The sequence below is a fragment of the Streptomyces sp. 147326 genome (assembly GCF_045000215.1).
In the GTDB taxonomy this organism is placed as follows: Bacteria; Actinomycetota; Actinomycetes; order Streptomycetales; family Streptomycetaceae; genus Streptomyces.
This window is the reverse complement of record NZ_CP134201.1, coordinates 8013746-8237723: the sequence shown is the minus strand read 5'-3', so window position 1 is coordinate 8237723 and position 223978 is coordinate 8013746. Positions and strand designations below refer to the sequence as shown.

209 protein-coding genes, 1 tRNA gene and 9 pseudogenes (2 of these 219 cut by a window edge) are annotated in these 223978 nt (G+C 73.0%); 90 read left to right on the top strand and 129 right to left on the bottom strand.

Annotation, left to right across the window (positions count from 1 at the left end):
- Nucleotides 1–669, bottom strand: partial view of an HAD family hydrolase gene (locus RIU97_RS37925; RefSeq protein ID WP_404962005.1) — the 5' portion only. Its footprint begins 30 nt before the window's first position; 669 of the gene's 699 nt are visible here — the first part of the coding sequence; it begins with the start codon at nucleotides 667–669; its stop codon lies beyond the left edge, outside the window.
- Between the two features lie 81 nt (nucleotides 670–750).
- Complete coding sequence (locus RIU97_RS37920; protein ID WP_404962004.1) at nucleotides 751–2163, bottom strand: Ig-like domain-containing protein; 1413 nt, start codon at nucleotides 2161–2163, stop codon at nucleotides 751–753.
- A 241-nt stretch (nucleotides 2164–2404) separates the two neighbouring features.
- Here RIU97_RS37920 and RIU97_RS37915 point away from each other — a divergent pair, with 241 nt between their 5' ends.
- Complete coding sequence (locus RIU97_RS37915) at nucleotides 2405–2911, top strand: GNAT family N-acetyltransferase (protein ID WP_404962003.1); 507 nt, start codon at nucleotides 2405–2407, stop codon at nucleotides 2909–2911.
- A 4-nt stretch (nucleotides 2912–2915) separates the two neighbouring features.
- On the opposite strand, the gene RIU97_RS37910 is transcribed toward RIU97_RS37915, so the two are convergent.
- Nucleotides 2916–3317, bottom strand: coding sequence for a VOC family protein (locus RIU97_RS37910; RefSeq protein ID WP_404962002.1), 402 nt, complete (start codon nucleotides 3315–3317; stop codon nucleotides 2916–2918).
- Nucleotides 3318–3431: 114 nt separating this feature from the next.
- Between RIU97_RS37910 and RIU97_RS37905 the strand changes: the two genes are divergently transcribed.
- The 3 genes and pseudogenes from RIU97_RS37905 to RIU97_RS37895 all read left to right on the top strand — a co-directional run.
- A complete protein-coding gene (locus tag RIU97_RS37905) occupies nucleotides 3432–4073 on the top strand; it encodes a TetR/AcrR family transcriptional regulator (RefSeq protein ID WP_404962001.1) in 642 nt (213 codons plus the stop codon).
- Between the two features lie 195 nt (nucleotides 4074–4268).
- The gene (locus RIU97_RS37900; RefSeq protein WP_404962000.1) at nucleotides 4269–5276 is read left to right on the top strand and encodes an NAD-dependent epimerase/dehydratase family protein; all 1008 of its coding nucleotides are present in this window, start codon (nucleotides 4269–4271) and stop codon (nucleotides 5274–5276) included.
- Between the two features lie 39 nt (nucleotides 5277–5315).
- Nucleotides 5316–5414, top strand: a pseudogene (locus tag RIU97_RS37895) (hypothetical protein); the annotation flags it as partial.
- Nucleotides 5415–5495: 81 nt separating this feature from the next.
- Here the strand turns inward: RIU97_RS37895 and RIU97_RS37890 are convergent.
- The 7 genes from RIU97_RS37890 to RIU97_RS37860 form a co-directional block, all read right to left on the bottom strand.
- Nucleotides 5496–6299, bottom strand: a complete 804-nt coding sequence (locus RIU97_RS37890; RefSeq protein ID WP_404961999.1) for a class I SAM-dependent methyltransferase — start codon at nucleotides 6297–6299, stop codon at nucleotides 5496–5498.
- A 104-nt stretch (nucleotides 6300–6403) separates the two neighbouring features.
- Nucleotides 6404–7273 carry an ATP-binding cassette domain-containing protein gene (locus RIU97_RS37885; RefSeq protein ID WP_404961998.1) on the bottom strand — a complete coding sequence of 290 codons (870 nt, stop codon included), beginning with the start codon at nucleotides 7271–7273 and terminating at the stop codon, nucleotides 6404–6406.
- Entirely contained in the window at nucleotides 7270–8271 is a 1002-nt protein-coding gene (locus RIU97_RS37880; RefSeq protein ID WP_404961997.1) for an ABC transporter ATP-binding protein, read from the bottom strand. The genes RIU97_RS37885 and RIU97_RS37880 overlap by 4 nt, the downstream gene beginning before the upstream one ends.
- Nucleotides 8271–9149 (bottom strand): ABC transporter permease, encoded by an 879-nt coding sequence (locus tag RIU97_RS37875; RefSeq protein WP_404961996.1) that lies wholly within the window; start codon nucleotides 9147–9149, stop codon nucleotides 8271–8273. Before RIU97_RS37875 ends, RIU97_RS37880 begins: the two co-directional genes overlap by 1 nt.
- Nucleotides 9146–10114 (bottom strand): ABC transporter permease, encoded by a 969-nt coding sequence (locus RIU97_RS37870; RefSeq protein ID WP_404961995.1) that lies wholly within the window; start codon nucleotides 10112–10114, stop codon nucleotides 9146–9148. The genes RIU97_RS37875 and RIU97_RS37870 overlap by 4 nt, the downstream gene beginning before the upstream one ends.
- A complete protein-coding gene (locus tag RIU97_RS37865; RefSeq protein WP_404961994.1) occupies nucleotides 10111–11781 on the bottom strand; it encodes an ABC transporter substrate-binding protein in 1671 nt (556 codons plus the stop codon). The genes RIU97_RS37870 and RIU97_RS37865 overlap by 4 nt, the downstream gene beginning before the upstream one ends.
- A 183-nt stretch (nucleotides 11782–11964) precedes the next feature.
- Nucleotides 11965–13647 carry an amidohydrolase gene (locus RIU97_RS37860; protein WP_404961993.1) on the bottom strand — a complete coding sequence of 561 codons (1683 nt, stop codon included), beginning with the start codon at nucleotides 13645–13647 and terminating at the stop codon, nucleotides 11965–11967.
- 128 nt (nucleotides 13648–13775) lie between these two features.
- Here RIU97_RS37860 and RIU97_RS37855 point away from each other — a divergent pair, with 128 nt between their 5' ends.
- The gene (locus tag RIU97_RS37855) at nucleotides 13776–14471 is read left to right on the top strand and encodes a TetR/AcrR family transcriptional regulator (RefSeq protein ID WP_404961992.1); all 696 of its coding nucleotides are present in this window, start codon (nucleotides 13776–13778) and stop codon (nucleotides 14469–14471) included.
- 25 nt (nucleotides 14472–14496) lie between these two features.
- Here the strand turns inward: RIU97_RS37855 and RIU97_RS37850 are convergent, their stop codons facing one another.
- Nucleotides 14497–15150, bottom strand: coding sequence for a hypothetical protein (locus RIU97_RS37850; RefSeq protein WP_404961991.1), 654 nt, complete (start codon nucleotides 15148–15150; stop codon nucleotides 14497–14499).
- Nucleotides 15151–15264: 114 nt separating this feature from the next.
- Between RIU97_RS37850 and RIU97_RS37845 the strand changes: the two genes are divergently transcribed.
- Nucleotides 15265–16899 (top strand): hypothetical protein, encoded by a 1635-nt coding sequence (locus RIU97_RS37845; RefSeq protein WP_404961990.1) that lies wholly within the window; start codon nucleotides 15265–15267, stop codon nucleotides 16897–16899.
- A gap of 117 nt (nucleotides 16900–17016) precedes the next feature.
- On the opposite strand, the gene RIU97_RS37840 is transcribed toward RIU97_RS37845, so the two are convergent.
- Both RIU97_RS37840 and RIU97_RS37835 read right to left on the bottom strand, forming a co-directional pair.
- Nucleotides 17017–19038: a prolyl oligopeptidase family protein gene (locus tag RIU97_RS37840; protein WP_404961989.1), complete on the bottom strand. Its 2022-nt coding sequence runs from the start codon at nucleotides 19036–19038 to the stop codon at nucleotides 17017–17019.
- Nucleotides 19028–20089, bottom strand: a complete 1062-nt coding sequence (locus RIU97_RS37835; protein WP_404961988.1) for an AI-2E family transporter — start codon at nucleotides 20087–20089, stop codon at nucleotides 19028–19030. Before RIU97_RS37835 ends, RIU97_RS37840 begins: the two co-directional genes overlap by 11 nt.
- Nucleotides 20090–20196: 107 nt before the next feature.
- Between RIU97_RS37835 and RIU97_RS37830 the strand changes: the two are divergent.
- Nucleotides 20197–20529: pseudogene (locus RIU97_RS37830) on the top strand (MFS transporter); the annotation flags it as partial.
- A gap of 13 nt (nucleotides 20530–20542) precedes the next feature.
- Here RIU97_RS37830 and RIU97_RS37825 read toward each other — a convergent pair.
- Nucleotides 20543–20716: a hypothetical protein gene (locus RIU97_RS37825; protein ID WP_404961987.1), complete on the bottom strand. Its 174-nt coding sequence runs from the start codon at nucleotides 20714–20716 to the stop codon at nucleotides 20543–20545.
- 700 nt (nucleotides 20717–21416) lie between these two features.
- Here RIU97_RS37825 and RIU97_RS37820 point away from each other — a divergent pair.
- Nucleotides 21417–22847, top strand: a complete 1431-nt coding sequence (locus tag RIU97_RS37820; protein WP_404961986.1) for a nucleobase:cation symporter-2 family protein — start codon at nucleotides 21417–21419, stop codon at nucleotides 22845–22847.
- 55 nt (nucleotides 22848–22902) lie between these two features.
- Here the strand turns inward: RIU97_RS37820 and RIU97_RS37815 are convergent, their stop codons facing one another.
- The 4 genes from RIU97_RS37815 to RIU97_RS37800 all read right to left on the bottom strand — a co-directional run bounded on the left by RIU97_RS37815 (nucleotide 22903) and on the right by RIU97_RS37800 (nucleotide 27233).
- The gene (locus RIU97_RS37815; protein WP_404961985.1) at nucleotides 22903–23625 is read right to left on the bottom strand and encodes a transcriptional regulator; all 723 of its coding nucleotides are present in this window, start codon (nucleotides 23623–23625) and stop codon (nucleotides 22903–22905) included.
- A gap of 145 nt (nucleotides 23626–23770) precedes the next feature.
- A complete protein-coding gene (locus RIU97_RS37810; protein WP_404961984.1) occupies nucleotides 23771–24580 on the bottom strand; it encodes an MBL fold metallo-hydrolase in 810 nt (269 codons plus the stop codon).
- A gap of 102 nt (nucleotides 24581–24682) precedes the next feature.
- Nucleotides 24683–26194, bottom strand: a complete 1512-nt coding sequence (locus RIU97_RS37805) for an alpha/beta hydrolase (protein WP_404961983.1) — start codon at nucleotides 26192–26194, stop codon at nucleotides 24683–24685.
- Between the two features lie 97 nt (nucleotides 26195–26291).
- A complete protein-coding gene (locus RIU97_RS37800) occupies nucleotides 26292–27233 on the bottom strand; it encodes an aldo/keto reductase family oxidoreductase (RefSeq protein WP_404961982.1) in 942 nt (313 codons plus the stop codon).
- An 85-nt stretch (nucleotides 27234–27318) separates the two neighbouring features.
- Between RIU97_RS37800 and RIU97_RS37795 the strand changes: the two genes are divergently transcribed.
- The 3 genes from RIU97_RS37795 to RIU97_RS37785 all read left to right on the top strand — a co-directional run bounded on the left by RIU97_RS37795 (nucleotide 27319) and on the right by RIU97_RS37785 (nucleotide 30256).
- On the top strand, nucleotides 27319–27459 hold the full coding sequence (locus RIU97_RS37795; RefSeq protein ID WP_404961981.1) for a hypothetical protein: 141 nt from the start codon (nucleotides 27319–27321) through the stop codon (nucleotides 27457–27459).
- 200 nt (nucleotides 27460–27659) lie between these two features.
- Nucleotides 27660–29183 carry a UDP-N-acetylmuramoyl-L-alanyl-D-glutamate--2,6-diaminopimelate ligase gene (locus RIU97_RS37790; protein ID WP_404963080.1) on the top strand — a complete coding sequence of 508 codons (1524 nt, stop codon included), beginning with the start codon at nucleotides 27660–27662 and terminating at the stop codon, nucleotides 29181–29183.
- Nucleotides 29184–29293: 110 nt separating this feature from the next.
- On the top strand, nucleotides 29294–30256 hold the full coding sequence (locus tag RIU97_RS37785) for an endonuclease/exonuclease/phosphatase family protein (protein WP_404961980.1): 963 nt from the start codon (nucleotides 29294–29296) through the stop codon (nucleotides 30254–30256).
- Here the strand turns inward: RIU97_RS37785 and RIU97_RS37780 are convergent.
- From RIU97_RS37780 to RIU97_RS37770, 3 genes are all read right to left on the bottom strand, one after another.
- The gene (locus tag RIU97_RS37780) at nucleotides 30240–31751 is read right to left on the bottom strand and encodes a hypothetical protein (RefSeq protein WP_404961979.1); all 1512 of its coding nucleotides are present in this window, start codon (nucleotides 31749–31751) and stop codon (nucleotides 30240–30242) included. The two genes, RIU97_RS37785 and RIU97_RS37780, sit on opposite strands and share 17 nt — an antisense overlap.
- The gene (locus tag RIU97_RS37775; RefSeq protein ID WP_404963079.1) at nucleotides 31744–35511 is read right to left on the bottom strand and encodes a CDP-glycerol glycerophosphotransferase family protein; all 3768 of its coding nucleotides are present in this window, start codon (nucleotides 35509–35511) and stop codon (nucleotides 31744–31746) included. The genes RIU97_RS37780 and RIU97_RS37775 overlap by 8 nt, the downstream gene beginning before the upstream one ends.
- 356 nt (nucleotides 35512–35867) lie before the next feature.
- On the bottom strand, nucleotides 35868–37028 hold the full coding sequence (locus RIU97_RS37770; protein ID WP_404961978.1) for a hypothetical protein: 1161 nt from the start codon (nucleotides 37026–37028) through the stop codon (nucleotides 35868–35870).
- A 274-nt stretch (nucleotides 37029–37302) separates the two neighbouring features.
- Here RIU97_RS37770 and ligA point away from each other — a divergent pair, with 274 nt between their 5' ends.
- Complete coding sequence (gene ligA / locus RIU97_RS37765; protein ID WP_404961977.1) at nucleotides 37303–39372, top strand: NAD-dependent DNA ligase LigA; 2070 nt, start codon at nucleotides 37303–37305, stop codon at nucleotides 39370–39372.
- Between the two features lie 53 nt (nucleotides 39373–39425).
- Here the strand turns inward: ligA and RIU97_RS37760 are convergent, their stop codons facing one another.
- A complete protein-coding gene (locus RIU97_RS37760; protein WP_404961976.1) occupies nucleotides 39426–39908 on the bottom strand; it encodes a hypothetical protein in 483 nt (160 codons plus the stop codon).
- A 197-nt stretch (nucleotides 39909–40105) separates the two neighbouring features.
- On the opposite strand from RIU97_RS37760, the gene RIU97_RS37755 reads away from it, so the two are divergent.
- From RIU97_RS37755 to RIU97_RS37745, 3 genes are all read left to right on the top strand, one after another.
- Nucleotides 40106–41320 carry a sensor histidine kinase gene (locus RIU97_RS37755; RefSeq protein ID WP_404961975.1) on the top strand — a complete coding sequence of 405 codons (1215 nt, stop codon included), beginning with the start codon at nucleotides 40106–40108 and terminating at the stop codon, nucleotides 41318–41320.
- Complete coding sequence (locus tag RIU97_RS37750; RefSeq protein WP_404961974.1) at nucleotides 41317–41982, top strand: response regulator; 666 nt, start codon at nucleotides 41317–41319, stop codon at nucleotides 41980–41982. The genes RIU97_RS37755 and RIU97_RS37750 overlap by 4 nt, the downstream gene beginning before the upstream one ends.
- 130 nt (nucleotides 41983–42112) lie before the next feature.
- The gene (locus tag RIU97_RS37745; protein WP_404961973.1) at nucleotides 42113–42403 is read left to right on the top strand and encodes an SHOCT domain-containing protein; all 291 of its coding nucleotides are present in this window, start codon (nucleotides 42113–42115) and stop codon (nucleotides 42401–42403) included.
- A gap of 78 nt (nucleotides 42404–42481) precedes the next feature.
- Here RIU97_RS37745 and RIU97_RS37740 read toward each other — a convergent pair whose 3' ends face one another.
- Both RIU97_RS37740 and RIU97_RS37735 read right to left on the bottom strand, forming a co-directional pair.
- Nucleotides 42482–43222 carry a hypothetical protein gene (locus tag RIU97_RS37740; protein ID WP_404961972.1) on the bottom strand — a complete coding sequence of 247 codons (741 nt, stop codon included), beginning with the start codon at nucleotides 43220–43222 and terminating at the stop codon, nucleotides 42482–42484.
- A gap of 82 nt (nucleotides 43223–43304) precedes the next feature.
- On the bottom strand, nucleotides 43305–44363 hold the full coding sequence (locus RIU97_RS37735) for an ArsR family transcriptional regulator (RefSeq protein WP_404961971.1): 1059 nt from the start codon (nucleotides 44361–44363) through the stop codon (nucleotides 43305–43307).
- 48 nt (nucleotides 44364–44411) lie between these two features.
- Between RIU97_RS37735 and RIU97_RS37730 the strand changes: the two genes are divergently transcribed.
- Nucleotides 44412–45320: an aldo/keto reductase gene (locus RIU97_RS37730; protein ID WP_404961970.1), complete on the top strand. Its 909-nt coding sequence runs from the start codon at nucleotides 44412–44414 to the stop codon at nucleotides 45318–45320.
- 280 nt (nucleotides 45321–45600) lie between these two features.
- Here the strand turns inward: RIU97_RS37730 and RIU97_RS37725 are convergent, their stop codons facing one another.
- Together RIU97_RS37725 and RIU97_RS37720 are read right to left on the bottom strand one after the other, a co-directional pair.
- Nucleotides 45601–45849 (bottom strand): hypothetical protein, encoded by a 249-nt coding sequence (locus RIU97_RS37725; RefSeq protein WP_404961969.1) that lies wholly within the window; start codon nucleotides 45847–45849, stop codon nucleotides 45601–45603.
- A 44-nt stretch (nucleotides 45850–45893) separates the two neighbouring features.
- The gene (locus RIU97_RS37720; protein ID WP_404961968.1) at nucleotides 45894–46403 is read right to left on the bottom strand and encodes a hypothetical protein; all 510 of its coding nucleotides are present in this window, start codon (nucleotides 46401–46403) and stop codon (nucleotides 45894–45896) included.
- 242 nt (nucleotides 46404–46645) lie between these two features.
- Here RIU97_RS37720 and RIU97_RS37715 point away from each other — a divergent pair, with 242 nt between their 5' ends.
- Nucleotides 46646–47533, top strand: a complete 888-nt coding sequence (locus RIU97_RS37715) for a trypsin-like peptidase domain-containing protein (RefSeq protein WP_404961967.1) — start codon at nucleotides 46646–46648, stop codon at nucleotides 47531–47533.
- 80 nt (nucleotides 47534–47613) lie between these two features.
- Entirely contained in the window at nucleotides 47614–47988 is a 375-nt protein-coding gene (locus RIU97_RS37710; protein ID WP_030723419.1) for a hypothetical protein, read from the top strand.
- Nucleotides 47989–48004: 16 nt separating this feature from the next.
- Here RIU97_RS37710 and RIU97_RS37705 read toward each other — a convergent pair whose 3' ends face one another.
- The 10 genes from RIU97_RS37705 to RIU97_RS37660 form a co-directional block, all read right to left on the bottom strand.
- Nucleotides 48005–48391, bottom strand: coding sequence for a hypothetical protein (locus RIU97_RS37705; RefSeq protein WP_030723417.1), 387 nt, complete (start codon nucleotides 48389–48391; stop codon nucleotides 48005–48007).
- Between the two features lie 315 nt (nucleotides 48392–48706).
- Entirely contained in the window at nucleotides 48707–49624 is a 918-nt protein-coding gene (locus RIU97_RS37700) for a MurR/RpiR family transcriptional regulator (protein ID WP_351302892.1), read from the bottom strand.
- Between the two features lie 64 nt (nucleotides 49625–49688).
- Nucleotides 49689–50396 carry an NADPH-dependent FMN reductase gene (locus RIU97_RS37695; RefSeq protein ID WP_404961966.1) on the bottom strand — a complete coding sequence of 236 codons (708 nt, stop codon included), beginning with the start codon at nucleotides 50394–50396 and terminating at the stop codon, nucleotides 49689–49691.
- A gap of 112 nt (nucleotides 50397–50508) precedes the next feature.
- A complete protein-coding gene (locus tag RIU97_RS37690) occupies nucleotides 50509–50850 on the bottom strand; it encodes a TcmI family type II polyketide cyclase (RefSeq protein WP_404961965.1) in 342 nt (113 codons plus the stop codon).
- 20 nt (nucleotides 50851–50870) lie between these two features.
- Nucleotides 50871–51350 (bottom strand): SRPBCC family protein, encoded by a 480-nt coding sequence (locus RIU97_RS37685; protein ID WP_404961964.1) that lies wholly within the window; start codon nucleotides 51348–51350, stop codon nucleotides 50871–50873.
- Between the two features lies 1 nt (nucleotide 51351).
- Nucleotides 51352–51606: an acyl carrier protein gene (locus RIU97_RS37680; RefSeq protein WP_404961963.1), complete on the bottom strand. Its 255-nt coding sequence runs from the start codon at nucleotides 51604–51606 to the stop codon at nucleotides 51352–51354.
- 26 nt (nucleotides 51607–51632) lie between these two features.
- Complete coding sequence (locus tag RIU97_RS37675) at nucleotides 51633–52871, bottom strand: beta-ketoacyl synthase N-terminal-like domain-containing protein (RefSeq protein ID WP_404961962.1); 1239 nt, start codon at nucleotides 52869–52871, stop codon at nucleotides 51633–51635.
- Nucleotides 52868–54139, bottom strand: a complete 1272-nt coding sequence (locus tag RIU97_RS37670; RefSeq protein WP_404961961.1) for a beta-ketoacyl-[acyl-carrier-protein] synthase family protein — start codon at nucleotides 54137–54139, stop codon at nucleotides 52868–52870. Before RIU97_RS37670 ends, RIU97_RS37675 begins: the two co-directional genes overlap by 4 nt.
- The gene (locus RIU97_RS37665; protein WP_404961960.1) at nucleotides 54136–54579 is read right to left on the bottom strand and encodes a cupin domain-containing protein; all 444 of its coding nucleotides are present in this window, start codon (nucleotides 54577–54579) and stop codon (nucleotides 54136–54138) included. Before RIU97_RS37665 ends, RIU97_RS37670 begins: the two co-directional genes overlap by 4 nt.
- 99 nt (nucleotides 54580–54678) lie before the next feature.
- Nucleotides 54679–55776 (bottom strand): SchA/CurD-like domain-containing protein, encoded by a 1098-nt coding sequence (locus RIU97_RS37660; RefSeq protein WP_404961959.1) that lies wholly within the window; start codon nucleotides 55774–55776, stop codon nucleotides 54679–54681.
- A 275-nt stretch (nucleotides 55777–56051) separates the two neighbouring features.
- Here RIU97_RS37660 and RIU97_RS37655 point away from each other — a divergent pair, with 275 nt between their 5' ends.
- Nucleotides 56052–57689 carry an FAD-dependent oxidoreductase gene (locus RIU97_RS37655; protein WP_404961958.1) on the top strand — a complete coding sequence of 546 codons (1638 nt, stop codon included), beginning with the start codon at nucleotides 56052–56054 and terminating at the stop codon, nucleotides 57687–57689.
- Nucleotides 57690–57739: 50 nt separating this feature from the next.
- Here RIU97_RS37655 and RIU97_RS37650 read toward each other — a convergent pair whose 3' ends face one another.
- Nucleotides 57740–57994: an acyl-CoA carboxylase subunit epsilon gene (locus RIU97_RS37650; protein WP_404961957.1), complete on the bottom strand. Its 255-nt coding sequence runs from the start codon at nucleotides 57992–57994 to the stop codon at nucleotides 57740–57742.
- A gap of 269 nt (nucleotides 57995–58263) precedes the next feature.
- On the opposite strand from RIU97_RS37650, the gene RIU97_RS37645 reads away from it, so the two are divergent.
- Together RIU97_RS37645 and RIU97_RS37640 are read left to right on the top strand one after the other, a co-directional pair.
- Nucleotides 58264–58482 carry a hypothetical protein gene (locus RIU97_RS37645; protein WP_383564749.1) on the top strand — a complete coding sequence of 73 codons (219 nt, stop codon included), beginning with the start codon at nucleotides 58264–58266 and terminating at the stop codon, nucleotides 58480–58482.
- Nucleotides 58483–58808: 326 nt separating this feature from the next.
- Nucleotides 58809–60242: a glycoside hydrolase family 16 protein gene (locus RIU97_RS37640; protein ID WP_404961956.1), complete on the top strand. Its 1434-nt coding sequence runs from the start codon at nucleotides 58809–58811 to the stop codon at nucleotides 60240–60242.
- Nucleotides 60243–60261: 19 nt separating this feature from the next.
- Here RIU97_RS37640 and RIU97_RS37635 read toward each other — a convergent pair.
- Nucleotides 60262–60337 (bottom strand) — tRNA-Gln (locus RIU97_RS37635).
- 68 nt (nucleotides 60338–60405) lie between these two features.
- Nucleotides 60406–61779 carry a hypothetical protein gene (locus RIU97_RS37630; protein WP_404961955.1) on the bottom strand — a complete coding sequence of 458 codons (1374 nt, stop codon included), beginning with the start codon at nucleotides 61777–61779 and terminating at the stop codon, nucleotides 60406–60408.
- 127 nt (nucleotides 61780–61906) lie between these two features.
- On the opposite strand from RIU97_RS37630, the pseudogene RIU97_RS37625 reads away from it, so the two are divergent.
- The 3 genes and pseudogenes from RIU97_RS37625 to RIU97_RS37615 all read left to right on the top strand — a co-directional run bounded on the left by RIU97_RS37625 (nucleotide 61907) and on the right by RIU97_RS37615 (nucleotide 65791).
- Nucleotides 61907–62289: pseudogene (locus RIU97_RS37625) on the top strand (VOC family protein).
- Between the two features lie 254 nt (nucleotides 62290–62543).
- Nucleotides 62544–64511 carry a calcium-binding protein gene (locus tag RIU97_RS37620; protein ID WP_404961954.1) on the top strand — a complete coding sequence of 656 codons (1968 nt, stop codon included), beginning with the start codon at nucleotides 62544–62546 and terminating at the stop codon, nucleotides 64509–64511.
- Between the two features lie 236 nt (nucleotides 64512–64747).
- Nucleotides 64748–65791, top strand: coding sequence for a LacI family DNA-binding transcriptional regulator (locus tag RIU97_RS37615; protein ID WP_404961953.1), 1044 nt, complete (start codon nucleotides 64748–64750; stop codon nucleotides 65789–65791).
- Between the two features lie 94 nt (nucleotides 65792–65885).
- On the opposite strand, the gene RIU97_RS37610 is transcribed toward RIU97_RS37615, so the two are convergent.
- On the bottom strand, nucleotides 65886–66539 hold the full coding sequence (locus RIU97_RS37610) for a DUF4360 domain-containing protein (protein ID WP_404961952.1): 654 nt from the start codon (nucleotides 66537–66539) through the stop codon (nucleotides 65886–65888).
- A 215-nt stretch (nucleotides 66540–66754) separates the two neighbouring features.
- Here RIU97_RS37610 and RIU97_RS37605 point away from each other — a divergent pair, with 215 nt between their 5' ends.
- Entirely contained in the window at nucleotides 66755–68563 is a 1809-nt protein-coding gene (locus RIU97_RS37605) for a galactose oxidase-like domain-containing protein (RefSeq protein ID WP_404961951.1), read from the top strand.
- A 10-nt stretch (nucleotides 68564–68573) separates the two neighbouring features.
- On the opposite strand, the gene RIU97_RS37600 is transcribed toward RIU97_RS37605, so the two are convergent.
- Entirely contained in the window at nucleotides 68574–69065 is a 492-nt protein-coding gene (locus RIU97_RS37600; RefSeq protein WP_404963078.1) for a MarR family winged helix-turn-helix transcriptional regulator, read from the bottom strand.
- 69 nt (nucleotides 69066–69134) lie between these two features.
- Here RIU97_RS37600 and RIU97_RS37595 point away from each other — a divergent pair, with 69 nt between their 5' ends.
- Complete coding sequence (locus tag RIU97_RS37595) at nucleotides 69135–70046, top strand: EamA family transporter (RefSeq protein ID WP_404961950.1); 912 nt, start codon at nucleotides 69135–69137, stop codon at nucleotides 70044–70046.
- Here the strand turns inward: RIU97_RS37595 and RIU97_RS37590 are convergent.
- The 3 genes from RIU97_RS37590 to RIU97_RS37580 are packed head-to-tail and all read right to left on the bottom strand — an operon-like array spanning nucleotide 70036 to nucleotide 71514.
- Nucleotides 70036–70662, bottom strand: a complete 627-nt coding sequence (locus RIU97_RS37590; RefSeq protein ID WP_404961949.1) for a HutD family protein — start codon at nucleotides 70660–70662, stop codon at nucleotides 70036–70038. The genes RIU97_RS37595 and RIU97_RS37590 overlap by 11 nt on opposite strands.
- Nucleotides 70659–71030 carry a DUF4180 domain-containing protein gene (locus tag RIU97_RS37585; RefSeq protein ID WP_404961948.1) on the bottom strand — a complete coding sequence of 124 codons (372 nt, stop codon included), beginning with the start codon at nucleotides 71028–71030 and terminating at the stop codon, nucleotides 70659–70661. The genes RIU97_RS37590 and RIU97_RS37585 overlap by 4 nt, the downstream gene beginning before the upstream one ends.
- Before the next feature lie 43 nt (nucleotides 71031–71073).
- Nucleotides 71074–71514 (bottom strand): MarR family winged helix-turn-helix transcriptional regulator, encoded by a 441-nt coding sequence (locus tag RIU97_RS37580; protein WP_404961947.1) that lies wholly within the window; start codon nucleotides 71512–71514, stop codon nucleotides 71074–71076.
- Between the two features lie 153 nt (nucleotides 71515–71667).
- On the opposite strand from RIU97_RS37580, the gene RIU97_RS37575 reads away from it, so the two are divergent.
- Together RIU97_RS37575 and RIU97_RS37570 are read left to right on the top strand one after the other, a co-directional pair.
- Nucleotides 71668–73164: an MFS transporter gene (locus tag RIU97_RS37575; protein ID WP_404961946.1), complete on the top strand. Its 1497-nt coding sequence runs from the start codon at nucleotides 71668–71670 to the stop codon at nucleotides 73162–73164.
- Between the two features lie 82 nt (nucleotides 73165–73246).
- Complete coding sequence (locus tag RIU97_RS37570; RefSeq protein WP_404961945.1) at nucleotides 73247–73765, top strand: DinB family protein; 519 nt, start codon at nucleotides 73247–73249, stop codon at nucleotides 73763–73765.
- Nucleotides 73766–73850: 85 nt separating this feature from the next.
- On the opposite strand, the gene RIU97_RS37565 is transcribed toward RIU97_RS37570, so the two are convergent.
- Nucleotides 73851–75212 (bottom strand): FAD-dependent oxidoreductase, encoded by a 1362-nt coding sequence (locus RIU97_RS37565; RefSeq protein ID WP_404961944.1) that lies wholly within the window; start codon nucleotides 75210–75212, stop codon nucleotides 73851–73853.
- A 217-nt stretch (nucleotides 75213–75429) separates the two neighbouring features.
- Here RIU97_RS37565 and RIU97_RS37560 point away from each other — a divergent pair, with 217 nt between their 5' ends.
- The 3 genes from RIU97_RS37560 to RIU97_RS37550 all read left to right on the top strand — a co-directional run bounded on the left by RIU97_RS37560 (nucleotide 75430) and on the right by RIU97_RS37550 (nucleotide 77269).
- On the top strand, nucleotides 75430–75621 hold the full coding sequence (locus tag RIU97_RS37560) for a DUF5302 domain-containing protein (protein ID WP_030725782.1): 192 nt from the start codon (nucleotides 75430–75432) through the stop codon (nucleotides 75619–75621).
- A 174-nt stretch (nucleotides 75622–75795) separates the two neighbouring features.
- Nucleotides 75796–76209: a rodlin gene (locus RIU97_RS37555; protein ID WP_404961943.1), complete on the top strand. Its 414-nt coding sequence runs from the start codon at nucleotides 75796–75798 to the stop codon at nucleotides 76207–76209.
- A gap of 145 nt (nucleotides 76210–76354) precedes the next feature.
- Entirely contained in the window at nucleotides 76355–77269 is a 915-nt protein-coding gene (locus RIU97_RS37550) for a glycoside hydrolase family 19 protein (protein ID WP_404961942.1), read from the top strand.
- A 12-nt stretch (nucleotides 77270–77281) separates the two neighbouring features.
- On the opposite strand, the gene RIU97_RS37545 is transcribed toward RIU97_RS37550, so the two are convergent.
- From RIU97_RS37545 to RIU97_RS37525, 5 genes are all read right to left on the bottom strand, one after another.
- A complete protein-coding gene (locus RIU97_RS37545; protein WP_404961941.1) occupies nucleotides 77282–80050 on the bottom strand; it encodes an AAA family ATPase in 2769 nt (922 codons plus the stop codon).
- A gap of 248 nt (nucleotides 80051–80298) precedes the next feature.
- Complete coding sequence (locus RIU97_RS37540) at nucleotides 80299–82107, bottom strand: S8 family peptidase (protein WP_404961940.1); 1809 nt, start codon at nucleotides 82105–82107, stop codon at nucleotides 80299–80301.
- A gap of 517 nt (nucleotides 82108–82624) precedes the next feature.
- A complete protein-coding gene (locus RIU97_RS37535) occupies nucleotides 82625–83680 on the bottom strand; it encodes an NAD(P)/FAD-dependent oxidoreductase (protein ID WP_404961939.1) in 1056 nt (351 codons plus the stop codon).
- The gene (locus RIU97_RS37530; RefSeq protein ID WP_404961938.1) at nucleotides 83629–86166 is read right to left on the bottom strand and encodes a twin-arginine translocation signal domain-containing protein; all 2538 of its coding nucleotides are present in this window, start codon (nucleotides 86164–86166) and stop codon (nucleotides 83629–83631) included. Before RIU97_RS37530 ends, RIU97_RS37535 begins: the two co-directional genes overlap by 52 nt.
- A gap of 118 nt (nucleotides 86167–86284) precedes the next feature.
- Nucleotides 86285–87034, bottom strand: a complete 750-nt coding sequence (locus RIU97_RS37525; protein ID WP_404961937.1) for a DUF1838 family protein — start codon at nucleotides 87032–87034, stop codon at nucleotides 86285–86287.
- 181 nt (nucleotides 87035–87215) lie between these two features.
- Between RIU97_RS37525 and RIU97_RS37520 the strand changes: the two genes are divergently transcribed.
- The 3 genes from RIU97_RS37520 to RIU97_RS37510 all read left to right on the top strand — a co-directional run bounded on the left by RIU97_RS37520 (nucleotide 87216) and on the right by RIU97_RS37510 (nucleotide 89631).
- Entirely contained in the window at nucleotides 87216–88214 is a 999-nt protein-coding gene (locus RIU97_RS37520) for a DUF1996 domain-containing protein (protein WP_404961936.1), read from the top strand.
- Between the two features lie 83 nt (nucleotides 88215–88297).
- Nucleotides 88298–88909 carry a sigma-70 family RNA polymerase sigma factor gene (locus RIU97_RS37515; protein WP_404961935.1) on the top strand — a complete coding sequence of 204 codons (612 nt, stop codon included), beginning with the start codon at nucleotides 88298–88300 and terminating at the stop codon, nucleotides 88907–88909.
- Nucleotides 88906–89631, top strand: a complete 726-nt coding sequence (locus RIU97_RS37510) for a zf-HC2 domain-containing protein (RefSeq protein WP_404961934.1) — start codon at nucleotides 88906–88908, stop codon at nucleotides 89629–89631. Before RIU97_RS37515 ends, RIU97_RS37510 begins: the two co-directional genes overlap by 4 nt.
- 396 nt (nucleotides 89632–90027) lie before the next feature.
- Here RIU97_RS37510 and RIU97_RS37505 read toward each other — a convergent pair whose 3' ends face one another.
- A complete protein-coding gene (locus RIU97_RS37505) occupies nucleotides 90028–90759 on the bottom strand; it encodes a hypothetical protein (protein ID WP_362859388.1) in 732 nt (243 codons plus the stop codon).
- 9 nt (nucleotides 90760–90768) lie between these two features.
- Entirely contained in the window at nucleotides 90769–92196 is a 1428-nt protein-coding gene (locus RIU97_RS37500; protein WP_404961933.1) for a hypothetical protein, read from the bottom strand.
- Nucleotides 92197–92346: 150 nt separating this feature from the next.
- Between RIU97_RS37500 and RIU97_RS37495 the strand changes: the two genes are divergently transcribed.
- The 5 genes from RIU97_RS37495 to RIU97_RS37475 all read left to right on the top strand — a co-directional run bounded on the left by RIU97_RS37495 (nucleotide 92347) and on the right by RIU97_RS37475 (nucleotide 96629).
- Nucleotides 92347–93273: a RimK family alpha-L-glutamate ligase gene (locus RIU97_RS37495; protein WP_404961932.1), complete on the top strand. Its 927-nt coding sequence runs from the start codon at nucleotides 92347–92349 to the stop codon at nucleotides 93271–93273.
- The gene (locus RIU97_RS37490) at nucleotides 93270–94082 is read left to right on the top strand and encodes a RimK family alpha-L-glutamate ligase (RefSeq protein WP_404961931.1); all 813 of its coding nucleotides are present in this window, start codon (nucleotides 93270–93272) and stop codon (nucleotides 94080–94082) included. The genes RIU97_RS37495 and RIU97_RS37490 overlap by 4 nt, the downstream gene beginning before the upstream one ends.
- 108 nt (nucleotides 94083–94190) lie before the next feature.
- A complete protein-coding gene (locus RIU97_RS37485; RefSeq protein ID WP_404961930.1) occupies nucleotides 94191–95045 on the top strand; it encodes a DMT family transporter in 855 nt (284 codons plus the stop codon).
- A gap of 48 nt (nucleotides 95046–95093) precedes the next feature.
- Nucleotides 95094–96149 carry an alcohol dehydrogenase catalytic domain-containing protein gene (locus RIU97_RS37480; RefSeq protein WP_404961929.1) on the top strand — a complete coding sequence of 352 codons (1056 nt, stop codon included), beginning with the start codon at nucleotides 95094–95096 and terminating at the stop codon, nucleotides 96147–96149.
- 54 nt (nucleotides 96150–96203) lie between these two features.
- The gene (locus tag RIU97_RS37475) at nucleotides 96204–96629 is read left to right on the top strand and encodes a hypothetical protein (protein ID WP_404961928.1); all 426 of its coding nucleotides are present in this window, start codon (nucleotides 96204–96206) and stop codon (nucleotides 96627–96629) included.
- Nucleotides 96630–96638: 9 nt separating this feature from the next.
- Here RIU97_RS37475 and RIU97_RS37470 read toward each other — a convergent pair whose 3' ends face one another.
- The 8 genes and pseudogenes from RIU97_RS37470 to RIU97_RS37435 form a co-directional block, all read right to left on the bottom strand.
- The gene (locus tag RIU97_RS37470; RefSeq protein WP_404963077.1) at nucleotides 96639–97364 is read right to left on the bottom strand and encodes an Asp/Glu racemase; all 726 of its coding nucleotides are present in this window, start codon (nucleotides 97362–97364) and stop codon (nucleotides 96639–96641) included.
- Nucleotides 97365–97428: 64 nt separating this feature from the next.
- A complete protein-coding gene (locus RIU97_RS37465) occupies nucleotides 97429–98358 on the bottom strand; it encodes a fumarylacetoacetate hydrolase family protein (RefSeq protein WP_404961927.1) in 930 nt (309 codons plus the stop codon).
- 18 nt (nucleotides 98359–98376) lie between these two features.
- The gene (locus RIU97_RS37460; protein ID WP_404961926.1) at nucleotides 98377–99495 is read right to left on the bottom strand and encodes a cupin domain-containing protein; all 1119 of its coding nucleotides are present in this window, start codon (nucleotides 99493–99495) and stop codon (nucleotides 98377–98379) included.
- The gene (locus RIU97_RS37455; RefSeq protein ID WP_404961925.1) at nucleotides 99492–100511 is read right to left on the bottom strand and encodes a carbon-nitrogen hydrolase family protein; all 1020 of its coding nucleotides are present in this window, start codon (nucleotides 100509–100511) and stop codon (nucleotides 99492–99494) included. Before RIU97_RS37455 ends, RIU97_RS37460 begins: the two co-directional genes overlap by 4 nt.
- 12 nt (nucleotides 100512–100523) lie before the next feature.
- The gene (locus RIU97_RS37450; protein ID WP_404961924.1) at nucleotides 100524–102836 is read right to left on the bottom strand and encodes an FAD-dependent monooxygenase; all 2313 of its coding nucleotides are present in this window, start codon (nucleotides 102834–102836) and stop codon (nucleotides 100524–100526) included.
- A complete protein-coding gene (locus RIU97_RS37445) occupies nucleotides 102818–103453 on the bottom strand; it encodes an acyl-CoA thioesterase (RefSeq protein WP_404963076.1) in 636 nt (211 codons plus the stop codon). Before RIU97_RS37445 ends, RIU97_RS37450 begins: the two co-directional genes overlap by 19 nt.
- Nucleotides 103445–105073: pseudogene (locus RIU97_RS37440) on the bottom strand (AMP-binding protein); the annotation flags it as partial. The gene RIU97_RS37445 and the pseudogene RIU97_RS37440, both read right to left, overlap by 9 nt.
- A gap of 139 nt (nucleotides 105074–105212) precedes the next feature.
- Entirely contained in the window at nucleotides 105213–105653 is a 441-nt protein-coding gene (locus tag RIU97_RS37435) for an ATP-binding protein (RefSeq protein WP_404961923.1), read from the bottom strand.
- A gap of 229 nt (nucleotides 105654–105882) precedes the next feature.
- Here RIU97_RS37435 and RIU97_RS37430 point away from each other — a divergent pair, with 229 nt between their 5' ends.
- Both RIU97_RS37430 and RIU97_RS37425 read left to right on the top strand, forming a co-directional pair.
- Nucleotides 105883–106836 carry an alpha/beta hydrolase fold domain-containing protein gene (locus tag RIU97_RS37430; RefSeq protein WP_404961922.1) on the top strand — a complete coding sequence of 318 codons (954 nt, stop codon included), beginning with the start codon at nucleotides 105883–105885 and terminating at the stop codon, nucleotides 106834–106836.
- 170 nt (nucleotides 106837–107006) lie between these two features.
- A complete protein-coding gene (locus RIU97_RS37425) occupies nucleotides 107007–107813 on the top strand; it encodes a phosphatase PAP2 family protein (RefSeq protein ID WP_404961921.1) in 807 nt (268 codons plus the stop codon).
- Between the two features lie 144 nt (nucleotides 107814–107957).
- On the opposite strand, the gene RIU97_RS37420 is transcribed toward RIU97_RS37425, so the two are convergent.
- The 4 genes from RIU97_RS37420 to RIU97_RS37405 all read right to left on the bottom strand — a co-directional run bounded on the left by RIU97_RS37420 (nucleotide 107958) and on the right by RIU97_RS37405 (nucleotide 112011).
- Nucleotides 107958–108341, bottom strand: a complete 384-nt coding sequence (locus tag RIU97_RS37420) for a hypothetical protein (RefSeq protein ID WP_404961920.1) — start codon at nucleotides 108339–108341, stop codon at nucleotides 107958–107960.
- A 180-nt stretch (nucleotides 108342–108521) separates the two neighbouring features.
- Nucleotides 108522–109532: a LacI family DNA-binding transcriptional regulator gene (locus tag RIU97_RS37415; protein ID WP_404961919.1), complete on the bottom strand. Its 1011-nt coding sequence runs from the start codon at nucleotides 109530–109532 to the stop codon at nucleotides 108522–108524.
- A gap of 61 nt (nucleotides 109533–109593) precedes the next feature.
- The gene (locus tag RIU97_RS37410) at nucleotides 109594–111153 is read right to left on the bottom strand and encodes a carboxylesterase/lipase family protein (protein WP_404961918.1); all 1560 of its coding nucleotides are present in this window, start codon (nucleotides 111151–111153) and stop codon (nucleotides 109594–109596) included.
- A 114-nt stretch (nucleotides 111154–111267) separates the two neighbouring features.
- A complete protein-coding gene (locus tag RIU97_RS37405) occupies nucleotides 111268–112011 on the bottom strand; it encodes a phosphatase PAP2 family protein (protein ID WP_404961917.1) in 744 nt (247 codons plus the stop codon).
- Nucleotides 112012–112951: 940 nt separating this feature from the next.
- Between RIU97_RS37405 and RIU97_RS37400 the strand changes: the two genes are divergently transcribed.
- The 4 genes from RIU97_RS37400 to RIU97_RS37385 all read left to right on the top strand — a co-directional run bounded on the left by RIU97_RS37400 (nucleotide 112952) and on the right by RIU97_RS37385 (nucleotide 117875).
- Nucleotides 112952–114205 (top strand): MFS transporter, encoded by a 1254-nt coding sequence (locus RIU97_RS37400; RefSeq protein WP_404961916.1) that lies wholly within the window; start codon nucleotides 112952–112954, stop codon nucleotides 114203–114205.
- A 164-nt stretch (nucleotides 114206–114369) separates the two neighbouring features.
- The gene (gene surE, locus RIU97_RS37395) at nucleotides 114370–115302 is read left to right on the top strand and encodes a 5'/3'-nucleotidase SurE (RefSeq protein ID WP_404961915.1); all 933 of its coding nucleotides are present in this window, start codon (nucleotides 114370–114372) and stop codon (nucleotides 115300–115302) included.
- A gap of 169 nt (nucleotides 115303–115471) precedes the next feature.
- Nucleotides 115472–117088 carry a carboxylesterase/lipase family protein gene (locus tag RIU97_RS37390; protein ID WP_404961914.1) on the top strand — a complete coding sequence of 539 codons (1617 nt, stop codon included), beginning with the start codon at nucleotides 115472–115474 and terminating at the stop codon, nucleotides 117086–117088.
- Nucleotides 117089–117137: 49 nt separating this feature from the next.
- Nucleotides 117138–117875, top strand: a complete 738-nt coding sequence (locus RIU97_RS37385) for a class I SAM-dependent methyltransferase (RefSeq protein WP_404961913.1) — start codon at nucleotides 117138–117140, stop codon at nucleotides 117873–117875.
- A gap of 33 nt (nucleotides 117876–117908) precedes the next feature.
- Here RIU97_RS37385 and RIU97_RS37380 read toward each other — a convergent pair whose 3' ends face one another.
- The gene (locus tag RIU97_RS37380) at nucleotides 117909–118994 is read right to left on the bottom strand and encodes a DUF2330 domain-containing protein (protein ID WP_404961912.1); all 1086 of its coding nucleotides are present in this window, start codon (nucleotides 118992–118994) and stop codon (nucleotides 117909–117911) included.
- 86 nt (nucleotides 118995–119080) lie between these two features.
- On the opposite strand from RIU97_RS37380, the gene RIU97_RS37375 reads away from it, so the two are divergent.
- Complete coding sequence (locus RIU97_RS37375; RefSeq protein WP_404961911.1) at nucleotides 119081–119593, top strand: hypothetical protein; 513 nt, start codon at nucleotides 119081–119083, stop codon at nucleotides 119591–119593.
- A gap of 117 nt (nucleotides 119594–119710) precedes the next feature.
- Nucleotides 119711–120268 (top strand): DUF4232 domain-containing protein, encoded by a 558-nt coding sequence (locus RIU97_RS37370; RefSeq protein WP_404961910.1) that lies wholly within the window; start codon nucleotides 119711–119713, stop codon nucleotides 120266–120268.
- Between the two features lie 30 nt (nucleotides 120269–120298).
- Here RIU97_RS37370 and RIU97_RS37365 read toward each other — a convergent pair whose 3' ends face one another.
- The 6 genes from RIU97_RS37365 to RIU97_RS37340 all read right to left on the bottom strand — a co-directional run bounded on the left by RIU97_RS37365 (nucleotide 120299) and on the right by RIU97_RS37340 (nucleotide 126068).
- Entirely contained in the window at nucleotides 120299–121150 is an 852-nt protein-coding gene (locus RIU97_RS37365; protein WP_404961909.1) for a GNAT family N-acetyltransferase, read from the bottom strand.
- 89 nt (nucleotides 121151–121239) lie between these two features.
- Nucleotides 121240–121899 (bottom strand): HAD family hydrolase, encoded by a 660-nt coding sequence (locus RIU97_RS37360; RefSeq protein WP_404961908.1) that lies wholly within the window; start codon nucleotides 121897–121899, stop codon nucleotides 121240–121242.
- Nucleotides 121896–123011, bottom strand: a complete 1116-nt coding sequence (locus RIU97_RS37355) for an ABC transporter ATP-binding protein (RefSeq protein ID WP_404961907.1) — start codon at nucleotides 123009–123011, stop codon at nucleotides 121896–121898. Before RIU97_RS37355 ends, RIU97_RS37360 begins: the two co-directional genes overlap by 4 nt.
- 5 nt (nucleotides 123012–123016) lie before the next feature.
- Nucleotides 123017–124030: an ABC transporter permease gene (locus RIU97_RS37350; protein WP_404961906.1), complete on the bottom strand. Its 1014-nt coding sequence runs from the start codon at nucleotides 124028–124030 to the stop codon at nucleotides 123017–123019.
- The gene (locus tag RIU97_RS37345; protein WP_404961905.1) at nucleotides 124018–124905 is read right to left on the bottom strand and encodes an ABC transporter permease; all 888 of its coding nucleotides are present in this window, start codon (nucleotides 124903–124905) and stop codon (nucleotides 124018–124020) included. Before RIU97_RS37345 ends, RIU97_RS37350 begins: the two co-directional genes overlap by 13 nt.
- Nucleotides 124905–126068, bottom strand: a complete 1164-nt coding sequence (locus RIU97_RS37340; protein ID WP_404961904.1) for an ABC transporter substrate-binding protein — start codon at nucleotides 126066–126068, stop codon at nucleotides 124905–124907. The genes RIU97_RS37345 and RIU97_RS37340 overlap by 1 nt, the downstream gene beginning before the upstream one ends.
- 220 nt (nucleotides 126069–126288) lie before the next feature.
- Between RIU97_RS37340 and RIU97_RS37335 the strand changes: the two genes are divergently transcribed.
- Nucleotides 126289–127035, top strand: a complete 747-nt coding sequence (locus RIU97_RS37335; RefSeq protein WP_404961903.1) for a GntR family transcriptional regulator — start codon at nucleotides 126289–126291, stop codon at nucleotides 127033–127035.
- A gap of 275 nt (nucleotides 127036–127310) precedes the next feature.
- Nucleotides 127311–128591, top strand: coding sequence for a hypothetical protein (locus RIU97_RS37330; RefSeq protein WP_404963075.1), 1281 nt, complete (start codon nucleotides 127311–127313; stop codon nucleotides 128589–128591).
- A 33-nt stretch (nucleotides 128592–128624) separates the two neighbouring features.
- Here RIU97_RS37330 and RIU97_RS37325 read toward each other — a convergent pair whose 3' ends face one another.
- Both RIU97_RS37325 and RIU97_RS37320 read right to left on the bottom strand, forming a co-directional pair.
- Entirely contained in the window at nucleotides 128625–129368 is a 744-nt protein-coding gene (locus tag RIU97_RS37325) for a response regulator (protein WP_404961902.1), read from the bottom strand.
- Complete coding sequence (locus RIU97_RS37320) at nucleotides 129365–130234, bottom strand: sensor histidine kinase (protein ID WP_404961901.1); 870 nt, start codon at nucleotides 130232–130234, stop codon at nucleotides 129365–129367. Before RIU97_RS37320 ends, RIU97_RS37325 begins: the two co-directional genes overlap by 4 nt.
- 134 nt (nucleotides 130235–130368) lie before the next feature.
- Between RIU97_RS37320 and RIU97_RS37315 the strand changes: the two genes are divergently transcribed.
- The 4 genes from RIU97_RS37315 (at nucleotide 130369) to RIU97_RS37300 (ending at nucleotide 136394) form a co-directional block, all read left to right on the top strand.
- Entirely contained in the window at nucleotides 130369–131079 is a 711-nt protein-coding gene (locus tag RIU97_RS37315) for an ABC transporter ATP-binding protein (RefSeq protein WP_404961900.1), read from the top strand.
- The gene (locus RIU97_RS37310; RefSeq protein WP_404961899.1) at nucleotides 131076–133385 is read left to right on the top strand and encodes an FtsX-like permease family protein; all 2310 of its coding nucleotides are present in this window, start codon (nucleotides 131076–131078) and stop codon (nucleotides 133383–133385) included. Before RIU97_RS37315 ends, RIU97_RS37310 begins: the two co-directional genes overlap by 4 nt.
- Nucleotides 133386–133505: 120 nt before the next feature.
- The gene (locus RIU97_RS37305; protein ID WP_404961898.1) at nucleotides 133506–134789 is read left to right on the top strand and encodes an SGNH/GDSL hydrolase family protein; all 1284 of its coding nucleotides are present in this window, start codon (nucleotides 133506–133508) and stop codon (nucleotides 134787–134789) included.
- A 126-nt stretch (nucleotides 134790–134915) separates the two neighbouring features.
- Entirely contained in the window at nucleotides 134916–136394 is a 1479-nt protein-coding gene (locus RIU97_RS37300; protein WP_404961897.1) for a condensation domain-containing protein, read from the top strand.
- A 10-nt stretch (nucleotides 136395–136404) separates the two neighbouring features.
- Here RIU97_RS37300 and RIU97_RS37295 read toward each other — a convergent pair whose 3' ends face one another.
- The 5 genes from RIU97_RS37295 to RIU97_RS37275 form a co-directional block, all read right to left on the bottom strand.
- Nucleotides 136405–137070 (bottom strand): hypothetical protein, encoded by a 666-nt coding sequence (locus RIU97_RS37295; RefSeq protein ID WP_404961895.1) that lies wholly within the window; start codon nucleotides 137068–137070, stop codon nucleotides 136405–136407.
- The gene (locus RIU97_RS37290; protein WP_404961894.1) at nucleotides 137067–137819 is read right to left on the bottom strand and encodes a TetR/AcrR family transcriptional regulator; all 753 of its coding nucleotides are present in this window, start codon (nucleotides 137817–137819) and stop codon (nucleotides 137067–137069) included. Before RIU97_RS37290 ends, RIU97_RS37295 begins: the two co-directional genes overlap by 4 nt.
- 117 nt (nucleotides 137820–137936) lie before the next feature.
- Nucleotides 137937–139157, bottom strand: coding sequence for an RNA polymerase sigma factor (locus RIU97_RS37285; protein WP_404963074.1), 1221 nt, complete (start codon nucleotides 139155–139157; stop codon nucleotides 137937–137939).
- A 68-nt stretch (nucleotides 139158–139225) separates the two neighbouring features.
- Nucleotides 139226–139585 (bottom strand): YciI family protein, encoded by a 360-nt coding sequence (locus RIU97_RS37280; protein WP_404961892.1) that lies wholly within the window; start codon nucleotides 139583–139585, stop codon nucleotides 139226–139228.
- A 125-nt stretch (nucleotides 139586–139710) separates the two neighbouring features.
- Nucleotides 139711–139980: a hypothetical protein gene (locus RIU97_RS37275; protein ID WP_404963073.1), complete on the bottom strand. Its 270-nt coding sequence runs from the start codon at nucleotides 139978–139980 to the stop codon at nucleotides 139711–139713.
- Between the two features lie 91 nt (nucleotides 139981–140071).
- On the opposite strand from RIU97_RS37275, the gene RIU97_RS37270 reads away from it, so the two are divergent.
- Nucleotides 140072–140410, top strand: a complete 339-nt coding sequence (locus RIU97_RS37270) for a thioredoxin domain-containing protein (RefSeq protein WP_361759757.1) — start codon at nucleotides 140072–140074, stop codon at nucleotides 140408–140410.
- Between the two features lie 3 nt (nucleotides 140411–140413).
- Here the strand turns inward: RIU97_RS37270 and RIU97_RS37265 are convergent, their stop codons facing one another.
- A complete protein-coding gene (locus RIU97_RS37265; protein ID WP_404961891.1) occupies nucleotides 140414–140644 on the bottom strand; it encodes a hypothetical protein in 231 nt (76 codons plus the stop codon).
- A 209-nt stretch (nucleotides 140645–140853) separates the two neighbouring features.
- Between RIU97_RS37265 and RIU97_RS37260 the strand changes: the two genes are divergently transcribed.
- The gene (locus RIU97_RS37260; protein WP_404961890.1) at nucleotides 140854–141207 is read left to right on the top strand and encodes a DUF1304 domain-containing protein; all 354 of its coding nucleotides are present in this window, start codon (nucleotides 140854–140856) and stop codon (nucleotides 141205–141207) included.
- Nucleotides 141204–141782 (top strand): TetR/AcrR family transcriptional regulator, encoded by a 579-nt coding sequence (locus tag RIU97_RS37255; RefSeq protein WP_404961888.1) that lies wholly within the window; start codon nucleotides 141204–141206, stop codon nucleotides 141780–141782. The genes RIU97_RS37260 and RIU97_RS37255 overlap by 4 nt, the downstream gene beginning before the upstream one ends.
- A gap of 84 nt (nucleotides 141783–141866) precedes the next feature.
- Here the strand turns inward: RIU97_RS37255 and RIU97_RS37250 are convergent, their stop codons facing one another.
- Complete coding sequence (locus RIU97_RS37250; protein ID WP_030714758.1) at nucleotides 141867–142073, bottom strand: cold-shock protein; 207 nt, start codon at nucleotides 142071–142073, stop codon at nucleotides 141867–141869.
- Here RIU97_RS37250 and RIU97_RS37245 point away from each other — a divergent pair.
- Together RIU97_RS37245 and RIU97_RS37240 are read left to right on the top strand one after the other, a co-directional pair.
- On the top strand, nucleotides 142060–142551 hold the full coding sequence (locus RIU97_RS37245) for a hypothetical protein (RefSeq protein WP_404961887.1): 492 nt from the start codon (nucleotides 142060–142062) through the stop codon (nucleotides 142549–142551). The genes RIU97_RS37250 and RIU97_RS37245 overlap by 14 nt on opposite strands.
- Nucleotides 142545–142607 (top strand): annotated as a pseudogene (locus tag RIU97_RS37240) (hypothetical protein); the annotation flags it as partial. The gene RIU97_RS37245 and the pseudogene RIU97_RS37240, both read left to right, overlap by 7 nt.
- Before the next feature lie 144 nt (nucleotides 142608–142751).
- Here the strand turns inward: RIU97_RS37240 and RIU97_RS37235 are convergent.
- Nucleotides 142752–143120 carry an HGxxPAAW family protein gene (locus tag RIU97_RS37235; RefSeq protein WP_404961886.1) on the bottom strand — a complete coding sequence of 123 codons (369 nt, stop codon included), beginning with the start codon at nucleotides 143118–143120 and terminating at the stop codon, nucleotides 142752–142754.
- 92 nt (nucleotides 143121–143212) lie between these two features.
- On the opposite strand from RIU97_RS37235, the gene RIU97_RS37230 reads away from it, so the two are divergent.
- Together RIU97_RS37230 and RIU97_RS37225 are read left to right on the top strand one after the other, a co-directional pair.
- Nucleotides 143213–143707, top strand: coding sequence for a MarR family winged helix-turn-helix transcriptional regulator (locus RIU97_RS37230; protein ID WP_404961885.1), 495 nt, complete (start codon nucleotides 143213–143215; stop codon nucleotides 143705–143707).
- A gap of 67 nt (nucleotides 143708–143774) precedes the next feature.
- Nucleotides 143775–145262 (top strand): DEAD/DEAH box helicase, encoded by a 1488-nt coding sequence (locus RIU97_RS37225; RefSeq protein WP_404961884.1) that lies wholly within the window; start codon nucleotides 143775–143777, stop codon nucleotides 145260–145262.
- Nucleotides 145263–145292: 30 nt separating this feature from the next.
- On the opposite strand, the gene RIU97_RS37220 is transcribed toward RIU97_RS37225, so the two are convergent.
- From RIU97_RS37220 to RIU97_RS37200, 5 genes are all read right to left on the bottom strand, one after another.
- The gene (locus RIU97_RS37220; RefSeq protein ID WP_404961882.1) at nucleotides 145293–145763 is read right to left on the bottom strand and encodes a hypothetical protein; all 471 of its coding nucleotides are present in this window, start codon (nucleotides 145761–145763) and stop codon (nucleotides 145293–145295) included.
- Complete coding sequence (locus tag RIU97_RS37215; protein WP_404961881.1) at nucleotides 145760–146035, bottom strand: hypothetical protein; 276 nt, start codon at nucleotides 146033–146035, stop codon at nucleotides 145760–145762. Before RIU97_RS37215 ends, RIU97_RS37220 begins: the two co-directional genes overlap by 4 nt.
- 57 nt (nucleotides 146036–146092) lie before the next feature.
- Nucleotides 146093–146743, bottom strand: a complete 651-nt coding sequence (locus RIU97_RS37210; protein ID WP_404961880.1) for a GNAT family N-acetyltransferase — start codon at nucleotides 146741–146743, stop codon at nucleotides 146093–146095.
- Nucleotides 146744–146906: 163 nt separating this feature from the next.
- The gene (locus RIU97_RS37205; RefSeq protein WP_404961879.1) at nucleotides 146907–147464 is read right to left on the bottom strand and encodes an SRPBCC family protein; all 558 of its coding nucleotides are present in this window, start codon (nucleotides 147462–147464) and stop codon (nucleotides 146907–146909) included.
- 85 nt (nucleotides 147465–147549) lie between these two features.
- Nucleotides 147550–148722 carry an NUDIX domain-containing protein gene (locus RIU97_RS37200; protein ID WP_404961878.1) on the bottom strand — a complete coding sequence of 391 codons (1173 nt, stop codon included), beginning with the start codon at nucleotides 148720–148722 and terminating at the stop codon, nucleotides 147550–147552.
- Between the two features lie 168 nt (nucleotides 148723–148890).
- Between RIU97_RS37200 and RIU97_RS37195 the strand changes: the two genes are divergently transcribed.
- Nucleotides 148891–150345, top strand: coding sequence for a DUF418 domain-containing protein (locus tag RIU97_RS37195; protein ID WP_404961877.1), 1455 nt, complete (start codon nucleotides 148891–148893; stop codon nucleotides 150343–150345).
- 13 nt (nucleotides 150346–150358) lie between these two features.
- On the opposite strand, the gene RIU97_RS37190 is transcribed toward RIU97_RS37195, so the two are convergent.
- The 3 genes from RIU97_RS37190 to RIU97_RS37180 are packed head-to-tail and all read right to left on the bottom strand — an operon-like array spanning nucleotide 150359 to nucleotide 153941.
- The gene (locus tag RIU97_RS37190; protein ID WP_404961876.1) at nucleotides 150359–150712 is read right to left on the bottom strand and encodes a UBP-type zinc finger domain-containing protein; all 354 of its coding nucleotides are present in this window, start codon (nucleotides 150710–150712) and stop codon (nucleotides 150359–150361) included.
- Nucleotides 150709–152268: an ATP-binding protein gene (locus tag RIU97_RS37185; protein ID WP_404961875.1), complete on the bottom strand. Its 1560-nt coding sequence runs from the start codon at nucleotides 152266–152268 to the stop codon at nucleotides 150709–150711. Before RIU97_RS37185 ends, RIU97_RS37190 begins: the two co-directional genes overlap by 4 nt.
- Nucleotides 152265–153941: an FAD-dependent oxidoreductase gene (locus RIU97_RS37180; RefSeq protein ID WP_404961874.1), complete on the bottom strand. Its 1677-nt coding sequence runs from the start codon at nucleotides 153939–153941 to the stop codon at nucleotides 152265–152267. The genes RIU97_RS37185 and RIU97_RS37180 overlap by 4 nt, the downstream gene beginning before the upstream one ends.
- A 194-nt stretch (nucleotides 153942–154135) precedes the next feature.
- On the opposite strand from RIU97_RS37180, the gene RIU97_RS37175 reads away from it, so the two are divergent.
- Nucleotides 154136–154603: a hypothetical protein gene (locus tag RIU97_RS37175; protein ID WP_404961872.1), complete on the top strand. Its 468-nt coding sequence runs from the start codon at nucleotides 154136–154138 to the stop codon at nucleotides 154601–154603.
- Between the two features lie 91 nt (nucleotides 154604–154694).
- A complete protein-coding gene (locus tag RIU97_RS37170) occupies nucleotides 154695–155060 on the top strand; it encodes a hypothetical protein (RefSeq protein WP_404961871.1) in 366 nt (121 codons plus the stop codon).
- A 152-nt stretch (nucleotides 155061–155212) separates the two neighbouring features.
- On the opposite strand, the pseudogene RIU97_RS37165 reads toward RIU97_RS37170, so the two are convergent.
- Nucleotides 155213–155957: pseudogene (locus tag RIU97_RS37165) on the bottom strand (maleylpyruvate isomerase N-terminal domain-containing protein).
- A complete protein-coding gene (locus RIU97_RS37160; protein WP_404963072.1) occupies nucleotides 155893–156450 on the bottom strand; it encodes a maleylpyruvate isomerase N-terminal domain-containing protein in 558 nt (185 codons plus the stop codon). Before RIU97_RS37160 ends, RIU97_RS37165 begins: the two are co-directional and overlap by 65 nt.
- A 39-nt stretch (nucleotides 156451–156489) precedes the next feature.
- On the opposite strand from RIU97_RS37160, the pseudogene RIU97_RS37155 reads away from it, so the two are divergent.
- The 4 genes and pseudogenes from RIU97_RS37155 to RIU97_RS37140 form a co-directional block, all read left to right on the top strand.
- Nucleotides 156490–156634: pseudogene (locus tag RIU97_RS37155) on the top strand (transposase); the annotation flags it as partial.
- 19 nt (nucleotides 156635–156653) lie between these two features.
- Nucleotides 156654–156944 (top strand): annotated as a pseudogene (locus tag RIU97_RS37150) (hypothetical protein); the annotation flags it as partial.
- Nucleotides 156945–157011: 67 nt separating this feature from the next.
- Nucleotides 157012–158832, top strand: coding sequence for an RNA ligase family protein (locus tag RIU97_RS37145; RefSeq protein ID WP_404963071.1), 1821 nt, complete (start codon nucleotides 157012–157014; stop codon nucleotides 158830–158832).
- Nucleotides 158832–161741 (top strand): poly(A) polymerase, encoded by a 2910-nt coding sequence (locus tag RIU97_RS37140; protein WP_404961870.1) that lies wholly within the window; start codon nucleotides 158832–158834, stop codon nucleotides 161739–161741. Before RIU97_RS37145 ends, RIU97_RS37140 begins: the two co-directional genes overlap by 1 nt.
- A 47-nt stretch (nucleotides 161742–161788) precedes the next feature.
- Here the strand turns inward: RIU97_RS37140 and RIU97_RS37135 are convergent, their stop codons facing one another.
- The 3 genes from RIU97_RS37135 to RIU97_RS37125 all read right to left on the bottom strand — a co-directional run bounded on the left by RIU97_RS37135 (nucleotide 161789) and on the right by RIU97_RS37125 (nucleotide 164608).
- Nucleotides 161789–162706 (bottom strand): NADP-dependent oxidoreductase, encoded by a 918-nt coding sequence (locus tag RIU97_RS37135; RefSeq protein WP_404963070.1) that lies wholly within the window; start codon nucleotides 162704–162706, stop codon nucleotides 161789–161791.
- Between the two features lie 201 nt (nucleotides 162707–162907).
- Nucleotides 162908–163504: an HD domain-containing protein gene (locus RIU97_RS37130; protein ID WP_404961868.1), complete on the bottom strand. Its 597-nt coding sequence runs from the start codon at nucleotides 163502–163504 to the stop codon at nucleotides 162908–162910.
- A gap of 27 nt (nucleotides 163505–163531) precedes the next feature.
- Nucleotides 163532–164608 carry an RNA ligase (ATP) gene (locus RIU97_RS37125; RefSeq protein WP_404961867.1) on the bottom strand — a complete coding sequence of 359 codons (1077 nt, stop codon included), beginning with the start codon at nucleotides 164606–164608 and terminating at the stop codon, nucleotides 163532–163534.
- 175 nt (nucleotides 164609–164783) lie between these two features.
- Here RIU97_RS37125 and RIU97_RS37120 point away from each other — a divergent pair, with 175 nt between their 5' ends.
- Nucleotides 164784–165530, top strand: coding sequence for an SDR family NAD(P)-dependent oxidoreductase (locus RIU97_RS37120; RefSeq protein ID WP_404961866.1), 747 nt, complete (start codon nucleotides 164784–164786; stop codon nucleotides 165528–165530).
- 34 nt (nucleotides 165531–165564) lie between these two features.
- Here RIU97_RS37120 and RIU97_RS37115 read toward each other — a convergent pair whose 3' ends face one another.
- The gene (locus RIU97_RS37115; RefSeq protein WP_404961865.1) at nucleotides 165565–166305 is read right to left on the bottom strand and encodes a peptidoglycan-binding protein; all 741 of its coding nucleotides are present in this window, start codon (nucleotides 166303–166305) and stop codon (nucleotides 165565–165567) included.
- 264 nt (nucleotides 166306–166569) lie between these two features.
- On the bottom strand, nucleotides 166570–167724 hold the full coding sequence (locus RIU97_RS37110; RefSeq protein WP_404961864.1) for an MFS transporter: 1155 nt from the start codon (nucleotides 167722–167724) through the stop codon (nucleotides 166570–166572).
- A gap of 393 nt (nucleotides 167725–168117) precedes the next feature.
- On the opposite strand from RIU97_RS37110, the gene RIU97_RS37105 reads away from it, so the two are divergent.
- On the top strand, nucleotides 168118–168552 hold the full coding sequence (locus tag RIU97_RS37105; RefSeq protein ID WP_404961863.1) for a hypothetical protein: 435 nt from the start codon (nucleotides 168118–168120) through the stop codon (nucleotides 168550–168552).
- A 65-nt stretch (nucleotides 168553–168617) separates the two neighbouring features.
- On the top strand, nucleotides 168618–169457 hold the full coding sequence (locus RIU97_RS37100) for a MerR family transcriptional regulator (protein WP_404961862.1): 840 nt from the start codon (nucleotides 168618–168620) through the stop codon (nucleotides 169455–169457).
- 42 nt (nucleotides 169458–169499) lie between these two features.
- Here the strand turns inward: RIU97_RS37100 and RIU97_RS37095 are convergent, their stop codons facing one another.
- The gene (locus RIU97_RS37095; protein WP_404961861.1) at nucleotides 169500–169796 is read right to left on the bottom strand and encodes a hypothetical protein; all 297 of its coding nucleotides are present in this window, start codon (nucleotides 169794–169796) and stop codon (nucleotides 169500–169502) included.
- A 127-nt stretch (nucleotides 169797–169923) separates the two neighbouring features.
- Here RIU97_RS37095 and RIU97_RS37090 point away from each other — a divergent pair, with 127 nt between their 5' ends.
- Nucleotides 169924–170373, top strand: coding sequence for a hypothetical protein (locus tag RIU97_RS37090; protein WP_404961860.1), 450 nt, complete (start codon nucleotides 169924–169926; stop codon nucleotides 170371–170373).
- Between the two features lie 20 nt (nucleotides 170374–170393).
- A complete protein-coding gene (locus RIU97_RS37085; protein ID WP_404961859.1) occupies nucleotides 170394–172016 on the top strand; it encodes a GNAT family N-acetyltransferase in 1623 nt (540 codons plus the stop codon).
- On the opposite strand, the gene RIU97_RS37080 is transcribed toward RIU97_RS37085, so the two are convergent.
- Nucleotides 172003–172473 carry a GNAT family N-acetyltransferase gene (locus tag RIU97_RS37080; RefSeq protein WP_404961858.1) on the bottom strand — a complete coding sequence of 157 codons (471 nt, stop codon included), beginning with the start codon at nucleotides 172471–172473 and terminating at the stop codon, nucleotides 172003–172005. The two genes, RIU97_RS37085 and RIU97_RS37080, sit on opposite strands and share 14 nt — an antisense overlap.
- 43 nt (nucleotides 172474–172516) lie before the next feature.
- The gene (locus RIU97_RS37075) at nucleotides 172517–173491 is read right to left on the bottom strand and encodes a helix-turn-helix transcriptional regulator (RefSeq protein ID WP_404961857.1); all 975 of its coding nucleotides are present in this window, start codon (nucleotides 173489–173491) and stop codon (nucleotides 172517–172519) included.
- A 115-nt stretch (nucleotides 173492–173606) separates the two neighbouring features.
- On the opposite strand from RIU97_RS37075, the gene RIU97_RS37070 reads away from it, so the two are divergent.
- Entirely contained in the window at nucleotides 173607–174017 is a 411-nt protein-coding gene (locus RIU97_RS37070) for a DUF3224 domain-containing protein (protein WP_404961856.1), read from the top strand.
- A gap of 207 nt (nucleotides 174018–174224) precedes the next feature.
- Here RIU97_RS37070 and RIU97_RS37065 read toward each other — a convergent pair whose 3' ends face one another.
- A complete protein-coding gene (locus RIU97_RS37065) occupies nucleotides 174225–175832 on the bottom strand; it encodes a phospholipase (protein ID WP_404961855.1) in 1608 nt (535 codons plus the stop codon).
- A gap of 225 nt (nucleotides 175833–176057) precedes the next feature.
- Here RIU97_RS37065 and RIU97_RS37060 point away from each other — a divergent pair, with 225 nt between their 5' ends.
- Together RIU97_RS37060 and RIU97_RS37055 are read left to right on the top strand one after the other, a co-directional pair.
- Nucleotides 176058–176489 (top strand): SMI1/KNR4 family protein, encoded by a 432-nt coding sequence (locus RIU97_RS37060; protein WP_404961854.1) that lies wholly within the window; start codon nucleotides 176058–176060, stop codon nucleotides 176487–176489.
- Between the two features lie 206 nt (nucleotides 176490–176695).
- Nucleotides 176696–177298, top strand: coding sequence for a TIGR03086 family metal-binding protein (locus tag RIU97_RS37055; RefSeq protein WP_404961853.1), 603 nt, complete (start codon nucleotides 176696–176698; stop codon nucleotides 177296–177298).
- A gap of 74 nt (nucleotides 177299–177372) precedes the next feature.
- Here RIU97_RS37055 and RIU97_RS37050 read toward each other — a convergent pair whose 3' ends face one another.
- On the bottom strand, nucleotides 177373–177978 hold the full coding sequence (locus RIU97_RS37050) for a hypothetical protein (protein ID WP_404961852.1): 606 nt from the start codon (nucleotides 177976–177978) through the stop codon (nucleotides 177373–177375).
- A gap of 77 nt (nucleotides 177979–178055) precedes the next feature.
- The gene (locus RIU97_RS37045) at nucleotides 178056–179261 is read right to left on the bottom strand and encodes a winged helix DNA-binding domain-containing protein (RefSeq protein ID WP_404961851.1); all 1206 of its coding nucleotides are present in this window, start codon (nucleotides 179259–179261) and stop codon (nucleotides 178056–178058) included.
- 190 nt (nucleotides 179262–179451) lie between these two features.
- On the opposite strand from RIU97_RS37045, the gene RIU97_RS37040 reads away from it, so the two are divergent.
- Complete coding sequence (locus RIU97_RS37040; RefSeq protein ID WP_404961850.1) at nucleotides 179452–179871, top strand: STAS domain-containing protein; 420 nt, start codon at nucleotides 179452–179454, stop codon at nucleotides 179869–179871.
- Between the two features lie 226 nt (nucleotides 179872–180097).
- On the opposite strand, the gene RIU97_RS37035 is transcribed toward RIU97_RS37040, so the two are convergent.
- The 7 genes from RIU97_RS37035 to RIU97_RS37005 all read right to left on the bottom strand — a co-directional run bounded on the left by RIU97_RS37035 (nucleotide 180098) and on the right by RIU97_RS37005 (nucleotide 188074).
- The gene (locus tag RIU97_RS37035) at nucleotides 180098–180307 is read right to left on the bottom strand and encodes a hypothetical protein (protein WP_404961849.1); all 210 of its coding nucleotides are present in this window, start codon (nucleotides 180305–180307) and stop codon (nucleotides 180098–180100) included.
- A 229-nt stretch (nucleotides 180308–180536) separates the two neighbouring features.
- Nucleotides 180537–180686 carry a hypothetical protein gene (locus RIU97_RS37030; protein WP_404961848.1) on the bottom strand — a complete coding sequence of 50 codons (150 nt, stop codon included), beginning with the start codon at nucleotides 180684–180686 and terminating at the stop codon, nucleotides 180537–180539.
- A 100-nt stretch (nucleotides 180687–180786) separates the two neighbouring features.
- Complete coding sequence (locus tag RIU97_RS37025; protein ID WP_404963069.1) at nucleotides 180787–181668, bottom strand: ABC transporter substrate-binding protein; 882 nt, start codon at nucleotides 181666–181668, stop codon at nucleotides 180787–180789.
- Between the two features lie 115 nt (nucleotides 181669–181783).
- Complete coding sequence (locus tag RIU97_RS37020; RefSeq protein WP_404961847.1) at nucleotides 181784–183847, bottom strand: ABC transporter permease subunit; 2064 nt, start codon at nucleotides 183845–183847, stop codon at nucleotides 181784–181786.
- 52 nt (nucleotides 183848–183899) lie between these two features.
- Nucleotides 183900–185009, bottom strand: a complete 1110-nt coding sequence (locus RIU97_RS37015; protein WP_404961846.1) for a glycine betaine/L-proline ABC transporter ATP-binding protein — start codon at nucleotides 185007–185009, stop codon at nucleotides 183900–183902.
- A complete protein-coding gene (locus tag RIU97_RS37010) occupies nucleotides 185006–186574 on the bottom strand; it encodes a GMC family oxidoreductase (protein WP_404961845.1) in 1569 nt (522 codons plus the stop codon). The genes RIU97_RS37015 and RIU97_RS37010 overlap by 4 nt, the downstream gene beginning before the upstream one ends.
- Nucleotides 186575–186589: 15 nt before the next feature.
- On the bottom strand, nucleotides 186590–188074 hold the full coding sequence (locus RIU97_RS37005; RefSeq protein ID WP_404961844.1) for an aldehyde dehydrogenase family protein: 1485 nt from the start codon (nucleotides 188072–188074) through the stop codon (nucleotides 186590–186592).
- Nucleotides 188075–188804: 730 nt separating this feature from the next.
- Here RIU97_RS37005 and RIU97_RS37000 point away from each other — a divergent pair.
- Nucleotides 188805–189287, top strand: a complete 483-nt coding sequence (locus RIU97_RS37000) for a lamin tail domain-containing protein (protein ID WP_404961843.1) — start codon at nucleotides 188805–188807, stop codon at nucleotides 189285–189287.
- Between the two features lie 162 nt (nucleotides 189288–189449).
- On the top strand, nucleotides 189450–189773 hold the full coding sequence (locus RIU97_RS36995; RefSeq protein WP_404961842.1) for a hypothetical protein: 324 nt from the start codon (nucleotides 189450–189452) through the stop codon (nucleotides 189771–189773).
- Here RIU97_RS36995 and RIU97_RS36990 read toward each other — a convergent pair.
- The 3 genes from RIU97_RS36990 to RIU97_RS36980 all read right to left on the bottom strand — a co-directional run bounded on the left by RIU97_RS36990 (nucleotide 189757) and on the right by RIU97_RS36980 (nucleotide 194315).
- Nucleotides 189757–190668, bottom strand: coding sequence for a YihY/virulence factor BrkB family protein (locus RIU97_RS36990; protein ID WP_404963068.1), 912 nt, complete (start codon nucleotides 190666–190668; stop codon nucleotides 189757–189759). The genes RIU97_RS36995 and RIU97_RS36990 overlap by 17 nt on opposite strands.
- Before the next feature lie 111 nt (nucleotides 190669–190779).
- On the bottom strand, nucleotides 190780–193512 hold the full coding sequence (locus RIU97_RS36985) for a DNRLRE domain-containing protein (RefSeq protein WP_404961841.1): 2733 nt from the start codon (nucleotides 193510–193512) through the stop codon (nucleotides 190780–190782).
- Nucleotides 193513–193697: 185 nt separating this feature from the next.
- Nucleotides 193698–194315 (bottom strand): helix-turn-helix domain-containing protein, encoded by a 618-nt coding sequence (locus RIU97_RS36980; protein WP_404961840.1) that lies wholly within the window; start codon nucleotides 194313–194315, stop codon nucleotides 193698–193700.
- A 78-nt stretch (nucleotides 194316–194393) separates the two neighbouring features.
- On the opposite strand from RIU97_RS36980, the gene RIU97_RS36975 reads away from it, so the two are divergent.
- From RIU97_RS36975 to RIU97_RS36945, 7 genes are all read left to right on the top strand, one after another.
- Complete coding sequence (locus RIU97_RS36975) at nucleotides 194394–195881, top strand: MFS transporter (protein WP_404961839.1); 1488 nt, start codon at nucleotides 194394–194396, stop codon at nucleotides 195879–195881.
- Nucleotides 195882–195995: 114 nt separating this feature from the next.
- On the top strand, nucleotides 195996–196298 hold the full coding sequence (locus tag RIU97_RS36970; protein WP_404961838.1) for a hypothetical protein: 303 nt from the start codon (nucleotides 195996–195998) through the stop codon (nucleotides 196296–196298).
- 121 nt (nucleotides 196299–196419) lie between these two features.
- The gene (locus tag RIU97_RS36965; RefSeq protein ID WP_404961837.1) at nucleotides 196420–197373 is read left to right on the top strand and encodes an IS481 family transposase; all 954 of its coding nucleotides are present in this window, start codon (nucleotides 196420–196422) and stop codon (nucleotides 197371–197373) included.
- 143 nt (nucleotides 197374–197516) lie between these two features.
- The gene (locus RIU97_RS36960; RefSeq protein WP_404961836.1) at nucleotides 197517–197978 is read left to right on the top strand and encodes a Crp/Fnr family transcriptional regulator; all 462 of its coding nucleotides are present in this window, start codon (nucleotides 197517–197519) and stop codon (nucleotides 197976–197978) included.
- A gap of 112 nt (nucleotides 197979–198090) precedes the next feature.
- Entirely contained in the window at nucleotides 198091–198888 is a 798-nt protein-coding gene (locus RIU97_RS36955; RefSeq protein ID WP_404961835.1) for a hypothetical protein, read from the top strand.
- Nucleotides 198889–199090: 202 nt separating this feature from the next.
- On the top strand, nucleotides 199091–199873 hold the full coding sequence (locus tag RIU97_RS36950; RefSeq protein WP_404961834.1) for a DUF4190 domain-containing protein: 783 nt from the start codon (nucleotides 199091–199093) through the stop codon (nucleotides 199871–199873).
- A 187-nt stretch (nucleotides 199874–200060) separates the two neighbouring features.
- Nucleotides 200061–200501, top strand: coding sequence for a hypothetical protein (locus tag RIU97_RS36945; RefSeq protein WP_404961833.1), 441 nt, complete (start codon nucleotides 200061–200063; stop codon nucleotides 200499–200501).
- Between the two features lie 77 nt (nucleotides 200502–200578).
- Here the strand turns inward: RIU97_RS36945 and RIU97_RS36940 are convergent.
- Nucleotides 200579–201540, bottom strand: a pseudogene (locus RIU97_RS36940) (ATP-binding cassette domain-containing protein).
- A 327-nt stretch (nucleotides 201541–201867) separates the two neighbouring features.
- On the opposite strand from RIU97_RS36940, the gene RIU97_RS36935 reads away from it, so the two are divergent.
- Nucleotides 201868–202311, top strand: a complete 444-nt coding sequence (locus RIU97_RS36935) for an SSI family serine proteinase inhibitor (RefSeq protein WP_319732430.1) — start codon at nucleotides 201868–201870, stop codon at nucleotides 202309–202311.
- 77 nt (nucleotides 202312–202388) lie between these two features.
- Here RIU97_RS36935 and RIU97_RS36930 read toward each other — a convergent pair whose 3' ends face one another.
- From RIU97_RS36930 to RIU97_RS36920, 3 genes are read right to left on the bottom strand one after another with little or no spacing between them, the layout of a single operon-like run.
- The gene (locus RIU97_RS36930; RefSeq protein WP_404961832.1) at nucleotides 202389–203273 is read right to left on the bottom strand and encodes a GNAT family N-acetyltransferase; all 885 of its coding nucleotides are present in this window, start codon (nucleotides 203271–203273) and stop codon (nucleotides 202389–202391) included.
- On the bottom strand, nucleotides 203270–204211 hold the full coding sequence (locus tag RIU97_RS36925) for an ATP-grasp domain-containing protein (protein WP_404961831.1): 942 nt from the start codon (nucleotides 204209–204211) through the stop codon (nucleotides 203270–203272). Before RIU97_RS36925 ends, RIU97_RS36930 begins: the two co-directional genes overlap by 4 nt.
- Before the next feature lie 42 nt (nucleotides 204212–204253).
- Complete coding sequence (locus tag RIU97_RS36920; protein ID WP_404961830.1) at nucleotides 204254–204697, bottom strand: hypothetical protein; 444 nt, start codon at nucleotides 204695–204697, stop codon at nucleotides 204254–204256.
- Nucleotides 204698–204859: 162 nt separating this feature from the next.
- Between RIU97_RS36920 and RIU97_RS36915 the strand changes: the two genes are divergently transcribed.
- The 3 genes from RIU97_RS36915 to RIU97_RS36905 all read left to right on the top strand — a co-directional run bounded on the left by RIU97_RS36915 (nucleotide 204860) and on the right by RIU97_RS36905 (nucleotide 209363).
- Nucleotides 204860–205588, top strand: a complete 729-nt coding sequence (locus RIU97_RS36915) for an SIR2 family NAD-dependent protein deacylase (RefSeq protein ID WP_404961829.1) — start codon at nucleotides 204860–204862, stop codon at nucleotides 205586–205588.
- Nucleotides 205589–205795: 207 nt separating this feature from the next.
- Nucleotides 205796–208603 (top strand): LuxR C-terminal-related transcriptional regulator, encoded by a 2808-nt coding sequence (locus RIU97_RS36910; protein WP_404961828.1) that lies wholly within the window; start codon nucleotides 205796–205798, stop codon nucleotides 208601–208603.
- A 169-nt stretch (nucleotides 208604–208772) separates the two neighbouring features.
- Nucleotides 208773–209363 (top strand): RICIN domain-containing protein, encoded by a 591-nt coding sequence (locus tag RIU97_RS36905; protein ID WP_404961827.1) that lies wholly within the window; start codon nucleotides 208773–208775, stop codon nucleotides 209361–209363.
- 67 nt (nucleotides 209364–209430) lie between these two features.
- On the opposite strand, the gene RIU97_RS36900 is transcribed toward RIU97_RS36905, so the two are convergent.
- From RIU97_RS36900 to RIU97_RS36860, 9 genes are all read right to left on the bottom strand, one after another.
- The gene (locus RIU97_RS36900) at nucleotides 209431–209913 is read right to left on the bottom strand and encodes a VOC family protein (protein ID WP_404961826.1); all 483 of its coding nucleotides are present in this window, start codon (nucleotides 209911–209913) and stop codon (nucleotides 209431–209433) included.
- A 125-nt stretch (nucleotides 209914–210038) separates the two neighbouring features.
- The gene (locus tag RIU97_RS36895; RefSeq protein WP_404961825.1) at nucleotides 210039–213617 is read right to left on the bottom strand and encodes a CDP-glycerol glycerophosphotransferase family protein; all 3579 of its coding nucleotides are present in this window, start codon (nucleotides 213615–213617) and stop codon (nucleotides 210039–210041) included.
- A 169-nt stretch (nucleotides 213618–213786) separates the two neighbouring features.
- Nucleotides 213787–214161 (bottom strand): hypothetical protein, encoded by a 375-nt coding sequence (locus tag RIU97_RS36890; protein ID WP_327418114.1) that lies wholly within the window; start codon nucleotides 214159–214161, stop codon nucleotides 213787–213789.
- 83 nt (nucleotides 214162–214244) lie between these two features.
- Nucleotides 214245–214682, bottom strand: a complete 438-nt coding sequence (locus tag RIU97_RS36885) for a roadblock/LC7 domain-containing protein (protein ID WP_404963067.1) — start codon at nucleotides 214680–214682, stop codon at nucleotides 214245–214247.
- Between the two features lie 80 nt (nucleotides 214683–214762).
- A complete protein-coding gene (locus RIU97_RS36880; RefSeq protein WP_404961824.1) occupies nucleotides 214763–215554 on the bottom strand; it encodes a transcriptional regulator in 792 nt (263 codons plus the stop codon).
- Entirely contained in the window at nucleotides 215551–215946 is a 396-nt protein-coding gene (locus RIU97_RS36875; protein ID WP_404961823.1) for a hypothetical protein, read from the bottom strand. The genes RIU97_RS36880 and RIU97_RS36875 overlap by 4 nt, the downstream gene beginning before the upstream one ends.
- A gap of 160 nt (nucleotides 215947–216106) precedes the next feature.
- A complete protein-coding gene (locus tag RIU97_RS36870) occupies nucleotides 216107–216349 on the bottom strand; it encodes a helix-turn-helix domain-containing protein (RefSeq protein WP_326586501.1) in 243 nt (80 codons plus the stop codon).
- Nucleotides 216350–216471: 122 nt separating this feature from the next.
- Complete coding sequence (locus RIU97_RS36865) at nucleotides 216472–217092, bottom strand: DUF6461 domain-containing protein (protein WP_404961822.1); 621 nt, start codon at nucleotides 217090–217092, stop codon at nucleotides 216472–216474.
- Between the two features lie 66 nt (nucleotides 217093–217158).
- Complete coding sequence (locus RIU97_RS36860; protein ID WP_404961821.1) at nucleotides 217159–217722, bottom strand: TetR/AcrR family transcriptional regulator; 564 nt, start codon at nucleotides 217720–217722, stop codon at nucleotides 217159–217161.
- A 143-nt stretch (nucleotides 217723–217865) separates the two neighbouring features.
- On the opposite strand from RIU97_RS36860, the gene RIU97_RS36855 reads away from it, so the two are divergent.
- Entirely contained in the window at nucleotides 217866–219203 is a 1338-nt protein-coding gene (locus RIU97_RS36855; protein WP_404961820.1) for a helix-turn-helix domain-containing protein, read from the top strand.
- Between the two features lie 15 nt (nucleotides 219204–219218).
- On the opposite strand, the gene RIU97_RS36850 is transcribed toward RIU97_RS36855, so the two are convergent.
- The 4 genes from RIU97_RS36850 to RIU97_RS36835 form a co-directional block, all read right to left on the bottom strand.
- Nucleotides 219219–221060: an APC family permease gene (locus RIU97_RS36850; protein ID WP_404961819.1), complete on the bottom strand. Its 1842-nt coding sequence runs from the start codon at nucleotides 221058–221060 to the stop codon at nucleotides 219219–219221.
- Nucleotides 221061–221099: 39 nt separating this feature from the next.
- On the bottom strand, nucleotides 221100–222530 hold the full coding sequence (locus RIU97_RS36845) for a helix-turn-helix domain-containing protein (RefSeq protein ID WP_404961818.1): 1431 nt from the start codon (nucleotides 222528–222530) through the stop codon (nucleotides 221100–221102).
- A 160-nt stretch (nucleotides 222531–222690) separates the two neighbouring features.
- The gene (locus RIU97_RS36840) at nucleotides 222691–223146 is read right to left on the bottom strand and encodes a (2Fe-2S)-binding protein (RefSeq protein WP_404961817.1); all 456 of its coding nucleotides are present in this window, start codon (nucleotides 223144–223146) and stop codon (nucleotides 222691–222693) included.
- A 38-nt stretch (nucleotides 223147–223184) separates the two neighbouring features.
- On the bottom strand, nucleotides 223185–223978 hold the end of the coding sequence (locus tag RIU97_RS36835; RefSeq protein WP_404961816.1) for a molybdopterin cofactor-binding domain-containing protein. Its footprint extends 1573 nt past the window's final position; 794 of the gene's 2367 nt are visible here — the last part of the coding sequence; the start codon falls outside the window, past its right edge — the gene reads right to left on this strand; the stop codon is at nucleotides 223185–223187.

Sequence of the window (223978 nt, the reverse complement as noted above, 5' to 3'; positions counted from 1 at the left end):
CTCCAGGCCCCCCGGGCGCTGGTCGACCGGCAGGTGGTCCACGAAGTGCACCGCGCAGCCGAGTGCCCGTGCGCCGCCGTCCGCGTGGCGGTCGTCGCCGACCATGAGTACGTCGGCGGGTGCCAGTCCGAGCCGGTCGCAGGCGACCCGGAAGATCTCCGGGTCGGGCTTCTGCGTGCCGAGCTCGAAGGAGAGCACGTAGGCGTCGACCAGCTCGTCCAGTCCGTGCGCGCGGAAGACCGGGCGGAGGTCCCAGCCGATGTTGCTGACCACGGCCACCTGCAGCCCCCGCCGCCGCAGTTCGCGCAGGGTCGGTCCGGTGTCCGGGTAGGGCCGCCAGGCGGCGGGGCTCATGTGGCGGTCGTAGAGCGCCTGCAGCAGCTCAGGCGCCGGCAGACCGGCCGCCCGGGCCAGTCCCCCGTAGGCGGCGCGGTGCTGATCGGCGCTCATGTCCCGCTCGTGCCAGAGGGTTTCGAGGTGTGCGGGCACCTGCCGGGGCGCCGGCCCGCCGGGCAGTGCGCCGTACTCCGTCAGCCGCCGCGCCGTCTCGCCGAACTCCTCGTCCGCCAGCGGTATACCGGTCGCCGCGAGGGCGGCGGCGAGCCATTCCTCGGTCGACTCGATGCGCAGCAGTGTGCCGGAGAAGTCGAACATCACTCCTTTGATCATGTGGTGATCGTAGGGCAGGCGTGGTTCGGGGGGGCGCGGTCAGGTGGTCGCGGTCACGTGGTCGCGGTCACGTGGTCGCGGTCACGTGGTCGGGTGCAGCCTGGACGGGGAGAGCGGTGAACCGTGCGGGTCTCCCTCCGCGTCCGCGAGGGCGCTGCCCGCCAGCCAGGTCCGCCAGTCCATGTTCCAGTCGCCGAAGCCGTTGTCGAAGGGGGCCATCTTCGCTCCGCCGCTGTTGACCACCTCCACGATGTCGCCTTCGCGGACCGTTTCGAAGAACCAGGCGGCGTCCTCGGTGCTCATGCCCGTGCAGCCGTGGCTGACGTTCTCCTCGCCCTGCGCCTCGACCGACCAGGGCGCGGCGTGGATGTACTCGCCGCTCCAGGTCACGCGCGTCGCGTAGAGGACGGGCAGGTCGTAGAACTCCTTGGTGCCGCGCTGGATGCCGACCGTGTCCCCGCGCATCCGGACCTTGGGCTCCTTGCGCAGGACGACCTTGATGCCGCTGCGGGTCCTGAAGCCCGCCTTGCCGGTGGTCACCGGGATCGTCCTGATGACCCGTCCGTTGCGGCGTACGGTCATCCGGTGGGTGGCGGAGTCGGTGACGGCCTCGATCCGGTCCGCGATGGTGAACTGCAGGTCCTCGGAGGGGCCTCCGTAGTCGTGGTCCCCGACCTCGACCCCGTCGAGACCGCTGCGCACGCGGACCACGGTGTGCGCGGGCCAGTACGTACGCGGCCGGTAGTGCAGGGTCGAGTCGTCGACCCAGTGCCAGGCGCCCTCGACGTGGGGTTCCGAGGTCACCTGCAGCGCCTGCTCCAGGCGGGCGCGGGCGGGGAGGTCGTCGGCGGGCACCGGCCTGCTGAGGGAGGCCGTCACGATCTCGCCGGCCCCGTACGTGCCGGGGCCGGGCCCGAACTCGGCCGTCAGCCTGCCCCCGTCCGCGGGCGGCGCGGTCCGGAAGGCCATGGTCACGCCGACCGGGGTGCCGCCCGCGTCCTGGGCTCCCACCTGCACGGTGTAGGTCTCCCCCGCGCGCAGCGGCTCGGTGTTCAGCCAGCGCTCGCTGTGCGGGCCGAGCTCACCGGCCAGACGGCGGCCGTGCCCGTCCTGCACGGTGACGTCGGTGAGGCGGCCTGCATCGGCGAGGGTGATTTCGAGCGGCCCGCCGGCGTCCGTGGGAAGCACCTCCTGCCGGGCGGCGCGCGCCGCGTCGCCCTCGCGCAGGGCGGGCTCCTTCAGTACGGACCCCACTCCGTGCGCGGTGGCGAGCACCCGCTGCTCCTGCCAGCCGCTGCACAGTCCGGGCCGGAACATGCGTACCGCGCACCGTTCCCCGCCCGCCTCGTGGCCCTCCTCCAGCACCCTCCCCACCAGCAGCGTGACCGCCGCTTCCCGCGGCGGACCGGCGAGGGTCCGCTCCGTCGTGTCCGCATCGGGCGCCCGGCCCGGCGCTGCGGCGACGACCAGCATGGCCCCCGTCACCGCAGCCACGGCACCCCACGCCTTGGTCGGTTGTGTCCGTCGCATTCGTCGCATAGCCGTATCAAACAGATGGAGAGCCAAAATGATGATCATGGACTCGGCTCTGGGGCCGAACGGCACCCGAAGAGAACTCGGACGGAGCACAACCGCCCGGCCGGGCCGACCGGTTACGGGGCTTCGCATCGCGGCTTCGCATCGTGGCGTCGATACCCAGGTGCTCCCGGACGCCCCGCCCACCGACAATGCGCCCATGCCCATTCGCACAGCACACGTGAACGAACTGTCCGCGCTCCAGGACATCGAGAGGGCCGCCGGGATCTGCTTCCGGGACATCGGCATGCCGGAGATCGCCGACGACGAGCCGTTGACGCTCGGCGAGCTCGGCCGCTACCAGCGGGCCGGAATGGCCTGGGTCTCGGCCGACGCGGCCGGCGCCCCGGTCGCGTACCTGATCGCCGATCGCGTCGACGGCAACCTCCACGTCGAGCAGGTGTCCGTACACCCGGACCGCGCGCGCCGCGGAATCGGCCGGTCCCTGCTGGAGCACCTGGCCGGGCTCGCCGCGCGCGAAGGGGTGCCCGCCCTGACGCTCACCACCTTCACCGAAGTGCCGTGGAACGCCCCGTACTACGCGCGCTGCGGTTTCCGGCTGCTGGACGACCGCGGGCTCGCTCCCGGCCTGCGGGACATCCGCGCCCGCGAGTCGGAACACGGCCTGGACCGGTGGCCCCGCGCCTGTATGCGACGCGACGTCTGACGACCTACCGCGCGGGCTCGGCGGGGGTGGCCGTGTTCCACTCGACGAGCTGGATGACGACTCCGTTCGGATCGGTCATCTGGAAGAGGCGCTCGCCCCAGGGCTCTTCGCGCAGCGGCATGGTGATGGGCGCGCCCGCACCCCGCAGCCGCGCCTCCTCGGCCTCGATGTCGGCGACCGTGAGCGCGAGGATCAGGCCGCCCGCCCGCCGGTCGCGCTGGTCGGCCGGGAGGATCTCGGTGCCCAGGCGGAGCAGGACGATGTCCACGGCGGCGTCGCTCCGGGTCAGGGAGGCGAAGCCGTCGTCGGCGACGGCCACTTGGTAGCCGAGGTGGGTGCAGAGGAACTCGCGGGAGGCGTCCACGTCGGCGACGGTCAGGGAGAGGGTGGAGGTGGTGACGTTCACGGCGGCTCCTCGAGAGCGATCTTCCATCCGGGCTATTTTTGCAACGGACGTAACTTTAGGCAGCCCGCGCTCGCTCGGTCAAGGATATTTTTACGACGAGTGTAAGATTTCCGCATGGCTACCGAGATGGGGCTCCGAGAGTCCAAGAAGCAGGAGACGCGACAGCTGATCTCCGACCACGCCACCCGGCTCTTCATCGAGCAGGGCTTCGAGCCGACGACCATCGCCGAGATCGCCACCGCGGCACGCGTCGCCAAGAAGACGGTCACCAACTACTTCGCGCGCAAGGAGGACATGGCCCTCGACCACCACGAGGAGTTCACGCAGAGCCTGGCCCGCGCCGTCACGGCGCGCGCCGAGGGCGAGCCCGTCGTGGCGGCGCTGCGGCGGGAGTTCCGCGCGGCACTCGAAGGCCACGACCCCGTCGCCGGCTTCGCCGGTCCCGAGTTCGCCCGCATGATCGCGGAGAGCCCCACGCTCACCGCCCGGCTGCGCGAACTCCACGAGCAGCGCGAAGAGGCCCTCGCGGACGCCCTGGCCGACCTCACCCCCGGCACGGCCCCGGACATCGCCCCCCGGGCGGCGGCCGCCCTCCTCGCCGCGGCGCACCGCCTGCTGTTCCGGCGCATCCAGGAGCTCACCCTGGCGGGGCACTCGAACGACCGGATCACCGCCACCCTCGCCCCGGAGGCGGCGCACGTCTTCGATCTCCTCGCCGCCGCCCTCGGAGACGGCCCCGCGCCCGTACCGGCCTGACCTCAGATCCCTGCCGAGGCTATCTCGATGATCGACCGGAAATCCGTTGCCAGGATTGCGCGTTGAGGTTTCCGGGCCCCTGCCACGCGGCCGGCGGCGCCGGCCCGGCCTGGCCGGATCCGTACCGCGTGCTCCCTCCTTCGCTGAACGCGAACCCCGGGCCGCGAGGCGCTCCCGATGTGCTCAAGTGGGTGAATGGATCTTCTGATACTGGGCGGGACCGCGTGGCTGGGCCGTGAGATCACGCGGCAGGCGCTGGGGCGGGGGTACGAGGTGACGTGCCTGGCGCGTGGCGAGAGCGGGGCCGTCGTCCCCGGCGCACGGCTGGTGGCGGCGGACCGGAAGCAGGACTCCGCCTACGCCGGGCTCCTCGGCCGCGACTGGGACGCCGTGATCGAGGTGTCGTGGCAGCCGGCCTTCGTCCGCGGCGCGCTCCGCGCCCTGGCGGGACGGGCCCGCCACTGGACGTACGTCTCCTCCGTCAGCGCCTACGCCGACCAAAGCACGGCCGGCGCCGACGAGTCGGCCGCGCTGCTGGCGCCGGCCGAGGGAGAGTACGTCGAGCGGGACGAGTACGGCGAGGCCAAGGTCGCGTGCGAAGCGGCTTCGCGCGCCGCGGTCGGAGAGCGGCTCGTCGTCGCCCGGGCCGGTCTGATCGGCGGACCCGGCGACAACAGCGGGCGTTCGGGCTACTGGGTGGCCCGCTCCGCCCGCGAGGTGGACCAGCCCATGCTCGTACCCCGCTCCCCCGGACTGCCGACCCAGGCGGTCGACGTGCGCGACCTCGCGGTCTGGCTGCTGGACCTCGCGCAGAAGGGCGCCACCGGGACCTTCGACGCCGTCGGGCCCGTCGTCCCCTTCGACGAGTGGGTCGACCTGTCGCGGCGGGTGGCCGGCCACACCGGACCGGTGGCGACGGCGGACCCGCAGTGGCTCCTCGACCAGGGCGTCGGGCAGTTCATGGGTCCCGAGTCGATGGCCATGTGGATGACGGATCCGCAGTGGGCGGGCTTCTCGGCACGCAGCGGGGCCGCGGCGGGCGCGGCCGGGCTGCGGCACCGCCCGCGCGCGGAGATGCTGCAGGCCCTGCTGCGGTGGGAACGCGCCGAGGGACTGGAGCGCTCCCGCCGGGCGGGCCTGAGCACGGCCCGCGAGCGCGAACTGCTCGCCGCGCTCGCCGCGCTCGCCGCGCTCGACGGCTGAGGCGGCCGGCCGTACCCGGCAAGGTTCGGCACCGGCCTCGTGATCGCCCTCATCGTGCTGGGCGACGCCCTCGGCACCTCCGGGCCGGACACGGTCTACGGGCTGGCCGTGTTCCTGCCCTCCCTCGCCGTCACCGTGCGCCGCCTGCACGACACCGGCCGGTCGGGCTGGATGATCCTCATAGCCGTCCTCCCGCTCGGGTCGTCGCAGCGGCCGCGGTCACGGCCGGGGCCTCGTCGCGATGGCGGCCCGGACGCGGACGGTGCGGGCGTAGGTGCCGCCGGGGTCGTGGTCCAGCAGGGCCTGCCGCAGCTCGGACTCGAAGGCGGCCCTGCGGTCGCCGAACAGGGCCGGGGCGGAGGAGGGGCGGGAGAGCAGGAGGCCGGCCACCTGGTCCGCGGTGTGGCGCAGGCGCTGGTCCCACGTGATGGTCTCGACGCGGGAGAACGGCGACTTGGCGAGACGGTCCTCCGAGCCCTCCGCCTCGCCCGAACGGTCCACGTCGTCCCAGTCGGCCGCCCGGCCGTGGCCGGGTCCGAGGAACCGTGCGCACACCTCCTCGGCGACCGCCGCCCAGGGCGGGTGCGGGACGTCCGGCCCGGCCACGGAGTCGACGAGGACGATCCCGCCCCGGGGCGCGAGGACGCCGTCCAGTTCGGCCGCCACCCGGGACCGGTCCATCAGGTGGAAGGCCCGGCCGATGACGCACAGGTCGATCCGGGGCAGGCAGAGCCGGCCGATGCCGGCGGCGTCGCCCGCCAGCCAGGAGGTGTTCGTCAGGCCCCGCTCCTCGGCGAGCCGGGACCCCTCGGCGAGCATGGCCGGCTCCGGGTCGACGGCGTAGACCTGATCGGCCAGCGGAGCCAGGGCCAGGGTGATGGGGCCCGGCCCGGCGCCGAGGTCCAGTACGGTCTGCGAGCCGTCGAGCGCGAACCGGTCCGCGAGCAGCTCGTAGAACTCCGCCGGGTACGGGGGCCGGTAGCGGGCGTAGTACGGAGCGGCGGACGCGTACGGGGTGCTCATGGGGTCCTCCCGGGCCGGGGTCGATCCGCCGATGGTGGGGCACAACCCGGCGCCCGGCGACGACCGGCGCCGGAAATCCCCCGTACGGATTCCCCGGCCGCCCCTTACGTCGCCGCCGCCGGCCGGTGGACTCCGCTCGTGAACGGGTCCAGCCCGCGCCGGCGACGGCTGATCGAGTCGGGGTCCCAGCCCGGCCGGGGTACCGACGCCAGCAACAGCCGGGTGTAGGGGTCCCGGGGCGAGGTGAGCAGCTCGGAGACCGGTCGGTGCTCCATGGTCCGGCCCCGGTACATGACGAGGGCCTCGTCGCACACGTAGCGGACGACCGCCAGGTCGTGGCTGACGAAGACCAGCCCGATGCCGGTGTCGCGCCGGATGTCCGCCAGCAGGTTGAGCACCTGCGCCTGTACGGAGACGTCCAGGGCCGACACCGCCTCGTCGAGCACCAGGACGGCGGGTTCGACCGCCAGCGCCCGGGCGATCGCGGCGCGTTGGCGCTGCCCGCCCGAGAGGCGGCGGGGCAGGGCGGCCGCCTCGCGGTCGCCGAGGCCGACCTGGGCCAGCAGCTCCCGGACCCGGCCGGCCCGCGCCGCGCGGTCGCGGGTTCCGTGCAGCCGGAGCACGCCGTCGATCGTCGCGCCGATGCTGATCCGGGCGTCCAGGGAGAGGTACGGGTCCTGGAAGACGATCTGGACGGCCTTGGCACGGGCCAGCCGCGCCGCCCTCCCCCGTACGGACGCGGCCAGCGGCTCGCCCTGGACGAGGATCCGGCCCGCGTCGGGGCGTTCGAGGCCGATCAGCATCCGGGCCGTGGTGGTCTTCCCGGAACCGGACTCGCCGACGATGCCGAGGGCCCCGCCCGCCCTGAGGGTGAAGGACAGGTCGTCGACCGCGACGACCACGGCGGCGCCGCTCCGGTAGGTCTTGCGCAGGCCGCTCACCTGGAGGAGGGCGGGGGTGGGGTCGGTGGTCAACGGTCCTCCGTGCGGGATGCGAGGGAAGGCGCGGGCGCCGCGGCCAGTTCGGCGGTGCGGTGGCACGCGACCTCGGCCGGGCCGTGCCGTTGCAGCAGGGGCGGGGACTGGTCGCAGCGGCCGGGTTCGGCGAAGCGGCACCGGGGCGCGAAGGCGCAGCCGGGAGCGGACTCCAGCAGGCCCATCGGGGCGCCGGGGATGGGGGTGAGGCGGACGGGCGGGCCGTCGAGCGGCGGGGCGGAACCGAGCAGGCCGGCGGTGTAGGGGTGGCGGGGCGAGGTGAAGAGTTCCCCCACGGGCGCGGTCTCGACGATCCGGCCCGCGTACATCACGTAGATCCGGTCGCTGACCGCGGCGGCGAGCTCGATGTCGTGCGTGATCAGGAGGAGGCCGAGGCCGCGTTCGCGCTGGAGCCGTCCCAGGACGGCGAGGATCTCGGCCTGGGTGCTGACGTCGAGTGCGGTGGTCGGCTCGTCGCACAGCAGCAGCCTCGGTTCCGCCGTGAGGGCGGCGGCGATCACGACGCGCTGGAGCATTCCGCCGGAGAGCTCGTGCGGGTACTGGTTCAGGTGCCGGGCGGGGTCGGGCAGGCCCACCGCGCCGAGGAGTTCGGCCGCCCGGGCGTCGGCTTGGGCCCTGGACCAGCCGTGGACCAGGCGCAGCGGCTCGGTGAGGAAGTCTCCGACGCGGCGGACCGGGTTGACGGCGGCCCGCGGATCCTGGTAGATCATCGCCGCCCTGTCGGTCCGTACGTGGCGCAGGCTCGCGGCGTCGGCGCCGACCAGGTCGGTCCCGTCGACGCGCACCCGGCCGCCGACTTCGGCTCCCGCCGGGAACAGGCCGAGGGCGGCGCGGGCGGTGACGGATTTCCCCGAGCCGGATTCGCCGACCAGCGCGACGACTTCTCCCGCGGAGACCCGCAGGGTGACGCCGTCCAGGATCGGGCGGGCCATGGCGGGCAACGAGACGCTGAGGTCTTCGTAGGCGAGCAGTGTCATCAGGAGTCCCTCCCCGCGAGCCGGTCGCCGAGGTTCTCCCCGACGACGTTGAAGGCGACGACCACCAGGACGACCGCCACGGCCGGCGCGATCGCGGAGAGCGGCTGCCCCTGCAGCACGGCGGCCTGACCCTGGTTGATCATGGCGCCCCAGTCGGGGGTCGGCGGCTGTACGCCGAGCCCCAGGAAGGAGAGGGCGGCGAGGTCGAGCAGGGCGTACCCGAAGTTCACCGTCGACTGGGCGAGCAGGGTCGGGGCGATGTTGGGCAGCATCCTGCGGACCGTCACGAACAGGGCGGAGTGGCCCTGGACCTGGTAGGCGGCGATGTAGGGGCGGGCCTTCTCCTGGACGGCGAGGCCGCGGACGAGCCGGGCGGTGTACGGCATGTAGGCGACCGCCATGGCGAGGACCGGCGCCGTCATCCCCTTGCCGAAGAGGGCCACCGCGAGGATCGCCAGGAGCAGCGCGGGGAAGGCGAAGACGACGTCGAGCACCCGGCCGGTCACGGTGTCGATCCATCCGCCGCGCCAGGCGGTGAACAGGCCGACCGCCGTGCCCAGGAGGGTGGAGAACAGCACCACGGCGAGGGGTCCGGCGAGGCTGGTCCGGGTACCGGCGATCAGCGCCGAGAAGGTGTCGTGGCCGCCCTGGTCGGTGCCCAGCCAGTGGTCGGCGCTCGGGCCCAGGAGGGTGTCGCCGAGCCGGCCGAAGGTCGGGTCCTGGGGGGCGAGCCACGGCGCCAGCAGCGCCGCCAGGACGAACAGGACGAGGAGGAGCAGGCAGCCCTGCTGGAGCCGGCTGCCGCCGAGGGCCCGGATCCGGGTCAGCCGGCGGCGGCCCTCGCCCGGGAGGTCCGTTGGTGCGGTGTGTACGGTCATCGGGCGCTCCCCGCCGCGGCCATGCGCGGATCGATCAGCGGGTGCACCAGGTCGACCAGGGCGTTGACCACGACGAAGGCGGCCACCACCAGCAGGACGATCGCCTGGACCACCTGGAAGTCCAGCTGGTCCACCGACTGCACCAGCAGGGAACCCACTCCGGACATCCCGAACGCGGTCTCCACGATCGCGGTGCTGACCAGCATCCCCGAGACCAGGAGCGCGGAGACGGTCACGATCGGTCCCAGCGCGTTGCGCAGGACGTGCCGCCGGACGACGGTCCGGCGTGGTGTCCCCCGGCTGAGGGCCACCTCCACGTGCTCGCGGCGCAGCTCGTCGAGCATCGCCGAGCGGGTCACGCGGGTCACCAGCGCCACGAAGGTCACGGACAGGGCCGCGGCCGGGAGCACCACGTGGTGCAGGCGGTCCAGGACGCCGGTGCCGTTCCCGATCGTCGGGAACCAGCCCAGCTGAACGCCCAGGACCGATCGGAGCAGGAGCGCGGCGACGAAGGCGGGCGCGGCGGCGCCCACGGTCACCAGGAGCATCAGGGTGCGGTCGGTCCGCGTGCCCCGGCGCAGCGCGCCCACGATGCCGGATCCGATGCCCACCACCGCGATCATCAGGGCCGATACGCCGATCAGCAGCATGGACGCGGGCAGCCGCGACCAGATGACCGAGGAGACGTCCTGGTGGAAGAGGTAGGAGCGGCCGAAGTCCCCGTGCAGGACGCCCTCCAGCCAGTTCCAGTACCGGACCAGGAACGGCTCGTCGAAGCCGTACTGGCGGCGGATCTCGGCGAGTTCCTGCGGGCTGGGGCTGCGCCCCTTCACGAGGAAGGAGGCGGGGTCCCCCGGCGCCAGGAACAGCGAGGAGAAGACGAGGAAGGAGGTGACGAGCAGGGTCGCCGCCATGCCGGCCAGCTTGCGCAGCACCCGTCCGGCCCGTGCCACCGCGACCGTCATCCCTTCGCCCCTATCTCGGCCGCCCACGGGTAGTAGAGGTAGGCGATGGACGGCTGGACGCCGGTGATCCGCTTGCCGAGGAACACGCTCACGGGCTGGGTGTAGAGGGGCAGCCAGGGCAGTTCGCGCATCGCGATCCGCTGGGCCTCGGCGTTGGCGGCCGTGTGCTCGACGGGGTCGTAGCTCTCGATCGCCTTGTCGACGGCCTTGTCGAAGGCGGGGTCGGACCAGTTGCCGTAGTTGCTGAAGGCGCCGGTCTGCAGGGAGCCGTACATGTCCAGCGGGTCGGTGATGGACGTGTACCAGAAGGTGAGGAAGAGGTCGATGCCCTCGCGCGCGGCCGGGTCGGTGAAGAGCGTCGTGTACTTCTCCGCGGAGACGGAGTCGATCTGCGGTTTCAGTCCGATGGCCGTGGCGGCCTGGGCGACGGCCTGCGTGATGATGGTCGTCTGGGAGTCCAGCGGGCTGGTCGCGATCACGACCTTCTGGCCGTTCACTCCGGCCTCGGCGGCGAGCGCCTTGGCCTTGGCCGGGTCGTACGGGTACTTGGGGAGTTCCTTGAGGATCGCGTCACGGGTCGCGGCGGACGCCTCGTTCCAGAGGTTGTCGGTGACGAGCGAGTCGGCGACCTGGCCGACTCCGCCGGCGCCGGCCTTGACGATGCCCTCGCGGTCGATGGCCATCAGCAGGGCCTGGCGCACCCGGGCGTCGCCGAGCGGGCCCTTGAGGTTGCTCACCACCTCGTCGGCAACCGTGGTGTTGCGGCCGAAGTAGAGGGTTCCGGCCTGGGTGTCGCGCAGTTGGGAGTAGGCGTTCGGCGGAACCATCCAGCCGCCGTCGACCTCGCCGCTCTGGAAGGCGTTGACGCGGGTCGTCGCGTCGGCCAGGAAGACGAACTTCACCTCGCCGGACTTGGCCTTGAGGGCGGGGTTCCAGTAGTCGTCGAAGCGCTTGAGCGTGAGGGACTGGCCGGAGGTCCAGGAGGCGAAGGAGAACGGGCCGGTGCAGTTCACGCCGGTCTGCGGATTGCCGTAGTTCTTGCCGGACTTGGCGAGGGTGGCGGCGGACTCCACCGTGCCCGGGCTGGCGGCGAGGTACTTGTTGAAGGTGGAGTCGGGCTGCGCCAGGGTGACGGTGACCTCCATCGGCCCGGTGCGGTCGACCGACTTCACGTTCCGGAAGGGGTAGGCCCACACGCTGGCCGTCTCCGGGTCGAGGTTGCGGCGCAGCGAGGCCACGACGTCGTCGGCGGTGAGCGTGGTCCCGTCGTGGAACCGCACGCCGGGGCGGATCTGGTAGACCCAGGTGGTGGGCGTGGGGTTGGTGTACGAGGACGCGAGGTTCGGCGAGGTCGTCAGATCGGGGTTCCAGCGGAGCAGGCTCTCGCAGACGTTGGCGAGGACCTGGTTGGGCGGGTAGTCGAACGAGTAGGCGTAGTCGATGGTGGTCGGCTCCGCGAAGATCGACCAGGTGAAGGAGTCCACGGTGCCGGCTGCGGCCGGCGTCGCGTCGGTGATCTCGAAGGCGGTGGCTCCGTCCTGCTGTCCGCCCGTGGTGCCGCTGCACGCGGTGGTGACGAGGACCGCGGCGGCCGCGAGGGCTGCCGACAGGGCGTGGCGGATCCGGCTGCGTCGGTGGTGCGGCGATCCCGATGTGGCTGATGACATCGTCTGGCTCCCTGAGGGGTGAGCGTGGTGGGGTGCGTGCTGCTCGGCCGGTGGCGGCCCGGCCGGTGACTGCCCGGTCCGCCGGCAGTCAGTGATCGGTGTGTCGGTGCGCGGCTGCGCGGCTGCGCGGCTGCTCCGTGGGCAGGTGTGCGCGGTGTGCGCGGTGTGCGGGGGATGCGGTGCTCAGTCCCTCGCGGCGAAGACGAGTTCGCCGTCGAGGTAGGTCCGGAGCACCCGGGTCTCGGCGATCTCCTCGCTGGGGTGGGCGAAGGGATCCCGGTCGAGGACGACGAGGTCCGCGTACTTGCCCACCTCGACGGTGCCGGTGACCTCGTCGAGGTGGTTCACCCAGGCGCTGCCCGCGGTGTAGGCGGTCAGTGCCTGGGAGAGGGTCAGTGCCTGCTCCGGGAAGAAGGGAGCCAGGGGTTCGAAGGTCCCGGACGCGTTGGGGGCCTCGTCGGGGACGGCGCGGTTGACGGCGACGTGGATGCCCCACAGCGGGTTGGGGCTGCTCACCGACCAGTCGCTGCCGGCGACGAGGCGGGCGCCGGCCCGCTGCAGGTCCCCGAAGGGGTACTGGAGGGCGGCCCGTTCGGGTCCCAGGAAGGGGATCGTCAGCTCGTCCATCTGCGGCTCGTGCGCGGCCCACAGGGCCTGGATGTTCGCGGCCGCTCCCAGGCCGGCGAAGCGGCCGATGTCGTCGGGGTGGACGATCTGCAGGTGGGCGAGGTGGTGGCGGTTGTCGTTGGCGCCGTTGGCCGCCCGGGCCGCGGCGAGTGCGTCGAGCACCTCGCGCACGGCGCGGTCCCCGAGTGCGTGGAAGTGGACCTGGAAGCCGGAGCGGTCGAGCCGGGAGACCGCCTCGGTGAGCAGTTCCGGTTCGACGAAGCTCAGCCCTGAGTTCGCGGTGGCGCAGCCGCAGCCGTCGAGGTAGGGCTCCAGCAGACCGGCCGTGAAGTTCTCGGCGATGCCGTCCTGCATGATCTTGATGCTGGTGGCGTTGAAGCGGCCGACCTGTCCGGTGCGGCGGCGCTCCTCCAGTTCGGGTATCTGCTCCAGACCGCGTTCGCGGTCCCACCACAGGGCGCCGACGACGCGTGCGCGCAGGGAGCCCTCGCGCGCCGCCCGCAGGTAGACCCCGTAGTTGTCGGGGTTGCCGGGGAAGGCGCCGATCATGGCGTCCTGCCAGCTGGTCACGCCGAGGGAGAAGAGGTGCTCCTGCGCGGCGAGGAGGCCGGCGTGCGCCTCGTCGGGCGTGGCGATGGGCACGTGGCGGGCCACCAGGTCCATGGCGCCCTCCTGGAGCGTGCCGGCCGGGTTTCCGTCGGAGTCCCGCTCGATCCGGCCGTCCACCGGGTCGGGGGTGGTGCGGTCGACGCCCGAGAGTTCGAGTGCGCGGGTGTTGACCCAGGCGCCGTGGCCGTCCCGGTTGGTGAGCATGACGGGCCGGTCCGGCACGACGGCGTCGAGCAGGGCACGCGTCGGCGTGCCCCCGGGGAAGACGTCCATGGACCAGCCGCCGCCGCGAATCCAGGCCGCTTCGGGGTGCTCCTCGGCGTACGCGGCCACCACGGCCAGGTAGCCGTCGATGGACCGCTCCTCGCCGAGGTCGCAGCTGAGCATCTGGACGCCGGCCACCGCCGGGTGGACGTGGGCGTCCTGGAACCCCGGCACGAGCAGTCCGCCCGCGAGGTCGACGACCTCGGTGTCCGCGTCCGCGAGGGAGCGCACGGCGGCTTCGTCGGCGACGGCGAGGATCCGTCCGCCCCCGATGGCGACCGCGGCGTCGACCGGGGCCGGCCCGGTCGCGGTGAAGACCTTCCCGCCCACGAATACGGTGTCGGCCCGCTGCCTGTTGTTGGACATCGACGCATCCTCCGGCTCGGCGGGCAGACCCGCACGGCTTGTTTGTTGAGGAGGAGTGAACGGGAGCGCAACATTGTTGTCAACGGTGTTGCGCAGCCTCTGTTCCACATCGTTACACTGGCCCCACCATGCCGAAGTCATCCGACACACCCGCCCGGTCCAAGCGCGCGGGCAGCCAGCTCACACCCGACGCGATCATCGAAGCGAGCCTGCGCATCGCGGCCCGCGGCAGTGAGGACGCGTTCACCGTCCGGCGCCTCGGCGAGGAGCTCGGCGCCGACCCGACCGCGATCTACCGGCACTTCCGCGACAAGGACGAGCTGCTGCTGTCCGTCGCCGACCGCACGCTCGGCGAGGTGCTCGACAGCATCCCCGAGGGCCTCGACTGGAAGGGCCGGCTGCGGGCGCTCGCCGACGGCTCACTGGAGGTGGCGCTGAAGTACCCGGTGGTCGGATCGACCATGGCCAGCCGGACCACCCGGCGGCCCAACGAGTTCCGGGTGGTCGAGCTCATCCTCGGCGCCGTCATGGAGGCCGGGCTCGACGGCGCCGAGGCGGCCGTCCACTACCGCATGGTCGGCGACTCGCTCCTCGCGTACGTCGGCCAGCGCGCCGCGTACCTGCTGTTCGACCCGGACATCCGGGCGGCCGACGAGTCCTCCTGGAGCCGCGAGTACCGCCTGGTCGACGCGGAGGGATTCCCGAACATCACCCGACTGAGCACGCAGCTCGCCGAGGTGACGGACGAGCAGATCTTCCTCGCCAGGGTGGAGGCGCTGATCACCGCGATCGAGAGGCGCGTGGAGGAACTCCGCGCGACATAGAACCTGCCGGGCGGCGTGGGCGCGGTCAGCCGGTGCAGCCCGGGACGGCGCCGGCCGGGCTGCAGTTGTTCGGCCGGTCGTGGCGGACGACGTCGCCGTTCAGGGCGAGGGTTCCGGACGCCTTGAAGATGCCGCCGCCGTCGCCCGCCCGGTTGTGGGTGACGGCGTTCTGCTCCAGCGTGGTGGTGCCCTGCCCGGCGGACCCCCCGGCGGTGTAGAGGCCGCCGCCCTGGGCGGTGCCGCCCTTCGCGGTGGCGGTGTTCCGCAGTACCTTGTTGCGCCTGGCCGTCAGGGCACCGCCCTCGGGGTTGTCGAGGCCTGCGCCCTGAGCCGTACCGTTCGGCGCGGCGACGGTGTTGTCGGTGATGCGGCTGTCGGTCAGGTCCAGCGTGCCGAAGGGGCCGACGCGGACCCCGCCGCCGCGTGCGTTGCCGTCCTGGGCCACCGCCCGGTTGCCGCTGATCTCCACCTTGGCCACCGTCATCAGGGCGTTGTTCGCGATGCCCCCGCCCTGGGCGAAGCCGTGCGGGGCGTCGGAGGTGTTGTGCGTGATGGCGCCGCCGGTCACGGTCAGCCTGCCGGGCTCAGGGATGCCGTTGGAGACGGCCCCACGGGCGAACCCGTTCGGGGCGAAGGCGGCCCAAGCCGCCGGACGGCGCGGGCCGGCCACCTTGATCACCTCACCGGGGATAAGCCCTCGCCAGAAACATCGCACGTATGTACTCTGAGCGGGCATCAAACCTGATCACGTTCAAAAACTAAAATGGGGGGGCCGGTGCGTAATCGCCGACTCATGCTTTCCACCGCCGCAATCGTCGCGGCCGGTGTCGGACTCGTCCCGGGTGTCGCCAACGCGACGGGCCAGGACGGAGCCAAGGGGACGGACCACCGGGGGGTGTCCGTTCCCGACCTCGATCTGAGCAAGATCGCGGCCAAGGCGTACAAGGAGGGGACCGCCTCCAGCCCTGCTTCCAAGACGGTCCACCCGGCCGCCAAGGGCAGCAAGCAGGCCGCGGGTGCCGCCGCCGTGGAGCCGACGGTCGATCTTCAGGCCGAGACCATCAGCGCACACGCGATCCAGCTGGCTCTGACGTTCACCACCGACCCGAACGAATCGATCACCTCGCTCATCGAGTGGGGCGACGGCACGACGTCGTCGACGCCGGCCTACCCGACCGCCCAGACCCTCGACCACACCTACGCCAAGGCGGGTGTCTACACCGTCAAGGTCAGCCTGCTCGAGGGCACCACGCTCCGCGGCACCAACCAGGTCGTCGTGCAGACCGCGGGCAACGAGTTCACCCCGCACGCTCCGACCCGTCTGCTGGACACCCGTGCGGGCATCGGTGCGGCCGCGAAGAAGGTGCCCGCCTTCGGGACCGCCCGCATCAAGGTCGCCGGCGCCGCGCAGATCCCGGCCGGTGTGACCGCAGTGGCCCTGAACGTCACCGTCACCAACCCCTCGAAGGACGGACACGTCCGCGTGTACGCCGAGGGCGGCGAGGTGCCGACCACGTCGAACGTCAACTACACCCCGGGGCAGACCGTCCCGAACATGGTGATCGCGTCGGTCGGCCAGAACGGCTACGTGGACATCTACAACCACGGCGCGGGCGAGCTCGACCTCATCGCCGACGTCACCGGCTACTTCTCCAAGTCCGCCGCCAGCGGCTACACCTCGCTCAACCCGAGCCGCATCGTCGACACCCGCGAGGGCCTCGGCACCGGCCAGGGCAAGGTCGCCGGCTACGGCAACTTCAGCACCCAGGTGCACGGCCGTGGGGGCGTCCCCGCGAGCGCCAAGGCCGTCGCGCTCAACGTGACCGTCCACGAGCCGAACATGGAAGGTCACCTGACCGTCTACCCCGGCGGCGCGGCCCCGACCTCGTCGAACCTGAACTTCAGCCAGGGCCAGACCATCGCCAACTCGGTCATCGTCCCGATCGGCCCCGACGGCAAGATCAGCATCCGCAACGGTGCCGGAGCCGGGACCCACGTGATCGTCGACGTCGTGGGCTACTACAGCCCCGAAAGCGAGAGCGCGCTGATCCGCACCGCCCCGAGCCGCTGGTTCGACACCCGCGAGTGGGGCAGCCCGCTCGAGGGCCGCTCCTACATCTACGGCCGGGTCGCGGGCGGAGACACGAACGTCACCGCGCTCGTCACCAACGCCACCGTCACCAACCCCGAGGGCACCGGCTTCCTGACGGTCTCCCCGGACCCCAACTCGTGGGCCGCCTACGAGGGTGGCTGGGAGACCTGGCCGACGCCGCCGAACTCCTCCAACCTCAACTGGACCTACCGCAAGACCGTCCCGAACCTGGTCCAGGCGAGCTCCGGCGTCAACAACGTGATCGACTTCTGGAACATGAGCTACCAGCCCACGGACCTGCTCGTCGACACGTTCGCCTTCTACGCCAAGAACTGACGCCCGGCCCGCCGGCAGGACCTGTGGCCGACCGCCGGCACGGCGCCCCGGGAGCGGACCCCAGTGGTCCCGCTCCGGGGCGCCGTACGTCGTTTCCGGCCCGGTCCCGGCCCCGGATCACTTCGACGGGGTCAGCCGCTCCCACAGGAAGGTGTGGACGAGGGCCTCGTTGAAGGCGGTCTGCCGGTGGTCGGTGGCGCCCGCGTGGCCCCCGCCGAGGTGCTCGTGGAAGAGGACCGGATGCCCGGACTCGCGCAGCCGGGCCGCCATCTTGCGGGCGTGGCCCGGGTGGACGCGGTCGTCGCGGGTCGAGGTGAGCAGGAGCAGCGGCGGGTACGCGGGCCCGTCCGCCCGGACCTGGTGGTACGGGGAGATCCGCTCCAGGTGGGGCCGGTCGGCCGGGCTGTCGGGATCCCCGTACTCGGCGATCCAGCTGGCGCCGGCGAGCAGCTTGTGGAAGCGGAGCATGTCCAGCAGCGGCACGTGGGCGACGACCGCGCCGAACAGTTCCGGGTCCCGGGTGAGCATCGCGCCCATCAGCAGTCCGCCGTTGCTGCCGCCCTCGATGCCCAGCTGGGCCGGGGTGGTGATGCCCCGGGCGGTGAGGTCCCGGGCGACGGCGGCGAAGTCCTCGTACGCCCTGACCCGGTTCGCGCCGAGGGCCGCCCGGTGCCAGTCCGGCCCGTACTCGTGCCCGCCCCGGATGCCCGCGACGACGTAGGTGCCGCCCCGCGCGAGCCAGGCCCGTCCGGTGAGCGCGCTGTAGTGCGGGACCATGGAGATCTCGAAGCCGCCGTACCCGTAGAGCAGGGTGGGGCCCGGGCCGGGGCGGTCCTCGGGTCCGACGACGAAGTACGGGACCCGCGTGCCGTCCGCGGAGGTCGCGAAGTACTGGCTCACGGCGAGGCCGGCGGTGTCGAAGAGGGCCGGGCCCTGCTTGACGCTCTCGCCGTCGCCGCCGGCCGTCCCCCGGTAGAGGGTGGACGGCTGGAGGAAGCCGGAGACGTGGTGGAAGTACTCGTCGCTCACGTCCGGGTCGGTGCAGGTGACCGAGGCGGTGGACAGCGGAGGTACGCCCGGCAGGGGTGCGCGCCGCCAGCCGCCGGGTTCCGGGGTGAGGAGCTCCATCCGGGAGGAGACGTCGGCGCGGGTGCTGAGGATGAGGTGGTTGCGGGTCCAGCTGTATCCGGCGAGCGCGGTCCGCTCGTCCGGGGTGAACAGCACCTCGGCCTCCCGCTCCCCCGCCCGGAAGGCGTCGAAGTCGAAGGCGAGCAGGCTGCCCGCGGGGTGGCCGAGCCACGGCGCCTTGGTGGTGACGGTCAGCCACTGCCGGTGGACGGAGGCGTCCGCGTCGTCCGGTACTTCGATCTTCACCGGCGGGGCGGCGGGGTCCTCCGGGAGGAGGAAGAGTTCCTTGTTCCAGAAGTCGATCTGCCGGTGGACGAAGTCCCGTTCGAAGCCGGGGGTGTCGTCGTGCCATCCACTGGCGGACAGGTCCGTGGCCAGGCCCTCGTAGATCAGCTCCGCGTCCTCGAGGGGGGTGCCGCGCCGCCAGCGGCGCACCTGGAGCGGGTAGCCGGACGCGGACATCGAGCCGGGGCCGAAGTCGGTCCCGATCCAGATCCGGTCGTGGTCGATCCATCCGGTCCGGGTCTTGGCCTCCCCGACCGTGAACCCGTCCGCGACGAACTCCAGGGTCTCCAGGTCGAACTCGCGCACGACGCAGGCGTCGGCGCCGTCCCGCGACAGCATGACCAGGGCGTGCCGGTGTCCGGGGGCCAGGACGCTGCTGCCCGCCCAGGCCCACTTCTCCTGTTCCGCCTCGGCCAGTGCGTCCAGGTCCAGTACCACCTCCCAGGCCGGCCGCTCCGTGCGGTACTCCTCGAGCGTGGTCCGCCGCCACAGCCCGCGTACGTGGTCGGCGTCCTGCCAGAAGTTGTAGAGGTGGCGGCCCCGGCGGACGACGTACGGGATCCGGCCGTCGTCGTCCAGCACCTCGCGCATCTCCTGCTCGAGCACCTTGAACCCGGGGGCGCCGGTCAGCGCCTCCAGGGTCTCGGCGTTGCGCTCCCGGACCCAGTCGAGGGCGGCCTCGCCGGATACGTCTTCCAACCAGAGGTAGGGGTCTTCATCGCTCATCAGGCGATTGTGCAGGAAGACGGGCGGCGCGCAGGGCCGAGTGCACCGACCAGACCACCGAGACCAGCGGGACCGCGACCACCGCGCCGACCACTCCGGCCGCGATGGCCCCCGCGACCACCGAGATCGCCACGACCAGCGGGTGCAGCCGCACCGCCCGGCTCATCACCAGCGGGTGCAGCAGATGGCCCTCGATCTGGCCGATGACCACGATCAGTGCCACCACGATTCCCGCGACGAGCGGCCCCTTCGCGGCCAGCGCGACGACGGCGGCGACCGTCAGCGCGACCGGCGATCCGATGAGGGGGATGAAGGCCGCGAAGAACTCCAGCACCGCCAGCGGAACGGCCAGCGGGACCCCGAGGAAGTACAGCGCCACCCCGACGAGGACGGCGTTCGTCGCCGCGACCAGCAGGATGCCGTGGGTGTAGCCGGTGAAGGTGCGCCAGGCCGCCCGTCCGGCGATCGCCACCCGGTCGCGGGCCGGCTCGGGCAGCTGCGCGCAGAACCACGACCACTGCCGGTCGCCGCCGTGCAGGAAGAAGACCGAGCAGAAGACGCCGAGGGCGAGGACGGTCAGGACGTGGACCAGGCGCCCGGCTCCGCTGACCGCCTGGCTGAGCACCGTGGAGCGGTGGCTGGAGAGGTACGCGCCGATCCGGGCCTGGACGTCGGAGAGCGCGCGCGGGTTCAGCCGGAAGGGGGGCCGCTCCAGCCACGCCTCGATGCTGGCGAGTCCCTGGCGGAACTCCCGGGCCAAGGTCGTGCTCTCCCCCGCCACCGCCTCGCCGACCAGCGTCAGCACGCCCAGCAGCAGCAGCGTGCTGCCGACGAGGGACACGGCGACGGCGAGCGTGCGGGGCACGGCGTGCGCGAGGCGCCGGGTGGGCGACCACAGCAGCGCCGCGACGACGAGGCCGAGGAAGAGGGCCACGGCGATCTCGTGGAACCGGCCCAGCACGGCGAAGACCGCGTAGACGGCGGCGCCGACGACCAGCAGGCGCCAGGCGTACGACGCGGCCGTACGCAGGAAGGGTGACACCGGCGGCATGGTCCATCAGTGCCACCGCGGCCCGCCGATGCCACGCGCCGGGTCCCGGATTCGCCCGTCCGAGGCGGTGGGGAGGCGTCCGGGCGGACGGGTACGGAGGCGTCCGGGCGGTGGCGGGCGCCGGCGACATGCTGAGCGGGCTGGGGCGCGCCACCATCTGGAACCAGACGATCCCCGAGGAGCTGCGGGGCCGGCTCGCGGGCATCGAGGTGCTCTCGTACAGCGTGGGCCCGCAGCTGGGCCAGGTCCGGGCGGGCACGATGGCCGGATGGACCGGTACCCGCTCGGCCTTCTGGAGCGGCGGTCTGGCCTGCGTGGTCTCGGTGGCGGTGCTGGCCGCGCTGCTGCCGAAGCTGATCTCCTACGACGCCGGCACCGACGAGGACGCGCTGCGCCGCCGGGCGGCCCGGGAGGAGGAGCCGAGCGGCGCGGCGGCCTGACGTCCGCCCGTGCTCAGGTCTCCTTCTCGGCGAGGATCCGGTCGGCCGCGAAGTGCGGGCAGTTGGTGGCGTGCCAGGTCACCGAGAGCGAACAGGCTCCGGTCCGCAGGGTCCGCACCGCGCCGTCGGCGGCGGTGGCCTTGCAGAAGGGACACACGACGGTCTCCGGGCGCAGTAGATCGAACATGCCGTGTCCTTCCCGCAGCTTTCTCACACCGGACCAGTCCAGAACTATCAAATCCGGCGCCATTCGGCCCCAGTACCCACAAGTACGGATGGGTTTTGGATGCCGTGGCCGAGCGGGAAGAGCGGTGGGACGGCCATTCGGGAGGCGTCCTCGGGCGGCGGCCGCGCCGGCGAGAACCCGGGCTGCGGCCCGGAGTTCGGGGTCGGTCCACGAGTAAGTGGCCAGGCTCGCCGTCACGTCGGAAAGACGGACGACGTCGTTAGGGTTGCGCAGGGCCACCGCGATGACGGGGACGCCGGTCGCGGACGGACGGTCGACCGGGGCGCACCGGGCGCTCCGCGCACCGAGGTTGTACGTGCACGCCCCGCCCTCGGCGCCCGGACTGGTCCCCCTGTGGCGCGGCGTGACTGTGCCGCTGACGCCGGGCGGCGCGAGGTTACTCGCGAGGAAACACCGCCTTTGGCTATGGTGAGCGCCCTCGGTCGATCCCCCCTTCGGATCTCAAGATCAAACATGGATCCGATGTGCCGATCGAAGGACGTTCCGCCACCCGGGACATGAATACGAAGTGCAGAGCGACGTGCTGTCGGCAACACCGCCCGGCGTCGGCTCGGTACGAGCCGGCCTGCCCTCGTCCTGTCACCCAGGGCTGGAGGGCGGCGGTCTTCTCATTCACCTACCTCGCGAAGGCAAGGCAGAGATGGCACGAATGCCCCGCCAGTCCTCCCGTCGACCGCGCCCGCACGCGCACCCGGTCGACGAGCTGCTCCCGATCCCCCGGCTCGCCCTGTACGGCTTCCAGCACGTCCTCGCGTTCTACGCGGCGGCGGTCATCGTTCCGGTCCTGCTCGGGAACGCGCTGGGACTCTCCCGCCAGGAGCTCGTCCACCTCATCAACGCGGACCTCCTGACCTGCGGCGTGGCCTCGATCATCCAGGCCCTCGGCGTCTGGAGGGTCGGCGCCCGGCTGCCGCTGGTCCAGGGCGTCACCTTCACCGCGGTCTCGCCGATGATCGCCATAGGCACCGGTGCGGGCGGCGGTACCGCCGGTCTCCTCGTCGTCTACGGGGCGGTGATCACGGCGGGCATGGCGACCTTCCTCTTCGCCCCGCTCTTCAGCAAGCTCGTGAAGTACTTCCCGCCGGTCGTCATCGGCACCATCCTCACGATCATCGGCATCACACTGATCCCGGTGGCCCTGCAGGACGCGGCCGGCGGTGCGCACCTCATCGGCACCCCCGCGTACGGGGATCCGAAGAACCTCGCCTACGCGCTGGGGACCCTGCTCTTCATCCTGACCATGGTCAGGATCGGCAGGCCGTTCCTGAGCAGCCTGGCCGTCCTGCTCGGGCTCGGCGCCGGCACGGCGGTCGCCTGGCTCCTCGGCGACGCCGATTTCACGGTGGTGGGGCAGACCGACTGGTTCGGGGTCACCACGCCCTTCCACTACGGCGTGCCGCGGTTCGAGCCGCTCCCGATCGCCGCCATGCTCGTCGTCATGCTGATCACCATGGTGGAGACCACCGGGGACGTCTACGCGATCGGCGAGATCACCCGCAAGAAGGTCGACGCCGACACGGTCGCCCGGGCGCTGCGCGCCGACGGCGCGGCGACGGTCCTCGGCGGCGTCCTCAACTCGTTCCCGTACGTGGCGTTCGCCGAGAACATCGGGCTCGTGCGCATGTCCAAGGTGATGAGCCGGTACGTGGTCGTCGCGGCCGGCGTGTTCATGGTCGTACTGGGGCTGCTGCCGAAGGCGGGCAGCCTCGTCGCCTCGATCCCCCACCCGGTGCTGGGCGGAGCGGCGATCTCCATGTTCGGCCTCGTCGCCGCGGTGGGCGTACAGGTCCTGGGGAAGGCCGATCTGCGCGAGGAGCGCAACACGCTGATCCTGGCGGTCAGTCTCGGCGCCGCCCTGATGCCGACCACGGTCGCCCCGTTCTTCGACCGGATGCCGGACGGCCTCCGGGCGGTTCTCGACAGCGGGATCACGCTGGGCGCCCTCACGGCCATCACGCTGAACCTGCTCTTCAACGTCTTCACGCGCCGCACCACGACGGAGATCGACTGGGACGACATCGGGGAAGAGGACCCGGCGCGGCCGCAGTTCGGGGTCCACCCCGCCCGCTGAGACGGGCGCGCGGGGCCGGGAGGGGCGGGCGCCCTTCCCGGCCCGTCGTCGCCCGTCAGCGCCCGCCCAGCGGGAACGGCGACGCCTCGCCCTCCTCGCCGATCAACTCCCAGAAGTGGTCGACGAGTCGGCGCAGGTAGGCGGCGCGCTCCGCCGCGATCTCCTTGAGCCGGACGTCGTCGTTCCGTGCGACGAGGTGTCCCATGTACCGCTCCGAGAACCGCGAGAACTCCTGGTGCATCGTGCGCAGTGCGTCCCCCACGCTGGTCGCGTCCACCACGACGATCTCCGCCACCGGTCCCACGTGCGTCTTCCACCGCCCGGCGACGGCTGCCTTCAGGAGCTCCGCCAGCTCGTCCACCCGGCCCATGATCCCGATGAGCTTGCGCAAGGACAGGCCCAGGGCGTCCACGAGCGCCCTGGTCTGCCAGGCGTCGCCTCGCCAGTGCTGTGCCGCTTCGGCCTCGCGGTATTCGGTCGGGTCCATGCCTATGCGGTACGCCAGCCGCTCCACGGTGAGCCGGCGGGCCAGCCGGTGCTCGGCCAGGGTGCGCGGTTCGATGCCCATCAGCGTCGTCGCGTCGCACCACAGGACGTCGGCCAGGGCGAAGAGCTGCCGGTCGGTCGGGACCTCGAAGCCCTGCTCCCAGGCCAGGACCAGCTGGGGGTGGACGGGCGTGCCGCAGGTCGCCATGAAGTGGGCCACCTGGGTCGGGGACAGGCCCATGCGGGCTCGTGCGGACCAGGCCTCGGTCGGGGAGAACGGAGTGCTGTGCACGGACGCGACACCTCGCAGCATCCTCGGACGCGAGGCGTGCGAGGGGAGGACGGATCGATGGATGAACACCAAGCGCGGGCACACTAACAGATGTTCAGCTGATGTTCAGCGGGGTGTAACCGTCTATCTCCCTGCAATTCAAAGGCTATACAGCCCCTCCAGGCTCGAAGTTCGCGAGCATCTCCTCGAGCGCGGCCTGGTCCGGCCCCGAGAACGGATCGAGGCCGGGCAGCGCGGCGAGGGTGTCGATGAACTGCGCGATCTGGCCCACCGCCGGCGGCAGGTGCGTGCACAGGACGGTCTGCGGGTCCATCGCCCGCAGCGGCTCCACGGTGGACAGGAACCGGTCCGGATCCACCACTTGGACCCAGGGGCTGTCCACGCTCGCCCAGAGCCGCTGGGACGCCCTCAGGTCCTCGGCCGGCAGCGCCCCGACGTCGGTGCTCAACGCGACGTCCGCGGACGGCATCGGACCGCCGAAGCAGTCGGAACTGAAGCAGGTCCGCGAACGGTCCTCGTAGAAGCCCACGGTGGCCGGGTTGTCGAACAGCGGCGGCCGGAACGCGTGCAGCGTCCGGTCGCCCACGTCCAGGGTCTGGCCCGGATTGAGGAAGTACAGCCGGTCCAGCGGCAGCGGCCGCTCGGTGGACATGATCCCGGCGGCCAGGAACGTGGTGACCACCCGCGCCCGGGGAGCGGCTTCGAGCAGTGCGAAGAGGCCGCCCGTGTGGTCGCGGTCGGGGTGGGTCAGCCAGATCCACCGCACGTCGGCGGGATCGAGCACCGAACCGAGGGTGTCGACGAAGTCCCGGTCGGGCAGTCCGAGGCCGGTGTCGACGACCACCGGCTGCTCGGAGTGCAGGACGAAGGCGTTGACGGGAAGGAAGCCGATGCCCGGAACCTCCAGGCAATCCGCGAGAACGGTGATGTCGGGTCCCAGCTTGTGCGTGCTCATGGCGGTCTCCACCCCCCTGCGCGGTTCGGACTCTCCCTCCATCGTGGCGCGGCCGGGTCGCCACCGCGCGCGGGAGGCGGTGGCCGTGCCGGGGCGCCGTACTCAGTTCGCGCAGTCCGTGTCCCGGGCCGGACGCCTGCCGGTGGTGAGGAACTCCGTGACGGCGCGGTTGCCGCACGCGTTGCCGTTGCCGAGGTAGAGCCCGTGGCCGCCCTGCTCGACGGTGACCAGGCGGGCCCGGTCCCCCAGCGCCTCACGCATCTTCAGTCCTCCGAAGAGCGGGGTCGCCGGATCCCGGCGGCTCTGGAGCATGAGGATGTTGGACGGCCCGTCGTCGGTGATCCGGGTCGGCTTCTGCGCCGGGGCGTCCTTCCAGAAGGAACAGGGCAGCACGTTCACCGGCATGCCGGCCGTGAGCGGGTGGCGGGCGCGGTCCGCGTCGACCGCGCGCTGGTACGAGGCCATCGGCGCGTCCGGCCACGCCACGTCGTTGCAGATGACGGCGACCATGAGCGCGGCGTCCGGATCCGGGATGGGCTGGGCGAGCTCGCGCGGGAGAACGGGCTGCTTCGCCGCGTCCCCGGCCTCCTTGGCGAGCCGGGCGAAGGGCGCGAACGCGGAGTCGCTGTAGAGGGCGTTCTGGAGGGCCTGGCGCAGGCCGTTGCCGGTCAGGGGCACGCCCGGGGTGGTCGATTCCCTCGGTGCGCGGTCCAGCGCGGCGGCGAGCGAGACGACGAGCGGCTCGACCTCCTCCGGCCGCCCGGCCAGTCGCAGGCCGTCCCCGTCCCGGTCGGGGTGGGCGGCCCAGGCCGCGAAGTCGGGGAAGCGGTCCGCGGCGCCCTGCGCCATGTTCGCCAGCCAGCCGCGGGCGACCCGCTTCGGGTCGGGGTCGCCGCTGCTGTCGAGGACCCAGCGGTCGGTGCGCTGCGGGTACTTCTGCGCGTACACGGCCCCCACGTAGGTCCCGTACGAGGTGCCCCAGGCGGAGAGCTTGCGCTCGCCGAGCGCCTCGCGGAAGCGGTCCATGTCGCGGACCTGGTTGGCGGTGGTGAAGCTGCGCAGCTCGGGGCCGCCGTTGCGGGCGCAGGCCTCGGCGATGCGCCGGGAGCGGGCGACGTTCTCGGTGATCTCCCCGTTCGGGCCCGGCCAGGACCGCAGGGTGGTGAGGTACCGGTCCTCGGGGGCGAGGCCGCAGGTCGCGGTGGTGCTGGCGCCCACACCGCGCGGATCGAAGGCGACGAGGTCGTACGCGCCGCCGAGTTCCCGGCGGAGGGCGTCGCCCTTCGTTTTCAGGCGCTGCACGCCGGATCCGCCCGGACCGCCGGGGAGCACGACGAGCGTGCCGCGCCGGGCCTCGGGGCGGTCGCTGCGGATGCGGGAGACGGCGACGGTGAGCTGCCGGCCGTCGGGATCGTCGTAGTCGAGCGGGACGGGCAGCTCGGCGCACTCCTGGCCGGTGGGCACGTCCGGATCGGCGCAGGTGTGCCAACGGAGCTGCGGGGCGGCCGTCGTGGGCCGGGCGGCCGCCGCTGCGGCGGTCGCGGTGGTCAGGCCGGTGGCCACGGAGGCCGCGGCGAGGGCGAGGAGCAGGGCCTTCTTCGGGTAAGTCGTCATGGCACAAGCCTTGTTGATCTCACCCCGTGGCCCCATCCAGCAGACCGGTCGGCTCCCGGTGGGGCTAACCCCCGTGCCGCCCGGCCGGGTTGCCGGATCAGGGCAGCGGGACTCCGCGGGCCGTGATCCAGAGCTCGTACCACTCCTCGTGCGTGAGGTCGGGCTCCCGTACGGCCGCGTCGCGGCAGGCGCGGATCCGGTCGGGGCGGGCGGTACCGATGACGGGCGCGATCCCCGCGGGGTGCCGGATCAGCCACCACAGCAGGACCGCCTCGGGCGTCGTGTCCTTGCGCCGGGCCAGCTCGGCCAGGAGCTCCGCGGTGGCCCGCTCGGCCGGCGTCTGCTGGCGGCCGGTGAACCGGCCCTGCGCCAGCGCGCCCCACGCCTGGAGGCGGATGCCGTGGTCTCGGCAGTGCTCCAGCGTGCCGAACGGAAAGCCGTTGGCCGCGGACTCAGATGTGTTGAGCAGCACGCCGGCCTCGACCCAGTCACGGCTGTGCAGGCTCATCTCCAGCTGGTTGGCCACCAGCGGGACGTCGAGACGCGCCTGGAGGTGGGCGATCTGCGCGGCGCCCATGTTGGACACGCCGAAGCGCCGCACGAGACCCTGCCGGTACAGGGACGTCAGCGCCGATGCGATGGAGTCCACGTCCGCCAGCGGATCGGGACGGTGCAGCAGCAGGACGTCGATCACGTCGGTGCGCAGCCGGGTCAGGCTCTCCTCCACCCGCCGCGTGATGCTCTCCCCGCGCAGGTCGTAGATCCCCGGGCGGTCCGCGCCGCCGAGCCGGATCCCGCACTTGGTCTGGAGCGTGATGCGGTCGCGCAGCCCCGGCGTACGGGCGAGCACTTCGCCGAAGACGGCCTCGGCCTTCCCGTGCCGGTAGATGTCGGCGTGGTCGAAGGTGGTGATCCCGCTCTCCAGGGCGGCTGCGACGGCCGCCTCGGCGGCATCGATGTCGCAGGGCCCGTACGCACCGGGCTCCCAGCTCCCGCCGAGGCCCATGCACCCGTACAGCACCCGTTCTTCGCCACTCATGCCCACAGCCCCGTTCGTCACCAGGCCACCCTAGGGCCTGTCCGACGTGGGCATCGCGTCGCCCGATCGGCCGTACACTCGGGCCATGGGTCGCACGGGTTCGACGAGGCAGTGCCTGCAGCAGGCCGCCTCCGGACTGCGCCCGGCCGCCGTCGTCCCCGCCGCCGCCGCGGCTGACGTCGAGGCGCCCGAGACCCGCCGGGTCGCCTTGCACGGCCACGGCTAGCGCTTGCCTCCTCCCGGCGCGCCGCTGCTCCACGCAGTGGCCGGGGCTCTCCTGCCGCGCCGGGCCACCTCGTCGTCCCGCTCTCGCCGGACGATCGCCCGCCCCGCTCCACGTCACCACCGCAGCCTCCCGGCATGCCGCCGGCGCTGCCGCCTGGCTACGGCCGCACGCCCGGGCCGAGCCCCCTCGAAGGGATCATTGTGAAGCTGAGCGAGTTGCTGGCCGGGCAGGAGCACCACGTACTCCGGGGTGACCCGGAGACGACGTCGATCACCGCGGGAACGACGTTCGACGCGGATCGGGTGATGCCCGGCTCGCTGTTCATCGCCGTGCCCGGGCACCGGGAGGGCGGACCGGAGTCCGTGTCGCCCGCACTCGCCCGAGGAGCGGCCGCGGTACTCGTCGACGGGAGGGAGCCGGCGCTTCCGGCGTCGGTGTGGCCGCCGGGTGCCTGCGCCGTGCGGGTGCCCGACACCCGGACGGCGGCCGCGGTCGTGACCTCGCGGTACTTCGGCGAGCCCGGGCGGCAGATGGACATGGTGGCGATCACCGGTACCAACGGCAAGACATCCGTGTCGTACATGGTCGAGTCCGCCCTGCGGATCTCCGAGGGCGCGAAGGTGGGGGTCATCGGGACCGCCGGCAGCCGCATCGGCGACGAGCTGATCCCGATGCCGCGTTCGGTGCTGACCACTCCGGAGTCGCCGGACCTGCAGTACCTGCTGGGGTGCATGCGCGACCGCGGCGCCGGCAGCGTGGTGCTGGAGGCCACCTCGATGGCCCTGCTGACGCACCGGGTCGACCGCACCTTCATCGACGTCGGCGTCTTCACCAATCTGACGCAGGACCATCTGGACGACCACGGCACGATGGCGAACTACCGGGACGCCAAACTCCGGCTGTTCCAGGGCCTGTGCCGGCACGCCGTGGTCAATGCCGACGATCCCGTGGGCGCCGGGATCCGGTCGATGATGCCCGGGGCGGTGACCACGTACGCGATCGACGCCCCGGCGGACTACCGGGCCACCGGCCTCGCCGTGAGTGCTTCCGGCACGCGGTTCACCCTGCACCACGGCGGGCGCGCGTATCCGGCGTCGATCCCCGTTCCGGGGAAGTTCTCGGTGGCCAACGCGCTGGCCACCGTGGCCGCCTGTCACGTCCTGGGCCACGACCTGGGCGCCCTGGTGGACGCACTCGACCGGATGCCTCCCGTACCGGGCCGTTTCGAACGCTTCCGGACCCCGGTCGGCACCTCCGTGATCGTGGACTACGCCCACTCGCCGGATTCCCTGGACAAGGTCCTGACCACCATCCGCGGCTTCGCGCGCGGCCGGGTCGTCACCGTCTTCGGCTGCGGCGGGGACCGCGACACCACCAAGCGGGCCGACATGGGAAGGATCGCCGGAACCCACTCCGACCTCTGCGTCCTCACCTCGGACAACCCCCGCAACGAAGACCCCGAGGCCATCCTGGACCAGGTCACGCCGGGCCTCGTGGCGACCGGTACCCCGTTCGAGCGCTTCGCCGACCGCCGCCAAGCCATCGAGTTCGCCCTGTCGGCCGCGGGTCCCGAGGACGTCGTCCTGATCGCCGGAAAGGGCAGCGAGCCCTACCAGATCGTGGGCGAGGCGCTGCTCCCCTTCAGCGACATGTCCACGGTGCGCGAACTCTCCGCGGCCCTGCTCCCCGCCCAGGCCGCGCCCGCGTCCGTGCTCCGCGCGTAGGCCGTCGAAGCGCTGCGGCCGACGTCCGCGGCAGCCCCGGAGCGCGTGCCGCAGCCGTTCACACCCGGGCCGATGCACGGTCTGACCGGCGGATACTCAATGATGTCCGCATGGAGAGACACAAGGAGACCGGGCGGTGGCCGTCCGGCCGCCGGTTCGGCCGCGCGGCGGCGACCCTGAGCCTGCTGACCTCGGTGGTGGCGTGTACGTCCGCGCAGGCCCCGGCTTCGGTCGCGGGCGCCGGGAGCGGGGACGAGGTCTCGGTCGCGACCTGGAACATGTGCGGGGTGCGGCAGTGGAGCTGCGAGGAGACGGGCAGCCCGAAGGACAAGTTCCAGCAGCTGCGCGACCTGGTCGGCGACTCCGGCGTACGGGTCCTGCTCCTGCAGGAGGTGTGCTCGGAGGACCTGCTGTCCTCGGCCGTGCGCCTGGGCCCGGAGTGGCACTCCGTCTTCGAACCGTACGCCGACGTGGACGCGGCGGGGCGGCGCACCGCCGTCGACTGCACCGGGCAGGGGCGCGGCCAGGCCGGCTACGGTCTGCTGGCCGCCTCCCGGCTCACCGATGTGGAGCTCGTCCCGACCGAGCAGCCGACGGTGGGGCTGCACCGCGGGATCCTGTGTGCGCGGGTCCCGGCCCAGGGGCTGCGGGTGTGCAACGCGCACCTGTCGCTGCGGGAGAGCGACGACGAGCACCCCGACTGGGACTTCCGCGACGACCAGCTGAGCTCGCTGGTCGCCACGTCGGCGACCGACGCCCGTACGGTCTTCGGCGGCGACTTCAACGCCCCGCCGCCGGTGGGCAACCGGAACACCTCCGCGTGGATCTGGCCGTCGGAGACCTACACCACGTACCGCGAGTGCGATCAGAAGGGCGACTCCCGGAAGGGACGGGCCACGCACGAGGACGGCACGAAGATCGACTACCTCTTCACGCGGCTGCCCCGCACCGCCTGCGAGGTGGTGGACACCAAGGCCTCCGACCACCGGGCCCTGGTGATGCGGGTGAGCCGTCCGGCCGACGCTCCGCCGGCCACTCCCTCCGCCGGTCCCGGCGTCAGTAGCGCGGGTTGAAGAAGTTGCCCGGCTGGGTGGGCACGGTGTAGGCGTTCACCGTGGTGAAGGGGACGGCCGTCCACGGGGAGGCGTTGCCTACGGCGTCGACCGCGATGGCCTCGACGAAGTGGTCGCCCTCGTTCCAGGCCCAGCCCGATTCCCAGATCCAGCTGCCGTCCGACCGCACGTCGCACGTGCCCAGGGTCACGCCGCCCTCCTGGAAGTCCACGCGTACGGCGCCGGGGGCGTAGCCCGCGAATCCGACGGCGGGGCCCTGCACCTGCTGGTGGGCGGCCGGGGCCGTCACCGAGAGCGCGAGGGGCTGGGCCGGCCTCGGCAGCGGCGGAGGCGCAGGAACGTACTCGGGCAGGGGCTCGGACGCGTGCTCCACGGCGGTGAAGACCACTTCGGTGCGCTCGGTCTGGTAGTTGTTCGCGTCCGCGGCGAACAGCCTGACGACGTGCCTCCCCTTGGGCCAGGGGCTGCTGCGTTCCCAGACCCACGTGCCGTCGGCGGCGACGGGCGCGGAACCCTTGTGCTTCCCGTCCTGCCAGAAGCTGACGCGCACGGCGCCCGGGGCGGTCCCGGTGAAGCGGACGGTGTTCGCGGGGACCCGGTCCTCCGGCGTCGGGGACAGCACCACCGGCTTGGGGAAGGCGTCGTTGCTCTGCACCAGGGAGGTCTGCGTCAGGTAGGCCTCGATGGCCGAGTTGTCGCGCTCCGGCTCTTCGTAGCCGTTGCGGACCATGCCGAACCGTGGGGCGATGCCTTCGACGAGGAGGTTCAACAGCCCGATCAGGGTGGGGAGGTTGCGCAGGGTGACTTTCCCGTGGTCGGTGATGAGGGGAGAGTCGTTGTAGACGAAGTTGAAGTTCTCGTGCCCCTGGAACAGCCTGATGAACGGTTCCACCTGGCTGGCGTACTGTTCGTCCTGGGGCGAGCTGACCACGTAGATGTTGGCCGAGCGGTTCGCCCCGCTGTGGACCAGGTCGGGGAGGACCGAGTCGAGGACGCGTACGTTCTGCTCCGTCGCCTCGCCCATCATCACCCGGACCGCGTCGGGGTTGCCCTCCTTGACGCGGGTTCCGATCCGGAACTGGGGCACGCTGGCCACGATGTTCCTGAAGCCGTACTTCAGTCCGTAGAAGAGGGCCGCGCTGCCGCCCTTGGAGCTGCCGAACATGGTCACTTGGTCCGGCGAGAGGGACAGGGCGTGCATGACGCGCGAGATGAGCCCGGCGACGGACTGCTCCAGGGAGAAGTCCATCCCCTTGCACAGGTAGTAGGTGTTCGCGCCGTCGAACAGGTCGCGGACCCAGAGGATGTTCGACCGGAGCAGGTCGAGCTTTCCGTTCGCCCAGCCCCACTCACCGGGGGCGTAGCGGTTCGCGAAGACCACGACCAGATGGCGGTTGCCGTTCCTCGCGTGGGAGAACCGGTACTCGATGGGCACCGCCCCGGCGGAGTCCACGCCGGTGAAGACGCGGCGCGCGTTCTGGGCTGCCTTAGACATGCTCGGAATCCATTCTTCTCACCGGCTGGCGCGGCACCTGGCCGAGGGTGCCTCCGTTCCATGGACCTGGCCCGCCCGGCTGGCCTGCCTGGCCCGGCAGACGGCCGCCCGCCGCGCCGACGGCGGGCGCCTGGGCCCGGGCGGGGTCGAGGTCCCCTCCGGCGATCAGGATGCGGTCGGCCAGCCTGGCCGAGGCGTAGCCGTCGTCCAGATCGCAGAACTCCTGCTGGAACCAGCGGTAGCGGGCGGCGTAGCCGTGCTGGATGCGGTCGATGTTGCGGATCGCCCCGATCAGTTCGGGGGAGCTGAACAGCAGCGGACCGGGCGCGGACTGCTCGAAGTCGAAGTAGAAGCCGCGCAGGGTGTCCCGGTAGTGGTCCAGGTCGTAGGTGAAGAAGAGGATCGGCCGCCCGGTGTTGACGAAGTCGAACATCAGGGAGGAGTAGTCCGTGATCATCACGTCGGTGATGAGGGAGAGGTCCGCCATGTCCGGGTAGTCGGACACGTCGTAGACGAAGCCGTCGCCGGCGCCGGGCACCGGGTCCACCACGTTGGGGTGGCGGCGCACGAGCAGGACGTGGTCGTGGCTCAGCCGTGCCTTGGCATCGTCGAGGTCGATGCGGAAGTCGAGCTTGTACTTGCCGGGTGCGTAGAACTGGTCGTCGCGCCAGGTCGGCGCGTACATGATGACCTTCTTGCCCGGCGGGAGGCCGATGCGGCGGCGCACTTCCGCCGCCCGCCGGCCGGAGTCCGCCCGGCGCAGGATGTCGTTGCGCGGATAGCCGCTCTCGACCATCTCGCCCGGGAACTGGAAGGCCCGCTTCAGGATCGGGGTGCTGAAACTGTTCGGGGACACCAGCATGTCCCAGTTCTGCACCTCCTTCTCCACGCGTTCCAGGTAGCGCTTGTCCGCGAAGTGCACGGCCTCGATGTCGTGCCCGATGCGCTTGAGCGGGGTGCCGTGCCAGGTCTGCACGACGATCTGTCCGTCGCGCTTCTGGAACCAGTCGGGCAGGTGGTTGTTGGCGACGATGTACCGGGCCCGTCCCATGGCCTCGTACCAGTCGGGGGACCACATGCGCACGGGGCGTGCGGTGGGCGGAACGGCGACCTGGTCGTCGCGCACCACCCACAGGTGCTCGAGGTCCACGCCGCGGCGGACCATCTCCTCGTGCAGCGCACGGGGGCTGTCGGAGTACTGGGTCCCCTTGAAGGCGTCGAACAGCACCGCCTGCGTCACCGGCTTGCGACGGGCCTCCGGGTACGTCTTGGTGCGCATCAGCTTCTGCCGGTACGGGCCGCGGGCCTCGTCCGGCATGGCCGAGTGGACCAGGAGCGAGAGCCGGTCGTAGGCCTCGGCCTGGAGCTCGTAGCGCCGCTCGTCGCTGGTCATCTCGCTGGGGAAGGCGGGGATCAGCTCCTGCGTCATCTTGACCATGAGGTCGTTGGAGCGGTTCTCCGCGGTGACGGCGGACGGGTCCTGGCGGCGCAGGAAGAAGTCCCAGCGGCCTGAGGCCAGCGGAACCTCTCCGGCCAGGGTGCGCATCGCCGCGGGGGTGACGACGAAGCGGAACTCCTCGCCGTACCAGGTGATGGGGACCGTGCGCTCCGCGCCGTGGGCGCGGGAGCGCACGACGATGTGCGCCGCGGCGAACTCGGAGGAGTCGAGCCTGTCCTGCGCGGCGTAGCCGACGACGACCTCCAGGGAGCCGTCCGGGCGCCAGGTGGCGGACTTGGCCAGCGGCAGGGTGTCCCGCTCGAACAGCACCACGTAGCCGGAGCCGTTGCGGTGCACGAAGACCTCGCGGTCCGCGCGCTCGGTCTGCAGTCCGGCCGGCATCCGGTAGTGGCCGTCGGTGGCGTCCTCCGCCATGACGGGGTAGAGGGCCGCCTTGCGCCCCTCGACGTGCAGCGTGGTCTTCCAGCCGTTGGCGCCGGTGTTCCAGGTCTCCGGAACCCCGTCGGAGGCGTTGGTGCGGTGGCCGGGGACGAGCGCCTTGACCGGGATGCGGGTCACGAAGGTGTACCAGCCCTCGCCACCCGGCTGGAAGTGGACCCACGAGTCGTGCCGGCCGGCCCCGCCCATGCTCGTGACCCGGAACTTGCCCCACTCGGGGATCTTGGCACCGAGGTAGACGCCGCCGAGTTCGAGGTTGTCGCCGACCATGCGGTGGCGCGTGATGCGGCAACGCACCGTCTCCACGCGGAGTTTGAGCTTGCCCTGCAGGAAGAGCGGGACCACGCGGATGTTCTTGTCCACGTACCGGTAGGGCGGGTTGGCCGCACTGCCCGCCCCGCCCCGGGCTATGCCCTTGTAGCGGAACAGGCCGCGGCTCAGGACGCCGGCCGCGACGTCCCAGGTCCCCTCGACCCACTCGCCCTTGCGCTTGAGGCGGGAGACGTCGAAGCGGACCTGGAATCCGGACCAGTCGTAGCAGTACCGGTTCTGCTGGGAGTACTCGGTGGCCTGCGGATAGTAGCTGCTCTTCGCCTTGGCGACGACCACCCGGCCCTGCTTCTTGTTCCGCAGCGCGATCGCCTTCATCGACATGTGCCGCTTGTGCACGTTGATGAAGCGGACGTAGGCGGAGCCCTCGAGGGTCAGCTGGTCGGAGTCGTCCCAGCGCGCGGACGACAGCGACCCGTGCAGCGAGAGTTCCTTGTCCAGGCGGTACGCGCTCTTGTCCAGCCCGATCGACCGGTCCCCGAGATAGGGGTAGTTGAGGTAGCGGTGGAAGCGCCGCTGAACGGGCAGGGGGCCGCCCTTGCGCTCGAACTCGACGACGTCGAGCAGTTCTTTGAGCCGGCCCTCGCGCACCAGGAGCCACTTGACGCGGGCGTCGGCGGGCAGTTCGTGGATGATGTCGGCGTCGGCCTCGTCCAGGAACTCGTTCGCCCACTGCATGAAGGCTTCCCGGTACTCCTCGTCGGCGTCCGGGAGCACCTTCAGGTGGAGCATCAAGTCCGACTTCAGGCAGGCGAGATCGTACTTGCGCTTGTGGTCGGAGTAGGAGCGCGCACGGTGTCCGGCGAGGAAGCGGCTGACCGACTGCACCGCGGCGACACGGTCCTGGAGGTTGCTGAACTCGGTGTGCCGCTGGGTGATGGAGGGAGCCGCCCCGCCCTCGCGCCGGCGCCAGAAGTAGACGATGTCCGTGAGGATGTCGACCTTGGCGGCCCGGAAGTGGGCGAACATGTTGACCCAGGAGTCCTCGTACATCACGCCCTCGGGGAACGCGATGTAGTGGTAGTCCCAGAAGGACCGCCTGAACACCTTGTTCCACACCGTGCGGTCGTAGATGAGGTCCGGCAGCTTGGTGATGTGCGTGCCGCGCTTGTTGCTCCGCATGGGCGCCTTGTGCAGCGGGGACTGCCACCTCTTGGTGGAGTTCATCATCTGCACGTTGCCCGAGACGAAGTCGGAGCCGGAGGCTTCGAGGGTCCGGACGAGCAACTCGTAGGCGTACTCGGGTATCACGTCGTCGCCGTCGACGAACGCGAGGAACTCCGCCTGGGGGTGGGCTGCGCGGATGCCGACGTTCCTGGCGTGGCCCGGTCCCATCGACTCCTGACGCAGCAGCCGGAACCGCGGGTCCCGGCGGGCGAAGTCCGCGGCGATCGCGGTGGAGGAGTCGGTCGAGCCGTCGTCGACCATGATCACTTCAAGGTCGCGGAACGTCTGCCTGGCTATCGACTCGAGGCACTCCTCGAGGTAGATCTCGACGTCCTGAAAGGGCACGACGACGCTCAGGCGGGGCATACCTGCCACTCAGAGAACTCCTTGGTAGACACACTTCTCACAGCGCGCCGGGAATCGCCGCGACGCGCCGCCAGACCCGCCCCTGAATCTGGTCACCCACCGCTCCCCGCACACTCGACCCTCCCCACCCCCGGCCCGCACACTTATGCGACCCTCACAGGGTGTGCGCAGCGTAGGGCAACTGCGCAACGGCGAGCAAGTATTCACAAGCGCGCAAGCCTCTCAAAGCTTCACGCTTGCGAAGGTGCGACGATCTGCAAAGCGCACGGAACAGGCCAACTCCCCTCCGGTGCGGGGGGACGCGCGAAGACACGGACCGTCACCGGCCAGAGCGCGCGCACACCCGGTGAGCTAGGTCACCCCACGCGGCACCAGGGGTCGAAGGCGAGACCCGCGTCCATCAGGTCCTGCCGGGCGATCCGCAGGCCACCGTCCGTGTCGATCATCGCGATCGTGACCGCGCCACGGGCGTCGAGGGCGATGGCCGGAAGCCCGGCGCAGAGGTCCCCCACAGGGGCCCACCAAGCACCGTATTGCTCACCCTCCGTGGGATAGGCGGCGATTTCAGGACATCCCTCGGCGCCCCGCTGCAGCAGCACGGTGCAGTCGTACCCGTTGATGCGCGTACGCGCGATGCCCACCGGGCCGGCGCCGCCCGCCCCGCCCAGCGGCATCGGCACGCGGGGCGCTCCGGCGGGGGCCATCGGGCGGTAGGCGATCACGCCGCCGTCCGCCGGGTGGCGCCAGAAGTAGGTGCCGGTGCCGGGGCCCGTCTCGAAGGCGCTGAACGTGCCCTCGACGGCGTCGGCCTGCATGCGCCCGAGCCACCGGAAGTCGTTGCCGGGCCTGTCCTGGCTCCAGTACGAGGCCCCGCCCCGGAAGGGCGCGAGGAATTCGGCCCGGCCCTGGGCCGTCACCAGGGGAACGACGGCGCCTCGTGCCCATTTGCCCTGATAGTCCGTCCAATTGCCCCATTTGCCGTCGGCGCGCCGGGTCCGGCCGCACACGCCGGACCCGAAGCGGGTGGCGACGACGTGGAGCGATCCGGAGCCGTCGGGCAGCACCATCGGGTCCCCCGGCGGGGGCTGGGACTCCCCCTCCCGCTCAGGCTCGGGGAAGGGGTTGCCCACCGCACGCCAGTCGCTGAGCGGGCGGCCGGTCTGGTACTGGGCGGCGATGACGAATTCGCGGCCGCCCGGCGCCCCGTCCCGGTAGCGGGTGCCGGCGAACCAGACGAACCCGGTGGAGTCCTGGGCCAGTGTGAACCGGCCCGCCCAGCCCTCCACGGGGAAGAGGTCGGGACCCTGCCAGACGTCCGAGCCGGGCGCCGACTCGGTCCAGCGCACCAGGCCCTCGGAACAGCTCGCGTAGGCGGTCAGCCGGCCGTCCCGCCCCAGGCGGAGCCACCCCCGGGCCGCGAGCCCGCCGTCGGCCGCCGCGGCTATCTCGGAGCCCGGAACCGCGGGCGTGGCGGAGGTGACGCCCCGGCCCGCTTCCGCACGTTCGCGTCGCGCCATGTCCTGCCCACTCCTGCCCGTTCTCGCCCGTTTTGCCCGACCTGACCCGGTGGGCCGTGGGACAACTTACGTCAGGGCGCCGACCGATCGCCGCCAGGGGCGGACGTCCGGCACGGCCCCGGCCCGGTGCAATCTAGCCTGCCCGCGCCGTCACCACGGAGGCGGACCCACCGATTCCGCAGTCGGCGCACCGACCTCGGGTTGATCACCCGCCGCGGGCTGCCCCCTTCCCGGCCGCCGGGCATTGTCAGACCCCTGGGAGAGGATCATCCTCATGACGATCCTTCCCGCCGATGAGGCGTTGTCCAGCCTGCCCAGCCTGTCCGGCCACGCCGACTACCGTGCCGCGCTCCAGCAGTTGCGCGAGGCGTCCCACGCCTACTACGGCGGGGAGAACACCACGTTGGACGACGCCACTTACGACCGGCTGCGCCTTTCCGCGCTCGCCTGGGAGGCGGAGCACCCGGACGAGGCCGCCCAGGACTCCCCGACCGGCCTGGTCGGTGACGGTGCGGCCCCGGTCGGCGACATAGCGCACACCACCCGGCTGCTCAGCCTCGACAACGTCTTCGACCCGGCCGGCCTGGTCGCCTGGGAGGCCTCGCTCCAGCGCCGCCTGGGCCACGCACCCGCGGGCGGGTTCACGGTCGAGCCGAAGATGGACGGAGCGGCCGTCGCCGCCCGCTACCGCGCCGGGCGGCTGGAGCAGATCATCACCCGCGGCAACGGCACGCACGGCGAGGACGTCAGCCACGTCATCGGCACCATCGAGGGCCTGCCCCGGCAACTGCCCGTGCCGGCCACGTTCGAGGTGCGCGGCGAGGTCCTGTTCACGCAGGCGCAGTTCGAGACGGCGAACGAGGTCCGCACCGCACACGGCGCGCAGGTCTTCGCCAACCCGCGCAACGGCACGGCCGGCACGCTGCGCGCGAAGGACCGCCCCTACCGGCTCGCGATGACGTTCTGGGCGTACGGGGCGGTCGAGCTGGACGGCGTCGGCTTCGTCCCCGCCGGGGCCACGCACGCCGAGGTCCTGGCCGCCGTCGCCGAGGCCGGTGTGCAGACCACGGCCGGCACTCCGGCCGGCCTGCACGTGGTCGCGACGCTTTCCGAGGCGCAGCAGAAGGTCGACGAGATCGCCGCGCTGCGCCCGGGTCTGCCGTTCGGCATCGACGGGGTCGTGATCAAGGCGAACGACGCCGCCGAGCAGGCAGCGGCCGGGTTCGGCAGCAGGTTCCCGTACTGGGCGATCGCCTTCAAGCTCCCGGCGGTCGAGCGGCAGACGGTACTGAAGGACGTGGTCTGGGACGTGGGCCGGACCGGCGTGCTGGCCCCGACGGCCGTCCTCGAACCGGTGGACATCGACGGATCCACCGTCACCCGGGCCACCCTGCACAACCCCGCCGACATCCGCCGCCGCGACCTCCACATCGGCGACACGGTGACGGTGTACAAGGCGGGCGACATCATCCCGCGCGTCCAGGCCGCCGTCATCGGCCGCCGCCCGGCCGGTGCGCAGGAGGTGCCGCTTCCCACGGCCTGTCCGAACTGCGGTGGGGAGATCAACAAGGAACAGGAGCGGTGGCGCTGCGCGCAGGGCTCCGCGTGCGCGCTGCCCGCGCTGATCGAGTACGCCGCCGGACGCGACATGCTCGACATCGACGGTCTGGGCAGGACGTACGTCAACGCGCTGATCGAGTCCGGTGACGTCACCGACGTCGCCGACCTGTTCACCCTGACCGAGGATCAACTCACCGCCGCCTCCGGGAGTGCCAAGCGCGGAGCGAAGCTGGCCGAGCAGATCGCGGCGGCCAGGTCCCGCCCGCTCAGCCGCGTCTTCTGCGCCCTGGGCGTGCTCGGCACCGGGCGCAGCATGTCCCGCCGCATCGCCGCGCACTTCGGCACGATGGACGCCATCCGGCAGGCCGACGCCTCCGAGATGCAGGAAGTCGAAGGCATCGGGCCGGAGAAGGCCCCGGTCGTCGTGGAGCAGGTCGCCTCGCTGGCCCCGGTCATCGACAAACTGGCCGCGGCCGGGGTCAACATGACGGAGCCGCAGCAGCCCCGGGCGGCCGCGGAGGGCCCGCTGGCGGGGAAGACCGTCGTCGTCACCGGCAAGATGAGCGGACCGCTGGAGACCATGGGTCGCTCGGAGATGAACGCGCTCGTCGAGAAGGCCGGTGGCAAGGCGGGCAGCAGCGTCAACTCCAAGACCGCCTACCTGGTCTGCGCGCCGTCCGCGAGCGGGAAGCCGAGCTCCAAGGCCGTCAAGGCGGCGGAGCTGGGCGTCACGGTCCTCACCCCGGAGGAGTTCGCCGAGCTCGTCTCCGACTTCCTGGGCTGAGCGGGGGGGCTGTGCCCTCACGCCCGGCGCGGCAGCTGCCGCGCCGGGGCCCGTCAGTACACGAGCTTGTAGCTCACGTCCTTGGGGACCGGGGCCGGGGCGGTGTCCGTGTAGAGCAGCCGGATCATGGTGAAGCGCCGGAGGTCGGGACGGTCCGGCCAGGGCTCCGGGCTGCTCAGGGTCACCGTCACCGGGTAGGACCGGAAGCGGCCCGCCGCGCAGTAGGGCTTGCAGTCGTTGACCATGTCGGTGCCCGTGGCCGTTGCGGTCTGCGGCCCCCAGGTGTCCCAGCGGAGCCGTACGAGGCGGTTGTTGCCGTCGCCGCAGGCCAGCAGGTACTCCTCGGGGCGTACCTGGGCCTTCGAGAAGCAGTCGACGACCACGACCGGATCCGGCGTGGGAGCCGGCACGGCCCGGGGCTGCGCGGAGGCCGGTACGGTGCCCGCTGCGAGAGCCGCGGCCGCACAGAGCAGAGTGGCGGTCCGCACCCTGGTCCAGGGGCCACGGACGCGCCGGCCGTCTCCTGATGCGTCCACGACGTCCTCCTCGCCCGTCGGTCCCAGCCTCGGCGCTGAGATCATGCCCAGCTTCCCCCATCCGGGCGAGCCTCGCATCCGCAGGGCCCGGGGCCGGAGGGGTTCCGGGGCCGGGTGCGCGTAGTACCTGGGGAGTACGCCTGAAACGCTACGCCGGGGTGACGCGGGTGAGGGCGGGTGCGGTCTAGCGTGGCCGTATGGACGAGCTGCGCGAGCGCCCGGGTCCCCCGTGGCGGAGGTGGGTGGAGCGGACCGGGCGGGGCCCGGCCTGGCGCTCCGCGCTGCTCGTCGCCGTCTTCGCTCAGGTCGGTGCCGGGTGGGCGGCGCACGCGCAGAGCGGGCGGGTGGCTCTGGACGGCTTCGCGCGGCTCCTGCTGCTGCTCGGGCCCGCCCTCCTCGTGGCACGGCACCGCCATCCGGTGGCCGTGGTGTACGCGGTCAGCGTGGTCACCCTGGTCTATGTCGGCGCCGGGTACCCCTACGGCCCCGTCTTCCTCAGCCTGGCCGTGGCCTGCTTCGCCGCCGTCGTCGCCGGCCGTCGCCGGGCCGCCTGGGGCGCCGTCGGCCTGCTCTGGGCCGGACACCTGCTGATCGGCCACTGGCTGTACCGGTGGCTCCCGCCCGTCGGGGACGGGCCGGCGTCCTGGTCGCAGGAGGTGGCCGTCACCGCGTGGGTCCTCGCGATCCTCGCCGTCTCCGAGCTGGTCCGCCTGCGCCGGGAGCAGTGGGCCCGTGAGCGGGCCGAGCGGCGGGCGGCCGAGAGACGCCGGGTGGACGAGGAGCGGCTGCGGATCGCCCGGGAACTGCACGACGTCCTCGCCCACAGCATCTCGGTGATCAATGTCCAGGCGGGCGTCGGGCTGGCCCTGCTCGACTCCGATCCCGAGCAGGCCCGTACGGCGCTGACCACCATCAAGGCGGCGAGCAAGGAGGCCCTGGGCGAGGTCCGGCAGGTCCTCGACACCCTGCGCGCCCCCGGCGAGGCGCCGCGCACCCCCGCACCGGGCCTCGACCGGCTCGACGAGCTCGTCGAGCAGGCTGCGGCGGCCGGGCTCACCGTGGACGTCTCGGCCGAGGGAGAGGCCCGGGCGCTGGCGCCCGGCGTGGATCTGGCCGCCTTCCGCATCCTGCAGGAGGCGCTGACCAATGTCGTACGGCACTCCGGTGCGCGCACGGCGCGCATCCGCCTCGGCTGGCGGCCGCGCGCCCTGGAACTGCGCGTGGAGGACGACGGACCGGCCACGGGCGGCGCCACGGACGGCAGCGGCAACGGTCTCGTCGGGATGCGCGAGCGGGCCTCGGCCCTGGGGGGCGACATCGAGGCCGGACCGCGTCCGGACGGCGGCTTCCGGGTGATCGCGAGGCTCCCGCTGGCGGCCTCGGCCGACGGGGAAGGGGAGGAGGAGCCGTGATCCGCGTCCTGCTGGCCGACGACCAGCTCCTCGTCCGGGCCGGGTTCCGGGCACTGCTCGACGCCCAGCCCGACATCGAGGTGGTGGGCGAGGCCGCCGACGGCGCGGAAGCCGTGCGCCTGGTGCGGGAGCTTGGGCCCGACGTGGTGCTCATGGACATCCGGATGCCGGTGCTGGACGGGCTCGAAGCCACCCGCAGGATCACCGAGGAGAGTCAGCCTGCCGCCGTGAAGGTGGTCATGCTCACCACCTTCGAGCTCGACGAGTACGTCTTCGAGGCCATCCGGTCCGGTGCCTCCGGCTTCCTGGTCAAGGACACCGAGCCGGAGGAACTGCTGCGCGCGGTGCGGGCGGTGGTCGCAGGCGACGCCCTGCTGTCCCCCGGGGTCACGCGCCGCCTGATCGCGGAGTTCGCGGCCCGCTCGAAACAGCCCGCCGCGGCGGCGGAGCTGGACCGGCTCACCGAGCGGGAGCGGGAGGTGATGGCACTGGTGGGCATGGGCCTGTCCAATGAGGAGATCGCCCGCCGCCTGGTCGTCAGCCCGCTCACCGCGAAGACCCACGTCAGCCGGACCATGGTCAAGCTCGGGGCCCGGGACCGCGCCCAGCTGGTCGTCCTGGCCTACGAGTCCGGGCTGGTCCGGCCCGGCTGGCTCGGCTGATTTGGCGCCCGCGGCCGTACTACCGGGGAAGTACCCCCGGTGCAGCCGGCCGTACGACGACCCGGCACCCCTCCCGGAGCGAGTCTCGGAGTGAGACGAAGAGTCCACGATTCCGAGGAGCTGAACCGAGATGAACACCTTCACCACCCTCGCGTACGACGGGCCCGGCCCGTGGGTGCTGTTCTTCCCGCTGATCTGGGCGGCGGTCGTCATCGGCGTCGTCACCGTGCTGCGCCGCACCGTGTGGCGCGGCCGCCGCGCCCCGTGGCAGAACCGGGCAGCGGCGTACGGCGAGCACGCGCCGATCGCGATCCTGGGGCGGCGCTTCGCCTCGGGCGAGATCGACGAGGACGAGTACTGGCGTCGGCTGTCCGTCCTGGACGAGCAGTTCGGCCGCACCCTCAAGGACGGACCCGCCTGAACGCACGAGGCGGGTGGTGGCGGGATCGCCTCCCGGTGATCCCGCCACCGGCCGGAACCGCCCGGCCGGCCCTCGGCCTCAGCGGCTGGGCGCCGGCTCGTCGGCGGCGCGGAAGGGTGCGAAGCCCTGGTTGTCCTTGCAGCCGAGGCTCTCGTAGGTGTTGACCTTGGTCACCGGGTCGGTGCTGAGCAGGCGGATCTTGCAGGCCTGCTTGATGAACCGTCCCTCCACCCCGCCCGGGAAGTCGATCTCCTTGTTCCACAGGTACGGCGATTCGTACTGGTTGGCCCAGGCGGTGGAGTTCACGTCGATGCCGCCCGGGGCCTCGATCTCGTAGACCCATCCGGTCCTGGCCGTGCCGTAGGTGGCGAACTTCTCGGCCACCCACTTCTCACAACTGGTGCTGAGGTGGGCGCTGGTCTGGCCGCCGCCCTTGACGATGTACTCGGCCAGCGGGGTCAGCTGGTCGCCGCGCGGGGTGAAGCCCGCCCGGAAGAGCTCCTCGACGTTCTCGCGGGTGTCACCGCGCCACAGGGTGTTGCCGTCGACGCGCCAGTGCCAGTTCTCGGCCTTCGCCGCGGCCTCGACGGCGTAGGCGATGAACGGGTTGGTGGTGGTGCTGAACCAGTCCCACGAGTCGAACTCGGCAACGGGCCCGCAGGGGCCGGTGTCCGGGGCGGGCGCGGGGAGGGAACGTGCGGAGACGGAAGGTGCGGAGACGGAAGGTGTGGGGGCGGAAGGTGCGGCGGTGGCCGGGGAGATGGCGGCGGCGGAGGCGAGCGAGGCGGCGGCGAGGACCCGCAGGGCGGCCTTCAGCATGATGAGTGCCCATCAGTTGATCAACATGACGGCCCCTTTATAGCGACATGTCGCAGCACGGATCGAGGGCGGTGAAAGGTGATCACCCGGACGAGTGGGGCGGGCGGACCGGCCCGGACCGCTCCTCGGAGGATCCGGCGAGGACGGACTCGGCGACGGCGGTGCGGGCGTAGAGCACGGAGCGGCCGGCCCGGTGCGCACTGACGAATCCCGCGGCACGCAGCGCGGTGAGGTACTGGGAGACCCCGCCCGCCGAGAGTCCGGTGCGCCGGGCCAGTTCGGTGGTGGAGGCCGGGGACTCCAGCTCGGTCAGCAGCAGGGTCCGGGAGCAGCCCAGGACGGCGGCCAGGGCCTCGGTCCGGGCGGCGGGCCGGGGTTCCCACAACGCACCCGTGCCGCGCGCCGGATAGGCGAGCTGCGGCGGTTCGGGCGGCGTCGCGCGGGTGAACGGGACCGGCCCGGTGAAGGCGGAGGGAATCAGCACGAGCCCCTCGCCCGCCGTCCCGCGGGACAGGGGCCGGTGCCGGCGCGCCAGCCGGAGCGCGTTGTCGTCCCAGCTCACCGACGGGTGCAGATCGTTGAAGAGCCGGCCCGCGCCGTGCTCGGCGACCTGCCGGGCCCGGTGGAAGACGTCGGCGTCGAGAACCGCGCGGATCCGCGCCCAGTAGGGCGCCAGTGCCAGCTCCCAGTAGCTCTCGATCTCCTCGGCGACCCGCTCCAGGCGGGCCCGCGGCTCGGCGTACAGGCTCCGTGCCCGGGGACCGAGATCTCCCTGCTCGCGCCGCAGGCGGTCGAGGTCCTGGCGCACCCGGGCGGTGGGAGAGGCCCGGATCCTGGCCAGTTCCTCCGTCAGCGCGGGAGCCGGCCCCGTGGGTGCCGGATTGAGGAAGTCGGGAACGTACCCCGAGGGCGGGATCAGTTCGGCCAGCCAGCCCCGGTCGAGGCCGGCGGCCGCCAGCCGTGGCCGTACCTGCTCGGCCCAGGGCCGGTGCACGGGGGACGCTGCACCGGAGCGCAGCAGCCGGAAGCTCGGGCCGACCTCCCACATCGGCGAGACGGCGAACCGCATCTGCGCCAGATCACTCACCGAGAACGTCAGCTCCGCCTGCATCGCCCAGCCCTCCCCCGAGGATTCACACATGCCCTCATCAATGGCCCGGCAGCATACACAGAGGAGATCATCCGGGGCATGACCTCACAGACGATGACCGCGGCGGCCGCGGGTACCTGGACACTCGGCGACCTGGAGATCAACCGGATCGGTTTCGGCGCGATGCGTCTGACGCAGAGTGGCGAGGCGTTCGCGGACGACGCCGTGCCCAGCGACCGGGGCCGGGCGATCCGTGTGCTGCGCCGGGCCGTTGAGCTCGGGGTGAACCACATCGACACCGCCGCGTTCTACTTCTCACCGCTGCGCTCCGCCAACGAACTGATCAGCCGGGCACTGGCCCCCTACCCGGAGGACCTCGTCATCACCACCAAGGTCGGGCCGGGCCGGGACCCGTCCGGCGCGTGGATTCCTCATGCCACCGCCCGGCAGCTGCGCGGCCAGGTCGAGGAGAACCTGCGCCAGCTGGGCCGCGATCACCTCGACGTGGTGAACCTGCGCGTGGTCGGGTCCGATTCCATCGCCGAGCGCTTCGGAGCACTCGCCGAGCTGCGCGAGGCGGGTCTCATCCGCCACCTGGGCACCTCCAACGTCACCCCCGAACACCTCGAAGAGGCGCGGGCCATCGCGCCGGTCGTGTGCGTGCAGAACATGTACGGCATCGGGGTGCGGCCCGAGCACGACGCGTTCCTGCGCACCTGCGGCGAACTGGGAATCGCGTTCGTCCCCTTCTACTCCATCGCCGGCGACGGGCGGCAGGCGGGCGCGAGCGGCGCCGAGCACGAGGTGGTGCTCGCCGTCGCACGGGCACACGGCGCGAGCCCGGCGCAGGTGCGGCTGGCGTGGACCCTGCAGCGGGGGCCGCACGTGCTGGCCATCCCCGGCACCGGCGATCCGGATCACCTGGAGGCGAACGTGGCCGCGGGCGCCCTGCGCCTGACCGCGGACGACCTGGCCGCGCTGGAGTCCCTCCACCGCAGGGGGGCGTGAGCCGGCCGGCTGCGGGTCGGCTGCGCCCTCGAGCGGAGCCACCGCAGACGGGCCGGTGCGGCCGGGGCCGGAGCCGGGCGCGCCGGGCGGCTGCGCCACTTGAGCGGGGCACCGCAGACGGGCCAGTGCGGCGGGGCCGGAGCCGGGCGCGCCGGGGCGTCTCCTCGGGCGCCGAACGTGGCGGGGGGTCGGAGGGCCGGGCCACCTTGCGTTCGGCGCCCTGCGGGGAGCGCCCCGGCACACACCCGACCCCGTCGGAACCTGCGGGACCGGTGTCAGTTCACGGGAGGTCCTCGGTGGGCGGGTCGGCCTCGTACACGTGGGGGGTGTCCGCGTCCCACTGCACCAGTTCGGTGCCGCCGAGGACCACCTCGTCGGGGTCCGGCATGCCGGCCCGCCGCAGGAACTCGATGACGTCCTCGTCCGAGTGGGCCAGACCGAGGGACTGCTCTCCGCTCGCGGTCCGCAGGGTCACCTGCCGGCCTCCCGACGGGAAGATCCGGTGTACGACGACGGGCGCATGACGCATACCCACAGCCTCGCCCCCTACGCCCGGCCCGGCACCCCGGGGGGTCAGGACGTACGGCCGACCGTGGCGGCGGCGCCGTCCGCCGCCGCGGGGATGCGGAACATCGAGGGATCGGGGTAGGTCGCCTTCTCGGCCTGCAGGACCTCTTCGATCTCGGCCCTGAAGACGGGCTCGAAGAAGTCGGTGGCCAGCAGCAGGCGCAGCCCCCGCACGGTCGGGTCGAGCAGCGGCCGGGCCATGCGGGCGCCGCCGCCGGAGATGCCGGTGAATCCGGTCCGGGCGGTCGCCGATCTCCCGCCGACGCGTTCCTCGAAGCCCGCGGTCGCGTAGCCGACGACCAGCGCCAGCTCGGTGAGGAACTTCCGGGTTCCGAGAGCCATCTCCTCCGCGCCCTGCAGTGTCTGGACGGAGCCGCCGGGGACCTTGAAGTCGTCGCTGTTCCGCTTGAGGCCGCGCGCCTCGTACACGGCGCGCGCCTCCTCGAAGAGCCGCCCCGCCTCGTCGACCGCCTTCATCGCCGTCACCAGCTGGTCGATGTCGATCTCGCGCTTCACGCTGCCTCCCGATCCGGAACCCATGGTGCACAGACCGTAGGAGGCAAAGCGTCCGCTGCGGAACACCCGTGCGGCGATCAGATCCCGGGCCCTCCGGAGCCGCCGGGGACCCCTCCCCCGGCGGCCGACCGGCGGTGGCTCCAACTCGCCATGCCCTCTTGTTACTTGAGGCAAGTGTCTCAACAATGCACATGACAACCGGAGGATCTTCGGTCGCATTGTCATCAGAGGGGAACCCCCACATGAAAAAGCCTCTCGCCGGTGCCTTACTCTCGCTGCTCCTGATGGGAGCAGCAGTCGCCCCGGCCGTCGCCGCACCCTCGGCACCCACGGCTCCCACCGCACCGACCGCCCAGGCCGCGCCCGCAGCGCCCGCCGCACCCCCGGCGACCGCCGTCGCCGTCAACTTCGCCGGCACCGTGGCCCTCAGCAACTGTTCCGGCTCCGTCGTCCGCGCGCCCGCGTCCCAGCCGAACGACCCCGCGCTCGTCCTGTCCAACGGCCACTGCCTGGAGACCGGCTTCCCGGCCGCCGGCGAAGTCGTCCAGGACCGGCCGTCCTCCCGCTCCTTCTCGCTGCTCAACTCGTCGGGCTCGAAGGTCGCGACCCTGCGGGCCAGCAAGATCGCGTACGGGACGATGACCGACACGGACGTCTCGATCTACCAGCTCACCAAGACCTACGCACAGATCCAGAGCCAGTACGGCATCACCGCGCTGACCCTGAACGACGTACGCCCGGCGCAGGGCTCGGCGATCAAGGTGGTCTCCGGCTACTGGAAGCGGATCTACAGCTGCAACGTGGACGGCTTCGCCTACCTCCTCAAGGAGGGCGACTGGACCTGGAAGGACTCGGTCCGCTACACCTCGTCCTGCAACACCATCGGCGGCACCTCCGGCTCGCCCGTGATCGACACGACGACCGGCAAGGTCGTCGCCGTCAACAACACGGGCAACGAGGACGGCGGGCGCTGCACGGTGAACAACCCGTGCGAGGTCGACCAGAACGGCAACGTGACGGTCCGCCAGGGCATCAACTACGCCCAGGAGACCTACATCATCGTCCCCTGCATAGGCCCCGGCAACAAGATCGACCTGAACCGCCCCGGCTGCCTGCTGCCGAAGCCGTAGCCGTAGTTCCGGCTCCGCGTACGTCCCCGCCCGGCCCGAAAAGCCCCACGGCCGGGCCCCGGGCGGGGATACTCGGACGCGTGGAACTGCACATCGATCACCGCTGGTTGCTGGAGCGGCAGGAGGCGCTGTTCAAGGACGTGGAGGTGGCCGACCACTCCGCCCTGGTCGCCGCCGTCGCCCGGCACCGGGTCAACACGCCCAGCCTGGAAGTGGACGACCCCGACGCCTACTGGCGTGCGGCCGCGCTGCTCGACGCGATCGTCCTGCTCCGGCCGCTCCCCGACTCCAACGAGTACTTCGCCTACGGGGTCGCCGTCGCCTACATCGAGGCCTCCGGTGAAGCGGTGGAGGCCTCCTACGAGCAGTGGCGCGACCTGATCACCGACATCCGCATGCTCCGCGTGAGCGTCTACGACGTGGCCGCGCGGCTCCGCTCCTGGCAGCCCGCGTAACTCCCGGGCCGGGCCCTCAGCGCCTGCGCTGGGCGGGGGTGCCCACCAGGAGCGCGTCCGAGACCAGGCGCGCGCCACGGGCGAGCCGGCTCAGCTGCTCGAGCTCCAGGGCGTACATCCTGATCGAGTTCTCGATGACCGTCTCGGCTATGCCCATCGTCGGCAGCTCGGCCCGGCTGGTCTGCAGGGCCGCCCGCACCGCGCGCATCTCGTGCTGCAGCTGGAGCTGGACGTGCCGGGCCAGGAGCGCGTGGTGGCGGGTGAGCGTGAGGTAGCCGCCGTAGCGGGCCGGGAGGAGGTCCCGCAGCCAGCGCGTGGCCGTGCGCTCCCAGTCGTGCGTTCCGGGCGCCTTGACCTGCAGGGGCCAGTCCGGGCTGAGCGTAAACGTGGCCGTCTGGGGCATTCTCGTCACTTCCGAATGGTGTCGAAGCTCTGATCGAGACGTTCTTGGGGGGCGGCCTCGGCCCAGGGGTTGACCGAGGCCGCCATGGGCGCTCTGCGGGATCCGAAAGCCTGGACTCGACGCGCGGCCGCGACGTGAGGAGGTTCGTCGTGCCGTGCGTACGTTCGAGAGGACGTGGGGTCGTCCTCCTTGGCATCTGGTGGATCCGGAGCGCCGTCGTCAGTAAACATATATACCGTCGAGTAAGCAAGAGTATGAAAAATTTCATGCACGTCGAAGGCTGAATATCTCCTGGTGGAGCGGGCCGGATCCGCGCTACAGGAAGAAGCCGTGATGGTGGGCGACCTGCTCGTAGTCCTCCAGGCGGGCCTGCGTCCGCTCGGGGTCCGCGTCCGCCATGGACTGGAGCAGGGCCGCGGAGAGCATCCCGGGCGCCGCGTACGAGTCGAACACCAGCCGGGATCCGGTCCCCGCCGTCAGGGCCACGTCCGCCTCGTCCACCAGCGGCCCCAGGGTGGGGTCCGTGATCAGGACCACGCGCAGCCCCGTACTGCGGGCGGCCCGGATGGCGGCCAGGGTCTCCTTGGCGTGCCTCGGCATGGCGAAGGCGAGGACCCAGGTCCCGCCGGCCGCCCTGGACTGGAGCAGCGCGTCGAAGGCGACGCTGCCGCCGCGGGTCACCAGGCGGACGTCGGGGTGGATGCGCCGGGCCGCGTACGCGAAGTACTCCGCCAGCGAGACCGAGATGCGCAGCCCGAGGATGGTCAGCGGCACCGAGGCGGCCAGTTCGCGGCCGATGTCCAGCACCTGGTTGGTGTCGGCGAGCAGCCGGCGCACGTTCTCCAGGTTCTCGATCTCGGCGTCCACGGCCGCCTGCAGCTCGTTGCGGCGGATCTGCTCGCGGGTGTCCGGGGCGCCGGCGACCGCGCTCAGCGCGATCGGCTGGAGCACGTCGCGCAGGGCGGGGTAGCCGCTGAATCCGAGGGAGGAGGCGAAGCGGGTCACGGAGGGCTGGCTGACGCCCACCCGCTCGGCGAGCTCGGTGATCGAGAGGAAGGCGGCCTCGGTGAGGTGGTCGATCAGGTACTGGGCGATGCGGCGCTGGCCCGGCGAGAGGCGCCGGCCGTCGAAAAGGGCGAGGAGCCGGTCGGCCGGGGGGCGGACCTCTTCCGACGACTGGCCGCTCGGCTTGATCGCGGCCGCCTGCGCGCGTGCCTGCTGCCCCGATGACACCGGAGGGCCTCCTTCTCACGTCACCCGCGTTCCAACATAGCTCACGCCCCGTGGTCGTTGATGATCAGTCCTCGGCCCGGGCGGTCACCGGGGCGTCGGTGCGGTCGCCGAGGAACTCGTACCAGCAGTGCCGCAGGTGCAGGTAGCGGGTGTCGGCCTCGGTGAGGGCGAGGAAGGCGCCGATCGTCGAGGTCAGCCGCTCGGCGAGGCCGCGGTCGTCGAGGGCGCCGTTCTCGGAGAACGCGTGGTGGGCGTTGGCCAGGCTGAACATGTCGGGGTAGACGCGGGCTCCGAGGTGCTCCAGCGGGACCCGCAGGGCCCACAGCCCGCGGTTGCCGCCGACCATCGAGGGCGAGGCCGAGAGCAGCAGGGTCTGCTTGTCCTTGAAGGGCTGCGGGCGGCGGCGCGAGACCCAGTCGACGGCGTTCTTCAGCGCGCCCGGGACGGAGGCGTTGTACTCGGGCGAGGCGATGACCAGCGCCTGCGCGGCCTCGATCCGCTCGCACAGGGCCAGGGCACCCTTCGGCACGCCCTCGTCGGCCTCCGCGTCGCCGTCGTACAGCGGCATGGGGAAGTCGGCGAGCGTGGCGGCGTCCGCTACGGCGCCGGCCCTGGCCACCTGGGCGGCGGCCAGGGCCGCGAGCCGGGCGTTGACCGAGCCGGTGCGCGAGGACCCGGACAGGACGAGCACGCGCAGGGAGGAATGGGAGAACGCGTCCTCGTGCGGGCGGGCCGGATCCGCCGGGAAGTGGTCGGTGTCGGTCGGGTTCATTCCGTCTCCCTGACTGTCAGCTGTTTCGGACTCCGGATACGGGGCTCGTCGACGGGCCACGCGCGGCGGGACCCGCACACACCGGTGTGCGGGTCCCGTCCGGGCCACCGGGTCACTTCGCGCCGGGGTTCTCCCAGCGGTAGAACTCGTGGGCCATCGCGTCCTTCGGACTGCGCCAGGTCTCCGGGTTGTGCGGGCTGATGTAGGCCGTCAGCCGGTCGCTGAGGTCCCGGAACTCGGGGTGGTCGGTGACCTTCGCGATCGCCGGGCCGGGCGGCCGGTCCGATTCGATCAGGTGCAGGTAGACGTCGCCGAACTGGAAGAGGCTGCGGCGCGTCACCCCGACGAGGTGCGGCAGTTCGCCCCGGTCCGAGCCCGCGAAGAGCTCGGCGATGTCGGGCGCCGACCCCGGCGCCATGCGGGCGACGATGAGGGCGCGGTGCGGCTGGTTCATCCGCGTTCCTGCCTTTCGTTTCAGAGACGGCTGACGGCCGGGGTGCGGTTCTCGCGCTCGCGCTGCTCGATCTTGTCCCGGATGAGCGCCATCTGGATCGGGGAGTTGCGGTTGATGTTGTCGGTCATCCACGCGTCGTCCACCGGCGCGTCCGGCTTCATCGCGAAGTCCTGGGTCCACTTCATCCGCGTGCCGCCGGGCACCTTGAAGTACTGCCAGTGGATGTCCATGTGCGCGAAGGGGCCGGTTTCCACGCGCCGGGCGCGGACGGTGAGGCTCTTGCGGTCGACGGTCCGCTCGGAGACCCAGCTCCAGACCTTGCCGTTCTCGTCGGGGTGCATGGTCAGGCGGAACCGGGTGGTGTCGCCCTGCTGGTCGATGATCTCCAGCGAGGCGTACTCGCTGAACAGCTGCGGCCAGCTCGGGAGGTCGTTGGTCATCTCCCACACGACGTCCACGGGCGCGTTGACGGTGATCTCGTTCTCGGTGTGTCCTGGCATGTCAGGCTCCGGTCATCAGGCTGTTGTTGACGAGGTCGAGGAATTCCCCGGGGGTCTTGCACCGGTCGGCGTCGGTGGGCAGGGCCCGCCCGCGCCGGTTCTCCAGCTCACCGACGATCCCGAGCAGGCCCAGCGAATCGAGGCCGTACTCGTCGAAGGCGGAGTCCGGACGGCTCGCCATCTCGGTGGGATCGACGGTGATTCCGGCGGTCTTCATCAGCACCGCCAGTTCCTCCAGGGTCAATCGGTCGGACATCTGGCTTCTCTCTTCTACGGGGGGCGCTACTTGGTCGCCGACGAGCCCTTGCGCAGGACGAGCGCGGAGTTCGATCCCATCCGGCCGCGGCTCAGCACGAGCGCGGTGCGCAGCTCCGCGGGGCGGGCGCTGCCGGTCACCACGTCGAGGTCGTGGCACACGTCGTAGACGTTCGGGGTCGGCGGGACGACTCCGTGCTCCAGGGCCAGGACGGCGGCCGCGGTGTCGAGGGCGGGCGCAGCGCAGTACGCCCTGCCGGTACCGGACTTGGGAGCCGTGACCGGCACCTTCCGCCCGTACGCGCCGAGGGCGTCGGCGAGGGCCGCGGCCTCGGCCGCGTCGGCCTCCGGGGTACCGAGGGCGTCGGCGAAGACCACGTCGATCTCCTCCGGCGCGCAGCCGGCCTCCCGGAGCGCGCCCCGGATGGCGTGGGCCAGTCCCTCGCCGGACGCGTCCCGCCGCTGGGTGCCGGTGAAGGTCGCGGCGTGGCCGGCGAGGACGGCCCGGACCGTGGCGCCGCGCCGGCGGGCCTCGGCCTCGTCCTCGACGACGAACATCGCGCCGCCCTCGGCGGGGACGAATCCGCAGGCCTTGTCGGTGAACGGCCGGTACGCGCGCTCGGGGTCGTCCGAGGTGCTCAGCCCCTCGTACTCCAGCTGGCAGACGATGGAGTACGGCGCGAGGGGCGCCTCCGTGGCCCCGGCCAGCATGGCCCGGCTGCCCTGGCGGATCGCCCGGACCGCGTGGGCGAAGGCGTCGAGTCCGCCCGCCTCGTCGCTGCAGACGACCCCGCAGGGGCCCTTCAGCCCGCGGCGGATGGAGATCTGGCCGGTGCTGGCGGCGTAGAACCAGGCGATCGACTGGTAGGGGCCCACGAAGCGCGGTCCCTGTTCCCAGAGGTGCTGCAGCTCGCGCTGGCCGAACTCGCCGCCGCCGGAACCTGCGGCCGTGACGACGCCGACGGAGAAGGGGTCGCCCTCGTAGTCGGCCCGGCCGAGCCGGGCGTCCTCCAGGGCGAGGTCGGCGGCCGCCAGGGCGTGGTGGGTGAACCGGTCGGTCTGGACGAGGAAGCGGTCCTCGACCATGGCGCCGGGATCGAAGCCCCGTACCTCGCCGGCGACGCGCAGCGGCAGGTGCTCGCACCCCGCCCGGGTGACGCGGTCCAGCACGCTGACCCCGGACTGGGTCGCCTTCCAGAAGGCGTCGGCGCCCACGCCGTTGGGCGCGATGACCCCGATGCCCGTGATGACCGTTCGGCTGGTCACGAGACCTCCTCCTTCGGCCGGGTCATGACGACGGCGGACTGGAAGCCGCCGAAGCCGCTGCCCACGGAGAGCACGTTGCGCAGTTTCCGGCCGCGGGCGACGCGGGGCACGTAGTCCAGGTCGCACTCGGGATCGGGCGTCTCGTAGTTCGCGGTCGGCGGCACCACCTGGTGGACCATGGCGAGGACGCAGGCCGCGAGTTCGATGGCGCCGATGGCGCCGAGGGAGTGACCCACCATGGATTTGATGGAGGTCATCGGCGTCTTGTAGGCGTGGTCGCCCAGGACCCGCTTGACCGCCGCCGTCTCGTGGCGGTCGTTCTGCTTGGTCCCGGATCCGTGCGCGTTGACGTAGTCGATCTGGTCGGCGCCGATTTCGGCCTGGGCGAGGGCGGTTTCGATGGCCCGGGCCATCTCCAGGCCCTCGGCGGTCAGCCCGGTCATGTGGTGGGCGTTGCCGAAGGTGGCGTAGCCGCCGATCTCGCAGTAGACGGTCGCACCGCGGGCGCGGGCGTGTTCCAGCTCTTCGAGTACGAGGACGGCGCCGCCCTCGCCGAGGACGAACCCGTCCCGGTCGGCGTCGAACGGCCGCGAGGCGTGGGCCGGGTCGTCGTTGTTCGGCGAGGTGGCCTTGATGGCGTCGAAGCAGGCCACGGTGATCGGCGATATCGGCGAGTCGGAGGCGCCTGCGATGCAGACGTCCATCCGGCCCTCCGCGATGGAGTGGACGGCGTACCCGATGGCGTCCAGTCCCGAGGTGCAGCCGGTGGAGACCGTCTGGACCGGGCCCCGCGCCCCGACCTCCTCAGCGACGGCGGAGGCGAGGGTGGCGGGCGTGAACGCGCGGTGCAGGTACGGGCCGGCCAGTTTGTGGTCCACGTCCCACCAGGAGCCGGACTGGCTCACGGCGACGTAGTCGTGCTCCAGCCGGGTGGTGCCTCCGACGGCCGTGCCGAGGGAGACGCCGGTCCGCCAGGCCTCGTCCGTGCCGAGGTCGAGCGCCGCGTCGCGGACGGCCTCACGGGCGGCGACCAGGGCGAACTGGATGTACCGGTCCGCCCGGGCCGCTTCGCCCTCGCCGAGGCCGTGCGCGGCGGGGTCGAAGTCGACCTCGGCGGCTATCCGCGAGCGGAAGCCCGTCGGGTCGAAAAGGCTGATGCCCCGGGTCGCCGTACGGCCGTTGGAGAGCAGGTCCCAGAAATCTCGGACTCCGATCCCGCCGGGCGCGACGACGCCGACTCCGGTGACGGCCACCCGCCGGCGGGTCACGAGACCGCTCCCGTTCGGTCCGGAGGCTGCTCCCAGGCGGTGCTCTCCGGGTGCGGGGCCTCCTCGGTGTCGACGTGGCCGAGTTCGGGACGCGGGGCGAGCGGGCCGAGGTGGAAGACCATGCGGGCCTCGGTGTCGCCGACGTTGCGGAAGCGGTGGCGCATGTTGAGGGGGACGAGCAGGCCCTGGTCGGTGCGCAGCGGGTGGGCCTCGCCGTCGAGGTCCACCTCCAGCCGGCCGGCGACCACGTACACGAACTCCTCGGAGTACGGGTGGTAGTGCTCGGCGATGGATTCCCCGGGGGCCATGATCGCCATGCCCATGAAGCCGCTGGTGGAACCCACCGACGTCGGGGTGAGCACGGCCCTCAGGTCGCCACCGCGCCGACAGTTGGGCGGCGTCTCGCTGAGGTCCACGATGCGTGGGCGCTGTCTGGTCATGGCGGGTTCCTCCTGGCGTGTGGGGAGAGCCTGGACGGGGATGCGGGTCGAGGCGGGGGTGGAGAGAGGTGGTGCTCCGGATGGGTTCCCCGGCGGGGATCAGGACTGCGCGGCTGCCCGGCGGTCGGTGATCAGGTTCATGGTGTGGTGCGCGGGGCGAACGCGCCCGCCGGGCGCGGCCGTCAGCCGGGCGAGCACCGCCGCCTTGCGCGGGCCCGAGACGCCGAAGGTGATGTCGGGCTGGGCGTCCAGCGGGCCGCGCACGTCGATGAGGCGGACGACGATGTCGTCACGCTGGAAGATGCTGCTGCTCCGTACGGGGCTCTTCGGGCGGTGCGCGGCCGCCTCGTCCTGCCGGGCGAGGAACTTGGCGAGCGCCACGCCGCAGCCGGGCTTCGCCTCGTAGAACAGCGCGTGCCGCTGCACGTCGGCGGAGTCGGACTCCGGTGCGGCGATGTGGTGGACCGCCGGGAGTGCGGCACGCATGAAGAACATGCGCGCGGATTCCGGGTCGTTCAGGTTCCGGTCCTGTTCGAGGTAGGGGTTGATCGCCTCCTCCACCGCTCGTACCTCGGGCTGCTCGGAGACGTGCCGCAGGGCCGTCACCAGGTCGCCCTGGACCTCCACCGTCCGTACGACCCGGTTGCCGTGCATGAAGAGCGAGGTGCGGCACAGGCGGGTGTGGGCGTCGACGCGGGCGGCCGGGGAGGCGTAGCTGGAGAGGATGGCCGCGACCTGCTTCTCGCTGCCCGGCTTGACGGTGAAGGTGAGGGCGTGGCGCACGATTCCGGCGCCCAGCCGGGGTGTGGCCTGCAGGCGCGCCGTGGTCGGGCGGGCGGCCTGGTCGTAGCCGCGGCCGGTCTCGCGCAGGACGGTGAACTTGAGCGGGCGCATGTTGCGCGCGCACGCGCCGAGCGGCTTCACCTGTTCCGCATGGTGCTCGCTGTTGACCCATGCGAGGTACTGCGGGGCGCTCTCCCACTCACTGGTGATGAGCCACTGCGAGGGATCCTCGAAGGATTGGCACAGCTGATCGCTGATGTGGCCCGGGACCGACGCGATGTCGTGGCGGAGCTGTTCGTACGCCTCGAAGAACTGCTGCTGGGTCCCCTCGTGGAGATCCATCAGCAGGACGACCCGGAGCATGGAGCCGTCGAAGGCTGACTGCGACACCCGTTCGGACAGGGTGGTTGTCATCTACTCACTCCTTCATGAGGGGGTGGAGATCCATCGCTTACGGACCCCTCGTCCGTCACCGGTGGCGTCCGCCCGGGCCGGCGGCCGCCTCCATGGGGAACGGCAGGCCGGCGCGTCTCAGGGGGAGCCGCTGTCGCTCATCGTCATCCGGGTGGCGACGTACCGCTACATGTCCGGATCAAGCGGGTGACAACCGGCGAATCAACTGGGCCTGATCCCGGATCGGGGGCATAAAGACTCCACTCCCCCACACAGAAAACAGGAGCCCGCAGCTGATGGAAGACAACGCCGATGTTCGCGTACCGGTTCTCGTCGTGGGCGGCTCCCTCGTGGGCCTGTCCACCTCGCTTTTCCTGAGCCGCCACGGAGTGAGGCACCTGCTCGTCGAGAAGCACTCCGGTACGTCCCCGCACCCGCGAGGCCGCGGCATCAACGCCCGGACGATGGAGCTGTTCCGCACGGCAGGGGCGGAGCGCGCGATCCGCCAGGCGGCGTCCGTACTGGAGGGCATTCAGGGCATTCTGCAGGCCGGTTCGCTGACCGACCGCAGCGACCACAACTGGCTGATCAAGTCGATCGATCCGTCGGGGGCGATCGCCCGTTTCAGCCCGACCGGCTGGTGCCTGTGCAGCCAGAACAACATCGAGCCGGTGCTGGCCGCACAGAGCCGCGCGCAGGGCGCGGACGTGCGGTTCTCCACCGAACTGATGAGCTTCGACCAGGACGCCACCGGAGTGAACGCCGTGGTGAAGGACCGGTTGACGGGCGTGCACAGCACGGTGCGCGCGGACTTCCTGATCGCGGCGGACGGGCCGCGCAGCCCCGTCAGGGAACAGCTCCGGATCCCCCAGACGGGTAACGGCGAGCTGTTCCACAACGTCAGCGTCACCTTCCGCTCTGAACGGCTCGTCGAGGTGCTGGGCGACCTGCGGTTCATCGTCTGCTACCTGATGCGCCCGGGGGCGGACGGGGCCCTGCTGCCGGTGGACAACAAGACGCAGTGGGTCTTCCACGCCCCGTGGCACCCGGAGCAGGGCGAGACCCTGGAGGACTTCACCGACGAGCGGTGCGTGGACCAGATCCGCGACGCGATCGGCGTACCCGACCTGGACGTGGAGATCGGCGGCAAGGCGCCGTGGCATGCCGCCGAACGGGTGGCGGAGCGGTACTCGTCCGGTCGGGTGTTCCTCGCCGGGGACGCGGCCCACGAGATGTCCCCCACCGGGGCCTTCGGCTCCAACACGGGCATCCAGGACGCGCACAACCTGGCGTGGAAGATCGCCGCGGTGCTGGACGGATCGGCCGGCATCGGGCTGCTCGAGACCTACGAGGCCGAGCGGCTGCCGGTCGCCAGGGCCACCAGCGAGCGGGCTTCGGCCCGTTCGGCGGAGCACAGCCACCCGGGGTACGCGCCCCCGCCCACCATGGGCGGCGGGCCGGGCAGCGGGGTGCTCACCACGGCCATGGGCTACTCCTACTCGCAGGGCGCGCTCGTCGGCGCCGAGCCCGGCCGGCCCGTGATCCCCGAGACGATGCGCATGGTCGGCGACACCGGGACCCGGGCCCCGCACATGTGGCTGACCCGTGCGGGTGAACGGATCTCCACGCTGGACCTGTACGAGCGCTCCTTCGTGCTGCTCAGCGGTGCGGGGTCACCGTGGCAGGCGGCCGCGGAACAGGTCGCGGAGCAGCTGCCGGTGCGGCTGGACGCCTACACCATCGGCTCCGGGCCGGTCGCCGACCTGGTCCAGGACGGCAGCGGCTCCGACTGGAGCGAGGTCCACGCGATGAGCGCGGAGGGCGCCGTGCTCGTACGGCCGGACGGGTTCGTGGCCTGGCGCTCGGAGGGCGCGGTCGCCGATCCCCGGGCGACGCTGCACAAGGTCCTCTCGACGGTGCTGCGCCGGGCGTGACCACCTCGTCCCCCCTTCCGCCGGCCGTGCACGCGGCCGGCGGAAGGGGTTCAGCGGCAGGCCCAGCAGTTCGCCCAGCAGCCGGCGTCGGGCCGGAAGGTACGGCGGCGGCCGGCGGCGGAGCCGACGCCCCCGCCCGCCGCACCGCGGGCCCTGCCCCGGTCTCCGCCCTGGTCGCGGTCGCGGTCCAGGGAGTTCCGGTGCGCGTAACACGCGACGACGACCGCGAGCGCGGCCAGTTCCTCCGGGGCGGCAACGCCCCGCTCCACACGCAGCAGGCTCGCTATCGGGACATCGTTCGACATCGGCACGGCCTCTCTCACGGGGGCTGCGCGTGCGCCCGGCCGCGGCACGAGGGGCGGACCGGCTCTGCGCCGACACGGGCGGCACACGGGTGGCTCGGTGCGCTGACGGGACGTGTTCCGCGTGTGCGAACCGGCCGGCGGACTCCTGTCGGGTCACCAGGACTCCTGTCGCGACCGACGCTACAAGCGCGCGGCGGACCCGGCATTCCGGGGACGTGCCGCTCGGGGTGCGGCGCCCGCGCGGCCGGGGCGCCCCGACGGGGCCGGCCGTGACCGCCCAGGGGCCCCTGTTGTGCCGGGGCTGCGCCGGCCGGCTGTACGCCGTCTGCATCACGGACCATTCCGGCGGGAACACGGCCGGCCAGTGGGAGGTGGACCACGAGATGCCCGTGGAGTGCCCGCTGGCCGGGCTGTTGCCCCTGACCGGGACGGCGACCGATGTCCACGACCTGCCGGGAGCCGAGGAGGTGCTCGGTCCGCCCTTCTGAGCGCGGCGGGTTGGACCGCACGGGTGATCTCCGTCCGTCGCCTGCACTGTCCTCGGCACTGTTGTCGGCACTGTCCTCGGCACTGCCCCGGCACCGCCCCGGCACCGCCCCGGCACTGCCGGCGACCCCGCGGCGAGGTCGGCGCGGGCGTGCGTTCACTCTTTGAACTCCCCCTGCCCGTAGGGGCTTTCCGGGTTCCATCTCTTGACGACCGTGGGGGTGGGGAGCACAGTGTCCAGCGGCGCCGTCTTGAGAGCGCTCTCAAGACGGCGGACCTCCGCCTCTTCCCCCCGCACCGCGCCTGACGCGCTTCAGAGAGGGCACCCATGCGTGAGATATCCGGCAGGACACGACCGACGGTCCGGCGGGCCGTCCTGGCCGCGCTCGGCACGATCACCGTGGTCGCGGCCGCCGCCGCGGGCATCGCACTGCCCGCGAGCGCCGCGGCTCCCCCCACCCCGGCCGGCTGGTCCCGCGTGTTCCTGGACGACTTCGACGGAGCCGCCGGATCCGGGGTGAACACCGCCGACTGGCAGTACACCACCGGCACCAGTTACCCCGGCGGACCCGCCAACTTCGGTACCGGCGAGATCGAGACGATGACCGCCGACCCCTCCAACGTCTCCCTCGACGGCGCGGGCAACCTGCGCATCACGCCGCGGCGGGACGCGGCCGGCAACTGGACGTCCGGCCGGATCGAGACCCGGCGGTCCGACTTCCAGCCCCCGGCCGGCGGCACGCTCCGCACCGAGGCGCGCATCCAGATGCCGAACGTCACGGGCCCGGCGGCCAAGGGCTACTGGCCGGCGTTCTGGATGCTCGGAGCCCCGTACCGCGGCAACTGGTGGAACTGGCCCGGCATCGGTGAGATCGACATCCTGGAGAACGTCCAGGGCATCAACAACGTCTGGGCCACCGTGCACTGCGGCACGAGCCCCGGCGGACCCTGCAACGAGACGTCCGGCATCGGCGGCCAGCACGTCTGCCCGGGCACGAGCTGCCAGGGCGCTTTCCACACCTACGCCGTGGAGTGGGACCGCTCGACGGCGGTCGAGGAGATGCGCTTCTACGTCGACGGCCTCAACTTCCACACCGTACGGGCGAACCAGGTGGACGCGACCACCTGGACCAACGCCACGAACCACGGCTACTTCATCATCCTGAACGTCGCCATGGGCGGCGGTTTCCCCGATGCCTTCGGCGGCGGGCCCGACGCGGGCACCCAGCCCGGCCACGCCATGGTCGTCGACTACGTGTCCGTCCTCCGCTCGACGGGCGGCACCACACCGCCCACCACCCCGCCCACCACACCCCCGACGACGCCTCCGACCACCCCGCCGGCGGGCAACCGTGACGCGTACTCCGCGATCCAGGCCGAGTCGTACGACGGCCATGCGGGCACGGTCAAGGAGACCACCACGGACTCCGGCGGCGGCCAGGACCTGGCGGCGATCGGCAACGGCGACTGGGCACTGTTCAGGGGCGTCGATTTCGGCTCCACACCGGCGAAGCAGTTCTACGGACGCGTGGCGAGCGGTGCGGCCGGCGGAGTCAGCGGGCTGGTCGAGGTGCGCCTCGACGACCGGAACTCGGCGCCCGTCGGCAGCTTCTCGATCGCGGGCACCGGCGGGTGGCAGAGCTGGCGGACGGTCCCGGCGAACATCACCGCGGTCACGGGCACCCACGACGTCTACCTGACCTTCACGAGCGGCCAGCCCGCCGACTTCGTGAACGTCAACTGGTTCGACTTCGGTCACTGAGCGGTCCGAGCAAGCGAAGTGGCGACGAGGGCAGGATTCGAACCTACGTCCACCCGGGATCAGAGCCGGGCGCTCCTCCGCAGAGCTTCCTCGTCGCCACGTCGATCATCGCTGGGGCCGCCGTCCGGGGCAACCGATTTCCGCGACCGCCCCGCGCGGTCGGTCACAGCCACTCCCTCGCCGCCGCGCGCTTGCCCTTGCCGGAGAACACACCGGCCGACCGGAGGGCGCTGGCCATGAGGGGGTCCGCAACGGCGACACCGTGCACGAGCTCGGGCGTCCGGCGGAAGGCGACTGCCTCGGCCGTCGGTCTGGGGGCGGTCCAGGCGCCCGCGACGGGGTCCACCCGGTGCCGGGCGCAGACTGCCTCGACCAACGAGCGCGGGCATTCCCTCTCTCCCCGGAGCACTTCCCAGGGCAGGGGCAGCTCCGCGCAGACGTAGGTGTCGGGGTGCAGCCCGCCGCCGCTCATGCGGTGCCAGTACGCCACATCGGCGGCCATCAGCCGGGGAACCTTGCCCGGACAGAACCGGTCCAGGATCTCCTCCTGGCCCAGTTCGGACAGGATCGCGAACCAGTGGGCCCGGGCCGTGTTCCACGCCTGTGCGGCCTGGTTCCACGTCGACGAGTCGTCGCCGCGGCGCACGATCATCGTTTCGCGCTCCAGCGGGTGCCGGTTCCAGGCGTCTTCCAACAGGTCGGCGACCTGGCGCAGGAAGCCGTTCCACCGCACCAGCAGGTGGGTGAGGTCCTCGTCGGACACCGCGGCCAGCACCTCCGCCGTGGGATGCACGTGCGCGACCGCAGACCAGCGGGTCCGCTCGGGCCGCGCCCGCAGACGCTGGAACAGCGCCTCGGCGACCTCGTCGTAGGCCTGGCGCTGGCGGCCGTTGGTGAAGATGCTGCGCATGTGGCCGCGCGCGGTGATGTACGCGATGAAGGCCGCCGTGTCCGGGTCCGCGGCGAAGAGACCGTACGGCAGCACGCGGGCGAGTGCTCCCTTGCCCGTCAGGGTCACCTCGCGGCGGCGCTGCTCGTGAATCAGCCGCGCCAGTTTGGCCTCCATGCGGCGCAGGAGCCGGAAGCGCTTGTTGTACTGGCGCTTGGAGACCTCACCGAGGCCGGCAGCGGTGCGCCCGGCCCGGTCGAGACGGTCCATGCCGAAGTCGTTCTGGCCGTACGCCCGGCCTATGGACTCGCCGGCACGCCGTATCACCGCCTCGATCCGGTCCGGATCGTCTCCCGCGTCGTCCGGGAGCTCCGGCACTTCCGTGAACAGGCTTGCCACACGGGCGAGCTGGCGCTGCGCGCCGACCGGGCGGGCGAAATCCTCCCGCATGGAGGTGTAGCCGTGCCAGAGGTTGCGCAGCGAGTGCCCGGCGGCCTTGGCGAGTGCCTCCTCCGTGGCCGCGTCGAGATCGGTGCCCTGGGCCGCGTACAGATCCTGGATGAGCCGGGCCACATCCTCCGGACGCTTGCGCAGTGTGAGCGAGGCGTGCAGTTCACGGAGGAGTGGTTCGGCGGTGGGCGACAGCATGGGCATCACCCTGTCATTCCTCCGCCAGGTGCCCAACTGGATTTCCGCAGGCCGCAGCCACGGGTCACCCCGCAGTGGCTACGGCGGAACCGGTCGGCTCCCGGGTCGTCCACCTACACTGACGGGCATGGCATGCCGCATCAGTGAGCTGGTCATCGACTGCGCCGACCCCGACCGGCTGGCCGCGTTCTGGAGCGAGGTCCTCGGCTACGTCGAACTCGGCCGGGAGGACGACGGAAGCATCGAGATCGGGCCGCCCGCAGCCGGCTCGGCGGCCCGCAGCCCACGCTCGTCCTGAGCCCCGGCGGCGCCCGGCGGACCGGGAAGCTCCGGCTGCACATCGACGTCAACGCCACCGACCGCGATCAGGACGCCGAGTTGGAACGGCTGCTCGCTCTCGGTGCCAGGCCCGCCGACGTCGGCCAGACCGGCGCCGAGAGCTGGCACGTTCTGGCCGACCCGGAGGGCAACGAATTCTGCCTCCTGCGCACCCGTCTCCAGCCCCTCTGACGACCTGCCACCTGGCACCGAGCCGCACTGTTGTAGGGCGGTCGGGTGGAACCGCCGCCTCCGGCGGGCCGGGTCCGGCGAGCCGCCGGGGTCCCGCCGTGGCAGTGGCCGGAAGCTGTGGCCCGTCACCAAGGGTGACCGGAGGCACGGCGAGCTGCGGCAGAGGGGTCTGCATGTCGACATTCACGTGGGGTGCTCGAAGGGATCGGGGACGGGTCACGCGAGGGGGCCGCCGCGCCGACAGGATCGGCGCGGTGGTGGCCCTGGGCCTGGCGCTCGCGGTGGCCCTGCCCGGAGCGGCACTGGCCGCCCCGGGCGATCTGGATCCCACGTTCGGCGGCGGCGACGGGACGGTGACCACCGACCTCGGCTCCTCCGAAGCCGCCGCCGACATGGTGGTGCAGCCCGACGGCAAGATGGTCGCCGTCGGCGGTGACGTGACGGACTTCGTCGGCAATTTCGCGGCGGTCCGCTACAACGCCGACGGCAGCCTGGACACCACGTTCGGCGACGGCGGAAAGGTGTCCACCGACATCGCCGGCGGCTCCGACACCGCCAACGGCGTGGCCCTGCAGGCCGACGGCAAGATCGTCGTCGTCGGCATCAGCGAGAACCTCGAAGGCGGCGTCGCCTGGTTCACGGTGGTCCGCTACAACGCGGACGGCAGCCTGGACACGACCTTCGACGGCGACGGCAAGGCGGTCACCGACTTCGGAGGCGGTGGCGCCGACCAGGGCTCCGACGTGGCGGTGCAGGCCGACGGCAAGATCGTCGCCGGCGGCGGTGTCGGCGGACTGTTCGCACTGGCCCGGTACAACGCCCTGGACGGCAGCCTGGACACGACCTTCGACGGCGACGGCAAGGTGCTCACCGCCTTCGCAGGCATCCAGGGGGGCAGCACGGCGTACGGACTGGCGCTGCAGGCCGACGGCAGGATCATCGCCGCCGGCGACACGACCGAGGGCCTCGTACGGGACTTCGCGCTGGCCCGGTACAACTCCGACGGCACCCTGGACACGAGCTTCAGCGGCGACGGCAGGGTGACCACCGACCTGGGGGCCATGGACACCGCCCAGGACGTGGTGGTGCAGTCCGACGGCAGGATCGTGGCCGTGGGCGGCTCCAGCCCCGGCGTGTTCTCGCTGACCCGCTACAACGCCAACGGCACCCTCGACACGGCCTTCGACGGCGACGGCAGGGTGACCACCAACCTCGGTGGGCCCCAGGGCGGCAGCTCGGCGTACGACGTGGTCCAGCAGTCCGACGGCAAGCTCGTCGCCGTCGGCGGCGGCAACGGCGACTTCGCGCTCGCCCGCTACCTCACCAACGGCAGCCTGGACTCGGGCTTCGGCGGTGGCGACGGCACGGTCGCCACGAACCTCGGGGGCGCCGACCTGGCCCAGTCGGTGGCGCTGCTGCCCGACGGCAGGTTCGTCGCCGCGGGAGGAGGCGGGGCGGGCGAGGACTTCGCGCTGGCCCGGTACGAGGGCGGCGGCACCACTCCGCCGACTCCGCCCAGTGCGGACCTGGCCGTCACCGTGTCCGGACCCGGCACGGTCAGCATCGGCGACCAGGCGACCTACACGGTGACGGTGCGCAACACCAGCGCCACCGTGCCCGCGACGGCCGTCACGCTGGCCGACACCCTCGCTGGAGCCGGCGGCACCGTCCTGTCGGCCGTGCCCAGCCAGGGCAGTTGCACGAGAACCGCCACCGGCGCGAGCTGCACCCTGGGCACCCTCGCGGCCGGCGCCTCCGCCACCGTGACCGTGGTGACCGAGCCCCGGAGCACCGGCACCCTCTCCGACACCGCCACGGCGGACGCGGCGGAGCCCGACCCGGTGCCCGGCAACGACAGGGCCACGGCGAACACCACCGTGAACAACGCCCGCGGCTGCACGATCATCGGCACCAGCGGCGCGGACACCCTGAACGGCGGCTACTTCGCCGACGTGATCTGCGGTCTCGGCGGCAACGACACGATCCGCCCGGGCTACGGCAACGACACGGTCCACGGCGGTGCGGGCAACGACAACATCGACGGCAGCTTCGGCGACGACACGCTCAACGGCGGTACCGGGAGCGACACCCTGCTGGGCAACTACGGCAACGACCGGCTCAACACGGTCGACGCGGTCGCCGGCAACGACACCGCGAACGGCGGTCTCGGCAGCGACAGTTGCACGACCGACCCGGGCGACACCCGCATCAGCTGCCCGTAGTCCGTCCGGGCGGTGCGGGTGATCGCTGCCCGGTAGCGGTGGCGGCGGCGGTCCCGCGCCCTCGCTCAAGGCTGCCCTCGGAACCGGTCGGTGAACGGCCGGCCTCCGCCGGTCGTCACCGCGGTGACGACCGGTACGGTCGCGAGCGCCCTCGGCTTCCCGGCCGCACCGGTTACCCTGCTGTGTCCGGCGAGGCCACCGCCCGTGGGACCCGCCTACAGCATGGAGGAACACCCGTGTCGGAACCGCGTCCCGGGAACCGCCCCACCCTGGAGGCCGTCGCGGCGCTCGCCGGGGTGTCCCGGGCCACCGCCTCCCGTGTGGTCAACGGCGGCGACGGCGTCCGCCCGCACCTGGCGGACAAGGTGCGCGAGGCGATCCGGGACCTGGGCTACGTCCCCAACCACGCGGCCCGCACCCTGGTCACCCGGCGCACCGGAGCCGTCGCCGTGATCATCGCCGAGCCGGAGGTCCGGATATTCTCGGACCCCTTCTTCTCCCGCCAGATCCGCGGCATCAGCAAGGAGTTGACCGCGCACGACGCCCAACTCGTCCTGATGCTGGTGGAGGACCGGGGCGACTACGACCGGATCGAGCGCTACCTGGCCGGCGGCCACGTCGACGGGGCGCTCGCGTTCTCCCTGCACACCGACGATCCGCTGCCCGCCATCACCCGCCGCATCGGCATGCCCACGGTCTACGGCGGCCGCCCCGGCTGGACCTCCGGGTCCGGGGAGCAGGACGGGGTGGCGTACGTCGACGCGGACAACCGCGGCGGCGCCCGGGACGCGGTGCGCCACCTGCTGGCGCTCGGCCGGCGGCGGATCGCGCACATCGCCGGCCCGCTTGACCAGACTTCGGCGGCGGACCGCCTCAGCGGCTACCGGGACGTGCTCCCGGACGACGCCCCCGAGCTGTTCGCCGAGGGGGGCTTCACCGTGGTGGGAGGGGCCCGGGCGATGGCCGAACTGCTGGACCGGGACCCCGGGATCGACGCCGTCTTCGCCGGGAACGACCTGATGGCGACCGGCGCGCTGCAGGTGCTGCGGGAGCGCGGCAGGACGGTTCCGGGGGACGTGGCGCTGGTGGGCTTCGACGACGCCGAGCCGGTGGCGGAGAGCGCCGACCCTCCGCTGACGACCGTGCGCCAGGACGTCGAGGGCATGGGGCGCATGATGGCGGGGCTGCTGATGCGCACGCTGAACGGCGGTCCGGACGAGCGGACCGTGCCCGGTCCGGTGATCACCGCGACGACCCTGGTCCGGCGCGTGTCGGCCTGACCCGGCCCGCGGAGGACGGCCTGCGGAAACGGCTGCCGGGGCCCGCGTGGCGGCGGGCCCCGGCAGCCGGGCCGAAGGGGAGGAACGTCCCGGATCAGCGGCGCACGGGGCACTGCTTCCACGAGAAGTGGTAGATGCTGTTGATGCTGCCGTCCGTCGAGTCGAGGGCCATGAAGCTGGTCTGCGACGGGTCGGAGGTGCCCACCTCGGCGCGCAGTTCGGTGTTGATGTTGAAGTTGCGCTGCTCGCCGCAGGGTGCGAAGACCAGGGCTTCGATGCCCGTGGTGTCGGTCTTCTGCCAGTTGTCCTCGTAGTAGCCGTTGATCTTGTGGGTGCGCTGGGCGGTCTGGCTCATGCCCTGGAAGTAGTAGCTGGCCTTCTGGGTGCCGATCGCCCCTTGCTGCAGGCTGCCGAAGCCCCGGTAGTCGACCTGGGCCACGGCGTAGGTGTAGCCCTGGGGGACGTGCACCTGGAGGGAGAGGAGACAGTTCTTGCGGCCTTCGGTGGCGGGGGCGCCGCCTCCGGCCTGGGCCAGGTACTCGCTGTAGGTGACGGTGAAGGCCGAGTTGTCCGGCGCCACCGCGACGGTGGCGCTGCCTGGTCGGCAGCCCGATCCGTTGACGGAGGCGACGTCCACGGTCACGTTGTCGGTGGGCGCCGAGGGGGAGGCCCCGGCCGTGGGGGTGAGCGTGACGAGCGTTGCGGTCACGGCGGCTGCGGTGAATCCGGTACGGAGCGACTTGATCACACCGTCATGAATAGCCGTCGGCGGCGGCACCGGCCGTCCGACGGGTACGCGGCCTCACCTCGATGGCCGAAACGATTCACCGCAGAAACGATCAATCGGCCCATACCGGTCCGCCGAACGGCCGCAGGCGGCGCGGTGCGCCGCGTCGCACCGGCCATCGAGTCGCGCTTGTCCTAATATCGGCGAGATCCTTCAGGCCTGCGGTGAGGAGTCCCATGTCCCGCGTACGACGGTCCGCCGCCCTGGCGGCGCTGGCGCTCGCCACCGCCCTGACCGTCACGGCGACGGGGCCCACGTCCGCCTTCGCCTCACCGCACCACACCGGCGACGAGGCGGCCGTGCTCGGCGAGGACCACGCCCGCGCGCACGCGCGACTGCGCCAGGAGGCCAAGGGCACCCAGGGCTATCCGCAGTCGAAGCGCACGGCGAGCCTGACCTCCCTGCAGGAGTCCCAGCGCAAGGCCAACGCGGGTTTCGACGCGGCGCGGTTCGGCCGCTTCACGCAGTTCTTCCCCTCGCCCGACTTCGGCGTCCACGTGGCCCAGCTGCCCACGGGCAAGGTGCTGCTCTTCTCGTTCGAGCGCGTGGAGGCCGATCCCACCAAGGAGACCGGCCCCACGAACACGGTGGGACGGACGAACGCGGGCCGGGCCTACCTCTGGGACCCGGCCAAGGGCACCGGGGCCCGGGCCTTCAAGAACGTGCCCCCGCCGGTGGTGCTGATGCCCGACGGCACCTACGCCCCGCGCCCGGCGCCCTTCTTCTGCGCCGGGCACTCCTACCTCCCCAACGGGATGGTCGGGGTCTTCGGCGGCAACGTCGGCGGCAAGGGCGGCAGCGGCGCCAAACTGTCCTTCGTCTTCGACCCGTGGACCGAGACCTGGTTCCGCAACCGCGACATGGCCGTGGGCCGCTGGTACCCCTCCGTCGTGACCGGGGCGGACGGCCGGCAGATCATCATGTCCGGCCAGTCCGAGCGCGGTACGGGCACCCCCACCCCGGTGGTGGAGCGCTTCCCCGCGCTCGGACGCCGGGTGCCCTGGCGCCCGTTCGACATCCCGGCGGGCGTCCCCGCGGAGCGGCTCCGCTCCGAGGCCCCCTTCCGCAACGACTATCCGCACCTGTTCTCGCTGCGGGACGGGAAGATCTACGGGCTCGGCCGCGACGCCGATCAGCAGTGGCTCTTCGATCCGGTCAAGGACGTGCGCACCGACCTGCCCCGACGGCCCGCCGACTTCCGGGGCTACGGCTCGGCCGTGCCGCTGCCGGCCGGCTTCCGCGGTCCGGACTCCGTCCTGGTGCTCGGCGGCGACCCGCGCGACCCGCTGACGTACCGGCTGTCCGGCGGCCGCTGGAGCATCGAGGAGCCGAGGGCCTTCGGCCGCACCCAGGACGGCACCCTGATCCTGCCGGACGGCACGCTGCTCACGGTGAACGGCGCCCTGGACACCCGGAACTACGGGAACGGCCCCTTCAACCCGAAGGCGGACCTGAAGTACCGGCAGATCGAGCTGCGCGACGCGCGCGGCCACTGGAAGCTGGGTCCGGCCCAGCGCCTGCCCCGCGGCTACCACTCCAACGCCCTGGTCCTGCCGGACGGGCAGGTGATGGTCACCGGCGACGAGCTGCAGCAGATCGCCAACGACCCCGACATCAAGGACGGGATGGACGGCAGCATCGAGCTGTACGAGCCCGCCTACCTGCACCGGGGCGCACGCCCGGCGCTCGACCGGGCGCCCGCGGGCGAGCTCGGCCACGACACGGTCTTCGAGGTCACGAGTTCGACGGCGAAGGACGTCAAGCGCGCCGTGCTGCTGGCACCGACCACCGTCACCCATTCGGTGAACACCAGCCAGCGCCACCTGGACCTCCGGATCACCGGCCTGCACGGCTCGGTGATCGGGCTCCGGACGCCTCCGAGCGCGGCCGACGCCCCGCCCGGGTACTACATGCTCTTCCTGCTCGACGCGAAGGGCGTGCCCAGCACGGCGAAGTGGGTGAAGCTGGGCGTCCGCCCGCGGTAGGGCCGGGCGTTCAGGATCCGGGCGGCGGCGGTTCGACCTTCGCCAGCCAGGTGGTGAGGAGCTGCTCCAGCTGCGCGGCCTCCGGCGGCGTCAGCCCGTCCAGCAGGCTCCGCTCGTTGCGCATGTGCTCGGCGAAGGCCCGGTCGATCAGGTCCCGTCCCGCCGGCGTGAGCGCGACCACCCGGCCCCGGCCGTCGGCGGCCGAGCGGCGGCGGGTGACCAGTCCGTCGCGTTCGAGCCGGTCGATCCGCTTGGTCATGGCGCCCGTCGTCACCATGGTGTGCGCGGCGAGCTCGCCGGGCGCCCGCTCGAACGGCTCGCCCGCGCGGCGCAGGGCGGCCAGGACGTCGAACTCCCCCTCGCCGAGTCCGTACTTGCGGTAGACGAGGGCGAGGCGGTCGGTCAGGAGCAGGCCGAGCCGGTGCAGCCGCCCGATCACGCCCTGGGGACTGACATCGACGTCGGGCCTCTCGCGCGCCCACTCGTCCTGGATGCGGGCCACGTGGTCCTTGGGCTGGGGTTTCACGGGATCAGCATAACGTTAGCTTCCACGGAAGGTACTATATCTTCCATGGAAGACAATCTGCGGTGGTCGCTGATCACGGCGACGGCCCCGGTGGCGTGGGGCACGGCCTATTTCGTCACCCGCGAGTTCCTGCCCGCCGGCCACCCGCTGTACGGGGGCGTCATCAGGGCCCTGCCGGCCGGGCTGCTGCTGCTCGCGGCGGGTCGGCGGCTGCCGAGCGGCAGCTGGTGGTGGCGGGCGCCGCTGCTCGGCGTGCTCAACACGGGAGGCTTCTTCGCGCTGGTGTACCTGGCCGCGCAGCGGCTGCCGACCAGCGTGGCCTCGACCGTCATGGCGACGGCGCCGCTGGTGATGATGCTGTTCGCCTGGGCACTGCTGGCGGAGCGGCCGGGCCTGCGGCACCTGGCCGGTGCGGGTGTCGGGGTCGGCGGTGTCTGCCTGATGCTGCTGACCCCGGGCGCGCCCCTCGACCTCCTCGGCGTGCTCGCCTCGGCCGCCGCCATGGGGATGGCCTCGCTCGGCTACGTCCTGGCCAAGCGGTGGGGCGCCGGGGTGGACGTGCTCGCGTCGACGGCCTGGCAGCTGCTGGGCGGCGGACTGCTCCTGCTCCCCCTCGCCGTCGCCCTGGAGGGGGCGCCGCCACGGCTCGACGGCCCCGCGCTGGCCGGCTTCGGCTACGTGACCGTGGTCGCGACCGCGGTGGCCTTCGCCGCCTGGTTCGCGGGACTGCGGCACCTGCCCGCCGGGACCGTCGGACTCCTCGGCCTGCTCAATCCCGTGACCGGTGTCCTGCTGGGGACGGCCGTCTCCGGGGAGTCCCTCGGCCCGCTGCAGCTCTGCGGCCTGGCGCTGGCGCTCACCGGGGTGCTGCTGGGGCGCCCTGCGGGCCCGCGCCCGCGCCCGGAGACTCCGGGGCGGGCGCGGGCTGCGGCCTCGGGGGCGGGGACTACGCCCTGACCGTGTCCGCGGCCGGAGCGGGACCGAAGCGGACCACCGCCGCGCGCCCGGCCGTACGCAGGATCCGGTCGGGCCCGCCCGTCAGCAGGGCGGCGTCGTACAGGGCCAGCTCCTCGGCACGGCCGGGGCCGGGGCCGCGGTCGCCGGACCGGTGGAGCACCGCCGGCCCCTCCAGGGCCACGACCAGCAGGGTCTGTCCGGGCGGCACGGCGAGCGCGAGTGCGCCCCGCACGACGGCGGTCTCCGCCCGGGTCTCGCTCCGCCGGTACATCACGTTGAAGTTGACCACCGGGCCGTCGAGGAGCCGGCAGTCCGTCGGCTCGTCCCCGGCGAAGTCCCGCGGCGCGAACCGCTCGTCCACGAGGTGGCGGACACCGGCCACCGCGAGGTCCATGCCCGCGCCCTCGGCCAGGGTGAGGGTGCGGTCGACCCCGGGGAAGGAGGAGAACGGCCCGTCGGCGGCGACCTCCGCAAGGCTCACCCGCCAGGCGAAGTCCCCGGTTCCGGCGCCCTCGGGCCGTGCGGCGATCTCGCGGGTGACTCCCCCGCCGTTCTTCCACGGGGTCGCGCCGCGGTCGGCCGCCCTCAGGAGGCGGAGCCCGTCGCCGCCGCTCACGCGGTCGGCCCGGTCAGCCGCGCGGCCAGTTCCCCGGCGTCGGCGAGGAACCACGCCTGGCGCCCGCGGTTGCACTCGCGGACGAAGTCGCGCAGCGCCGAGCTGGATGCCGTGTGGCGGGAGATGTCACCGAGGACGACGATCCCGACCCGGTACTGGGCGAACTTCTGGATGATCTCCCCGGCGACCCGGGTGCTCAGCCGGAAGAAGCCTTCGTCGAACCGTTCGGCGGGGATGACGACCCACTGCGCGCCGTGGTACGAGGCGTCGCCGATGCAGTCGAGGGCATCGCGTTCGCCCGCGAAGACCTCGCCCTCGGCCGCGCACATCAGGACGGGTACGTCATTGATCGTCTGCAGGGTGCTCATGGAGGTCGAGGCTAGTTCGGGACGGCGGCGGCGTCGACGCGTTTCAGGCGCCCTTCTCCGTCGAGGGGCGCAGGCGGCCCAGGAGGGCGTAGAGCGTCGCGCTCTCGGCCTCGTCGAGGGTGTCGAGCGCGCCGTGCATGTCCTGCATCTCCTCGCGGACGCGGCGGATGACCTCGCGGCCCGCGTCCGTGGCCACGACGTTCTTGACGCGGCGGTCGGCGGGGTCCGGCTCGCGGCGCACCAGTTCGCGGGCCTCCAGGCGGTCGACGATGCCGGTCACGTTCGAGGCGTCGCACACCAGCAGCGTGGCGAGGCCGCGCATGGGCACGGGTCCGTCGAGCTGGGCGAGGACCCTGGCCTGGGTGGAGGTGAGGCCGTGCTGGGCGGCGGCGGCCGCGAACTCGCGCCATTGGGCGGTGCCGATGGCCGCGAGCAGTTCCAGCAGCTGGAGCTTGGTGGGGGCGTGCGTGGCGGTGTCGCTCATACCTGGAGCGTACTCAGGATGTTTGACATTATCAATTGTTTACTTGACCACCTTAACTATCGACGTCTACCGTCAGTCGAGTTACTTGAGGAAGTCAAACATCTGCGTTCCGAAGCTCTTCAGCTCCGAAACACGAAGAAGGTCCCCCCAGCCATGAGCACCCCCTCCCCCGCCACCCCGGCCTCCGGGCCCCGGAACGAGACGGTCATCGTCTTCGCCCTGAGTCTCGCCGCCATGGTCGTGTCGATGATGCAGACCCTGCCGGTCCCGATCCTGGGCCTCATCCGCGACGACCTCGACACCTCGACCGCGAACGTGAGCTGGGTGACCACCGCCACCCTGCTGTCGGCGGCCGTCTTCACCCCGCTGCTGGGCCGGTTCGGCGACCAGCACGGCAAGAAGCCCACCCTGGTGGCCGTGCTCGGCGTCATGGTCGTCGGCTCCGTCATCGCGGCGCTGGCGTCCTCGCTGCCCCTGCTGATCCTGGGCCGGGTGCTCCAGGGAGCCGCCACCGCGATCTTCCCGCTGGCCCTGTCGGTCCTGCGCGAAGAGGTCCGGCCGCAGAAGCTGCCGGGCGCGATGGCGCTGGTCAGCGGCACGCTCGCGTTCGGCAGCGGCCTCGCGCTCGTCGCGACCGGGCTGCTCACCTCCGGGTCCGACGCGGACTACCGCAACGCCTTCTGGATGGCGACCGGCTTCGCGGTCCTCGCCCTGCTCGCGGTCGTCTTCCTGGTGCCCGCGACCCGCCACAAGACCGGCGGGCGCACCGACTTCCTCGGCGCGCTGACTCTCGGCCTCGCGCTGCTGCTGCTCCTCCTGCCGATCTCCCAGGGCCACGAGTGGGGCTGGGGCTCCGCCCGTACGCTGGGCAGCTTCGCCGGCGCCGCCGTCATGACCGCCGTCTGGGTGCTCGTCGAACGCAAGGTGCGCGAGCCGCTCGTCGACATGAAGATGTTCGTCCACCGCCCGGTGCTCATGGCCAACCTGGCCGGCGTCCTCGTCGGCTTCGGCATGTTCGCGAACTTCCTGGGCGTCTCGTACCTCGTCCAGATGCCCGAGGCGCTCACCGGCTACGGCTTCGACGCGTCGATCCTGCGCGCCTCCGTGCAGTTCCTGCTGCCCGGCGCCATCGTCTCGCTGCTCGCCTCTCCCGTGGGCGGCCAGATCGTGCGCCACCGCGGTCCGCGCACGGCGCTGGCCCTGGCCGCCGCGCTCGGCGCGACCGGCTTCGCCTGGCTGGTCCTGGACCACCAGCACAGCCTCTCGGTGATCGGCGCCGGACTGGTCGTCGGCGCGGCCGTCAGCTTCGGCTACGCGGCCATGCCCGCCGTGATCATGTCCAGCGTCCCGCACCACCAGAGCGGCATCGCCAACGGCATCAACTCGATCTCCCGCTCCACGGGCAGCGCGATCGGCAGCGCCGTGGTCACCACGATCCTGGCCTCGAAGACCATCGAGCACCTGCCGGCGGGCGTGCCCCCGCTGCCCGCCGAGTCGGGGTTCACCCTCACCTTCGGGATCGGGGCCGTGGCCTTCGCCCTGGTCGCGGTGATCAGCTGGATCGGCCTGCGGGGCGGGCACCGCACCGTGGTGGCGTCCGCGCAGACCGGGGCGGCCGCGAAGACCGAGACGGCCGAAGCCACCCGCTGACCGACCCACCGCCGGCCCGGCGGTCCCCCTTGCCGCGTGTCGTTCGCGGCGGGGGGACCGCCGGGCCTTGCATGGTGGGTGCATGAAGGCTACGGACGTCATCGCCGACGGATTCGGACGCATCCGGGAGATCGTGCACGAGGTCGTGGAAGGGGTCCCGGCGAAGCTGCTCAACGCCCGCGTGGACCCGGCGGCCAACTCGATCACCTGGCTGATCTGGCATCTGACCCGCATCCAGGACGACCACCTCGCGGACGCGGCCGACACCGGGCAGGTGTGGGACTCCGAGGGGTGGTCGGACCGGTTCGCGCTGCCGCTGCCCGCCGGGGCGACCGGGTACGGGCACTCGCCGCAGGACGTCTACACCGTCCGGGTCGACTCTGGCGAGCTGCTGCTGGGGTACTTCGACGCGGTGCACGAGCGGACCGCGCGGTTCGTCCGGGGGCTCGCCGCCGCCGAACTGGACCGGGTGGTCGACGAGCGCTGGGACCCGCCGGTCACCCTGGGGGTACGCCTGGTCAGCGTGCTGACGGACGACCTCCAGCATGCCGGGCAGGCGGCCTTCGTACGGGGCGTGCTGGAGCGGGACCGGGGCGTCTGAAGGAACTGCCGTCCCGTTGCCCGGACAGCGCCGCCGCAGGTCGTACAGAGGGCCGGGGCTCCGATGGGGTCCCGGCCCTCGCGCACTACGCCCCGCTGGCGTCGAGCATGTCCTCGCGCTCGACGATCTTCACGCGCTCGCGGCCCTGGGGCTCGCCGAGGGCCTTCTCGGCCGCGTCCAGCCGGTGCCAGCCCTCCCACGTCGTGTAGCGGACGCTGCGCTCGGCGAGGAAGGCCTCGACGGCCTCCGGCGCGGGTGCGGCCGGCGCGCTCAGGCGGCCTTCCGCGTGGTCGGCGAGCAGGTTCGCGACGGTCTCGTTCGCGTCGCCCTTGGTGTGGCCGATCAGGCCGACCGGGCCGCGCCGGATCCAGCCGGTGACGTACGTCGACTGCAGGTGGGCGCCGGCTTCGATCACGCGGCCGCCCTCGTCCGGGACGGTGCCGGAGTCGACGTCCCAGGGAAGCTTCGGCAGCTCGTCGGAGAGGTAGCCCACGGCCCGGTAAACGGACTGGACGTCCCAGTCGGTGAAGTCCCCGGTGCCCTTGACGTTGCCGGTGCCGTCGAGCTCGGTGCGCTCGGTGCGCAGTCCGACGACCTTGCCGTCCTCGCCGAGGATCTCGGCGGGCGACTCGAAGAAGTGCAGGAACAGCTTGTGCGGCCGCTCGCCGATGTCCCGGATCGCCCAGTTCTCCAGCGTCTTGGCGACCATGTCGGCCTGCTTGTTGGCGCGGCGGGTGGCTATGGAGCCCTCGTCGTAGTCGATGTCCTCGGGGTTGACGATGACCTCGATGTTGGGCGAGTGGTCCAGCTCACGGAGCTCCATGGGGCTGAACTTGGCCTGGGCGGGACCGCGGCGCCCGAAGACGTGCACCTCGAGCGCCTTGTTGACCTTGAGGCCGTCGTAGACGTTCGCCGGGATCTCGGTCGGAAGCAGCTCGTCGGCCGTCTTCGCGAGGATGCGCGCGACGTCGAGGGCGACGTTGCCGACGCCGAGCACCGCAACCTTCTCGGCCTCCAGCGGCCAGGTGCGCGGGACGTCCGGGTGGCCGTCGTACCAGGAGACGAAGTCGGCGGCGCCGTAGGAGCCGTCGAGCTCGACGCCCGGGATGGTCAGCGCGCGGTCGGCCGTGGCGCCCGTGGAGAAGATCACGGCGTCGTAGAAGGACTGCAGCTCGTCGAGGCTGATGTCGTTCGGGTAGTCGACGTTGCCGAAGAGGCGGACCTGCGGCTTGTCGAGGACCTGGTGCAGGGCGGTGATGATGCCCTTGATGCGCGGGTGATCGGGGGCGACGCCGTACCGGATCAGGCCGAAGGGCGCCGGCATCCGCTCGAAGAGGTCGATGGACACACCGGGCTCGACGGCGGCCTCGGACTTCAGCAGCGCGTCGGCGGCATAGATTCCGGCGGGGCCGGCGCCGACGATTGCTACCCGCAGAGGGCGAGGCATGGCAGGGGTTCCCTTCGAGCGACGGCAAGGTGGATCAAGGTGGATCAAGGGGAACCCTAAACGAAGGTAAGCCTAACCCAACACCCGGTATCGCTTTATGACCCCATAATCAACTCTTATGACCTCCCCAAGTTACCCTTGGGGTCGCGGCGAACTCGCTGGTCAGCGCGCACGCCACCTGACAGACTGAAACGGCTTGATCACCCCAGGAGGACGAATGGCTGACGAAACAGACACCCCGCAGGACGAATCCCCGGCCGATGCGGCCAAGCGCAAGTTCCGGGAGGCCCTGGAGCGCAACGCGGCGAACGCCCAGTCCCAGCAGGCGCACCAGAGCCGGGCGAAGGTCCAGGGCGCCAGCAGCGGCCCCGGCGGCAAGAACAAGAAGGTCCGCCGCAAGACCGGCTGACCCTCGGACCCGAGGAGCTCAGTCTCGCCGCCGCGGCGGCGGGACCGGGCGACTCCACCCGCCATTGGGCCACCCGGGTGAGGGAGGATAACCCCTGGCACCGTCAGCAGTTGATCAGCTCGTCCCGCCGAGGGCAGCTATCTCATGCGACAGTGCGACAGAAGGATCCCCCACATGTTCAAGAAGTTCATGGCCACCGCCGCCGTCACCGCCTCCGTGCTCGGCGCCGGTGCCGCACTCGCCTCCCCGGCCATGGCCATCGGCAACGACGAGGGCGTCACCACCGTCAACGGGAACGGCGCCGCGCAGATCTACGGCAACCAGGAGACCCACGGCAAGATGAGCCCGCAGCTCAGCGCCGTCCAGGGCTCCCTCAACAAGCTGTGCATCGGCCTGCCGGCCAAGGTCAACGCCCAGTCCCTGTTCGCGGTCCTCGCCAACGTCGGCGCCCAGGACATCAGCGTCCTGTCGAACCCGCAGAACCAGCAGTGCACCGAGAACTCCACCCAGGCGAAGGGTGACGAGGCGGCCTCGCACATCCTCAGCAACATCCCGGTCCTCTCCGGCAACGTCTCCGCCGGCAGCTGATCGACCCCATTCCGCGCCGGTGTCACGCGTAACGCATGCCACCGGCGCGTTTCATTTGGTCTAGACCTTGACAGGTACAGACCACTCTCGCTTCAGTGGGCACTGTTGCCCCCACGGCAATTCCCCCCGCTGAAGGAGCAGTTACGTGATACGTGCGTTTCGCCGCCGCGCCCTCTCCCTGGCCGCCGCCGCGGCCGTCACCGTCGGCCTCGCCGTCGCCCTCCCCTCCTCCCCCGCCTCCGCGGCTGCCCCCTGCGCCGGCGCCTGGACCTCCTCCGGCGTCTACACGAACGGCATGAGCGCCTCGTACGGCGGACACAACTGGCAGGCGAAGTGGTGGACCCAGGGCGAGACGCCCGGCACCACCGGCCAGTGGGGCGTCTGGTCGGACCAGGGCGTCTGCGGCGGCGGGGGCCAGGACCCGGACCCCGGCAACCCGTCCGGCTTCGTGGTCTCCGAGGCCCAGTTCAACCAGATGTTCCCGAACCGGAACCCCTTCTACACCTACAACGGCCTGGTCGCGGCGCTGTCCGCCTACCCCGGCTTCGCCAAGACCGGCGACGACACCGTCAAGCGGCGCGAGGCCGCCGCCTTCCTCGCGAACGTCTCCCACGAGACCGGCGGGCTCGTGCACATCGTCGAGCAGAACACCGCCAACTACCCCCACTACTGCGACGCGGGCCAGCCGTACGGCTGTCCGGCGGGCCAGGCGGCGTACTACGGCCGCGGGCCCATCCAGCTGAGCTGGAACTTCAACTACAAGGCGGCGGGTGACGCGCTGGGCATCAACCTCCTCGCCAACCCGTACCTCGTGGAGCAGGATCCGGCCGTCGCCATGAAGACGGCGCTCTGGTACTGGAACACCCAGAACGGCCCGGGCACGATGACCGCCCACGCCGCGATGGTGAACGGCGCGGGCTTCGGCGAGACCATCCGCTCCATCAACGGCTCGCTGGAGTGCAACGGGGGCAACCCCGCCCAGGTCCAGAGCCGGATCTCGAAGTACCAGGGCTTCACGCAGCTGCTGGGGGTGACCCCGGGGAACAACCTGGGCTGCTGATCCGCGGCGCGGTCAGCGGGTGCGCAGGGCGGTCGCGAGCTGGGCGCGTGAGCGGACGTCGAGCTTCTGGTAGATGCGGGTCAGCCGTGCCTCCACCGTCTTGACGCTGAGGAACAGCTTCGCCGCGGCCTCCTGGTTGCTGGCGCCCTGGCTGACGAGCAGGGCGAGCCGGGTCTCGGCCTCGGTCAGCACCGCGGCCGCCGGGGCCTGCGCACCGCCTCCCTCGCCGGGAGCGGGTTCCCTGGCGAGCTCCGTCCAGGGGGCCGCCCCGGCCAGGCCGAACACCTCGGCCGCCGCCCGCAGCGCCGCGCGGGCGGGGGCGCGCCTGCGCCGTCGCCGCTCCACCCGGGCGAGGGCGAGCAGCGTACGGCCGCGCTCCAGCGGCAGCTGCAGGGCGTCGAACCGCTGGGCCGTGGCCTCCAGCAGGTGCACGGCCTCGTCGGCCTCGCCCTGGGCGGACAGGCACAGGCCCCGGGCCCGGTCGAGGGCGGCGACGACCCCGGTGCGGCCGAGGCGCAGGGCGACCGCACCGACGCGGTCGAGGAGTCCGGCGGCCTCACCGGGTGCGTCCGCGGCGATCAGGGCCTCGGCGAGCTCCCCGTGCCAGCGCAGGACCGAGGGGTCCACCACCTGCTGGGCGGCCTCCAGCGCGGCGACGCGGCGCAGGGTGGCGACCGCTTTCGCCGCCTCTCCGGTGGCCAGTTCGACCAGGCCGAGCGCGTGCAGATTGCGGGAGAGGAAGACCTGGTCCTGCTCCTCCTGCGAGGCCTGGATGCCGCGCCGGGCGTATCCGGCGGCGCGCGCGAAGCTGCCGCCCGTGGCCTCGGCCATCGCGGCGACGTACCAGGCGGGGCCGGGCGACAGGCCCGCCTCGATCGTCAGCTCCAGGGCCCGGCGGGCGTGGGCGGAAGCGGCCTCGCACCGGCCGCTGCGCAGTTCCACCTCGGTGAGGCTGCGCAGGACCTCGAAGACGTCCTCGGCGGAGCCGGTGCGCTGGACCGCCGGGAGCAGGACCATCAGCTGCCGACGGGCGTCGGCGAGGCGGTCGTCGAAGAGGGCGTGCCGGACGGCGAGGTACTGCGGTGCGTTGCGCATCCCGAGCGGCACCTCGGGCGCGGGCAGGGCGAGCGCCTCGGCCAGGATCTCCTCGGCGTCCGTGTCCCCGAGGATGCGGCCCATGCGGGCCCGTACGGTCAGGGCCATGGCCTCGGCGGTCTGGTCGCCGCCGAGCGCGGCGAGGCGGCCGGCCTCGGCCGCGGCGTCGCGGGAGCGGACCGGGTCGCCGTCGCTGAGGTTGTGCTTCCAGGCGATCCGCAGCTGGACGGCGGCCTGGAGCGAGGGGTCGCCGGCCGCCTCGTCCATGGCGTAAGCGAAGGTCTCGTCCAGGGCGCCCAGGGCCTGCCCGGCGGCGTCGATCACGGCGAGCCGGGCCCGTACCCGGTCGGCGGACGAGGCGTCGCGGGCCAGGACGGCCCGCGCGGCGCGGCGCGCGAGGTCGGCGCGGCCGGCCCAGCCGGCGTCCTCGGCGGCCGCGACGAGCCGGGCCAGTTCCTCGCCGGCCAGCCAGGACGGCGTACGCTCCGCGGCGAGCAGGCCGAGTTCGGCGGCGAGGACCCGCTGGCCCCGGCGCCGGCAGGCCGCGGCGGCCTCGGTGATCTCCGCGGCGAGCCACTGGTCGGGGGTGTCCACGGCGAGCGCGCGGTGGCGTACGGCCTGGACGGGGTCGTCGACGGCGGCGGCCAGGGCCGCGTGCCCGGCGGCGCGTTCGGGCCAGCCCGCGTCGGCGGCGAGGGCGGTGGGCAGGGCGCCGGCGGTGAACTCCACGGTGCCGTCCTCCCCCACCCTGACCAGTGCGGCCCGTTCCGCCTCGGCCAGCTCGGCCTCGGCGTCGGGGCGGCCGGCCCGGCGGAGCAGGGAGGTGGTGGGGCGCGCGGCGAGGGCGGCGAGCAGCAGGGTGCGGCGGGCCTGGGCGGGGACCCCGGCGAGGAGCCGGCGGGCGACCTCGCGGGCCTGTCCGGAGACGGGCAGCGGGTCGGCGTGGTGGGCGCTGCTGTCGCGGGCCTCGGCGGCTTCGGCCAGGGAGTGGCCGAGGGCGAGGGCGAGGCGCGGGTTGCCGCCGCTGGCCTGGTGGATGCGGCCGGCGAGGCGGGCGGGGAGGCAGTGGCGGACGAGGAGTTCGGCGACCTCGTCGGCGCCGAGCGGGGGAACCCGGATCACGGGGACGCCGGGTCCGCAGAGGGGTTCGCCGACCGGGGCTCCGCCCTGGACGCATTCGGCGACCAGGACCCGTACGCGGGGCGGGGTGAGGCGCAGCGCGAAGCGGAGGAGGTCGGTGCTCTCGGCGTCGAGCCACTGGGCGTTGTCGAGGACGAGCAGAACGGGCTGGCGGGCGGCGAGGGTGCGGAGCACCTCGACGACGGCGAGGCGCAGCGCGATGTGGTCGCGGCCTGCGCGGGGGGCGTCGGCCTCGCGGCGCAGCAGGGCGATGGCGGTGCGCTGGGGGCCGGAGAGCTGGTCCAGGGCGGCGCCGGGGACGGAGGCGAGGAGGGCGGCGGCGGACGCCTCGGGTATCCACTGGTCGGCGGCCTCGGGGGCGAGGCGGAGCACGCTCTCGCGCCGGGCTTCCGCCGCGGCCGCGACGGCGCGGACGACCTCGGTCTTGCCCGCGCCCGCGGGTCCGGTGAGAAGGGCCCGGCCGTGCGTGGTCAGCGCATGGTCGACCGCCTTGATGAGTTCACCGTGTCCGACACTCGTGTCAGCGTTCCCCGTCGCCGCCACCACGCACAGCCACCAGCCTTCCGGTCCCCAGCTCCTGTGCCCTTCCTGTGAGAGGCGACAATACGAGGTCGGATGGCGGGCGGACCCGGATTGTGACGCAGAAATCAGTCACGTGCCGGGAAAACCCGGCGGACCTGCCGATACGAGGTGTATCAGCAGGTCCGGGGGATCATTACTGGTCCGTACTATCGGCCCGTCAGGCCAAGTTGGCGGCCGGACCGGGAACCGGCCGGAAGCCGGTCACCGGCACCTCAGAACGCGAGGTTCCAGGAGTCGATCTTGCCGGTGTCGCCGCCGGCGTTGTCGTTCACACGGAGCTTCCAGGTGCCGTTCGCGACCTCGGAGGAGGCGTTGACGGTGAAGACCTGGTTGATGTTGTCCGTGCTGCCGCCGGCCCGGTTGTGGACCGTGTAGACGCTGCCGTCGGGGGCCACGAGGTCGACCTTGAGGTCACCGATGTAGGTGTGGACGATGTTCACGCCGACCTTGAGGGCGGCCGGGGCGTTGCCGGTCTTCCCGGTGACGGTGATCGGGCTTTCCACGGTGGTGTTGTCACCGATGGTGTAGTCCGTGCCGTTCTCGAAGGCCGGGGTGGGCGGGGTCGAGGTGACGGCGGCGACGGTCGCGGCGGCGTCGGCGAGACCGGTGCCGCAGCCGCCGGTGCAGGTGCCGGCCAGCGGGCGGGCGTTCGTCTTGATCGCCGACTCGATCTGCGCCGGGGTCAGCGAGGAGTTCGCCGACTTCAGCAGGGCTGCGAGGCCCGCGACGTGCGGGGCGGCCATGCTGGTGCCCTGGTAGGGCTTGTAGTTCTCGGCGCCGGGGGTGGTGGTGCCCGCGTTCAGCGTGGAGAGGATGGCGTTCTCGGGGGTGGTGACGGTGCCGGGCGTGTCGGTGGCGCGGCGGGTCTCACCGCCCGGGGCGGCGACGTCGATGATCGCGCCGTAGTTCGAGTAGTACGAGCGGTCGCCCGCGCGGTTGCTCGAGGCCACGTTGATCACGTTGTTGCAGCTGGCGGGCGAGAAGTTGGCCGCGTCCGCGTTGCTGTTGCCGGCGGCGACGACGACGGTCGTTCCGCGGGCGACGGCGGCGTTGATGGCGTTCTGGTAGCTGGTGCCGCAGGCGCCCGAGCCGCCGAGGCTCATGTTGATGACCTTGGCCGGGGTGGCGTTGGCCGGGACACCGGCCACGGAGCCGCCCGAGGCCCAGGTGATGGCGTCGACGATGTCCGAGGTGGCGCCGCCGCACTTGCCGAGCACGCGGACGGGCTGGATCTTCGCGCCGTACGCGATGCCGGCGACGCCCTTGGAGTTGTTCGTGGCCGCGGCGATGGTGCCCGCGACGTGGGTGCCGTGCCAGGAGGAGTTGCTGGCCTTGGAGCCGAGGCCGCACTCGCCGTCGGTGGCGTTCCAGTCGCCCTGGTCGGCGGCGTTGTTGTCGCGGCCGTTGCCGTCGCGGGCGTCGGCGGAGTTGGAGATGAAGTCGTAGCCCGCGACGATGTTCGGGGCGACGTCCGAGTGGGCGACGTAGCCGGTGTCGATCACGGCGACGGTGACGCCGGAGCCGGTGGTCTTGTCCCAGGCGGCGGGAACGTTCATGCCGGCGGTGGGCTCGAAGAGGTCCCACTGCTTGGCGTACTCGGTGTCGTTCGGGGTGACGGCCTGGGCGTAGGCGCGGGAGTCCGGCTCGACGTAGGCGACGTCCGGGTCGGCGCGGAACTGGGCCATCACGTCGGCCGCGTCGGCCGGGGCCACGGTCCCGCCGAGGTTGACCAGGGCCGCTCCGGTGCCGAGGCGGCGGTCGAACTTCGCCTTCTTGCCGGCCTTCTTGCCCTTGGCGGCGGCGTCGTCGGCGGCCGCGGTGTTCGAGCTGGCCTCGGTCGCCGAGGACTTGTAGCCGACGATGAGGTTCTGGACCGGCGCGGTGGCGGCGACCGTGGCGGCCGGCGCCGTGCCGGGGGTCTCGACGGCCGCGGCCACCGAGGCGGTGGCGGTGGCGGATCCGGCGAGCAGGGTGACGGAGATGGCCGCCACGGATATGAGCCGACGTCTGGAAGCGTGCACGTGTTCCCCTTCGCGGGCCGTTTCCGGGCAGGCCGGAGCGGCCGGTCGGTGCAGTGTGGGAGGTTCCGGCGGCTGCGGGGCCGGGAGCGAGGTGGTCGGTCTCGCCCCGGCCGCCGCCGCGCGCCACGCTGTCCCGGCCGCAACGGCGAGGCAGGGGCAACGGCGTCCCGGCGCTCCCCCGGACGGTGGGGCCTACACGCCATGTGGGGTTGGCGTGTGTACCGCCCGGCCTGGGGAAGATCGCCGGTGGGCAGACAGTAGGCAACGCGGCGATGAACTCGATACGGGGAAAACCCTTGTCCGGCCCCTGCCGCACCCCCCGGGGGTCCCTCGGGGCCGCGGTGACCAGGGGTTCCGACGGCGGGCGGCGGCCTGCGGAGGACGGCCGTCCGTCCCGCCCGGTCCGGGCCCGGCCCGCGCCGTCCGGTCCGCGGGGACCGGGGCCCGCGCCCTCCGGTCCGCGGGGACCGGGGCCGGGGCGGCGCGGGGATCGGGCGCGGGGACCGGGACCGGCTCGTCAGCCGAAGCCGTGGGCGCCGAGCTCCGCGTAGCGCGCCGACAGTTCGGCCATGTCGCGCTCGGCTCCCTCCCGCAGCCAGCTCCCGTACATTCCGGCGGCCTCTGCCCCCTCCAGGGCCCGGCCCGCGATCCCGGCGGCCAGCGACCCCGCCGTCCAGCCCGACAGCAGGGCCCGCAGCACACCGTGCGACGACGCGGGGTCCAGGAGGGCTCCGGCGTCCCCGGCCACGAACCAGCCCGGACCGGCGGCCCTCGGGCACAGCCGCCAGCTGACGTCCGCCGACCGGGCCGCGCCCTCGGGCACCAGGCCCGCGAACTCCTCCGGCGGCCCGCCGCGCGGCCGTCCCTGCGCCGGTACGAAGTCCAGCCGCATCCACTGGTACCTGTCCCGGCCCACCCGCGCGGTCCACGTCCAGCCGGTGCGGTCGGCGGTGATCGCGGGGGCCGCGTCCCGCTGCGGGCAGGACCCGGCCGCGTAGCCGTACCGGATCAGCAGCCGCGGCGAGCGCGGCGGGGCGGTCAGGCCGAGGGCGCGGCTCAGCCAGCGGGCCCGGCCGGTCGCGTCGATGACCGTACGGGTGCGCAGCGGTGCGGCGGAAGCGCCCAGCCGGACTCCGGTCACCGCGCCGCCCTCGACGACCGGTTCTCCGACCCGGCAGCCGAGGCGGACCTCCGCCCCCGCTTCCCTGGCCCGGTCGAGCAGCAGCGCGTCCAGCCGCCTGCGGTCCACCTGGAAACCGCGCCAGGGTCCGCCCGCGTCCCGCCCGAACGGCTCGAACCGGGGCTCCGTGCCCCACCCGACCGAGATCCCTTCGTGCCGGGCCCGGACCGCGTCGGCGAATCCGCCGGGCAGCAGCCGGGCCAGCAGGGTCTCGGCGCCCGGATGCAGCGCCTCGCCCGGGCGGGCCACGGGGCCGGGCAGGCGTTCGGCGAGGACGGTCCGCAGCCCGGCGCCGGCGCAGACGACGGCCGCCGCGCAGCCGGCGGGACCGGCCCCCGCGATCAGGACGTCGGCGCCGGTTCCGGAGACGGTACGGAGGTGTCGCGCGTCCACGGGCCTCCGTCCCTGCGCAGCAGCACCGTACGGCCGTCGGTGTAGGCCGTGACGTCTTCGGCGATCTCCACCAGGACCTTCTGGATGTCAGCGGGGTCGCGGCTCTCCGCCCCGGGCCGGTAGATCCGGAACCGGTGGCGCCGCGGTCCGGCCAACCGGCCTCCGGCGGCCCGTTCGGCCTCGGCGAGCCCGCTGTCGCCCGCCTCCACCACGGTGAACGACAGGACGGCCCACGCCGACTTGGCCTTGAGGATCTCGATCACCGCCCGGTCCCCGAAGCGGGTCACGAACTCGGGGTCGTGGATGCCGAGGCTCCAGTAGACCGCCGACATGGACAGCACGCGTGCCTTGGTCTCCGCGAGGTCCACGCGGGCCGTGAGACGCGCGGTGAGCCGGTCCTGGGTGGTGATGTAGTCGGCCCGGTCGATGTCCTGGTAGGCGACCACCTCCCGGCCGCCGGCCGTCCTGACCTCGGGGCCGCGGATCCCGTCCCACGGCAGCCGGCCCAGTCCGCGGACCTCCTCCATGCCGATCTCGGCGTCGGTCATCGGCACGATCGTCGGCCACGGGTAGGGGAAACCGGGCGCGTCCTTGAGCGGGGTGAAGGTACGGGTCGCGTCCGGCGCCACCGAGGGCCAGTAACTGCCCAGTGCCGCACAGAGCTTGGCGTCCTCCAGGAAGGGCGTGCCGAGGCTGTACGCCTGCATGTAGCGCTGGAGCGGCGCCCCGGGCTCGTTGTAGACGAGGCCCTGGCTGAGCTCCCAGCCGGGGTCGGTCACCCCGGCGGCCGCGTCGGGGAGGCCCGTGTAGCGACCGCGGGCGTCGTCGGGCAGGGGGCGCGCCGCCGGCTTCCCCGGCTCTGGCCGGCCGACCACGGCGGTGAGGGTGTCGTCGTAGATGTCGAAGCCCTTGGGGAGGGTGATGTCGCCGGCGAAGCGGAACTCCGAGAGCGGACGCGGCGGTACCGCCCACAGGGCGTCCCGGGTCTCCTCGGGCACCACGGTGCGCCACCACTGGGCCAGGTCGTGCTGGTTGACGTGCGGGAAGAAGTCGGGGGGCGCGACGCTGCAGAAGGCCGGCTTGAAGGTGTCGATCTCCGTGGCGAGTTGCGGGCAGTGGACGGAGACGAAGCCGTCTCCGGCGAAGTCGATCCAGTGCTGGGCCCGGTAGCCGCCCTTGCGGATGATCGCGTCCATGTCCGGGTTGAGGTTGAGGTCCTCCAGCCGGCCGTCTTCGTGCAGGCGGTGGCGGATGTTGACGTACTCGGGGGAACGCCTGTCGTTGTCGGGGGCGGCGCCCTGCATGTACGTCGGCTCGGTCTCGACCGCGCCGGGGATGAGCTGGACGGAGGAGAAGTACAGGATGCCCGGGTCCTGGACGAGATCGGAGGAGACGTCGAAGCTCAGCCACTCGCCGGCGAACCGGGCCCGGTTGGCGAAGGCGTGCGGCTGCGGAGCGAGGACCCCCGCGCCGTGGGCCTGCTGCGGGGGCAGCAGCGCGGCGATCTTGTCCCCCCGGATGGTGAAGGGGAAGGCGCCGAGGTCCTTGCCGGTCCACTCGGTCGGATAGCCCTGCTCCCGCAGGAAGAGGTGCATCCGCTTGAGCTTCTCGTTGACCAGGTGCGCATCGAGGGAGAGGGACAGGTCCAGGCCCGCGACGCACTCCCGGCCGGGGAAGAGCTTGTGCAGCGGCACCCAGAAGGCCCGCTCGTCGTCGCCGGACACGATGTTCCGGGGCCCGAAGAGCCGGCTGTCGGCGCCGGTGACCTGCATGGCGAGGTACGGGGCGAAGCGCTGCGGCACCGTCCGGAAGACGAACGGCCGCTTCGGGTCGTGGGCGGCGAACTGGCGGCCGCGCGCGTCGTAGTGGGGTCCGGTGTTGCCCATCCTGGTGATGCCGGTCCGGGAGAAGCACAGGTCGGCGTGGCGGCCGTGCACGGAGCCGGTGGCGTCGCGGTAGTCGAGGGCGAACACGACGACGCCGAGGGGGTTGTCCCCGGCGATCTCCCTGAGCCCGTCGAGGGTGGGCGGGCGGACTCCGTAGACGTAGTTCTCGACGGCTTCGATCTCGGCGAGGGTGGGGAAGGCGCCGAGGGTGCGGCCGCGGCCGTCGGTGAGGACGGCCGCCGAGGCGAAGGCGTGGTACAGCAGGCTCCGTGCCGGGTTGCCGGGCTCGATGCCGCGCGCGGGCAGCGTCGCCGCGAAGTCCCCGAAGCCGGGTACGGACCGGTCGAGGGCGGGGATCGGCCTGGCCAGCTCGGCGGCCAGGTCCGCGGCGCCGATGTCCAGGGCGCCGCGGGTGACGGTGCGCAGGAGCGTGCGCCAGCCCTGGTCGGCGAGGCGGGCGCAGGCGGCCGCGACCGCTTCGGCCAGGGGTGCCGACGGCGGTGCGGCCGTGGCCTCGTACTGCACGGTGAGCCCGGGAAAGCCGAGCAGGAGCCCGCCGGCGGCGGCCCCCTTCATGAGATCGCGCCGGGACAGCTCCACGCCGTTCGTCCTCCTGCGGTGTGCCTGGTCCCCCTCACCGATCGGTGATTCTGGCGGCTGGGACCCTGCGGGTGCGCGAGCGACGCGGGGTTGCCGCCGAACGGGCTATCCGGAAGGCCTAGCTGGGCGGGAACAGCTTGCGGAAGTAGGTCCAGCTGGTCTCGTTCGGTTCGCTCCACTTCTCCGGGGCGTGGGCGAATTCGGGGTGGTGGTCCGCGATGTACGCGCGGGTGCGCTCGGGGACCTGCGCGTACGCGTCGAGTTTGCGGCCCCGGCAGTGGAAGGTGAGGCCGCCGGGGCGCGCGCCCTGTTCCATCCAGGGCAGCCACGGGGACATCCGCGTCCAGGACATCGTCGAGGGGACGCTCACCGCGTCGGTGGCCAGCACCGTCGCGGGCGCGAAGAACTGGAAGAGCTCCAGTGCCCGGTAGGTGTCGTCGGCCGACTGGGCCGGGTACTCGTCGACCGGCAGGGGCGAGGGGTAGGCGAGCGGGATCTCCAGGCTGAAGCAGACCTGGTCGCCCAGTTCGGTCACGGGCACCGGGAACGGCCGCCACTTCTGGTTGGCCGGGTCGTTCCAGACGTGGACCACCGGCTTGCCCTCCCAGGTCTCCGTGATCTCCCGGGTCCGGGGGTCCAGGTAGAACGCGGCCTCCCTGGAGAGCAGCTGGTAGCCGCCGCTCTCCTCGTCCGCGACGATTCGGGCGACATTGAGCCCTTCGAAGCCGAAGAGGCGCCGGTAGGGCTCGCCCGGGGCCCAGGAGTGGACATCACCGGTCCACCAGAACGTGACCTCGCTGCCGTCGAGCGAGGCACGGGTGCGGGCGAATGCTTGCAGGAGCTCGGCGGGTGTCGCGGCTGATGTCATGCGCCCCACTCTGCGCGGTCGCGGCATGGCCGGGCAAGCACGCGCACGGCCAACCGGAGCCCCCTCCAAGGGGTTTGAGTGGCTGGTGGGGACGGGTGGGTACGGTGGCCGACGGCCGGGTGGCGACCGCCATGCGGATGCCAGGTTGACGACGATCGCGCCACCGGCAACCGTGACCGCCATGGGGAAAGAACGCCGACTGCTCACACTCGTCATCTGCCTGGTCCTGGGGGGCGGACTGACCGCCGCGGTGCTGGGTGCCTCGCGAGCGGCCGGTCCGCACGGGGGGACCGTGGCCGGGCGTCCGGCGCCCTCCGACTACGTGGACATACGCGACGTTCCGCGCGTCCCGGCGGCCGCTCCCGCCCCGGGGGCCGACGGATCCACCGGCTCGGTGGTGGTGGACTGCGGCCGCAACGAGCAGGGCCACTACAACGAGGACAATCTGGTGGTCTCGCCGGGCCTGCGGGCCGGCGCCCACCACACGCACGCGTACGTGGGGAACCTGTCCACGGACGCGATGTCGACCGACGCCTCCCTGGCCGCGGCCGCCACGAGCTGCAGGGGCGGCGACCGGTCGACGTACTACTGGCCCGTCCTGCGGCGCCTCGACCGGCCGGGTACGCGCCCCCACGAGCACTCGGCGGGGCACGGGAACACGGGCGAGATCCTGCCGGAGGTCTCGGTCCTGGTGGAGTTCCGCGGCAGCCCGGTGAGCAAGGTGGTGGCCATGCCGCGCTTCCTGCGCGGGATGACGGGCGACGCCGTCGCGTACACGGCGGCCGGCGACGCCGACGTACGGGCCCGCTGGGGGTGTTCCGGCTCCCCCGACCGGTCCACCACCCGCTACCCGCGCTGCCCCGGGGACGAACGGGTCACCCGCACCCTGGTCTTTCCGAGCTGCTGGAACGGCATCGACACCGCCGGCGCCGGACACCGCTCGCACCTGCGCTTCCCCGGCACGAACGGCGTCTGCCCGCCGGACTTCTTCCCGGTGCCCGAACTGCGCGTCTCCCTCGCCTACGAGGTCCCCGCGGGAGTGCCCGTGGCGCTCGACTCCTTCCCCGAGCAGCGGCACAGCCCGAAGACGGACCACGCCATGTTCGTCAACGCGATGACCGACCGGCAGATGGCCGCTGTCGTCGGCTGCCTCAACGAGGGGCGCGCCTGCCGGGTCTGAGTGACGCAGGTCACGTGAACCGTGCGGGCACCGGCGGCGTGTTCCGACCGCACCACGTAAGCGAGGAAGACGGAGAGGGTGAGATGGCCGGACCACTGTGGCCCCGCACTCGGCGGGGCTCGACCGATGAGGCACTGATCAAGTCGGTGTACGAGGAGCACGGTCACGCCCTGCTCGCGTACGCCACCCGGCTGACCGGGGACCGGGCCGCCGCCGAGGATGTCGTCCAGGAGACGCTCATCCGGGCCTGGCGGCATTCCGAAGTCCTGGTCAACGGAAAGGGTTCGGTGCGCGGCTGGCTGCTCACCGTGGCCCGCAACATCATCACCGACCGGTACCGGGCCAGGGCCGCACGGCCGCCGGAGGTCTCCGGTGCCTCGGCCACTCCCCCGGTGGAGGCGGACCACGCCGACGCGGTGGTGGACAGCATGACGGTCCTGGGGGCCCTCGACCAGCTGTCGCCGGAACACCGTGACGTCCTCAAGGAGTTGTACTACCGGCAGCTCAGCGTGGCGGAGGCGGCGGACGCCCTCGGCATCCCGGCGGGCACGGTCAAATCGCGTTCGCACTACGCGCTCAAGGCCCTGCGCGACGTCTTCAGGGACCAGCGTTCCAAGGACAGCAGCTTCAGAGATGGCAAACGACCGGGCGGGCCGCCCCAGCGGCCGGCCGGACTGCGTGAGGTGGTGGCATGAACCGGCAGCGGCACGAGGAGGAACTGCTCGGCCCGTACGTGCTCGGCGTCCTGGACGCCGAGGAGGTCCGCCGGATCGAGGATCACATGAGCGGATGCGTGCAGTGCCGGGAGGAGGTGGCCGCGTTGCGCGAGATGGAAGCGGCACTGGGCGAGGTGCCCGAGGAGGCGTTCCTCGACGGGCCGCCGCAGGGCGGGGACCTGCTGCTCCAGCGCACCCTGCGGCAGATGCGCGGTGAGCGGGCCGGTGCCGAGCGCCGGCGCGCGGGGCTCGCGGGACTGGCCGTGGCGGCCTCGCTGGCCGCCGTGTTCTGGGCGGGTGCGCAGCTGGGCGCCGGTGATCCCGATTCCGTCGCCCTGCCCGTACCGCCGTCCCCGACGGCTTCGGCGGACCCTTCGCCGCCGCCCGCCGGGACCAAGGTGCTCTCCGCGACCGATCCGGGCACGGGTGCGCGGGTGACCGTCCAGATGACGCCGGCCGCCAAGTGGGTGCGGTTGCACGCGGCGGTCACGGGAGTGCCGCAGGGCGAGCGGTGCCGGCTGGTCGTGGTCTCCAAGGACGGTACGCGCACGACCGCGGGCAGCTGGGTCGTGGGCGGCCAGGAGAAGGGCGAGGGCAAGGGCGCGTCGCTGGACGGTTCTGCGGCGGTGGATCCGGCGAACGTCAAGGCGGTCCTCGTGGAGAACGAGGCGGGCCGGACCTTCGTGTCCGTACCGGCCTGACCGGGGTGTGACGGAGCCCGGGAGCATATCCAGCTCCCGGGCTCCTGCGTGCCACCCAATTGCGCACACCGGCACGTTTAAGAGTCGCGGATCATTCTGAGATCGACGTGTTCTACCTTTGAACTACCGCGCCACGAAAGAGGCACAGAGGGGACTTGAACCCCCATCCATCGATGATCGTCCACGCTCGGTCGATCCGGTGTTCGGCGGCGAATACTGAGACTGGAGCGAGAATCTGAGATTAACGGGGCCGCCTCTACCAGCTTGGGCCACCCCGGCACGCAATGCCGGGGGAGGGATTCGAACCCCCAACTGACACCCCTGTTCAGCTTCAACATCAGTTTCAGCTTGCGCTCTCGCGCACCCCCTGCAGACATACAGGGGGAGATTTCGGGGCTACCTGAACAGGTAGCCGAACACCGCGTCCCCGACCCGCTGGTCGGTGACCTCGGCGCTGTTGGCCTCCTCGCGGGCGAACTTGACGGCCTGCTGGAGCTTCTCCACGCGGTCGAGCAGCTCGTTGACCCGGCGGGCGGGCAGTGCTCCGGAGAACTTCACGGTCGTCCAGTACCCGACCGGGACGTCCTCGTAGTAGACCTCGACCTGCGCCGGGTGCTTCTCGGTGGCCTCGGCCTTGACGTGGTTGCGCGGCACCTTCTTGGTGCGGATCGTGCGCACCGGGTCCGTCTTCCAGGAGTCCGTCGACGGGTCGAGGTTCCAGGACTCGGAGGCGTCCAGCACCGGCAGCTTCCGTACGAAGGTGTGCATGTCCGTCAGCTGCTTCTCGAGGAACAGCAGGTACGGCACGGGCACCTGCGCCAGCAGGACCGTCCCGTCCACGACGACGTCGGCGGCCGCGGAGCGGTTCGCCCAGTCCTTGGTGGCTGTCACGTCGAACAGCCGCGTCAGGGTCCCCGCGGTCGCCCGCAGCACGTCCTCCGCCTTGACCTGCACCCGCGTGGACTCGGGCGGCAGTTGCTCGCCCTCCTCGTCCTTGGGCTGGTAGGTCCGGGAGATACCGGCCAGCAGGGCGGGCTTCTGGACGTCGTGGTGAGCCTGCGTGAGCTCCTGGAGGGACTTGGACTTGACGCCCTTTTCCACTGCGATGATCTGATTCAGCTTCGGCACGCGATCAACCTAGCAGCCGCTTGTCGGATCATTCACCAGGATTTCGGGCACCCCGGCCCGGTCGAGCAGGCGGCGCATGTCCTCGGCCGGGAGCGCCGGGTTGGCCGCGGCGGCCCTCGCGGCCGCCGCGGTCTCCGGGTCGGGATCGGTGAGCAGTTCGCGGATCCGGGCCACGGGGAGCCGGGGGTCCCGGGCGGCATCCGCGCGGGTCTCCGGGTCCCGGCTGAGCCGGTCCAGGAGCTCCGGCTCCAGACCGGGGTCGCGCAGGGCCAGGCGCCGGCGCTCCGGGTCCGGGGAGTTGGCGAAGCGTGCGGCGAGCCCGGCGGCGGGGAAGCCCGGGCGGGTCACCAGCATGCCCACGGCGCGGTGGGTGCCGTTCAGGTAGAGGTCGAGCAGCAGCTCGGGCGGCGGCTCCGGGTGGAACTCCGCGAGCAGCAGCCGTACCGCGAAGTCATCGTCCCGCGCGAGCAGTTCCACGGCGTCGGACGGCAGGCCCGGGCAGACCGCGGCGCTGCGCCGCAGCCAGGTGTGCGGGGACCGGGCGCACCGCCGCAGGAACGCGGCGTCCTCACGGCGCTCCCACACCCAGTCGAGGGTGGACAGCCGGTCCTCGGGGTCCACGGCGTAGTCGATGGCGGCGCGCTCGGACTCGCTCAGTTCGGGGCGGGCGGAGACATGGAGCCGGACCCGCGGGTCGGGGTCGACGGCCAGCCGGGCCACCAGGTCGGGCGGGAGCGAGGGGTTGGAGGCGATCGCCGCGAGCCGTTCGCCCTCCGCGACCACGCGTTCGGCGAGTTCCCGGGTGAGCCGGCCCTTCGCCAGGACCTCGGTCACCTGCCACCCGTCCCCCAGTTGACCGACCAGCCAGGTGGTCCGTTCCTCGTCCTCGTGGCAGACCTGCAGGGCCGCGGCCTGCCGCACGTCCGGGTCCTCGTCGTGGAGGAGCCGCTCCCGTGCCTCGTCCGCGAGCCGGTCCCAGACGCGGCAGGCCGCCCTGCGGAACGGCGGATGCTCGTGATGCGCGAGACCCGTCAGGATGTGGGCGGGCGGGGCACCCCACACGACCAGTTCGTGGCCCACCAGGCCGCGCGGGTGGTTCAGCAGCCGCTCGTACGCCCAGTCGGGCAGCGGGGCCACCCGCCGCCGGTAGGCCAAGGGGCCGTGCGCGAGGGTGAGGTGCACCGCCGGGGCCGGGTCATCGACCAGCCGGGCACGCTGGCCGGGGTCGATGCTGCCGTTCTCGGCGAGGGCCATGCGGACGTGGCGGTCCGGGTGGACCAGAACGGCCTCGATCACCTCTTGCGGCAGAACCGCGCGCTTCGCAACCGCTCGTCGCACCCACTCGTCTTCGTGGCCGAGCAGCCGCAGCAGCGCGTCCGCCGGTGCGGCCTCGTTCCGCGCCAGGCCGTGCAGCAGCCCCGTCCAGTGATCGCCCATGCCCGATCCCTCCCCCGTTGATCCAAAACGGGCAGCGTAGCAAGGAAGCTCACAGCCGGACCGATCATCACAATGCGGTCCATGACATCCTGTGACGTCACAACTCGCCGGACGAAATCGGCGGACGTCCGGGGAATATGGGGAAGGTCGATGAGGCTCTGCTTCCTGGTGGAGGAGCACTACCGCCACGACGGCATGCCGAACGAGGTGATCGGGCAGCTGACCGCGTGGGGGCACCAGGTGGACGTGGTGCGGCCGGGCGGCTCGCTGCTGCGCATGTCCGAGGCCGTGGGCACCGGGGCGCACGACGCCTGGGTGCTCAAGACCGTCTCCGGCGGGCCGGGGCTCACCCTGCTCGAAGCCGCCGCCGCGGCCGGGATGACCACCGTCAACGACGCCCGGTCCATCCGGGGCGTACGGGACAAGGCGCTGGCCGCCGCCATCGGGCGCGGCCGGGGGCTGCCGCTGCCGACCACGTACGCGGTGGCCCGCCCCGAACTGCTCAGGGAGGTACCGGCGGCGGAGTACCCGCTCGTCGTCAAGCCCGCCGACGGAAGCTCCGGACGGGCCGTGCGCATGGTGTCCTCGCCGGAGCAGCTGGAGACGGTGCTTCCCCTCCTCGCGGGCGAGGGCATGCTGATCGCCCAGCCGTACGTACCCAACTCGGGCACGGACATCAAGGTGTACGGGGTCGGCGGCGAGCTCTTCGCGACCGAGCGCTGCTCCCCGCTGCACCCGGACCCCTCGGTACGGGAGCGCCGGGTGCCGTTGTCGGCCGAGGTGGCGGCGATCGCCGCCCAGGTGGGGGCGGTCTACGGGCTGGACCTGTACGGCGTGGACGTGCTGCTGGGCCCGGACGGGCCGGTGGTCGTCGACGTGAACGACTTCCCGAGCTTCCGTCAGGTGCCGGACGCGGCGGCGCGGGTGGCCCGGGCGGTGCTGGAGCTGGCGCGGGCGGGCGGCCGGGCGCAGCCCCAGGCGGCCTCACCGCAGCCCCCACCCGCGGCGCTGCCGTTCCCGAGGCTGCCCCTCTCGATTCCGGTGCAGGCCTCGGCGGGGGCGGGCGAAAACATATGAGGATCGGCCTGATCACCCCCGAGCCCGGGCATCCGCTGCTGGCGGGGGCCGCCGCGCTGCTGGCTCCTGAGCACGTCGTCGAAGCGCTCGATCCGACCCCGCCCGGGAACGCGCCGGTGCCGGTGCCCCGGCGGCCGGCCGATGTCTACCTGCTCAAGTCGGGGACCCGGCACGCCGTGGGGCTCGCGAGGGAGCTGGAGCGGCGGGGCGCGGCCGTGGTGAACTCCGCGGCGGCGACGGCGCTGTGCCAGGACCGGACGGAGATGGCCGGGCTCGCCCTGCGGGCCGGGCTGCCGTTCGCCGCGACGCGTACCGTCGGCCCCCTCGCGGCGTGGGCCTCCGGAGCCCGGCTCACTGCTCCGGTGGTCGTCAAGAGCCGGCGCAACCGCAAGGGCGATCTCGTCGCCCGCGCCGACGACGACGCCGCGCTGCGGGAGTTGGCGCGGGTCTGGCCGCGGGAGCCGGTGGTGGTGCAGGAGTACGCTCCCAACAGCGGCTGGGACCACAAGCTGTGGGCCATCGGGGACCAGGTCTTCGCGGCCCGGCGCCGCTCCGAGCTCTCGCCCGGCGGGCGGGGCCCCGACCTGCCGCTGGCTCTGGATGATCTGCCGTCCGGATGGGCCGGCCTGGTGCGCGAGGTGGGCACGGTGTTCGCGCTGGACGTCTACGGCGTGGACGTCATCGACACGGGCGGCGGCACACCGCTGATCGTGGACGTCAACGCCTTTCCCGGTGTCCGCGGCCAGTCCGGCGCCCCGGCGGCCCTCGCCGCCCTGACCCTGCGCCGGGCCCAGGGCCGCCGCCCGTAGTCCTGCGGCGCCGCACGCGCGCGTCCGGACGGGCGAATGCGCGCGGCGGGGCGGCCCCGGCCCGGTGTCGTGGCGCGGCCCTGTGGCGCGGGCGGTGAGGATCGGGCCATGGGCGTCGTCCTGCCGGTCCTCTTCGCGCTGTTCGCGGCGCTCAGCAACGCGCTCGCCACGGTGCTCCAGCGGCGGGCGGCGCTCACCGTGCCGCAGAGCGACGGCTTCCGCTTCGGCCTGGTCCTCGACCTCCTGCGGCGGCCGGTGTGGGTCGGCGGCATCCTGGCCGTGATCGCGGCCGGGGTCGGGCAGGCCCTCGCGCTGGCCACGGGCGCGCTGGCCCTCGTACAGCCGCTGTTCGTGCTGGAGCTGCCGCTGGCCCTGCTGATCGCCTCGCTGGTGACGCGCCAACGGCTGCCGGGGGCGCTGTGGCTGGCCGTGGCGGGGGTGGTGGCGGGGCTCGGGATCGCGCTGGTCGCCGCCTCGCCGCAGGGCAACCGTACGGACGTGGAGCCCGCGCGGTGGGCGGTGGCCCTGACGGCCTGCGCGGTCGTCGTGGCCCTGCTGGCCGTGGCCGGGCTGCGCCGCCCGCCCGGCCGCTCGCGGGCCGGCTGCCTCGGCGCGGCCACCGCCGTCTGCTACGCGCTCACCGCCGCCCTGATGAAGTCCGCGGTGCACGTCCTCGACGACGGCGGCATCGGCGCGTTCCTGACCGCCTGGGAGACGTACGCCTTCGGCGCGAGCGGCATCTGCGCCCTGCTGCTGCTCGAACACGCCATGCAGGGCGGGCCGCTGGTCGCCTCGCAGCCCGCCCTGACCCTCGGCGACGCGAGCATCAGCATCGCGCTGGGGGTGGTCCTCTACGAGGAACACCTGCGATCGGGCTGGTGGTTGCTGCCGGAGCTGCTGGGCATCGCCCTGATCTGCGCGGGGGTGCTGGCCCTCGCGAGGGCCGGGGACGGGGCGCCATGAGGCCGGCGGCGGGTAGCGTGCCGGTCAGTCGAGCGGAGGGCGGGAGCCGTGCGAGCAGTGGTCTTCGAGCGGTACGGGGAGCAGGCCGAGGTCAGGAACGTGCCGGAGCCGCGTCCGGCGGCGGGCGGGGTGGTGGTGCGGGTGGAGGCCACCGGGCTGTGCCGCAGCGACTGGCACGGGTGGATGGGGCACGATCCGGACATCGTGCTGCCGCACGTGCCCGGGCACGAACTGGCGGGCGTGGTGGAGGCGGTGGGGGCCGGGGTATCGAACTGGCGGGTCGGCGACCGGGTCACGGCGCCGTTCGTGTGCGCCTGCGGAAACTGCGCCGACTGCGCGGCGGGTGACCACCAGGTCTGCGCGCGGCAGACGCAGCCCGGGTTCACCCACTGGGGCTCCTTCGCCGAGTACGTGGCCCTGGACCACGCCGACGTGAACCTGGTGGCCGTGCCCGGGGAACTCTCGTATGCCACGGCGGCCGGGCTCGGCTGCCGCTTCGCGACGGCGTTCCGGGCGGTGGTGGCGCGGGGCAGGGTCGCGGCGGGCGAGTGGGTCAGCGTGTACGGCTGCGGCGGGGTGGGACTTTCCGCCGTGATGATCGCGGCGGCGGCCGGGGCACGGGTGGTCGCCGTGGACACGGCGCCGGGGGCGCTGGAGCTGGCGCGGAAGTTCGGCGCCGTACACGGTGTGGACGCCGCGGCCCACGCCGACACCGCTGCCGTGGTGCGCGAGTTGACCGGCGGAGGCGCACACCTCTCCCTCGACGCCCTGGGGTCACCGGCCACGGCGGCGGCCTCGGTGAGCGGTCTGCGCCGCCGGGGCAGGCACGTGCAGGTGGGGCTGCTTCCGGCGGCGGCCGGCGCGGCGGCCCTGCCGATGGACCGGGTGATCGGCTGGGAGCTGGAGGTCCTCGGGAGCCACGGGATGGCGGCGCACGCGTACCCGCCGATGATGGAGCTGGTCCGGGGCGGGGTGCTGCGCCCGGACCTGCTGGTCACCTCGACGATCCCGCTGGACGCGGCCCCGGCCGCGCTGGCCGCGATGGGATCCGCCACGGGAGCCGGGGTCACGATCATCCTGCCGGGATCGGGGGCGCGGGGCTGAGCTACGATCCCCGCGCAGAACACGTGAACGACACGGGAGTGGTGGGTGGTGGGCGTGAGCACCGGTGGCAGAGTGCCGGGGGCCGTGGCCGTGGTGCTGGTGGGCGGCCTGCTGCTGAGCGGATGTTCCGGCGCCGGGGACGGCGGAGCCCCGCCGGCGGCGGAGAAGCCTCCGACGCCGACCGCGAGCCCCGGCCCGGCGACGGCCCCGCCGGTTCCCACGGCCTCGGAGCCGGCGGCCCCGGAGCCCTCCGCCTCGGCCGCGCCCCCGGCGGCGCGGCCGAAGCCCACGGCCGGCCGCGCGTCGGAGCCGGCGCCGAAGCGGAGCACGGCGGGTTCGCCGAAGGTCCCGCAGAACCCCTACCGGGGCCCCACCCCGCCGCCGGCGCCCACCCACATCCCGACGATGGACTGGAAGCCGACCCCGTTCGACCCGAACGACCCCTCGATCCCCACGTACACGTTGCCGCCGCTGCGCTGAGCCTGTCGGCTACGCGGGCAGGGGGGCCCGGGCGTACTTGCCCGACAGCAGGTGGCCCGCCCCCGGGGCCACGGCGTCGAGGTCCAGGGCCCGGAGCATCTGGTGGGCGGTGCAGACCGCCGCGGAGACGACCGGCTTGCCCAGGAGCTGTTCGGCCTCCTCGATGGCGCCCAGGGACGGCATCTGCACGCAGGCCGAGAGCACCACGGCGTCGGCGTCCGAGTACTCCAGCGCCCGCGCGAGGCCCGGCAGCCGGGCCGGGTCGTGGGCGGCGACGTCGAGGTTGTCCGGGATTTCGAGGGCCTCGTAGTCGAGGACCTCGATGCCCTCGTGCGTGAGGTAGTCCACGACGGTCCGCGTGAGCGGGCGCATGTAGGGGGCCAGCAGCGCGATCTTCTTGGCGCCGATGGTGTGCAGCCCGTGGACGAGGGCTCCGGCGCTGGTGACGACGGGGGCGGGTGCCCCGTTCTCGGCCGTGCGGGTGTGCAGCCGCTGTTGCGAGGTCCGGTGGTAGCCGAGGCCCATGCTCATGATGGCGACCAGGCAGGCGTAGCCGAGTACGTCGACCCGGGCGTCGGACAGTTCCACGGCGCAGCGGTCGGAGTCCGCGTCCATGGCCCTGAGCTGTTCCGGGGTCACGTGGGTCATGCGCATCCGGCTGGAGTGGAAGGTGAAGCGCTCGTCGGGTGCGACGGCCTGGCGGGCCCGGAGGATGGCCGGGACCTCGGTTTCCATGGTGACGTTGGAGCTCGGCACGATCTGGCCGATGCGGTAGGTGCGGGGTGCCACGGGGTGCTCCTCAGCGGGCGTCGACGACGGGGTTGGTCAGGGTGCCGATCAGCTCGACGGTGGCCTCCACCGTGTCACCGGGGGTGAGGAACTCCGGCGGGACCATGCCGGCGCCGACGCCGGAGGGCGAGCCCGTCGCGATGACGTCGCCGGGTTCCAGGGTCATGCCGGAGCTGATGTCGGCGATGAGGCGGGCGATCGGGAAGAGCATGTGGCGCGTGTTCGACTTCTGCTTGGTGACGCCGTTGACGCGCAGCGAGAGGTCGAGTGCCATGGGGTCGCGGATCTCGTCGCGCGTCACGATCACCGGGCCGAAGGGGGCGTAGGAGTCCTGGCCCTTGGAGAAGAACCACTGGCCGGAGCGGCGCTGGTCGCGGGCGCTGATGTCGTTGATGATGCTGAAGCCGAAGATGTGGTCGTACGCCTCCTCCTCGCTCACCCGGTGGGCGGTGCGGCCGATGACGACGGCGAGTTCGCATTCCCAGTCCAGCTGGGTGGTCAGGTCGGCGTTGTGCAGGATCGGCTGGCCCGGTCCGGTGACGGCGGTGGCGGGCTTGCCGAAGAGGACCGGGCGCGGCGGCAGGTCCTGGTCGGTGTCGAGGCTGCGGCTGGACTCCTCGACGTGCTCGATGTAGTTGAGGCCGACACCGATGATCTTGCCGGGGCGCAGCGGGGCGCGCAGGGTCACGTCCTCCAGGCGGTGGACGGCGCCGGCGGGCGCTCCGGCGGGGTCGGCGGCGAGCAGCTGCCGGGCCGCTTCCTCCGCGGCGGGGCCGGCCTGGACGAAGGACAGCAGGTCGTGCGGGAGCCGCACGCCGGCGTGGTCGGCCAGGACCGCCAGGTCGAGGACGAGGTCGTTCGCCTCGACGCCCAGGCGTTCGGTGGCTCCGGTGCTTCCGTTGGTTCCGGTGGCTTCGGTGGTGAAGGTCAGCAAGCGCATGCTGGGGCTCCTCGTGGGTCAGGCGGGGGTGACGGGCTGGTGGCCGCCGTTGTCGGCATACGCCTCTTCCCGGTGGAAACCGAGCGAGCGCATGACGGGGAAGTCGTTGAAGGAAAAGAGGCAGGCGTCCTCGGCCGGGTCGAGGTTGTGGTGCTCGTGCCAGGCCCAGGAGGGGACGCAGAAGATGTCGCCCTGCTTCCACTCGAAGCGCTGTCCGGCGATCACCGAGACCCCGCGGCCCTTGGCGGCCGTGTAGATCACCGAGCCGGTGTGGCGGTGGGCGAGGGTGGCCTGGCCGGGGCGCAGCAGCTGCATGTGGGCGCCCATGGTGGGCATGACCGAACCGCCCGTAACCGGGTTGGTGTACTCGGCGATGACCCCGTCGTAGGGGGAGCCCTCGCTCGCCTTGGCGAGGCCCCGCAGCGCCTCGTACGTGGGCTCCCAGGGGTAGGCGAGCAGCGGCGAGTAGGGCCGGGTCCACTTCTCCACCCCGTACGGCAAGAGGTTCGCTCCGTAGGTCAGGACCGAGGAGTTGATGACCTTCCCCGGGGTCTGGTACAGCTCGGGGTGGACCTCGTAGAACCCGGCGTCCAGGGCGTTGACCAGCGGAATGTCGAGTCCGTCCTGCCAGATGACGGGTCCGTCCTCGGCGTCGTTGCCGTGCTCGTGCCAGGTGCCGTTCGGGGTGATGGCGAAGTCGCGGGGGCCGACCTTCAGCTTCTGGCCGTCGACGATCGTCCAGGCACCGGTGCCCTCGTGGACGAAGCGCAGGGCGGCGGCCTGGTGGCGGTGGGCGGTCATGGCTTCGCCGGGGCCCATGATCTGCAGGCCGGTGTAGAGGAGTCCCGCGGCGGCGCTGACGTCCTTGCGGCCGGGGTTGACGAGCATGACGACGCGGCGGCCGGCGTCGTCGCCCTTGACGAGGCCGAGGGCCTTGAGGACGTGGGGGCGCAGTTCGTCGTAGCGCCACAGCACGGGTACGGACCGGGGCTGCGGGTACCAGGGCTCGATGTCGTTGGCCACGGTCCACAGGGCGCCGGCGTCGAGGGCGCCGAGCTCCTCGTAGTACGCGGTGAGTTCGGGGGTGTCGGAGACCCGGGCGCGGCCGAGCACGGTGTCGTCCTGCTCGATGGTCATACGTCCTCCTCAGGAGCGGCGGTGTCGGTGAAGGGGGCCGGGGGCACGGTGAAGGTCACGGGCAGCCGGGGGCGGTTGTCGACTTCGAGACGGAAGATGTCGAAGCGGTTGTAGTGGCCGGTGATGTCGTGCATCTGCTTGGGCTGGATGCACCGGGCGAGGTCGATCTCGCCGTAGACGATCCCCTCGTCGTCCACGAGCGGTTCAGTGACCGGGCGGCCGTCGGGGCCGAAGATGCCGGACAGCGCGCTGCGGGGACGGGTGAACTGCTTGCGCAGTTCCTCGTCGTCCCCGGCGAGCATGTCGACGATCTCCGGGGAGACGGTGGAACAGGCGACGACGGAGAAGACCTTGCCCTCGAAGCTGTGGGCGGCGGTGCGGACGGCGATGGCGTCGGCCATGTCGTAGTCGGCGGGGGCGACGGGCAGGGCGATGTAGCAGGAGGCGTGGACGAGTTCGCCCTGCGCGAGGAGGGTGAAGCGGGCCAGGGTGTTGGTGTTCTCGCCGCAGGCGAGCGCGCCGAGGGGGCCGACGGGTGTGTCGTGGACCACGAGCGAGCTGCCGTCCCCGCCGGTCCAGGTGAGCTTCTCGGCCCAGGTCGGAACCAGTTTGCGGTGGACGCCGAGAAGGGCGCCGTCGGGTCCGATGGTCAGCAGGGTGTTGTAGAGGACGCCGAGGCTGTGCGGGGCGCGCTCGTTGACCCCGATGACGAGGACGATCCCGTGCTGGCGGGCCGCCGCGCGCAGGGCGTCGACGTGCGGGCCGGGAATGCCGACGGAGGACCGCTGGAGGCGCTCGAACCAGGGGGAGCCCTGGACCGGGTTCATCGTCCAGTTCCAGTAGGGGTATCCGGGGACGAACACCTCGGGGAAGACGACGAGTTCGGCTCCGTGGGCCGCGGCCTCGGCGATCAGGGCGACGGCCTTGTCGACGGTGGCGGCGGGGTCGAGGTAGACGGGTGCGGCCTGGACGGCCGCCGCCGTGAAACGGGGCAGGTTCTCCCTGTTCATGGGCATGGGGACCTCCGGCTATCGGGGGACGGGAGCGGGCGCCGGTGCGGCGGCGCGCGGCAGCCAGCGGCGGTGGGCGGACGCGGCGGGCTGCCGCAGGAGTTCGAGGCGGGGCGGGATCCGGTCGGTGCGGGCCGACGGGGGCCGGCCGCTGCCGGCCCGCCAGGCACGCGCCCAGGGTGCGGCGGGGCCCTGGTAGCCCTGGGCCGCGGCGGCGTGCAGGGTCCACAGCGGGTCGTGGATCTGCGCGCGGCCGACGCCGCAGAGGTCAGCCCGGCCGGCCAGGATGATCGAGTTCACGTCGTCGTAGGTGGAGATCGCGCCGACGGCGATGGTGGGGACCCCGGTGGCGTTGCGGATGAGGTCGGCGTAGGGGGTCTGGTAGCTGCGGCCGTAGCGGGGCCGCTCGTGGGAGACGACCTCGCCGGTGGAGACGTCGACCGCGTCGGCGCCTGCCCCGGCGAGCGCGCGGGCGATCGCGACCGCGTCGGCCTCGCTGGTGCCGCCCTCGGCCCAGTCGGCGGCGGAGATCCGCACGAGCAGCGCCTTGCCGGCCGGCCACACCTCCCGTACGGCGCGCAGCACTTCGAGCGGCAGCCGCAGCCGGCCGTCGAGGTCGCCGCCGTACTCGTCGGTCCGCCGGTTGGTCAGCGGGGACAGGAAGCCGGAGAGCAAGTGGCCGTGCCCGTACTGGAGTTCAAGCACGTCGAAGCCGGCCCGGTCGGCGCGCCGGGCCGCGCTCACGAAGTCCCGTACGAGGGCGTCCATATCGGCCCGGTCGGCCTCGCGCGGCACCGGGCTCCGCTCGTCCCAGGCCAGCGCGGAGGCGGCGACGGGCTGCCGGTCGTGCGCGGCCGCGCGGCGCCCGGCGTGGGTGAGCTGGATGCCGAGGCAGGTGTCGGACTGGCCGTGGACGAAGTCGGTGATGCGCCGCCAGGCCGCTTCCTGTTCGTCGTTCCACAGACCGGGGCAGCCGGGGGTGGCTCGGCCGTCGGCGCTGACGGCCGTCATCCCGGCGAGGACCAGGCCGGCGCCGCCGAGGGCCTGCGTGCTGAGGTGGACGAGGTCGAAGTCGCCGGGGACGCCTTCGCGCGCGGTGTGCAGGGCGGTGGGCGGGACGACGACCCGGTTGCGCAGCAGCAGTCCGCCGAGCGGGTAGGGCCGGAACATCGGTGGCACGGTCGAGGAGCGGTTGACCGCGCTGGTGAACTTCTCGTCGCGCACGCGCAGGTTGTCGTAGGTGACGCGGCGGCTGCGGGTCAGCAGGTTGAAGGCGAACTGGTGCGGATCCTGGCCCGTGTAGCGGTCGATGTGCTCGAACCACTCCAGGCTCGCCTGGGCGGCGCGCTGGGTGGACTCCACCACCGGCCTGCGCTCCTCCTCGTACGCGGCGAGCGCGGTCGGCACGTCCGGGTGCTCGTGCAGGCTGGCGGCGAGGACCAGGGCGTCCTCCATGGCGAGCTTGGTGCCGGAGCCGATGGAGAAGTGCGCGGTGTGGGCGGCGTCCCCGAGGAGGACGATGTTCTCGTGGCGCCACGTGCGGTTGCGAACGGTGGTGAAGCGGAGCCACTTGGAGTTGTTGGGAAGGAGGCGGTGGCCGTCGAGGTGGTCGGCGAGGAGTTCCTCGCAGCGCCGGATGCTGTCCTCGTCGCTGGTGCCCGGCGGGTGGTCGAGGGCGGCGAACTCCTCGAAGCCGGCGCGCCGCCACGCCTCCTCCTCCATCTCCACGATGAAGGTGGAGCGGGTGGCGTCGTAGGGGTACGCGTGCACCTGGAGGGTGCCGAAGTCGTGCTCGTCGACGATGAAGGTGAACGCTTCGAAGACCTTGTCCGTGCCCAGCCACATGTAGCGGCCGGTGCGTTCGTCGAGGTCGGTGCCGAAGGTGTCGGCGTAGGCGGCGCGGGTGGCCGACCGTACGCCGTCGCACGCCACCACCAGGTCGTACGACGCGGCGAGTTCGGCGGCGGGCGGGGCCTGGGTGCGGTAGCGGACGTCCACCTCCAGGGCGGCGCAGCGCTCCTGGAGGATCCGCAGCAGGTGCCGGCGGCCGAGGGCGGCGAAGCCGTGGCCGCCCGAAGTGAGGGTGGAGCCCCGGTAGCGGACGTCGACGTCGGCCCAGCGGGCGAACTCGGCGGACATGGCCGCGTGGATCTCGCGGTCGGCCTGGGCGATGCCGTCGAGCGTCTCGTCGGAGAAGACGACCCCGAAGCCGAAGGTGTCGTCGGGGGCGTTGCGTTCCCAGACGGTGACCTCCCAGTGCGGGGAGAGCTGCTTGGTGAGGGCCGCGAAGTACAGTCCGCCGGGCCCTCCTCCTATGACTGCGACGCGCACGCCGTACCTCCTGGTGATTGCGCGGATTCCGCGCGGGTGAGCAGTTCGGGTTCCTGCGGCCCCGCCGTGCCCAGCCGTTCCCGTACGTCGGCGGGCCAGGGGGTCGACCCGGTCGCGTGGGCGGCCGAGTGGGCGATGACCATGCGGCCGGTGGCCGCCTCCACGCCCTGTTCGCCGCGTACGGTGAAGGCGTAGTGCAGGGAGGCCGAGCCGACCTTGGTGACCTTCAGCTCGGTGCGCACCGCGTCCCCGAACCAGAGCCGGGCCCGGTAGTCGGCCTCGAAGTGGACCCGGGGCGTGCTGCCGAACAGGTGGGACAGGCCGAGGCGGTGGAGCAGGACGGCCTCGGCCGCTTCGACCCAGCGCACGACGGTGGAGTGGTGGTAGTGGCCGGCCGCGTCGGTGTCGGTCCATTCGACGCGCCGTTCGACGACGACGCTGGGCGGCAGGGGGGACGGCGCGGCGGGCGGGGACGGCGGCGCGGTCGGGGCGGGTGCGGCCGAGGCGGATGCCGTGGGGGCCGGTGCCGCCGGGGCCGGTGCCGTGGGGGCCGGTGCCGCCGGGGCCAGTGCCGTGGGGGCCGGTGCCGCCGCGTCGGAGAGGGCGCGCTCGCGCAGTGCGCCGCGCCGGAGCTTCCCGGTGCCGGTGCGCGGGAGTTCCGTGACGAATTCGACGGCGCGCGGGTACTTGTACGGGGCGATCGTCTGCTTGACGTGGGCCTGGAGCTCACGGACGGTCCCCTCGGCCGCCGGGACACCGGCGCCCAGGACGACGTAGGCCTTGACGACCATGCCGCGCCGCGTGTCCGGGGCCCCGACGACCGCGCACTCCTCCACGTAGGGGTGGGTGGCGAGGGCCTTCTCCACCTCGGGGCCCGCGATGTTGTAGCCGGAGGAGACGATCATGTCGTCGCTGCGGGCGACGTACCAGAAGTAGCCCTCCGCGTCGCGGACGTAGGTGTCGCCGGTGATGTTCCAGCCGTTCCTGACGTACGAGGCCTGGCGCGGGTCCGCGAGGTAGCGGCAGCCGGTGGGGCCGGTGACCGCCAGCAGGCCGGGCTGCCCGTCGGGGACGGGATCGCCGTGCTCGTCCACGACGGCGGCGCGGTAGCCGGGAACGGGGCGGCCGGTGGAGCCGGGCCGGATGTCCTCGTCGGCCGCGGAGATGAAGACGTGCAGCATCTCGGTGGCGCCGATGCCGTCGATGATGCGCAGCCCGGTGGCGGCGTGGAACTCGTGCCAGACCGCGGCCGGCAGCGCTTCCCCGGCGGACACGCAGCGGCGCAGCCCGGCCAGCCGGTCCACCGCCCCGGCCTCCATGATCGCGCGGTAGGCGGTGGGCGCGGTGAACAGCACGGTCACGCCGTGGGCCGCGACGAGTTCGGCCAGTTGCAGCGGGGGCGCCTGCTCGATCAGCAGGGTGGCGGCCCCGACGGAGAGGGGGAAGACCACGAGCCCGCCGAGCCCGAAGGTGAAGGCGAGCGGCGGCGTGCCGGTGAAGACGTCGTCCGGGCGGGGCTTGAGGACGTGCCGGGAGAAGGTGTCGGCGTTGGCGAGCACGTCCCGGTGGAAGTGCAGGGTCGCCTTGGGGCGGCCGGTCGTGCCGGAGGTGAAGGCGATCAGCGCCACGTCGTCCGCGGCGGTGACCACGGTGTCGAAGCGGCCGTCCTTGGCCGCGCAGCGCGCGGTCAGGTCCGCCGGTCCGGGACCGCCGTAGGTGAGGACGGGCAGGTCAGGCTGGTCCTGCGGGTCCGTCCCGCCGGGGCGGCGGGCCGGGTCGAGCTCGTCGGCGTAGCGGTGGTCGCACACGGCGAGCAGGGGCCGGCTGATGTCGGTGAGCTCGGCGAGCTCGGACGCGCGCAGCATCGGCATGGTGGTGACGGCGACCCCGCCGGCCTTCAGGACCCCGAACCACGTGGCGACGAGCCACGGGTTGTTGGGGCCGCGCAGCAGGACGCGGTTGCCGGGCACGAGGCCGAAGTCCTCGGTGAGGACCTGGGCGACCTGGTTGGCGCGGTGCTGCAGTTCGCCGTAGGTCCAGCGCTCGGTCGGGGTGAGCAGACAGGGGCGGTCGGGGCCCAGCCGTTCGACGGCGTCGTCGAGCAGGCGCTGAGCGCAGTTGAGCCGGTCCGGGTAGTCCAACTCCGGTAGTTCGAAGTGGAGTTCGGGCCAGAGAGCGAAGGGCGGCAGCCGGTCCCGACAGAAGGAATCGGCATGCGCGGAAGGGGAGAGCTCCATGGGGCGGCACCTCAATCAGGGAGCAGCGGGGAGATGGAGAGCAAGATATGTCGAATATTTGGCGTCCGTCAACATCTCGCGATATCCAGGGGGTGGGGCAGCGGCGCACACCCCCCGGACCCTCCCCCGGCGCATCCACTCAGGCCGCGGGAATGCGCACGCGGACCGATTTCCCGGACTCATGGGCCACGACGGAGAGTTCGCCGCCCAGCTCGGCCGTCAGCAGCTGCACGATCAGCAGTCCGCGGCCGCCTTCGGACTCCGGGTCGATCTCGGCGCGCGGAGCGGGCAACCGCGGCAGGCCGGCACCCCGGTCGGCGACCTCCAGCCGGAGCCAGCCCCCGCCGACGGCCACGCCGACCCGCATCCGGCCGGCGCCCGCGTGCCGGACGACGTTGCCGACGAGTTCACTGACGGCCAGCAGCAGGACGTCGACCGCACCACAGGGGACCCGCCAGCCTTCGAGCGCGTCGCGCACACGGGCCCTGACCTGCGGGACGCTCGCGGCGACGGGGTCGGCGACCCAGTGGACGAAGCTCCGCACCGCGGGAGGAGCGGAACTGCCGGTGGTGGTGAGCATGACGTGCTCCCGGAGGGGGAAGGCGGCGCATCCGCTGGGATGTCTCGTGTAACTGCTCCAGAAGTCGGAACGCTCCTGGGCTTGTAGTCAGCGGAAATGCGTCGCTAGAGTCATGATTACACGTGTAACAAGCTACGCCTCCCCCGGTGACTCGCGCAAGCATTTCGGACATACGACGCGAAGCCTGCACGCCGCCCCCGCCGGGACCGCCGCATTTGGAAGGGCCGCAATGACGCAATCTCCTCCCACCGAGTTCGATCTCGCCGACATGACCTGGCCACCCCCGCCGTACCAGTCCCCCGTGCCGCCCGTGACGGGCGCGGACGGCGTGCGCCGCTTCGACGGGGTCACGTACGCGACCACACCCGGATACCGGCCCCGCCTGCTCGACGTCCAGGTGCCCGCGGGTGAGGGACCGTTCCCGGCGGTCGTCTGGATCCACGGCGGCGGCTGGCTGGACGGCGACCGCCGCTACCCGCCGCCGACCGTGCCCGCCGCCCTCCTGCACGGGGCGGTACTGGCGGCCGGGCTCGCGCTCGTCTCCATCGACTACCGGCACAGCCTCGAAGCACCCTTCCCCGCCCAGCTGCACGACGTGAAGGCCGCGATCCGCTACGTCCGCACGTTCGCCGGCACCCTCGGCATCGACCCGGACCGGATCGGCGTCTGGGGCGAGTCCGCGGGCGGCCACCTGGCGGCGCTCGCCGGACTCGTCGGCCCCGACAGCCCGCAGGCCGCGGCGCTGGAGGGCACGCACGGCGTCGGCTCGGGCGACACCGGGGTCCTCGCGGTCGTCGACTGGTACGGCGTCTCCGACCTGGTCGCCCTGGCCGCGCACCCCATGCCGGCCATGCCGTCCGGGATGGAGTTCCCCGATCCCTACGAGGCGCTGCTGGGCGCTTCCGTGGCCGAGAACCCGGAAGCTGCCCGGACCGCGAGCCCGGTGACGTACGCCGCGGACTCGACCCCGCCGCCGTTCCTGCTGGTGCACGGGACCCGGGACGGCCTGGTCCCGTACAGCCAGAGCGAGGTCCTCGCCGAGGCCCTGAAGGGCGCCGGGGGCGAGGTCACCCTGCAGCCCGTGGAGGGCGCCGACCACATCTTCCTCGGGGCCCCGGACGTCACGCCGATCGTCGAGGAGAGCGTGGCCTTCCTGGTCCGGCACCTCGGCGCGGGGGCCTGACGGCCGGTCCCGCGGACGCGTTCCGCCGCGGAGGCCCGGCCCCGCCGCGCCCCCGCGTTCCCCCGCACGCCTCCCTCCTCCTCCCTCCCCTCCTCCCTCCCCTCCTCCCACCCCCTCCCTTCAGAGCACACACGGCCGCGGGCACTCCCGCGGCCGCGAGAGGCACAGCCATGCCCGGCACTCCGGTCACCACCCCGAACCACAGACCCGACGGCCCCCGCACAGCCGCCCGCCGCGCCGGGCCCGGGGCATCCCCGGCCCGCCGCGCGGGGCCCGGGGCATCCCCGCGCCGCAGCCGCGGCGTGCTCGTCGCGGCTCTCCTGCTCCTGACGGCCGCCGTGGCCCCGGCCCTCGTGGTCCGGTCCGACGTCACGCATCCGCCCTTCCAGGAGCTGGACGAACGCTGGCTGGTCTGGATGGGCGGCCCCCACGAGGGCCCGTACCTGGCGGCCGCCACGGCGCTGGACTGGTTCGGCGGCCCGGTCGGCGCCCTCATCCCGCTCACCCTGCTGGCCGTGCTGCTCGTCCGCAGGCGCTGGGCGTCGGCCGGATACCTGCTCGCCGGCTACCTCGGCGGCAACACGCTCGTCGTACAGGGGCTCAAGCACCTGGTGGACCGGCCGCGACCGGCCGACCCGCTGGTCCGCGTCGACCACGGCTCCTTCCCGTCCGGCCACGCGGCCACGGCGGCGCTCCTCGTCGTCACCGTCGGCGTGCTCCTGGTCCCCGCCGCCCGGCGGCGGGCCTGGTGGTTCGGGGGCGCGGCCTTCACCCTGGCCATGATGTGGAGCCGCACCTGGCTGCACGCGCACTGGCTCACCGACACGGTGGCCGGGGCCGCCGCGGGCGCGGGCGTGGGTCTGCTGGTGTGGTGGCTCTTCCAGCCGGCCCTCACCCGGGAACGCGTACGTGCCCACGACCGTCGGGGGGCGGCCGCGGGCACGGGCACGGGCTCGGTGGTGACCGACGGCGGCTGACCGCCCGAGGTCCACGCCTCACACCGAGGCGGCGAAGCGCCCCGTGTCCCCTACAGCAGGTGCGGGTGCCACGGGGCGCTTTCCGTCTCTCGCCTCTCGCCTCTCGTCTCTCGTCTCTCGTCTCTCGGTGGGCCGTGGCCGTCCTCAAACGGCGAGCGGGACATCGGCGGTCCGCCTCTTGTTGCTCTTGAGACCCTCGATACCGCGGACGTGGTGGACCACCGCGTAGATTTCCTCGCCGCCCGACTCGGTCTCGAGCTGATCGCGGGTGCGCAGGATGGAGAACGTTCGCGTCTCCTCGGTCGACTGCGGGAAGAAGAACCTCGGTTCCAGACCGAACAGGCGATCGTCGCCGCCGCCGAAGACCTCCTCCTTGTCGCTCTCGAACAGCGCGACGCTGTCGAACCAGCCCTCCGGGAGCAGCAGTTCATTCGGCGCGTAGAAGATGGTGTACGAAACCTGGATCTCATAGAACCCGGTGCCCGTGTCGACGATCCCGATGGTGGGCGTGTCCTTGTAACCAGACATGGCGAAAATTCCTTCGTCGAGAAACAGCGGGATGGTTCCGGCCGCATTGCCGGCGGAATGCTGTTTCGATCCGTGATCCAAGTAGGCCCCGGGGCGGGCCGTCGGTCACGTCGCTGGAATTCGTCGCTTGACACCGCGGCCCGTGGCTGCGGAGTGCCCGCGAACGCGGGTGGCCCTCGCTCAGGAGGTCAGGCGGGGCACCAGCACGGCTTCCACGGCCGGGACCGGCACCGCCGTGCCCGTCCCGATCAGCTCGTGCAGGGCGCCCGCGATCTGCGCCGCCGACGGCATGTCCAGCCGGACCGTGGTGAGCGCGGGCTGCTGGAGTGCGGAGAGGACGAGGTCGTCACAGCCGACGAGGGCGACCTCGTCCGGTACGACGATGCCCTCGGCCTGGAGCGCGTGGAGCAGCAGCGCGGCGTACTCGTCGTTGTAGGTGAAGACGGCGTCCAGCCCGAGGCTGCGCCAGCGCCGGGCGAGAGCGCTCGCGGACTCCCGCGTGTAGGCCAGTTCCACCGGGGTGACGGTCGCCATGTGCCGGGCCGCGACCGACTCGGCGCCCGCGAGACGCGGCTGCGCGAGGGTGGCGAGGCCCCTCTCCTGGGGCATGACCACGCCGATCCTGGTGCGGCCGCGCTCGATGAGGTGCTCCGCCGCGGTGGCGCCGATGTGGGTGTGGTCGAAACCGATGGTGTGCACGCCCTCGACGGGGTGGGACGCGAAGGCGAGCAGACCGCGCACTCCGGCTCGGCCCAGCAGCTCGGCCGCCTGGGGGGTGAAGCGGTCGCCGTCCAGGGCGACGACGGCCGCGGGGCGCAGCTCGGCCCAGGCACGGGCGGCGTCGACGGGGTCGGCGAAGCGGCCCGCGTGGAGCACGGCCGTGTAGCCGAGACGGTCCAGTTCACTGTGCAGGTCGTCGACCCAGTCGCTGACGAGGCGGCCGATCGCGGAGATCGACGAGGGCATCAGGACGAGGTTGCTGCGGCCGGCGCGCAGGGACCGGGCGGCGGCGTGCGGTACGTAGCCGAGCTGCCGCGCCGCGTCGAGCACCCGGTCCCGGGTGCCCGCGCTGACCCGGTGGCCCTGGGTGTCGTTGAGGACGAAGGAGACCGTGGCGCGCGACACCCCGGCGAGGCGGGCCACGTCGGCGCTGGTGATCGACGCGGGGACGGCGTGTGTGTCTTTGGCCATGACGTCCCTCGATGCTCCTTCTGCGCTGCTTGCTCCTTCCTTTCAGGTTACACGAGTTAGGTCAAGGGAGCGGAGGTGTGCGCAGACGTGCGGGCGGGCCGTGCAGGAGCCGGGAGGCGCCCGCCAGGTCACCGAGCGCGGTGACGACGGAGTCGAAGCGCATCGTGGTGCGCGCGTCGCCCTCGTACGGCTGCCAGTGCGGCAGGTCCGGATGGTTCGGGTCGCCGCTGCGGACGAAGGCGATCCAGGCCCGGTGCATGGCGTACGCGAGCCCGTCGCGGACGGCGGGAGCGAGTCCGGCCAGGAAGGGCGCGTGCGCCCACTGGTCGAAGTTGTCGAAGACGAAGGGGAGTTCGAGGCAGTGCGCGGCGCCGAGCCGGCCCTCGTGGGCGGGGGTGGGCAGGTCGAACTGGTAGGCCCAGACGGGGTGGCCCGCTGCGGCCCTGGCCTCGGCCAGCCGGACGGCGGGGACCCGGAAGAGCTCGTCGGTGATGAGATCCATCAGCACGTCGGCCGGACGAGCGCCGGGCCGGGCGCGCTCGTACGCCGCGTACACGTCGGCGGCGGCTTCGGTCCCGAAGGTCTCCGCGATCCGGTCGGTCACCTGCTCCCGGGTGGCGGCGGCGTACCCCTCGTCGAGGGCGAACCCGAAATTGGCCTCTTCCCGCGTCCAGCCGATCATGACGTCGATACCGGTCGCCGATCCGTTCAGCAGCGCCTGCGCCGGGTGGCTGCGGAGGGTTACCCCGTCGATCACGGGCAGGAAGGGAGTGAGCCAGTACCCCCACCGCATCGTCTGCGCGAAGAGTCCGGCGGCCGCCCCGATCAGTTCCTGCCAGGGCAGCTCGCGCAGCTCGGCCAGGTCCTTGGCGCCCGCCAGTTCCAGGTAGGCGGCGGTGCGCTCCAGATAGGCGTCGGGGGCGGGGAGGTCCAGGCCGAAGGGCGGGCTCTGCAGGATCACCCGCCGGATCAGCCCCTGGGTCCCGGGATGCCCGGCGAGGGCGGCGGTGGACACCGCGCCGCCGGACTGCCCGGCGACCGTGACGAGGTCCGGGTCGCCGCCGAAGGAGGCGATGTTCTCCTTCACCCAGCGCAGGGCGGCGAGCTGATCGGAGAGCCAGTGGTTACCGGCTTCACCCTCCCCGCCCTCACCGGTGTAGAGGTAACCCAGCGGCCCGATGCGGTAGTTGATGCTGACGACGACGAGATCGCCGTCGCGCGCGAACGTCTCGCCGGAGTAGCCGGGCAGCGAGCCGGAGCCGGACACGAAGCCACCGCCGTGGATCCAGACGAGCACCGGGCGGCGGGCGTCGTCGACGCCGGGCGTCCAGACGTTGAGGGTCAGGCAGTCCTCGTCGAACGGCGGCGACCCGTGCCCGCCGAGGACCGGGTCGCCGCCTTCCCGGTACATCTGCGGTGCACTCGGGCCGTCGGCGGTGGCATCCCGCGTTCCGCTCCAGCCGGCGTGCGGCCGCGCGGGCCGCCACCGCAGGTCGCCGACCGGAGGTGCGGCGTAGGGCACGGCCCGGAAGACGGCGACCCCGTGCTCGTTCGCGCCGCGCAGGCGCCCCGCGGGGAGGTCCACCACCGTCGTCTGGTCCTGACCTGGGGAGTGGGGCATGAGCCGTTCCTTCCTGAGTGCAGCGCACCGGATGCGCCAGCACAGCGAGATTATGGCGCGAATTTAACGTCCGTCAATACTGCACGATATGTCGAGGCCCTTTCGGGGCGCGCCTCACAGCCACAGGCTGTCCGAGGCCATGCGCTCCGCCTCGACGTCCAGCAACGGCTTGAAGACCCGCCACAGCACGAGGCAGGCCCCCGCGCCGAGGAGAACGCCGGCGAAGGTGTCGCTGAGCCACTGGGCGTGCAGCCAGGTGCGACTCCCCATCATGGCGAGGACGTACGAGGCCCCGATCGCCCACCACCAGCGTCGCGCACGCGGCGGGAACACCACCACCGCGACCACGATCACGAGCGTCACCGCGCTGAACACCTGGCCGGAGGGGTACGAGCCGTCGTTGACCAGGACCCACGGGTGCGGCGGACGCGGACGGTCGGCCAGCTGCTTGAGCGGCAGGACGAGGAAGACGTTGGTGACGACGGCCGCCGAGAGGACGAACAGCCCCGAGCGCCAGCGCCCGTAGACGCAGAGGCAGCCGATCAGCGCGAGCGGCAGGACCAGGCCGAACGGGCCGCCGAGCCGGTCGAGGAACAGGGCGACCCCGCCGAGCCCGTCCGATCCGCCGGATCCCTCGGCGGAGGAATCGTTCACCGAGGCGGCCCAGCGGTCGTCGAGCTCCTGGAAGAAGGGTTGCTGGTCCATCCGGAGCAGCAGCGCGGCCAGGAGCGCGAGGAGCAACAGGCCGATCCCGAGGGCCAGCGCGTGACGCGGCGGGGCGGCGGGGAGGTGGTGCCGGGGCGGCCGGGTGGGGCGGGGCGGGCGAGGCGGCGGTGTGAAGGAGGGCGAGGGCAACATGGCGGGCCTTTCACGGTCGTCTCCCCAGGCGGTGGGGGCACGCGGAGAGCAGGCGCGGAAATGGGGGGACGAAGGGAGCGGGAGGAAGCGGGGGCGGGTGGAGCGCGGGGAGGCGGGAACGCCGGGAATCAGAGAGACGGGGAGACGGGGAGACAGGGAGACGGGGAGAGGAGGCGGCGGAAGCGGGGGGAGCGCCGGGCCGCGGGGTACGGCCGAGGGGTTCGCCTGCCGAACGGACCTGATCAGGGAGCGACGTCCGGTCCGGCGGATCGCGAGGCGGACGAAGCAGTGCGTGCGGCGGGGCGCTCCCGGCGGTAGCCGGGGGACGCAGACGGCCGAGGACCGTGCCGGGGGCGCCTCCCGGCGGTGGCCGGGGAGAGACCCGATGCCGGACTTCGCGAGACACCCATGAAGACGCCCTGAGGTCCGGGCCGGCCCGCTCCGCCTGGTGGACGCGCCCGCCACGTCGTCACGCCGCACGAGCGGGAACAGGAGCGGAAGCAGGAGCAGGTACGAGCACGGACCGCGACGTTGCACAGGCACCGCGGGCCACGCCCCGCCGCCCGGGTAGGACGCCCTTAGGCGGGGCAGTCGCGGTGCGGCACGGAGTATTGCCTATGCGTGACGGCCGCCACAAGTGCAAGAGGGTTTTTCGACACATCAGCCCTGCGCAGTGACCTCAACGCATTGGTTACACGTCTTCTCATCCCGGCCCCGCGGTCGGTCACGATCTGCGCAGCGACCGGCCTCAACCTCTGGCGGAGCCCGGAAATGGGTGCTACACAGTCTCCAACGCACTTGGTGACACGTGTAACAACATCAAGTAGACCGCGGTCGTCCGCCCCACCCCCGGTGACACCGCCGCCCGGCCTCCGCTCGCGGGGCGCCCCTCTCCCCCCACGCACCGCCACCTCCCCGCTCCGTCCCCCGAGGAGTCGTCATGGCCACGCCCGAAGCCGTCGATACGCCCGTAGCCCCCAAGCCGGAACCCGTCCGCCAACGAGGGCTGTTGCCCCTGCTCCTGGTCGCCAACTCCGCTTTGATGGCCGTCTACATGGGTGTCGGCTCCGTCCTGCTGCCCACCCAGATCGCCGCGATCGCCCCCGATGACAAGGTCGCCGTCCTGGGACTGATCGGCGGCATCAGCGCGATCTTCGCCACCGCCTTCAACCCGATCGCCGGAGCCCTCTCCGACCGCAGCGGCCGCCGCAACCCCTGGATCCTGGGCGGCGGCCTCGCCTCGCTCGTCTTTCTGGGCCTGCTCGGCAGCGTGAACACCGCGCTGCTCGTCGGCATCGGCTGGTGCCTGATCCAGGCGACCATGAACATCTACCAGGCCGCGGTCACCGCCATCGTCCCGGACCGGATCCCCGCAGCCCGTCGCGGCACCGCGTCCGCGCTGGTGGGGCTCGGTCTGCCCATCGGCGGTACGGTCGGCGTGCTCGTCGCCTCCAACACCGCTGAACACCTGCTCACCGGCTATCTGATCCTCGGCGCGATCGTCGCCGTCTCCGCGCTGCTGCTCACCGGATTCTGCCGGGACGTCCCGCGCACCGAGTCCGCCGTCAAGGCGCCGGCCGCGCCCAAGCGCGCCCAACTGGCCGCCTTCCTCTCGGCCTTGGGCAACCACGACTTCCGCTGGGCCTTCATCGGCCGCGCCCTGATGGTCCTCGGCTACTTCGCCGTCGTCGGCTACCAGCTCTACATCCTCGACGACCACATCACGCTGCCCGCCGGACTCACCCCGCCGGCCGCGATGGCCGTCCTCACCCCGGTGTCGATGGTCGCGATGGCCCTCTCCACCGTGCTGGGCGGGCTGCTGTCCGACCGCCTCGACCGCCGCAAGGTGTTCGTCGGCGTATCGGCCGCCCTCGCCGGGCTGGTGATGGTGGTCCCCGTGGTCAGCCCGACGTGGACCGGCATGCTCGTCTTCAGCGCGCTCAACGGCCTCGCCTTCGGCTGCTTCATGGCCGTGGACACCGCCCTCGTCACCCTGGTGCTCCCGAGGGCCGAGGACGCCGCCCGCGACATGGGCGTCCTCAACATCGCGAACGCGGGACCGCAGATCATCGCCCCCTTCGTCGCCTCGGCCGTCGTCACCGCGCTGGGCGGCTACACCCCGCTCTTCCTCGTCGGCGGAGCCCTCTCGCTGATCGGCGCGCTCGCGATCCTCCCGATCCGCAGCGTGCGCTGACCGCCCTCTTCCGGGCCCGCTCCCCCGGGCCCGCTCCGGGCCCGTCCCGCGGGACCGGGCCCGGCCGGAACTCCGGCGGGCGCGCGCCGAGGGTCGCGCGCCCGCCGGGCTGCACCACGCACCACCGTTCACCCTCACCTCCCTCCGCTCTGAAGGAGCACTCTGTGAGACGCAAGCGAGTTCTGCCGCTGGCCGCCCTGATGCTGTGCACGCCTGCCCTGGCCGGCACGGCACCCGCGGTCGCCGCGCCGCAGACCGCGCCCACGGCGGCGCCGGCGGCCGCGCCCGCCGGCCCGTTGCGGATCCTGCTCACCAACGACGACGGCTACAACGCGCCGGGGATCCGCAAGGCCTTCGAGCGGCTGACCGCCGCCGGGCACGACGTCACGATCGTCGCCCCGCTCACCAACCAGAGCGGCACCGGCACCAAGATGATGAGCGGTGCCCCCGCCATCTCGGTGAAGCACCCCGAACCGAAGGTCTGGGCCGTCGACGGCACTCCGGGCGACTCCGTCGCCTTCGGGCTGGCCGAGGTCTTCGCCGACGAAGCGCCCGACCTGGTCGTCTCCGGCACCAACTTCGGCCCGAACGTCGCCGGGCTCGCCACCCACTCCGGTACGGTCGGCGGCGCCGTCGCCGCTCTGGAGTCCGGTGTGCCGGCCATCGCGCTGAGCACCGGCGGCCTCAGCGCGCCCGACCCGGTCACCACGGTCAACGCCATGGGGCCCACGCTCGATTTCGCGGTCAAGCTGATCGACCGGCTGCGGGTCCGGGCGCGGTCCGGTCCCCTGCTGCCCAAGGGCGTAGGCCTGAACGTCAACCACCCGGTCGTCGGCGCGGACGGCAAGGGCACGGCCGCCGGTGTGGCCGCCACCTTCCAGGACCCGCAGAACTTCCTCGAGCCGGACTTCACCGACGCGGGTGACGGCACCTGGAAGGTGAGCGTGAAGGTGGCCCTGAAGCCCGCCGCCAAGGGCGGCGACATCGAGGCGGTGGCCGCCGGCAAGATCGCCGTCAGCCCGATGAACTCCGACTGGAACACCGGCCCGGCGGACCACGCCGTGACCTCGGCCCTGATCGCCGGACTCCGTCCGTAGGACCGCCGGCCGGCCGGGGGCGGAGCGCGCGCAAGGCTCCGTCCCCGGCCGCACCCGAGGCCCCGAGCCGAAGGCAGAGGCCGGAAGCCGCCTCGGCAGGAACGTGTCACATCCCCGCACGCACCCGCACGCACCCGCGCACGCACTCCGCACGAATCCAGGAGGACGGATGAAGAGGCCCGGCAACCGGCTGTCTTCGGCACGATCCCTGCTCGGCACGGCCCTCGCCCTGGTGACCCTGCTCGCCTCGGCACTTCCGGCGGCGGCCTCGCCGCCCTCACCCTCCGCATCGGCCGGCGGTTCACCGCGCCCGGTCGTCACCGTGGCGCAGGGCAGCCTGCGCGGTCAATCACGCGACGGCGCACAGGAGTTCCTCGGTGTCCCCTACGCCGCTCCGCCGGTCGGGGCCGCGCGGCTGCGGGCACCTCAGCCACCGCCCCGCTGGAACGGGGTGCGCGAGGCCGCGCAACAGGCGCCCGCGTGCCTGCAGTTCTCGCCGTTCGGCCTGGCCGATCCGCAGGCCGTCAGCGAGGACTGCCTGTACCTGGACGTCTACCGCCCCCGGACCGCCCGCCCCGGAGCCCGGCTCCCGGTGGTCCTCTGGATGCACGGGGGTGCGTACAGCCAGGGAACGGGCACGCAGTTCGGCGGCCGCACCATGGCCGATCTCACCCAGAGCGTGGTCGTCAGCATCAACTACCGCCTGGGACAGCTTGGTTATCTGGCCCTTCCCGAGCTGAGCCGGGAGAACGCCCGGCTTTCCGGGTCCTTCGGCCTGATGGACCAGCTCGCGGCGCTGCAGTGGACCCGGCAGAACATCGGCGCGTTCGGCGGGAATCCGGGCAACGTGACGATATCCGGGCAGTCCGCGGGCAGCGGTTCCGTCTGCGCGCTGCTGGCCGCACCCCCGGCCGCGGGTCTCTTCCACCGGGCCGTGCTGCAGAGCGGTCCGTGCTCCCTGCTGCGTACGCCGGACGTCGCGGCTGCCGAGGGGCAGGCGCGGTCCTTCGCCGCCCGCGCGGGATGCACCGTTGCGGCGGAGGCGGCCGCCTGCCTGCGCGCCGTCTCCGGGGCGGCGCTGGTCGAGGCCGCCCGTACGCTGCCCAGCCCGGGTCCGGCGTCCGGCGACGGCCTGCTGCCGCTCCCGCCCGCGCAGGCCATCGGCGACGGCACGTGGAACAAGGTGCCGGTGCTGATCGGGAGCACCCGCGCCGAGGCCCGCTTCTTCGTGGCGCTGACGCAGCCGCGGCTGACGGCGGAGCAGTACACGGCGCAGATCCTGGCGGACTACGGGGCCGCGGGTCCCGAGGTGCTGGCCCGCTATCCGGTCGCCGCGCACGGCTCGCCGTACCTGGCGCTGTCGGCCGTCATGACGGACTCGGCCTTCGCGTGCCACACGGCGTGGACAGCTCAGCTCTTCGCGTCCCAAGTACCCACGTACGTCTACGAGTTCGACGACCCGCAGTCGCCCACCCTCGCGGGGGCGCAGGTGCCGGGCCTGGACGAGTCGAACGCGCACAGCGCGGAGCTGGCCTATCTGCACGACTTCACCATGGGCGAGCGCCCGCTGACCCCGGTCCAGACCGCGCTCGGCACTCGGATGAAGCGCTACTGGGCCGCGTTCGCACGCTTCGGCGCCCCCGTCGTGGCGGGTCAGACGCCGTGGCCGCCGGCCGCCGCCGGTACGGTCCTCACCCTGAATCCGTCGGCTACGCGCACGACCTCGTCCTTCGGCGAGGACCACCAGTGCTCCTTCTGGCGGACCCAGCCTCCCCGGCCCCTCTGATCCACTCCGGGCAGCCGTGCATAGGATCTCCTCATCGGGAGGGGGCCGGATGGACCGGAACATACGCACGGTGGACGACGTACTGCGGCTGCTGGACGGCCTCTTCGCTCCGGAGGCCGACCGCTGGACGGCCGGCGGGGCCTCGTGGTGGGACGGTTTCTACGCGGACCGCTCGAAGGCCGTGCCGTTCTTCGTGTCGAAGCCGGACGAGAACCTGGTCTCCTCCGTCGAGCGCGGCCTGGTCACCCCGGGCCGCGCCCTCGACCTGGGCTGCGGTCCGGGCCGCAACTCCCTGTACCTCGCCTCCCGGGGCTTCGAGGTGGACGCCGTCGACCTGTCGCCGGCGGCCATCGCCTGGGCCGAGGAGCGTGCCCGCGAGGCCGGGGCCGAGGTCCGCTTCCATTGCGGCGACGCCTTCGCCCCCGCCGCGACCGGGCTGGCGGGCCCGTACGACCTGATCTACGACTCCGGCTGCTTCCACCACCTGCCGCCGCACCGCCGCATCAGCTACCTCGCCCTCCTCGACCGGGCCCTCGCCCCCGGCGGGCAGCTCGCGCTCACTTGCTTCGCGGCCGGCGCGATGGGCTCCGAACTCCCCGACGAGGCCTTCTACCGCGAGGCCGGACTCCAGGGCGGCCTCGCCTACACCCCGGAGTCCTTGCGCGCGATCTTCGCCGACCTGACGGAGGTCGAGCTGCGCCGCATGAACGACGAGGACGCCGAGTCCCCGGTGTTCGGCGAGGCCTTCCTGTGGACGGCCCTGTTCCGCCGGTCCGCCGCGTCGTAGCCGGCCGGGACCGGGCCGCCCGTACGGGGGACTTCAGGCGGCCCGGTCCTCGCGGAGCCGTCGGCGGCGTCGGATCACCGCGAAGGCAGAGCCCGCGAGCGCCGCCAGGACGGCCGACACCGTCAGGAGCCAGACGGGTATGCCGTCCCCCACGGTGAGCAGCTCGTCGTGGTAGACCGCCCTGCGGTACGGGGTGTCCTTGGCGGTGGCGCGCAGTTCGTGGTCGGCGTCGATGCGGGCCGGCTCCGGGAACTCCTGGTCGATCGCGGTCAGGAACACCGCCTTGCCGCCCGCCAGTTCGGCGACCGGGCCGTCCTTCGGGTGCACGGTCCCCGCGAAGGTCACCTTCGGCGCGGAGCCGCCGATCGGGGAGGCGGGTTCCATGCGGTGGTCGGCCAGCACGTACAGGCCGAGTGACTGGGGCGTCTTCGCCATGCGGGAGAGCCGCATCGGGTAGACCAGCCGGTCGCTCTCGAAGCGGATCCTCAGCGGGTCGAGGTCGCCGCGCAGCACCTTGCCCTGCTGGCGGGGGGCGAGCCGTACCGCCACGTACTCCCACCGCTGGTCGACGTACGGCTGGACTTCGGCGGCGAGCCGGTCGGGGAGCTTGAAGCCGTTGGTCTCCAGCCAGGTCTTCAGGGCGTCCGGGTCGGTGGCGGTGAGCCGGGCGACGTCGAAGTCGCCGAGCTGTTCGCGGCCGACGACGCCGACGGACGCGTCCGCGGCGCCCGGGGGTGTGGCGCCGACGAGGCCGTCCCGGCCGGAGGAGAAGGGCCAGTCCCGGTCGCGCGGCCAGAAGTAGTGCCGGGCCTTGCGCTCGGGCCGGGTCAGGTCGCGCAGTGCGCCGAACACGTCCCCGTCGCCCAGCTCCACCGTGGCCCGCCCGGGCACCGGCATGATCCAGGCGGCCCGGTGGGCGTCCCCGCCGACGGTGAAACGCATGACGATCTGCTCGGTACGGCCGTCCCAGCGCACGACGGACGTCTCCCGGTCGACGCCGATCCGGGACTGGCCGTCGGGAACCATGGCCCCGCATCCGCACGCGTACGCGGGGTTGATCAGGGCGCCGAGCTGCGTCACGAGCAGGGCGAGGAACAGGGCCGGAATTCTTCGTTTCATCCACACGGGGTCTCAGACGAAGGCCCTGGTGATCCGGTTCCGACCCCCCTCGCAGAGCGCTCGGCCGTTGGCTCATACTGTGCCCCATGAGGGGGAGCGAGAAGCGGCAGCATGCTCTGCTGCGCCAGGGCGCCGTGCCGCGCAGTCCGCTGGTTCCGGACGCGGTGGAGGCGGAGATCGCCCGGCACGACTGGGAGTCGACGGAATGCGGCTGCGGCCGTTCGGCGGGCCATCTGGTGGCCGCCGTACGGGATGCAGCCGAGGGTCATCCGGCCGCGTTCCACGCGCTGGAGGGCCATGTCTTCTTCGCGGAGAACCTGAAACCGCCCGCTCCGGCGGTGTGCGGCGTGCTGATGGCCGTGTGGGCCGCGCACCCGCCCCGGCAGGCGACCCGCGAGGCGCTGCTGTGGACGCTGCTGGCGCTGCTGTGCACGGTGGACGACGGCGGCACCCACGAGGCCGGGCTGCACGGGCAGTGCGTCGCCTTCATCCGCACCGGCACCGCCGGCTTCCGCCGCGAAGTCACCGCGGCCCCCGGCTCGGGACCCGCCGCCTACGCGGAGGGCATCCTCGAGATCCTCGGCCTGCCGGCCTCCTGAGGGGTGTTTTGCCTCCAGGTCAGAGCGTTACGGGTGCCGTCGGGCAGCGGTGGTGCGAGGCTGGGTGGAGATGTGGCCCGGCGTGAGCGGGCGTCCTGCGGACCATGAGGAGACCGTATGAAGGGCACGACGCATGCAGGCGTGGCCAGGGCCACGACCCGCTGGCTCGCGACGGGCGCCGTGACGTGCGGCCTGTTGCTGGCCGCGGGTCAGGGCGCCTCGGCTCAGCAGCCGGACGGGCGGCGGGCACCCGCCCCGCCCTGCGCGAACACACAGCTCGTCGCCGACGGCGCGCGGCAGATCCGCGGCAGCCAGGTGCGGATCACCTTGCTGAACGAAGGTCCGCAGGCGTGCTCCCTGAAGGGGTTCCCCACCGTCGCCCTCGCCGGTCAGGGCTCGCCGGACCGCAACAAGTCCCTGAACGTGGTCCCTCAGGGCCAGGCGCGCCCCGTGGAGCTGCAGGCCGGTGGCCGGGCCTGGACGCAGCTCACCTTCACCCCGGTGCTCGGTGAGGCCGACGGGTACTGCGCCTCCGGCGCGGAGCCGACCGTCGCGCCCTCGGTCGTGCTGGGCGTGGGAGGCGGCGGCCTCCAGGTTTCGCCCGACGACGGCGGCGAGTTCGCGCTCTGCGGCACCACCGTCCGCGCCACGGCCTTCCGCGCCGCCGGTTCCTGAGGACCTCGCCGGGCCGGATCCCCTGACCGCTCAGAGGCCGATCGAGCGGTACTCGTCCAGCACGGCGAAGCCGGTGCTGTCGTACAGGCTCATCGCGACGTCGTTGCCGCCGAAGACGTTGAACATCATCGCCTCGTCGCCGCCCTGCCGGGTGGCCCACTCGCCGACGCCCATCGCGGCCCGGCCGTGGCCCTTGCCGCGGTGCTCCTCGTACACCTCCAGCGAGAAGCCGAAGGTGACGCCCGGCAGGAAGCCGTGGTTCACCCAGCCGGTGCCGACCGCCTGGCCGTCGGCCTCCATCACGTAGAAGGCGTGGCCCGGGGTCAGGTATCCCTGCGGGAGGTAACGGGCGAATTCCTGGTCGGACTTCGCCTTGGCCTGCTCCGGGGTCAGGGCTCCGGACCGGACGATGTCCGCGATGTACCCGGCCTCCTCGGCGGCGTACCAGGCCGGGTACTCCTCCTCGGTGAGCCGGCGGACCGTCAGGCCCGGCGGGAGCTCGGGCCGCTCGGCCGTGGCACTCATCCGGATCTGTTGCCGTACGGGGTAGTCGGCGAACGCCCCCGCCCCGCCGGTGAGCCGGACCTCCACCCGCTGCGCCCCGTGCTCGGCGCACCACCGCTCGGCCCACGCGCGCCCCTGCGGCACCGTGAGGTCATGGATCCGGCCCACGGTCGCGCCGTTGTCCTCCGTCACCCCGACCGCGATCCAGCCGGTGCCGTCCGTGGCGACCGTCCAGCCGTCGATACCCTCCACCGCCCGCTCCAGCAGGGCCCGGGCCAGCGGCTCCGAGCACCCCGCAGCCCGGTAGCCGGCCAGCACCCGCTCCTCGAACCCGCCCCGCCACTCACCCTGGTCGGCCACGATCTGTATCCCGTTCATCCGCCCACCCTAGGCAGGACCGCCGCCCACCCGCCGAACCTTTTCCGCCGCGGGGACCGACCGCCCGGCCTGACCGGCAGGGACGGGTCTCAGGAGGTGGCCGGCAGGCAGCTCCGCAGGAGTTCGGGGGTGGCCTCCTCCAGGGAGCGGGCGAAGACCCGTTTCGGTGAGGCGGGGACGGCCAGCAGTGAAGGCACGACCAGGACCCCGCAGCCGGCCGCCTCCGCGGAGGCGGCGCCGTCCGGCGAGTCCTCCACCGCCACGCACGCCTGCGGTACGAGGCCCAGCCGTCCGGCCGCGGCCCGGTACGGGTCCGGGTGCGGCTTGGTCCGGGCCGTGTCGTCGGCGGACAGGGTGAAGGCGAAGGGGACATGGGCCAGCGAGCCCCCGACCACCGAGTCCACGACCACCCGCGGGGACGCGCTGACCAGGGCGAAGGGCACGCCCTCCGCCGTGAGCGCGGTCAGCAGCCGCTGGGCGCCGGGCCGCATCGGCGCCCCCGCCTCCACCCGGCGGAAGAAGTGGTCGGTGAGGGCCGCCCCCACCTCGTACGGGTCTCCCCCTCCCGAGACCCGTACGAGGTGTGCGGCGGTGTCCTCCACGGCGCGGCCGACCACCTCGGGCGCGTCGGCGTCGGTGAGGCGGTGGCCGAGGCCGTCGGCCACCGCCTCGGTGGCCCGCCACCACAGCCCCTCCGTGTCGACGAGGGTGCCGTCCATGTCGAACAGGACCGCGGCGAGGGCGCTCACGCGGACCTGGCCACGACGAGCACCGGCCGCTCGGCCAGTCCCACGGCGGCCCGCGCACCGGGCACCAGGGCTCCGGCGTCCCGCGAGGGCAGGTCCGCCTTGACCGGTACCCCGCCGGGCAGTTCCAGGTGGAGCCGGGTCACGGAGCCGAAGAAGGAGGCGGCGACCACGGTGGCCGTGCCCTGCGTGTCGGCGGTCGCCGTCACGTTCTCGGGTCGTACGAGGACCTCCACGTCCGGGGTCGACGGCGCCGGGCCGTCCACCGGCAGGCGCGCTCCGGCGACCTCCACGAGGCCCGAGTCGGCGAGCCGTCCGGGCAGCCGGTTCATGGTGCCGACGAACTCGGCGACGAAGGGGGTCGCGGGGCGGTCGTACAGCTCGGCCGGGGCCGCGCACTGCTCCAGCCGGCCGGCGTTCAGGACGGCGACCCGGTCGGCCATCGACAGCGCCTCCTCCTGGTCGTGCGTGACGAACACGGTGGTGATGCCGAGGGAGAGCTGGAGCCGGCGGATCTCCTCGCGCAGGTTCGACCGCACCTTGGCGTCCAGCGCGGACAGCGGCTCGTCGAGCAGCAGCACCCTCGGGCGCAGGGCCAGCGCGCGGGCGAGCGCGACGCGCTGCTGCTGGCCGCCCGACATCTGGTGCGGGTAGCGGTCGCCGTGGTCGGGGAGGCCGACCAGGTCGAGCAGTTCGGCGGCCCGTTCGCGGCGCTGCGCCGCCCCGACCTTGCGTACGCGCAGTCCGAAGGCGACGTTGTCGCGGGCGTTGAGGTTGGGGAAGAGGCTGTACGACTGGAAGACCATGCCGGCGTCGCGGCGGTTGGCCGGGACCCGGGTGATGTCCTGTCCGTCGACGAGCACGTCACCGGAGTCGGGCTGCTCGAAGCCCGCGACGACGCGCAGGGCGGTGGTCTTTCCGCAGCCCGACGGGCCGAGCAGGGCCAGGAGTTCGCCGGGCTCGACGGTCAGGTCGAGGCCGTCGAGGGCGACGGTGGAGCCGAACGCCCTGCGCAGGCCGCGGAATTCGACGCGCGCGCCGGCCGGCTGCTCGGTGCGGTCCGCGGGCTCGGTGGCGTCCGCCGGCTTCCCGGCCGCGGGGAGGGTGGTGGGCATGGGGGTCAGGACTCCTTGCGGGAGGTGGTGGCGGGGGCGGCCGCGGCGGTGGAGGGGGTGGTCCCCGCCCGTGAGAGGGCGATCAGCAGCAGCCAGGTGATGAGCAGGCTGAGGATGGAGACGGCCACGGACATGCGGGCCTGTGCTCCGGAGATCGAGACGATCCACACGGCGAACGGCTGGAACCCGAGGAGGGAGGCGATGGTGAACTCGCCGAGCACCAGGGCCAGGGTGAGGAAGGCGGCGCCGGCGAGCGAGGCCCGCAGGTTCGGCAGGAGCACGCGCAGGACGACGTACGGCCAGCTCGCGCCACAGCTGCGGGCGGCCTCGACGAGCGTCGGCACGTCGACGGCGCGCATCCCCGCGTCGAGCGAGCGGTAGACGAAGGGCAGCGCCAGGACGGTGTAGGCGAGGACCAGGACGACGGGGAACTTCTCGTTCTGGACGGCGATGAAGGTCTGGTAGAGCGGGGTCCGCGACAGGTGTTCCGGTCCCCAGCGCAGCACCGTGGAGATTCCGGTGACCAGCGCGATCGGCGGCACCACCAGCGGCAGCATGCACATCACCTCGACGACCGGACGCAGTCGCGGGGAGCCGATGCGTACGGCCACCAGCGCGGGCACCGCGAGCAGCAGCGACAGCGCGATCGTCGCGGCGGCGAGGCCGAGGGAGAGCAGCAGGCTCTCGGTGAAGCCGTCGGCGGAGAGCAGTTCGCCGTACGCCTCGAAGGTGATCCCCTGGCCGGGCACGTGCACGGTGAAGACGAAGGAGGCGAGGAGCGGGCCGAGGAAGTAGACGCCGGCCAGGGCGAGGACGGCTCCGCGCCAGACCCCGGGCCGGCGGGCGCCGCGGCCCTGCCGGGCCGGGGTGCCGGACGGGGCGGAAGCGGGGGCCGGTGCCGGTGCCGGTGCCGGTGCCGGGGAGTCTCCGTGCGCGGGCCCGTCCGGGCGGTCGTCCGCCCGGAGCTCGCCGGGCGGGATGGCCCGGGCCGGCGGGGCGGGGGTGTTCATCGCAGCCATCGGGCGCTCCGTCGCTGGAGGGGCAGGTAGACCGCCATGACCAGGGCGGCGATCAGGATCATGTCGAGGCCGAGGGCGAGCGCCACGTTCTCCTGGCCGGTGAGCACGTTCCCGGACAGCGCGTCCGCGATCTTGAGCGTGACGAGCGGTACGGAGCCGCCGACGAGGGCCGCGGCCGTGGCGTGGGCGGCGAAGGCGGTCCCGAAGAGCAGCACGAACCCGCCCAGCAGGGAGGGGGCGAGCACGGGCAGGCCGACGTGGCGCCAGAACTGCCATCCGGTGGCCCCGCTGCTCTGGGCGGCCTCGCGCCATTGCGGGCGCAGTCCGTCCAGCGCCGGGGCGATCACCAGCACCATCAGCGGGATCAGGAAGTACAGGTAGACCACGGTGAGGCCGGTGAAGGAGTACAGGTTCCAGCCGAGGCTGCCGAGATCGGCGAGCTGGGTGACGACTCCGGAGATGCCGACGGTGGCGATGAAGGCGAACGCGAGCGGTACGCCGCCGAAGTTGGCGAGTACGCCCGAGGCGGTCAGTGCCGCGCTGCGCAGGCCCTTGGAGCGGGAGGTGACCACGGCCTGGGCGATGACGACGCCGAGTACTCCGCCGACGAGTGCGGTGAGGGCGGAGAGCTGGACGCTGCCGACCAGGGAGCCGAGGTAGGGGCCCTGGAGCGAACGCGCGAGGTGTTCGCCGGTCAGCCGGGTGGTGCCGCTCGCCTGGTCGGTGCGGGTGACCGCGCCGAAGGCCATGGCGCCGAGCGGGATGCCGAAGCAGAGCCCGGTGAAGACGAGGAGCGGGAGGGCCGCGAGCCAGGTGCGCGGGCCGCGCCGCCGGCGGCTGGTGCCGCCGGCGGCGCGTGAGTCGGAGGTGGACATCAGGAGAGTGCCTTGTCCCACTTCTCGGCGAGCGTGGCCTTGGCCCGGTCGAGCTCCGCGGAGGCCGGGAAGGCCGGGGTGCCCTGGACCTGCGGGAGCTTGGTGACGGCGTCCTTGTCGGCGGTGCCGTCCTCGGTCATGACGGGCAGCAGCACCGGGCGGGCGTGTCCCTTGAGCCAGAGGTTCTGGCCCTCGGCGCTGTAGAGGAACTCCATCCACAGGCGGGCGGCCGCCGGGTTCGGGGCGTCCACGTTGATGGCCTGCGAGTAGAACTGGGCGAAGACGCCGTCGGCGGGGACGGTGACCTTCCAGTCGACGCCCTTGCCCTTGAACTGCTCGGCGTAGCCGGCGTTCAGGTAGTCCCAGTCGATGGAGATGGGCGTCTCGCCCTTCTCGACGGTGGCCGGGGTGGACTCGACGGGGATGAAGTTCCCGCTCTTCTTCAGCTGCCCGAAGAAGTCGATGCCCGGCTGGATGTCCGCGAAGGAGCCCTTGTTGGCGAGCGAGGCCGCGTAGACGCCGCCGAAGGCAGAACCGGACTTGGTGGGGTTGCCGTTGAGGGCGACCTTGCCTTTGTACTCCGGCTTGAGGAGATCGGCGAAGGTCTTCGGGCAGGTGGTGATGCGGGCCGCGTCGCAGCCGATGGAGACGTAGCCGCCGTAGTCGTTGTACCAGCGGGCGTCGGCGTCCTTCTGGGAGCCGGGGATCTTGTCCCAGGCGGTGACCTTGTACGGGGCGAAGAGCTTCTCGGCGGCGCCGCTGCGGGCGAAGGCGATGCCGAGGTCCAGCACGTCGGGGGCGCGGTCCTGGCCCTTGCGGGACTTGACCGCGGCTATCTCGTCGGCGCTGGAGGCGTCCGGGTTCTCGCTGTTCACCTTGATCTTGTACTTGGCCTCGAAGGCCTTGATGATCTCGCCGTAGTTCGCCCAGTCCGGCGGCAGCGCGATCACATTGAGCTTGCCCTCCTTCTGCGCGGCGGCGACGAGGGCCTCCATCGAGCCGAAGTCGGCCACCGAGGCCGCGGCGCCCGGCTGTACGCCGGTCTTGGTGGCGTCGGCGCCGCCGGACTTCTGGTCGGGTGCCGCACCACACGCGCTGAGCGTGGTGAGTACGGCGGCGCTGAGCAGTACGGCCGCACCGCGACGGGCGGAGGAACTGAGCACGGTCTCTCCCGGAGACGAGGGTGGGTTCACTTGTCTGAACAAGTTGGCACCAGTTCGCCCGGGCTCGCTGTACGGACGGTGAACGGCGCCCGTCTCCGGGAGCACGGCTCGACGAAGAGCTGAGAATGACCGGAACAAGTCGTGACAGGGCATGTTGGAATGATCATGAGTACGGCATCGACCGGGGTGATCCGTACGCACCGACCAGGGGGCGAAGGGCATGGGCACGGTCCGTTATCTGGAGATCGCCGATGCGCTGCGCCGGGCGATCCTCTCCGGCGAGCACCCGGTGGGCTCCCAACTGCCCTCCGAGAGCGACCTGGCCGCCCGCTGGTCCGCCTCGCGCGGCACGGTCCGCCAGGCGGTGGCCACCCTCGCCGCCGAGGGGCTGATCGGTTCCCGGCAGGGCGCGCGGAGGATCGTTCTGCGCCACGAGCGCCGGCACAGCTTCGGTGAACTGAACAGCTTCGCCCAGTGGGCCGAGGGGGTCGGGCACGAGGCCGCCAGCCGCTTCCTCTCCCGCACCCGCCGGCCCGCGACCGCCGAGGAGGCGGAGCGGCTCGCGGTGGCGCCGGGCGCGGAGATCCTCGCGGTGCTGCGGCTGCGCCTGCTCGACGGGGAACCCACCATGGTCGAGCGGACGGCCTACCCCGACTGGGTCGCGGCGGCGGTGGAGGCCATGCCGGAGGACTGCCGCTCCATCATGGACCGGCTGGCGGACGGCTCCGGGGTCGTCGCCCACTACGGCGAGCACCTCATCGACGCCCTTCCGGCCGGCAGCGAGGACGCCCGGCTGCTGGCGGTCCGGCGCGGCAGTCCGCTGCTGCGCCAGCGGCACGTCTCCGCCACGTCGACCGGCCGCCCGATCGAGTGGTCCGACGACCGCTACCGGCCCGGCAGCGTCACCTTCAGTGTGAGCAACTCCGCAGTAGCAACGCCGCTGGAACGGCGCGCCGGCGACGGCTGATCAATCCGCTTCACGGTCCCGCCCTCGCCGCTGTATCGTCCCCGGCGGAACCGGCCGGCCGCCGAACCGGACCGGATCCGCCGGGAGATCGACCCCCTCACCGCGGAGCGGCCTCGCCGGCGCCGCGCCAACCTCACCCCGCGGCGCCGGCCCGGATCCGGACGGCCGCCGCCGCACCACAGACCGGGAGCCCGCCAGTGAACGACCTCCTGTGCGGCCTCGCCGCCAATCCCGCGCTGCCGCCCGAACTGGTCGACCGGCTCATCGCCCGGGCCATGGCGGAGCCCGACCCCTCCGAGAGCCACGCCGATGACCGCGCCGAGGAACTGGTCGACGATCTGGTCCGGGCCCTGACCGGGCGCGCCGGCCTCGGCCGCGCCCAGGTGGCGGCCCTGGCAGCGCGCGACGAGCGCACCGCCGTGCTGCTCGCCCGCATCGGGCACCTGACCGCCGCCGACGTCGACCCGGAGGTGCGGCCGTACGCGGCCCTCGCCCTCCTCGACGAGGGCCGCGGCCTGCCGGAGTGGGCCCGTCTGTTCGCGGCGGACCCCTCCCCCGACGTCCGCTGGAAACTGGCCTCCTGCCCCGCCCTTCCCCCGGACGTCGTCACGATCCTCTCCGCCGACCCGGACGTGGAGGTCGTCACCGAACTGGCCCTCTGGACCACCGAATCCCCCGAAGCCGCCCGCCTCGCGCGGCATCCGCATCCCGAGGTCCGCCGCGCGGCGGCGGCCAACCCGGCCACGCCGGCTCCTGCCGTGACCGCCCTCGCCGAGGACCCCGAACTGTCGCTGACCTGGGTGTTCGCCGAGCGCACCGATCTGCCGCAGACCCTGTACGCGCGGACGGCCGCCGACCCGCGGCCCGGGGTCCGGGCCACGCTCGCGAGGAACCCCGGGATCGGGCCGGAGCTGATCCGGGTCCTGGCCACCGACCCGGAGGACGACGTACGGCGGAGCCTGGCGCAGCATCCGCGGGCGCCGCTCGACGTGTTGGTGGGGCTGGCCACCACGCTCCGGACCTGGCCGGACCTGCTGCCGCGGATCGCCGCCGCCACGCCCTCCGAACTCGCGGAACTGGCCGCGTCCCCGCATGCGGCCGTACGGATGCTCGTGGCGCAGCGGCGCGATCTGCCGGCGGAGTTGCGCGACGCGCTGGCCGGGGACCGGGATGCGGCGGTGGTCAGGGCCGTCGCCCCGCATCCGGGCCTGTCCGAGGACCGGCTGCGCTCGATGGTCTCGCTCCACGGGGTGCAGGTCCTCGCGGCGGTGGCCGCCAACCCGGACGCGTCCGGATCCCTGCTGGAGGACCTGACCCGGCATCAACCGCCGGTGCGGAAGGTCTTCAAGGAGGTCGCCCGGCACCCGAACGCGGCGGGTCCGGCCCTGCTGGCCTGCCTGGCGGACAGGACGGCCCGCCCGTTGGCCGCCGCCCATCCGGCCCTCCCGGCGGCGACCCTCACCGCACTGCTCTCCGACGAGGACCCCCAGGCGGCCCAGGAGGCCGCCGCCAATCCCGCGCTGCCGCGCACGGTGATGACGGATCTGGTGCCCTGACGGCCCGCCGGGCCACCTGCAGCCGGGCCGAGTTCACCCAGCGGGCTCCGGACCGCGCGCCGCACCGGAGGAGACGGCCGAGCCCGGGGTGACCAGGCCGCTCTCGTAGGCCAGGACCACGGCCTGCGCCCGGTCGCGCAGGGACAGCTTCGCGAAGATGCGGGCCACATGGGTCTTCACCGTGGCCTCGCTGAGCGTCAGTTCCCGCGCCAGCTCGGCGTTGGAACGGCCGTGGCCCATCAGGGTCAGCACCTCGCGTTCGCGCGGCGTCAGCGCGGCCAGTTCCCGGGCGCCGGCGGTCGTGAGGCGGTCAGCGCCGGCCGCGCCCGGGGCGCAGCGTTCCACCAGCCGCCGGGTGATCGACGGGGAGAGCAGCGCATCGCCGGTGCCGACGAGACGGACGGCTGCGGCGAGATGTTCGGGGGTGACGTCCTTGAGCAGGAAGCCGCTGGCTCCGGCGGCCAGGGCGGCGTACACGTACTGGTCGAGGTCGAAGGTGGTCAGCATGATCACCCGACAGCGCGGGGATTCGGCGAGGATGCGCCGGGCGGCCTCCAGGCCGTCCATGTTCGGCATCCGGATGTCGAGCAGGACGACGTCCGGGCGCAGCCGGCGCACCGCCGCGACCGCCTCCAGCCCGTCGGCGGCCACGCCGACCACGTCGATCCCCCGGGCCGTCAGGATCAGCCGGAAGCCGGTGCGGACCAGGTCCTGGTCATCGGCGATCACCACCCGGGGCGACGGCGCGGCCGGGGCGGCCCCGGCGGGCGTGCTCACGGCCGGTCCAGGGGGAGGCGGGCGCGCACCCGGTATCCGCCGCCGAGGCGGCGGCGGGCGTCGAAGTCGCCCCCGTAGACGGCGACGCGCTCGCGCAGGCCGAGCAGTCCGCGGCCGGCGCCCCCGGCCTTCGGAGCGTTCCCGCCACCGGTCGGCCGGGGTCCGGGCGTGCCTCCCGTCAGCACGCTCGGTCCGCCGCCCAGCACCTCCACGCGCAGCGCGTGTTCCGCGTATCGCACCGTCACTTCCGTCTTGCCTCCGTGTCCGTGTTTGAGAGCATTGGTCAGCGCCTCCTGGATGATCCGGTACGCCGTGACGTCGATCCCCGCCGGGAGCGGGCGCGAGTCGCCGGAGATCCGTACCTCCACCGGCAGGCCGGCGAAGGCGAACCGGTCGATCAGCGAGCCGAGCCTGGCGAGGCTCGGCTGCGGCGACAGCCGGGCGGCGGCCGCGGCCCCCTGCGCCTCGTACGGCTCGTACGGCTCGTCCGCGCCGTCCTGGGCGGGTGCGAGCAGGCCCAGCAGGTGCCGCAGTTCGGTCATCGTGTTCCGCCCCGCCTGCTCCACGGCGCCCATGGCCGACGCGGCCTCGTCCGGCATCGTGCCCAGCACCTCGCGGGCGGCTCCCGCCTGGACCACCATCAGGCTCACGTTGTGGCTGACGATGTCGTGGAGCTCGGCCGCGATCCTGGTCCGTTCGGCATCGACAGCGGTGCGGGCCGCGCTCTCCCGCTCCCGCTCCAGCAGCCACCCGCGCGCCTCGATCGCCGCCCGGTGGCCGCGCCGGGCGCGCAGCAGGGCCACGCCCAGCCCGCCGGCCGCGGCCGCCGAAAGGCAGGCCGCCACCACGGCGATGATCAGCCCCACCGTCAACTCCCCACCCGTGTACGCCTCGATGTCATTCTGCCGGACCCGCCTCGTACATCCCCGGGATGACCTGCCCCCAGGGTTACATCCGGGGGCGGACGCACCGTCCGCGGGCTCCACTTTAGGTTCGGGCCATGACAACTGATCACGACAGTGCGCGGCAGGTCGTCGTACGACTGGACGGTGTGCACAAGGAGTACGGCGACGCGAAGGCTCTGGACGGCCTGTCCCTGGAGATCCGGCGGGGGGAGGCGGTGGCCGTGATGGGCCCCTCCGGCTGCGGCAAGTCCACGCTGCTCAACATGGTGGCCGGGCTGGACCGGCCGACGGCGGGCACCGTCGAGGTGCAGGGTCAGGACCTGGGGACGCTCAACGAGACCGGGCTGGCGCTGTTCCGGCGCCGGCACATCGGCATGATCTTCCAGTTCTTCAACCTGATCGACGACCTGCCCGTCCTGGACAACGTGGCGCTGGCCGCCCAGCTGACGGGCACCTCCGCCCGGCAGGCGCGCCGGCGCGCCCTGGAGCTGCTCGACGAGCTCGGCGTGGCCGACCGCCGGAACAACTACCCGGCGACGCTCAGCGGCGGGGAACGCCAACGGGTCGCCGTGGCGAGGGCCCTGATGAACCGTCCGGCGCTGCTGCTGGCGGACGAGCCGACCGGCGCCCTCGACAGCCGGTCGGGCGAGCAGGTGATGGACCTGCTCATCGACCTGAACCAGATCGGCCAGACCCTGCTGATCGTCACGCACGACCCGCAGTTGGCCACCCGCTGCGCCGGCCGCCTGGTCGAGGTCGCCGACGGCAGGGTCGCCCGGGAGAGCGCGCTGGAGGCGACCGCGTGAGCGCCGTGTGGCGGGCCTCGCGCGCGGCCGTGAAGCGCCGCAGGCTCCAGAGCTTCGTCATCGGACTGGTCGTGCTCTGCTCGACCACGACCGTCCTGCTCGCGCTGGGGCTGCTCGACGTCGCCACCAGCCCCTTCGACAAGGCGTACGCCGCCCAGCGCGGCCCGCACACCGTGGCGGTCTTCGACACGGCGAAGGTCACGCCGGAGCAGCTGGCGCAGACCGCCCGGCGGCCCGGTGTGACGGCCGCCGCGGGGCCGTTCGGGCAGAGCGTCGTGGACGTGCCCGAGGGCTGGCTCTGGATGCCGGGCGGCTCGCTCACCGTGGTGGGCCGGGCGGACCCGGGCGGCCCGGTGGACCGCGTCGAGGTCCTGGAGGGCCGCTGGGCGACCGCACCCGGTGAGATCGTCGTCGGCTGGACCTCCGACGGCTCCCCCGGCCCGGAGCTGCTGGGAACCATGCTGGAGGTCCCCGGATCCGCGCCGCTGACGGTCGTGGGATTCGCGGCGGGCATGAGCAAGTCGGCGGACGCCTGGGTCTCTCCCGAGCAGATGACCGCGCTGCGTCCGGCCACCGCTCAGATGCTCTACCGCTTCACCGGCTCCTCGACGGACGCGCAGCTGAGCTCCGCACTGGCCGGAGCCACCTCCGGACTGTCCGAGGGGTCGCTGACCAGCGCGCACACGCACCTCGACCTGAGGAAGGCCTTCTCGTCACTGGCCGACGCCTATCTCCCCTTCATGACGCTCTTCGGTGTCCTCGGCCTGCTGGTCTCCGCCCTGATCGTCGGGAACGTCGTCAGCGGGGCGGTCGTCTCCGGTTACCGGCACATCGGCGTGCTCAAGGCCCTGGGCTTCACCCCGAACCAGGTGGTCGCCGTGTACCTGACGATGATGGCCGTGCCGGCCGTCGTCGGCTCCGCCGCCGGCACCCTGCTCGGCAACGCGCTGGCCGAGCCCATCCTGGGGGTCGCGTTCTCCGGCATCGAGACCGGCCGGGCCGCCGTCGGCGGCGTCTCCTCGTGGGTGTCGGTCGTCTGTCTGCTGGGGATGCCCGCCCTCGTCCTGCTCACCGCGCTGGTCCCCGCGCTGCGGGCGCACCGGCTGCCGGCGGCCCGGGCGATCAGCGCGGGCAGCGCCCCCCTGACGGGCCGCGGGCTGCGCGTCCAGCGCGCGCTCGGCGGCAGCCGGCTGCCGCGCGCGGTCAGCATGGGCCTGGGGCAGCCGTTCGCCCGCCCCGGCCGCACGCTGCTGACCCTGGCGGCCATCGTCCTCGGGGTCACCACCGTGACCCTGGCGACCGGACTGACCAGCACGATGCTGGCGTACAGCGAGGCCGGACGCGGGGGCGCCGGTGCTCTGGTCAGGGTGGAGGCCGGGGGGCCGGTCAACGGCCGGACCCCTCCCCTGCTCGGCGACGCCCGGATCGAGGAACGGCTGCGGTCGCTGCCCGGTGCGACGCAGGTACGGGCCCGCGCACTGGCCCAGGTGACCCTCGTCGGGCAGAGCCGGCCCGTCTTCGCCGACTTCTACCGCGGGGACAGCGCCTCGTACGCCACGCAGGTCGCCAAGGGCCGGATGCCCGAGGCGGCCGGCGAGGTCGTGGCCGGGCCGGCCTTCCTGACCCAGCGCGGGCTGCGGCTCGGTGACCGGGTCACCCTCGCGCTGAACGACAGGCAGACGACCGCGACCGTCGTGGGCGAGCTCATCGAGGGCAACGCGCGGGCCCTGGAGGCCTCCTGGGAGACCCTCCTGCCGCTGGCGCCGGACGCCCGCGCGGTCGAGTACGAGGTGCGGCTGGCTCCCGGAGCCGATGCCCGGGCCTACGCCGAGGCGGCCGGGGCCGTCGACCCGGGGCTGCGCGCCTCGGTGTCGGATTCGGTGAACACGGCCACCACCACCGTCGTCACCTTCTCGTCGGTGTTCACCGTCCTGCTGAGCGTGGTCGCGTCGCTCGGCGTCTTCAACACCGTCCTCCTGGGCACCCGCGAGCGCCGCCGGGACCTCGGCATGCTCAAGTCGATCGGGATGACTCCGCGGCAGGTGGTGGTGATGACCGTGACCTCGGTGGCGGGAGTGGGCGCGGTCGGCGGACTGCTCGGCATCCCCCTCGGGGCGCTCGCGCACCGGCTGGTGGTGGACAACGTCGGGATCGTCGCCTTCCCGGAGTCGATGAAGAACGTCTGGGACGCGCCGCAGTTGGCGGGCCTGCTGCTGGCCGGGGTCGCGATCGCCGTTCTCGGCGCACTGGTTCCCGCCCGGTCGGCGGCCCGGATGACGATCGCGGCGGCCCTGCACACGGAGTAGGCGGCGGGGCGGCGCCCCCGGAAGAGGTGGATGGGCGGGCGTGCGTACGGACGGTCGAGGGGGCTCGGGAGACTTTCGCCGTGGCTGTCACATCTCCACCCCCGCCCGGGTCAGAGGAGTATGACTGCCAAGAAGATCGTCCTCGCCCTCCCGCTGGCCGCCGCGCTCATGACCGTGACCGCCACCGTTCCCGCCTCCGCCGCGCCCCACGGCCCCTGGCACAGCGCCTGGGGCGCCTCCCCGCAGGCCCCCGCCACCACCCCCTGGTACCCCAACTGGTCCGAGGCGGGCTTCGCAGGCGAGTCCGTGCGGCAGGTGGTCCGTGTCGGCGCCGAGGGGGCCGAGCTGCGCGTCCGGCTCACCAACGCCTACGGCAAGACCCCCCTGCGGCTCACCGGTGCGACGGTCGCCCGGACCGCCGGGGGCGCCGCCGTGCAGCCGGAGTCGGTCCGTACCCTGCGCTTCAAGGGCGCGCAGTCCGTCACGGTCCCGGCCGGCGGGCAGCTCTCCAGCGATCCGGTGGCCCTTCCCGTCAAGGCCTTCGAACAGCTCACCGTCACCTTCTACTTCGAGGGCCCGACCGGGCCGGCCACCTTCCACAACGTCGCCATGTCCCTGTCCTACAAGGCTTCCGGGGACCACCGGCGCGACCCGGCGGCGGACGCCTTCGCCGCCGCGCAGCCGAGCTTCTCCTGGTACTACCTGGCCGGCGTCGACGTGAAGAACACCCGTCCGAGCAGCCCCGGGAGGGCGGTCGTCACCTTCGGCGACTCCCTCACCGACGGCTTCGGGGCGACCCCCGGCGCGGACCGCCGCTACCCCGACGAGCTCGCCAAGCGCCTGGCCGCCAACGGCCGTTCGCGTCCGGTGCTGAACGCCGGCATCGGCGGGAACAGGGTGCTGAACGACTCGGCGTGCTTCGGCGAGAGCGCCCTCGACCGGTTCCGGCGCGACGCGCTCGGCCGCCCGGACGTGGGCACCGTCATCCTCCTGGAGGGCACCAACGACATCGTCCTGCCGGACTCCCCCACCCCCGACCACTGCACCGTGCCCGGCTCCAGGGTCACCGCCGACGAGATCATCGCCGGATACCGGCAGCTCATCCGCGAGGCCCGCATCCGCGGGGTCAAGGTCATCGGCGCCACCCTCCCGCCGTTCCACGGCTCGGCCTACTGGACCGAGCGCGGCGAGGACGTCCGTACGGCCGTCAACACCTGGATCCGCACCAGCGGCGCGTACGACGGGGTGGTGGACTTCGACCGGGTGCTGGCCGCGCCCGCCGACCCGGAGCACCCCAAGGAGATCAAGATCAAGGACGAGTACGCCTTCCCCGCCGACCGCCTCCACATGAACGACGCCGGATACAAGGCGATGGCCGACGCCGTGGACCTCAACTCCCTCTGATCCCGCGCCCCTCGGCCCCCCGCCGCTCGGCCCCGCCCCTCGGCCCGGTTCAAGTGGTTCGTCACCTCCCCGGGCCGGGGGTCGTTAGGGCCTGGGGGTTGATCCGGGGGACGAAGGGATGACGGTATGCGGCAGTTTCCTCTGGAGATGCACCACGTGGCACCCGGCCGGGTGGTCGAGTGGCGGCTCCGGTCCACGGCGGCGGAGGCCGGCGGCACGGACGATCCGGCGAGCAGGAAGGCGTCCTTCAACCAGGACAAGCACTTCACCGTCGCCGAGGAGAGCCGGGCGGCCGACGACCCGGTCGCGTCCTGGGTCGCGGTCACCTTCGAAGTGACCGGCCCGCTGGACGAGGAGGCCCTGGCGCAGTCCCTGCTGTCCTTCGTCCGGCGGCACGAGGTGCTGCGGTGCGCATTCCGCCGGCTGGCCGGGGAGCTGGCCTGCGAGCCCTTCGACCCCGCCGGGCTCTCCCTCGAACCCCGGCACGTGGGCACCTTCGACTCCGCCGAGCTGCTGAACGGATTCCTCGTCGAACGGTTCAAGCGGAGCATCGACACCCTCTCCTGGCCGCTGTTCATCATGGGCGCGGTGCTCCGCGAGGACTCCGCCACGGTCTACCTCGCCTTCGACCACATCGTCTGCGACGGCATGTCGATGCCGATCGTCGTGAGCGAGGTGCTCACCTCCTACGAGGCCCTGTGCCGCGGCGACGAGATCACGCTGCCGCCCGCCCCGAGCTATCTCGACTTCGCCGACCAGCAGCGCCGCCGCTACCTGTCCATCGACGCCCGCGACGAACGCCTGGACTACTGGAAGTCCTTCATCGGCCGGGCCGGCGAGTTCTTCCCCCGCTTCCCGCTCGACCTGGGCGTCGAGCCGGACCGGATGTACCCGATCGTCAACGAGGCCTCGCTGCTGCTGGACGCGGGCGAGACCGAGGTGTTCGAGAAGACCTGCCTGACGGCCGACGGCAAGCCCTTCATGGGGGTGCTCGCCTCCGTCGCCGTGTGCCTGCGCGAGGCGGGCGGGCCGGGCGTCTACCGGGGTCTCATGCCGGTCAGCGAACGCGGCCGGGGAACCTGGACGAACTCGGTGGGCTGGTTCGTCAACACCATGCCCATCGAGTTCGACGCCTCACCCGGCCGGGACTTCGCCCAGGTCATGGCCTCGGTGCGGGCCGGCTTCACCGAGATGATCGGCCATGTCGACGTGCCGTTCGTACGGGCGTGGGAGCTGCTGGCACCCGAGGAGTTCGCCGCCCGCTCCTGGCCGTACCCGGTGAACTTCTTCTCGTACATCGACATGCGCAAGTGCCCGGGCGCCGACCGCCACGACGACTGGCGGCCCGCCACCCACGTGTGGTCGGCGCGCGCCAACGGAGCCTGTTCGTGGTTCCAGCGGGACACCGACGGGCTGCACATGAACTCGCTCTACGTCGACACCCCGGCGGCCCGCCGGACCATGGGCGACTTCCAGGAGGCACTGCGCCTGACCGTCCAGGGGATCGCCCGCACCGGCGGCTTCCGCCGGCCCGTCGCGCTGACCCCGCCGCGGCGGCCGGTGGGCACCCCCCTGGACGTGGCCGCCCACGCCCGGCGCCGCTGACCCGGGGGGCCTACGCGGTGGCCGCCCGGGCGGCTCGCGGGGTGCTCCGCAGCAGGGCGATCCCGACGGCGAAGGCCCAGTAGACGAGGAGGGCCGCCGTCAGCGCCGTGTTGCCCCAGCCCACCGCGCTGTAGAAGTCGGCGGCGTCCGTACCGAAGAACAGCGAGGGGACGAAGGCGAGGTTGACCGCGGCGACGCCGTAGGCCGTGTACCCGGTCCAGCGCGGCAGGACGCGGGCGCGCAGGATCGCGTACCCGGCGGCGGTGAGGAGCACCGCCGTCAGCAGCCGGGCGGCCGAGCCGTGCAGCAGCATGTTGGCGTGGGCGAGCGGGCCGTCGACGGTGGGGTCGAGGCCCCCGCCGGGGTGCTCCAGGACGATGCCCGCCTCTACGGACGCGGCGACCAGGGTGACGGTGACGTAGGCCAGCCCGGCACCGGAGACCAGGGTGGCGGGCCAGTCGAAGGCGGGACCCGCGCCGCGGATGACGTGGCGCAGGCCCGCGAGGAAGGCCAGCAGGGCCGCGCAGGTGAGGAGGTTGAGGAGGATCCGGGCGAGGACGTTGCCGGCGGGCGGCGGGCCGGAGTGGACGAAGTAGAGCGGTACGGCGACGGCCGCGAGTGCGCCCGCCGCGATGCCGCAGATTCCCATGAGCCGTCGTACGTGGTTCTCGTTCATCGGTTTCCTTCCCTCGGTGGTGAGGACTTCTCGATGCCGTCGAGCAGCCGGGCGATGCCGCAGGCGACGATCGGGGCCACGTCGCCGTCCTCCTCCTCGTCGAGCCCCGGCCCGCCCGCGAGGGAACAGAGCGTGGGGAACGCCCCCGGGTCGAGGCGCTCGGCGAGGATCCGTCCGTAGGAAGCGGCGCCGGCCGGGTCGAGTTCGGTGGCCACCCTGGCCAGGTCGCGCACGGCGCCGGAGATGAAGGTGGCGAGCGGGATCAGCTCGCCACGGCCGGCGCCCGAGCGGGCCAGCGGACTCAACAGGGCTTCGAACCAAGCGAGTTCGTTCGGACCGACCGGCGCGCTGACGGTGGGCACGCGCACCATCCACGGATGCCGGGCGTACGTCGACCAGAGCGCGTCGACCCAGGCTTCGACCTCGGCGCGCCACCCCGCCCCGGCCGCCACGGGCGGCCGGCCGATGGCCGCGTCGACCATGGCCGCGACGAGCTGCTCGCGGCCGGGCACATGCCGGTACAGGGCCATCGCCGTGCAGGCCAGCTCGGCGGCGACGCGCTGCATCGACAGTGCGTCCAGCCCTTCGGCGTCGACGACGGTGACGGCCGCGTCGACGATCCGGCGCGGGGTGAGGCGCGGGCGGCCCGAATCCGTCCGCTCGGCCTCGACCCTCCACAGCAGGTCGGCGACGGCGGCGAGATCGGGCGCGGCGGCCGATCCGCCCGGCCCCCGGGGCTCACGGGGCATCTCGGCCCTCCCTCACGGGCAGATGTTTATGACATATACAAAGTATAGGTCGTACACTTCGAAGACAAGGGGGGTGCCGCGCAAGGCGAGTTGGGGCCGCTGGCCGTTGCTCCCCGCTCAGAGGCGGGACGCGCGCCGCAGGAGCAGATTGCGTTCCCGCGCGTTGCGCGTCAGCGAGGCCGCACGCTCGAACTCCGCCCGGGCCTCCTGCGGTCGGCCGAGCCGCTCCAGCAGGTCGCCCCGTACGGACGGCAGCAAGTGGTAGGTACGCAGGGCCGGTTCCCTCGCGAGGGCGTCGACCAGCGGCAGGGCCGCTTCCGGCCCCTCGGCCATCGAGACCGCGACGGCCCGGTTGAGCTCCACCACCGGCGAGGGGATCAGCTGGACGAGCCGGGCGTAGAGCGCGGCGATCCGCTGCCAGTCCGTGTCCTCGTAGCGGACGGCCGCCGCGTGGCAGCCGGCGATGGCGGCCTGGACGGAGTACGGGCCGTTCCCGGCGTGGCCCAGGGCCTGGGCGCCGCGGGCGATGAGCATGCGGTTCCACCGGGCCCGGTTCTGGTCGGCGAGCAGGACCGGCTCCCCGTCGGGGCCGGTGCGGGTGGCCATGCGGGACGCCTGGAACTCCAGCAGCGCGGCGAGGCCGTGCACCTCGGGCTCCTTGGGCATCAGGCCGGCCAGGACGCGGGCCAGGCGCAGCGCGTCCTCGCAGAGGGCGGGGCGGACGAGGTTGTCCCCGGCGGTGGCCGAGTAGCCCTCGTTGAAGATCAGGTAGATGACCTCCAGGACCGAGGAGAGCCGTGCGTCGCGGTCGGCGCCGTACGGGACCTCGAAGGGCACTCCGGCCTTGGCGAGGGTCCGCTTCGCCCGGACGATGCGCTGGGCGACGGCGGGCTCGGAGGCGAGGAAGGCGCGGGCGATCTCCTGGGTCGTCAGCCCGCCCATCAGGCGCAGGGTGAGCGCGATCCGGGCCTCGGTGGCCAGGACGGGGTGGCAGGAGGTGAAGATCAGGCGCAGCAGGTCGTCGTCGATGTCATCGGGGTCCGCAGGCTCGGCGGGCGGCGGCGCGTCCTCCAGGGTGCGGCCGACCTCGGCGAGCTTGCGCGCGTAGGTCTCCTTGCGGCGGACGAGGTCGATGGCGCGGTGCTTGGCGGTGGCCGTGAGCCAGGCGCCCGGCCGGTCCGGGACGCCGGACTCCGGCCACTGCTCGAGCGCGGCGACCAGGGCGTCCTGGGCGATCTCCTCGGCGATGCCGACGTCCCGGACGATCCGGGCGACGCCGGCGATGATCCGCGCGGACTCGATCCTGAACACCGCTTCGACCGCCTGGGCCGCACTCACTGCCGTCACGGCCACCCATCAGAGCAGCCGTGACGGGGCAGGGCAAACGCGGCGCGGACGCCCCGGGATCACATCTCCTCGATCTCCCGGACCTCGGCGCTGACGTTCCACTCGGCCGGGTGGATCTCGAGGAACCGCTTGGTCCACTCGATGGCCTCGGCCTTGTCCTTGCACTGGATGAGGGAGTAGCCGCCGACGACCTCCTTGGTCTCGGTGAAGGGGCCGTCGGTGTAGCTGATCTTCCCGCCGGACCAGTTGACCCGGGTTCCCTCGGGGGTGCGGAGCAGGCCGGCCGTGTCGAGCATGACCCCGGCCTTGTTGATCTCCTCCATGTAGGCGCCCATGTTCTGCAGGAACTCGGGCGGGAACTCGGTGTCGGTGGTGAGCTCCTGCTCATCGATGCGGATCATCGTCAGGAAGCGCGGCATGGTGACTCCTCGGTCGGGAGGGCGGGGACTCTCCCCGCCTCTCACCCCTGCGTCGAACGGGAGACACCCGGATCGACAGCCTCCGGGAAATTCTTCGAAGATTTTCCGGGGACGGCCACCGGACGTCAGCGGCTGTCACCCGTCCAGTCCCAGTGGCGCGGGTCCGCGGCGCGGCGGCGGTAGTGGGCGCGGCCGCCCGCTCCGTAGCGCCCTATCTCGGTGGGAAGCCTGGCCTCTTCGGCGAGCTGGGGCGCGCTCCAGCCGGTGATGTCCAGGAGGAGCCCGTCGAGCGGCCCGCCGACCAGTTCGCCGTAGACGTGGCCGGAGCGGGGGCCGGGGTCGGGGTCGTCGTGGTCGGCGCCGTAGACCCGGCGCCGGAGCATCCTGTCGTCCATGCCGCTCAGCTTCACAGGAGCCACTGACATTGCGGCGATGATGGGGGCCGCCCTCCCGATCGCGGGGGCGTACGAGCGAGGAGCGACACGCATGGCACGTCGGGTGCACCAGCCACTGGAGGACCAGGAGTTCGACTTCATCCTGTCGATGACGACCGGGCCCGTGCTCGCCTACTTCTGCGGCACCTGGCCGAAGGCCGTCGAGGCCTGCCGCGCGATGGACGCGGTCGTCGGCGAACTGACCGAGGAGTACGGGACGCGGTTCACGGCCGTCCGCACCGACATGACCCGGTGTCCCGGGCCGACGAGGCGCTACGGGGTGACCGGAGCGCCGACCGCCGTGATCGTCAAGGACGGCGAGGCGGTCGCGAGCCAGGCCGGGCCGATGACGCGCGAGGAGTTCCGGGCCTTCCTGGACGCCAATCTCTGAGGCTCAGAGCAGGGTGACGGCCTGCCGTTCCAGCCTCAGGGAACGGGCAGGCGTACAGCCGGCGGGTCCCCGCGAGGGAAGGCTCCAGGGGTGCCGAAGCGGCGCTCCCAGCCGGTCTTGGTGCGGGTGTCCGCAGCTGGGCGGCGAGCCCAGCACCGGACCGGTGAGGCGGGCGGCGGTGGCCGCCACGGCCCCCTCGGCGTCGGGGGCGCCGGTCGCGGGGCCGGTGGGCACACGATCATCCGGTGGCGGCCCCTGCGGTGCCCTGACCAGGCCGCGCCGAATAGCCGGCCTCGACGATCGCATGAGGGGCCTCGTAGAGAAGGGTCACCCGGCCGGCGCAGGCGCGGGGTACGACAGCGGACCGGAGATGACTTCCTGTACAGTTGTCCAGAAAATCGCGCTCCCATTCATCCCCCCTGCCCCCAGAAGTGGAGGCGGCCATGCACGCGGTCGCTCAGATCCTGATCGGCCTCGTGGCCGCGCTGCACGTGTACTTCCTGGTCCTGGAGATGTTCCTGTGGGAGCGCCCGCCCGGCCGCGCGCTGTCCGGATTCGATGCCGACACCGCCCGCCTCACCGCGCCGCTCGCCGCCAACCAGGGCCTCTACAACGGCTTCCTGGCCGCCGGTCTGATCTGGTCGCTCGTCATCGACTCGCTCGCCACGCAGATCTTCTTCCTCGTCTGCGTGATCGTCGCCGGGGTGTACGGGGCCGCGACCGCCAACCGCCGGATCCTCGTCGCCCAGGCCCTGCCCGGCGCCCTCGCCCTCGGCGCGGCGCTGCTGGCCGCGTGAGCCCGGAGGACCCGGGTACGGGGGACCCGCGCACGGCCCGGACGAAGGGGCGGCTGCGCGAGAGCCTGCTCGCGGAATGCGCCACCGCACCGCTCGCGGAGGTCAGCGTCTCGGCGGTGGTCCGCCGGGCCGGGGTCGGCCGCGCCACCTTCTACCTGCACTACGAGGACCTCACCGCCCTCGCCGTCGACGCGTGCGCCGACGTGGTGCACGCGGCGGTCGACGCCCTGCACGCCTGGCAGACCGGCCCCGCCGCGCTCCCCCCGGCCCGGCCCCCGGCGGCGCTGGCCGCCTTCCTCGAGGGCGCGGCCGACCGGGCGCCGCTCTACCGCACCCTGCTCCTCCCCGGCGGTGGCGGTCCGCTCGGCGACCGCCTCCACCGGGAGCTGCGCGAACGCGCCCGCGCCGAGCGCGCGGCCGCGGGAGCCCCGCACCCGGACCTGGTCGCCTCGGCGGTGGCCGCCGCCTTCACCGGCGTCCTCGCGGACTGGCTGCACGGCGTCGTCCCTGCCGACCCGCCCGCCCTCGCGGACCACCTCTGGCGCCTGCTCCTGGCCCTCCACCGGGCCGGGTAGCCGCACGGCCCGGGCCCCGGACGCGCGAGAGCCCCGCCGGGAACCGGCGGGGCTCTCCTCACGGGCGTGGCTCGTGAAGCGGCACTACGAGAGGGGGACCACCTGCTCTGCCTGCGGACCCTTGGGGCCCTGGGTGACGTCGTACTCGACCTTCTGGTTCTCCTCCAGCGACTTGAAACCGGTGGTCGCGATCGCGGAGAAGTGCACGAACACGTCGGGGCCGCCGTCGTCCTGCTGGATGAAGCCGAACCCCTTCTCCGAGTTGAACCACTTCACGATGCCTGTTGCCATCTGGCTGATCCTTCTCAACGTTCCACTGCGGGCCGCATATGCGGCCGTCTCGATCCTGCCCAACCCTCCCCGACAGCACACGCTGGACGCGGCCAACCGGGGCGCGGCGCGCATTCGAACTTCTGGTCGCCTTGTCCGTGAAAAGGGGGAGCAGCTCCTTCCGGAGGCCTTCCGGAAGCGCCTCGGGCTGGGGCCGGCCGGCATCGACCGGCTCGCCGGGCTGACCCGCGGCGGCTGGCACCACATGCGGGTGCTGCGCTTCCCGGCCGCCTCGCGCACGACGGAGCGCGGCATCGGCGCGCACACCGACTACGGGCTCCTCGTGATCGCCGCCCAGGACGAGGTCGGCGGCCTCTTCGTGCGTCCCCCGGCCGACGGCGAGCGCCGGCCGCGCAACTGGCTGCCCGGTGAGAGCACGGCGGGTTTCGCGCAGGACTCCCCCGGCTGGACGTACGTGGCCCCGGTGCGGGGGTGCTGACGGTGTTCCCCGGGGACATCCTGCAGTTCCTGACGGGCGGGGCCCTGCTGTCGACCCCGCACAAGGTGCGGCTCGCGGACCGGGAGCGCTACACCCTGACCTACTTCCACGAGCCGCGTTCGACGCCCGGGTCCGGCCGCTGCGGCCGGACCCGGGGGACGACACGGAGATCCACTACGGGGAGCACTTCACCCGCATGTTCATGCGCTGCTATCCGCAGCGGGCAACGACACTACGGATCGAGGCCGAGGGGCTGCTGCTGCGGCTCGGCGCGGTCCGCTGACCCGGCAGCCCAGGCAGTCGGCGTGCCCGGTGTGGGCGCCGGCGTCCCGGGTGCGCCAGTCCCAGTCGGCCTCCGGGCGGGGTCCGCTCGGCTTGCCCCATCCGGCGAGGTGCAGCAACCAGGTGACGATCCCGGCCGCGGCGACGACGCCGAGGCCCAGCCAGATCCCGGGGGTCCAGGCCGCGCACACGGCGACGCCCGCTCCGGCGAAGCCCAGCAGGGCCAGGGTGGTACCGGTCCAGCCGGCCACGGTGTGGCCGAGGTCGACGTGGCCGTGGGCGCTCATGATTCTCCCTGGTCGAACGGTCGGCAGTAGGCTCGGAGAGAGGATTCGTTTATCTCACGAGCTAAGTAACTTAGATGCTAAGGAGTATCTGCGTGGAGGGCAAGCCCCGCCCCCCGGCCACGGCCGCGGAGGCGATGTCGCGCATGGACCAGTACGTCGCCCTGGGCATCGTCGGCCAGCAGGAGGTGGCGCAGCGGCTCGGGCTCAACGTCACCGACCTGACCTGCCTGGGCCACATCCTGGGAGCCGGGGACCCCCCGCTGGCCGCCGGTGACCTCGCCGAGCTGGTGGACCTCACCACCGGCGCCGTCACCGGGGTCCTCAACCGCCTCGAACGCGCCGGGTACGCGCGGCGCCGGCCGGACCCGTCCGACCGGCGCCGGGTACGCGTGGTGGCCGAGCCCGAGGCGGCAGCCCGGGTCGTCGCGGTCTACCAGCCGTTCTACGACCGGCTGGGCGCCCTGTTCGCCGACTACACCCCCGACGAGATCGCCGTGATCGCCGACTGGTTCGAGCGCGCCGCGGTCGAGGTCCGCACCCACTGTGCGCAGGTGCGCTCCGGGGAACTGGACACCGGGGAGGCTTAGCCCCCGCTGGTACCATGGGCGGTTGACCATCTTCTTCTCACCCGCTTCTTGCTTCGAAAGGTCCTGCATGAGGAACCCGTCAGTTCACGGACGCTTCGGTGTGAAGGGCGGTGCCAAGGCCGGAGCCAAGTCCGGCGGCAAGACCCCCCGGAGCATCGGGCCGCAGGGCGAGTTCACGATGCACGAGCCGAAGGTGCCGGGACTGGCGCCGGTGGACTCGTTCTCGGAGCTCGACCTGCCCCTTGAGCTGGTGACGACCATGGCCTCCCTGGAGGTCAAGGAGCCGTTCCCCATCCAGGCCGCGACGCTGCCGAACGCGCTGGCCGGCCGGGACGTCCTCGGCCGCGCGCGGACCGGCTCCGGCAAGACCCTGGCCTTCGGCCTGGCGCTGCTGGCGCGCACGGCGGGCCAGCAGGCGGACCCGAAGCGCCCGCTCGCGCTGGTCCTCGTACCGACGCGCGAGCTGGCGCAGCAGGTGACCGAGGCGCTGGAGCCGTACGCGGCGGCCCTGAAGCTGCGGATGGCCACCGTGGTCGGCGGGCTGTCCATCGGCCGGCAGGTGAGCGCCCTGCGCACCGGCGCCGAGGTCGTGGTGGCCACCCCCGGCCGCCTGAGCGACCTCGTCGGGCGGCGGGACGTGCACCTGGAGCGGGTGAAGATCACCGTGCTCGACGAGGCCGACCAGATGTGCGACATGGGCTTCATGCCGCAGGTCACGGAGATCCTGGACCAGGTGCACCACGCGGGGCAGCGGATGCTGTTCTCGGCGACCCTGGACCGCAACGTCGACCAGCTGGTGCGCGGCTACCTGAAGGACCCGGTCGCCCACTCCGTCGACCCGCAGGCGGGCGCGGTGACCACGATGGACCACCACGTACTGCACATCCACGCGGCCGACAAGATCTCGGCGGCGACCGAGATCGCGGCCCGGGACAACCGGGTGCTGATGTTCCTCGACACCAAGCACGGGGTCGACCAGTTCGTGAAGCACCTGCGGGCCATGGGCGTACGGGCGGAAGGGCTGCACAGCGGCAAGTCGCAGCCGCAGCGCACGCGGACGCTGGCCCAGTTCAAGACCGGGGCCGTGACCGTCCTGGTCGCCACCAACGTCGCGGCACGCGGCATCCACATCGACGACCTCGACCTCGTGGTCAACGTGGACCCGCCCGCCGACCACAAGGACTACCTGCACCGGGGCGGCCGTACCGCCCGCGCCGGCGAGTCCGGCCGGGTCGTCACCCTCGTCACCCCGAACCAGCGCCGGGACATCGTCCGCCTGATGGCCGACGCCCGGATCCGGCCGACGATCACGCAGGTCCGGTCCGGTGAGGCGGCGCTGAGCCGGATCACCGGCGCCAAGGCCGCTCCCGGGGTGCCGCTGGCCGGCTCCGCGCCGACCGACGCCAAGGGCCGGCCCTCGGGGTCGGACCTCGGCTTCCGCGGCATCGGCACCCGGCCGGGCCGGCCGGGGAAGGGCAAGGAGTCCCGCAAGACCGTGGAGGCCCGGCAGCAGGCCGAGGCCCGCCGCGCGGCCCGGGTCCGCCGGGGCGTCTGACGGGCCGCGGCGCAGCCGCGGCCGGCCGTTTCAGACCGCGGTACGCCTGCGCAGGCGGACCGCGGCGGCGGTGCGTACACGGCCGGTGCGGCCGCTGCTCGCCAGCAGGCGCAGGGCCTCGTACGAGGTCAGGGACTGGGCGGCGGTGCGCTGGCACCAGTCGGAGGCCGCGGTCAGCTCCGCGGCGGACCAGGACTCGCCGCGGGTGATGGCCTTGAGCAGGACCCACTCCCGCAGCCGGCGCTCGGGGAAGGCCCGCCCGGCGAGGGCGTCGGCCATCCCCCGGGCCCAGGCGGGGAAGCCCTCGTCGGCGAGCAGCCGCGCCGCCCGGCGGTCGAGGTGGGTGACCACCGCGCTCTCGGCCATCACCGGATCGGGGTCGCGCAGCACGGCGGCCACGGCATCGGCCTCGGCGCTCCCGCCCGGCGCGACGGTCAGTGCCTCCAGGTGGCGGCCGTACCGCCAGTGCTCCGGGGGCGTGGCGGCATCGGAACGGCTCATCGGGCGCCCCCTTCGCGCACGTGCCCGGCCCAGCCTTCGTCCGGCAGCGGCTCCCAGTCGACCTCCACGGCCGACCCGTGGTGGTCCCGCGCGATGGCGGTCACGGTCGCGGTGGCGATGGCCTTCGCCTGGTCGGCATCGACGACGGCCGGGTCCGCCCGGCCGCAGCCGACACCGACGATCGACTGCGCCCGGCCGTCCCCCACCGGCATGACGAGGACCCGCTCCGGCATGCCTATGGCAGGCCGCTGCTTCTTCTTTCCTCTCCCCATGGCATCCATTCCACACGACCGCCGTGAACGGCCGGTCGTCAGGGTGGCGTCCGGGCGTTATCGGCTCGCGGGGGCCAGCAGCAGGGACTCCGCGCCGACCGGGCGGTATCCGGCGGCCTGGAAGGCGCGGATGCTGCGCGCGTTGCCGGTGGCCTGTTGGGACCAGACCGGCTGCCCGCCGGGGACGAGGTGGCGGGCGGCGCGGGCCAGTTCCCGGCCCAGTCCCCGGTGCCGGACGTCCTCGTCCACTTCGATCGCCGTCTCCCAGCGGCCCGCGACCCCCCGGCCGAGGACGAGGACTCCCCCGTCGGCCGACCAGACCCTTACGTCGTCACGGCGCTTCAGGGCCCGATGTACGCGGGGGTGGTCGGGGTCGGCCATCTCCCGGAGCTGCAGCGGGGGTTCGCCGGGCAGCGGACCCGCGACGGTGAGCAGGTCGATCGTGTCGGTGCTGCGTCCGGTGCGGGCCAGCAGGGCGGCCAGGAAGCGGGCGTTCATGGTGGCCGCGAGCGCGTCGCAGTCGAGGGCGTCGAGGGTGGACCGCACCCAGTCCGGGTCCTCGTCGGTGAACACCACGGAGTGCGCGGTGAAGGCGATGACGCCCGCGTCGCGCCGGTTCTCCTGCGGGACCACCGTGGTGCCGCCGTCCGGGGGCGGGAACCGCCCCTCGGCCGCCGCGTCCAGAATCTCCGTCAGTGTGTGTCCCATGCCCGTCAGACCTGCCGCTCGGGTGCCATGTCCGCGCTCCTGGTTCGTGGTTACTACACATGATCTCAGGTGCGGTACGGGCCGGTTCGGCCGGGGACGGCGGAGAGCCGGACGGCGCCGGACCGCGCCGGACGGCCCGGGCCCGGCTCTCCGGGTCGCGGGTTCAGCCCTCGGGCGTCCCGCGGTTCGGACGGGTCTCGTGCGCCTCGTGGCCGCCGGACCCCTGGCCGCCCTCGTGCTCGGGTTCCGGCAGCGGAGCCCCGGTCTCCAGCAGGGTCTTGAGGCTCGACGCGAGCATCGGCCAGGCCCGCCCGCACATGCCGATCAGGGTGCCGCCGGGCTCGAACCCCTCGTGCAGGACGGTCAGCCGTGCGAGGGTGTCGCCGACCGGCTCGATCTCGTACGTCACCTTCGTGCGCCGCTCCTTGGCCAGTTCGGCCCGCAGCTCCTCGGCGATCCCGACCGAGGCCGCCCACTGCGGGCTGAAGGTGTGCCAGGTGTAGGACAGCAGGCGGTCCGGGATGCAGTCGAGGACCACCTGCTCGGGGTCGCTGGTGCGGGCCCCGCGCTCGACCCAGTCCATGGACGAGCCCACCGCCCAGTCGGTCTCGAAGCTCAGGCCCCAGTACCGGCGGGTGAAGGCGGGGTCGGTCAGGGCCTGCCACACCCGGGCGGGATCGGCCTGGATGTACAGCGTGTAGGTGATCGCACTGTCGCTCATGGCCCCATGCTGCGGGACCGGGGACCCCGGACGCCGGATTTCCCGATCATGGCGGGGGCCGCGGGCGGACGGCCGCCCGCCCGCGTCACCATCGCACGCCGTCCTCCGGGAGTTCCGTGGGCGGGGTGCGGGTGGGGACGGGGAGGGAGAGACGGGCGCGGGCCGCGTGGACCGCCGCGAGTTCGTGTGCGCCGGCCGGGCCCCAGTCGCTCAGTTCGCGGACCTGCTCGGGAGTGGCCAGCAGGCGGGCGTACGCCGGGTCCGCGGCCGGCGGGAGGCCGGTGAGGCGGGCCGCGGTGCGGGCGTGGGCGCCCTGAGCGGCGTGCCGGTAGCCGAGCGGGACGGCCCCGGTGGCCGGTCCGGCCGTCGGAGGCGGCAGATGGGCCGTACCGGTGGCCCTGGCGATCAGGAGCAGGACCCGGCCGTCGGGGCCGAACAGCCAGCCGCAGTGGTCCCGTACGGGCAGCTGCGCCGGCACCGGACCCGGGTGCCAGGTGCCGTGCAGCGGGGTCCGCCGGGTGCGGAGCACCCCGAGCCGGTCGAGGGCGGTCGGCGCGGTGGGGCGGCCGTCCTCCAGCAGGGCGGTGCCGGAGCCGTTGATGCGGGCGCGCAGGGCGGACAGGGCGCGGCGGGCGTCACCCGCGTCCATCAGGGCGGGCAGATCGGCCGGCTCGGCGAAGTGGATGCCGGTGATCTCCTGGGCCGGGAGGCGGACGGCGTCGATCCGCTCGGCGGTCCAGGTGCCGCCGTCGTAGACGTGCAGGATCTCGCCGGGGAAGCGCATCTCGGGCGGGAAGCCGGGGGTGTCGGCCGGGATCCAGTCCACGGCCAGGCCGCGCGGGTAGCGGCCGTCGAGGCCGAGCTCCTCGCGCAGCTCGCGGGCGGCGGCCGCGGAGGGCGCCTCGCCCGCGTCCACGGCTCCGCCGGGGAGCATCCGGTCGGCGCGGTAGTCCACGCTCTGGACGAGGATCCGGCCGTCGGTGTCGGTGACGAGGACGACGGCCGCGGTCCAGACGGCGGCGCGGGAGGCCCCGTACTCCTCGGGGGTCATCCAGGTCCCCGCCCGCTCGTGGCCGTCGGTCGCGGCCTGGCCGGCTTCCGCCCCGCCGGTCGCGGGCCGGTCGGCATCGGTCCCTCCGGCTTCCGCCCCGCCGGTCGCGGGCCGGTCGACCTCCGCCCGGTCGACCTCCGCCCGGCCGGTCTCCCCCTGGTCGGTCTCCGCCTGGTCGGTCGCGCCCTGGTCGGTCAGCTGCGGCATCGGACTCCGTTCACCGTGGGTGGACCCGCCGACTGTGCAACAGCGGGCGCCGCCTCCGGGTTACGGCGGCCCGCGCGCCTCGGGCCCGGCCCCCGCCTTTGCCATCCCCCTGCCTGCTTATTACCTGGTTATGTCGCCCTTGGTACCTTCCGCAGGCGGACTGGCGGCATGAAAACCGCCGGTCCGACCACGTCACCGCACCGGCCGGCCCAGGAGAGATCCCCCCATGCGACGCGCTTCCCCCACGGGCACCCGGCCGACGACCGCAACGCGGCGGAGGGCAGCGGGCCCCGGCGGTGCGGCAGCCGGCACGACAGCGTGACGGGCGGCGGGAGCGGCGGGAGCGGCGCCCGCGGCCGGCTGGCCGGGGTGGACGCCGTGCGCGGACTCGCCGTCCTCGGCATGTTCGCCGTGCACGTCGGCCCCGGCCCGCGGCCCGAGGGCGCCGGTTACGTACTCGTCGCGGCCGACGGACGCGCCCCGGCCCTCTTCACGCTCCTCGCCGGGTTCTCCCTGGTCCTCGCCCAGCGCGGCCAGGACCCGGCGCGGCGGCCCGACGGCTGGGCGGGGCGCTGGCGTCCACTGCTGATCCGGTGCGCCGTCCTGGCCGTACTCGGGCTGTTCCTGGCCTCGCTGTGGCCGGGGATCCTGGTGATCCTGGCCTTCTTCGCCGTGTACTTCCTGGCGGCCGAACCCTTCGCCCGGCTGTCCACGCCGGTGCTCGCCGCCGTGGCGGGCGTATCGGTGGTGGCGGGTCCGCTGCTGTCGTTCCTGCTGGGCCCGGTCTTCGGGTACGGGTCGTCCGGGCGGGGCCTGGTCCCGGAGGCCGCCGACCTGGCGAGCTGGTCCGGGCTGGGCACGGCGGTGTGCGAGCTGCTGCTCACCGGGGCGTATCCGCTGGCCACCTACTTCCCTTACGTCCTGGCCGGGATGGCCCTGGCCCGGCTGTGCGACGTGCGGGAGCGGGCCGTGGCCCGGCGGATGGCGGGGTGGGGCTCGGCCGCCGCGGTCGCCGGATACGGCTCCGCCTGGCTCGCCGCCCACGCGTTCGGGGGCCGGCAGCGGCTGCTGGAGGCGATAGCCGTCCACCACCCGGAGGCCCTGGCCGCCGCCGACCCCGTGGGGGAGGTGCTGCGCGGGCAGTTCGGCGCCGTGCCCAGCACCTCCTGGGACTGGCTGCTGGTGGCCGACCCGTACAGCCAGACCCCGCTGGAGACCCTCGGCAACGCGGGCGTGGGGTGCGCCCTGATCGGCCTGTGCGCGCTGGCCGCCCGGCACGCGCTGGGCGGGCGCCTGCTGCGCCCGCTCACGGTGCTCGGGGCGATGGCGCTGAGCGCGTACGTGGTCCACGCGCTGGTGCTGGCCGGTCCGGCGCACGGCGCCGCCTCCTGGTCCGCCTGGCTCGCCTTCAGCGGCACGGCGCTGGCCCTGACCTGGGCCTGGCAGCGGGCCTGGGCCGACAGCCCACTGCGTCGCGGCCCGCTGGAACACGCGCTGCGTCTCGCAGCCGAGGCACCCGCCCGGCACGACGCAGCAGGGCGGCGCGCCGGCCATCCGCACGGCGGCGCGCGGGCCGGCCGGGGCGACGCGCCCGCTGAGCCGGGTCCCGGCGCCCGCCGCTGACGGTCGGGCCCCTTCAGCGGTGCAGCAGCCGCATCCAGTCCTCGGGGACCCGGCCGGCCGGACCCGGCGCCGGCTGGTCCGCGGGGTGGCCGCCCGGCGGTGTCAGCTCGGGCCCGGACTCGTACATCTCGTCCCGGTCGTAGTCCCAGAACCACTCCTCGCCCGGTTCGAAGCTCTGCACCAGGGGATGCCCGCTGGACTTCCAGTGGGCGGTGGCGTGCTGGGCGGGGGACGAGTCGCAGCAGCCGATGTGGCCGCACTGGGCGCAGCGCCGCAGGTGGAACCACCAGCCGCCCAGGGCGTCGCATTCGGCGCAGCCGGTGCCGGCGGGCGGGACGCTGGGGTCGATTCCCTTGATGTCGGTCATGCGGGCTCCTCGGCGGTCTCGGTCTCGTTGCCGGTGTTGGGGCCGATGTTGGGGACGATGCCGGGGCCGGTGTCCGTGGCGGTCTCGGTGCCGGTCTCCGTCTCGGTTGCGGGCTCGGTCCCGGGTTCCGGGGCGGTCAGCGGCAACAGCACCTGGAAGCGGGTGTCGCCGGGTGCGGACTCGACCTGGAGGCTGCCGTGGTGCTTGTTGACGACGATCCGCCAGGAGATGTCCAGGCCGAGGCCGGTGCCCTCGCCGACCGGCTTGGTGGTGAAGAAGGGGTCGAAGATGCGGCTGCGGATGTCCGCCGGGATGCCGGGACCGGTGTCGCGGAACTCCACCAGCAGCCGGTCCCCCTCCCGCGCCGTGCGGACCGTCAGCGTGCCCTCGCCGCCGGTGCTCCCGATGGCGAAGACCGCGTTGTCGATGAGGTTGGTCCACACCTGGTTGAGCTCCGCCGGGTAGGCGGGCACGTCCGGCAGGGAGCGGTCGTAGTCCTTGACCACCCGGACCCGGGGACCGATCTTGCCGGACAGCATCAGCAGGGTGCTGTCGAGGAGTTCGTGGACGTCGACGACCCGGTGCGGGGCGCGGTCGAGCTGCGAATACTGCTTGGCGGCGTCCACGAGGTGGGAGATGCGGGTGGTGGAGTCGTCGATCTCGTCCATCAGCAGCTCGGTCTCGACCGTGTAGTTGAGCCAGCCGACGGCCCCCGGGAGGATGTCCTCGGCCACGGCCGCCGCGACCTGCTCCAGCCAGTCCGTGTCCAGCCCGGCCTGTACGAACGTCGGTGCGATCCGCCAGCCCTCCGCGATGCCGTGGTCGTCGAGCCAGTCGGCGAGCTCGTCCTCCCGGTCGGACGCCTCCAGGGGGCTCAGCACCGGCGCCTTCGCTACGCGTTCGGCGGTGCGCTCCTGGATCTCGATGAGGTCCGCGAGTGCCTCGCGGGAGTAGGGGCCGTGGGCGATGACGGCCAGCTTGTGCCGCATCTTGCCCACGCGCTCGCGCAGCGCGGCGGTGGCCCGGACGGCCGCCGCGGCGGGGTTGTTGAGCTCGTGGGTGAGCCCGGCGGACAACGATCCGAGGGCCAGCAGCCGTTCGCGCTGGCCGATGGCCCGCTGGGTGTTCTTCGCACCGAAGAAGAGCCCTTCCAGCAGGTGCGCGGCCATCGGGAACCATTCCTGCATGAAGTCCGCGAACGACTGCGCGGGCAGGACGAAGAACCGCGTCGGCTCGGTCACCCGCATCGAGTTGGTGTACGTCTGCGGCACGCGGTCGCCCAGGTAGGCCTGCATGGCTCCGGCGTACACCCCGCGCTGCGAGGTCCGGCTCACCTCGACGTCGTCGCCGCCGACCCGGCGGGACAGTACGACGGTGCCCTCGATCATCACGTAGAAGCAGGTCGCGGGCTCGCCCTCGGCGTAGACCGGACCGGTGTCGAACCGCTCGACCCGCCCCTCTGCGCACAACCGCCCGAGCTGCTCCGGGGAGAGCTTCTCGAACAGGAACAGGGAGGCGATCTCCTGCGGACTACAGGGCATCGCCCGCCCGCTCATGACTGCTCCAGGTACCGGTGGACGAGCATCACGGCCATGGCTCCCTCTCCGACGGCGGAGGCGACGCGCTTCGCGGACCGGGCCCGCGCGTCGCCCGCGACGAACACGCCGGGGATGTTGGTCTCCAGGTGGTAGGGCGGCCGGTCCAGCGGCCACTCGGCAGGCGGCCGTCCGTCCGGCGTGAGGTCCGGCCCGGCCAGGATGAAGCCGCGTTCGTCGCGCAGCACCGTGCCGTCCAGCCAGTCGGTCAGCGGTGCCGCGCCGATGAAGACGAACATCCACTGCGCGTCCACGAGTTCCGTCGCGCCGTTGTCCACGTCCCGCAGCACCAGCTGTTCCAGGTGCCCCTCGCCCTGCGCCGCCTCGACGACGGTCCGGGTGCGCACCGAGATGTTCGGCGCCTCCTGGATCTGCTGGATCAGGTAGTACGACATCGACGCGGTCAGGGACGCGCCGCGCACCAGCAGCGTCACCGACTTCGCACCGCGCGCCAGGTACATCGCGGCCTGTCCGGCGGAGTTGGCGCCGCCCACGATGTAGACGTCGTGCCCCTGGCAGGAGGACGCCTCGGTGAGGGAGGAGCCGTAGTACACCCCGCGGCCCGTCAGGTCCTCGCAGCCCGGTGCCTGGAGCTGTCGGTACGACACGCCGGTCGCCAGGATGATGCTGTGCGCGGCGACCGACGAGCCGTCGGAGAAGCGGACGACGCGCCCCGGGCCGTTGAGCTCCAGCCCGGTGACCTCGCGTGCGGTGAGGATCTCGGCGCCGAACCGGCCGGCCTGGCGGCGGGCGCGTTCCGTGAGCTGGGCTCCCGAGACGCCGTCGGGGAAGCCGAGGTAGTTCTCGATGCGGGAGCTCTGCCCGGCCTGTCCGCCGGTCGCCGACCGCTCGACCAGTACGGTCCGCAGTCCCTCGGAGGCTCCGTAGACGGCTGCGCCGAGCCCGGCCGGGCCGCCGCCGATGACGACGAGGTCGTAGAACTCCGCGGTCGGCGTCGTCGCGAGCCCCACGTGGGCGGCCAGGTCGGGCGCCTCCGGCTCGATCAGCACGGTGCAGTCCGGCGTGATCACCACGGGGAGCCGCCGTGCGTCGGCCCCGGCCGCCTCCAGCAGCCGCAGCCCCTCGGGCTCGTCGGAGGAGTACCAGCGGTACGGCACCTGGTTCCGGGCCAGGAACTCCCGCACCTGCGAGGAGCGGGCCGACCAGCGGTGCCCGACCACCTTGGTGGCGGGTACCGGCCGGTAGTCGCTGGCGCGCCAGGCGGCGAGCAGGTCGTCCACGACCGGGTAGAGCTTCTCCTCCGGCGGGTCCCAGGGCTTGAGCAGGTAGTGGTCGAGGTCGACGACGTTGATCGCGTCGATCGCCGCGCTGGTGTCGGCGTACGCGGTCAGCAGCACGCGCCGGGCGCCCGGGTACACGTTCAGGGCCTGTTCGAGGAACTCGATGCCGTTCATCTGCGGCATGCGGTAGTCGGCCAGGATCACGGCCACCAGGTCGCCCCGCAGCTTCAGCTCGTGCAGCGCCTCCAGCGCGGACTCGCCTGACTCGGCGCGCACGATCCGGTACCCGGCGCCGTAGCGGCGCCGCAGGTCACGGGCGACGGCACGGGAGACCCCCGGATCGTCGTCCACGGTCAGGATGACGGTCCGCGCTGCGTCGGCGACCTCTGCCATACGTCTCCCACGACGGCCTGGACCGGCGGCGCGGCGAGCCGCCCGCCCCGGTTCCCGCCCATCGTATGTTCGATCGTCCGGGTTCGCTCCGGGACGCCACAGCGTGTGTGCTTCCGGTGCACGCCCAGTCGCCGGGGTCACCCGACCGTGTGATGGGTGCGGTTCGCCCGGCGCCGGTGCGGCAGGGTGGGCGAATGCAGCTGCGCCGGGCCCTGCCCCTGACCCTTGCCGCGCTCGTCACGGCCACCGGATGTGTGACGGTGCGTCCCGCCGCCCCGCCGGGCGCGCCGCAGCCCGTGCCCGCGGCGGTCCGCGCGGAGCCCCCGCAACCGACGCCTCTCGCCCTGCCGTTGGGGCCCCTGCCGGCGGTGTCCGAGCCCGCCCCGGCGCCGCCGGAGCCCGAGCGGGTGCCGGTGCCGGTGCCCGTACCGGCCTCGGTACCGCAGCAGCCTCGCCGGATCAGGCCCGCACGGCCCGCCAAGCCGCCGAAGCCGCCGAAACCGGCGCATGCCGCGAAGCCCGCGGCCCCGGCCAAGCCGCGCAAGCGGCCCCCGGCGGCGACGAAGCCGCGGCCCGCGCCGCTGCGTACGTACGACATGGCCCCCCTGTGCGAGGCGGCCCGGGGCACGGTCTCACCGTCCATCGTGGCCCTGTGCCACTAAGCCGCCCCCCGGATCCCCCAGCACCAGCGCTGCTGTAGAGAGATCAGCGGCATCACCGCCAGCCAGCCCTACTGAAGATGAGGACATGTCCGTGGGCGTCTACGTGTCGGTCAGAGGATGGCTGGAGTGCGATGGGGCGCAACTCGCCGCCGTTCAAAAGATCATCGCGTCTCACCAGGACGATCACTACTCCAACGGGTGGGGCACGCCTCGTCGGCACGTCAACTGGACGCACTACGTCTTCTACGGCGCCGACATCCGGCAGTCGGCCGTGGACTGGCTCATCGAGCAGATCAGAGAGATCGCACGGATACCGGCTTCCGACGACGACGGAGACCGCATCAGGGGGTTGTTCCTCGCCGGTCACGAAGCCGACGGCACAACTGAATGGCAGGTCCGCGAGGGCCAACTCTTCGTCTCGTCAGGCGACATCAGGCACCGGTACCTCGACGGCTAGTGCTCTGACCGGGACGTTTACGGGGCTTGGCGGCGGCGGGGCCGGAGCAGGCCCGCAGCCCGCCCCGCAGCCGCGCGATGTCCGCAACCCCGGGCCCAGTGGCGCCCGCAGGAGCGCGCGCACAACCGCCGGATGCGTCACAAGTGCGCGTTTTACGCGTTCGGGTCCCAGTCTGCGAGCTGCTCCATCGGCTCGGTGTCGCCGGTGGTCTCCAGGCCGTCGAGCGGGACGCGCTCGTAGAAGGAGAGGACCAGTTCGCTCGCAGCGTCGCCTCGCATCGCCATGTCGCCCGGCTCCGCGTCGGCGGCGAGGTCGTCGCAGCGGACGCCGTCGGCGTTGAGGGTCAGGCGCCAGGAGCGGCCCTCGGTCGTGTGCAGGTCGATGGCCGCCGGCTTGAACGGCCAGGGGACGGTCGTCGCCGAGACGGTCGTCAGGAACTCGTCGACGCCCTCGACCGCGACGTCCGTCGGCAGCGGCTGTGCGGCCCCCTGGGTGAGCTGGGCGTCGTAGGCATGGACGGCGATCTCCTGGATCTGGTGCCGGGCCACGGCTCCGCTGTTCTCCGGGGCCTGCTAGCGGCCCCACCGGGTCCAGCAGCCGCGGTCCCGGCCGGCCTCGCGCATCGCGTCGAGCATGAGCTCGGTCGACTCGGCGAGCCAGGCGTCCAGGGCTTCGCGGTCGCGGGGCGCGGCCGGGGCGCCCTTCGGGTCCGTCCTCGCCGGGGGCTCAGCGCAGGGGCCGCCGCGACGATGGCGGCCTGGCGGCGGCGGCCGCCGCCGAGGTGCTGCGCCAGTTCGCGCAGCGTCCAGTCCGGGTGGTCGGGACCTGGACGTCAAGGTCGGGGGCGGACGCGATCGCGGCGCGGAACGCGGCCGAGCGGTCTTCGATCAGCCGCAGGACCTCGGGAAACTCCAAAGTGTTCTACTCCTCGGGCTCCCAGGCGATCAGCTGCTCGAACACCTGCTGGTCGCCCTCGATCTTCAGGTCGCTCAGCGTGAGGCGGCCCCAGACGAATGAGGAGCAGCTGCTCGGCCGTGCCCGTGGCCGAAGCGGAGGCGGGCGCGGCGTAGTCCGTGAGGGGTGCGGGCCAGGCGCCGGTGCCGTCCAACACGAGGAGCCAGGAGCGGCCCTCGGTGGCGTGGTAGTGGATGGTGGCGGCCTCGTGCGGCCAGGCCGCCGGGGTGGAGTTGCAGGTGTCGAGAAACTCGGCCACGCCGTCGATCGCGACGTCCGCCGGCATCGGCTGCACGGCGCCTGCGGCGAGCTGGGCGTCGTAGGTGTGCACCAGCACCTCGTGCACCCGGCGCCGGGCAACGCCCCAGGCATTCGTCGGCGACACGCCGGCGCCCCACCACGCCCAGCACTCGCGCTCCGGGCCAGCCTCGCGCAGCGCACTCAGCAGCAGCTCGTTCGACTCGGCGTACCAGGCGTGGTGCCGGATGACCTGTGGGGGCCGGATCGAGCCGTTGCTGCCGGTCAGGCAGCGGCGTCCGCGCCATCCCGGCCGGCTGCCACCGGACGACCGTGGCTGCCTGCAGGGCATCCCGTTCGTGCTGCACACCGGGATCCAGTGGCCCGGCGATCGTGCTTGCCGTCGTGCACGCCCACGGGGACGCCCTGGACTTCCTGCGGACGGTGCCCGTGGAGGAGGTCCGCTGGACCTGTATGAGCCCGGCCGCGCAGATCGCTCCGGGCGAGCGCACGGGCACGTACCGGCTGGCGATCGACGACCTGGTCGTCGACGACGAGGGCCTCAGCCGGATCTCCACGGAGGACTACGCCGTCGCCCTGCTCGACGAGATCGAGCTCGCCGCGCACGCGGGCCGGCGGTTCACCCTCGGCTACTGGGCGCCCCGAAGGCCCAGGGCTCCCCCGTGGGGTTAATGGGTGGATGTGTCTGCTCCGGATACCTACAGTGACCAGGCACCACGTCGTCGAGCAGGAGCGGATCATGCGCACCCACTATCCCCGTACACCGCACCTGCCCTGGTCCCCCGGGGCCTCGGCGGACGACGTCCGGAGCGTCGGGCTGGAGGGGCTGGCCGGGCGCGAGGTGGTGGTGACGGAGAAGCTCGACGGGGAGAACACCACCCTGTACGCGGACGGCCTGCACGCCCGCTCCCTCGATTCGGCGCACCATCCCTCGCGGGCATGGGTCAAGGGGCTCCAGGGCAGGATCGGCCCGCGGATTCCGGCCGGCCGGCGGGTGTGCGGGGAGAACCTGTACGCGCGGCACTCGATCCCGTACGAGGATCTGGACAGCTGGTTCTACGGGTTCTCGGTGTGGGACGGGGAGCACTGCCTGGACTGGGACCGGACCGTAGGCTTCCTGCGCGGCCTCGGGGTGCCCACGCCGCGCGTGCTGTGGCGGGGCACCTTCGACGAACGCGCGCTGCGCAAGCTGAAGCTGGATACCGCGCGGGAGGAGGGGTACGTCGTGCGGACGGCGGCCGGTTTCGCGCGCGAGGACTTCGGGCGGTGCGTGGCCAAGTGGGTGCGGGGCGGGCACGTGCAGACCGGTACGCACTGGATGTTCGCCGAGGTCGTGCCCAACGGGCTGGGGCCGGCAGCCCCGTTGTGGGCGGTGCGCTCGGGAGCCGAACCGGACGTGGCGGGGCTGGCCGCTGCCGCCGGTGTGGATGAGGCCGCCCCTGACCTGGCCGATGACCTGGCCGATGACCTGGCCGATGACCTGGCCGATGACGTGGCCGAGGTCGCCGCGCGGATCGACGGGGCGGGGCGGACCGGCGAGGACCGGCTGGCCGGCGTGCTGGCCGCCCTGCTGCGGCGCGAGCCGCACGGGCGGATCGCGGCGCGGCTCGCGGCGGGCCCGGCCGGGATGGGACTCGCCCGCCGGGTCGGCGATCTGGTGGGGCTGTACCCGTACCTGCAGCGGCCGTTCCCCGACGCGGACCGGCGGGCCGGGCTGGTCCGGATGGCCATGGCGGCCGATCTCGGGGTGCTGCACGCGCTCGCCGGGGCACTGGCCGGGGGACCGGAGGCGCGGGAGTACGTGGAGTGGTCCGCGCTGTGGGCCGAGGAGGCGGGGCTGCTCGGCGGCCCGGATCCGCTGGTGTCCTTGCGCGCCGCGCTGCGGGAGCCCTTCGCCGGGCTGGACGCCGACGCGGCCGACCGGTGCTGGGCGGAGGCCCGGCGGGCGTTCGGGCAGGGACGGATCGGGGCCGCGCGCCTCGGCTGGGGTCCCGGCGTCGGCTGCGCCGTGGTCGAGGAGGCGGTGGCGGCGACCTGGCAGTGGCGTGACGGAACGTTTCCCCGGCTGGTGCAGCTGAGCGGTCCCTCGGGCAGCGGGAAGAGCACCTTCGCCCGCGGCCTGCCCGGCGTGGACGCGTACATCAGTCTCGACGATCTGCGCACCGCCCGGGGCTCCCGTGCGGACCAGCGGGCCAACGCGGACGTGCTGAGCAAGGGCCTGGACCGACTCGACGCCGCCCTGGCCCAGGGCGGGACGGTGGTGTGGGACGCCACGTCGCTCACCGACCAGCAGCGCGGTCTGGCCGGTTCGGTCGCGCGTCGCCGCGACGCGCTGGTCACCCACGCCGTGGTGCTGGTCGACGAGCCGGAGCTGCGGCGCCGCAATGCCGTGCGCCCGCATCCGGTGCCGGAGCAGGTGCTGAGCTCCCAGTTGCACCGGTTCAGTCCCCCGTACGCCGGTCAGGCGCACCGTACGTGGTACATCGGTGCGGGCGGGGGCGTGGAGGATGCGGCGGGCGGCCTCGCGGACGGCCCGGACACGATCGGCGGGGAGATCTGATGCGTACCAGTGAGCAGCTCTACCACCAGGTGCGCTGGGACCCTCGGTTCGATCCGGCGCGGTTCGTGCTCGGCCTGCTCCAGCGCGGGGCGGCGCCGAAGCGGGTTCCGCTGCCCACCTTCGTGCCCGGCGGCGACATCCCCTGGCACCGGGTGCTGTTCGTCGAAGCGGACGGCGAACTGGTCTGGGACCGGGCCACGGGTGTGGACCGGATCGATGCCACCGCGGCGGGGCGGGTCCGCGATCCGCGCCTGCTGCGGGCCCCGTTCTTCACCGCGCGGACCCCGTACGCGTGGGACCCGGCGGGCGGTGGCGCCTGGCGGCCCGCGCAGGCCCCGCCCCGCGGCGCGGCCGTGGGCTCCGCGGCGGTGCGGCTGCTGACCTGGAACACGCTCTGGGACCGGTACGACGCCCCGCGCATCGCCACAGCCCGGCGCAGGCCGTTGCTGCTGGCCGATCTGGCGGCGGCCGACGCCGACGTCATCGCACTGCAGGAGGTCGAGCCCGGACTGCTCTCGATGCTGCTGGCGGCGCCCTGGATGCGGGTCGGGTACACCCTGGGCACGGATCCCGGCGGCCGGGACGTCGGTGCGTGCGGACTGCTGGTGCTGAGCCGGCTGCCGGTGCGGGAGGCGGGGATGCACCCGCTCGGCCCGCACAAGGCGGTCACCGCCGTGACGGTGGACACCGCGGCCGGCCCGCTGGTCGTCGCCGCCACCCACCTGACCAGCGATCACACCGAGAACGGGCATCTGCGGCGGGACGCCGAACTGGCCCGGCTCGCGGAGGGCCTGGCCGGCGTCGAAGCCGCCGTGGCACTGCTGGGCGACTTCAACGACGGCCGCCACGGGGCGGAGGGGCCCGCGGCCGCACTCGGCATGCGGGACGCCTGGAGCGACGTGCACGGGGCGGCGGACGGTACGCCGACCTTCGACCCGGCGGTCAATCCCCTGGCCGCGGTGGGCTCGCTGTCCGGGCGGGCGTCGCGGCTGGACCGGATCCTGCTGGGGGCCACGGGGGCGCGGGTGACCCGGGCGGCGCTGCGCGGCAACGTGCCCGCCGAGGAGGGGCTGTTCATCTCCGACCACTTCGGTGTGGAGGCCACCGTGGAGTTCGGGGTGTCCGGCGGCGGGCCGGCGCGGCTCGACGTACCGGCGACCGCGCGGACGGCGGTGGCGTGGCTGCCACCGCGGCTCCCGGAGGCGGTACGGGAGGTGCGCCGGAAGCACGACCCGCAGGCCGCCCGCTGGCCCGCGCACGTGAACCTGCTCTTCGGCTTCGTGCCGGAGTCCTCCTTCGACGAGGCCCTGCCGCTGCTGGCCGAAGTGGCCGCCGGGAGGGGGCCCTTCGAGGCGCGGCTGGAGGGCGTGCACAGCTTCGGGCACCGCGAGGACGCCACCGTCTGGCTGGACCCGGCGGCGGCCGGTGACGCGCCGTGGCAGGAACTCCGGCGCGCCCTGACGGAACGGTTCCCGGGCTGCCGCGGGCGCGCCGAGGGGTACACCCCGCACCTGACGCTGGGGCGCAGCCAGGACCCGCAGCGGGCGGTCGCGGAGTTCACGGCACGGCTCGGCGGCGGTGTGTCCTCGCCGGTCGGGGAGCTGGCGGTGCTCTCGCGGCGCGGGAACGGACCGATGCGGGTCCGGGCGACCGTGGCGCTGGGGACGGGCGCGGTGCGCTGGGAACCGGAACCGGAGCCCGGGCACGAGCGTGCTCCTGAGCCCCGGCACGAGCGCGGTCCTGAGCCCGGTCATGAGCGCGGGAGCGAGTCCGGCCCGGTGGCGCCGCACGGCCGCGCCGAGTCGGTCGTCGCCCGTGTCCGGGCCGCCCTGGGCGGGGCGGAGGTGCACGTGGCCGGATCCCGCCGGATGGGCTGCGCGCTGCCGGGGGCCGATCTGGACCTGGTGGCGGCGCTGCCCGGGGCGGCCGGTGTCGCCGGCGTACGGGACCGGCTGGCTGCGGCCCTGCCGGAGGCCGGGCCGCTGCGCGAGGTGACCGGGGCGCGGGTGCCGGGGCTGCGGTTCCGCGTCGGGGCGCTGTCCGTGGACCTGGTGGCGGTGGCGACCGGCGGTCTGGATCCCGCGCACGCGGTGGCACGGCGGGCGGAGCTGGGCGAGGCTGCCGCCGTCGCGCTGAGCGCGGTGAGCGACGCCGATGCCGTGCGGGACCGGGTGGGCGCGGAGCACGCCGCCTTCGCCCGGCTGGCGCGGGAGGTGAAGGAGTGGGCCCGGGCCCGCGGGCTGGATTCGGCCCCGTTCGGCGGGCTGCCGGGGCTCGCCTGGGCGGTCCTGGCGGCGCGTACGGTCCAGGAGACCGGGGCCCTGGATCCGGACGCCCTGCTGCGGGAGTTCTTCGGCCGATGGGCCGCCTGGGACTGGCGGGAGCCGGTCGGGCTGTCGCCGTCGGCCGCGGTGGCGGCCCCGGACGGGCTGGATCCGGTCACGGTCCTGACGCCCTCGGAGCCGGTGCGCAGTTGCACCGCCCAGGTGGGACCGGGCCTGCGGGACCTGCTGGTCCAGGAGTTGTACCGGGCGTGGGAGCTGCTGGAAGCCGGGCCCGACGGCGCCGGCCGGGCCGTGGTGACCCCGCCGCCGCTGCACCGCAGGCACGCGGCCTGGGCGGTGGTGACCGTACGCACGTCCGGCGACGGGTTCGAGGAGACCCTAGGCCGGGTACGGGGGCGGCTGCGGGCGCTGCTCGGCGCCCTGGAGGGGGCCGGAGTCACGGACGCACACGCCTGGCCACGTCCCTTCGAGTCCGGCCCGGGCCTCGCCCGTTACGCAATCGGCCTCGGCTCCGCCCCGCCGGACGCCGCGGCGTTGGCCGCGCTGGCCGGCCCGTGGCGGGCCGGCCTGCCGGGGGTCGAAGTCACCCGGGCGGCCTGCGGCGAGGTGCCTGACCTGACCTGACCCGGCCCGGCCTCACCCGACCTGGCGTCGTGCCTCCGGGGGCGGGGTCAGACCTCGATGACGATCTTCCCCGCCGTGTGTCCGCCCTGGCTCAGCTCGAAGGCCGCTGCCAGCTCGGCCAGCGGGAAGGTCTTGGCGACCGGCACCTTCAGCTGTCCGCTGTCGGCGAGCCGGCCCAGTTCGGCCAGGTCGCTGCCGACCGGGCGGACCCACATCCACTCCCCGCCCGATCCGAGCACGCTGGGGTCGGCGATGGAGGCGTGCCGGCCGTCGTCGTGCAGCACTTCCCGGGTGACACCGCCGACGCCGCCCACGAAGTCCGCGACGACGGTGGGCCCGTCGGGCACGAGGGCGCGGACACGGTCGGCGAGGCCGTCCCCGTACTCGACGGGTTCGCCGCCGAGTTCGCGCACCCGGTCGTGGTTGCGCGGGGAGGCGGTGCCGATGACGCGGGCACCGAGCGCGCGGGCGATCTGCACGCCGAAGGAGCCGACGCCGCCCGCGGCGCCGTGGATGAGGACCGTGTCGTCCTTGCCGGTGCCGAGACGGGTCAGCAGCTGGTAGGCGGTGAGTCCGGCCAGCGGGAGCCCGGCGGCCTCGGCCCAGCTCAGCGAGGAGGGCTTGTGCGCGAGGGCGCGTACGGGCACGGTGACGAACTCGGCGAAGGTGCCGCCGTGCACGTAGTCCTTGCGGGCGTAGGCGATGACCTCGTCGCCCTCGGCGTACTCGGGGACGTCGATGCCGACCCGCTCGACGGTGCCGGCCACGTCCCAGCCGGGGATCACCGGGTAGACGACGTCCATCAGGGCGTCGAGCCCGCCCGACATGATCTTCCAGTCGACGGGGTTGACCGCGGCGTACTTCACCCGGACGAGCACCTCGCCGGGGCCGCACTTGGGCAGCGGCAGCCGGATCTCGGAGAGCACCTCCGTCCCGCCGTACGTCTCGTACGCCATCGCCCGCATGGTTTCCTGGCTGCTCCGGCCCGACTGGGACATGTACCCGACCTCTCCGTGTGCTGGTGGACCCGCCCCCGGTCCATCCCACCACGCACGCCGCGCCCACCCCACGATGCGGGGCGAACGCGGCGCGGCGCGTCCCACGCAGGCGGCATGGCACGGCCGGTCGGGCATCGCCGTCAAGCGGGGCCGGTCACCCGGGGCCGGTCACGTGTGCACGGGGAAGGCGGCCTGGAAGCCGAGCCGCTCGTCCGCCCCCTCGGCGATCCGCCCGAGCACCCCGTCCAGCTCCAGGTACGCCTCCCAGCGCTCGGCGCCGGTGGCTCCGGCGAGGCGGCCCACCACGAGCTCCTCCAGGTCCTGGACGCGCTTGCCCTTCCACACCTTGTCCGCGAGGCTGACCAGCAACTCCTCGGTGCTCACCCCGTCTTCGCTCCACGCGGCGTGCGTCGCGGCGAACCGGGCCTGCCGCTCGGTGAACCCGTGCGCCAGCAGAAGTTCCCGTCCCGCCGGCTCGTGCTCGGAGCCCGGCCCGCCGAGTTCGGCCGTGTGCACGGCCTTGCCGATGTCGTGGGTGGCCGCCCCGAAGAGCACCGCCGCCCGGTCGAAGGCCAGGCCCGGGCAGTGCCCCTCCAGCCAGTCGGCCAGCTCGTACGCGACGTCGTGCACGAGCCGCAGGTGCGCGGCCAGCCGGGGCGGGGCGGCCAGCGCACGCAACAGCGCGGACACGGTGGGCGGAAGGGGCCGCAGCGGCGGTTCCCCCGGGGTGTCGAGCGCCCTCGACAAGGCATCGGTCCGGGACATCGGGTCATCCTAGGAAGCGCTGGGCGGTCACTCGTACTCGGTGCCGCCCTTGCGGGTCAGGTAGGCCGGGCTGACCGCCTTGGCGATGGCCCGGCCCCCGACGACCGGGCTGTAGCGCTCCGTCGACGGGCGGATCACGACGCCCTCGCGCAGGTGCACGGCCCGCCCGGACACGGTTTCGCGGCCGCTCGCGAGCTCCAGCACCGTGTCGAGGTCGTAGGGGCCCTCGTACAGCCGTGGCACCAGCGGCAGTTCCCCGTCCGTCAGGACGGCGGCCGGGTCCAGCCAGCGCACCTGCCCCTCGATCTCGGCGGACACGTCGAAGACGGCGTACCCGGGTGGTGTGTCGGCGGTGCGCACGTCGGTCCCGTAGGCCAGGTCCTGGACGCCCGCGCCGTACACCTCGGCGAAGATCCCGACCCGGGTGGCGCCGAGCCGGGCGGCCAGGGCCGCGGCGACGGCCGGCACGCCGTGGCCGCGTACGGCCCGCCAGTAGAGGTTGCGCTCGTCCTCCTTGAGCGCCAGCCCCTTCGAGCCGAAGCCCTTGGAGGAGACGAGGGACCGCTCCTCCCCGGCCACGTACGTGAACAGGCAGGCGGTGCCGTGCAGTTTCTCCGTGAGGACGATCTGCTCGCCCGGCTCGAAGATGTGCGGGTAGCGCTGGAGGTTCTCGACGTCGACCCACGGCATCAGGTCGGCGGCGGCTTCGACCTCGCCGTTCATCGTGGTGGGTATGGGCGGGGACCATTTGGTGATGCCGAGCAGCTCCGCGAAGTCCGTGCCCTCCTCGGCCGCCTGCACGAGGTCGACGTCGGCGAGCACGCGCGGCCGGCACACCAGGCCCTGCGAGAGTTCGCCGCGCAGCCGGACCGCCTTGACCCGGTCGGCGGAGCCGCCGGCGAGCCGCCCGGTGAGGCCGAGCTCCTCGATCAGCTCGGCGGGCAGCACGGCCTGTTCGGGTATGTAGAGCGCGAACTCGCCGGTGCGGTAGGCACCCTTGGCGATCACGGCGCGGTACAGACCCACCTGGGCCAGCTCCAACGCGTCGGCGTTCGGGTGCTCGTGGACGGTCAGCTCTTCGGCGGTGACTCTCAAAGTGGACATGAACGGCTCCTGCAGTCGTCAGGGAGGCGGACGACGCCGTTCCTGCGGCGGCGCGTCGGTGACGATCACTCTCCGGTCAGCATTTTCGCTGGTCCAGCGAATATCACGGTGTTAGCCTGCCGCACCGCGCGCTGTGTTCCGACATCCGCTGTTCCACCGTCCGCAGGAGGCTCCCGTGTCACGACGTCGTCCGGTCACCGTCGTCACCGGCGGCAGCAGGGGCATCGGTGCGGCGACCGCGCTGCGGCTGGCCGCCGACGGGCACGACCTGGCACTGGGCTACGCCCGCGACGAGGCGGCCGCCGAAGCCGTCGCCGAGCGCGTACGGGCCACCGGGGTCCGCTGTGTGACCGTACGCGGCGACATCTCCGAGGAGTGCGCCGTGGAGCGGCTCTTCGACATCGCCGGCGCCGAACTCGGCACGCCGGGCGGCCTGGTCAACAACGCAGGGGTGACCGGCCCGCCGGGCCGGCTCGCCGACGCCCGGACCGAGGACCTGCGGCGGGTGGTCGAGGTGAACCTCCTCGGGTACCTGCTGTGCTGCCGCCGGGCCGCCCGGGACATGGCGGAATCCGGCGGCGGGGCGATCGTGAACGTCTCCTCGGCGGCCGCCACCCTCGGCAGCCCCGGGGACTACGTGCACTACGCGGCGACCAAGGCGGCCACCGACGCGCTGACCGTGGGCCTCGCCAAGGAGCTCGGCCCGGACGGGATCCGGGTCAACGCCGTGGCGCCCGGCATCATCGAGACCGACATGCACGCGGCGATGGGTGATCCCGGCCGCCCGGCGCGGGCGGCGGCCGGGATCCCGCTCGGGCGGCCCGGCCGGCCCGAGGAGATCGCCGGGGCCATCGCCTGGCTGCTGTCCCCGGAGGCCTCGTACACGACGGGAACCGTGCTGCGGGTCTCCGGCGGCCGCTGATCCCCCGCCGGAGGCCGCCAAAGGCCGCGCGGCACTACCTCATCGCCGCCTGGGTGGCGGGGCCGTAGACGCCCTGCGGGTCTCCCTTGATGGACCGGTCGCGCTGGAGCTGGCTGACACCGCGCTTGGTCTGGCCGTCGTAGACGCCGGTGACGGAGACGTACGTGAACCCCTGCCCGTAGAGCATCTCCTGCAGGGCGCGGACCTCGGGACCCTTGTCCCCCATCCGCAGGGTCACGTAGGCACCCGACGGGCGCGGCGGCGACGCGCTCGGCGAGGGCGTCCGCTCCGGAGACCCGCTCGCGGTCGTGGGAGGTTCCGTCGCCGGGGCGGCCGAGGGCGCTGCGGACCGTACGGACGCGGTCGGCCGGGGCGTTCCGGTGACGTCGGCGTCCGGACTGCGCGCCGGGAGCACCGGCACGGACAGCTCGGGCGGCGGGCCGGCCCGGGGCGGTTCCGGCTCGGGCCCGCTCAGCAGGAGCACCAGGGCGCCGACCGCGGCCAGCGCGAGCAGGGTGCCGACGGCAAGCGGAAGCCGGCTGCGGCTCCCGGGATCCGTGGCATCGCGAACGGCTCCGCGAGCATCGGCGGGGGCGGGGGCTGCGCCGGGGCCGCCGGCCCGCGGGCCGCGGGCCGGTCCGGGGAAGGCGAGGGGTCCGGTCTGCGGCCAGGCGGGCGCCGTCGACAGGGGCGGTCGGCCCGAGGCGGCGACGTACGGGCGTACGAGCAGGTGGTCGTCGGGGACGAGCCCGCTCTCATCAGGGTGCTGGGACATGGTGGTCTCCCCGGCAGGGACGGGGGCCGGCGCGGCGGTGCGGTGCCGGCCCCCACCCGGCCGGTCAGGCTCTGCGCCGCCGGGCGGCGGGGGCCAGGGGCACACCGGCGGCGGGGACGCCGCGGGTACCGAGCGCCGGAGAACCGCCGGTCGTGGCCGGGACGAGCGATGAGCGGACGGATATGGACATCTGACGTATCTCCGAAGTGCGGCTCGAACGGTGGTTCTTGATCGGCGCACTCTTTCCCTCCGGCCGGGTCCGGGTCAAGCCGGATGTCCGGAATCCTCCCGTCCATCCCGTCTGTCGCCGCGGCGGACCGCCGTGGCCCAGACGGTGCAGGCTGCGACGAGCATGAGGGCGGCTCCGCCGAGCGGGGCGGCGGGGGCGGACATGCCGTCGACGGCGAGGCCGCCGAACAGCGCGCCCGCGGCTATGGCGAGGTTGAACACGGCCACCATGAGCGAGGAAGCCGCCTCGGGCGCGTCCGGGGACGCCTTGATCATCCAGCCCTGCACGCTCACCGAGACCCCGCCGTACGCGAGCCCCCAGGCGAGCAGCAGCGTGGTCCCGGCGACGGGTCCCGGGAGGACCACGATGAGCGCGAGGATCACGGTGAGGCTGGCGCTGACCACGAGGAGCGTCCGGTAGGCGTCGCGCGCCCCGGCCAGGAAGTTGCCCGCGACACCGGCGACGCCGTAGCCGAGCAGGAGGGTGCCGACGTATCCGGCGTCGATGCCGGAGACGTCCTGCAGGATCGGCCGGACGAAGGTGTAGGCGGCGAACTGCCCGGTCACCACGAGGAAGGTGACGATCACCCCGGCCCGGACCGCACGGTTCCCGCGGAGCAGGGCGGGCAGTTCGGGGAAGGTGATGGGGCGGGTCGGCGGCAGCGCGGGCAGCAGCAGGAGCAGGGCGGTCAGCGTGACGAGTCCGAGGGCGCCGACCGCCGCGAAGGCGGTGCGCCAGCCGCCGAGTTCGCCGAGCAGGGTGCCGGCGGGCACGCCGAGCACGGAGGCGGTGGGCACGCCGCCGAAGACGAGGGCGGTCGCCCGGCCGACGTGGCGCTCGGGGACGAGGCGTACGGCGAGTCCCCCGGCGATGGCCCAGAACCCGCCGACGCTGACGCCGACCAGCAGGCGGGCCGCCAGCACGACGGCGAAGTTCGGGGCGAGGGCGGCGGCGAGGTTGGCGACGGCCATCAGGGCGATGAGCACGCACAGCACGAGCCGCCGGTCGAGGCGGGCGGCGCCGACGGTGACCAGCGGAGCGCAGCACCCGGCGACCAGCCCGGGCACGGTGACCATCAGCCCGGCGATCCCGTCGGAGACGTCCAGGTCGGCGCCGACCGGGGTGAGGAGCCCGACGGGCAGCAGCTCGGAGGTGATGACGCAGAAGATCCCGAGCGCGACGGCGCACACGGCCGCCCAGCCCTTCCACGGCGCGGGGCCCTTCCCGGGTGCGGGTCCGCTCCCCGGTCCGGATCTGCTCCCCCGTTCTGGTCTGCTCCCCGGTTCGGACCGGGCCGCCGGCAGGGATGCGGCGGCGGGGGGCGGGGGCGTGGGCCGGGCTGTGGGATCCGGGGGCGGCGTGGGGTTGCCGGGCGCGGCGGCTGAGGTCATGGAGGGGCACTCCGTACGGGCGTTCGGCGGGCAGGACGCGGCGGCGCGGGGCTCCGGAGGTCGCGCCTCCCCGGTCACCCGCACTGCCGTTCCCCAATTTTCCACACGCCCCGGCCGCAACCACGGGGCGGTGTCACCCGGACGCGTGAGGCGGGGAACCGGGCGGGCCGCACGGTACGGCAAGGTGGTCGGATGCAGTTACGCCGGGCCGTGCCCCTCTCCCTCGTCGCGCTCCTCGCGAGTGCCGGCTGTGTCTCCGTCGCACCGCAGGATGCGGCTCCGGTTCCCGTACGCGGTTCGGTGCCGCCCGCCGACGCGCCCGAGCTCCCCACACCCCTGGCGCTGCCCCTGGGCAAGCTGCCCGCGACCGCCGAGCACGACCCGGCCGCGGACCCCGGCCCGGGGCCGGAACGGGACCCCGGGCCGGAGCCCGCCCCCTCCCCCGATCGGGCCCGCGCCAAGGCGACGCCGCCCCGGCGGGCGCGTGTGCCGGGGCCCGCGACCGCGCACCCGCATCAGCGCCGGCGGCCGGCCCCGCCGCCCCGCATCGACGAGCTGTGCGCGGCCGCGGACGGGGTCGTACCGCCGTCCATCGTCGACCTGTGTCTGCGGCAGTACGGCCGCTGACCTTCTCCGCGCCGGGTGCGACGCTTGACCCTCCCCCTGTGTCAGACCTTGTAGTGGAGCGCGTCATGTTCACCATCGGAGACTTCGCCAAACACGGCCGGGTGTCGGTCCGCATGCTGCGCCACTACGACGCGCTCGGACTGCTGTGCCCGGCGCGTGTCGACCCGTTCACCGGCTACCGCTTCTACGAGGCCGGGCAGCTCGCCCGCCTCAACCGTGTCATCGCGCTCAAGGAACTCGGCTTCAGCCTCGACCAGGTGGGGACGATCCTCGGCGAGCGGGTGGGCGCGGAGGAGCTGCGCGGCATGCTGCGGCTGCGGCAGGCGGAACTGGAGACCGCCATGGCCGCCGCGGCGGCCCGGCTGGTCCAGGTCGAGGCGAGGCTCCGGACCATCGAGACAGAGGGAACCATGCCTGCCGACGACATCGTCGTGAAGAGCCTCCCGCCCGTCCGGCTCGCCGAGCTGACCGGGACGGCCGCGAGTTACGAACCGCAGGACATCGGGCCGGTCATCGGGCCGCTCTACGACGAGCTGTGCCGCCGCGCCGAGGAGGCCGGGGTCGTCCCGACCGGTCCCGGCACCGCCTACTACGAGGACGCGCCCGGCGCGGACTCCGGAACGGCGGTCCTCGTCCACGCCGGTCTGCCGGTGGCGGCCTCGGTCCGCGCCGGGCAGCTCGGGGGCGAGGTGCGGATCGTCACGCTGCCCGGCGTGGAGCGGGCCGCGACCGTGGTCCACCGGGGCTCGATGGACGGCGTACTGCCGACCGCGCAGGCCCTGGCCCGGTGGATCGGCGCGCACGGCCACCGCTCGGCGGGATACGCGCGGGAGCTGACGCTCTCCTGCCCGCAGGACCCGGAGCAGTGGGTCACCGAACTCCAGGAGCCCCTCGCCGCGCCCTGACGCCCGGCGGCATCAGGGACGGCGCAATCAGGGACGGCGGCATCAGGGACGGCGGCCGCAGACGTGGGCGCACCGGCGCGTCGTGTCACGCCGCACCGTACGGAACCTGCGCAGGGTGCTGTGGCCGCGCCGCTTCCACTCACCCCGCGGCAGGGCGGCCCGCTGACCGCCGCCCGCGATCAGGGCGTTGACCGGGGTCATCGGGTCGGCGGCCATCGCCTTGGCGAACAGGACGCCGACGACGAGCGGGACCAGCGCCACGGCCAGGGCCGAGCCTGCGGTGGTCACGTGCTGCATGCGCGGGCGGACGGTCGCGCTGCGCGGGGCGTCGGAAGTCATGACCCCATTCGACCAGCGGCGGCCCGGCGGGGAATCGGGGCGGATACTCAGGCCGTCGGGCGCAACGTACTCAGACGGGCAGAGGGGCCCGTCGGGCGTCTGACGAGAGCCGGGAGGGTGCGGGGCGATGACGGTACCGGGGCAGGGCTTCGAGGCCGCGACCGGCGACGGCCCGGAGGCGCCGCCCGGCCGGCGGGAGGCGGAGCTGCGCACGGCGTACGAGGGGCTGCTGCAGATCCGTCGTCTGGTCAACGGCCCGGCGGGCGCGGCGGTTCCCGCGCCGTGGGAGGTCCGGCAGCCGCCGCGCGCGGTGGCCCTCGTACTGGAGGCGGCGGGGATCACTCCGTCGGCAGTGGACGCGGAGGGCCGGCGTACGCGCACGGGCTACCGCGTGGCCGCCCGGCCGGAGCCCGGGCGGGTGGAGGTGACCTGGCTCGGGCCACCGGGCGGCGGTGCGGCCGAGGAGGAGCAGGAGCGGCTGACGGCCTGCGCGGCCGTACTGGAACGGCTGGGCTGGGTCTGCCTGCTGTACCGGGGCCCGCGCCGGCGCCGCTTCCTGGAGGTGGAGCCCCCGTAGCCGCCCCTTAGGCTGCGGCCATGGACTCCGCCGTACTCGACCGCCGGACCCGGATGCACGAGGAGTGCGTGCCGCCGGAGCTCGTCGACCGTCTCCTCGCCCTCGGGCACGCCGACTTGGTCCGCGCACAGGCCCTGGCGGAGGACGGCGACTGGTTCTGCGCCCGCGCCTGGGCGCGTCTCCTCGCGGACCGGGGCCGGCTGGAGGAGGCCCTCGCGGTACTGGCCCCGTACGTCGGTACCGGCTGGTGGACGGCGGCCGAGGAAGCCGCCCGGCTGCTGGCCGCCGAGGGCCGCGCCGAGGAGGGCCTCGCCCACCTGGACGCCCTCAAGGTCCGGCGGGGCAGGGAGGAGTGGGAGCTGTTCCGGCTGAGGGGACCGCTCCTTGTGGCCTGCGGGCGGCTGGACGAGGCGGTGCGGGAGGCCCTCGCGCACCCGGAGGGCCGGAGCCCGTACGCGGTGGAGAGCCTGGCCGACCTGCTGGCGGTCGCAGGACGCCCGGAGGAGGCCGCCGCGCTCCTGGAGGAGGACCGGCTGGAGCACCAACGGGCCCTCGGCCCGCTGCTGGTGGAGCTGGGGCGGGCCGAGGAGGCCGTCGCGCTGCTGCGCACGCCGCGCCCCGCCGTCCCGCTGCCGGAGCCGGTGGGCTTACAGCGACTGTCCCCCCTTCTGAGGCCCGTTCCTGCCGTGCACGGCCACCGCGCGGGCGGGGCGGAGCGGGTCGGGGGAAATCCGGTGGCCGGGAGCGCCCCGCCCCGGGAGACTCACCCGATGGGCATGCTCGACACACAGGCGGACCGCATCGGCCGGGGCGAGACCGTGGAGTTCCGGCCGACCGGCGGGTCCATGGTGCCGCTGGTCCACGGCCGGCAGCGGGTCCGGGTCGCGCCCGCCGACGCGGCGCTGGTCGAGGTCGGGGACATCGTCCTCGCCCGCGTCTCCGGCACCGTGTACCTGCACCTCGTGTCGGCGGTGGACATCCCGCGCCGACGCGTGCAGATCAGCAACAACCACGGCCGCGTCAACGGCTGGACCGGCCACGACCGGGTGCTGGGCATCTGCCTGGCCGTGGACGGCGTACCCCGCCCGGGCGCGGCGGCCAAGGTGCGCCGGCCCGCGATCCGGGCCGTCGCCCTCGCGACCCGCCGGCTGGACCTGCTCCCGCTGCTCCCCGCGCACGCCGACGAGATGAGCCTCGTCCTGGCCGACCCCGCCCTGCACGCGTTCACCGGCGGTGCGCCGCTGTCGCGGGACGAGCTCCGCGCCCGCTACGAGCGGCTCGCCGCCGGCTCCCCCGACCCCGCGACCGTCTGGGCCAACTGGGTGCTGCGCCTGCGCGGGCGGGGACGGCTGGCGGGCACCGTCCAGGCCACGATCACCCCGGCACGCGGCGTGGCCGAGCTCGCCTGGGTCGTCGGTACCCCCTGGCAGGGCCACGGCTTCGCCTCGGAGGCCGCCCGGGCCGTCGCGGCCTGGCTGACCCCGCTGCCCGTCGACCGGCTGGTCGCGCACATCCACCCGGACCACGCCGCCTCGGCGGCGGTCGCCGCTGGCTGCGGGCTGCGCCCGACCGGGCGGCTGCAGGAAGGTGAGGTCCGCTGGGAGTCCGGCGGCGGCCGGGCCGGGCGCCTCAGCTCAGGGTGAGCAGGACGACGTCCACCTCTTCGCCACGGGCCCGCGCGAAATCGCGCTCGCGGCCGGTGACGGTGAACCCGCACTTCTCCAACACGCGGATCGAGCCCGCGTTGTCGGCCACCGCTCCGGCGTGCAGCGGGCGGGTGTCCTCCAGCCGGATCAGCTCGGCCAGCGCCCGGGTGGCGATGCCCCGCCCCCAGTGCTCGCGGCCGATCACGTAGGTCACCTCGCGCTCCTCGGGCGGCCCGAAGACGGCGGCGTGCCCGACCACCACCCCGTCGGCCAGCACCGTACGCAGTGTCACCTCGGGGTCGTTGCGCACCTTCGCCCAGTGCGCGCCGAAGTGTCCCCGGTCGTAGTGGTACTTCCTGGTGAGCGCCGCCATGTGCAGGAGTCCGGGGTCCGTCAACTGCAGCCAGAACACACCGAGGTCACTGTCCTCCGTCTCCCGCAGCTCGATCTCCACGTGCGCTCCCTCCCGGCCCCGGCTGTCCGATCACTGCGCCACCCTACGTCGTGGGCCGGGCGTAGCGTCCGGCCAGTGCGGCCACCGTTTCGGCGAGGGCGCGGCGCAGTTCGGGCGGGCCGAGCACCTCGGCCTCCGCGCCCAGCCGGAGCAGGTCACCGACGGCGATCGCCTCCGACTCGACGGGCAGGAGCACCCGGACCCAGCCGTCCGCGTCGGCCGCGCCGGCGTCGGCGAGTGCCCGGTTGCCGGCCGCCCCGAACTGCATGGGCAGCAGCCGCTGTCCGCGCGGGGACAGGCGCAGCTCCGCGGTCTGCTGGTGGAGCACGGCGTCCAGGCGGCTGGTGGACTCCTGCCAGTACGCGGCGAGTTCGAAACCGGCGGGCCGTTCGAAGCCCTCCGCCGTGGTGTCCACGGCCAGGAACCGGGCGACCCGGTACGTCCGTACGGCGTCCTCGACCCCGGCCACCAGGTACCAGATGCCGCCCTTGAGGACGAGGCCGAGCGGGTGCAGCTCGCGCCGCACCTCGCCGCGCCAGCGGCGGTAGTGGGCGTGCAGGACGCGTTGGTCCCACACGGCCTGGGCGATCTGCGCGAGGTGCGGGACGGGGTCGGCCTCCCGGAACCAGGCGGGCGCGTCGAGGTGGAAGCGGTCCTGGATCCGCCGGGCCCGTCCGGCGAGTGCGGCGGGCAGTGCGGCCTGGAGCTTCAGCTGGGCGGCGGCCAGGTCGGCGCCGAGGCCGAGTTCCCGCGCGGGTCCGGGGGCGCCGGCCAGGAAGAGGGAGCCGGCCTGGGCGTCGGTGAGACCGGTGAGGCGGGTGCGGTAGCCCTCGGCCAGCCGGTACCCGCCGGCCGGTCCCCGGTCGGCGAGGACGGGGACGCCGGAGGCGCCGAGGGCCTCGACGTCCCGGTAGACCGTACGCAAGGACACCTCCAGCTCGGCGGCGAGCTCGGGCGCGGTCATCCGGCCGCGGTTCTGCAGCAGCAGGATCAGGGAGAGGAGCCGGTCGGCGCGCATGGATCCCATTGTCCTCCGTACCTGACAGAAGGTGTCAGGTACGGCTGCCAGCCTGGGGCACAGCCTGATGAACCGCCGGGCGGAGCAGACCGTCCGGCCGGCCGAGAGGACAGCCATGCCCACGCCCGTAGAGACCGGTGGCCGCTTCGCCTTCGCCAACTGGGAGGAGAACCCCGTCGGATCCGCGGAGGCCGTCCCGCGGCTCGCCCACGCCCGTGTCACCAATGCGTTCACCGGTGGGATCGAGGCCGCCGAGACCGCGTGCGACTACACGATCGCCTACACCGGGGAGAACGTCGGCAGCTACAGCGGCATGGAACTGCTGACCGGCAGCGTCGACGGCCGCAAGGGCAGTTTCGTCCTGGAGGAGCGCGGCAGCTTCGACGCGGGCGGCACCGTCTGCCACTTCGAGGTGGTCCCCGGCTCCGCCACCGGAGACCTCACCGGACTGACGGGCTCCGGAGGCTTCACGTACCGCCACGGCGATTCCTCCGTCGCCTACTCCTTCACGTACGACCTGGCCTGAGGACCGGCGCGCACGGTCGGGGCCGGAGCCGCGGACGCCGCCCGGGACTGGGCCGGATCACGGCGGCCGCGTACGGCACGGCCGTCCGGGAGCCCCTCGGCTGAGTGGCTGCACAGGTCGGCCCGCCCTGGACTGCCGACCGAGCCCGCCCCGCCCCGCCCGGCCGGACGAGGGAGCGGGGCGGGGCGGGGCGGGACAGGGCCGCCGTCAGCCCTGGCAGAGGCCGCGGGCGTGGTCGTACGTGGCCGTGGCCTGGGAGTACCGCCACTGCGGGTCCAGCAGGTCGCTCTTCAGCTGTCCGGCCGCGGCCGGGCTCTCGACGATGTAGCCGAAGTCCTGCAGCCAGGACGGGTACAGGTTCTTGGAGCCGATGTAGAAGGCCGATCCGTCGACCGAGACGAGCTTGTGGTGCTGGGCGTACGGCTTGCCGTCCGCCCAGGTCGGCTGGTCGGAAGCACGGAACGTGGCGAGTTGGAGGTTCTCGCACAGGGCCGTCCGCGCCCGGCCGCCGTCACCGGTCAGGGCCGTCACCCGGCCGCGCAGTGCGTCGCCGACCTCGGAGAGCGACTTGATCTGTGAGTAGCCGCCGCTGCCGATGGTGCCGCGGTTCGCCGGGTCGCTCACGACGATGCGGACCTTCACGCCGGAGACGAGCTTCGCGGCGAGCGCGTCGTAGAGGCGTACGTCGTAGCGGGGCAGCGGCGGGCAGGTGGCGTGCACGTCCTGCTGGGAGATCTCGATGTGCGAGGTCGCGCTGGAGACGAGGGCGCGCAGGGCGCTCTCCTCCGGGTTGACGGTGTCGTAGTCCCGGTCGGCGTTCGTCCTGTCGTACACCCCGACCCCGCATTTGGTGTCGCCGGCCGTGGGCAGGACCGGGCGGAACGACGAGGTGGGGTCGTTCTGGCGGATGCCCACACCGAGGCCGCCGACGGCGAGCGCGGGCACGTTGCCCCCGCCCTCCGGGGAGGCGGGCCGGGGCAGGGAGGGCATGCAGTCCGCGCCGGGTGAGGCGGCGAACCAGACCGAGCTCCAGCTGCTCTTGTTGCGGCAGGTCCAGTCCCACAGGGAGTCCAGGTAGCGGCCCGCGGAGCCCGCGGCGGGCCCGGACAGCGCGAGGTCGACGTCGCTGACCGGGTGGGAGGTCTCGAGGTAGTCGTCCTTCCAGCTGTTGATGCCGCCGGTGATCACCGAACTGCCGTCGACCACGACCAGTTTGGAGTGGTTCCAGGAGAACGCGGTCTTCGAGGTGGTCATCGAGGCCACGTTGAGGGTGATGTTGCCCGCGGCGGCCGGGCCGAGCTTCGCGAGCAGCTCGTCCCGGTACGACGACGGGATCACCGTGGAGTGGTAGATGGGCGCGGCGCCCACCATGATGCGCACCTTCAGCCGGTTGCCCTTCGCGGCGGATTCCCTGAGGCCCGCGACGATCGCCTCCTGGTAACCGCCGTTGGGGAAGGGCGCCAGCGTCGATATGTCCACCGTTTGCCGGGCGCCGGCGATGTCCTGGCGCATCTTGTCCAGGAGACGGCGCGATCCGGGCCGGTCGGAGCACGTGGCGTCGCCCCAGCAGCCGGGTGTCTGGAGCAGCCAGTCGGCGCCGCCGGGGGCGGAGGAGCCGAGCCGGTTGCCGGAGGTGCGTTCCCAGACCGAGCCCTCCAGGCCCGGCGAGACCTGACGCAGGGTCTGCTCGACCGAGTCCAGGTGCGGTGTGGGCGCATCCGCGGCGGAGGCGGGGGCGGTGGCGCCGAGGAGGGAGAAGCCGAGTGCGAGGGCCGAGGTGGAGACGAGGGCCGTCGTACGGACGGTGCGTGCCAATGTGTTTCCTTGACTGGGGGGCGGCTCTGGCCGGGAGCGTGGTCGGCCACACTCCAACCTTGATCAACTCCCGCAAGTTACCAGCACGTAGCCCTCTGTTCATGCACCTCGGGCGAGTTCCGGCCACCCCGCGCCGGACCGCCCGGCGGCTGGCGGCCACGGGGTCCGGGCAAGTCAGTTGAGACGATCTCCACAGTGACAGAGCGACACAGCCTTGGAGGACACGTGTGGCGTGAGCTCGTAGAAACGTACGACGACGTTGAACTGGAGAACCCTGCGTCCGAACAGGACCTGCTTGACCTGGAGCTCCAGTTGGGGCAGACACTTCCGGCGGCACTGCGAGAACTGCTCCTCGAATGCAACGGCGTAGTCGATGAAGACGGAACCGACGTCGTCTGGAGCGCGGCGCAAATCGGGCTGAACAACACAGAATTCCGGACCGCGGAAAGCTTCAGAACGCTGTACATGCCGTTCGATGCTCTGATGTTCTTCGGGGACAGCGGCGGCGGCGATCAGTTCGCCTTCGTGCGTACCCCTCAACGCTCCGACGTCTTCGTCTGGGACCACGAGAACGACAGTCGCACGTGGGTGGCAGCCGATCTGGAGAGGTACCTCCACCGTGCACTCTCCCCCGCCGGCGAAGACTGGTACCGCTGACCCGCAGCCCCTGAGCCGGCCGCGGGGCCGCGCGGCCCCGCCCGAGCAGGAGCTCCGCCGTGCGCGAGGCGGTGTCCCGCGGCGCCCCGGCCGAAGTCAGGGCGGAGCTGCTCGCCCGCCCGGGTGAACATTCGGCCCGCGTCGCGATGAGTACGGGCGCCGCCGCCGGTCTACCCTTCAGACCCATCGCCCCGAAGGAGCGGCAGATGACCGATACCACGACCCTCGACCTCGGACCACAAGCCCGGATCGTGGCCCGTCTCGCGGCAGGCGTCCCGGACGCCCGGCTCGCCGACCCGACCCCCTGCCCCGAGTACGCGGTCAGCCACCTGCTGAACCACCTCGCAGGCCTCGCCGTCGCCTTCCGCGACGCCGCCCGCAAGGACCTGGGCCCCACGACCGACACGGCCCCCGACCCAACCGCGTCCTCCCTGCCCGCCGACTGGCGCGAGGAGCTGCCCCGGGTCCTCGGCGAGCTGGCCGAGGCCTGGAGGGATCCTGCCGCCTGGACCGGCATGACCCGCGCGGGCGGCGTGGACCTGCCCGGCGAAACCGCGGGTGCGGTGGCTGTCGACGAACTGGTCATCCACGGCTGGGACCTGGCCCGGGCCACCGGCCAGGAGTACACGCCCGATCAGGCCGCGCTGCGCGCCTCACATTCCTTCCTCCTGGCGGCCTCCGAGGACGAGAGCCGCGGCGGGGGCATCTTCGGCCCCGTCGTGCCCGTACCGGACGACGCCCCGCTACTGGACCGGGCACTCGGGCTGAGCGGGCGCGATCCGGGTGGGAAACCTCCGGCGTCCCCGTGAGGCAGGCCGCCGCCCGCCCGTCCGGCGCCCGCACCGGCCGGCGCCGGCGCGCAGGGGACAACGGAGGCGATGCGCTACCGGGCGGGCGGTGCGGGAGCCTGATTTCCCGACTTCGCCCGCTCCTCGATCTGCCTGCGCGCCTCGGGATCCCCCACAGTGATCCGCGAGGTTGCCGGGCTGTCGGTGACCTGCGCGACGGTGACCGGACCGCGAGCCCGTTCCGGAACGCCGTCCTCGCCGGAGGAGTATTCGATCACCATGGCATTCTTGCTGCACAGGAAGAATGCCCAGATGTTCGCACCTCCCGCACTGGAGGCACTGCTGTAGGGGCCCGCTGGGTAGACATTGCTCCCCTCGCCTCCTGCAGGCCACTTCGAGACCAGATGGAGTGAATTCGCCTTGGATTCACCCTTGGAAGTGGCGAGGACTCCGCAGGAATCGCCGTTCACGTAGGCGATGAGGCGATGATGCCCGTACTGAAGCTCGGACAGAATCTTTACGGGACCCGCTACATCGTCTAGCGGATCACCGACCACGGGAACCGCTTCCAGTTCGACCAGCGGAGTGAGGTGGGTGCCACGCACGGGGGATTCGCCATCGGATCCGCCGGTACTTTCACACCCTGCAAGTAAAAGGATGAAGGCAGCCCCGATGATCAGGGTTCGTCCATCGTGAGCCATGGGGCCACACCTCATTCGTGTCGTATGACGCGGGCTCGTTCGAGGAACGGCCGGGGCTGTGCCCGAGCGGGCGTGTGTCAGGCGTGGGGGCCGACGGTGACCTTGCCGAGTGTGAGGTCCGCGGTTCCCTCGCACATGGCGCTCGTACGTTCCACCTGTTCGTCCAGTGCGCGGCGGTGGGCCGCGCTCAGTCGGCCCATCGGTTCCACGGTGAGCGCGATGCGGCGGCCCGTACGGCGCTGGTGCCAGACACCGGCGACCGTACCGTCGACCAGGAGGACGGGGTAGTTGCCGGCCTGGCCGCCGGCCAGGGCACGGATGGCCGCGGAGCCGGGGAAGAGCAGTTCGCGGGGGCGGCAGGCGACGACGTACGCGTCGAAGTAGGGCAGCAGTCTCAGGCCGCGTACGGGTTCGTCCGGGAAGGCGGTGTCGCCGGCGGCGAGCCATGCGCGGCCGGACGCGAAGGCCACCTCCTCGATGCGGCCCCTCTGCGCGAGGGAGGCGAAGAGCGCGGCGGCCCAGCCCTCGGGGGCGGCGAGCCAGGCGGCGAAGTCTTCGGCGGTGGCGGGTCCGTAGGCGCGCAGGTAGCGGTTCACCAGCTCGTGCAGTGACCGGGTGGGAGAGGCCGGGGTGCAGCCGGGGTTGGTGTACGTGACCTTGCGGCCCCGATCGGGGCCGAACTCCAGCACTCCGTGCTGCGCGGCGGTGTGCGTGACCTGGCGCCAGCGCGGCCACAGCGTCTGGAAGGCGGGCATGACCGGGTCCGCGGCCCAGGAACCGGTCCGTTCCACGATCGCCTCGGTGAGCTCGTCCACCGTCAGTTCGGCGCCGGTCAACGCGTCGCCGATCGCCGCGAGCACCTCGCCCGTCTGGGTGGCCGTCATCCGGGCCTCGGGGCTCGAGGTGCTGGGGCGCGCGGGCAGAGCGGAGAGGGCCCCGGTCCACCAGGGCAGGTCCTGGGCGGGCAGCAGATGGATGGTGCCGCGCGGCCCGAACGTCTTGACCAGTGTGCCCGGTCGCGGCCGCGACAGCGGTCCCGGGCCGTGCCCGTGGGCCGGCCCGTGTCCGCCGGTCAGTGCGTCGCGTACGTCGGTGCGGGTCGCGCCGTCCAGGCGCAGGGTGATGGAGAGTTCCGCCGCGGCCATCACCTGGGCGTGTGCGCCGAGCGTCCGCCCGGCGATGTCGGCGGGCGAGGTCTCGGCGGCCGCGGCAGGGGTGAGGAGTCCCTGCCGGTCCATCCGGCGGGCGTTCGCGGCGGTCCAGGACACCGGGATCGACTGCATGGAGCCACGCTACGTCGCGCCGGGCAGGACCAGGGGCCGGCGTCCGCTTCGAATGCCGGCCGCGCGGCCAGCGTCTGACGCCTCATCCGGGTGGAATCTTTCCTCCTGTCGGGGATCGCCACTGGTCACATGGGGTGAAAGGATCGCGCGGCTCGTTTCCCGACACCGGGTGGGAAGCGTTGAGGGGGATGTGAGTACCTCGAGCACCGCCCCGATACTGCCCGCCGCTCTCGCGCCCCTGGCCCCTCCCACCCTGCACGACTCGGGCGCTGACGCCGCGCCCGGCGGCATAGTCGTCCACTCCTGCACCACCCTCGGCGCCACTCTGGTCGTCAGCCTCCGTGGGGAGATCGACCACTTCAGTGCCGCCCCACTGCGGGCGCTCCTGGCCTCGGCGGCCGACGACGGCTACACCGGCCTCGTACTGGACGCCTCCCGCGTCACCTTCGCCGACTCCGGTTTCCTGGCCTTGCTCGAATGGTGGCCCCGGCACGGACGCCGCCTCAGGCTCGCGAACCGCTCCCGGGCCGTGAAACGCCTCCTGCACGCGGCCGGTGCGGTAACACCGCCGGCCCAGGCTGTCTCACCGACGGCGCAGGCGACGTCATGACGTTCATACTCCTGACCTGTACTCCGATGCTCGCGGCGGTCCTCCTGCTGTACGGGGACCGCCGTGAGCCGCGGAACCGCCGCCCAACCCAGCCACCTCGGACCCCACCTCCCAGAACCCTGATCCACCGCCCCCTGGCGCCCCCGGTCTTCGTCGCGATGGCGTAACCCCGGCCCGTGGGACCCGCGATGGCCGCGGGTCCCACGGGCCGGGCGGTGGCCGCCGGTCAGCCGAAGCTTCGCCTGCGGTCCCCGTTCTGCTGCTGTGGGATGTGGCGCAGCCGACGGGGATGACGCCGGCTCCGGCCGGTCCTGCGCGCGTCCTCATCACGGGACCGGGCTGCGCGTTCGTCGGATTCCGCAGGTGCCACCGCCGGGGCGAGCGCGATCGCAGCGATGACCGCCGTCACCACGACGAGGATGATTCCGATGCTCACGGACATGAACTCCCGCCTTTCGCCTTGACCCTTACATCCTGTAGCTACTCAGCGTTTCCCAAATGGGGCGTGATAAACACGTTGAGTGATGTTTGGCCTGACAGGAACTGCGGCACCCTACGCTTCCGACTCCGGCGCGGTCCTCCGCCACTGAACGCCTGGGCGTGTTCGTCGGGTTCGGGTGCGCCCGTGGCATCGGGACAGAGCGGTCGGGGCGCTTGCTCTGGGCTCAGCCTTGATGCACCTCGTGCAGGTCGTATCGGTGCCGCGCCGAAAGAGCCCGCGGGAACTCCTTCTCACCGCCCGTGCGCACCGAGACGTCTGTCACGGGCTCGCGGCTCTCCTTGCCGAACACCGCACCCCAGTCGACCGCGCTCATGACGGGCACCGTGGATCCGCAGCCCCGTTCGGCTGGTCGGCGGCGACCCCGCGCCGTCCCTCCGCCCGTCAGGCGGGAGGGGGACGGCGCGGAGGGGTGGTCACTCCACCCAGGGCTTCCATACGTTCTCGTTGCGCTCCACCCACTTCTTCGCCGCCTGCTCCGGCGACAGCTTCTCCTCTGCGATCATCAAGGACACCTCGTTCTGCTGCGCCTTGGTCCAGTGGAGCTTCTTCAGGAAGTCGGCCGCCTTTCCGCCCGACTCCGCGAAGCGCGTGTTCAGGTACTTCTGCAGCGGTGTGTGCGGGTAGGCGCAGGCCACCTTCTGCGGATCGTCCGCGCAGCCCTCGGTGTACTCGGGGAGCTTCACCTCGGTCATCGGGACGCGTTCGAAGAGCCACTGCGGCTCGTACCAGTACGTCAGGAAGGGCTTGTGCTCCTTGGCGAACTGCTTGATCTGGGTGATCTGGGCCGCCTCGGAGCCGGCGAAGACCACTTCGAAGTCCAGGCCCAGGTTCTTCACCAGTGCCTTGTCGTTCGTGATGTAGGACGGGGAGCCGTCCATCAGCTGGCCCTTGCCGCGGCTCTCCGGGGTGCGGAGCTGGTCGGCGTACTTGTCGAGGTTCTTCCAGTCGGTGACGTCGGGGTGGGCCCCGGCGAAGTACGTGGGGACGAACCAGCCGATGTGGCCCGTCACTCCGAGGTCTCCGCCTGCGGTGATGGTCTTCTTCCCCGCTACGTACCGCTTCTCCTGTTCGGGGTGGCCCCAGTCCTCCAGGATGGCGTCGACGCGGCCCTGGCTGAGGGCGTCCCAGGCGGGGACCTCGTCGACCTGGACGGTGTCCACCCGGTAGCCCAGCTCGTGTTCGAGGAGGTAGGCGGCGACGGCGGTGTTCGCCTGCGCGCCGACCCACGACTGGACGGAGAGGGTGACGGTCTTCGCGCCCTGTGCGGCGGCGTACGGGGAGGACTGGCGGGTCATGTCGGCGGCCCCGCAGCCGGTGAGGACGGCGAGTCCGGTGGCGGCCGCCAGGACGGCCGCGCCGCGCCGGTGGCGGCGGGGGCCACGGGAGCCGCGGTGGTGTGCGTCGCGCATGTCAGGCCTCCTTCGCGGGCTGGGTGACGCGGTCGAGGAGCAGGCCGAGGCAGACGATCGCGGCGCCGGCCACCAGGCCGGTGGCCAGGTCGCCCTGGGCGAGGCCGAGGACGACGTCGTAGCCGAGCGCGCCGCCGCCGACCAGGCCGCCGATGATGACGACGGCGAGGACCAGTACCACGGCCTGATTGACGGCCAGCAGCAACGCGGGCCGGGCCAGGGGCAATTGGACCTGTCGCAGGAGCTGCGAGCGGGTCGCGCCGAGCGACCGGGCGGATTCCACGACGGTCGGGTCCACCTCGCGCAGGCCCTGGACGGTGATCCGGACGACGGCCGGGAGCGCGTACACCACGGCGGCCGCGGCGGCGGGTGCGCGGCCGACACCGAACAGCGCGACCACGGGGATGAGGTAGACGAACTGCGGCAGGGTCTGGCACACGTCGAGGACGGGCCGCAGCAGCCGCTCGGCCCGGGCGCTGCGGGCGGCGCCCACGGCGATCGCGAAGCCGAGTACGAGCGTGACCGCCACGGCGGCCAGGACCTGGGAGAGCGTGTCCAGGGAGGCTTCCCACACACCGAGCACTCCGACGGCGCCCAGGGCGAGGACGGCGGTGAGTGCGTTGCGCCAGGTGCCGGCGAGGAGGGCGAGCGCGCAGGCCACGAGCAGGAGCAGCCACCAGGGAGCGGCCTGGAGCCCGCTGCGCAGCGGGTCGAGGATCCAGCCGGTGAAGCGGGCGGCCCAGTCGGCGGTGCCGCCGACGACGGGTACGCCGGAGTAGAGGTGGTCGGTCATCCAGGCGACGGCCGAGTTCACCGGGGCGGCCACGGAGACGGTCCAGGACTCGGGCCACAGGGAGCTGCCGGCGATGCGGCCGGCGACCGCGGCGGCCACGGCCGCGAGGAGGGTGAGCAGGCGGCCGTACCAGCCGGAGAACACCCGGCGCAGCAGGTGCTGTTCGCGGGCGGGTACGGGGTCGGCGCCGATGCGGCGGCCGGCGGCGTCGGCGGTGCGGTCCAGCACCACGGCGAGCAGCACGATCGGGATGCCGGCGGCCAGGGCGGCGCCGACGTCCACGGAGGCGAGGGCCTGGTAGACGCGGTCGCCGAGGCCGCCCGCGCCGATGACGGAGGCGATGACGGCCATGGACAGGCCCGTCATGATGGCCTGGTTGACGCCGAGCAGGAGCTGTCGGCGCGCGAGCGGGAGGCGGGCGGTCAGCAGTCGCTGGCGGCCGGTGGCGCCGAGCGAGGCGGCGGCCTCCATGACGCCCGCGTCGGCCTCGTGCAGGCCGAGGGCGGTGAGGCGGGCCATGGGCGGGGCGGCGTAGACCACGGTGGCGAGGACGGCGGCGGGCACGCCGATGCCGAAGACCAGCACCATCGGCAGCAGGTACGCGAAGGCCGGCAGGATCTGCATGGTGTCGAGTACGGGGCGCAGCATGCGGTCGGCGCGCGGGGAGAGCCCCGCCGCGAGGCCCAGCAGGGCGCCGAGTACGACGGAGGCGGCGACGGCCACGACCATCAGCGCGAGGGTCTGCATGGTCGGCACCCACATGCCGAGCAGTCCGCAGGCGGCGAAGGCGGCGGCGCAGGTCAGGGCGAGCCGGATGCCGGCGAGGCGCCAGGCGACCAGGGCGGCCAGGGCGGTGACCCCGGTCCATCCGGCGGCGAGGAGGAGCACGTACACGGCGCGGACGGACACCACGACGGCGTTGCTGACGTGGCCGAAGCCGTAGAGGAACAGCCAGTGGCTGTCGCGGTGGTCGATGATCCAGTCGCCGGCGCGGCCGAGCGGGCCGGACAGGTCGACGGCGAGGGCCGCGGGCCAGCTGCCGGCGCCGGGGAAGGCCACGGCGAGCGGGATCAGCAGGGCGGCGGCGACGCCCATCGGGAGGAGGAGGCCGCGGCGCCCGGCGAGGCCGGGCAGGGCTCTGCGGGGGCGGTCCTGCACGGCGGGCGCGGTGTGGGAGGGACGCGGGCCGGCGGAGCGTCCGGAGGACCGCGGGGCCTGCGCGGGGGCGGCGGCGCGGGAGTCGGGCGGCGTGTGGGTCGGGGTCGCGGTCATGCGCACCACCTCCGGGCGTCGGGGACGGGGACCTTGGAACGGGCGCGGCAGGTCATGCCGCCATCCCTCGTCCGGTCGTGGCCGGGAGCCCGGCGACGACGGCGAGCAGCCCCGCGTCGTCCACGACGCCCAGGCAGCGGCCGTGGTCGACGACGCGGGCCGAACCGCCGCCGAGGGCGACGGCCTGGATGGCCTCGGCCACGGTGGTGGCGGGGGCCAGCGCGGGTCCCTGTTCGGCCTCGCCGGCAGCGGCGGGGCGCATCGCGGTGCGGACGGTGAGCACCTGTTCGCGGGGGACGTCGCGGACGAAGTCCCGTACGTAGTCGTCGGCGGGCGAGCCGACGATCTCCTCGGGCGTGCCGAGCTGGACGATGCGGCCGTCGCGCATCAGCGCGATCCGGTCGCCCAGGCGCAGGGCCTCGGAGAGGTCGTGGGTGATGAAGACCATGGTGCGGCCCTCTTCGTGGTGGAGCCGGGCGACCTCCTCCTGCATCTCGCGCCGGATGAGTGGGTCGAGTGCGCTGAACGGCTCGTCGAACAGGAGCACTTCGGGGTCGGCGGCGAGGGCGCGGGCCAGGCCGACGCGCTGCTGCTGGCCGCCCGAGAGCTGGCCGGGGCGCCGGTCCTCCAGGCCTTCGAGGCCGACCTTGGCGACGAGTTCGGCGGCCTTGTGCCGGCGGTCGCCGCGGCCTACGCCCTGGATCTCCAGTCCGTACGCCACGTTGTCGAGGACGGTGCGGTGCGGGAGCAGGCCGAAGTGCTGGAAGACCATGGCGGCGCGGTGGCGGCGCAGGGCGCGCAGCCGGGTGGCGTCCATGGCGAGGACGTCCTCGCCGTCGATGGACAGGCTTCCCGCGGTGGGCTCGATGAGCCGGGTGAGACAGCGTACGAGGGTGGACTTGCCGGAGCCGGACAGGCCCATCACGACGAAGACCTCGCCCTTGCGGACGTCGAAGGTGACGTCGCGGACGGCCGCGGTACAGCCGGTGCGCTCGCGCAGTTCGCCGGCGGACAGGCCGGCGTCGGCGGAGCCGGGGACCTTCGCGGCGGCCTTGTCGGGGCCGAAGACCTTCCAGAGGCCGTCCACGGAGAAGACGGGGGACGCGGCCGGATCGGTGGCGGGTACGGCGGGGGTGGTGGCTGCTGCGGGGGTGGTGGTCATCGGGTACCACCGTCCCGGACGAGCAGTTCGGCAGCCTTTTCGCCGACCATGAGCACTCCGATCATCGGGTTGACCGCGGGCATCGTCGGGAAGACCGAGGCGTCCGCGATGCGGATGCCCTCGAGCCCGCGGATCTTCAGGTCCGGGCCCACGACGGCCCCGGGGTCGTCGGCGGCGCCCATCCGGCAGGTGCCGGCCGGGTGGTAGACGGTGTGCGCGACGGAGCGGGCGTAGGCGCTCAGCTCCTCGTCGCCGGTGATCTCCGGGCCGGGGCACACCTCGCGCCCCAGCCAGCCGGCGAGCGGCTGGGTCGCGGCGATCTCGCGGGCGAGCTTGATGCCGTCCACCAGGGTCCGGCCGTCGTAGTCGTCCTCGTCGGTGAAGTAGCGGAAGTCCAGGGCCGGTTTCACCTCGGGGTCCGCGCTGGTCAGGTAGAGCCGGCCGCGGCTGCGCGGCTTCGGGATGTTGGGGGTCATCGAGACGCCGTGCGCGGGGCGCTCGTAGCCGATGCGCTCGGGGTTGTCGGTGAAGGGGACCTGGTAGAAGTGGAACATCAGGTCGGGTCCCGCGGATTCGGGGTCGCGCCGGACGAACAGTCCCGCGTCGCTGTCCATCGCGGAGTTCTCCGGTATCGGGCCGTCGGTCTCCCAGACGATCACCGACTCGGGGTGGTCGAGCAGGTTCTCCCCGACCCCGGCGAGGTCGTGCACCGGCGGGATGCCGAGGGCTTCGAGGTCCGCGCGCGGGCCGATGCCCGAGTGCAGCAGCAGCCGCGGGGTGTCCACGGCGCCGGCGCACACCAGCACTTCGCGGCGTGCGGTGACCAGGGACTCCGTTCCGTCCGAGGCGCGTACGTGGACTCCGCGCGCCCGGGTGCCGTCGAGTTCCAGGCGGTAGGCCCAGGTCTCCAGGAGGATCCGGAGGTTGGGGCGTTCGTCCATGACGGGGTGGAGGTAGGCCACCGACGCCGAGGAGCGCTTGTTGTCCTCGGGGTGGTAGGCGAGGTCGAAGAAGCCGGCGCCCTCGTGGAAGGGCTTCCGGTTGAAGCCCTCGACGCGCGGGACGCCCAGGGCGGTCTGCGCGGAGTCGACGAAGTCGCGCGCGATGGCGTTGCGGTCCTTCTCGGCCACCGGGACGATGTTGTTGAGGAGCCGGTCGAAGTACGGGTCCATGGCGGCCGCGTCCCAGCCCTCGGCTCCCGACTGCTCCCACTCGTCCCAGTCGGACGGGAGCGGCTTGAAGGCGATCAGGGTGTTGTGCGAGGAGCATCCGCCGAGGACGCGGGCGCGGCTGTGGCGGATGTGCGAGTTGCCGCGGGGCTGCTCGGTGGTGGGGTAGTCGTAGTCGAGCTCGCCGCCGAGCAGGCCCATCCAGCGGCGCAGGGTGAGCACGTCGGGGCGGTCGACGTCGCTGGGGCCGCCCTCGATGACGGCGACGGTGACGTCCGGGTCCTCGGTGAGGCGGGAGGCGATCACCGAGCCGGCGGTGCCGCCGCCGACGACGACGTAGTCGTACTCCTGCTCCTGCGTGTCGGTTTGCGTGGGGGTGGGGGTGGGGGTGGTCATGGCTGTGTTCCTCCTTCAGCCCGCGAACCAGCGCACGGGGCGCGGGGCGAGGTTCTGGTACACGTGCTTGGTCTCGCGGTACTCGGCCAGGCCGGACGGGCCCAGTTCCCGCCCGATGCCGGACTTGCCGAAACCGCCCCACTCGGCTTGCGGGAGGTACGGGTGGAAGTCGTTGATCCAGACGGTGCCGTGGCGCAGCCGGCCCGCCACGCGGCGGCCGCGGCCGGGGTCGGAGGTCCACACCGCACCGGCGAGGCCGTACTCGGTGTCGTTGGCGAGCGCGACGGCCTCGGCCTCGGTACGGAAGGTCTCGACGGTCAGGACAGGCCCGAAGACCTCCTCCCGGACGACGCGCATCCCGCGGTGGCAGCGGTCCAGCACGGTCGGCCGGTAGAAGTAGCCGGGCCCGTCGGGCCGCTCGCCGCCGGAGCGGAGCACGGCGCCCTCGGCGAGGGCGGAGGCCACGTACCCCTCGGTGCGTTCGCGCTGGGCGGCGGACACCAGCGGTCCGCACTCCACGCCCGGGTCGGTGCCGCGGCCGAGGCGGATCCGGTCGGCCCGGCGGGCGAGTTCGGCGACGAAGCGCTCGGCGACGCTCTCCTCGACGATGAGCCGGGAACCGGCGGAGCAGACCTGGCCGCTGTGCATGAAGGCGGCGTTGAGGGCCTGGTCGACGGCGGTGTCGAAACCTTCCTCGGTGGCGCAGGCGTCGGCGAAGACGACGTTGGGGTTCTTGCCGCCGAGTTCGAGGGCGACCTTCTTGACGGAGTCGGCGGCCGCGCGCATCACCTTCGTACCGCTGGTGAGACCGCCGGTGAAGGAGACGAGGTCGACGTCGGGGTGGGCGGCGAGGCGGGCGCCGACGGGGTCGCCGGGCCCGGTGACCAGGTTCGCGACGCCGGCCGGCAGTCCGGCCTCCGCCAGCAGGCCGATGAGGGCCACCGTGGACAGCGGGGTGATCTCGCTGGGCTTGAGCACGAAGGTGTTGCCCGCGGCGAGGGCGGGGGCGATCTTCCAGGAGGCCTGGAGGAGCGGGTAGTTCCACGGGGTGATCAGGGCGCAGACCCCGACGGGCTCGTGGACGACGACGCTGTGGACGTCGGGGGTGCCGGCGTCGACCACGCGGCCGGCGCTCTCGCCGGTGACGAGGTCGGCGAAGTAGCGGAAGGCGTCCGCGACGCAGTCCACGTCCACGCGGCCCTCTTCCAGGGTCTTGCCCGCGTCGCGGCTCTCCAGCAGCCCGAGGCGTTCGCGGTCGCGGTGGAGCAGGTCGGCGGTGCGGCGCAGGAGCCCGGCCCGCTCCAGGACAGGCGTCTGCGGCCACTCGCCGCCGTCGAAGGCGGCGCGGGCGGCGCTGACGGCCGCATCGGTGTCCGCGGTGCCGCCCTCGGCGACGACGGCGAGGACCGTGGCGTCCGCCGGGTCGAGGACCTCGCGGGTGGCTCCTGAGACCGCGGAACGCCAGGTCCCGGCGATGTGGATGGTCGTCTGCTCGGACACGACGCGCTGTACCTCCGATTCCGGCACCGCGGCCTACCCGCGGTGGTGGTGCTGCTCGTGCGCGCTTGCCCCGGCCTGCGGAAGCCATGTCCCATACGTCACTGGAAGTGACGGGAGTCACTCCCAGCCACCTCAGGGAAATATGGGACAGATGAGGGCATTTCGGATATGACGGAGCATGCCGGACCGGTCCGCCACTGGGGCGCGGCACGGCGGGGAGCGAGCGGGACCGACCGCCCGGTGATGCCCGGGGTCACGAGCGGCGCGGATCCGGCGGTCGCCGCCCCTCCCCGACCGTGCCCCAGGTCGCGACCTTCACCCAGCGCCGTCGCCCGGCCGATGCCCCTCCGGCGCCCGCACATCAGAGCGGAGGTACGTATCTGCGTACGAGGAAACGACAGAAGGGCCTGTTACAGGGCGCTGAATCCATTCGGCGCACAGCGGGCGGCATGGCGCGAATGAACTGCTTATGTGGCCGAAACCTCCTTACTTCGACATCTCAGAGGCCGCCGTCAACCCCGCCCCGTTTATGTCAACCTCACCTTGACGCTTGCCCCTTACAAGCGAGAGTTACGGACATGTCCGCATTGAGAAACACACATCACGAGTTGTGGCGGTTGGCGACGGTGCGGGCCAGAGTATGGCTCCTCGGCAGGACGCCGGGAACCGCACGGAGCCCGCCCGGTTCGCACAACACCGGGCCGGGCTGACTGTTCAAGGAGTCATCTGCATGTCTGCTTCTCTCGCCACCCGCCGCCTGCTCGCCGCGGCCCTCGCCGCCGGCGCCCTGGTCGGCGCGGCCGCCGTCCCGGCAGCCGCCCACGACGACGACCGGCGCGGCCACCACGGCCAGCGCTCCTCGATCGTCATCGGCGACATCCAGCAGGACGGCCGCGGCCGCGACAACCGCGCCCTGAACCGCGAATGGATCGAGGTGAAGAACACCGGCCGCAACGCCGTCAACCTGCGCGGATTCACCCTCACCGACCAGCAGGGCAACCGCTACCGCTTCAACCACCTCCGCCTGGACGGCCACTCCAGCGTCAAGGTCCACACCGGCAACGGACGTGACACCCACCGCGACGTCTACCAGGACCGCCGCCACCAGATCTGGGACGAGCGCGACACCGCCACCCTCCGCGACGACCGCGGCCGGGTCATCGACACCGAGAGCTGGGGCCGCCGCGGACACCACGACAACCACCGCCGCTGACCCGAACCGGCAGCCACACCATCGGGGACCGTGAACTGCCGGCCACCCACAACGGCGTGCCGCGGCAACCAGCCGCGGCACGCCCCCGCCCGCCCCAAGACCTCAGCCCGCATGACCCGCCCGAAATGCAGCAGCGCATCCGTCCGACACCTGGAGGTTCACGTGGAGTCCTGGCAGTGTCCCCCGTCAGCGGTCACGGTCCCTCAGCTGGCCCTCGACCCCTACCGCTTCCCCGGCGCCGCCGACACCGCGGACTCCATGCTCTGCGATGCGAACATGCGGCCTCCCCTCGGCGAGGCGGATCCGCAGACACACCTCACCTGGCCCCTGCAGCCCTCGGACCGGCGGCGCTTGGACCTCCACGCCGCGCTGACCACCGCCGGCGTTCCACCGACCCCCGGTGACCTGGAAGCCATCCACACCCTCTCCACACTCGACGACACGACCAGCGCGGCCCTCGTGCGATGGATCACCGCCGGCCGCTGAGCCCGCTGCCGGACGCCGCGCGGACCGCCGGCTCCCGGGCGCGTTCGGCGTTGAACTGGGCCCCGGTGAGCAACGCCAGGTTGGCGAACCAGAGCCAGACCACGAAGACCACGATGCCGGCCAGCGAGCCGTAGAGTCGGCCGTACGTGTCCAGCTCCGTGTAGAGCGTGAAGAGCGCCGAGGCGGCCAGCCAGAGCAGGGCCGCCAGTACGCCACCGGGCAGGCCCCGACGGACGCCCCGGCTCTGCGGCGGTCCGGTGCGGAAGAGGACCAGCACCAGGAGGGTGACGACCACCAGCAGCACGGGCCAGCGCAGCAGCGCGATGGTGTCCGGGCCTCCTCCGGCTGCCCGTGCGACCCATCGGGCCGGCGGCCCGGACATGACCAGCCCCGCGGCGCCGACGATGAGCAGGGTCAGCAGCAGAGCGGCGTTGATGAGCAGCATGTGGGCCGCACGAAGCGGGCGTCGCGTGTCGGGCACCCGGTGCATCGTGTGCAGCGCGCGGCGGAACACCGCCAGGTAACTGCACGCCGACCACAGCGCACTCACCACACCGCTGAGCAGCAGGGCCCACATCGACGAGTGTTCGGCCGCGAAGCCGCCCAGCGCGTCCCGGAGCACCTGCGCCGATTGCGGAGGTGCGTACGCGGTGATGTCGGTGATCAGCCGCTCCCTCGTCGCCCCGCCCAGCAGCCCCACGAGGGAGACGGCGATGACGAGCGCGGGCAGCAGCGCGAGGAGGGCGTAGTAGGTGAGGGCGGCCGCGTGGTCGGCGAGATTGTCCGTCCAGACGCGGACGGCCGTACCCCGCAGCTCGGCGCGGGTGCGCGCCGCGAGGGCGGTGGGGATGCCGGATGCTGGAGGACCGCCTCGGCGTGGTGCGGTGCGGGGGATGTCGGTCACGCCCTGCGCATGCCCTGCGGGCGCGGGCCCATGCGCGACAAAGGGGCGCGGGCCACAACGGCCCGCGCCCCCTCGCCCCCTCGCCCCCGGTCATCCTTCAGGTCAGGGTGCGCCGAAGGTCAGTGTCAGCTGCGGCGTGCCCTCGTTGGCCTGCGCCTCGGAGGACCACAGCCACAGGGCGTCCGTACCGGTGCTGCTCAGTGCCAGGCCGTAGCCGCCGCCCAGCGCCGCCGCGACGGTCGCGGTGGTGAGTGCGGTGGTGTGCACCGCGCTGCCGTCCGGGATGCCCGCGAAGCCGCCGAGTGCCGGGCCGCCCAGGGCGGGGCGGTTGTTGTACGTGGTCCCGCCCTCGCTCCACGTCCCGGTGACCGGCACGACCGAGACGGTGTCCGCCGTACCGGCGCCGCTCATCGTGCTGGTCTTCACGCTGAGGGTGGCCGACTTCAAGGCCGTGCCCGCGGGTGCGGCGGGCAGGTCGAAGCGCAGGTAGCTGGCGTAGAAGGAGGTGCCGCGCACCGCGAGCGAGCCCGAGGTGCCGTAGTTGGCCGCGGGCGCGCCCGCGTTGGCGTACGTGTCCTCCGCGGCGGTGACCTGGACGACCGAGTCGGCCGGGGCGGTGGCGAGGGCGTAGTGGTTCTGCACCTGTGCGGCGCTCAGGACGTTCGGGTAGACGGCGGTCTCGTCGAGCTGGCCCGCCCAGTACTCGCTCGTCGGGCGGTCGGGCCAGCCGCCGAGGCTGTCGCCGCCGGCGTGCCAGTAGCCGGAGAAGTTCTCGTGGGTGGTGACGTTCAGGGTGCCCTTCTGGGCGCCGTCCACGTACAGGGTCATTCCGCCGGGGCCCTGGCTCGCGACGACATGGTGCCACTGGTTGTCGTTGTAGGCGCCGCCGGTGGTGACGGTGCGGGTGGCCCCGGTGTAGACGCCGTAGACCAGCCGGCCGTCGTTGGTCATGTAGATGTGCTTGTCGTACTGATTGCTGCCGCGTGCCTGGTTGTTCCCGAAGCCGAGGAGCTTGCCGCCCCGGGTGGTGTTCGTCTTGAACCAGGTCTCGATGGTGTAGGTGCTGCCCACCGTCTGCCGCTTGTCCGCGTACACCTGGGTGTCCGTGCCGTTGAAGCCGATCGCCGTGCTCGCGCCGGAGACCGCGCCGGGTGCCTGCCGCAGGGCCGGGGCGTTCAGGTGCACGCCGCTCTGGTTGCCTGCCGCCGAGGAGTCGGCGGCGAAGGGCAGGGCCGACTCGTCGTAGCGCCAGTACTGCTGGGCTCCGTCGGCGCGGACCTGGTTCGGATACCCGTCCACCTGGGCCGGGACGGTCACGCTCGCCGTCGCGGACAGCGCGCTGGTGTTGCCGGCCGCGTCGGTGGCCGTCACCCGGTACGTGTACGGCTGGCCGGCCGCGGCGGTGGTGTCGGTCCAGGAGGCCTGCGGGCGCTTGAAGAACAGCGAGTCGGCGGTGACCGTGGCGATCGGCGTGGCCGCGCCGTTGCGGTAGATCCTGTAGGTCAGCGCGCTGTCGTCCAGGTCGAGGCTGGTGCGCCAGCGCACCTGGACCTCGCCGGGCCTGAAGCTGACCGCGCTCGCGACGGGCACGGTGGGCGCACCCGTGTCCCCGGTGGAGGCGAAGCGCGTCAGGCTCTGCTGCGCCGCCCCGTTGACGGTGGTGAACTCGCCACCGACCCACAGGTACTGGACGCCGCCCTTGGAGCCGACCGTCATCACGCGCGGGCCGATGCCCTCTCCGATGCCGTCGTTGGTGTCGGGGGCCCAGCCCAGCTTGCCGGTGCCGCTGGTGGGCTGGGCGAGCAGGTGGTGGCGCTGGCCGTCGGGGAACTCGCCGACGCTGGAGCAGTCGTGTGCGTGCGAGGCGCTGTAGAGCACGCTCTGGTAGGGCAGCACGGACTGGGTGGCACCGAGGCAGGTGTCGCGCCAGCGCTGGCTGAAGTCGCCGAGGTTGAGCGCGATCCGGCCGTCGAAGACGCCTCCGCCCGTGCCCTCGTTGGCGGTGTAGAAGCCGGTCGCGTCGGTGGCGAGGTCCTTGACGACGGAGTTGGTCTCGATGAATCCGGCGTACGTCTTGGTGAGCGCGCCGCTCGTCGCGTCGACGACGGCCAGCGCGTGCGTGTTCGTGCCGTTGACGGTGAAGAAGTCGCCGCCGAGGACCACGCTGTTGCCGTCCGGGGTGACCTCGACGGCGCGCCCGGGCTCGTCGGCGTCGGCGGTGAAGGGCTTGAGCGCCCCGTCGGCCGCGCCGACGGCGGCGAAGCGTTCGCGCGGCTGGCCGGCGACACTGAGGAAGTCGCCGCCCGCGTAGACGGTGTCGCCGGTGACGGCGAGGGCGCGGACGGTGGCCGCGAAGGCCGGGCGGAAGCCGGCCTTCACCGTGCAGCTCGCCACGTCGACGGCGGCGAGGCTGGACACGGCCGTGCCGTTGACGGCGCCGAAGTAGCCGCCCGCGTACAGGGTCGTCTTGTCCGGTGAGAGGGCGAGCGCGCGGACCGTGGCGGTGCCGGCGGCGATGGTGAAGGAGAGTTTGCAGGAGGTCGGGGCCCCGGTCGCGGCGTCGAGCGCCACGAAGTTCACGGCCGACTGCTCGCTGCCGGCGCCGCCTGCGGGCGGGCGCACGGTGGAGAAGGTGCCGCCGGCGAAGACCTGGCCGCCCGCCTCGGCGAGGGCCCAGACGACACCGTTGGGCTGCCAGGTCGACAGCGGGTCGGCGGTGAAGGCGACGGGCGGGGTGACGGCCGCCGCCTGGGGGACGAGGCCGAGGCCCAGCCCTGCGCCGGTTCCGGCCAGGGACAGGGCGAGAGCGGCCGCCAGCCTTCTGGATCTACGCATGAACCCCCCAGTTCGGTGTGCTGTGCGGCCGTGTGGTGCGGCCGGGTGAGTCATGGCCGGAAACCGCCGAACAGCAGTCCGCAACCATGCGTACGGGCGCACCCTAGGGCGATTCCGCGCTCGGTTCATCCCACTTGACACATCGGATGCCAAATCGCGCCGGCACCTCCGCCGGGGCCCCTTCGTCAGCCGCGACGCGGCTTGGCGCGGACGTGCATCCGCTCCCCCTGCCGCCCGAAGAGGCTGAGGATCTCCACGGGCCGCCCGTCCGCACTGGTGAACCAGTGGGGCAGCCGGGTGTCGAACTCGGCGGCCTCGCCGGGGCCGAGGACCAGGTCGTGGTCGGCGAGGACGAGCCGCAGGCGGCCGTCGAGCACGTACAGCCACTCGTAGCCCTCGTGCGTACGGAGATCCGGCTCGGCACCCCGGTCGGGGATGAGCATCTTGTACGCCTGGAGGGGGCCCGTGCTCCGGGTGAGCGGCACGGCCGTACCGCCGTTCGGCAGGGCGCGGGGCGTCAGCCGCACCCGGGGGTCCCCCACTTCGGGGGCGCCGACCAGGTCGTCCAGGGGCACGCGGTACGCACCGGCCAGCGGCAGCAGCAGTTCCAGGCTGGGGCGGCGCTGTCCGGATTCCAGCCGGGAGAGGGTGCTCTTCGAGATGCCGGTCGTCTCCGAGAGCGCGGCCAGCGTGAGGCCCCGCTGGGCGCGCAGCCGTCGGAGCCGGGGGGCCACCTCGTCGAGGACCGCTTGGTGGGGCGCGGGCTTGTCCATGCGGTCCTCTTCCCTCCGGTCGTCTTCCATGCGGCCATTGCACTCCCCCGTCCCGGAAACGGCAACAAGGTTTGCCGTTGCAGTGGCGGGTCGCACACGCTCCTCGGCATGAGCCCACACAGTGATTCCGGACCCGGACAGGTACAGCAGCAGGCCGGCACCGGCACCTCCCCCGAGACCACGGCCGACGCCGGGCGGCGGGCGCCGGCGGTCCGTCGGGTGCTGGCCGGGCTGTCGCTCTCGATGCTGCTGTCCTCGCTCGGCACCAGCATCGCGAACGTCGGCCTGCCGACCCTGGCGCAGGCGTTCTCGGCCTCGTTCCAGCAGGTCCAGTGGATCGTCCTCGCCTATCTGCTCGCCATCACCACCCTGATCGTCGGCGTCGGCCGGCTCGGTGACCTGATCGGCCGGCGCCGGCTGCTCCTGGGCGGGATCCTGCTGTTCACCGTGGCCTCGGCCGCCTGCGGCGCCGCGCCCACGCTCTGGCTGCTGATCGCCGCGCGGGCGGTGCAGGGTCTCGGCGCGGCCGTCATGATGGCCCTCACGATGGCCTTCGTCGGGGAGGCGGTCCCGAAGGCGCGGACCGGCAGCGCCATGGGGCTGCTCGGCACGATGTCCGCGGTCGGCACCGCTCTGGGTCCTTCGCTGGGCGGCGCCCTGATCGCCGGCCCCGGCTGGCGGGCGATCTTCTTCGTCAACGTGCCGCTGGGCGTCCTCACCTTCGTCCTCGCCCACCGCCACCTGCCCGCCGACCGGCACAGGACCGGGGACGGCCGGCCCCGCTTCGATCACCTGGGGACCCTGCTGCTCGCGCTCACGCTCGCGGCCTACGCACTGGCCGTGACCATCGGCCACGGCCGGTTCGGCCCGGTCAACCTCGCCCTGCTGCTGGCCGCCGCCCTGGGAGTCGCTCTGTTCGTCCGCACCGAGGCGCGGGCGGCGTCACCGCTGATCCGGGGGGCGGTGTTCCGTGATCCCGTGCTGCGCGCGGGCCTCGCCACGAGCGCGCTCGTCTCGACGGTGGTGATGGCGACGCTGGTCGTCGGGCCGTTCTACCTCTCCCGCACGCTCGGGCTCGACGCGGTCCTCGTCGGGCTCGTGCTGTCGACCGGTCCACTGGTCGCCGCGCTGACCGGGATACCGGCCGGCCGCGTCGTGGACCGCTGCGGCGCCCCGCGCACGACCGCCGCCGGCCTCATCGCGACGGCGGCCGGCGCTCTCGCCCTCTCCTTGACCCCGGAGACCTTCGGCGTGCTCGGCTACGTCGTGCCCCTCGCGGTCGTCACCGCCGGGTACGCGGTGTTCCAGACGGCCAACAACACCGCCGTCATGACGGACGTCCGGCCCGGTCAGCGGGGTGTCGTCTCCGGCATGCTCAACCTCTCGCGCAATCTCGGCCTCGTCACCGGTGCGTCCGTCATGGGCGCCGTGTTCGCGCTCGCGTCGGCGACGACCGACATCACCACCGCGGGCCCGCAGGCCGTCGCCACCGGCATGCGGGTCACGTTCGCGGTCGCGGCGGTACTGGTCCTCCTCGCACTCGCCGTCGCCCTGGCGGGGCGCCCGAAGGAGGACGGGCTGCGGGGCGGGTGCTGAAAGCCACCCCTCCCGGAGGTCACACAGGGTCACCCTGTGGAAACGGCCCCGCGGGGGCCCGCGCGGCCTCTACCGTGCCCTGAGGGGATGGGCACGGCACCGGAGGTGGGGCGGATGGACGAAGAAGAAGACATGCGGCTGGCGGGGATGACGCCGGAGATCTCCCGCCGCACCCTCACCATGCTGCGCGGCCTCGCGGGCCTGGAGCCGCCCGAGCAGGTTCCGGAGGACGCCATGGTCGTCGCCGACGCCATCCTGGCCGAGCACGGTACGGACGGGCTCCGGGTGCTGGTGATGACGCTGGCGGCCTGGGCGACCGCCCAGATCGAGAACGTCGCCGAGCTCAGCGGACGCAGTCACGAGGCGGTGCTGGACGCCATGGAGCTGGCCTGCCTGGAGGCGAACGCCGAGGACTAGGTGTATTGCCCCGGGAGGTTGTGGACGGGTGATGCAGGTCTCGGCTGAGGCGTCTTGAACGGGTGAGGGCCTTCCGGGTTCGGTGTGGATTGCGACGTCTACACCGACCAGAAAGGCCCTCGTGCCCCACCGTAATGCACCCCTGACCGAGACCGGACGGCTGCGCCTGGCCCACTGCGTGGTCGTGGACGGCTGGCCGCTGCGGCGGGCCGCCGAGCGTTTCCGGGTCTCGCCGACCACGGCCCAGCGGTGGGCCGACCGCTACCGCGATCACGGCGAGGCGGGCATGCGTGACAGGTCCTCGCGCCCGCATCACAGCCCACGCCGGATCCCGAACCGCACCGAACGCCGGATCATCAAGGTCCGTGTCCTGCGCCGCTGGGGACCGGCCCGCATCGCCCACCTGCTGGATTTGGTGCCCTCGACCGTGCACCGCGTCCTGACCCGCTTCGGGCTGGCCCGCCTGAGCCATCTGGACCGGGCCACCGGCCGTGTCATACGCCGCTACGAACGCGAGAAGCCCGGCGAACTGGTGCACGTGGACATCAAGAAGCTCGGCAACATCCCCGACGGCGGCGGCCACAAGACCCTGGGCCGCCAGGCCGGCCGCAAGAAACGCCCCCGCCTGGGCTACAGCTACATCCACACCGCCGTCGACGACCACTCCCGCCTCGCCTACAGCGAGATCCTGACCGACGAGAAGAAGGAGACCGCGACCGCCTTCTGGCAGCGGGCACAGGCGTTCTTCACCTCGTGCGGGATCACCGTGGAACGGGTCCTGACCGACAACGGGGCCTGCTACAAATCCCACACCTGGCGCGACGCCCTGGCAGCGGCCGGGATCACCCACAAGCGAACCCGGCCCTACCGGCCCCAGACCAACGGCAAGGTCGAACGCCTCAACCGCACCCTCCTGGAGGAATGGGCCTACGCCCGTCCCTACCAGTGCGAGCAGGAACGACGCGACGCGTTCCCGCAGTGGCTACACACCTACAATCACCACCGCGGACACACCGCGCTCGCAGGCAAACCACCCGCCAGCCGCGTCCCCAACCTCACAGGGCAATACAACTAGGCCGTCCTTCCGGTCCCCGGAGGAGCGGGTTCCGCGGTCGGCCCGGAAGAAAGACGGTCCGGGCCGGCCGGGATCGGGCGGGCGTCGGCGACACTGGGAGAGCAGGAGCGTCGCCGGGGGGTCGTTCGTGATCGGAGGCCGTCGTGAGCACACCTTCCCCCATCCGCATCGCCGCCGTCCTGTCCACCGAGCACCGTGGACGGCTGATGTCCCAGGCCCGCGAGGTGAATTTCCCGGAGAACGCGCGGATCTTCGACGAAGGCAACCGGGCCGAATCCTTCTGGATCGTGCGCTCCGGCACGGTGACCCTGGAGGTTCCCGTGGCCGGCCGCCGGCCCGCGGCCGTGGAGAACCTCGGCCCCGGTGAGCTGGTGGGCTGGTCCTGGCTGTTCCCGCCGTACGTGTGGCAGCTCGGGGCGGAGGCGATGACGCCGGTGCGCGCGTACGAGTTCGACGCCGCGGCCGTACGGATGCTGATGGACGCCGATCCCGCCTTCGGGTCCGCGATCGGGCACTGGGTCGGGCGGGTGCTCGCGATGCGGCTCCAGCAGACCCGGACCCGGCTGCTCGATCTGTACGCCCCGCGTCTGAGCGCGGCCGGCTAGGCGGGCCGTCCGGGCCACCGGACCCCGGCATCGGCGACGCCGGTCTCCCGGCGCTGCGTTGCGGTCCGGTCCCCGAATGGCCGGTCGACGGGTGGCCGCGCACGATGGAAGGGTGCGAACCGAGGCTTACGGCACGGGCAGCGGACCGGTGTCCGGATTCCTGGAGAACCCGGTCGTCGGGATGGCTCCGTGGATCGTCTTCTCCCTGCTGGTCGGACCGGGCCGCTTCGAGGTCGCGGTCGGGATCGCCCTGGCGACCGCCGTCGCCCTGGTCGTCGTGACCCGCGTGGTCAACCGGGGCAGCTCGTGGAAGCTGCTGGAAGTGGCCGATGTGGTGTTCTTCGCCGCGCTGGCCGTGATCGGCGCCCTGGCGAGCGAGGGCACGCTGCGCTGGCTGGAGACGTACGCGGGCGAGGTCGCGAGCATCACCCTCGCCGTGATCGCCTTCGGCTCCATGGCCGTGGGGGTGCCCTTCACCATCCAGTACGCCCGCGAGCAGGTCGATCCGGCCCTGTGGCACACGCCCGCCTTCGTCCGCACCAACTACGTGATCACGGCGGTGTGGGGACTCGCCTTCCTGGTGGCGGCCATCGCGGGCGCTTACGGGGACCTGGTCCTGCACAACCCGAACAACATCTGGACCGGCTGGATCATCCAGATCCTGGCGATCGTCGCCGCGCTCCGCTTCACCGTCTGGTACCCGGACGTGGTCCGGGCCCGCGCCGCCCGCGAGGCGACCGGCCAGGGGCCCGAACCGCTCCGCGTGGCAGGGCTGCTGCTGCCCCTGGCCGGGTTGCTGGTGCCGATCGGGATCGCCGTCCTCGTCTTCGACGGCAACGTGTGGTGGCTCGGTGTGGCTCTGATCGTGGGCGGCGGGCTCCTGACGAAGGCACTCCAGTCGCAGAACTGAGCCCCGCCGCCCGCCGCGTCGGACTTTCAGGACCGACCCCCACGGCAACTCCCCCCGGCCCAGGGCGGTAGCGTAGGGACGATATAAAACCACGGGTAGTTATGTGTCGGTGTGGTCCGATTCATGCCGCCCGTCGCCGGCCGCGATGTCACCGCCTGGCTGTTGGTTGCGTCTCACCCTCTGAGCAAGGAGCTCCGCACGCATGTCCATACCACCGCAGCCGCCGTCGTCCCCCCAGCCGTACCCGCCGTCGGGACCGTACGGGCAGCCGGCGCAACCCGGGCCGTACGGTGGCCCGCAGGGCTGGCCGGGGCAGCCGCCGATGATGTCGCAGAAGACCAACACGCTGGCCATCGTCGCGTTCGCGATGTCGCTCCTCTGCGGGCTGCCGCTGGTCCCGCTGATCCTCGGCATCATCGCCCTCTCCCAGATCCGCAAACGGGGCGAGAAGGGCAAGGGCCTGGCCGTCGCGGCCATCGTCATCCACAGCCTGATCCTCGCGTTCTACGCGGTCGCGCTGGTCCTCGGACTGACCGGGGCGCTGGAGGACAGGCATCCGAAGCGCGACACCAGTGGCCAGGTCACCGGATCGGGCTCCAGCAAGGTGCAGGACATCCGCAAGGGGGACTGCTTCAACACGGGCGGCGATCTGGCGGAGTACCAGGACGAGGACGGCGGCCAGGCCGGCTACTCGGTGAGCATCGTGCCCTGCGACCAGGCTCACGAGGGTGAGGCGTACGCCGTCTTCAACCTGGACGACGGGGCTTACCCGGGCATGGAGAAGGTCGTCAAGATCGCCGAGGAGAAGTGCTCCGGTACGGCGCTCACCGACTACGTGGGCAAGAACGCGAAGGTCTCGGACAAGCTGGAGGTCTTCTACTACTACCCGCAGCCCAGCACCTGGACGTTCGGCGACCGCGAGGTCACCTGCTTCGTGGGCGACCCCAGCGGCGCGAGCACCGGATCGATCCGCTCCGGTTCCTGAGCGGCTGCCCCCGGCCCTGGACTCCTCGTGGCCGGGGGTGACGCGGACCGCCTCACAGCCTCCACAGCGAGAGGCCCACGGAAGGCCGAACGGCGCCCCGGATGAGGCGAGTTGAGGCATGGCCAGGCATGATCAGGTTCGAGCTAGAGTAGGCATTTTCAGCCAACACGTTTTCCCTGGGGGATCCTTGCGCCTCAAGAGCAGCCTCGTCGCGACGGCCGCGGCTCTGGCCACCGTCGTCATTCCGCTCCTCGCCAGCCCCGCGGCCGCGGCGTCCGGCACCGAGGAAACGGTCTCGACCAACTCGTACTACGGGCGGATGGTCATCGGCTGGCGGATCAACCCCTACCGTCTCGACCCGATCCAGATCATCGTCCAGGACCGCGCGACCGACGGCTACGTCGTCGGCATCCGCCTCATCACCAACGGCGAAAGCGGCCACAAGGTCTGGAAGATGCGGACCGTGCCCAGCGGCCAGACGAGCGCCTCCTGGAGCACGTACTTGGAGGCCGGCTGGATCGACAACGCCTACTTCGAGGTCTGCAAGATCGGCGCCAGCAGCGGCGTGATCGCGAGCTGCGAGGCCTCGGGCGTGATGAACAACCCGTTCGACGACTCCTCCATGTAGGACGCACGACGAAGGGGGTGTCACCCGCATGCGGGTGACACCCCCTTCGTCCGTCTCCGACCGTCGGCCGGGGCCGGTCAGAGCCCCGACCAGTCCCGTGCGCCGGCCCACTCGGCCGGCCGGCGCCGCAGGACCAGGGCGGCCGGGATGACGGCCGAGACGACCGCGAGGGCCGCGCAGGCGCCGGCCGTCGCGCCGAGGACGTCCCACGGGATCACGATGCCGCTCGGGACGTCCAGGAGCCCGAGGGCCCACCGGATTCCGGCCAGGTTCAGGGCGGCGACCAGGGAGCCGGCGACCGCGCCGACGAGGACGACCATCAGGGACTCCCCCGCCACCAGCGGGAGCACCTGCCACCGGGTGGCGCCGGCCAGGCGCAGCGCCGGGCGGCCGTCGGCGAGGAAGACGACACGGTCCGCGCAGGAGGCGGCCACGGGGTCGTGGGTGACCATGACGACGGTCTGGCGGTCGGTGTCGACCACGGCCCGGAGCAGGGTGAGCACCTCACGGCCGGTCCGCGAGTCCAGGGCGCCGGTGGGCTCGTCGCCGAAGAGCACGTCGGGGCGGGTGATGAGGGCTGGGCCACGCGCTGCTGCTGGCCGCCGGACAGCTGGGCGGGCCGGTGCCGGGCCCGTTCGCCCAGGCCCACCCGGGCCAGGGCCTCGCGGACTTCGGCCTTGGCGGGGCGGCGGCCGGCGAGGCGCAGCGGCAGGGCCACGTTCTGCTCGGCGGTCAGGGCGGGCAGCAGGTTGAAGGCCTGGAAGACGAAGCCGATCCGGTCCCGGCGCAACAGGGTCAGCCGGGTCTCGCTCAGTCCGCCGAGTTCCGTGCCGCCGATGGTGACGGTGCCGGAGGTGGGGCGGTCGAGTCCGGCGGCGCACTGGAGCAGGGTGGACTTGCCGGAGCCGGAGGGGCCCATGACGGCGGTGAAGGTGCCCCGGGGGAAGTCGAGGGAGACCTGGTCGAGTGCGGTGACCGCCCGGTCGCCGGTCCCGTGGACCCGGCTGACGTCCCTGAGTTGGATCGCGTCGCCTTCCATGCCTCGACTCAACCGTCCCGGGCGGCCCGGCACAGCGGGCCTGGAGGGTGTTCCGGGGGTGGGGCCGGCCCTACCCCCGGAGGGGTTCCAGACCCCGTCCGAGCCGATCACGGGCGGTTGACCAAAGGTTTCGGGGGCGTTTCCCGGTCGGTGTTCGGCCGATTCGGCGGGCCGCTCCCCCACAGGTCAGCCCGCTCCCACCGCTGCGGTCTGCACTCATCCGTACACGATGGGTGACGAAAAATGGGGGTGCGAACGGGCGTTCACGGTCCGCGTGGGCAAGACTCTGTCCGCTATCCGAAACACCAACCCAAGGGAGTGTTCGCAATGCGGTCCATCGCAAGGGGTCTCGGGCTCGGTTCCGCCGCCATGGCGCTCACCGCGCTCACCGCACTGGCCTGGCCGGGTACGGCCGGGGCCGCGCCGGCCGGTACGGAGAGCCTGTACGCGCCGTCCGCGCTCGTGCTCGGCGTGACGGCGGGACAGGACGCCGACAGCGGCACGGTGCTGCGTGCGGTGACGCTCGTCTGTGCGCCGACGCCGGGCGGGACGCACCCGAACCCGGTCGCCGCGTGCGCCGAGTTACGCGCGAACGGTTCCCGGCTGGACCCGCTCGCGGCCCCGGCCGCCGACGCGGTGTGTACCAGGGAGTGGAACCCGATGACGGTGACGGCCGACGGGGTGTGGCAGGGCCGCCGGCTCAGCTACACGTACACCTTCGCCAACCCGTGCGGCTTCCGGAACACCACGGGCGTGCTGTTCGACTTCTGACCCCCCCGTGACACGACGGGCCGGGCGGCGCCGTGCGACCGCCGTCCGGCTCACAGGGGCCCCGACCACTCGCCCTCTCAGCCCAGTTCGAGGCTGGTCACCCCGAACAGCTCGGCCAGGGCGAGGTCCGGGGCCGGGCCGGTGTACATCCGGGCGGTCTCGAAGACCGGGACCAGGCCGAGGCCCGCGAGGAGTGCCATGGCCTGCGGGTTCGCGTCCGGCACGTCCACGGAGACCACGCCTCCGGGCGCGTGCCGGGCGAGCCGCCGCAGCAGGGTGGCCGCCACCGTCGGGTCGGCCGCGTACAGCGGGCCGATCCGGTGGGCGGCGCTGCACGGGCGGATCACGCCGAGACCTTCGATCCGGCCGTCGCGGACGGCGGCCAGTGCCGTCCGGCCGGGCAGCCCGGTCCAGGCGGACAGGAAGGCGGGGCGCGGTGCGGGGAAGAACCGCCGGTCGTAGGCGGCGAGCGGACCGAAGGGCAGCGAGGCCGCGTCCACGATCGCGACACCGGCACCGGCACCGGCACCGCCACCGGTCTCGGTCTCGGCCGCGCCGTCGCCGTGCCCCTCGGGGACACCTTCGTAGCGGACGTTGTTCCAGGCCGGAAGGAAGCCGGACTTGCGGTAGTTGCCCTGCTGGGCGACGACCCCGTCCAGGCCCACGAGCCGGCCGTCGAGCCGTTCCATCCCGGCGTGCCACAGCCGGATGCCGTAGCCCTGGCCGCGGAAGGCCGGGCGGGCGATGTAGAGGCCGATGAAGCCGAAGCCGGCCCCGTACCGGACGGCGGAGATGCAGGCCACCGGTTCTCCGTCGAGCCGGCCGACGAGGAAGCCCTCCGGGTCGGCGACCGCGAACGCGAACCGGTCCGAGTCCCCCGGGTTCCAGCCCTCCTCGTCGGCCCAGCCGCGCATCAGTTCCATGTCGGCGGCGCTCGCGCCGGTGACCTCGAATCCCGTCATGCCGGTGTTGTACCAGAGGTGGACGGTGCGCGCAGGAGTGCCTGATCGGTCGTCAACAGCTGTACGAACGCGGTGAGATCGGCCTCCGGGTGGACGTCGCTGACCTGTCCGTCGCCCACTTCGACGACCCGCCAGGCCCCGTCCGCGCGCAGCGCGAGGTCGGTGGTCACGAAGGGGCAGCCGAGCGCTTCGACGGCCGCCCGTACCGGTTCGAGGTCCGGCTCGGGAACCTCGGCGACCGCGCTGTCGGGGTGGGCGGTGACCATCCGGGGCACCCCGTCCCGCCACCACACGCGCACCTCCGCGGCCGCCGCCTGCGGCGCGACGAAGGTCTCGAAGGCCCTCAGCACCACCCCGCCCGCCAGGAACTCGTCCTGGAGTTCGACGAAGCGTGCGACCACCCGGTGCAGGGCGGCCGGGTCGGCGAGGTCGGGCACGTAACAGGCCTCGGCCCACTCGTGCTTGCGGGACTTCACGTAGTCCTTGACCACGGCGGACCCCGGCGGCAGCCCGGCGGCGAGGGCCGCGAGCCGCTGCGGGTCCGGGACCTCTCGGGGCGCCGTGGGCAGCCAGCCGCTGAGCGGGGTGAGGCCGGCGAAGGTCCCGTACCAGCCGGGGAGTTCGTGTGCCCGGCGGTACGCCTCGGGGGTGACGACGAGTTCGGCGCCGCGCCGGCGCAGGGCGGCGTCCATTTCGGCGTACCGCCGGGCAGGGAGCATCCAGCCCCGGTACCAGACGGCTCCGGTCCTCTCGGGCACCCGCGCGACCGCCCGTTCGGGGTCCCCGGCGAGGAGCGCGTCGTGGTCGACGAGCAGGGCCGTGCCGCCGACGGCGCGCAGCCGCCGGGCCTCCGCCGCGAAGTGGGCGTCGGCCCGGCGCTCGTTCAGCGGGTCGCGGCAGTAGAGGACGGTGGTGGTGGTCGCGGTCGTCGTCGGCATGCCCCCACCCTACGGAGGGCCCCGCATGTCACCGTACGGATGTCAGCCCGCGCAGATCACGTCGTCGAGCCGGATGGGCTTGGAGTCGAGGCGGACGTACGCGGTGAAGGTGTCGGTGACCCCGCCGGCCCAGTGGGTGGTGACGGTGGCCCAGCCGACGCCGGCCGCCTGGGCGACGGTGACCGGGCCGATGCCGATGTTCTGCGGTTCGTTCTGGGAGCAGAGCAGGACGTCGGAGTCGGTGTTCACCTGCTGTCTGTCCTTGAGGATCTGCGAGACGTGCTGCTCGCGGTCGTGCGGGGAGGGGCCGTGGGCGCCGTAGAAGGTGGCGAGGAAGCGGCTGATCTGATCGGCGGTGTGCCCCTCCGCGATCGCGACGGGTGCGACGGACCGGGCCGGCGCGGCGTGGGCGGGGACGGACGACAGGGCCGGCAGCGCGAGCAGGGTCAGCAGCAGGGCGCCAAGGCTGTGCGGCTTGAGCATCATGTCCGGCTTTGTACCCGGCTGGCCGGTGTACCGGGAGGGAGCCGCGCGGATCTCACTCCTGTGGGGGGCGGGATTCACCGCAGAAACGACCCTCCGACGCCCTGCGGCCGCGGCGCGGTAATGGGGTCGCGGGCGCCCGGCGCCGGTACATAGGGTCGGAGCATGGGAAAGCCGCTTGTCGCAGTGTTCAGCGGGGCCGGGATGTCCACCGACTCCGGAATCCCGGACTACCGGGGGCCACAGGGCCTGTGGCGCCGGGAGCCGGACGCCGAGAAGCTCGTGACCTACGAGTACTACATGGCAGATCCGGAGATCCGGCGCCGGTCCTGGCTGATGCGGGCCGAGCTCGCCGCCCTCGGGGCGCGGCCGAACGCCGCGCACCTGGCCGTGGCCGGGCTCGAACGCGGCGGCACCCCCGTCCGGGTCATCACCCAGAACGTGGACGGGCTGCACCAGCTCGCCGGTATGCCCGCGCGCAAGGTGTTCGAGCTGCACGGCACCGCCCGGTCGGTGGTGTGCACGGCCTGTCACGCCCGGTCCGGCATGGACGAGGCGCTGGCCCGGGTCGCCGCCGGGGAGCCGGATCCCGCCTGTCCGGTGTGCGGCGGGATCCTGAAGGCGGCGACCGTGATGTTCGGGCAGCGGCTCGACCCCGTGGTGCTGGGGCAGGCGATGGCCGTGGCCAAGGGGTGCCAGGTCTTCATCGCCGTCGGATCCACGTTGCAGGTGCAGCCCGCCGCGTCGCTGGCCGGCATGGCCGCGGAGGCCGGTGCCCGGCTGATCATCGTGAACGCGGAGGAGACCCCGTACGACTCCCTGGCCGACGAGGTCGTCCGCGAGCCGATCGGCACCGCCCTGCCCGCGCTGCTGGCTCGGATCGCGGCGGCCTGATCACGCCGGCCCCCTGGTCTGCACCGCCATCGGATTCGGTCAATTCACTGCCCACGTGGCCGAGATGGCCCCAAAGGTGCCCTTTCCGGCAAATCTGACCGAAGATCATCCCGCTTCTCGCACCCCGCCCCTCCATGATTCCCAAGGGCCCTCCGGGCCCTCACGGACGGCACGAAAGCCGTCTGCACAAGGGTGGGAGGGGCGGAAGTGACACACGTACTGGTCGAACGCGACGACGTACTCCGGGCCGTGGCCGCCGCCGCTGCCCGGGCGCGCTCCGGGAGGGGCAGCTGGCTGATGCTGGCCGCGCCGCCCGGCCGGGGCCGGAGCGCCGTGCTCGACACCGTCGTCCGCCGGGCGATTCCCGTCAACGGCGTACGGGTGCTGTCGGCGCGCTGCTCGCCCGAGGAGACGGCGTTCCCCTTCGCCCTGTTGCGCCAGGTGTTCCCCGGCGCCGACGGCATTCCCTTCACCGACCCCGCCGCCGAGCAGGAGCAAGAGGTCTTCCACCGGCTGCTGGACCTGCTGGCCCGGACCGCGGCGACCCGGCCCGTGCTGCTGGCCGTCGACGACCTGCACTGCGCGGACCCGGTGTCACGCCGCTGGATCGGCTACCTGGCGCGCCGGATCGCCGGGCTTCCGGTCCTGGTGCTGGCGACCGAATGCCGCGAGCACTCCGACGTCACCTGGCTGCCCCGGACCACGGGCGTGTGCCACCCGCTTCCCCCGCTCGGACAGGACGCCGTCACACGGCTCGCGCGCGAGCGCGGGCTGACTCCCGAGCAGGGTGCGGTGTGCCGGGACGCGACCGCAGGCAACCCCGCCCTCGTCCAGGCCCTCCTCGCCGACCTGGCCGGCTCCGCCCGCTCCCCCGACCCCACCGCCCCGGGACCGGGGCAGGCCCCGCTCCAGCCGGGCGGCGCTCCTCCCGCCCGCTACCGCGACGCGCTCGCCCGCTGGATCCGGCACCGCGCCGACGACGAATCCCGTCACATCGCCCTGGCCCTCGCCGTCACCGCCCAATGCTCTCCCGCCACCGGTTCCGCTCTGCTCCAGGAAGCCTTGACGCTCTGCCCGCCCCGCCACGCGGCCGCGCCCTGCGCGCCGCGGCTGGCCCTGCTGCTCTCCCACCCGCTCGCCCTCGAAGCCGTACTGGACGCGGCCGACCCCACCGAACTGGCGGCCCTGCACAGCCGTGCCGCCCGGCTGCTCCACGACCGCGGCGCCCCCGCCACGGCCGTCGCCGCCCACCTGCTGCACCTGGAACGCCCGCGCGAGCAGTGGATGGCACGCTGCCTCGAGGAGGCGGCCGACGACGCCGTGCGGGCCGGGCACACCGAACAGGCCGCCGGGCTGCTGCGCCACGCCCTGCGGACACAGCCGCCGCCGGCCCGGGAGCGGCACGCCGACCTCACCTTGCGCCTGGGATCCCTGGAGTTCCCGCACAGCGCCGAGGCGGGCATCCGCCGGCTCCGCGCGGGCCTCGACCTGCACCCCGACCACCGGGAACGCGCGGCCGCAGCGCCCGCCCTCGGCGCGGCCCTCGCGGCACGCGGCCGCACCGACAGCGCGCTGAGCGTCCTGCACCGGGCGAGCAGCGGCACCGACGACGACGAGCTGGTGCACGTTCTGCGGACGGTCACCGCCCTCATCTCCTCGCACGACGCGGTCGCCTGGCGCGATGCCATCGCGGGACTGCGCACCCTCGCTCCCACGGCCCCGCCCTCCGTCGAACCGCTGGTCTGCGGTCTGATCACCGAGTACGAGACCGGTGCCGGGCTCCTCTCCGCGGCCGAGGTCCTGGCCCGGATCCAGCCCCGGCTGGCCGGAGCACCGGTCCACCCGCGACTGCGCACCGCCTGGCTCGGCAGCGCCGCCACCCTGCTGCAGTGGGCCGACCGGCTGGAGGACGCGCGGGCCCTTGCCCAGCAGGGGCTGCCCGTGCCGCCGACACCGCCGGACCTGACCGACGCGGGCCTGCAATGCCTGCTGAGCGCCCGGGCCGAAGCCGCGCTCTGGGCGGGAGACTTCCGACGCGTCATCGCCGAGAACACCCTCCTGGCGCACACCTGCACCGGACGCGGCATCCGCGCCCCCCACCTGGTCTCCATGGTGGCGCTCGCCCGGTACGAACTCGGCCTGCGCGACCAGGCCTGGCAGCTGCTTTCCACACCCGACGAGACCACCGCGGACAGCTCCTGGGAGTGGAACGAACTGCGCTACGCGCGCGCCCTGCTCCACGGCTACGAGGGCCGGTGGCAGGCCGCGCTCGACGACCACCTCGCCTGCGGCACCGGCCAGAGCGCCCGCGACTTCGTCAGCCCAGTGGCCACGCCATGGCGCTCCGGCGCGGCCCTCGCCCTGGCCCGTCTCGGCCGGGCGGGCGAAGCACGGGAGCTGGCCGAGGAGGAACTCGGCCACGCACGCCGCTGGGGCACCCCTCGTACGGTCGGCAGGGCGCTCCGGGCCCACGCCGCGGCCGTCGGCGGCCGGCAGGGGCTGGAATCGCTCACCGAGGCGGCCGCCCTGCTGGAGGGAGCACCCGCGCCGGTGGAACGCGTCGAGGCCCTGATCGACCTCGGCCGGGCGCGCATCGAGGCGGGGCTCGGCCGCAGGGGCCGCGAGGATCTGCGCGTCGCCGACGCCGAGGCGGCCCGGCTGCTGTCCCCTGCGGGGGTCGCGGACGGCCCGGGCGACGGGGGCACCGACCCGGCAGCCGTGCCGACGGGCCGGCTGCTGCGCGCGACGCGTGCCGCGCTGCGCGACGCGAACGCCCGCACCACGACACGGGCCCGGACCGGCCCGGGCGCGCTGACCGGAGCGGAACGACGCGTCGTCGACCTCGCCGCCAAGGGGCACACGAACGCGCAGATCGGCGAGGCGCTCCACCTGTCCCGGCGCACGGTGGAAAGCCATCTCACCAGTTCCTACCGGAAGTTGAAGGTGGCTAGTCGCAGCCAGCTCGCGGCCGGCCTGGCCGGAACGGACACCGCCGCGGGCGGGCCACGGGACTGACCACGAGAACGCCCGGAGCGCCGTGTTCGTGGTCTTCCACGATGTGCTCGGACACGGCCGGCGGACAGAGTGGGCAACGCGCCGGACCGGCCCCCGCGGTCCGGCGCCACTCCATCCGGACCGGTGCCCGCCGCACCCTCGACGGCGCCGTGCACGAAAGGTACTGAGCATGAATTCCACGATGCGCACGTCCGTCCGCTCGGGTCTGGTCGCCCTGATGGCCGTGGCGGGGATGTCGGCCCCCCAGGCCGTCGCCGAGGCCCGCCCCGCCACCGTTCCCACGGCACAGACCGCCTCGGACCTGGGGGTCATGCTGGCTCCCAACGAGCTGTGGCAGCTGCGCAAGCGGGGCAGCCGGTACGAGATCGCCAACGTCCACAGCGGCATGTGTCTGAAGGTGAAGGGCGGCTCGAACGACAGCGGCGCTCCGGTGGTCCAGGCCGAATGCGGGACCGCGAGCGAGCAGTTGTGGAAGTCGGAGGTCACCGACGGGGGCACGTTCATTCAGCTGCGCAACGTCAACTCCGGCAAGTGCCTCGACATCGCGGGGGGTACGGCGCGCAAGGGTGCCAAGATCATCCAGTGGGACTGCAACGGCGGCCTGAACCAGAAGTGGTGGGACACGGACAACATCGACGGCAACCCCGGCTGGTGGATCAGCGGCGCCACTCCGAGCGGCGCCCCCACCTGGATGTGCCTGGACATGCCTGGCGCGAGCACGTCCTCCGGCACCCAGGCCGCCGTGTGGGAGTGCGTCTAGCCACCCGCCTCCTGGCCCTGCCCGGCCGGGGAGGGCGGGGCCAGGGGAGGCACTCCCGGGAGCGCGCCTAGGCCGCGTCGGCCGCCCGGCGCATCTCCGCCACGTCCAGCTTCTTCATCTTCATCATGGCGGCCATGGCCCGGGCGGCGCGCTTCGGGTCCGGGTCACTGACCAGGTCGACGGCACCGGGCGGGACGACCTGCCAGGACACCCCGAACCTGTCCTTGACCCAGCCGCAGGCGGACTCCTGGCCGCCGTCCTTGGTCAGCGTGTCGTAGTAGTAGTCCGCCTCGGGCTCGTCGGCGCAGTTGATCATGAAGGAGATCGCCTCGGTGAAGGGGAACTGCGGTCCGCCGTTGAGTCCGACGAACTTCTGCCCGTTGATCTCGAACTCGACGGTCATCACCGAGCCCTCCGACCCCGGGTTCGCCTCCGTGTAGCGCGCGGTCCGGCCGATCCTGCCGTCCTTGAACACGGACACGTAGTACTCGGCGGCCGCTTCCGCGTCGCCGTCGAACCACAGGCACGTGGTGAAACCGTTGCCGCTCATCTCTGCCTCCAGGCCGGTGCGTGGACGGTGGATACCGTTCCTCACATACGGACCGGCCCCGGGCCCGAAATTCATCGGTGGGCCCGGGGCCGGTCTGTGTTCGGCCGGGTTTTCGCCCGTACGGCCTACTTCGCGGGCGCCGCGCCCATGGCGAGCATGCGGTCGACGACGCGCGCGGTGGCGTTGCCGTCGTCCAGGTCGCAGAACTCCTCGCGGAACGCCGCCCGCGCCTCGGCGTACTGCGCCCCGACCTCGTCGGCGTTGCGCACGGCCTCGATCAGGCTCGCCGAGTCCGCCAGCAGCGGGCCGGGGGCCTTCTCCTCCAGGTCGAAGTTGAAGCCGCGCAGCGTGCCGCGGTAGTGCGCCAGGTCGTACGTGAAGAGCAGGATCGGCCGGTCGGTGTGCGCGAAGTCGAAGATCGCGGAGGAGTAGTCCGAGATCAGCACGTCGGCGACCAGCAGCAGGTCGGCGGCGTCGGGCCAGCGGGACACGTCGACGACGAAGCCGTCGCGGACGCCCTCGCGGACCTGCTCGGTCACGTGGTGGTGGCCGCGGACCAGCAGGACGTGGTCCTCGCCCAGCTCACGGCGGGCCTGCTCCAGGTCGATCCGCAGGTCGAGCTTGTAGCCGCCCGACCAGCCCTCGCAGTTCTCACGCCACGTCGGCATGTAGAGGACGACCTTCTTGCCCTCGGGCAGGCCGAGCCGCCGCCGGACCTCCGCGATCCGCTCGGCGTCGGGCCGTACGAGTGCGTCCGTACGCGGGCTGCCGGCCTCGATGACCTCGCCGTCGTAGCCGAGGGCGCGCTTGAGGATCGGCGTGGCGTAGGAGCTCGGGGAGGCCAGCAGGGACCACTGGGCACTGTCGTGCTCCAGCCCCTCCAGGATCTCCGGGCTCGTGTAGTAGTCGTGCACGAAGTCGTGCCCGATCTGCTTGATCGGCGTGCCGTGCCAGGTCTGTACGACGACCTGGCCGGCGCGGCGCTGGAAGAGCCGCGGCACGTTGTCGTTGGTCACGTAGTAGCGGGCGCGGGCCAGCACCTCCCACGACTCCACGCTGCCGTACTGCACGGCGCGGGCGGTCGCCGGAACCTCGGCGCGGCCGTCGCGGACCAGCCAGATGTGCTCCAGCTTCTCGCCGCGGCGCAGCAGTTCCTCGTGGATGGCGCGCGGCGAGTCGCCGGCGCCGTTCCCCTGGAAGGTGTCGTAGACGACCATGTCCTTGACCGGCAGGGCGCGCTGCGCCGGGTAGGTCTCGAAACGGGCGACGCGCTGGGCGAAGTGGGAGCGGTCGTGCGGGCTCAGCAGCGGGTCGGCGACCAGCACCATGCGGTCGTGGAAGCGGGTCTCGACCCGCATCCGGCGGCCCTGCGTGCTGAAGGGGTGCGGGCCGGCGAAGAGCAGGCCGGGGCCCATCTGTACGGGAGCGCCGCGGTCGACGCCGAGCAGGCCCGCGGTGGTTCCGGCCTCGGCGGCCGGGCGCAGCGTGGGCCACCAGCGGCCCTCGGGGAGCGTGGTCCGGCCGGCGTACGCCTCGGGGAGCACGGGCTGGAAGGTGGTCTCGAAGGCGTCCCCGTCACGGGTGACCGGGTAGCTGAACTCGACGCCGTGCGCGTTGTGCAGGACGAGCTCGTACGGCTCGTCGGCGGGCGCCACGAACCGGCCGCGCAGGGTCACGGTGCCGTCCTCGGCCGTGACCTCGTCCACCAGCGGCGGGGAGGGCTGCACGGAGAGGGTCAGGTGTCCGGTGTTGCCGCGCTTGGCGAAGAGGGAGCGGCCGGTGTCCTCGCCGGGCAGGGGCAGGACCAGGCCGTTGAAGCCGCCGCGCTCGTCGTGGACCATGCGGTGCTCGGTGCCGTCGGCGCCGAGCACGGAGAGGCTCCAGGGCTCGGGGGCCCACTCGCCGGGCTCGACCTCGGCGTCCGGTACGGCGGCCAGCTCGGCCAGCGCGACGCGCGCGGTGAAGGGGACGCGGCCGGAGCGGGCCGCGGCGGTCTCCAGCGGGAAGCTGAGGACGGCGCCGGTGGTGACGTGGACGGCCCGCAGTGCGGACACGGCGCCGACCTCGGCGGAGAGCTCGCCGGTGATCTCGACGGCGTCGTCACCGGCCGGGTGGACGTCCAGGGCGCGGGCGCGGACGACCTCCACCTGGATGGTGAGGGAACCGGAGACGGCCGGGACGATCCGGACGTCGGGGGCCACCCACTGCGGGGGCGGGTTGTGGCCGGTGTCGTGCTCGCCGCCGCGCAGGCGGGCGCGGTGCAGACCGCCGGCTCCGGTGACGGCGATGGACGTGGTCCATATTCCGTCGCGCCACTTGCCGCCCGACTGGAAGATCGAGGGGTCGACGACGGCGGTGAAGCCGGCCCAGTCGGCGTGCCGCAGGGCGAGGTGCGGGGACTTCACGGTGGCCATCGGCGAGGCGACCGTACGGGCGCTGACCACGGAGCGGCGGCGCTTGCCGCCCTCGCGGAACACGAGCATCTTGCGCGAGCCGAGGCGGCTCTCCGCGCCGAGGTGGCCGGGGAGGGCGTAGCCGCGCAATAGAAGCTTGCCGTCGGCCCAGGCCGCCTGCTCCAGGCGGCTGACGACGCGGCGCTCGCGCGGGCCGAGGGTGAGGACCTTGGCGGGGACCGGCGGGCGGCCCTGCAGGAAGGGGTAGTCCGCCTGCGGGCGGGCGAGGCCCTTGACCGGCACGCTGTAGTGGTAGTCGCGCTGGTGGTGCAGGAGGGCGATGAAGTCCTCGACGCGGCCTTCGCCCGCCAGGTACGCCTTGAGCCGGTCGGCGACGGTCAGGTCGGGCCAGGGGCCGGTGCCGATCTCGCGGACCAGCCCGCCGACCTCCTTGACGAAGGCGGCACGGAAGTCGGCGCCGCCCTCGGCGACGTACTTGTAGATGAGCGGGAGTTCCTCGCTCAAGACGTTGTAGTCGTAGTCGCGCAGGTAGCGGACGTACTTGGCGCCCTGCTTGGCCTTGAGGGACTCGCGGACCAGGCGGACGGACTTCACGCGGTCGATCAGGGAGATCGGGTCGGTGGAGCGCTGCGTGATGGAGCGCTCGCCGGTCTCGCGGACGCGCCAGTGGTAGACGCAGTCGCTGATGATGTCGACGCTGGACGCGAAGTAGTGCGCGGGGATGCTGACCGGCGCGTCCTCGTAGAGGATGCCCTCGGGGTACTGGAAGCCGTGCTCGTCCCAGAAGGTGCGCCGGTAGACCTTGTTCCACGCGGTGCGGTCGGTGACCAGCGCCGGGAACTTGGAGATGTGGGTCTTCAGCTGGGTCTTGGCGAAGGCGGCCCGGTGGCCCCACGACTGCTGCATGCCGACCGAGCGGAAGCGCTTGACGTTGCCTCCGGCGAAGTCCGAGCCCGTCTCGTCGAGGGCGTCGATCATCCGCTGGTAGGCGTAGTCGGGCATGGTGTCGTCGCTGTCGACGAAGGCCAGGTACTCGCTGTCCGGGTGGGCGTGGCGGGCGCCGACGTTCCGGGCGGCGCCGAGGCCGGCGTTCTCCTGCATCACGACGCGGAACCGCTTGTCCCGGGCGGCGAAGGCCTTGGCTATGACGGCGCTGGTGTCCGTGGACCCGTCGTCCACGAGGATGGCCTCGAAGTCGCCGAAGGTCTGAGCGGCGATGGATTCCAGGCACTCGTCGAGGTAGAGCTCGACGTTGTAGACGGGGACGACGATGCTCAGGCGCGGGGGCATGGGTGGCGGGTTCTCCAGCGTTTGGTGCTTTATCGATGATCAGCTGCTCACAGCATCCTACTAGGTAGCAGAATCATGAACTCCTCCCTATTCGGGCATACCACGGCTGATCGCCAGGGCGGACGGCAAAGATTTAAGCCGCCCGCCACCTTGACGTCGCGGTCCAGGGTCAGACCTCCAGGTCGGCCTCGATCTTCTTCAGCTGGTGGCGGGCCATCGCGAGGTTGGCCCGGCCCTTGTCGAGGGCGAGGTAGAGGAAGAAGCCCGACGTGCCCCGGCCCTTCAGCAGACGGATCAGGTGGTACTGGCTGCCCAGGGTGATGAGGATGTCCTCGATCTCGTCCTTGAGGCCGAGCATCTCCATCGTGCGGACCTTGGCGCGGACCACGTCGGTGTTGCCGGCGGCGGCGACGGTGAGGTCGAGGTCCTTTCCGCCGCCGACGGTCCCCAGTGCCATGCCGCTGCCGTAGTCGACAAGGGCGGCGCCGAGCGCGCCTTCGATGGTGGTGGTGGCTTCCTTGAGCGTGGTCTCGACGTTTGCCATGAGGGGTTCCTCTTTCCTCGTTCGTTGTGTCGTGTGCTGTGGCGGTACGTGGTTCGGGTTCGGTCCCGTGGCGCCGTACGGGGTCAGGCGGGCGGAGCGGGCGGCAGCGGGGGAAGGGGCGGAAGGCCGGAGCCGCGCCGCCCGAGGATGTGGTCGATCAGTTCGGCTAGCCGGAGGCTGGAGCGCCGGGCCTCGAGGTGGAGGCGCCCCACGTTGACGCGGGGCTCCGCGGTCAGGGTGAGGACGGCCGCCATGCCCGCCGCGTAGGTGGCCACGTATCCGTCCTCGCCCCGCACCAGCAGTTCGCGGAACGCGCCCTGCCCGGTGCTGTCGCTCAGCCGCTGGGCCACCCCGAGGGCGGCCGCGGTCAGGGCGGCGACGGATTCGGCCTCGGCGGCGGCGCTGTCCTGGGCGAGGACGAAGCCGTCGGCGCTCGCGGCGAGCGCACCGGTGAGCTGGGGTACCCGGGCCCGCAGCCTGCGGAGCTCGGCGAGTATCTCGGCCTCCGCCTCGGGGGGCACCGTGCTCATGTCGGGCTTTCTCCTTTCGGGCTGCCTCCGCTCGGAGCGGTCGGCGCGCAGGGCCGGTCGCAGCGGGAGCCTCACAGGCTTGCCTCCAGTGCGTCGCGTAAGCGGCGGAGCAGCGCCACGTCCGGGGATTGGGCCTGGGTCATCCAGTCGGGCAGGGGTGCCACGACGGGGGGCGGAGCCGGGGTGTGCGGGGTCTCGACCAGTCCGGCCGCCGCGAGGCGCCGTACGTCGAGGAGCGTGTGGAAGGCGGGCCGGCCCAGCACCCACGCGAGGTCCGCCGGGGTGCGCACGCCGTCGGCCTCGCGCAGCAGGATCCGCTGCCGGGCGCTGACCGTCTGGCCGGGCGAGGCCGCCCGGGGTACCACGGGGGCGGTGTCCAGCAGCGGGTACGGCCAGACCGCGTCGAGCAGTTCACGGCGGCGGCGCGTCTCCCGTTCGACGGCGGCGGCCGGGACGGAGCGGACCGAGCCGATCCAGTGGGTGGCCCCGCGCCGGAACCGGGAGGGCCCGCTGCCCGGGGACAGCGCGAAGAACGCGGCGTCGAAGATGGCGGCGATGTGGCATATCTCCAGCTCCCCGCCGGCGAGCCCGCCGCTGTCCACCAGGAAGCGGGCGACCTGGCGGCGGGCGCCCGCCCGGTCCACGGCCTCGCGCCAGCGCTCGGGGGCGAGGCCGCCGCCGGTGGTGAGCAGGACGTCGAGGCCGGGGGTGGCCGGACTCTCCGCGTGCACGATGCGGCCGTCCTCCAGGAAGAGGGTGCCGCGGTCGCGGAGCAGGGCGCCGGTGGCGCGCTCCGCGGCGAGCCGGGTGAGCAGGGGGGAGACGGCGGCGAAGGCGTTCGCCGCCGTGGCCGGGGTGGTCATCTGAGCACCAGCCCTTCGGCCAGGGTCCTGAGTCTGTGGCGGGCGAGGGCGAGGTTGCCGTCGGCCCGGTCGAGCCACAGGTGCAGGAAGACGCTGCTGTCGAAGCTCGTGTCGACGAAGCGCAGGACGTGGTAGCCGGAGCGGGTGGTGACGATGAGGTCTTCGACGGGCGGTCCGGCCGTGTCATCGCCCGACGCCGGAGAGGCGAAGGACTCGTACTCGGCGGCCGCCCGGGCCAGCTCGGCGGTCTCGGCGGCGGTGGTCTCGTGGTCGCCCACGGGCGACTCCCCGGCGGTGCCGAGGGCCAGTCCGCTGCTCCAGTCGACCAGCGCGGCCCCCCGCGCACCAGGCAGGGCCATGGCTTCGAGCAGGCATTCGTCGATCCCGGGCACGCGGGCTCCCCTCCCGGCCGGATGTGCTGTTTGCACGGTCGTACGGCGCGACAGGAGGGAACTTACTCAACTTCCACAGTACGAAAGGGCGTTCTGGCATTTTCCGCTGGAACATGCCATGAAGGGCGTGAGAGCTTGGCCGGAACGCGTCGATATTTGATCACGAAGCGAGCGGAAGATCGTCCGCGAGACGGAACGAGCCGCCCTCGCGCTGGACGTACCCCTCGTGGCTGAGGGTGCGCAGCAGGTGGTAGACGGTGGGCAGCGGGATCCCGGTGACCCGGGCGAGCCGCTTGGCCGTCGCCCCGCCTTCGGCGTACATCGCTTCCACGAGGCGCAGCGCGCGCTGCACGGAACCGATCAGGGTGGGCGTACTGTCCTTCTGGCTGTGGTCGGTACCCATGATGAGTCCCCCTGCTCGGTACGAGGCCTGGCAAACCCATCAAAGTCGCTCACCGGCCGCAAAACCAGCGGACTCGCGTAAACCTGAGCATAAGATCACCGGATACCTGTCGGTCGGTTCCGCTAGCGCGTGCAGGTCACGTACGCCGGGAGCGGGGTGTCCTCGATCAGGTGGCGCGGCAGGGACAGCCCGAAGCGGTGTTCCAGGACGGCGAGGGTGTGGCGGTCGCGTTCCTCGAACGGTTCCTCGTCGGGGCGGGCGCACGCGCCGTCCGGCGCGAGTATCCCGGCCGCGATCAGCTCCGGGAGCAGGAAGTCCGGCTGGTGGCCGCCGCGCCAGCATTCCTCGCCGAGGCCGAAGCAGCACACCAGCTCGCCGCTGCGCGCGTACGCGAACTGCTTGGGCGGGTGGTCGGGCTGGGGGTCGAGGTGGACGGCTTCCACGCGGCCCCGGGAGACCTCGGCGAGCCGTTCCGCGCCGGCCGGCAGGCCGTGTTCCACCGCGAAGGACCAGTCGCCCCACCGGCCGACCCGGGCCACGCCGTCCCCGTCGGCCGTCTCCGTGACCATGCTCCAGGCGTCGAGGGCGCCCAGTGGACCGGGCTGGACGCCCGGCACCGCCCCGAGCCGCGCGGCGAGTTCGTCGGGGCCGATGCCCCGGGCGAAGGTCAGGCCGACGAACCATCCGTCCCAGTCGGCCAGCCACTGGATTCCACCGGCCGCGCCGGCTCCGCCCTCGGCCATGTGCGCCATCCCTGCACTCCCCACGGTCTCCACCGCGACGCCGGTGCTCCCTCACCGGCACGATAGTCAGTCCGCGGACCGCTGCGGGAGGAGGCGCTCGACCATCGTCTCGATGAGCCCCTCCACCGGGTGGGCCTCCAGCATCGCCGGCGCGGTCAGGTCGTCCACGATCAGGCCCAGCATCGCGAGGTAGAGCAGGACCACGCCCTGCCGGTCCCCGGGCAGGCCCGACTCCATGTGCCAGGCGATGTTCGCCTCCAGCTCCTCGCCCTGGAAACCGGCCAGCTCCGCCTGGAGTTCGGGGCGCCGGGTGCCCTCCAGGCGCAGCTCCAGCATCGCGATGTGCACGCTGCGCTCGCGCCGCATCCGCTCCAGGAGCCGGGTCAGCAGCACCTTGGTGTCCAGCGGGCCGGCCAGGTCCGCCGGCTCCGGCGTCAGCCGCTCCCGGGTGCGGTGCAGGATCTGCACGAGCAGCTGGGCCCGGTTGGCGAAGTAGTTCGAGGCGGTGCCCGTGGGCACACCCGCCTCGGCGTCCACCGCGCGCAGCGTCAGGCCGCGCGATCCCTCGCGCGCCAGGACTTCGATGGCGGCGTCGAGCAGCGCGGCGCGGCGCTGCGGATTCTGGCGCATGGGCGGTCCCTGGGGGGTGGGTGCGGCACATCGCGTGAGGCACATCGATTGATCACTGCAGGTGCAGTGCTTCGCTCACGGTAGCGGATGCGCCCACCACGGGCCCTCCCCACCGTCCCCTCCCCCGTGTCAGGCTGCCCGTCATGGAGCGGATCATCGAGGAGATACGCGAGGACCTGTCCCGCCGGATCGCCGTCGCGGCGGACCGGCTCGCCGACCGGACGCTGACGGAGGACCCCGCCTACGCCGCCCTGCTCGGCCGGGCCGAGCTGCGCGAGCGGATCCACCACCACCTGCGCCAGGCCGTCGAGGGCCTGGTCCGCAGCTCGCGGGGCCTGCCAGTCGAACTCGCCGACGCCCGGGCGGCCGGCGCGCTGCGGGCCGAACAGGGGCTGCCGCTCGCCTCCCTGCTGCGCACCTACCGGCGCGGCGGCCGGGTGCTCTGGCAGACCCTCACCGAGGCCGTGGCCGCGCACGACCGGGCGGCGCTGCCCCGGCTGCTGCCGGGCGCGACCACGTTGTGGGACGTACTGGACCAGATGACGGACGCCGTCACCGAGGCGTACCGCCGCACCGAGGCCGCGCGCGCCGACCGTGACCGGGAGCGCCGGGCGGCCCTGCTGGACGTCCTGCTGGACGGGGCGGCCGACAGCGGCGGGCCGACGGCCGCGGAGGCCGCGGCGCGGCTGGGCCTGCCGGAGCGGGGCCGGTTCGCGGTGGTCGTGGTGGGGTCCGGCTGCGAGGTCCTGTCCGCGGGCCCGGCCGCGGGCCCGGCCGCCGGCCCGGCCGCCGGACAGGGCGACGCCCCCGCTCCGCGCGTGCTGTGGCGGGTCCGGGCCGACGGGGAGATCGGCCTGGTGGAGCTGGGCCACCATCCGCTGGAGTCCGTACGGGAGCTGCTCGCGCCGCTCGGCCTGCGCGCCGGGGTCAGCCCGGTCGTCGGCGCGGCGGCCGAACTGGCCGGGGCGCACCGGCTGGCGGCCCTGGCGCTGCGCACGGCTGCGGAGTCCGGCGGTCCGCGCACGGCGCTGCTGGACGAGCGGCTGCCGGCTGCGCTGGTCGCCGCCGAGGCCGAACTCGCCGGCCGGCTGCGGCAGGTGGTGCTGGGGCCGGTGCTCGCGCTGCCCGTCGAGGACCGGCGCACCCTGCTGACCACCCTCGGCACCTGGCTCGCCTGCCAGGGCTCGACCACGTACGCCGCGCAGCGGCTGTACTGCCACCGCAACACCGTCTCCAACCGGCTGCGCCGCCTGGAGCAGCTCACCGGCCGTTCTCTCACCGACCCGCGGCACGTGGTGGAACTGGCGCTGGCGCACGCGGCGGTGGTCCAGCACGCCGCGGCCCGGCACGCCGCTGCCCAGCACGCCGCCGCGGGCCGGCACGCCGCCGGGGAGCCGCCTACCCCTCCTGCCGGGCGGGCTGCGCGGACTTCGCCGACTCCAGCAGGTACGGCACGTCGATCACCGCGACGCCCGGCGTGAACAGCAGCCGCGCCTTCAGCCGCAGGGCGTTCTATTGTGCAGCGGCTGTTCCCACCAGTGGCCCACGACGTACTCGGGGATCACGACCGACAGCACGTCCGTGGCGGAGTCCGCGGTCAGTTCCTGCACGTGGGCCATGATCGGGGCCACCACCTCGCGGTACGGCGAGTGCAGGATCTTCAGGGGCAGGCCCGGATCGTGCGCCGCCCAGGTCTCCCGCAGCCGGGCCGCCTCCCCCTCGTCCGCGGCGACGGTGACCGCCGTCAGGGTGTCGGGGCGCAGCCCCTGCGCGTAGCCGATGGCCTTGAGCGTGGGCGCCTGCACGGCGGCGACCAGGACCAGGACGTGGTGGCGGGCCGGCTTGCGCGGTTTGGCGTCGGGGGCCACGGAGACCTGCCGGGCGACCTGCTCGTAGTGGCGGCGTACGCCCTTCATGCCGAGGAAGAGCAGCGGCATGGCGATGACGACCAGCCACGCCCCGTGCGTGAACTTGGTGAGCAGGACGATGACCAGGACGAGGGCGGTCAGGGAGGCGCCGACCGCGTTGATGGCGCGCCTGCGGTGGATGTGGACGCGCTCCTCGCGCGGGGTGGCGGGCGAGTCGAGCTCCTTGCGCCAGTGCCGGACCATGCCCGCCTGGGAGAGCGTGAAGGAGACGAAGACGCCGATGATGTAGAGCTGGATGAGGCGGGTCAGCTGGGCGTCGAAGGCGACGATGAGGGCGATCGCGGCGAGTGCGAGGAGGACGACGCCGTTGGAGTAGACGAGCCGGTCGCCGCGGTTGGCGAGCTGGCGGGGCGCGTACCGGTCCCTGGCCAGGATCGAGGCGAGCATCGGGAAGCCGTTGAAGGCGGTGTTCGCCGCGAGGATCAGCACGCCGGCGGTGACGGCCTGGAGCAGGTAGAAGAGGAAGTGCCAGCTGCCGAAGGTGGCGCGGCCGATCTGGGCGAGGGCGGTGGAGGTCGCGGTGCCGGGCGGAAGGCCCAGTTCGGTGGGGTCGGCCGCGACGTGCACCTGATACGACATGGCCAGGGCCGTGATGCCCATGAACATCGTGACCGAGAGCGCGCCCATCGCGGCGAGCGTGGTCGCCGCGTTCCTGGCCTTGGGCTTGCGGAAGGCGGGGACTCCGTTGCTGATCGCCTCGACGCCGGTGAGGGCGGTGCAGCCGGAGGCGAAGGCGCGCATCGCGAGGAACACCAGGGCGATTCCGGTGTAGGTGCCTTCCGCGGTGATGGGCAGGTGGGCGGACTCGGCGCGGATGGTGTCGCCGGTCCCGAGGCGTACGGCGGCGACGGCGAACATCAGGTAGATGACGAGGACGAAGCCGTAGGTGGGGATGGCGAAGACGCGGCCCGACTCCCGTACACCGCGCAGGTTCATCAGGGTGAGCAGCACCACGAAGGCGACCGACAGGGCCACTTCGTGGTCGTTCAGCGAGGGGACGGCGGAAGTGATGGCGGAGACGCCGGAGACGACGGAGACCGCGACGGTCATCACGTAGTCGACGAGCAGGGCGCTCGCTGCGGTGAGCGCGGCGCTCTGCCCGAGGTTCTCCGCGCTGACGACGTACGCGCCGCCCCCGCCGGGGTACGCGTGGCAGGTCTGCCGGTAGGAGGCGACGACCACCACGAGCAGGAAGACGATGGCGGCGGCCGCGTACCAGGTGAGGTGGAGCAGTGCGACGCCGCCGAGGGCCAGGATCAGCAGGATCTCCTCCGTGGCGTACGCCACCGAGGAGAGCGGGTCGCTGCAGAAGATCGGCAGGGCGAGCCGTTTGGGCAGCAGGGTCTCGCCCAGGCGCGCGGTGTCGAGGGGTTCACCGACGAGCACGCGTTTCGCATTGATTCGCCTCATTGGGGCATGATCGTCGATACCTTTCGCCGATCATCCCTTTTACTGCTTGTGTCCCCCTGTGAGCTCCTCCGCCCGGTGAGCCAGCCAGAGGTCGTACCGGGCGCTCGGGGACTGGAGCAGGGAGCGCTCCAGCAGCACCTCGATGCGGGTCAGCCGCTTGCGGGCGCCCGGGACGGAGACGCCCAGGGCCGCTGCCGCCGGACCGAGTTGCGCGTCGTGCGCCAGCCAGGCGCGGACCGTGGCGCGCGCGCCCGAAGGGGCGTCCGGTCCGCTCAGCGCGCTCAGCTGGGCGCGGGCCCAGGCGGTCACGCGCGGATCGCGCAGCACCGCGTCGAGACCGGGGGCGGCCACCGCGGCCGCGCCGTTCCCCCGCCACGCTCCCGGGGTCAGCCTCAGCGCCAGCGAGAGCGCCGCCTGGTCCCCGAGGCGCGCGAGGTCCAGCCCGAGCAGCCCCTCGACCAGCCGGAGCCTCGCGGCGAGGGTGTTGCGGTGGATCTTCAGCAGCCGCCTGGCGTGCGAGGTGAAGTTCAGCCAGGCGTGGGCGGTGGCGCGCAGTTCCTGGCCGCCGGGGTCCTGGGGGCGCCGGGGCTCGTACGCGTGCAGGGGCGCGAGCAGGGCCTCGGCCCAGCCGGCCCCTGCCTCGTGCGCGGCGAGCACCAGCTCGGGGCCGGGCCCGAAGCGGGCGTGCCGCTCGCCCCGCTCCCGGGCCACGGCCAGCGCGTGGAAGGCCTGGCTGTAGGCGGCCGGTGCCTCGCGCAGGCGCAGCTCCCCGCTGACCCCGACCGTGGAGTCCGGGGCCACCGCCACCAGTGCCGCGGCGAGGGGGTCGTGGTCGGCGGACACCGCCGCCGGGCCGGCCGGGACGAGCACGATGAGGTGGCGTACGTAGACCGGGCAGCGCACGATCCAGGCCCGGCCGGCCGTCAGCTCCTCGCACAGCCGGCCCACTTCGGTCCGCTGACCGGTGCGGCATTCGACGACGTACATCCGCATCGGCTCGGGCAGCGAGGGCCCCAGCGCCTCGGCGATCTGGTGGGCGGTGGAGAGCCGCCCGTTCATCAGCAGGTGCAGCACCGCCTCGCGAGCCCGCGACTCGGCCAGCGCGGCCCGATCCTCCCGCCGCCCGGCCTCCTCGGCGCGCAGGACGAGGGCGAGCGGTACGGCGGCGTCCGCGAGCAGCGTGGCGGCGTCGGGGTGGTGCGGCCGCTCCAGTACGGCGGCCAGCGCGCGCCCGCCGTCCAGCGCGAACAGCAGGGTGGCGGAGCCGGGGTCGTGCAGGACGGCCGACCGCACGCCCCGGGCGGTCAGTTCGGCGGCGCCCCGCACGGCGGCCTCCGGCCCCCCGCCCTGTGCGGCGTCCACCACCCCGGTCCATCCGCCGAGGCGGGTGGAGAGCCACTCCAACAGGGCGGCCGACCCCCCGGAGTGAGCGAGCCGGTGCAGCTTGAGGACGTCGTCGGTCCGGGACACCGGCGCATTCAACCATCCGCCGCTCACTGTGCGCTGTGATACCCGTCTCGGCCGGTCACTGTGCACGGCGCACCCTGCCAACGGACGCCGGACCGCGTACGTTTGGCGGCGAGCGGCCGGATCCCGGCATTCACGGGGGAAGACCGGGATCCGCCGCCGCTCACATCCTGGCGGCCGCGCTGCGGATGGCCTCGCGGATGCGGAAATACGTACCGCAGCGGCAGATGTTGGCGATGGCGTCGATGTCCTCGTCCGTGGGCTCGCTGGTGCGCTTGAGCAGGGCGACGGCGGCCATGATCTGGCCGGGCTGGCAGAAGCCGCACTGGGCGACGTCCTGTTCGAGCCAGGCCTCCTGGACGGGGTGCAGGTCGTCCCCGTCCGCCAGCCCCTCGATGGTGGTCACCGACCTGCCCGCGCACGCGGAGACGGGCACCACGCACGGGCGGACGTCGACGCCGTCGAGGTGGCTGGTGCAGGCCTTGCAGACGTCCACCCCGCAGCCGTACTTGGGCCCGCGGACGCCCAGCAGGTCGCGGAGCACCCACAGCAGGGGCAGATCGTCGGGCGCGTCCACGGTGACGCTCTGCCCGTTGACGGTGAAGGTGTGCGAGGGCACGGCGTACTCCTGGATCCGGACCGGCGAGGGGGGCGGGGCTAGCGGGGATAAGGGGTGAAGTCGACGTCGAAGTCGAGGGGGAAGCTGCGCGGCTTGGAACCGGTGGCCCGGGCCCACGCGTTGGCGATCGCGCCGACCGCGGCGGGGACGCCCAGCTCGCCCGCGCCGCCCGGCTCCTCGCCGGTGGCCGGCAGCACGAAGACCCGTACGTCACGCGGGGTGTCCCGCTGCTGCGCCCAGTGGAACTGGCTGTAACTGCCCTCCAGCGGCAGTCCCTTGTCGAGGTGCAGCCCGGCGCGCAGGGTGGTGGAGATGGCGTCGGTGAGACCGCCGATCATCTGCGCCTCCAGCCCGCGCGGGTTGACCGGCAGGCCCACGTCCACGGCGATGACCGCCTTGGTGACGCGGACGTGTTCCGGGTCCCGGGTGTCGATCTCGACGAGGCACGCGGTGCGGGACTTGTACTCCTCGTGGAAGGCGATGCCCTGCGCGCAACCCGCCTCCATCGGCCGCCCCCACTCCCCTTCCGTGGCCACCTTGTCGAGTACGGCGCGCTGGGCGTCGGTCTTCAGGAAGGTGCGGCGGAAGCGGTACGGGTCCCGGCCCGTCCGGGCGGCGAGCTCGTCGACCACGATCTCCTCGGCTCCGCGCGTGTTGGCGGAGTACACCGAGCGCCAGGATCCGGTGGGGATGCCGGTGGGCACCTCGGTGAGCGCCTGGGTGGTGAGCCCGAAGTGGTACGGGGACTTCACCGTGGTCAGGAACAGGGTCTGGGCGAGGGTGGCGTTGCCGATCCCCAGCGGCAGACTCGCCGCGGTGGCGGTGATGATCT

Coding starts and splice junctions, on each gene's coding strand:
- RIU97_RS37915 (WP_404962003.1), top strand. CDS start 2,405: ATGCCCATTCGCACAGCACACGTGAACGAACTGTCCGCGCTCCAGGAC.
- RIU97_RS37905 (WP_404962001.1), top strand. CDS start 3,432: ATGGCTACCGAGATGGGGCTCCGAGAGTCCAAGAAGCAGGAGACGCGA.
- RIU97_RS37900 (WP_404962000.1), top strand. CDS start 4,269: ATGGATCTTCTGATACTGGGCGGGACCGCGTGGCTGGGCCGTGAGATC.
- RIU97_RS37890 (WP_404961999.1), bottom strand. CDS start 6,299: ATGAGCACCCCGTACGCGTCCGCCGCTCCGTACTACGCCCGCTACCGG.
- RIU97_RS37880 (WP_404961997.1), bottom strand. CDS start 8,271: ATGACACTGCTCGCCTACGAAGACCTCAGCGTCTCGTTGCCCGCCATG.
- RIU97_RS37875 (WP_404961996.1), bottom strand. CDS start 9,149: ATGACCGTACACACCGCACCAACGGACCTCCCGGGCGAGGGCCGCCGC.
- RIU97_RS37870 (WP_404961995.1), bottom strand. CDS start 10,114: ATGACGGTCGCGGTGGCACGGGCCGGACGGGTGCTGCGCAAGCTGGCC.
- RIU97_RS37865 (WP_404961994.1), bottom strand. CDS start 11,781: ATGTCATCAGCCACATCGGGATCGCCGCACCACCGACGCAGCCGGATC.
- RIU97_RS37860 (WP_404961993.1), bottom strand. CDS start 13,647: ATGTCCAACAACAGGCAGCGGGCCGACACCGTATTCGTGGGCGGGAAG.
- RIU97_RS37855 (WP_404961992.1), top strand. CDS start 13,776: ATGCCGAAGTCATCCGACACACCCGCCCGGTCCAAGCGCGCGGGCAGC.
- RIU97_RS37845 (WP_404961990.1), top strand. CDS start 15,265: ATGCTTTCCACCGCCGCAATCGTCGCGGCCGGTGTCGGACTCGTCCCG.
- RIU97_RS37840 (WP_404961989.1), bottom strand. CDS start 19,038: ATGAGCGATGAAGACCCCTACCTCTGGTTGGAAGACGTATCCGGCGAG.
- RIU97_RS37835 (WP_404961988.1), bottom strand. CDS start 20,089: ATGCCGCCGGTGTCACCCTTCCTGCGTACGGCCGCGTCGTACGCCTGG.
- RIU97_RS37825 (WP_404961987.1), bottom strand. CDS start 20,716: ATGTTCGATCTACTGCGCCCGGAGACCGTCGTGTGTCCCTTCTGCAAG.
- RIU97_RS37820 (WP_404961986.1), top strand. CDS start 21,417: ATGGCACGAATGCCCCGCCAGTCCTCCCGTCGACCGCGCCCGCACGCG.
- RIU97_RS37810 (WP_404961984.1), bottom strand. CDS start 24,580: ATGAGCACGCACAAGCTGGGACCCGACATCACCGTTCTCGCGGATTGC.
- RIU97_RS37805 (WP_404961983.1), bottom strand. CDS start 26,194: ATGACGACTTACCCGAAGAAGGCCCTGCTCCTCGCCCTCGCCGCGGCC.
- RIU97_RS37800 (WP_404961982.1), bottom strand. CDS start 27,233: ATGAGTGGCGAAGAACGGGTGCTGTACGGGTGCATGGGCCTCGGCGGG.
- RIU97_RS37795 (WP_404961981.1), top strand. CDS start 27,319: ATGGGTCGCACGGGTTCGACGAGGCAGTGCCTGCAGCAGGCCGCCTCC.
- RIU97_RS37785 (WP_404961980.1), top strand. CDS start 29,294: ATGGAGAGACACAAGGAGACCGGGCGGTGGCCGTCCGGCCGCCGGTTC.
- RIU97_RS37780 (WP_404961979.1), bottom strand. CDS start 31,751: ATGTCTAAGGCAGCCCAGAACGCGCGCCGCGTCTTCACCGGCGTGGAC.
- RIU97_RS37775 (WP_404963079.1), bottom strand. CDS start 35,511: ATGCCCCGCCTGAGCGTCGTCGTGCCCTTTCAGGACGTCGAGATCTAC.
- RIU97_RS37770 (WP_404961978.1), bottom strand. CDS start 37,028: ATGGCGCGACGCGAACGTGCGGAAGCGGGCCGGGGCGTCACCTCCGCC.
- ligA (WP_404961977.1), top strand. CDS start 37,303: ATGACGATCCTTCCCGCCGATGAGGCGTTGTCCAGCCTGCCCAGCCTG.
- RIU97_RS37755 (WP_404961975.1), top strand. CDS start 40,106: ATGGACGAGCTGCGCGAGCGCCCGGGTCCCCCGTGGCGGAGGTGGGTG.
- RIU97_RS37745 (WP_404961973.1), top strand. CDS start 42,113: ATGAACACCTTCACCACCCTCGCGTACGACGGGCCCGGCCCGTGGGTG.
- RIU97_RS37740 (WP_404961972.1), bottom strand. CDS start 43,222: ATGCTGAAGGCCGCCCTGCGGGTCCTCGCCGCCGCCTCGCTCGCCTCC.
- RIU97_RS37735 (WP_404961971.1), bottom strand. CDS start 44,363: ATGTGTGAATCCTCGGGGGAGGGCTGGGCGATGCAGGCGGAGCTGACG.
- RIU97_RS37730 (WP_404961970.1), top strand. CDS start 44,412: ATGACCTCACAGACGATGACCGCGGCGGCCGCGGGTACCTGGACACTC.
- RIU97_RS37725 (WP_404961969.1), bottom strand. CDS start 45,849: ATGCGTCATGCGCCCGTCGTCGTACACCGGATCTTCCCGTCGGGAGGC.
- RIU97_RS37715 (WP_404961967.1), top strand. CDS start 46,646: ATGAAAAAGCCTCTCGCCGGTGCCTTACTCTCGCTGCTCCTGATGGGA.
- RIU97_RS37705 (WP_030723417.1), bottom strand. CDS start 48,391: ATGCCCCAGACGGCCACGTTTACGCTCAGCCCGGACTGGCCCCTGCAG.
- RIU97_RS37695 (WP_404961966.1), bottom strand. CDS start 50,396: ATGAACCCGACCGACACCGACCACTTCCCGGCGGATCCGGCCCGCCCG.
- RIU97_RS37690 (WP_404961965.1), bottom strand. CDS start 50,850: ATGAACCAGCCGCACCGCGCCCTCATCGTCGCCCGCATGGCGCCGGGG.
- RIU97_RS37685 (WP_404961964.1), bottom strand. CDS start 51,350: ATGCCAGGACACACCGAGAACGAGATCACCGTCAACGCGCCCGTGGAC.
- RIU97_RS37680 (WP_404961963.1), bottom strand. CDS start 51,606: ATGTCCGACCGATTGACCCTGGAGGAACTGGCGGTGCTGATGAAGACC.
- RIU97_RS37665 (WP_404961960.1), bottom strand. CDS start 54,579: ATGACCAGACAGCGCCCACGCATCGTGGACCTCAGCGAGACGCCGCCC.
- RIU97_RS37660 (WP_404961959.1), bottom strand. CDS start 55,776: ATGACAACCACCCTGTCCGAACGGGTGTCGCAGTCAGCCTTCGACGGC.
- RIU97_RS37655 (WP_404961958.1), top strand. CDS start 56,052: ATGGAAGACAACGCCGATGTTCGCGTACCGGTTCTCGTCGTGGGCGGC.
- RIU97_RS37650 (WP_404961957.1), bottom strand. CDS start 57,994: ATGTCGAACGATGTCCCGATAGCGAGCCTGCTGCGTGTGGAGCGGGGC.
- RIU97_RS37640 (WP_404961956.1), top strand. CDS start 58,809: ATGCGTGAGATATCCGGCAGGACACGACCGACGGTCCGGCGGGCCGTC.
- RIU97_RS37630 (WP_404961955.1), bottom strand. CDS start 61,779: ATGCTGTCGCCCACCGCCGAACCACTCCTCCGTGAACTGCACGCCTCG.
- RIU97_RS37605 (WP_404961951.1), top strand. CDS start 66,755: ATGTCCCGCGTACGACGGTCCGCCGCCCTGGCGGCGCTGGCGCTCGCC.
- RIU97_RS37595 (WP_404961950.1), top strand. CDS start 69,135: ATGGAAGACAATCTGCGGTGGTCGCTGATCACGGCGACGGCCCCGGTG.
- RIU97_RS37585 (WP_404961948.1), bottom strand. CDS start 71,030: ATGAGCACCCTGCAGACGATCAATGACGTACCCGTCCTGATGTGCGCG.
- RIU97_RS37580 (WP_404961947.1), bottom strand. CDS start 71,514: ATGAGCGACACCGCCACGCACGCCCCCACCAAGCTCCAGCTGCTGGAA.
- RIU97_RS37575 (WP_404961946.1), top strand. CDS start 71,668: ATGAGCACCCCCTCCCCCGCCACCCCGGCCTCCGGGCCCCGGAACGAG.
- RIU97_RS37570 (WP_404961945.1), top strand. CDS start 73,247: ATGAAGGCTACGGACGTCATCGCCGACGGATTCGGACGCATCCGGGAG.
- RIU97_RS37565 (WP_404961944.1), bottom strand. CDS start 75,212: ATGCCTCGCCCTCTGCGGGTAGCAATCGTCGGCGCCGGCCCCGCCGGA.
- RIU97_RS37560 (WP_030725782.1), top strand. CDS start 75,430: ATGGCTGACGAAACAGACACCCCGCAGGACGAATCCCCGGCCGATGCG.
- RIU97_RS37555 (WP_404961943.1), top strand. CDS start 75,796: ATGTTCAAGAAGTTCATGGCCACCGCCGCCGTCACCGCCTCCGTGCTC.
- RIU97_RS37525 (WP_404961937.1), bottom strand. CDS start 87,034: ATGACATCAGCCGCGACACCCGCCGAGCTCCTGCAAGCATTCGCCCGC.
- RIU97_RS37520 (WP_404961936.1), top strand. CDS start 87,216: ATGGGGAAAGAACGCCGACTGCTCACACTCGTCATCTGCCTGGTCCTG.
- RIU97_RS37515 (WP_404961935.1), top strand. CDS start 88,298: ATGGCCGGACCACTGTGGCCCCGCACTCGGCGGGGCTCGACCGATGAG.
- RIU97_RS37510 (WP_404961934.1), top strand. CDS start 88,906: ATGAACCGGCAGCGGCACGAGGAGGAACTGCTCGGCCCGTACGTGCTC.
- RIU97_RS37500 (WP_404961933.1), bottom strand. CDS start 92,196: ATGGGCGATCACTGGACGGGGCTGCTGCACGGCCTGGCGCGGAACGAG.
- RIU97_RS37495 (WP_404961932.1), top strand. CDS start 92,347: ATGAGGCTCTGCTTCCTGGTGGAGGAGCACTACCGCCACGACGGCATG.
- RIU97_RS37490 (WP_404961931.1), top strand. CDS start 93,270: ATGAGGATCGGCCTGATCACCCCCGAGCCCGGGCATCCGCTGCTGGCG.
- RIU97_RS37485 (WP_404961930.1), top strand. CDS start 94,191: ATGGGCGTCGTCCTGCCGGTCCTCTTCGCGCTGTTCGCGGCGCTCAGC.
- RIU97_RS37470 (WP_404963077.1), bottom strand. CDS start 97,364: ATGGAAACCGAGGTCCCGGCCATCCTCCGGGCCCGCCAGGCCGTCGCA.
- RIU97_RS37465 (WP_404961927.1), bottom strand. CDS start 98,358: ATGCGCTTGCTGACCTTCACCACCGAAGCCACCGGAACCAACGGAAGC.
- RIU97_RS37460 (WP_404961926.1), bottom strand. CDS start 99,495: ATGACCATCGAGCAGGACGACACCGTGCTCGGCCGCGCCCGGGTCTCC.
- RIU97_RS37455 (WP_404961925.1), bottom strand. CDS start 100,511: ATGCCCATGAACAGGGAGAACCTGCCCCGTTTCACGGCGGCGGCCGTC.
- RIU97_RS37435 (WP_404961923.1), bottom strand. CDS start 105,653: ATGCTCACCACCACCGGCAGTTCCGCTCCTCCCGCGGTGCGGAGCTTC.
- RIU97_RS37430 (WP_404961922.1), top strand. CDS start 105,883: ATGACGCAATCTCCTCCCACCGAGTTCGATCTCGCCGACATGACCTGG.
- RIU97_RS37425 (WP_404961921.1), top strand. CDS start 107,007: ATGCCCGGCACTCCGGTCACCACCCCGAACCACAGACCCGACGGCCCC.
- RIU97_RS37420 (WP_404961920.1), bottom strand. CDS start 108,341: ATGTCTGGTTACAAGGACACGCCCACCATCGGGATCGTCGACACGGGC.
- RIU97_RS37415 (WP_404961919.1), bottom strand. CDS start 109,532: ATGGCCAAAGACACACACGCCGTCCCCGCGTCGATCACCAGCGCCGAC.
- RIU97_RS37410 (WP_404961918.1), bottom strand. CDS start 111,153: ATGCCCCACTCCCCAGGTCAGGACCAGACGACGGTGGTGGACCTCCCC.
- RIU97_RS37405 (WP_404961917.1), bottom strand. CDS start 112,011: ATGTTGCCCTCGCCCTCCTTCACACCGCCGCCTCGCCCGCCCCGCCCC.
- RIU97_RS37400 (WP_404961916.1), top strand. CDS start 112,952: ATGGCCACGCCCGAAGCCGTCGATACGCCCGTAGCCCCCAAGCCGGAA.
- RIU97_RS37390 (WP_404961914.1), top strand. CDS start 115,472: ATGAAGAGGCCCGGCAACCGGCTGTCTTCGGCACGATCCCTGCTCGGC.
- RIU97_RS37385 (WP_404961913.1), top strand. CDS start 117,138: ATGGACCGGAACATACGCACGGTGGACGACGTACTGCGGCTGCTGGAC.
- RIU97_RS37380 (WP_404961912.1), bottom strand. CDS start 118,994: ATGAAACGAAGAATTCCGGCCCTGTTCCTCGCCCTGCTCGTGACGCAG.
- RIU97_RS37375 (WP_404961911.1), top strand. CDS start 119,081: ATGAGGGGGAGCGAGAAGCGGCAGCATGCTCTGCTGCGCCAGGGCGCC.
- RIU97_RS37370 (WP_404961910.1), top strand. CDS start 119,711: ATGAAGGGCACGACGCATGCAGGCGTGGCCAGGGCCACGACCCGCTGG.
- RIU97_RS37365 (WP_404961909.1), bottom strand. CDS start 121,150: ATGAACGGGATACAGATCGTGGCCGACCAGGGTGAGTGGCGGGGCGGG.
- RIU97_RS37355 (WP_404961907.1), bottom strand. CDS start 123,011: ATGCCCACCACCCTCCCCGCGGCCGGGAAGCCGGCGGACGCCACCGAG.
- RIU97_RS37350 (WP_404961906.1), bottom strand. CDS start 124,030: ATGGCTGCGATGAACACCCCCGCCCCGCCGGCCCGGGCCATCCCGCCC.
- RIU97_RS37345 (WP_404961905.1), bottom strand. CDS start 124,905: ATGTCCACCTCCGACTCACGCGCCGCCGGCGGCACCAGCCGCCGGCGG.
- RIU97_RS37335 (WP_404961903.1), top strand. CDS start 126,289: ATGGGCACGGTCCGTTATCTGGAGATCGCCGATGCGCTGCGCCGGGCG.
- RIU97_RS37330 (WP_404963075.1), top strand. CDS start 127,311: ATGGCGGAGCCCGACCCCTCCGAGAGCCACGCCGATGACCGCGCCGAG.
- RIU97_RS37315 (WP_404961900.1), top strand. CDS start 130,369: ATGACAACTGATCACGACAGTGCGCGGCAGGTCGTCGTACGACTGGAC.
- RIU97_RS37305 (WP_404961898.1), top strand. CDS start 133,506: ATGACTGCCAAGAAGATCGTCCTCGCCCTCCCGCTGGCCGCCGCGCTC.
- RIU97_RS37300 (WP_404961897.1), top strand. CDS start 134,916: ATGCGGCAGTTTCCTCTGGAGATGCACCACGTGGCACCCGGCCGGGTG.
- RIU97_RS37295 (WP_404961895.1), bottom strand. CDS start 137,070: ATGAACGAGAACCACGTACGACGGCTCATGGGAATCTGCGGCATCGCG.
- RIU97_RS37290 (WP_404961894.1), bottom strand. CDS start 137,819: ATGCCCCGTGAGCCCCGGGGGCCGGGCGGATCGGCCGCCGCGCCCGAT.
- RIU97_RS37280 (WP_404961892.1), bottom strand. CDS start 139,585: ATGCCGCGCTTCCTGACGATGATCCGCATCGATGAGCAGGAGCTCACC.
- RIU97_RS37275 (WP_404963073.1), bottom strand. CDS start 139,980: ATGGACGACAGGATGCTCCGGCGCCGGGTCTACGGCGCCGACCACGAC.
- RIU97_RS37270 (WP_361759757.1), top strand. CDS start 140,072: ATGGCACGTCGGGTGCACCAGCCACTGGAGGACCAGGAGTTCGACTTC.
- RIU97_RS37260 (WP_404961890.1), top strand. CDS start 140,854: ATGCACGCGGTCGCTCAGATCCTGATCGGCCTCGTGGCCGCGCTGCAC.
- RIU97_RS37245 (WP_404961887.1), top strand. CDS start 142,060: ATGCCTGTTGCCATCTGGCTGATCCTTCTCAACGTTCCACTGCGGGCC.
- RIU97_RS37250 (WP_030714758.1), bottom strand. CDS start 142,073: ATGGCAACAGGCATCGTGAAGTGGTTCAACTCGGAGAAGGGGTTCGGC.
- RIU97_RS37235 (WP_404961886.1), bottom strand. CDS start 143,120: ATGAGCGCCCACGGCCACGTCGACCTCGGCCACACCGTGGCCGGCTGG.
- RIU97_RS37225 (WP_404961884.1), top strand. CDS start 143,775: ATGAGGAACCCGTCAGTTCACGGACGCTTCGGTGTGAAGGGCGGTGCC.
- RIU97_RS37220 (WP_404961882.1), bottom strand. CDS start 145,763: ATGAGCCGTTCCGATGCCGCCACGCCCCCGGAGCACTGGCGGTACGGC.
- RIU97_RS37215 (WP_404961881.1), bottom strand. CDS start 146,035: ATGGGGAGAGGAAAGAAGAAGCAGCGGCCTGCCATAGGCATGCCGGAG.
- RIU97_RS37210 (WP_404961880.1), bottom strand. CDS start 146,743: ATGGGACACACACTGACGGAGATTCTGGACGCGGCGGCCGAGGGGCGG.
- RIU97_RS37205 (WP_404961879.1), bottom strand. CDS start 147,464: ATGAGCGACAGTGCGATCACCTACACGCTGTACATCCAGGCCGATCCC.
- RIU97_RS37200 (WP_404961878.1), bottom strand. CDS start 148,722: ATGCCGCAGCTGACCGACCAGGGCGCGACCGACCAGGCGGAGACCGAC.
- RIU97_RS37195 (WP_404961877.1), top strand. CDS start 148,891: ATGAAAACCGCCGGTCCGACCACGTCACCGCACCGGCCGGCCCAGGAG.
- RIU97_RS37190 (WP_404961876.1), bottom strand. CDS start 150,712: ATGACCGACATCAAGGGAATCGACCCCAGCGTCCCGCCCGCCGGCACC.
- RIU97_RS37185 (WP_404961875.1), bottom strand. CDS start 152,268: ATGAGCGGGCGGGCGATGCCCTGTAGTCCGCAGGAGATCGCCTCCCTG.
- RIU97_RS37180 (WP_404961874.1), bottom strand. CDS start 153,941: ATGGCAGAGGTCGCCGACGCAGCGCGGACCGTCATCCTGACCGTGGAC.
- RIU97_RS37175 (WP_404961872.1), top strand. CDS start 154,136: ATGCAGCTGCGCCGGGCCCTGCCCCTGACCCTTGCCGCGCTCGTCACG.
- RIU97_RS37145 (WP_404963071.1), top strand. CDS start 157,012: ATGCGCACCCACTATCCCCGTACACCGCACCTGCCCTGGTCCCCCGGG.
- RIU97_RS37140 (WP_404961870.1), top strand. CDS start 158,832: ATGCGTACCAGTGAGCAGCTCTACCACCAGGTGCGCTGGGACCCTCGG.
- RIU97_RS37135 (WP_404963070.1), bottom strand. CDS start 162,706: ATGCGGGCGATGGCGTACGAGACGTACGGCGGGACGGAGGTGCTCTCC.
- RIU97_RS37130 (WP_404961868.1), bottom strand. CDS start 163,504: ATGTCCCGGACCGATGCCTTGTCGAGGGCGCTCGACACCCCGGGGGAA.
- RIU97_RS37125 (WP_404961867.1), bottom strand. CDS start 164,608: ATGTCCACTTTGAGAGTCACCGCCGAAGAGCTGACCGTCCACGAGCAC.
- RIU97_RS37115 (WP_404961865.1), bottom strand. CDS start 166,305: ATGTCCCAGCACCCTGATGAGAGCGGGCTCGTCCCCGACGACCACCTG.
- RIU97_RS37105 (WP_404961863.1), top strand. CDS start 168,118: ATGCAGTTACGCCGGGCCGTGCCCCTCTCCCTCGTCGCGCTCCTCGCG.
- RIU97_RS37100 (WP_404961862.1), top strand. CDS start 168,618: ATGTTCACCATCGGAGACTTCGCCAAACACGGCCGGGTGTCGGTCCGC.
- RIU97_RS37095 (WP_404961861.1), bottom strand. CDS start 169,796: ATGACTTCCGACGCCCCGCGCAGCGCGACCGTCCGCCCGCGCATGCAG.
- RIU97_RS37090 (WP_404961860.1), top strand. CDS start 169,924: ATGACGGTACCGGGGCAGGGCTTCGAGGCCGCGACCGGCGACGGCCCG.
- RIU97_RS37085 (WP_404961859.1), top strand. CDS start 170,394: ATGGACTCCGCCGTACTCGACCGCCGGACCCGGATGCACGAGGAGTGC.
- RIU97_RS37075 (WP_404961857.1), bottom strand. CDS start 173,491: ATGCGCGCCGACCGGCTCCTCTCCCTGATCCTGCTGCTGCAGAACCGC.
- RIU97_RS37070 (WP_404961856.1), top strand. CDS start 173,607: ATGCCCACGCCCGTAGAGACCGGTGGCCGCTTCGCCTTCGCCAACTGG.
- RIU97_RS37055 (WP_404961853.1), top strand. CDS start 176,696: ATGACCGATACCACGACCCTCGACCTCGGACCACAAGCCCGGATCGTG.
- RIU97_RS37050 (WP_404961852.1), bottom strand. CDS start 177,978: ATGGCTCACGATGGACGAACCCTGATCATCGGGGCTGCCTTCATCCTT.
- RIU97_RS37045 (WP_404961851.1), bottom strand. CDS start 179,261: ATGCAGTCGATCCCGGTGTCCTGGACCGCCGCGAACGCCCGCCGGATG.
- RIU97_RS37030 (WP_404961848.1), bottom strand. CDS start 180,686: ATGAGCGCGGTCGACTGGGGTGCGGTGTTCGGCAAGGAGAGCCGCGAG.
- RIU97_RS37025 (WP_404963069.1), bottom strand. CDS start 181,668: ATGACCCGCCAGTCCTCCCCGTACGCCGCCGCACAGGGCGCGAAGACC.
- RIU97_RS37020 (WP_404961847.1), bottom strand. CDS start 183,847: ATGACCGCGACCCCGACCCACACGCCGCCCGACTCCCGCGCCGCCGCC.
- RIU97_RS37015 (WP_404961846.1), bottom strand. CDS start 185,009: ATGACCACCACCCCCGCAGCAGCCACCACCCCCGCCGTACCCGCCACC.
- RIU97_RS37010 (WP_404961845.1), bottom strand. CDS start 186,574: ATGACCACCCCCACCCCCACCCCCACGCAAACCGACACGCAGGAGCAG.
- RIU97_RS37000 (WP_404961843.1), top strand. CDS start 188,805: ATGTCTGCTTCTCTCGCCACCCGCCGCCTGCTCGCCGCGGCCCTCGCC.
- RIU97_RS36985 (WP_404961841.1), bottom strand. CDS start 193,512: ATGCGTAGATCCAGAAGGCTGGCGGCCGCTCTCGCCCTGTCCCTGGCC.
- RIU97_RS36980 (WP_404961840.1), bottom strand. CDS start 194,315: ATGGAAGACGACCGGAGGGAAGAGGACCGCATGGACAAGCCCGCGCCC.
- RIU97_RS36975 (WP_404961839.1), top strand. CDS start 194,394: ATGAGCCCACACAGTGATTCCGGACCCGGACAGGTACAGCAGCAGGCC.
- RIU97_RS36970 (WP_404961838.1), top strand. CDS start 195,996: ATGGACGAAGAAGAAGACATGCGGCTGGCGGGGATGACGCCGGAGATC.
- RIU97_RS36950 (WP_404961834.1), top strand. CDS start 199,091: ATGTCCATACCACCGCAGCCGCCGTCGTCCCCCCAGCCGTACCCGCCG.
- RIU97_RS36935 (WP_319732430.1), top strand. CDS start 201,868: ATGCGGTCCATCGCAAGGGGTCTCGGGCTCGGTTCCGCCGCCATGGCG.
- RIU97_RS36930 (WP_404961832.1), bottom strand. CDS start 203,273: ATGACGGGATTCGAGGTCACCGGCGCGAGCGCCGCCGACATGGAACTG.
- RIU97_RS36925 (WP_404961831.1), bottom strand. CDS start 204,211: ATGCCGACGACGACCGCGACCACCACCACCGTCCTCTACTGCCGCGAC.
- RIU97_RS36920 (WP_404961830.1), bottom strand. CDS start 204,697: ATGATGCTCAAGCCGCACAGCCTTGGCGCCCTGCTGCTGACCCTGCTC.
- RIU97_RS36915 (WP_404961829.1), top strand. CDS start 204,860: ATGGGAAAGCCGCTTGTCGCAGTGTTCAGCGGGGCCGGGATGTCCACC.
- RIU97_RS36905 (WP_404961827.1), top strand. CDS start 208,773: ATGAATTCCACGATGCGCACGTCCGTCCGCTCGGGTCTGGTCGCCCTG.
- RIU97_RS36900 (WP_404961826.1), bottom strand. CDS start 209,913: ATGAGCGGCAACGGTTTCACCACGTGCCTGTGGTTCGACGGCGACGCG.
- RIU97_RS36895 (WP_404961825.1), bottom strand. CDS start 213,617: ATGCCCCCGCGCCTGAGCATCGTCGTCCCCGTCTACAACGTCGAGCTC.
- RIU97_RS36890 (WP_327418114.1), bottom strand. CDS start 214,161: ATGGCAAACGTCGAGACCACGCTCAAGGAAGCCACCACCACCATCGAA.
- RIU97_RS36880 (WP_404961824.1), bottom strand. CDS start 215,554: ATGACCACCCCGGCCACGGCGGCGAACGCCTTCGCCGCCGTCTCCCCC.
- RIU97_RS36870 (WP_326586501.1), bottom strand. CDS start 216,349: ATGGGTACCGACCACAGCCAGAAGGACAGTACGCCCACCCTGATCGGT.
- RIU97_RS36865 (WP_404961822.1), bottom strand. CDS start 217,092: ATGGCCGAGGGCGGAGCCGGCGCGGCCGGTGGAATCCAGTGGCTGGCC.
- RIU97_RS36860 (WP_404961821.1), bottom strand. CDS start 217,722: ATGCGCCAGAATCCGCAGCGCCGCGCCGCGCTGCTCGACGCCGCCATC.
- RIU97_RS36855 (WP_404961820.1), top strand. CDS start 217,866: ATGGAGCGGATCATCGAGGAGATACGCGAGGACCTGTCCCGCCGGATC.
- RIU97_RS36850 (WP_404961819.1), bottom strand. CDS start 221,060: ATGAGGCGAATCAATGCGAAACGCGTGCTCGTCGGTGAACCCCTCGAC.